The following is a 205,400-nucleotide window of genomic DNA, read 5'->3' on the forward strand; positions in this document are numbered from 1 at the left end:
TTCCATCATGTAAGTCATCAACTGGCGAATGATGCCTTCATATTCCTTGTCCAGCTTGGCATCTTCCTTGTGAAGCTCCAGCGCCGAGTCGGCGTCCATCCGTGCCAATGCATCCAGGGTCGAGTGCAACATACGGGTGGCATGGCGCCCCATGGACTCGATACTGACCAGCAGCGGCTGCTGATTATTGCTGCGCTTCTCCTGTGCCGCCTTGGCGATACGCACACAGGCATCACCGATGCGCTCAAGATCGGCAATCGTCTTGGAGATGGCTATCACCAGACGCAAGTCACTGGCCGCCGGCTGACGCTTGGCAATGATACGGGTACACTCTTCATCTATCATCACCTCCATGCCGTTGACCTTGTGATCGCCCTCGATCACCTTCTGCGCCAACTCAGTATCCAGGCTGCCCAGGGCATCCAGCGCCTGTTCCAACTGCCGCTCCACCATACCGCCCATGGCCAGCACCCGGTTGCGGATATCTTCCAGCTCGGCATTGAACTGGCCTGAGATATGTTTATTCAGGTTCTTGTTTTCCATTTGCTTCCCCTTGCTCGGACGCAGCGTTTATCAACCGTAGCGGCCGGTAATATAATCTTCGGTCTTACTCTGTTTTGGCGTGGTAAAGATAGTGTTGGTATCCGAGTACTCAATCAGCTCGCCCATATACATAAAGGCAGTCTGATCCGACACCCTGGCCGCCTGCTGCATGTTGTGGGTCACTATCACCACAGTGTACTTGGACTTGAGCTCTGTGATCAGCTCTTCGATAGTCAGGGTCGAGATAGGATCCAACGCCGAAGTCGGCTCATCGAGCAGCAAGACTTCAGGCTCAATGGCTATCGCCCGGGCAATCACCAGACGCTGCTGCTGACCACCGGACAACCCGAAGGCGTTGTCATGCAGCCTGTCTTTCACCTCGTCCCAGATGGCGGCGCCGCGCAGTGAACGCTCACAGGCTTCATCCAGCTCACGGCGGTTACTCACGCCCTGCAGGCGCAGGCCATAGACGACATTTTCATAAATGGACTTGGGGAAAGGATTAGGGCGCTGGAACACCATGCCCACATTGCGTCTCAGCGCCGCGACATCCACTTTCTTGTCGTAGATGTTTTGACCATGGAGCAAGATTTCCCCGTCGATATGGCAGTTATCCACCAGATCGTTCATCCGGTTGATACAGCGCAGCAAGGTTGACTTACCGCAACCACTGGGGCCGATGAAGGCGGTAACCTTCTTCTTGGGGATCTTCATGGAAACATCAAACAGCGCCTGCTTGTCACCATAGCGCAAATCCAGGTTACGGATCTCCAGCGCCGTCTCTTCGGCAGGCAGGTTCGCCAGATCCAGCGTCTCAGTATTCATTACCGATGAGTCTATCGAAATCATATTCTGTCCTATCACTTCAGGATAATCGTCAATTAGTGTTCAAGCGAGCGGTACTTTTCACGCAGATGGTTGCGCACGCTGATAGCCGTCAGGTTGAGTGCCACGATCACAGAGACCAGCAGGAACGAGGTGGCATAGACCAAAGGCCTGGCAGCTTCTACGTTGGGGCTCTGGAAACCGACATCATAAATATGGAACCCGAGGTGCATAAACTTACGTTCAAGATGCACAAAGGGGAAATTCATATCCACAGGCAAGGTAGGCGCCAACTTGACCACCCCCACCAGCATCAGTGGTGCCACTTCGCCGGCGGCGCGGGCAACAGCCAGAATAAGCCCTGTCATAATCGCCGGGCTGGCCATGGGGATAATAATCCGCCACAGGGTTTCGGCCTTGGTGGCCCCCAGTGCCAGGCTGCCCTGACGCACTGAGCTTGGAATACGCGACAAGCCTTCCTCGGTGGAAACTATCACCACAGGCAAGGTCAGAATCGCCAAAGTCAGTGCCGACCAGATAACCCCGGGAGAGCCAAAGGTGGGCGACGGCAACGCCTCAGGATAGAACAGCTGATCCAGCGAGCCCCCCAACATGTAGACAAAGAAGCCCAGACCAAACACCCCGTACACAATCGAAGGCACACCGGCGAGGTTGATCACCGCGATACGTATCATCTTGGTGATCGGCCCTTTCTTGGCGTATTCGTGCAGATAGATGGCGGCCACCACACCGAATGGTGTCACTATCACGGCCATCAGCAACACCATGAATACTGTACCGAAAATCGCCGGGAACACACCGCCCTCTGTGTTGGCTTCGCGGGGATCGTCACTGATAAAGCGTCCCAGACCAACAAACCAGTGGCCAATCTTGTCGATAAAGCCCATGCGGTTGACATAGCTGACATCGAGCACCGAATCCAGGCTGAGGGTCACTTCTTCGCCGCGCATGTCGCGTACTATCACAGAGTCACGCCCGGCTTGCTCACGCAGAGAGAACAGCTGCTTTTCCAACCCTTGATAATGCTGATCCAGTTGTTGACGCTTGGACTCAAGCTCGGCCTTACGCTCAGGCGTCAGGGCATCGTCAAGCTCATAGCCACGTTCTTTGAGGCGCAGACGTTCCAGCTCATAGTTAACCGCGCCTATGTCCTGCTTCTGCAGTGCCATCGCCTGATCGGCCAGGTCCACTGCGCGCTCGATATGCTCCTCGAGTGAGTGCTGCACATCGCCACCGAGTTCCAGCCGCTGGCCCTTTTCAATCACGGCCACAGGGTAGCCGTAGAAGTTACCGTTCTTGGTACGCTCTATCATGGCCAAGCCTTCCGGGGTGGAGCGCGACAAAATATCTGTCGCCAGAATCCAGCGGAAATCCAGGCCGACAAACTCACGGTTACCCGTCTTGACCAGATAGCGGGTCACAAACTCACCCGGCTCTGAGTTGAAGTGGTAACCGGCGGATTTCAACCGCTCGGTAGGCACTTCTTCTCTGTCGTACAGCTCTCCTATCAGGGTGTAGCGCTGGCCTTTGTCATCCTGCATCTCCCACTGATAGATATCCGCGGGCCAGAAATAGCTCAGGCCACGCCAGGCGATGAGTAACAATAGCCCCAACACCGCAATCAAACTCAGGCTAACGGCGCCCCCTGTCATCCAGATCCAGGGAGAGCCTGATTTAAACCACTTACCCATTGCACAAACCCCTTAAGGTGATTGGCGAAACATCTAGTGTTCTATTCATAATTTCTCTCCCGTTACAGTGAGCTGTAGCGGTCGCGCAGACGCTGACGCACCACTTCGGCCACAGTGTTGAACAGGAAGGTAAAGATAAAGAGCACAAAGGCTGCGAGGAACAATACCCGGTAATGGGAGCTGCCGATGGCCGACTCCGGCATTTCCACCGCGATATTGGCCGCCAGGGTCCGCATCCCTTCAAACACGCTCCACTCCATGATGGCGGTGTTCCCCGTGGCCATGAGTACAATCATGGTTTCACCCACGGCGCGGCCAAGGCCCATCATAACTGCCGAGAATATCCCCGGGCTTGCGGTCAGCAACACTACCCGGGTCAGGGTCTGCCAGGGGGTCGCTCCCAAGGCCAGGCTGCCGTTCGACAGGTGACGCGGCACAGAGAAGATGGCGTCTTCGGCAATGGAGAAGATGGTTGGAATGACGGCAAAGCCCATGGCAATTCCCACCACCAGCGCGTTACGCTGATCGAAGGTGATCCCCAGCTCATTGGTGATGAACTGGCGGGTGTCGCCGTGGAAGAAGGCCACTTCGATTGCCGGGCTGATGGTAAAAGAGAACCAACCGACAAAACAGATAACCGGGATCAGCATCAGTTCCTGATAGGTTTCCGGCAGTATCGCCTTGATGCGACCCGGCAGCTTGGACCAGGCATAGGCACTGGTCACTATGCTTATCGGCAACAGCAGCAGCAAGGCCAGAATGCCGGGCAGATGCTCTTCAATCAGCGGTGCCAGCCAGAGACCGGCCAGGAAACCGAGGATCACTGTGGGCAGGGCTTCCATGATTTCAATGGTAGGCTTGACTATGCTGCGCACCTTGGGCGACATGAAGTAGGCGGTATAGATGGCGCCGGCAATCGCCAGAGGAACGGCAAACAGCATGGCATAGAACGCCGCCTTGAGCGTACCGAATGCCAGCGGCATCAGGCTGAGCTTGGCTTCAAAATCATCCGAGCCGGAAGTGGACTGCCAGACAAACTGCGGCTCAGGGTAACCTTCGTACCAAACCTTGTTCCATAGGGCACTCCAGGAAACTTCCGGGTGGTCGTTGTCAACCGCGTACAGGTGCAGCTTGCTACCATCTTCAATGATTAAGGCATTGGAGCGGGGGCTGAAGCCCATAACACCCGGCGCCTTGAGATCGAACTTCTTGTCGAACAGCTCGCGCTCACTCGTGGTGTAAAGCAAAGACAGTTCACCCTCGGGGCTTACTGTGGCAAAGCTCTTACGGTAGAACTCAGAGGCTATGGTGTCCACCTTACCCAAACCGCTAAACTCGCGGATCTCCTGATAGACACGTCCGCGGTCGCTGGCCACCTGAAAATACTGGGCCACCACACCGCTGTCGTAGCCTACCAGCAGTGAACTGGCGCCCGCCAGCAGGCTCAAACTGGTGACCTTGGCCTTGGCTTTCTCGACATCTATCACCTGTTGCAGCGAGATTTCATCCACATATTGAATGTTGTAGACAAAAATTTTGCTGCCGGACTGCAGCAGCAGTTGGCGCTGATCCGGGGTCATGAGTTGATGTTCAGTACGGGAAGGCGCATCCGGCAGTGGCATGGTTTGTGTGTTCCACTCCACTTCCTCTGTCATCATGTTCTCTTCGCCGACCATCTTGGTCAGCTGCCAGCGATTCTGGCTGTCCTGGTAGGCAAAGCTCATGCTCTCCGAGCTATAGCCGAAGGCGAGATTCTTGAGTGGCGAGCCATCCTCGGCAACCGTCAGTGCCGACTCCCCCAGTGGATACTTAACCTTGGGAGTGATCAGGCGCTGGTTATTGGGATAGCTGACACCAAACTCGACCCCGGCCAATAAGAGTTGACCGTTATCCAGTCCGAGGGCAAACAACTGCTGGCTTGGGGCGCTGACGGCGCTGCTGACCACTTTGCTCGAATCTGGCACAGGCAGTTTCACCTGCAGGTGCTGCTGATCGCCTTTGACCCTGAAGAAATCCACCACGCCTTGGTCACCGACCCGATAGAGCAGTTCATTTTGCTCGTCACTGCCCACCATCAGCGTCTTGTCTGAACTGGCCGGCAGGCTAACTTCGGTGACGGGTTCAACACTGGCGCCGTCAAACACCGGCTTAATCACGTAAAGCAGATAGAAAAAGATCAACAAAAGGGCGACGAACACCATGGTTCCGCCCACTGTTACCCCTATCTGCGCGGCCTTATCCTTGAAGGCTCTGCGGCCGGAGCCTTTGCTCACCAACAGATCTTTCGACGCAGAAGCAGGCTGAATGACCTGACTTTCCATTAAGAACCTCTATTATTAATAGCTGTTAGGCTTTTTTACCGAATTAACCGTACGTTATTGCGTTTCGGCCAACCCAGGTAAGACCATCCCTTATCGAGTGGCTGGGATTATATGACGCAAAAATGACAATAGTGTTACATAGCTTTTTTTAACATTATTCAGGAGTCTGTCTACCATGCTTCGTTACCTTATCACACTGCAAGTCCCTGACAGAAAAGGATTGGTTGAGCAGATTGCCCATGCGGTCAGCCGCCACGGTGGCAACTGGCTCGACTCGGAATTACGTCATATAGACGGGATTTTTGCCGCTATTTTGCTACTTGAGGTTCCCAGCGAACACTGGGATGACCTGCTCGATGCCCTGGAGTGCATCGATGGTATGGCGCTCACCAGTGCCAGGGCCGGCCAGCAGCAGAAATATATCAAACGCCTGAGTTTCAACCTGGTGGCCTACGACAGGCCCGGGCTGGTGCTGGACATTTCCAACAGGATCAATGCCCTGGGCATCAATATCGAGCAATTCAGCAGCAAGTTTGAAACCGCGGGCCATACCGGCATCGCCCTGTTTCGGGCCACCATCAGCCTGGGATTGACCGACCCTATGCAGGAGGAGCGCCTGACCGAATCCCTCTACAGCATAGGTGATGATCTGGTACTGGATAAGCTGAATCTGACCTGAGCCCGATACAGCAGCTGCCCGACCTCTGACTCTTGAACGCCTGCAAAAGCAGCAACCGATGTGCAATCGATAATTCCTGTTAGGAAAACTGATACACTGGCGAAAATCACAAGAACAGAGTTTTGTCGTTATGCTTGGAACACTGAATAAGATGGCCGTCGCCCTGGACGAGAACCATCTGGCACAATACACCCTCAGAGTGGCTGATCAGCGCCTGGCGTTGAACCCTTTGATAGGCAAAAGTTTAACCCTGAGTCACACGGGTAACATCTTCTGCTGTAACTGCGGCAAGAAGACCAAGAAGAGTTACTCCCAGGGCCACTGTTATGTCTGTATGCAGAAACTCGCCAGCTGCGATCTCTGCGTGATGAAACCGGAAACCTGCCACTATGATCAGGGAACCTGCCGCGAACCCGAATGGGGCGACACGCATTGCATGGTGCCCCACTATGTTTACCTGTCCAATACCTCGGGAATAAAGGTCGGCATTACCCGCCACACCCAGTTGCCCACCCGCTGGCTGGATCAGGGAGCCACCCAGGGGCTGCCGATATTCAAGGTCAGCAGCAGGCAGCTTTCCGGCCTTATCGAAGTCGAACTGGCCAAACTGATCGCCGACAAGACCAACTGGCAGGCGATGCTCAAGGGCAACAACGACGAGATAGATCTCAAGGCCAAGGCCGAAACGCTATTGCCGAGTATCGAAACCCGCTTGCACGAGCTGGCAATGAGCCGCGGTGATTACAAGATAGAGAGATTGACCGAGACAGAGACGCAAATTCACTACCCGGTCAGTGAGTTTCCAAAGAAGATCAAGTCCCATAACTTTGACAAAGAAGCCGTTGTCAGCGGCACTCTGATGGGCATCAAGGGTCAGTACCTGCTTTTCGATACCGGAGTAATCAATATCCGCAAGTTCACCTCTTATGAAGTGGAAGTCAGCTACTGATTTTTTAATTTGAGCAAACAAACGGCGCCTCTTGGATGGGCGCCGTATTTCATCCTTGAGTACCTTTGGTGCTTGCCAGTATCCCAGAGGCTGCCTATGATGGCCGCCAATAACGCCCTTACACAGATACAGAGCAGAATATGGCCACAGACTCCATGATGGGATCCCAGACTATCGCCGCCCAGACCCAGGCTTGGGTCAAGGAGGTGATCATGAAGTACAACATCTGCCCCTTCGCCAGACGGGAAGTCGAGCGCGACTCGATTCGTTACACAGTTTGCGAAGAAAGCCGCATGGATACGGCCTTGCAGGCGTTGCTGGACGAGTGCCAATATCTGGATGAGCACCCACAAGCGGAAACCAGCCTGTTCATTCTGCCGAGGGGCTTTGAAGGCTTTCACCTCTATCTGGATCTGTTGGCCTTTGCCGAGCAGCTGTTGTTCGAAGAGGGTTATGAAGGGGTTTACCAGTTGGCCAGCTTTCACCCCGACTATTGTTTCGAAGGGGAGCCCCAGGATGATGCCGCCAACTATACCAACAGAGCGCCCTATCCGACCCTGCACATCATACGTGAAGCCAGTATGGAACAGGCCTTGGCCGAATATGATGATCCTGAGTCGATCCCCGAGCGCAACATCGCCTTTGCCCGCCGCAAGGGCAGCGAGTTCTTCGCCAAACTGCTGCAAAACTGCCTGAGCCGAAAACCATAAAAAAAGCAGATAAGCCTTGATGTGATTCAGGCTTATCTGCCCCTTCCCGGGCCTTACCCCAGACCTTGAAACCCTAGACTTTGAAACGCCCGAGGGTTACCTGGGTCTTATTGATTAGGTCGAAGAGTTCACTGCCATGGTGCGCCGCTTCCTCGGCGCTGCTGGCGGAGATTTCACTCAGATGATGCAACTGTTCCAGATCATGGGACAGACTCTCGGCCGAACGTGCCTGAGATTGGGTCGCCGAGGCTATCAGGCTGTTGACGCTGGAAATGGCGTCTACCTTGGCGGCAATCAGCTGCAGTGCTTCACGGCTCTGCTGTGCCTGCTCAACCCCCTCCCGAGCCTTGTTACAACTGGCATTCATCACATCTGCGGCATCTTTACTGCCGGCTTGCAAACGTTCTATCATCGCCTTTATCTCTTCGGTCGACTGCTGAGTCTTGCTGGCCAGAGAGCGTACTTCGTCGGCCACAACGGCAAAGCCCCGCCCCTGCTCACCGGCGCGGGCCGCCTCTATGGCCGCATTCAGTGCCAGCAGATTGGTCTGCTCGGCAATCGCCTGGATCACTTCGAGGATCCGCCCTATCTGCTGACTGTCATCATAAAGCCGCTGAATCACTCCCGAGGCCCGCTCCACCTCGGCGGCAAGTGAGTCTATCGACTCACGATTGCGCTCTATGATGGCCTGCACTTCCTGGGATACCGCCCTGGCATCCTTGGTGGAATCCTCTGCCTCGGCCGCGTTTTGTGCCACCTCGTGGATCACGCTGGACATGTCACGTATCGAGTGGGACATCTGTTCCAGGCTGCCGCGCTGCTCTTGTGTGGCGGCATTGGCACTCTGGGATGTATGGCGGCTTTGGGTGGCTATCTCGGTCAAGGAACTCGACTGAGCGGTAACATCGGCCAGGGCTTCCTGCACCTTGATAATGAAGTGATTGATGTTGTCACACAGGCCGCGCAACTCATCGTCGCTCGAATATTCGATACGCCGACGCAGATCCCCTTCTCCGCGAGCCAACTCCTGTGCCAGTTGGGTGATCCTGTCCACCGGGCGCATCACCAGGCGCTTCATCACCAGCAGCAGGCAGATGATGATCGCCACGGCGACAGGAATAGCAACGGCTATGCCTCCCAGCAACATAGCATTTGTCTGCCGCTGGATCTCCTGAAGACCCCAGCTCATGCCCAGTACCCCAATCAGCGCCTGATCACGACTGTTGATAATGGGATGAAGTATTTGAATATCCTTGTCGGTAACCAAGGTCTGGGGCTCGCCGGCTTTCAGTTGCGGCAGATGCTGCCCCAGCGAAGCCTGCATCTGGGCGCCGGTATTGCCTGGCTCGCCAAACTGAGCAAAAACGGCCTGCGAAGCATCAAACACCACGGCATACCCGAGGTTCCCCCGGGTCTGTTTGGCCAGATTGACAAACTCCTCCTCGACCTTGTCCGCCTTGCCGAATTTCACGGCATTGAGCAGTTGTTGCGACACAAATCCGGTGATCACCTGACTGCTGACCCGCTCCATATCGACCAGAGTGCTGGTGAGCCTATGCTGGCTTATAAAGTTGGTCAGCGTAAAACCGGCCAAAACCACCACAGAGGCGATCAAGGCCATCTTGCTGCTGATCCTGTTGAAGATTCCCATACAGACCTCCCTGACTGAGGGGAAATAACAAGCAAAAGACGCTTAAAGTAGCTCTACGTTGATCCCCAGTGTAATGGCGCCTATCACTGCACCGGACGAGGGGTCGACAACAGGCAGACTCAGCTGACTCTGATAACTCTGGGTAGACTCATCCTCTTCCACCTCGCTGATATGGATACTGTCCGGCCCCTTGGCGAAGGTTTGCTGCCATTTGGCTTCATCCCCCTGCCAATAATCTGAAGTCATGGCACTCTGTCCCACATTCAATCCCTTGTCATCCATGACGAATATTTCGGTATAAAGGCCATTGCTTTGCTGCAGTTTCTGCCGCAAAAAATCGGAAAGCGGATTGTTGAGAAGCTTATCCACCAATGGCTTGTCGGCGGCAGCAACCTGAGCACGCCATTGCTTGTCCAAGTCGAGAATTTGCTCCTTGGAAAGTTCGGCATTGGCACTGTTTTGTTGCTTGATGCTATCGACGATCAAAGGGTCGCCAAGCCAACTCTTGACCTGGGTATTGGCAAGTTCGCTGATGGCGGCTTCATAGTCGTTGGCATTGGCTGAAGCGGCAACAAACATAGAAGTCGCGCCGAGCAGCGTCACACTGAACAATGCAGCGCAAGATTTGCTGCGACAAAATTTGCTGATAGAGGTCATCTGGGTTGCTCCCTGCTGTGATAGAAATCATCCTGAGATAAGACTAGTCAACAAATCACAAGAGCGCTTGAAAGATAAAAGAATATTCTTAAGTAAGCCGCAAGGCCCAGGCTGACGCCGCCCACTCCAGCCTGGGCCAATGGAGCAACTATTCAGAAGGTGAATCTGTGCGACAGGCTAAGCACCAACCTGGCATCGGCATTGTCCGAGTCTAGGCTGGTATCTTCACCCGCCAGCTCAATATCTATGCCGTGATATTGGGTCTGGTAGGCGATGCGGTAGTGTTGATAGCCTCTGCTTTCCTGCCACTGCCACTTGTCTGTATCATCCGATGTGGAACGGTCAAAACTCAACCTCAGCCGGTGACCGGGCGCCAATTCAAAACTGTGGGCCAGCATCACTATGCTGTGGCCGGCACCGGTACCAAAGTAATCCCAGCTATACCAGAGATTCAGCTCCGACTGACCGAATGGCGACTGATAACCCCACTTGGCATAAGCTTCCGGATAGTTGTAGTCATCGGAAAAGGATTCGCCGTGATAGCTGTAATAGGCAAGCCCGGCATCCAGGCTCAGGTGTTCATTGAACTGGTAAAAATAACCTGCGTAACCGTCAAGTTCCAACCAGGTATCATCGCCACCACCGAAGTCGACATTGGAAGCGAAGCTGCCAAGATACCAGCCACTTTCACTACTGTAATCCAAGCTGGCCTGTAACGCCGGGCCTTTATCTGTCTGACTGACCCCGTTGAAACTGTAATCCGATGCCAGGGTCACGGTCGATGACCACTCGGCCTCGGCCGTGAAAGTCAGTGTCAGCAGTGCCGCCACACCGCCGCTCTTGAGATAATTTGCCATGGCGTTCAAGCGCATCTGTGTTCCTCTTTTGGTTTTATGGATTGAAGCCGGCATCAGTCAGCCAACTCTATTTTATTAAAATCTATGGTGTTTTCTTTGGGAGAACCTTGGATCCGGCCCAAGGTTTTCAGTTTGGTCAGCAGCATGTAACCGGCACAGGCGAAGATAAGCCCAATGGCCAGGGCCCCAACCCATTGAATCTCCAAGAAATCCAGTTGGAACAGCAAGGTCAGCAGCACCATCACGGCGATATTGCCAATCAGATAGTTGCGTTTGCCGAGCCTGGCAACCGTCAGCCCCAGGTTATCCGTGTAGAGACGGATCAATGAGTCCAGCGAATTGATCACAAAGGTAATGCCCACCATGACCATGGCCAGGTTATAAAAGCCGGATGTGGATATGGCCTGGGTATCGTAGAAATAGAGGACACTGAACCAAATCGCGATGGGAATGGAGGGAAACACCATCATGGCCAGCAGCAGCTGCCAGGTCTTGATCCCGCCGACAAACCGCGAGGTAAACTGGCCTATCATAATGCTCCAGGCAAACCACCAGAACAGGTAAAAGGCGTGATAGTCATTGAGCGGCAACACAAAATGCTTGATATCGACAAAGTACTCACCCAATAACGAAAAGGTGGTAATGAAGTCGCCGACAGTGCCATTCTCCCCTAAAAATGCGCCGCTCCACATCAGGGCTATCAGCGCCACAAACAGCCAGGTACTGGCCAGGCTGAGCACCTTGACGTATTTAATGCTGGTACTGGAATAAACCGCGATGGCGATGACGGCAAACACTATCAAATAGAAGGCGCCTATGACGGACTCTCCATCGCCCATCTCCGGCAGATACCAGGGCAAGTTGCTGAGTAGCAGATAAGCAGTGAAGGCACAGGTGCCGATAATCACCATGTTGTTGATGAACTTTACTGCCTTGAGTTCAAAGAACTTCACTCTGGGCTCAATGACGCAAAAATAGAAACAGGTGACAAAGTAGAAACCCCAGATGAGAAAGGCCCAAAATCCAAACTCTATCGCCAAGGGATTGGAAAAGGCGTATTCGGGGCTGCTGTTGGTATCTGTGTAAGTGCCGAATTCGGTGAGCGGGAACATGATCAAGCCTACATCCAGGCCTGAGGTGAACAAAATAGCGATAAAGGTGTTGATCCGCACCGGGGTGACACCTACGCAGGGGATGTTGCCCCACCGATACAGGATCACCCCTATCATGGCAAAGGTAAATAAGATCCCTGCTGAAAGCCAAAGCTCCATAATTTTTCCCTTTATTGTTGATTTAAATTATATTTTTCTGATTCCAGCCCCAGACTAATGGCGAATTTTGGCCAGCAAAAAGCCCTCGGCTTGGCTGCGCCGATTTCAGCATTGACAGGGGTTAAGGGGCCGACTGCAGACTGGCCCCTTGGATTTTAAGATCAGCTAGGCCGCTCGGGTGCATGGCAGCGCTGCTGCGCTCGCCATTTGTCAGCCAGAACAACTGTGGCATCAGAGGCCGGTAAGGCTTCACGGCCGCGGATAATATCGGCGGCCTTCTCTGCCAACATTATGGTCGGTGCATTGAGGTTGCCATTGGGAATGGTGGGGAATACGGAAGAGTCCACGACTCTCAGTCCTTCAATGCCATGCACCCGGTTTTGCGGGTCCACCACGGCCATGGGATCTGTGCCCATCTTGCAGGAACAGGATGGATGATAAGCACTCTCTACCGAGCGACGAACAAAGGCATCTATCTGCTCATCGGTTTCCACTTCGGCACCAGGCTGGATCTCTTCTCCGCGATAACCATCAAATGCCGGCTGATGAATAATCTCCCGGGTCAGGCGCACACAGGCGCGAAAGCCTTCGATATCATCCTGGTGTTGCAAATAGTTGAAACGTATCTGCGGATGCCGGTGCGGATCGCTGCTCTGTACCCTGACCCATCCCCGGCTCTTGGGCTTATTGTGGCCGATATGCACCTGAAAACCATCACCATCAAAGGCTTCCCGGCCGTCATAACGCATGGCGGCGGGCAGGAAGTGATACTGGAGATCCGGTGCGGCCAGGCCCGCCTTGGAGCGGATAAAACCGCAGGATTCAAAATGGTTGGTGGCCCCAAGTCCTGTCTTGGTAAAGAACCAGCGGCTGCCGATCAGGAACTTGTTCCACCAATCCAGTTTGCGGTTGAGGGAAACTGGCTGGGTGCAACGGAACTGAAAATAGAACTCCAGATGATCCTGAAGATTCTCCCCCACCCCGGGCAAGGCATGCTCCAGCTCAATACCGGCTTCTTTAAGGACTTCGGGCGCACCTATACCGGAAAGCTGCAACAGATGGGGCGAACCCACGGGACCTGCTGAAAGGATCACTTCGCCGCCCATGCCAACCATGGCCTGCTGCAACTTGCCGCCACATTCATAGCGCACCCCGGTTGCCACCTTGTCCTGCAGCAATACCTTGTGCACCAAGGCGCCGGTCACCACTTTTAAATTATCCCGTGTCATGGCCGGACGCAGATAGGCATTGGCCGTAGACCAGCGCACACCATTTTTCACCGTCATATGCATGGCGCCAAAGCCTTCCTGTTGGGCACCGTTGTAATCATCTGTGGCCAGGTACCCGGCTTGCACACCGGCATCAACAAAGGCCTTATACAGGGGGTTAGCCATGCGGTTGCCGTTATTGACCCCCAAGGGCCCACTATCGCCTCGATACTTGTCACCGCCAAAGGCCCAAGTCTCGGCCTTTTTGAAATAGGGCAAGCAATCGGCGTAGCTCCAGCCCTCGGCGCCACTGGCCTGCCACTCATCAAAGTCATGGGCGTGACCGCGGACGTAGACCATGCCGTTGATGGATGAAGAACCGCCGAGCACCTTGCCCCTGGGACAATGCATGCGCCGGTTGTCCAGACCCGGTTCAGGCTCGGTTTCAAACTGCCAGGCGTACTTTTGGGTATTCATGGGAATGGACAACGCCGTTGGCATCTGAATAAAGATGCTGCGATCGCTGCCGCCGGTTTCCAGCAACAAGACCCGTTTGTTTTTATCTTCGCTCAGGCGGTTGGCCAGCACGCACCCTGCGCTACCGGCACCGACAATGATGTAATCGAAATTCTGATTCATAACGGCTCCTTAAAATGGACTTTCCAGGGGCTGCATGCCGACATAAACCGATTTGGTCTGGGTATAGGCCTTGAGGGTTTCACTGCCGTTCTCCCGGCCGACTCCCGAAAGCTTGTAGCCACCGACGGGCATCTCCGAGGGTGAGGCGCCATAGGCATTGATCCAGCAAATCCCGGCCTGAAGCCGATGAATCACCCTGTGGGCGCGGCGAATATCGCGGCTAAATACCGCAGCAGCCAGACCAAGGGCCGTATCGTTGGCGCGGCGGATCACTTCCTCTTCATCGTCGAAAATCAACACAGACATCACAGGGCCGAAGATCTCTTCACGGCAAATACGCATCTTGTCATCACAGTCGACAAATACGGTCGGCTCAACAAAGAAACCCTCTGGGGCCGAGTCCGGCGTCAAAGGCTTGCCACCGCAAAGGAGCCTCGCCCCCTCGGCCTGCCCAAGGGCGATATACTCGAGCACCTTGTCTCTGTGCGCGCTGGATATCAGGGCGCCGAAATTGGTGTCCGGCGCCATGGGGTCGCCGGCCTTGATATTGGCCATCCTTTGCTGCAAACGTTCGATAAAGGCCGGGTAAAGATTGCGGGCGACATAGACACGGGTACCATTGGTACAAATTTCACCTTGGGTATAAAAGTTGCCCAGCATGGCGGCGCTGACGGCATCTTCCAGCTCGGCGTCTTCAAAGATGATCAGCGGAGACTTGCCCCCCAGTTCCATGGTGACATCCTTGAGACTGGAGGCCGCTGCCGCCATCACCTTCTTGCCTGTGCCCACTTCGCCGGTAAAGGACACCTTGGCGATATCCTCACTGTGAGTCAGCCATTGACCTACTTCGGCCGCGCCCTGCACCACATTGAACACCCCGGCGGGCACACCGGCTTCGATAAAGATTTCCGCCAGCTTCAGAGCGCCGAGCGGGGTCTCCTCTGACGGCTTGAAGATCATCGCATTACCGGCGGCCAACGCCGGCGCCGACTTCCAACAGGCAATCTGCAAAGGATAATTCCAGGCGCCGATACCGGCACAGATCCCCAGAGGTTCTCGGCGGGTATAGAAGAAATCATCGCCAACACTTTGCTGACAGCCTTCCAGGCCCACCACTATGCCGGCGAAGTATTCTATGGCATCGGCCCCTGTGACCACGTCCACCACAGATGCCTCCTGCCAGGGTTTACCCGTATCCAGCACTTCAATTTTGGCCAGCTCATCGTTGCGCTGCCGCAGCAGGGCCACGGCCCTTAACAGCACCCGGCTGCGGGCCATGGCGCTCATGGCTGACCAAGCGGCAAACCCGCGTTTGGCACTGGCAATGGCCGCCTGTTTGATGGCCTCATCGGCCACTTCAACGCGGTATTGCACCTGGCCCGTGCCTGGGTTAATCACCTCAAAGGATTCACCCGAGGCGTTGGCCATATAACGACCGTCAATAAAATTCTGATAAACAGGCTGTGTCATCAATGTACTCCGTGATAAGCCAGACTTTGGTCAATGAAATCGATACACCAGGATTCTGCGGCAGCAAACGCCTGCTCAGGTTCAGGACTGAGAGCACTGCGCAGCCAAAAACCGTCAATCATGGCGGCCACCTGCTCGGCACTCTTGAGCGCCTGCTCCCTGGGCAATAACTGTTTGAAAGAGAAGGCCAGGTTACTCTGCAGTCTGGCACTGTTGACCTGCTGCAACCTGGCAAGCCCGGGCTCATGCATGGACTGAGCCCAGAAATTAAGCCAGGTACGGGTAGCCGCCCCCGAGCGTTGAAACTCGGTGAAGTTGGCCGCCACTATGGCGTGCAGCCGTGCCTTGGGGGAAAGCTGCCGCTCTGCCGTTTGCGCCAGCAAAGCCAGCTTCAGTTGTTCCAGCAAATGCCGCAATGTCGCTTCAATCAGCTCCTGCTTGCCACCGAAATAATGGCTGATGATCCCCGACGACAACCCGGCCAAGTGGCTGATGCTGTTGATGGTGGTATTGTGCAAACCATTGGCAGCCACCGAGGCCATAGTGGCATCGATCAGTTGCTGGCGGCGCACGGGTTTCATTCCAATCTTGGGCATATTTTTATTAATTGACCGTTCAATTAAAAACAAGCCTAATGATTTGAACTGTAATTATCAACCTGACCGGAGCCGAGTTTTCAGATCACACAAGTCACAAAACAGTGATTTACCTCACAGCAACAAATGCTTACGTTGCTTGAAATTTATCTGAAAAAGTTTCTATTTACCGACAAAACTTCGCTATTTCTGAGGTGTTAACCGAAAAATTACCGCAGAACGACCCAAGCGTTCACCGTCTAAATAATTACAGCAGATATCATTTGAACTAAAACCTTGCAACTCACTCTGTAACCCGATAGCGCAGATAAATACGCCTGTCGCTCCGGACCTAACCTGCTGCTTGGAAGCCGGACACTGAGATTGAGACTGGGGCTGAGGATAAGGCGATGAGTAGGGGGAAGCTGAGAATAAGGTGACAATGAGAAAGAGTGATTAGAATGAGGAGTTATGACCAAAAAAGAGGAGTCATAATTAACAAGAGGAATACTGAACCTGGAAGCCGACTAACGCTGAACCATGTTGGGACGGGTAACAGATGAATAAAGTGAAAAGGCGGATAAAGCGCAAGACAAGAGCCCCTGCAAAGGGTTAGGGAAGGTGCGAACAAGTCCCATGCGTGCTCTGCGTTGGCTTACAGGCCTGTATGCAAGGCGTGGTTCGCAGCAAATGGCTAGTCCTTTACAAGAAGCACAACATAGCAGACAGGTTTGTAAGCCACGCCCTTTGGGGCTTTCACAGCAACCGGCTCTCTGCGTTATCCGACTTCGACAGGCCCCGGCATGCCTTCAGTCAGATGCCTTGAAAGCCAATTGCTGTGCAAGCCAGAGTGCCACGAGGACTTATTCGCACCTTCCTTAGTAAAAGAGCCCGGCCAAATACCGGGCTCTGGCATCAGATGAGGTCGGCTGGCAGAAAAATAACTACCGCAGCAAGACCTATGACCGACGACCGAAATCTATCAGGGTGTTGCGATACAGTTCGAGCAGCGCCTCGTTGCGCACCCCCACCCCAACACTTTGCGCCGGCATATCGCTCCAGTCATCATGGGGATGGCGCCGCTCGTAGGTTTTCTGCATTGTGTGGCCAATGGCCGGGCCGGAGCAAACCACCCGCACAGGCCCCTTTCTCAGGGTAAACAGGCTGGGATCTATCACATAGGCAATCGCCGAGGGGTCGTGCACGTGGCAGCCGGAAATTCCCAGGCTACGCTGGTAAAAGTCGAGATAGAAACGGCTTATCTGGTGAATAAAGCGTCCCGGCTCACCGGCTTCATCGCGCAGCTTATCCAGATACTCGGGCGTAAAGAAACTCTCATGGGTCACATCCAGACCGATAATCACCACGGGCCAGTCGGCAGTAAATACGATATCGGCCGCCTCGGGATCGTCATGGATATTGGCTTCGGCAAACGGGCTGACATTGCCCTGATGGCCGTTAACCCCGAAGGCCCCGCCCATGATCACCACTTCTTTAACCAGTTTGGTGATCCCGGGTTCATGCTGCAGCGCCAGAGCCAGATTGGTCAGAGGCCCAACAGCCACAAGAGTGATCTCCCCCGGCTGCGCCTTGAGCTGCTCGACGATATACTGCCATGCCGGACGGGGATCGGCGCTTAGGCTGACATCGGCGGCGGTGACTTGCAGATCGCCAAAACCGGTATCACCATGAACTATGGTGGTAGGGCCGACAGGAGGGCGCGACAGCGGCTTATCCGCCCCCATGGATACGTCTGCCTTCATGCCGTATTTCTGTTTCAAGTAAAGGGCATTGCGAGTGCTGTTTTCAATGGTGGCGTTGCCAAATACTGTGGTGATACCGATAAGATCCACAGCGGCATGCCCTTCGGCAAACAGAATTGCCATTGCATCATCAATACCGGGATCTGTATCCAGGATAATTTTCTTCGTCACAATCCAGCTTCCTTTGTGATGTTATTAATATTATCTGTGCCGCTGCAAGCCGGTGGCACTGGCCCATTCTAGCGCTAAATCTCACGCTGTGCGCCCCATAATACCGCGCCGAATTGAGGAAATGAGACACAGGGGTCAGTATCTGTTCACCTAAGGGCTATCACTGCAATATTCGGCTCTCATCCGGATAAGTTTGATAGCCCATAAAAGCGGCGAAACGCGCAATCAAGCGGCATGAACCACCGCGGTATTGCAGGCAATTATTGCTTTTCTGACAAATGCCTACAGCAAAGATGCTGTTCTTGATAGCCGCGAGCGAATAGGACTTTAGTCTGATATCAGCCACAACCACCTTCCATTAACATCGATACATCAAAACAACAACAAGAGGTGTCCCATGAATGCTGTGCTGTTGATGTTAATGGGCCTGGGCGCGATGGCGGCCGGCTATTTTGTCTATTCAAAATTCATCTGCGAAAAAATCTTCAAAGTCGATCCCAACTTCGTGACTCCTGCACACGAGATGCAGGATGGTATCGACTATGTGCCCACCAATAAATATGTGCTTTGGGGCCACCACTTTACCTCTGTGGCCGGAGCTGCACCGATTATCGGCCCGGCTATTGCGGTTATCTGGGGCTGGGTGCCGGCCTTCCTCTGGGTGGTGTTCGGCACCATCTTCTTTGCCGGGGTGCACGATGCCGGCGCCATCTGGGCCAGTAACCGCAACAAGGCCAAATCCATAGGTGCGGTCACGGGTGATGTTATCGGCGAGCGGGCCCGCAGCATCTTTATGGTGGTGATATTCTTGGTGTTGCTCATGGTTAACGCCGTGTTTGCCGTCGTCATTGCCAAGCAGTTGATCAACTTCCCCAGCGCCACCCTGCCGGTTTGGGGCGCCATAGTGGTGGCACTCATCATAGGCCAGCTTATCTACCGCCGTCTTATCAACCTCTTGGTGGTGTCCATTGTCGGCGTGGCAGCATTGTACGCGCTCATCTATATCGGCCCGTCTTTGCCGCTGGCATTGCCGGAAACCCTGGGGCCGCTGTCGGATAACCAAAGCTGGATCATCCTGCTGTTTGTTTATGCCGCCATCGCCTCGCTGCTGCCGGTATGGATGCTGCTGCAACCACGGGACTATATCAATGGTATTCAGCTGTTTATCGGCTTAGGCTTGCTTTACGGCGCCGTGCTTCTGGGTGCGCCTGATATAGTGGCACCGGCCTTTAATACCGATGTGCCCGAAGGCACTCCATCCATAGTGCCACTGCTGTTTGTCACCATTGCCTGCGGTGCGATTTCCGGCTTCCACGGCCTGGTTTCCAGCGGAACCACCTCAAAACAACTGGATAAAGAACCGGATGTGCGTTTTGTCGGTTACTTTGGCGCCATAGGCGAAGGCTCCCTGGCACTGGCGGCCATCATAGCCGCCACCGCGGGTTTTGCGACCCTGGCCGACTGGCAGGCTGTCTATCACGCCTTTGGGCAGGGGGGCGTCAGCGCCTTTATCAAGGGCGGCGCCAATATCCTCGAATCCGGGATAGGCATGGATGAAACCATGGCGCAAACCCTGCTGACAGTAATGGTAGTGCTGTTTGCCGGTACCACGATGGACACAGGCTTGCGGCTGCAGCGTTACATCTTCCAGGAATGGGGCAGCATCTATAACCTCAACTGGATGCAAAATGGCGCCGTCGCCACTCTGCTGGCCGTGGGCACCTGCTTGCTGCTGGCCTTCGGCGCCGGCGGTGACGGCTCGGGTGGCATGCTGATCTGGCCGCTGTTTGGCACCACCAACCAGTTACTGGCTGGCCTGACATTGTTGGTAATCACAGTGATGCTGGTGAAACTGGGTCGCCCCATGTGGTATACCCTGGCTCCGCTTATCTTCCTGCTGGTGATGACCACCATGGGCCTGCTTATTCAACTCAAAGGCTTCTACGACAAGCAGGATTGGTTCCTGTTTACTCTGGACTTGGTGGTACTGATCGCCGCCATAGTGATTTCACTGGAGTGCAGTGCCACGCTGAGCCGTTCGCTCAAGGCGCGTAAAACTGCGGCGGAGAACGACTGATGAAACTGGCGAAGATCAAGGCATTGGTCAAAGACCTGAGCCACCTGGCGGAAGAGGCGTATAACGCCCCCTTCCGCTCGGCAGTCGCCCGCGCCCGCAGGGAGCAGGACGATCTTTTTATGCTGCTGATCTTCTCCGAAATGATGGGGGTACCCAACCCGGCCAGTTACTACACTCTGGAGCTGCAGCCCTTGATGCTGGAAAAGTTCCATGACTGGCACCTGCGTATGGGTATGCCCCACTCACCGCTGGATCAGTTCAGATGCTGTTGAAACAAGATGTTAATTAAGGACGGGCTATGGCGCAGCTTACAGACAAACGTATTCTGTGGGTGGGTGGCAAAGGCGGTGTCGGCAAGACTACTGTCTCCTCCTCACTGGCCCTGTTGGCGGCCGGGCGCGGCAAGAAAGTCCTGCTGGTGTCCACAGATCCGGCCCACAGCCTGAGCGATGCCTTTGCCAAGCAGATAGGCGATCACTGCACCCGGCTGGCACCCAATCTGGATGCACTGGAAATCGACCCGGATGAGGAAGTGCGCCAACATCTCGACCGTGTCAGCCAACAGTTGAAGAGTTTTACCCGCCCGGAGATGTTCGTTGAAATCGAGCGGCAGATGCGCCTCACCCGTCAGTCTCCCGGTGCCCAGGAAGCCGCCTTGCTGGAGCGGATTGCCAAGACCCTGGAAAGCGGCCTCGGTGAATACGATCTGATTATTTTCGATACCGCGCCCACCGGCCATACCCTTAGGCTGCTGAGCCTGCCTGAGGCGATGGCCGCCTGGACCCAAGGTATGCTGAGCGCCAATCAGAAATCAGAGAAGCTCGGCGCCATGCTGTCGCACCTGACACCCGGCCGGGGCCGTGATGTCGATAACCCCTTCGACGATCCGGCCGAGCACGCCACCGCCGGAATGGCGCCGCGCAACAAGGCCATAGCCGAAACCCTGCTGGCCCGCCAACGGCTGCTGCAGCGCACCCGTGAGCTGATTAAAGATCCGCAGCAAACAGGGCTGCTGTTTGTTCTGACCGCAGAGAAGCTGCCTATTCTGGAAACCTGCCGCGCCGTGGCCAGCCTGCAGGCCGAGCAGTTACCGTTGGCAGGTTTGGTGGTCAATCGACTGCTGCCACCCGAGGCCGACGGCAGTTTTCTTGCCAAACGCCGCCAGCAGGAAGCCGTGCACCTCGAAGAGATAGACGTAAACTTTAGCAAGCTGCCCCGCTTTCGACTGCCCCTCAAGGAAACCGATATCCAGGGCCTGAGCGGTCTTGAACAGATGGCGACAGAACTGGCCAAAGCCGGGCTGTAAATTCAGCCAATTTCCCTTCAATCGTTTGGCCTATTTCACCAAACGCAGACAACACCTGCACCCAATCGCGAGCTCCGGCAAGGGGCTACTGATATCAGAAGGTATACCTTTGACACAGCTAAATCCGCAGCATAAGAGACGCCGTAGCCTATAAAACCAATCACCAGAAAACTTCACAAGACTTTGAGTTTAAACATATAAAAACCAATCAACTCAAATCAAGAAGGCGCAGTGGCGCAGCAGTCTCTACATCTCAACGTTGCCTGTTACCAAGATCACCAACCTCAAAGTTAACAAAATTTAAACAATCGCTTGATTAAAACCAGTGTTAGCCATATACATGAGGGTGCAGAAGTTTAGCAGTTGCGAAATAAACCAACATTAACCAGCAACTTCGTGGACTAACCTATGAAAAAGCTAATCGGACATGGAGATTGGCCCAGTGCCAAAAGTCTGTTCTCTGCCCTGATCCCCAGCCTGTTTGCGCTGGGAACCCTCCCCCTAGCTGCAGCTGAAACGCAAACCACCCAGGCGGTCGACAGCCTGGCGCAGCAATGTTTTATTATTCAATCGCCGACCAATGGCCAGTATCTGCATCGCTTCCATCAGGGAGGCACTGTGGATGATGGTCTGAGTTATCGTTTCGATAATATCAGCCAGGCCGAGGCCAGTGCGTTTTACTTCAAACCCAGTCGCCGCGGTCATTTTATGATGACAGACGCAGATGGCCGCTTCTTTGCCAGCCATCTGCCGGCCGAAGTCAGCGCCGGTCGTTACCCGGGGGAATTTGCCGAGTGGCGGGTTGACGCCGAAACAGCGCCATCCGGTGAATTCAGTTATCGCTTTCACGCCGTGGGCCTCAATCTGGGACTCAGGCACAACTACAGCGGCGGAGGCTTGTATTTCTTCGATCTGCTCAACCCTGGAAACAACACTTCAGAGGCAAGCTTCAAGCTGGTTGCCAGTGACGCCTGCAGCGCGTTTCCCGAGGTTGAAGTCAATGCCAGTGGTGATTTCTCCGCCCTGAAAGGCGATGCTTCACTGCCGGTGCGTGGTCTGGTAGATGCCCACACCCATATCACCTCGTATGAGTTTATGGGCGGCAAGATGATGCATGGCAAGCCGTTCCACCGCTGGGGGGTGACCCAGGCGTTGAACGACAGTGCGGTGATCCATGGGCCGAATGGCTCACTGGATCTCATCGGCAATCTCTACTCCTTCAACGACGCCAACTTCCGCTATGACACCCGAGGCTGGCCGGACTTCCCCTGGTGGCCCAATCACGAGCAGATGACCCACTCAGGTTACTACTACAAGTGGATTGAGCGCGCATGGCTAGGCGGTTTGCGCCTGATGGTCACCCATCTGGTGGAAAACGAGGTGTTGTGCAACGCCCAGAAAACCATCAATCCTGCCAGTTGGGTCAACCCCAACGACTGTAACACCATGAACAGCATTCAGTTGCAGATTAACCGTCTCAAGCAAATGCAGGAGTATATTGATGTGCAGTCCGGCGGCCCCGGCAAAGGCTTCTTCCGCCTGGTGTCCTCGCCTCAAGAGGCTCGCGAGGTCATTGCCGACGGCAAGCTGGCGGTGCTGATGGGCATAGAGGCCTCAGAGCTGTTCAACTGTGGTATCAAGGATGATTGCAACCGCCGCCAGATTGAAGAGCAACTGCAGCAAGTTTATGCCAAGGGGGTGAGAATCCTGTTCCCGACCCACAAGTTCGATAACCAACTGGGCGGCTCAGTGGTGGAAGACGGCTTTATCAATATCGGTGAAGTCTTGGCGACAGGCCATTTCTTTGAAACCCAGGCCTGCGACGCCGACACTCAGGGCAGACCATTCAAGTCCGGTTTCCCCATTTTGGGCGAAATCCCAGTGCTCAAGGATATTCTCAATGCCGTGGGTCTCAATCCCCAGTACGACGAGAACATGCTGCACTGCAACAAGCATGGCTTGTCCGAAAAAGGCGTCTACCTGGTTAACCGCATGATAGATATGGGAATGTTGATAGAATTGGATCATATGTCGGCACAAACCGCCACCAGTGTGATGGATATTGTCGAGCAGCGCCAATATGGCGGGGTGATCACCAGCCACAGCTGGATGACTGATGGCCCCCAAGGCAGACTGCACCCCAACACCCTGCGCCTGGCCAAGGTCGGCGGTTTTATGGCGCCCTACAACAGTAACGCCAACCATCTTGGAGGCAGTATTGATAGATACCTGCAGTTGATAGCCGATACTCCTTTTCTGCCGGGTGTCGGCCTGGGAACCGATATGAGTGGCCTCGGCGCTCAGGCCGGTCCCAGAGACGATGCGGCCACTAATCCACTGCACTACCCCTTCGTCAGTGAGTTCGGTATCCAGTTTGAGCGTCAGGTATCGGGGAATCGTGTATTTGACTTCAATCAGGATGGCATGGCCCATTACGGTATGCTGGCTGATCATCTGCAGGATGTGCGCGAGCAGCTTGGCGGCAGTACCTATGAAGCCTTGATGAACTCGGCCGAAGCCTATCTGCAGATGTGGGAGCGCGCAGAAGCCCACAGGGATGAAGCCTATATCAATCCACTGCCGACCTATGTGCGGATAGTCAACCGCGCTTCGGACAAGTGTATGGATATTCCGGGTAATGGCAGCGATATGGTCAATGGCACAGATGTGATCCTCTATGACTGTGAACGCGACGCCTGGGATCAACGCTGGAGTTTTGATGCCGACAAACGCATGTTCAGCAACAAGGCCAATCCATCCTTGTGTTTGGACAATCGCGGCCAGGCCTACAATGAAGGCGAAATCGTGGTATGGGAGTGTGTCGACAGCGACAATCTGCGTTGGGATTATGACGGCCGCTTTATTCGCAGTGCCCATGACGCCAATATAGTGGCCGACGCCTACGGCCGTGGCAACGATGCCCAAGTGGGTCAATGGCAGTTTCATGGCGGCGCCAACCAGCAATGGTTGCTCAGGCCTGAGATGACCATTCACCGCTGGGTCAGTTTGCGGGATAAACGTGCCGGGCTATGTATCAGCGCTCCCGAACAGGCCCAAAGCGGCAGCCTGGTGAACCTGGACAACTGCAGCAACCGTCAGGGGCAAAAATGGTACTTCGATCCGATAAAAGGCAGTATCAAACTGGCTGGTGACGCGGGACTGTGCCTGCACATTCCCGGTGGCAATACCCAGGATCATAGCCAGTTGGCACTGGCGCCCTGCGATGCTTCCAATCCGGCTCAGGCATTCGATAAAGACGGCAGCGTGTTCTCAAGCCGAATGGCACCCAATCAGGTGCTTGATGCCTCGGGAGAACAAGCCGGCGCGGCTCTTATCCTCTACCATCACCATGGCGACAGTAATCAGAAGTGGAAGTCCAGCCTCTGATCCAAGCCCTTAAAAAACAGCAAGGCCGGTTCAATGAACCGGCCTTGTTTATTGTGATTTTTTTTACTTGGTGTTAAACCAAGCTCGCCATAAAAGACTTAGGCTTCAATGCCTTTGCTGGCCAGGAACTCATCATAAGTGCCCTTGAAGTCGCTCACGCCATCAGCGCTTATCTCTATGATACGGTTGGCCAGTGATGAAACGAAGGCACGGTCATGGCTGACAAACAGCAAGGTGCCTTCATAGAGTTCGAGGGCGTTGTTCAACGACTCAATCGATTCCATATCCAGGTGGTTGGTCGGTTCGTCCATCACCAGAATATTGGGCTTTTGCAGCATCAGCTTGCCAAACAGCATACGACCCTGCTCACCACCGGACAGTACCTTGACAGATTTCTTGATGTCGTCGGCGCTGAACAGCATACGGCCCAGCACTGAACGCACCGCCTGATCGTCATCACCTTCCAGACGCCACTGACCCATCCAGTCGAACAGGTTCATATCATTTTCAAAGTCGCTGGCATGATCCTGGGCGTAGTAGCCGATACGATGGTTTTCAGACCACTGAATGGTACCGCTCTTTTGTGGCAACTCGTGGATCAGAGTACGCAACAAGGTGGTCTTACCCACGCCGTTTTCACCCAGAATCGCGATACGCTCGCCCACTTCAGCGATAAAGTTCACATCCTTGAACAGCAGCTCATCGTAACCATTGCTCATATTCTCAACAATCAAAGCGTTACGGAACAGTTTCTTCTCCTGCTCGAAACGAATGTAGGGGTTAACCCGGCTGGAAGCCTTGATCTCATCCAGCTTGATCTTGTCGATTTGACGGGCACGGGATGTGGCCTGCTTGGCCTTGGAAGCGTTGGCAGAGAAGCGCGCCACGAAGGTTTGCAGCTCGGCAATCTGTGCCTTCTTCTTGGCGTTTTCAGCCACCAGGCGCTCGCGGGCCTGAGAGGCGGCTGTCATATATTCATCATAGTTGCCCGGATAGACCCGCAGCTCACCATAGTCCAGATCCGCCATATGGGTACAGACAGAGTTGAGGAAGTATCTGTCGTGGGAAATGATGATCATGGTGCTGTTACGCTGGTTAAGCATCTCCTGCAGCCAGCGAATGGTATCGATATCCAGGTTGTTGGTCGGTTCGTCGAGCAGCAATACATCGGGATCAGAGAACAAGGCCTGTGCCAGCAGCACCCTGAGTTTCCAACCCGGTGCCACTTCACTCATGGGGCCAAAATGTTGTTCCAGCGGAATACCCACCCCGAGCAGCAGCTCACCGGCGCGGCTTTCTGCGGTATAACCGTCCATTTCGGCAAACTGCATCTCGAGATCGGCCACTTTAATGCCATCTTCTTCGCTCATTTCCGGTAAGGAGTAGATGCGATCGCGCTCCTGCTTCACCGCCCACAGCTCTTTGTGGCCCATGATAACTGTGTCGATAACGCTGTGCTCTTCATAGGCGAACTGATCCTGGTTCAACTTACCCAGACGCTCGTTGGGATCCAGCGACACATTACCCGAGGTTGGCTCCAACTCACCGGAAAGGATCTTCATAAAGGTAGACTTACCGCAGCCATTGGCGCCGATAAGGCCGTATCTGTTGCCTTCGCCGAATTTAACCGAGATGTTTTCAAACAGCGGCTTGGCGCCAAACTGCATGGTGATGTTAGCTGTCGTTATCACTGTATGATTCCAAAATATCCAGATGCGGGACCGGGCCATGTAAAGCGCCGTCCAAGAGCCCAAGGCCTATGATTGGCCGGGTAAATAAAGCCGGGCACTATAACATTCCTGCGTGAATTATCAACCAAACTCGCATGCAGCCAGCGAGATAAAGCAGTGCAACCAGCTGTTTATAAAAGACTTTAAAAATCTTCTGCAAGCAGATTAAAAATCCAGATCGCGGCCACACACCAAGGTAGTTTCCGCCTTGTTTGTTGCAAAAGTGCTGTAACAGCCAAGTTCAGCGCGCAAAATATCTGCCGGCAAGGCATATCCCGGCTCACCATTGATAGTGATGCTCTCGCTGTCCTCGGTGTAATCCGTGCTCAGCGTGGTGCCATCGGCCAACTGCCAGCGACTGAGAAATGAGTGCACATTGGCACAAACCGTGATTTCACACTCCAGGGTCTTTTGGCTGTCACCCTTGATCACTATGCACTCAGTGGTTTTCTCGCCGCAGCCCGCCTGAACAGGCACAGAGATGGCGCTGAGCAGTAAGGCGCCGCCTAGCAGACTCAGCTTAGCTGCCGCGGTTAATTTTCTGGATTGCATTTTCCTACTCCTTTCCCATTCCTTTTCTCATTCCACATTTTTTCTTATTCCCTGTAGCCCTTGCTGTGACTCGCTTGGCCAGCGATATCCAGCCCCAAGCTTATATTGACCAAAGGCTCTGACAGGCTAAGGGCTCAGGCCGTGACCGCAGGCTTTTTTCCGGCGGGCATTGGTGCTGAGCAAAGGCAAACCCCTTATTTAAACAGGAAAAACAAGGTGATAAAACAAGAAAACAATAAAAAGCCGGGGAAATTTCCCCGGCTCGAACGCTGAAAGAGCTTAATCCAAAGACTGACGCCGCAAGCGGTTGGCGTTGGTCACCACAGTCAATGAAGACAGCGCCATTGCCGCGCCGGCCACCACAGGGCTCAGCAAGATCCCTGTCAGCGGATACAGCACCCCGGCCGCAATCGGGATCCCCAGAGTGTTGTAGATAAAGGCGCCGAACAGGTTCTGCTTGATGTTGCCAAGTGTCGCCCGCGACAGGGCAAATGCCCCGGCCAAACTACCCAGCCTTGGGTTAAGCAAGGTCAGGTCGGCGCTCTCTATGGCAATCTCGGTGCCCGAGCCCATGGCAATGCCGACATCGGCGGCCATCAGCGCCGGGGCGTCATTGATCCCATCACCGACCATGGCCACCACTTCACCCTGCGCTTGAAACTTACTGACCCAGGATTGCTTTTCATCCGGCAACACCCCGGCGATGACTTCCTCAATCCCCACCTGACGCGCCACGGCTTCGGCTGTGGCCTGGTTATCACCACTGAGCAATACCAAGCGCTTGCCCTGGGCCTTGAGCGCGGTCATGGCTTCTTTGGCATCGGCTTTGATTGGGTCACCGATCCCCACCAACGCCAGCAGTTGATTATCTCGGGCCACCAGCACCTGGGTGTGTCCAAGCGCCGCCCCCTGCTCCAGTCTTGCCTGGTGCGTCTCGGTCAGCCTAATGCCCAGTGCGTCCATTAACTTGCTGTTGCCGACCGCCCACTGCCGGCCTTCAAACTGCCCCAGCAGACCTTGCCCCTGGCGATAGTCAAACCCCTGCGGCTCACTCAGCACAACCTCTTTGGCTTTGGCGGCATCCAGCAGCGCCGCAGCCAAGGGGTGGCCCGAGTGTTGTTCAAGGCTCGCCACGGCGCGCAGCAGCTCGCGCTCATCAAAGGCATCATCGAAAATATCCACCTGGGTGACGGCGGGCTTACCTTCTGTGATGGTGCCGGTCTTATCCAGCACCACACAGCTGACCTTGCTGGCGGTTTGCAGCGCCTCACCGTTTTTCACCAACACCCCCATGGAAGCGGCGCGGCCGACAGATACCATGATGGACATGGGCGTCGCCAGCCCCAAGGCGCAGGGACAGGCGATAATCAGTACACTGGTCAGCACCACCAACGCATGGGACAGCGCAGGCTCAGGGCCGGCAAAATACCAGATGATGGCCGCCAGCAGCGCAATCACCACCACCACAGGCACAAACACGGCGGCTATCTTGTCTGTCAGTCGCCCTATGGGCATCTTGGAGGTCTGGGCCTCCTGAACCAGGGCGATAATCTTCGCCAGGCGGGTATCGGCAGGCCCGGCAGTAACTTGGTAAATAAGGCTGCCGTTTCCATTGACTGTGCCGGCGCTCAGACTGTCGCCCACGGATTTAGCCACGGGAATGGGTTCGCCTGTGAGCATGGACTCATCGAGCAGCGAATTGCCTGAAAGCACTTCACCGTCGAGCGCCACTCTGTCACCCGGGCGCAGTCTCAGCTTATCGCCCACCACCAGCGCTGCTATGGCCACGGTTTCATCGCCGTTTTCGGTGATCTTGATGGCCGTATTGCTCTGCAGGCCAATAAGCTTCTGCACCGCTTCACTGGTCTTGCCGCGGGCTCTCAGCTCCAGCGCATGCCCAAGGTTAATCAAGCCGAGGATCATCACACTGGCCTCAAAGTACACATGACGGGTGCCGTCGGGGAAAAAGCCGGGAATAAGCACCACCAGCATGGAGTAAAGCCAGGCCGTGCCCGTACCCAGGGCGATCAGCGTATCCATGTTGGCACTCTTGGCCTTAAGTGAGCGCCACATACCACTGAAGAAGTGCCCCCCGGTGGTAACCAGCAGCAACAAGGTCAGCAGCCCCATGGCGCCCCAGATAAGTTGGCTTTGGCTATCGTGGATCATCATGTCACCACCGGCCAGGCCCCAGATCATCAAGGGGATCCCCAGCCCGAGACCGGCGATCGCCTGTCTGATCCGGGTGCGATATTCCCTGGCATCATGCTCGGCTTTGTCGGCCATGGCACTGGCGGCATCCGTTATCGGCTCGGCGCGATACCCGGCCGAGAGCAGCAGCGCAACGGCTTCAGCCACTGGCAAACCTGCGGCCACGCTCACCTGCTTGTCGGCCAAGTTGACTCTGGCCTCAACCTCTTTGGCGGCAAAGGCTTTTTCTATCTTGGCCACGCAGCTGGCGCAGCTCATATCCGGTACAAACAGCAGTGTGGGGTTGGCTGAGTGAGCCATGGCGGCCTTCTGCTTGATGGCTTTATCGGCATGCTTGCCAGTTTCAGCTTCAGTTGTAGTTGCGGCCACTGCCGGTTTCAAAGCGTCAACCTGAGCTTCTGTCTCAGTCTCGGTATCAGCCTCGGCATGCTCATCGCGCCAAGGCTCGGCGGTAAACCCGGCGGCCTTTAACAGCTCGGTCAACTCGGCGGCAGTTTTTTGGCTTTTCAGTGCAAGCCGTTTCTGTTTCAGATTGACCGTCACCTCGGCTTCATCGCTGAGCGCCTTACGAATACTGACCTCACAATGGCCACAGCTCATATCGCCAACATAAAAGTAGAAGTTTTCCGGCTCACTTGTATTGCCAGGTTCCAGCGTTTGCGGGGTAAAGCCTGCGCCAATTATCAATTCCGCTAGTTCGGCCGCGCTCTTGTGACTTTTCAGCCGCAGCTGTTTGCCATTAAGGTCGACTTCTACCTCAAGCTCATCAGCCAGCGCCTTGCGAAGCTTACTCTCACAGTGGCCGCAGTTCATATCGGCAACATGGAAACTAAAGCTGGCAGGGGCTTCAGGGCTGGGTTCAGGGCTGGGCTCTTGCGCGCGGTCACCGGCGCCGGGAGCCGCAATCTCGGCCTGCTCAGCGTCATAACCTGCGTCTTTCAGTTTCGCCAGCGCCGCGGCGGGGGTAAGCTCAGCGCCCGGGGCGAATGTCAGCGTCAACGACTTATCCGCCACCTCGGTAGCGGCTTCTACGCCGGTATCATCGGCGAACAGGGCCTTTATCTTACGGGCGCAGCCGCCGCACTTCATATTCACTATGGTGAATTGTATCTGATCCATTGGAAACTCCCATCTGTGCCCCTCGCAAGCGAGGCTGGCTCAACACTGATATAAAGGTTAAAGTCTCCAGTAGCAGGAGAGTCAAGCCCGAATAATTATCCATAACAGAAAAGGTGCCCTGACTCTCAACAATGCGCTTGCGGCGCGACAAAATAGCCCACAAGAGACCCAACACGGCAGGAGTTCAACGATGAAAATAGGCGAAGTGGCCAAGGCAACAGGTCTGAGTATCAAGAGTATCCGCTATTACCATGACATAGGCTTGGTTGAAGCCCACAGAGGCGACAATGGATATCGTGAGTACCAGGCCGCAGAAATTGAAGCACTCAAGTTTTTGCAGCACTGCCGCGAGCTGGGCTTTACCTTGGATGAGTGCCGGGATCTGTTGCAACTGAAACACAATCCCAAGCGCTGCGCCGAGGATGTCAAACGTCTGGCCAAGGGGCACCTGCAGGCGTTGGAAGACAAGATGGCCAGGCTGGCCTCGCTGCATGCCCAACTGAGCGAGCTGGTATCCCAGTGCCGCGGCGGCAATCAGTCTGAATGCGCCATCATAGATGGCCTGTCCAGCGAAGCCAAACAGGCCTGAAGTTGTCACTCAGACAATTGGGCTTGCTGCCCAGGCCGCACCAGAGCTTCGGCATTGTCCAGCTTCAGTGTCGGCAGCGTGCCCGCCGGGGTGAAGTCAAACACCATGCCGTAGAACACCAGCTCAGATTCCAGCGCCAGTATCTTGTTATGGGGCTGACGAAAGCCGTGCCCTTCCCCCTCAATGCCGATAAATGCCGTGGGTACGCCCTTGTCTTTCAGCGCCTTGTAGATATGCTGCGACTGACTCGGTGGCACCACCTTATCTTCGAGTCCTTGCAAAAGCAGCAAAGGTTCGTTGAAACCCTGCAGGTGGTACAGGGGCGAGCGTTCACGATACACTGCCTTCATTTCCGGGTAAGGGCCTATCAGTTGATCCAGGTATCTTGACTCAAACTTATGGGTTTCCTTGCCCAGCACCTCGATATCACTGATCCCGAAATAGCTCACCCCGGCCTTGAACTTATCATGGAAAGCCAAGGCTGAAAGCACGCTCAAGCCACCGGCACTGCCGCCGCGAATCGCCAGTTTGTCAGCACTGACCCAGCCTTGGTCAACTAAAAACCCTGCGGCCCAGACAGCATCCTCAACATCTGCCTTGCCCCAGTTGCCATAGAGGCTTTGGCGATATTGGCGACCAAAGCCGGTACTGCCGCGGTAATTGAGCTCAAACACGGCAAAGCCGCGACTGGTCCAGTACTGAATGGCGCTGCTGTAAGCCCGGTTGGCCTTGGCGGTCGGGCCACCATGCAACATCATCAACAACGGCGGTCGGGTGTCCGGCTGGGGTTGGTAGTCACCATTTACCGGCGGATAAAAATAGCCGTGAGCCTTGTCTCCCCCCTTGGTGGTGAACTCCACATTGATGGCGCGGGAGATATATTTGGGATCCAATCCGCTGATCTCCGGGGCGTACACAAGCTCTGTACCGCGGCCGGAAACCTTATAGATGCCGCGCTCGGGTGTTGGCCTATTGCCAACAAAATAAACCCCGTCGGCTCCTTGCACCACCTGCCTGATATCGGCAAAGTCGGCGGCCAAAGGTTCAATGACCCCAGTCTGCAGATCCAGTCGCAGCAATCCGGCATCGCCTTCCTTGTTGAAGCTGGCTATCAGGGTGTTTTCATTCTCAAAGGCGTAAGCATGCTGACCCAGCTTCCAGGCAGGGCCGCCGATTTCAGCCTTGAGTTGGGTAACCTGCTCGATACTGCCGTTGGCATCCAGCCGATACAGGTTCCACCAGTTGTCATAGTCGGCAATAAAGTAGAGCACACCGCCAGGGCTGAACAGGGGTTGCATCAGTGCGCCCTTTCGCTCAGGGGCGATTTGGCGAATATTGGTCAACTGCCCCTTGCGGTTGAGATCCCCAAGCCACAACTGGGTATTATCCCAAGGCATGTTGGGGTGTTCCCAGGTGATCCAGGCAAGCTGTGTATTGTCGGCATTAATTGCCGGAGAACTGATAAAGTCGTGACCATCGACGAAGATATCCCCTTCACCGGAGAAATTCAGGTTAATGGTCACCAAACTGGCCTTGGGCTCTCCCGGTTGGCGATGATCTTCCCGGACACAGATAATCCGTGAGCCCTTGGGATAAGAGATACAGTCGCCGTGACGGGTGCCATTGGGTGTCAGTGCCAGCGCCTCCTGATTGGGCGCTATCCGGTAAAACAGCTGATCCTGCCCCTTGGTGACAAACAGGCTCTGGCCTATGCCGAGAAAGTCGCCTCCGCCATATTCATGAACGCGGCTGCCAATACCAAAGGCCGGCGCCACCACACTGGTAATGCTGCCGTCTTTTTCGAGACGCTTGATCCCCACCTTGCCACCTTCGGCCGGGCTGGATTCCGAGAAATAAATCGCATCACCGACACTCTGCAGCTCACCTATTGCCGAGGCACTGCCGTAGACTTCGGCGGCTCCCAAAGGTGAGACCCAGCTGCCATAAGCGGCGCTAATCCTCTGTTCATTGTTGGCAGGGGCTTCTTGCTCCTGCGCAGGTTGACCGCAACCCTGCAACACTGAAGCCATCAGCGCTACGGCCAGAATTCGCTTTCCGGGATTGAAAATCATGGTTTCGTTTCCCCCAACACCTGCCCAGGGGCAGGCTGAAACTACTACAACTTAAGTCTTGTGTTTTCTTGGTTTTTCTTATTTTTTGTATCTGGCACAGAACCACTGCAAAACCCTGTACTGCTGCAAACTGGATAATCCAAAAAAGATGCAGATCCAAGGTGAAAGCAAATAGTACCAGGTGATGGGTTCTGTGGAGCGACCGCTGAGAAGCAGGTAGAAGAATCCGAAGTAGATTACCATGACCCCCACGACTCCCACCAGTAAAAGCAGGCGCTTGATTTGTTTCTCCAGCCAATGCATGGGTGAGTGTTTATACCTCTGGTGCTTTTACCTTTTAGTAGGGGAATTGTTCAATCCGGGACAAGAATTGTCAACGTCTGTGATACAAAGCAGACAAGTATCTGACACCCCGGATTGCAGAATGATAACGTTTGAGAGACTTGGGCGCGGCTCAACCGCCATTTTTGGGCAAATACCGCCCGGCATCCCTGGACCAACGAAAATCCACTTTGCTGCCATTGTCGACATTTTTCAGGCGCAGATCATAGTATCCCTGATGTTTACGCCCAAGAAACTGCAGCAGATTTTTGCCTTCATCAATAACCCGGGCGCGTACGCCGGTTTCATCCCGCTCACCGGCCAGATCTTTATAGAAATACATGGGTTCAGAGAAGATATTCACCAGCTTATCGCCATCGATTACATAGAGCTGCAGCGCTTCATAGAAGGCACCGCCACCGGAAAAGCCTTCACTGAAACCAACTCGGATCCCTATGGCGGTTAACTGGTCACTAACCTTGTAGGGTGCCAGATCCAGCTTTTTGACCGATTGAGGTACTGTATCAGAACCGCCATCCACTGTGCTCTCCAGATTGGAGTAGTTCCAGTTGACCGGGGTATTGAGTGGGCCATCGTGGGCAGCAAGCGCTTGGAAGTTCCCCTGGTTCAGCTTAAATACGCCAAAGTAAAAATCATGGGTCTGACGCTCGGCAAAGTTCTCACTGCATAGATCGCTGCCATCTGTATATTTAAGATCCGATCCTTCGGCAACCACACAGGCATAGCCCAGATACAGGCCCTGGTTACCCCAAGGTTTGGCGCCTATGCTTGCCAGCAAGTCCGGGGAACGTCCCGGCGCCAACCAATCGAGCAACATCTTGGGCGCAACGCCATCTGGCAAGTTCTGGCCGTCTTTGGCGAGCAGTTTTCCTTCCATCTGCTCGGCATAAATCTGCCGCCCTTCCTCGTGACGTATGGCAGCTTTGGCTTCACTGGGTTGAACTGTCTGAGTAGTGTGTAAGGTTTGGCTGGCATTGGTTTGGCTAGCATTGATTTGGCTGGCATTGGCTTGTGAGCCGACAAGAGCACAGGAGAGCGAAGCTGCCAGCACTAGCGTGGTTGACAACAATAGAGGGTTAAAGGAAACCTGCCTGGTGGAAGAAAACATCATCCCTGTCCTTGTTTGAAACGCAGTAAAGAACAGGGATGATATCTATTTTCGCCTTGATATCAAAGCATTGAATTACAGGCGGATACCGCCGTCAATTTCAAATACCCGGCCATTGACATAGTCGTTTTCAATGATGAATTTAACTGTCGAGGCGATTTCAGCGGCATCACCCAGACGGCCGACCGGTACCATTTTCTCCAGGCGCTCCAGTGCTTCCGGTTTCATGGCGGCGGTCATTTCGGTGGCAATAACTCCGGGGGCAACAGCGGCGGCCCTGATCTTGTAGCGCGCCAGCTCTTTGGCCCAGCCCACCGCCATGGCAGCAACACCGGCCTTGGAGGCGGCATAGTTGCTCTGCCCCACATTGCCGGCCCGAGCCAGGCTGGAGATATTGATGATCACCCCTTCCTGGCCAGAGCTTATCATGGCGGCTGCGGCTTCACGGCCACAGAGGAAGCTGCCGCTCAGGTTTACATTGATAACCGACTGGAACTGCTCCAGAGACATACGGTCTGTCACCTGGCCCTCTTTGGCTTTGATCAGCATGCCGTCACGCAAAATACCCGCGTTGTTTACCAGCACATTGAGCTGACCAAAATCTTCCAGAATGTACTGAAAGGTTGCCATCACATCTTCTTCATCCGTGATGTCCACCGCATAACCCTGAACTTCGGTCTCGCCCATCAGGGCACAGGCTTGCTCCAGACGGTCCTGATCCACATCGATCAGCGCCAGACGGGCACCGGCAGCGGCCAGCTCCTGCGCCATGGCCAGACCCAGTCCACCGGCTCCACCTGTGATGGCGACTACCTTACCTTTTACATCCATTGGGTTATCCTTATTTCTCTTGCTTGAATTGTTCAAAAATACTGGAAAAATCGCGACGACCATTGCCCTTACGGGCATGATTGACATAGAGGCTGCGCGCCAGTGCGCCCATAGGGGTGCTCGACTGGCTGGACAGCGCTGCTTCCTGGGACAGGCCGAGATCCTTGACCATAAGATCCACCATAAATCCGCCCTGATAGTCATTGGACGATGGCACGCTTGGCATCACCCCGGGACAGGGGTTGTATTTCTCCAAGGTCCAGTTGCCGCCGCTCGAAACTTTCATGATATCTGACAGCACCTTGGGATCCAAACCATTATCTATCCCCAGACTCAGTGCCTCGCTGGTACCTACCATCAAGACAGACAACAGCATGTTGTTGCAGATTTTGGCAACCTGACCGGCTCCGGCACCACCTGCATGGAAAATATTGGCGCCCATGCACTCGAGAACGGGTTTGGCCTTGGCAAAGCCTGCGTCGCTGCCGCCGCAGATAAAGGTCAGCGTACCAGCCGCGGCCCCGGCGGTGCCACCGGAAACCGGCGCATCAACAAACTCAAGCCCTTTGGCGGCCGCCGCAGCCGCCACAGTGCGGGCGCTGTCGGCATCTATGGTCGATGAATCGATAAGTAAGGTCCCCTCGGCCACAACATCCAGCAGCCCTTGCTGCTGCTCGCTGCCAAGGTACAGGCTACGAACATGCTTGCCGGCCGGCAACATGGTTACCACCACATCGGCACCCGCCGCTGCGCCACAGGCGCTCTGGGCCGTTATAGCTCCCTGCTCTGCCAGGCTCTGCATCGCCGCCGGCACCAGATCGAATACCCGAACAGTCATCCCGGCCTTGATCAGGTTGACCGCCATCGGCCCACCCATGTTGCCCAAACCAATAAAAGCCACTGTTGTCATCTGTTTGCTCTCCCTGTTGGAATCTTGTTTGCCTGCATCTGTTACAGATCGGCCAATGGGTGTTCATGTTCAAATGGCGACTCGAGCAAGGCAGATACCGCTTCTTGCGGTGCTATCTTGCCCTTGCCGTAACGCCAGTTGGGATTACGGTCCTTGTCGATAAGCAGCGCTCTGACACCCTCACAAAAATCACCTATGGCGCAGCAGTTGAGGCTGAGCCCCAGCTCGAAGCGGAAACAATCCGCCAGGCTCATGTCAGTCCCAAGCCTTGACTGCTCGTAGGCCAGCGCCCAGCTAAGCGGGCTGCCGCTCAGCATGGTGTCACGGGCGCGCTGCAACCAGCTCTCTTGGGTTTCCAGGGCCTGCATCTTGGCGAGAATTTCGGCCATATCTCCGGTCATCAGCTCATTTATCTGAGCCTGATGGCCCTTCAAGCGGCTGCTGCCGGGACGCTCTTCACTCTGGGTTTCCAGTTCATTGAGCAGATCATGCAGCTTCTGCTGGTTGAGACTGGTGTTATTGCCCCAATTAACCGTCGCCATGGCATCGAGCATGCGCTCTTTATCCGTTGAGGCCAGAAAATGATTGCCAATGCCGGTATAACGGGCATCGGCCGCATTCATATTGTAGGCGGTCAGGCCGAGAAACAGCCCAGTCTTGCCCGGCATGCGGCCGAGAAAATAGCTGCCGCCGACATCCGGGTAAAGGCCTATGGTGACCTCAGGCATGGCGATGCGCGAACGCTCGGTCAATACCCTGTGGCTGGCACCTATCATCAGCCCCAGACCACCACCCATCACTATGCCGTCGCCCCAAACCAATACCGGCTTGCCGAAGGTGTGCAGCTGAAAGTCGAGCCGATACTCCTCTTCGAAAAACACCCGGGCTTCCTGGGTGTAACTGCCGGGATTGGCCTGCTGCGCCTGATACAGCGCCCGCACATCACCACCGGCGCAGAAGGCTTTGTCGCCGCTGCCGTCGAGGATCACGCAGGCAATCTGCTCATCCTGTTTCCAGGCAGCCAACTGCTTGGCCAGCAAACGCACCATGTTAAGATTCAGTGCATTGAGTGCTTTTTCCACATTGAGTGTCGCCACGCCAATCAACTTGCCGCTGGCGGTTCCCAGGGTCTGAAATACCACTTCATGACTCATATCACCGCCTCCTTATGCGTTTTTCCAGTTGGCTGCGCGCTTCTCCAGGAAGGCATTGACCCCTTCTTTCTGATCTTGGGTGTCAAACAGAGCCACAAACAGCTCACGCTCCAGCGGCAGTGCCTGAGCTCTTGGCATATTACGTCCAGCCTGGATCAACTGCTTGCAAACGGTCACGCTTGATGGGCTCTGCTTGGCGGCCTTGGTCGCCAGCGCAATGGCGGCACTCAGGGCCTCGCCCTTACCAACTACCTCTTCTACCAGGCCAATCTCACGGGCCTTGGCGGCATCGATTCGCTCACCGCAAAGGATCATCCGTTTGGCCCAGCCCTCACCAACCAGAGCGGTCAGATTCTGGGTGCCGCCGGCGCAAGGCAACAGGCCGACTGTGGCCTCGGGTAATGCCAGCTGCGCCTGCTCTTCGACGATACGGATATCACAGGCCAGAGCCACTTCCAAACCGCCGCCCATGGCATAGCCGTTGATGGCGGCAATAGACACACCGCGAAAGGCGCTCAAGGTTTCAAATGCTTCGCCAAAATAGCGTGCCATGGTGGCGGCATTGCCTTTATCACCATCGGCAAACAGCTTGAGATCGGCGCCGGCAGAGAAGAATTTCTCCCCTTCCCCTGTCAGTACCAAGGCATAGATATCGGGATCATTGTTGAGCTCTTCCACCTTGAGGCGCAGTTCATTGAGGCTCTCGGCCGTCCAGGTGTTGGCCGGTGGATTGTTGATGGTCAGAACAGCCGTGTGGCCTTCGATATGCTCAATCAAAAAAGACATGAATGACTCCTTGCAATTCGGTTAAATGGGTTTGGCCTTAGAGGATCTCGCCGGCATGCTCATCCAGCAGGCGGCGGGCGATGATCAGGCGCATAATCTCATTGGTTCCTTCCAGGATCTGGTGTACCCGTACATCACGGAAATGTCGCTCCAGTGGGTATTCGCGGATGTAGCCGTAACCACCGTGAATTTGCAGCGCGCTGTCACACACGGCAAACCCTATGTCTGTGGCAAAACGCTTGGCCATGGCGCAATAAGCCGTGGCTTCGGGATCGCCGCTGTCCAGCTTAAATGCCGCCAGACGCACCATCTGCCGCGCGGCGACCAATTCGGTGGCCATGTCGGCCAGCTTGAACTGCAGCGCCTGGAAGGCGGCCAGTGGTTTGCCGAACTGCTTGCGCTCATGCATATATTCAGTGGCGCGCTCAAGTGCAGCCTGAGCGGTACCCACAGAGCAGGTGGCGATATTGATGCGGCCGCCATCCAGGCCCTTCATGGCGAAGGTAAAGCCCTGGCCTTCCTCACCCAACAGATGATTGACCGGCACCCGCACGTTTTCAAAAGTAATGAGTCTGGTTGGCTGGGCGTTCCAGCCCATCTTGTCCTCGGCCTTGCCGTAGATAACACCCTTGGCATCAGCCGGGATGGCAATGGCCGAAATTCCCTTGGGGCCGACCTCACCGGTGCGGCACATCACCACCAAAAGCTCGGTGGCGCCGGCGCCCGAGATAAACATCTTGGAGCCGTTAATCACATACTCATCGCCGTCGCGCTCGGCGCGGGTGGCAAGTGAAGCGGCGTCACTGCCTGAACCAGGCTCGGTCAGGCAGTAAGAAGCCAGCTTGCTGCCTGTGGTCAGCGCTTCAGACCACTCGGCCCGCAGACTTTGCTGGCCCCAGGTTGTCACCATCCAGGTGGCCATGTTGTGAATGGTCAGCATGGCTGTGGTGGCAGTGCAGCCCTTGGCCAGCTCTTCAAAAATAATCGAGGCATCCAGACGCGACAGGCCCATGCCGCCTTCAGACTCGGGAGAATAGAGTGAACAGAATCCCAGCTCCCCGGCTCTTTGGATCACGTCTTTGGGAAAGTGATGCTCCTCATCCCATTTGGCGGCAAATGGGGCCAGTTCATCGGCGGCAAACTGACGGGCCAGCTCGGCGAATTGGCGCTGATCTTCGTTGAGATTGAAATCCATGCTTGACTCCTGTGCGCAGATCTCTGCGTCTTGCGGTGATCCGGTGACGCCGGATCTCTTGTTATTTACTGTTGCGATTAAAAAGGGGCACCGGCCATTGCCGGTGCCCTTGGGCTCACACTGTTACTTGAGGGCGATAGTCATGTTGGGACCAGAGGCGATATCAGACTCGAACCAACGGCTGGTGATGGTCTTGGTCTCTGTGTAGAAACGCACCGCCTGCTTGCCGTAGGCGTGCTGATCGCCGTAGAAGCTGCCCTTCCAACCCGTGAAAGAGAAAAATGGCAGCGGCACAGGAATAGGCACGTTGATACCCACCTGACCCACTTCAATTTCATGCTGATACTTACGCGCCGCAGCGCCGCTGGCGGTAAAGATAGAGGTGCCGTTGCCGTAAGGGCTGGCGTTAACCAGCTCAATGGCATCTTCCAGCGACTCGGCTTCCATACAGCAGAGCACAGGGCCGAAGATCTCTTCCTTGTAGATGCTCATGTCCGTGGTTACCTTGTCGAACATGGTCGGGCCAACCCAGTTGCCAGACTCATAACCGGGTACAGTGCAGTCGGAACCATCGAGCAGACATTCGGCGCCTTCGGCCTTGCCCTCGGCGATAAGCTTGAGTACCCGCTCTTTGGCGGCCGGGCTGATGAGTGGGCCGTAACCGGCTTCCTTGTCATCCCAAAGACCGGGACGCACCTTGGACAGGGCTTCTTTCAGCTCAGGGATCCACTCTTTGGCGGCACCGACAAACACAGCGACCGACAGCGCCATACAGCGTTGACCGGCGGCACCAACCGAGGCGCCCACCAGGTTATTGATCACTTGCTGCTTGTTGGCATCAGGCATGATCACGCAGTGGTTCTTGGCACCGGCAAAGGCCTGCACCCGCTTGAGGTTGTCAGTGCCTGTCTTGTAGATGTACTGACCCACGCCCACAGAACCCACAAAGGAAATCGCCTTGATATCCGGATGAGACAGCAGTACATCAACCGCCGTTTTGTCACCATGAACCAGCTGCAGCACGCCCTTGGGAGCACCGGCCTGTTCGAACAGCTCCACCAGACGCTGAGGCGTCATTGGGTCCTGCTCGGACGGCTTGAGAACGAAGGTGTTGCCGCAGGCGATAGCCAGCGGAAACATCCACAGCGGGATCATCGCCGGGAAGTTGAATGGCGTAATCCCGGCGCAGACACCCAGCGGCTGAGTGTAGGAGTAGGTATCTATGCTGCGGGCCACGTTCTCAACCGTTTCACCCATCAGCAAGGAGGCGATGTTGCAGGCATGCTCGGCCACTTCAATGCCGCGCCAGACATCACCCTTGGCATCTTCAAAGGTTTTACCCGTTTCCTGGGCCAAAATGGTGGCCAGCTCGTCATGATGTTCTTTCAAAAGGTGTTGATAGCGCAGCATCACCCGAGCGCGCTCGGAAACGGCCACTTCCTTCCAGCTCTTGAAGGCTTCCTTGGCGCTGGCGATGGCGCGCTCAACTTCCGGCTGGGTCGCACAGTTGATAAAGGCGATGGTTTCATTGTTGGCCGGGTTGGTGACATTGATCTGCTTGCTGCCGGAACCGTTGACGAATTCGCCATCTATGTAGTGCTTGACTTGTGTGCTCATAAGAATTCCTTGTAGGTAGTGGAACGGCGCGGCAACAGCTCTTGTGGCTGCTTTTTGATGACGCCGTTTCCTGTCTTGTTGATTGCTTCAATTTGTTGCCGGCCGCTGCCGCGGCCGACTGGATATCAGATCTCAATCGCCATGGCAGTGGCTTCACCGCCACCTATGCACAGCGATGCCATGCCACGTTTGAGGCCTCGGGCCTTGAGCGCATGAATAAGAGTCACCAGCAGACGGGCGCCGGAGCAACCTATCGGATGACCGAGCGCACAGGCACCGCCATTGACGTTGACCTTGGCGGCATCCAGCCCCAACTCACTGATGGCCAACATGGTCACCATGGCGAAGGCTTCGTTGATTTCGAAAAGGTCGACCTCATCCTTGCTCCAGCCGGTCTGTGCCAAGAGTTTTTGCATGGCGCCCACGGGCGCCGTGGTAAACATGGCCGGCTCTTGGGAATGGGTAGCGTGGCCCTTGATGGTGGCCATCACTGCCAGTCCCAGGTTTTCGGCCTGCTCACGGCTCATCAGCATCAAACTGGCGGCACCGTCGGAAATCGAACTGGAGTTGGCGGCGGTAATGGTGCCGTCTTTGGCAAAAGCGGGCCGTAGCGCCGGGATCTTGTCAGGGCGGGCATTGCCGGGCTGCTCATCGGTATCAATCAGTGTATCGCCGCGGCGGCTGCTTACGGTTACCGGGACTATCTCCTCCTTGAAGGCACCTGAGGCGATGGCCGCATTGGCTTTTTCCAGTGAGCTCAGGGCAAAGGCGTCCATGGCTTCACGGGTCAGGCCAAAATCGTCGGCAGTTTTCTGGGCGAAGGTTCCCATGGCGCCACCTGTGTAGGCATCTTCCAGCCCATCGAGGAACATATGATCCAGCACCTTACCGTGGCCCATACGCATGCCGCCGCGAGCCTTATCCAGCAGATACGGCGCCTGACTCATGCTCTCCATACCACCGGCAATCACAATATTGGCACTGCCGGCCTTGATAAGATCGTGCGCCAGCATCACGGTTTTCATCCCTGAGCCGCACACCTTGTTGACTGTGGTTGCGCCAACAGACTGGGGCAAACCTGCCCCCAAAACCGCCTGTCTGGCAGGGGCCTGACCGAGGCCAGCCGGCAATACACATCCCATCAGCACTTCATCGACCTGTTCGCCCTTCACACCTGTGGTTTCCATCAAGGCCTTGATGCTGGAAGCCGCCAGCTGAGGAGAAGGCACAGTGGAAAGACAGCCCTGAAAACCGCCCATGGCGGTTCGTTTGGCGGCGACGATAACAATATCCTGAGGACGACTCATTGTTGACTCCCTTGTTGGGCACCCAAACACCGGCCCAACAGCAGGCCGGCGGTGTTAGGTGCAGCAAATTTGCACTCTGTTGCTGCCACTTTGACGTTTACGCGAACGTAAGGCAAGTACTAATTAGTCTAATACAGGCTCTGTTTATAGGTATTTTTGTCAGGGAGGATTTACAGCAGGATGACAGCTTGTGCCCTGAAATAAAGCCAAAACACTACGGCTTAGAAAAGGTTAGGGAAGGAAGTATCAGTTTGAGGAAGCATAGGCAGTAGAGGCTGACGCCATCTGGCTTGATATGAGCTAAGCCCTTTAGGACTTAGGCGACAGGAATCACAAGATTGCGACTCCCGCCAACAAAACGTTTGGCATTTGCAGCTCAGCCACTCTGTTCCCAGGGCGTAATAGCACTGAGATCCGATAAGTCATAAGGGGTCAACTGGTAGACATAATAGTTGAGCCAGTTGCTCACCAACAGACTACCGTGACTATACCAACGGGCAACCGCTTCAGCCTCTGGGTCATCGTTGCGGAAATAGTTTTGCGGGATCTTGGGCGCCAACCCGGCCGCCAGATCTCTTTGGTACTCATCTTTAAGGGTCGACTTGCGATACTCTGGATGCCCCATCACAAACAGGTTGCGATTGTCCTTACTGATCACCAGATAGGCACCGGCTTGGTCCGACTCGGCCAGCACTGTCAGTTCGGGATGCGCCTTAAGCTCATCCACATCCATTTGGGCATAACGGGAGTGCGGAGCATAAAACTCATCATCAAAGCCGCGCAGCAAGGGCACGTGGGCGCGAATACGCCTGTGCTGATAAACCCCGGAGCATTTTTCAGCGAGGATCTTGCGCTCGAGTTGATACAGGTGATAAAAACCGGCGTGGGCCGCCCAGCAGAGAAACAGTACCGAGGTAACATGCTCCTGTGACCAATCGATAATCTCGCGGATATGATCCCAGTAAGTGACCTCCTCGAAATCCAGCTGTCCCAGTGGGGCGCCAGTGATGATCAGGCCGTCATAGTTGCGATGGCGTACATCTTCAAAGTCACGGTAAAAGGTATTGAGATGATCGGTCGGCGTATGTTTGGACTCTTTGTCGTGGATCCTCAGCAGGTCGATATCCACCTGCAACGGAGTATTGCCCAACAGCCGCAGCAACTGGGTTTCTGTCTCAATCTTGTTGGGCATCAGATTGAGGATCAACACCTTCATCGGCCGTATATCCTGCATCGCCGCCCGGCTCTCGGACATAACAAAAATGTTTTCCGACTCAAGAACGCCGGCGGCTGGCAGGTTATCGGGTATTCTTACGGGCATAAAAGCGCCTCTCCTGAACTATCCAGGGCAAGGCGCTTGGCTTGGTATACCTGTTAGCGCCCTACCTTTTGCACCATGACTGATACCGGCTCAGCCTTGTCGATATCGACAAGATAAGCCTGGGTATTGATAAAGAGTAAGTCATCCTTGAGAGTGATCCTGGCACTGACACTGTAGCTGTGGCCACTCTGGAACTGATCCCGGGCAAGAATAAACTTAAAAGGCGTTGGGCTGGTCACGCTGTCGCGCTGAATAACCGCCAGCACTTCTGCCGGAGCATCCGCCTTGGAAACGTCCTGAACCTGAACCGTCAGCACGGCTTCCGGTGGCAGAGCAATACGTTCGCGGTACCAAACATCGCCATCAATTTCGACTGTGGCATTCGGGGTCGCACAACCTGTGAGTGCCATCATTCCTGCTACAGCCACCATCATTGGCAGTCGCAGCCAGTTGCCTGTCATTTTCATTGCTAGCTCCTAATCATACACAAAGACTTCTGGATGTCTATACATCCAAGTTTAATCATTGAGAACCTGGGAGGATAATCCTATCATAGGACTCCATTTTTGAGTTCAAATATCCTTATGACACAAGCAACTGCGATTATTGTGGGCGCCAGCTCACTCCTCAGCCGTGAAATAGCCCGCCGCCTGGCCGATGAAGGCACTAAACTGGCATTGCTGGCACAGGATCCCGACTCATTGAAAGAGTTTGCCGCCACCCTGGCAACCGAGGCTCAGGTGTTTGGCCTGGACATAGATAAACCGCAAACCTTGATAGCCGAGCTGGAACAGATTTGGCAACAGTTGGGTGGCGCACATCTGGTGTTGGTCAATACCGGACTCAACTCCTATCATCCGGATCTGCCTTGGCAGTTGGAAGATGAGATCATCAGTGTCAATGTCCGTGGCTTTGCCGCCGTTTGCAACACAGCTTTCAGGCTGTTTCGCGAGCAGGGTTATGGCCAGCTTGCGGCCATCAACTCCATTGCCGGTCTTCGCGGTGGCCCCAGCGTAGCCTTTCATGCCTCCAAAGCCTTTGGGATGAACTATCTCGAGGGGCTGTCCATGCATGCCCAAAGGCTCAAGCTACCGATCACCATCACGGATATTCAGTTGGGTTTGTTGGATAAGGCCGCGCTGCAGCAGAGCAGGCTATGGCTATCCCCCGTAGATGTGGTTGCCGGGCAAATCATCCGCGCCCTGCAAAAAGGCAAGCGCCGGGTCTATGTCACCAAACGCTGGGCGACGGTTGCCTGGCTCACCAAACTGCTGCCCGAGTTTATCTATAATACCCGCCACTGGAAGGTGAAGAAACGCAAGGGGCAAGCGGAATAATCTTTTAAAGCGACAGCCGCTGTTCCAATTGCCGGCGAATGGTTTCCTTAAGCCAGCGCAACTTGGAATTGTGGCTGTTGCGTTTGTGCCACATCAGGGTAAAGAGAATGGTGAGTTTTTCCCTATCTTCCGCAACCATTGGCAATGGCCGGGTCACCAGCTCAGGGCATGTCCTGGCCGCATAGGTCCGGCAATAGCCAGGAGCCGTGGTTAACAGCTGCGACCCGGGCTGTGATGCCAGCCATAAAGATTGCTCAAACAGGGAAACCGACAACGCGATATCCCGCTTCAGACCTTTTTCAGCCAGCAGGCTATCCAGAGCCCAGCCCTCACATTTTTCCCACTCGATATTGATTTGCCGATACTCAAGGAATGTCTCCAGGTTCCAGACTTGCTGCAGTGCGGGATGATCTTTCCGCAGATATACCAAGGGCTCGTCGCTGAACAAGACCTCATAATCCACGGCCGCAGGCAAGAGTGCCAGCGTCTCCCGCGAGCCGGGATGACTCTCACGCCCCGATAGCCCCAAATCAGCCTTGCCGGAAATAATGGCGTCCAGGGAGTCATAGTCCCAATTGCGGATCCGCACCACGGAATCAGGGAAATGGGCATCAATCAACCCTGGAAGTTCAGGCAACAATTCGAGGTAGAATGGTGACTCCAACATCAGCTGAAACTCTACCCCTTTGGGAACTTCAACATTACGTTTGGCCACTATACTGCTGGCCAACTGAAACAGCTCGGCCAACTCTTCGGCCTGTTGCCAACGCCAATGGCGTCGGCAACAGGCCTTGGGGAGAACGAACCAATAGAGGGTCATCGAACCAATGACGTAACTTGGTCAAAGATTTACTCACGGCAGAAGGTGTTACCGACAGGCGTTTGGCCGCTCTGGTAACACTACGCTCACTGAGGAGGATCTGCAGCGTGACCAAGAGGTTAAGATCGAGGCGATGTAAGGCTCTGTTCATCTTGTTTCCATTGGCTATTGGTCTTAATTGGAGCGCTCGAGGTAAAATACAGGAGTATGATGCTGCCCAAAGCGGCGATCAGCAAGCTCAGTATCAACATAGTGCTCGCCGTCAGTCCAAACCAGGCACTTATCGCAATGAAGGCTCCAGACCAACTTATCTGGCAGATCCCCAATATGGAACTTGCCAGAGCCGAGCGCTGAGCAAAGGGGGCCAGAGCCTGGCTCATAGTGACCCCGAACCCCACAGAGAAACCGGCGCAAACAAAGCCAATGCCCAGCAAATATAGCCAAAGCTCTGCGGCCAGAGACGCAGCCAACAGCAGTACAGTGGCCGCCAAGGCAAAAGCCAGTTGCGACAGTTGCAACATGCGTTGTTGGCCAATCGAATCTATTAGCCAGGGAGAAATAAAGGCCATAACCATGCTTACCAGTGCCAAACCACCCATGGCTGAGGCGTAGCCACCACTGTCGAGCCCTAACTGCTCCATCAACAGCATGGGCGAAGTATTGACGAAGGTGAGTATCGCTGTCACGGCCAGACAACTGATCAATAAGCGACTGACGAAAGTCACACAGAGCAAGGATTCACCGGCTATCAATTCTCCCGCCGTCTTGGCCGGAAGCGACTCCTGCAAACCCAAACACAAAAACAGCGCCGCTGCAGCCAACAAAGCCATCAATACAAACAGCGCCGGCCAGGGAAAATACAGCAAAATCAGATGCCCCAGCGCAGGCGCTAGAACCGGCACTATGCAGGTAATTCCATTTATCATCGACAAGACTTTGGCTCGTCTTTGGTCATCAAGTACATCCCGCAGAATGGCAAAGGTCACCAGATAGGCCGCCCCGGCACCTATACCCTGCCCGGCCCTGGCAAACAAAAACGCCGTGATTGATAGAGTAGTGGCGGCCCAAATCGACGACAACACAAAAATCAGCGCTCCGCAAAGGGCTACCGGCTTGCGCCCGAGCCTATCGGCAAGATGCCCACCGAGTAACATGGCCAGAGCCATGCCCGCCAGATAACAGGAAAAGGCGTTGTGCAATTGGGCCTCATCGGCGTTCAGGATGAGGGCTATCTCGGGCAAGCCAACCAAGTAGAGATCGATCCCCAATGGATAGAGTAAAACCAAGGCAAAGGCACAGATAAGGTAATAACGCATGATCAGTTGATAGAGCAGGAATTTGCTTGTCAGCATAAATGCCCGGACTGATGCCAGCGAGTTGCCATCAAGACAAGAGTATTTTCCTCAGAGGAAAAACATACAGCTGACGTCAATGACAAAAAAGGCGCCAGAGGCGCCTTTTCAATAGTTGGGAGCTTTGGGTTGGGAGCTGGGTTTGGGGGAGATCAGAAGGTGTAACCTATGCTGACCATATAGACCCAAGGATCGATATCAGTCTCGATTGTCACAGCGGCAACTTCGCTGTTGCTGGTGCCATAGTGGTAGTTGAACTTAACATCCGTGCTGATCTTGGCATACCACACAGAAGCATTCACCAACCAGTTATCGTTGATCTGATAATCCAGACCCACTTGTGCGGCCCAGCCCCAAGAGTTACTCAGGCTCAGATCAGAGAGTTTGCCACCGACGTCATTGGTGAATTCATTGTCGAAGAAATTGGTGTAGTTAACACCGACACCCACGTAAGGACGCAGCTTGGACTCGGCATTACCAAAGTAGTACTGGGCCACCAAGGTAGGCGGCAGATGCTTGGTTTCGGCAATCTTGCCCAGCTCTCCGAGAGATACGTCATGGCTGAACGGGGTCGCGGCCAACAATTCGATACCAAAGTTATCTGTCAGCATATAGCCGAAGTTCAGACCCAACTGGGTGTTATTGTCCACACTAAAGGTGCCAAGATTTCCCAGATCCGGGGTAACAACATTTTGGCTGGACTCGTCCGGGGCTACCACAACGGCACCGGCACGAACAATAAAGTCACCGGCCTTGTGGGCCAATGCAGGGGCAGCAACAGTAGAAAAAAGGGCGGCGGCAATCAATCCTGATACGATATTTTTTTTCATCATCTCACTCCGTAGCGACAACACAGCGCTTTGTTTTTTATTACATCCATAACAACTGGGGCCACACTGCCAGATTTAATTCTTCACATTTTTGATCTGCATCAAGCGTTTTAAGAGGTACCCAGATTTAGATACAACAAGCGCGAAACAGATCACATAAAATAAAGATTTATTGATATTGCACCTTTAAAATAAGTGAGCCAGTTCAAAACTCCACTAACCCCAAAGTGAAAGAAAAGTACATTTTTCGAGCAATGACGCTCGAGGCGCTCACAACCAAAAATTAACAATCAGTCACAGTAAGATATACTGACCAGCACTTGCAGAATGGTGTTTTTAACTGGAGAGGAAAGGAAACAGAGGATGCCAGATAACTGCAATCGGCAAGATAAATGTGTCAGAGAATGCTTGAGAAAGTACTCAGTAAAGCCTCTTGAGCAACGGATAGTTTGCCAACCAGTTCTTAGCCTTGAGCCGACTCTCGAATACGCCGGGAGTGCTCTTGGGATTAGGACTGAGTTCCAACGCCAGTAATGGGCCAAGCGGGAACAGATTGAGCAGTTGCAGCTCCCCTGCCCTCAACCTGACAGCCAGGGCCGTTTGCTGCTCTGGCCAGTAACTCATGGCATCAATCACTGAAGTATAGGGTTTATGGTGGTTTTTAAGGTGCATTCTGGCCTGGTTCTTTACCGACCATGGTAAGTCGAGTGCTGTGGCCAACTTGGCCTCATAGGCCCTGTCGGTGACTTCCGAGCTGTCGTTTGGCTCAAAGTAGAGCACATCTATGTCGCTGAGCCTGGATACACTGCCGTGCAACTTGTCCCACACCAGATTACGGACAAACCCCGCGGCTACCCAGGCATCAATAGGCCCAAGGTTTGCAACACACTCAAGTGCCTGCATTCGCATCCTGTCCTGCCTGAGCCAGTTTTCAATCAGCTCAGCCGCCTCACTTTCACTGACCTGCTGCGGCCCTCTCGGCTCTAACTCATCATTTGTCATCGCGGCCCCCTTAAAAACAAAAGCCCCCGCAGGCGGAGGCTTTCGATTCTAGCTCAAGCTATCACTTCTCTTCAGTGTCTCTATCCATGTTCTCTGTATTTTCCAACCAGAGAGCATTGATGATACCGAAGGAACAAGCCAATAAAATGCCGAGTATCCAAGTGAAATACCACATAATTCAGGCTCCTTAGTAAAGTGATGTGCTGTTGTTTTCAATGTGCTGACGGTTCAGACGGCCATACATCTTGTAGTAAGTCCAGCAGGTGTAACTCAGCACTGTTGGTACAAAGATGATCGCAACCCAAGTCATCACAGTCAGAGTCATCTGGCTGGCGGTAGCGTCCCACATGGTCAGACTGACGTTAGGCTCCTGTGATGAAGGCATCACGAATGGGAACATAGCCGCGCCACAGGTCAGGATGATACTGGCAATGGCCAGTGAGCTGAACAGGAAGGCGAAACCGCTACGCCCCATACGGCTGGTCAGCAGCACCAAGGCCGGCGCCAACAGGCCCAAAGCAGGGAACAGCATGGTCACTGGGTACTTGTCGTAGTTGGCCATCCAAGCACCGGAAACAACTTCAACTGTCTTCATGGTTGGGTCAGATACGGCGTTAGTATCCAGAGCCGAAGTCACCACATAGCCATCAATACCGGTAGCCAGCCACACACCGGCTGCACCGAACAGTACAATCAGCAGCAGTGCGGTCAACTGTGAAGCTGCAGCGGCGCGATTGCGCAGCTCACCTTCGGTCTTCATCTGCAACCAGCAAGCACCCTGCATCATGAACATACAGGCACTGACCAGACCGGCCAACAGGCCAAAGCCATTGAGCAGACCGAACAGGCCACCATCATAGTGGGCACGCAGGTACTCGTCGAAGCTGAAAGGCACGCCTTGCAGCAGGTTACCGAAGGCAACACCTATAATCAGCGGAGGAACAAAACCTGCGACAAACAATGCCCAGTCCCAGCTCTTGCGCCAGCGTGGATCTTCTATCTTGGAGCGATAGTCGAAACCTACAGGACGCAGGTACAGCGCCAGCAACACTATGATCATGGCCACGTAAAAGCCGGAAAAAGAAACGGCATATACAGTAGGCCAAGCGGCGAACAGGGCACCGGCACCGGTGATCAACCACACCTGGTTACCATCCCAGTGAGGAGCAACCGTGTTAATCATCACCCGGCGCTCGGTATCGTCCTTACCCAAGATTGGCAGTAAGGCACCTACCCCCATGTCAAAGCCATCAGTAATAGCGAAGCCTATGAGCAAGACGCCAACTAACAACCACCAGATAAATCTTAATATTTCATAATCAAACATAATGAAATCCCTCTGCTCAGGCTTCTAGTTTTTCAAAGTGATAACGGCCGGTCTTGAGACTGCTTGGACCCAGGCGCGCAAACTTGAACATCAGGAAGAGCTCGATAACCAACAGCACAGTGTAGAACAGAGTAATGCTGATGATACTGAACCAGAGATCGGCCGCCGTCAGGCTGGAAGCAGACACAAAGGTCGGGAGAATCTCGGAGATAGTCCATGGCTGACGACCATACTCGGCCACAAACCAACCACACTCGATGGCGATCCAAGGCAGAGGCAAGCTGTAGAGCGCAGCTTTGAGTACCCACTTCTTCTCTTCAATCTGATGACGGGTGCTCTGCCAGAAGGCAGCTGCAAACACTACCAGCATAACGAAACCAAGGCCCACCATGATACGGAAGCTCCAGAACAGTGGTGCTACGCTTGGAATAGAATCCCTGGCGGCCGCCTTAATCTGCTCTTCGGTGGCATCGACCACTTTATCTGTGTAGCGCTTCAGCAACAGACCGTAACCCAGGTCAACTTTCTGCTCTTCGAAAGCCGCGCGAACCGCGGGATCTTCCTCAATAGCAGGGTCAGCCTTGGCAGCACGCAACTGCTCAAGCAGGGCATAAGCCTTCATACCGTTGCGGATGCGAACTTCGTGCTCGGCGATCAGATCCTTGATTCCTGTCACTTCTTCATCGATAGAACGAGTAGCTATGATACCCATGGCATATGGGATCTTGATGGCATAGTCGGTATGCATGGTTTCCTGGTTAGGGAAACCTATCGCAGTAAAGGCTGCCGGAGCAGGCTCTGTGTGCCATTCAGCTTCAATCGCCGCCAGTTTCACCCGCTGAGCTTCACCAACTTTATAACCGGATTCGTCACCCAGTACGATAACAGACAGGATAGAGGCCATACCAAAACTCGCCGCAATGGCGAAAGAGCGGCGGGCAAATGGCAGGTCACGCTTCTTGAGGATGTAGTAAGAACTGATAGCCAGAACAAACATGGCACCGGCTACATAACCGGAAGCGACAGTGTGAACAAATTTAACCTGAGCGACTGGGTTAAATACCACTTCCGCGAAGCTGGTCATTTCCATGCGCATGGTTTCATAGTTGAACACGCTACCCACAGGGTTTTGCATCCAGCCGTTGGCGACCAGAATCCACAGCGCAGACAAATTACTTCCCAAAGCAACCAACCAGGTCACAGCCAAGTGTTGACGCTTGGAGAATCTGTCCCAACCAAAGAAGAACATACCCACGAAAGTGGATTCCAGGAAGAAGGCCATCAAGCCCTCAATCGCAAGAGGAGCACCGAAAATGTCACCCACATAGTGTGAGTAGTAGGACCAGTTGGTACCGAACTGGAACTCCATTGCCAGACCTGTGGTAACCCCCAGGGCAAAGTTAATACCGAAAAGTTTGCCCCAGAATTTAGTCATGTCCTTGTAGATCTGCTTATCTGTCATCACATAGAGTGATTCCATGATTGCCAGCAGGAAGGCCAAACCCAAAGTCAAAGGAACAAACAAGAAGTGATACATGGCTGTCAGCGCGAATTGTATGCGCGATAGCTCAACGACTTCTTCAACTATCATTTGTGACTCCTTACATGGTGCTCCGCCCGTTGTCTTCAGATCCCCATCAAAGACAACAGGTGGTGAGTTGGATAGCTTAGTTCATTAATTTCTTATCTACCCGGAAACCCGGATAAACCACCCAAATGATTCGCGTTGCTGCGCTTTAACTCACCAAAAGCTTAAAAATCGGTTTTTGGCGGCCTTAACGAGAGACGAATCACGCTTTTGCAGATTTATGCGATCAGCATCAGCATTTGCCAGTGTTCCAATATTTGCAAATTATTTAATATCAGGCACTTGCGTTATTAGTTCAGCTAAGATTTGCCCTGATTTTATACCACTTGAATTTGACGCAAATCAATCAAACTCCGGGCTTTAGCTGGGTTTTGCGGAGGGGCACACAGCCACCAAGGATGAGTATTGACTTTGTGGTAAAATCCTGTTAGAGCATTTGCACCAACTATAAATAATCCATTATTTTGGATGCTTTATGAAAAAACACATACAAACTAGCCAAAATAAACTTTTTAACAATTTTTAAAGTTAAATATGCTAACTCAAATCGTGTGATTTTGATCTCATTATTTTTTAACCTTTTGATTATGGTGAAATAAATAAAAGCCAATTAACCAAACATAAAAACCACCAAAAATTCAGATTAATTTTTCTAATCTCATATCATATTATTTCTCGTTTGATAAAGCCGCCAGGGTTGACTAATATGTAGCCTGTGTTAAGGAGACGCTCGGGTCGGCCGACATCAATATCTGCAGACCTTCCTCCGCGCACATTGACTGAACTTTGTGTGGAGATATCGTTATGAAAAAGTTTTTTGAACGTCTGGTTAACTGCTACAAGCCTGTTTTTGTTGAACTTTACAAGTCTCAACTGGTTTACTAATCACAGCTGAGCAACTGCTTGTCTTGAAGTTTTGTTAGCGCAAAACGGCCCCATAGGTATTCCTATGGGGCTTTTTCGTCTCTGCAGCCATTAAAGAGTGATTCCAGCCTTAGTCCGGCTTTAGCCTGTTAAGCGCTGTAAAGCCTGCATTTTGACACTTCAATACATAAGAATATATTGAACAAAGTGCAACCTATTGATGATTTAAAGTTTTTACTGTAGGGCAAAAGTTAAATAAAAAAGGCGGGTTATAAATACCCGCCTTTTTTTACCCTTTATGGGATGATTTTTAACCTTATCCCAACTTCACTCTGGCGTTACGGAACATTCTCATCCAAGGGCTGTCTTCACCCCAGTTTTCCGGATGCCAGGAGTTGGCGACTGTGCGGAACACCCGCTCAGGGTGAGGCATCATGATGGTGACTTTGCCATCCAGGCTACAGATCCCGGACAAGCCGTTGGGCGAGCCGTTGGGGTTCTGTGGATACAAGCTGGCCACCTCACCTTTACCATTGACATAACGCAGCGCCACAGTGCCGCTCTGCTCGGCTGCTGCCATGGCGGCAGCTGAAGCAAACTCGGCACGCCCTTCCCCGTGGGAAACGGCAATCGGCATTCTGGAGCCGGCCATACCGCTGAAGAACAGCGATGGGCTTTGCTGCACTTCCACCAGGCTAAAACGCGCTTCAAAGCGTTCAGAGCGGTTACGGACAAAGTGCGGCCAATGCTCGGTACCCGGAATGATCTCCTTGAGGTTGGAGAGCATCTGGCAACCGTTACAAACACCCAGAGCAAAGCTGTCGGCACGCTCGAAGAAGCGGCTGAAGTCCTCACGGGCACGGCTGTTGAACAGGATGGACTTGGCCCAACCTTCACCGGCGCCCAGTACATCACCGTAAGAGAAGCCACCACAGGCCACCAGTCCCTGGAACTCTTCCAGGCTGATACGGCCACTGAGGATATCCGACATATGCACATCACGGCTTTCAAAACCGGCACGCTCGAAGGCGGCTGCCATCTCAATATGCGAGTTGACCCCTTGCTCACGCAAAATCGCCATCTTGGGCGCAGCGCCCTTGAGGATATAAGGCGCGGCAACATCTTCTGCCGGATCAAAGCTTAAGTTAACCGTGAGGCCTGGATCGGTTTCATCCAGCTTGAGGTCAAACTCTTCACGGGCACACTCAGGGTTGTCCCTGAGCGCCTGCATTCTGTAGGTGGTTTCAGACCAGAGCTTACGCAGCTCGGTGCGTGAAGCACTATAAATTTCAGCACCTTGATCCTGGATACGGATGCGGCCATCGTCGCTCAGCTCTGCTATCGGATGACAATCCACACCGGCGTCTGTGTAAGCCTTGATAATCTCGGCGGCTTGGTCTTTGCTCACCTGCAGCACGGCGCCCAACTCTTCGTTGAACAGGCGCGCCAGGGCGCTGCCGGCCAGCGCAGAAATATCCACATTCAGGCCAGTGTGACCGGCGAAGGCCATCTCCACCAAGGTGGTGAACAGACCGCCGTCACTCTTGTCGTGGTAAGCCAGCAAACTCCGCTCGGCCACCAACTGCTGAGTCACCTCGAAGAAACCTTTCAATACGGCAGCCTGATCCAGATCCGGCGCGATATCGCCCAGCTCACCGAACACCTGCGCCAGGCAGGAACCGCCCAGACGAGTCTTGCCCTTGGCCAGATCGGCCAGCAACAATACAGTTTCGCCCTTGTCGGTACGAAGCTCAGGAGTCACGGTATTGCGAATGTCGCGCACCGCACCGAAGGCAGAGATGATCAGCGACATAGGTGCGGTAACCGCCTTCTGCTCGCCCTTGTCTTCCCAGGCGGTCTTCATCGACATTGAGTCTTTGCCCACGGGAATGGTCAGTTCAAGCTCGGGACACAGCTCTTCGCCCACTGCCTTGACCGCCTCATAGAGGCCGGCATCTTCACCCGGGTGACCGGCTGCAGACATCCAGTTGGCCGATAGCTTAATGCGCTTCAGTGAGCCGATATCGGCACCGGCCATGTTCAGCAAGGATTCGGCCACGGCCATCCGCGCCGAGGCGCCAAAATCCAGCAAGGCCAGCGGAGTGCGCTCGCCCATGGACATGGCTTCGCCCACATAGCTGTCGAACGAGGCGGCGGTAACGGCGCAATCCGCCACAGGTACCTGCCAGGGGCCGACCATCTGATCGCGGTTCACCAAGCCGGTTACCGTGCGATCGCCTATAGTGATCAAGAAGCTCTTGTCGGCAACGGTTGGCAGAGTCAACACCCGCTTAACGGCTTGTGCGAGATCGATGGAGGCTTCATCCAGCGCCGCAAACTGCGCCTTTTGAGTCACTACATCACGGCTCATCTTCGGTGGTTTGCCCAGCAAGACTTCCAGCGGCAAGTCGATAGGCTTGTTGTCAAAGTGCTCGTCGCTCAGGCTCAGGTGCTGCTCGGCAACCGCCTCACCCACCACAGCAAATGGCGCGCGCTCGCGCTCACAAATGGCGGCGAAGGTATCCAGGTTTTCGGCTGCCACAGACAGCACATAACGCTCCTGGGATTCGTTACACCAGATCTCCAGCGGGCTCATGCCCGGCTCATCGGAAGGTACGTTACGCAGCTCAAACTTACCGCCGCGACCAGCATCACTTACCAGCTCAGGGAAGGCGTTGGACAAACCACCGGCGCCCACATCGTGAATAAACTGGATTGGGTTGGCATCGCCCATCTGCCAGCAGCGGTCGATAACTTCCTGACAGCGGCGCTCCATTTCCGGGTTCTCCCGCTGCACCGAGGCAAAGTCAAGATCTTCACTGGACTGGCCGGACGCCATGGAGGAAGCCGCGCCGCCGCCAAGGCCAATGTTCATCGCCGGGCCACCCAGTACAATCAGCTTGGCGCCTAAGGAGATCTCCCCTTTCTGTACGTGCTCTTCACGAATGTTGCCAAGGCCGCCGGCCAGCATAATAGGCTTGTGATAACCGCGCACCTCGACACCGTTGTGGCTGCAAACCTGCTGCTCATAGGTGCGGAAGTAACCCAACAGGGCCGGACGACCGAATTCGTTGTTGAAAGCGGCGCCGCCCAGAGGGCCGTCGATCATGATGTCAAAGGCAGTCACAATCCGGTCCGGCTTGCCGTAGTCGCCTTCCCAAGGCTGCACAAAGCCCGGGATCTTGAGGTTGGATACGCTGAAGCCGGTCAAACCCGCCTTGGGCTTGGAGCCGCGGCCGGTAGCGCCTTCGTCACGGATTTCACCGCCAGAGCCGGTGGCAGCACCAGGATAAGGACTGATGGCGGTCGGGTGGTTGTGGGTCTCCACCTTCATCAGAATATGCATCGGCTCTGTGTGATAGCGATAAACGCCGTCACTGTCGGGGAAGAAACGCCCGGCTTCAAAACCTGTCATTACCGCGGCGTTGTCTTTATAGGCCGACAACACATAGTCCGGGGTCTTCTCATAGGTATTCTTGATCATCTTGAACAGCGACTTGGGCTGCACTTCGCCGTCAATGGTCCAATCGGCGTTGAAGATCTTGTGACGACAGTGCTCTGAGTTCGCCTGGGCGAACATCATAAGTTCAATGTCGTTGGGGTTGCGCTCAAGGCGCAGGAAATTGGTGACCAGGTAGTCGATTTCATCATCGGCCAGGGCCAGGCCCATTTCGCGGTTGGCGATTTCCAGCGCCCGGCGGCCTTCGCCGAGAATGTTGACGCTGACAAAAGGCTTGGGCTCAGTGCGGGCAAACAGCACATCGGCCGCTTCAAAGCTGTCCAGTACCACTTCCATCATGCGGTCGTGCAGCAGCGCCTTGAGGCTCTTGAGCTGTTCGCCGCTCAGAGCGTCGGATTCCACATAGTAAGCCAGACCGCGTTCCAAACGTTTTACCTGCTTGAGGCCGCAGTTCTGGGCGATATCGGTGGCTTTGGAAGACCAGGGAGAAATAGTACCGGGACGGGGAGTAACAAAAAGGAGAGTGCCTTGGGGCTCGTGGGATTCGATGGCCGGACCGTAGGTTAGAATCTTACTCAACTGCGCTTGGTCATCGGGGTTGAGCGCTTCGCTCAGATAAGCCAAATGAACATATTCGGCATAGATTTGCTTTACCGGAAGCTGGGCGGCTTCACAGGCCTGCATCAGCTTTTGCACTCTGAATGCCGAGAGTGCGGGGGCTCCGCGGATGATCTCCATCACGTCTTATCACCTTATTATTTATAATTACAGGGTCAGAGGTGGCGCTATTATAGGTAAATGCGCCCTACAAATCACCTCAGACTTTGCTTAAAACAGTGTTTCCTGTGATATAAAGTAATCCTATGGGGTAATATACCCTCCGGTGCCTGACCCCATGGTTCAATCACGGGGATACCAGGCCTGCAACCAAGACGCAATTCATTGAATTTATTTACAAATTAATCAAACAAAAGGAATAACCCCTATCTCAGCGGCAAACCACAGGCTAAGGGCTTTTACCGATAGATAATGAAACGATTCACCGCGACTCTCACCCTGATAATCTTGCTGGCAGGCTGCCGGCAACCTGTCGTGGATGAAGCTCAGGTAACCCCGGCGGTGAATGAGGCCAAGGAACTCAGGGTTGGCACCCTCTATGGCCCACAAATCTATGTTTCTTCCACCCAGGGCAGTGCCGGGTTTGATTATGAGATGGCGGCGCGTTTCGCCGACTTTCTCGGCAAGCCGCTGGAAATGAAGCCCTATGGCAATATCAATGAGCTCTACCAGGCGCTGAAACAAAACGAGATAGATTTGATTGCCGCCGGGCTGTCGGATACCCGGAGCCGCAGACAGCAGTTTCGTCTCGGGCCGCCGCTTTATCGGGTCAATCAGGTGATGGTCTACCGCGCCGGCACCCCTGTCCCCAAAGATCTCAACGCCCTGGATGCGCCTGTTACTGTGATAGCCGACTCGTCGTTTGTGGAAACCCTGAACCGACTCAAGGCAGATAATCCCAACCTTGAGTGGCAACAGGTCGCAGATAAAGATAATGAAGAGCTGCTGAGCATGATAGCCAGCGGCGAACTCAGCTACACCATTTCAGATTCCACCAGCATCAATATCAATCGCCGTTTTATGCCTGAGCTGAGATCCGGCCAGGTGCTGGAGCAGCAACAGGCTGTGGTTTGGCTGTTGCCCCCCAGAGGCAGCGATCAACTGATGAGCCAACTGCTGCGTTTCTGGCACCAGGAACAAAGAGATGGCACGCTGGAACACTTGGTGGAAAAGTACTTCGGCCATGTCAAACGTTTCGACTATGTTGACACCCGCGCTTTTATCCGCGCGGTCGACAGCAAGCTGCCCAAGTACCGCCATCTGTTTGAAACTTATGCCGGTGAACTCGACTGGCGCAAGCTGGCCGCCACCAGTTATCAGGAGTCGCACTGGAACCCCAGGGCCCGCTCACCGACCGGCGTGCGCGGCATGATGATGCTGACCCTGGCAACCGCCAAACAGTTGGGAGTGGAGAATCGCCTCGATCCCGAGCAGAGCATCCGTGGCGGTGCCCGCTATCTGAGCGACATTTTGGTGCGCCTGCCTGAGTCTATTCCGGAGGAGGAGCGGATGTGGTTTGCCCTCGCCTCTTACAACATAGGCTATGGCCATGTGGAGGATGCCCGTAAGTTGGCACAGGCCAGAGGCCTTAATCCCAGTGCCTGGAAAGATCTCAAGCAGGTATTGCCCTTGCTGCAAAAGCGCAAATACTACCAACATACCCGCTATGGCTATGCCAGAGGCAACGAGGCGGTGCATTATGTCGACAGCATTCGCCGTTACTATGACACTCTGGTGTGGATAGACAATCAGGCCAAACTGGAAGCCCTGGCCAAGGAGCAGGCTCAGGAAGAGGCGGCACAGAGAGAAGCGGAATCCCAGGCCGGGGAAGAAACCGAACTCAGCGGTGCCCAGCCCAACTGAAAACCCCGCACACGACTCATTTTCGCGCCAACCAGTCTGGCTTTGATGCGCAGCCCGCCATTTGGGGCTGGCGCAAGCTTAAATAAGCTGTTAGCTTGGAAGCATTACAAAAACTTCAGAATATACTAAGGTAAGCTTATGAAAAGAAAGACCATTAACAATGCAATGGCCCGTCGCCGCAGCCTGGTTAAAACCCGTCACAAACGCATTCTCAACCGTCACAAACTCTTCTTCAGTTTTCTGCAGCAGGCAGATTAAGTTTCCTTGCCTGCTTCAATGCCTTCTGCTCCTGTCTGCGTCGCCTGAAAAAGGCGCTCAACTGTTCGCTGCACTCCTGTTCCATCACCCCGGCGCTGACCGCCAACTTGTGATTGAACAGGGGATGACGCACCAGATCCAGCACTGAACCGGCCGCGCCTGTCTTGGGATCCGCAGCCCCGTACACCAGTCTCCCCACCCTGGCATGCACCATGGCCCCGGCGCACATGGCGCAAGGCTCCAGCGTCACATAGAGGGTAGTATCCAGCAGACGGTAGTTTTCCAGTTGACTGCCCGCCTGCCTGAGGCAGAGAATTTCCGCGTGGGCACAGGGGTCGTTGGCGGCAATAGGCTGGTTCCAGCCGCAGGCAATAAGCTTGTCATCTTTGACCAGCACTGCCCCTACCGGCACTTCCCCGAGGGCTTCAGCCTTTTGCGCCATCTCCATGGCCAACTGCATCCAATGTAAGTCACGATTCTCTGTCATTCTATCCATCCGTTCTCAATGCGGCGCCAGTATAACTGGCATGAATACCAGTACCAAATCCGATACCCGCGGATATCGACTCTTTCGGCGCCTGCATGCGGCATAGACTCAAGGCCGCTCCAGGATCCTCGGGCCCGCGCCTTCCTGTCCCAGCACGTCATCGGGATTTCTGAGTGGACATTCGGCCAGCGATAAACAACCACAGCCGATGCAGCTGTCCAGCTCGTCCCGCAGCCGGGTCAGCTTCTTGATCCTCTCATCCAGCGAGGCCCTTAACTCGGCGGAAATGGTCCGCCACTGCGCCGCAGTCAACTTGGCGTTGGTGCCGTATTTGGCCAGTGCCTGCTTTATCTCCTCCAGCGGCACTCCGGTGCGCTGCGCCACCTTGATGATGGCAATCAACCTAAGCACAGTCGAGGGAAAGCGCCGCTGGTTGCCACTGCTGCGCTGGCTGCTGATAAGCCCTTTGGACTCATAAAAGTGAATAGTGGACACCGGTACCCCACTGCGTTTGGCGACCTGGCCTATGGTCAGAGCACCGCGGGATGCCACTTCGTCATCATTTTCAGGTTCGACAGTAAATTTTGTGTTCATTGACTATTGACCTCAAGTTAACTTGAGGTTTTATAGTGCCGCCGAAGGAATAAATCAACCCCCGCCAAGGATGGCACCCTTACATAAACGACAAAAAACACAGGAAACTTGTCGCTATCATGATCAACAAATCCCTATCTCTGATGCTTGGCCTTTCGCTGCTTCTCGGCCTGGGTCTTACCTACGGCCTGAAAGCCGATGATGAGGCAGACAGTGGTGGCCATGGTTATGGCCCTGTGGCTGTGTCATTGGCCAGCGTGCAACAAATCAGCCTGCCACAGCAACTCGACGCCGTCGGCGAACTTGAAGCCGCGGCCCAAATCGCCGTCGCTGCCGAGGCATCCGGCCGGGTAACGGCGCTGCACTTCGACTCGGGGCAACAGGTTAAAGCCGGTGAACTCTTGGTGCAGCTCAATGATGCGGTGGAGCAAGCCGAACTGTTGCAGCAAGAGGCGCAGTTACTGGCAGCCGAGAGTGCCTATCGGCGTCTTGTTAGCCTGGCCGCCGATAATCTGGCCTCCAGGGAAGCACTGGACAATGCCCTGGCCGAGCGCGATATGGCGCGCGCCGCTGTCGCCCGAACCCAGGCTCTGATAGCCCAAAAGGCCATCAAGGCCCCCTTCCCCGGTACCTTGGGGATCCGCAAAATTCACTTGGGGCAATACCTTGGCGCCGGTGAAACCATCGCCCAATTGGTGGATGACAGCCAGCTCAAAATCAACTTTGCCATCAGCGAAGCCCAGGCCGATAAACTTGAGCTTGGGCAGACATTACAACTCTGGACAGACTTACGCCCCGATGAAAGCTGGCCCGCCAAACTGAGCGCCATAGAGCCGATTGTCGGCAGCTCACGAATGCTGCAACTGCAGGCGATATTGCTGCCAAAACCTATTGACGGCGAGTCCGATGATAAAGAGCGAGTCGACGACAAGCCTGCCGAAAAGGCGGCCAGCTATCCAAGCCAGGAGAATGGCGCTGCCAAGCTGAGAGCCGGCATGTTTGCCCGGGTAGCATTGGAAAAGTCCAGACGCCAGGCGCTGATGATCCCCGAAAGCGCCATCACTTATAACACCTGGGGCGAAACCGTGTTTCGGGTCGATGCCGGAGAGCAAAGCCTCACGGCCCACAAAGTGGCAGTTAAAACCGGCCAACGTCAGAATGGCTGGGTCGAGGTCATCTCCGGCCTGTCGCTTGATCAACTGGTGGTCACCTCCGGGCAACTCAGGCTGAGCGATGGCGTCCAGGTCAGCAGCACGGGCCAGGACAGCCTCACCGCAGCGCTGCTTTATCAGAGCAAGGGGCAATCACAATGAGATTTACCGACCGTTTTGTCGAGCGTCCGGTGCTGGCACTGGTGGTCAGCAGTCTTATCCTGTTGCTGGGGCTGTTCTCCGTCGGCAAGTTGCCGGTGCGCCAATATCCGCAGCTGGAAAACGCCACTATCAGTGTGACAACCCAATATCCCGGCGCCTCGGCCGAGCTGATGCAGGGCTTTGTGACCCAGGTGCTGACTCAGGCGCTGTCATCGGTGGAGGGCGTCGATTTTATCTCCTCATCCTCCACCCAGGGCCGCAGTCAAATTCAACTCAGGATGACACTCAACAGTGACTCCACCCAGGCTCTGACCGAAGTGATGGCCAAGGTCAGTGCCGTGCGCTACAAATTGCCCAAGGATGCCTTCGATCCTGTTATCGAGCGCTCCTCGGGTGAATCCACCGCCGTGGCTTATGTCGGTTTTGCCAGTGACAGCCTGAGCATTCCGGCACTGACCGACTATCTGTCGCGGGTGGTCGAGCCCAGATTTGCCAGCATTACCGGTGTGGCCAAGGTCCAGCAGTTTGGCGGTCAACAACTGGCGCTACGCCTGTGGCTCGACAGCGACAAGCTTGCCGGACGAGGCCTGACGGCCGCCGATGTGGCCGATGCGCTGCGACGTAACAACTTTCAGGCCGCTCCCGGTGTGGTCAAGGGCCAGTTTGTTGTCGCCAATATTAAGGTGAATACCGATATCACTGATGTCGCAGCCTTTCGCGATCTGGTATTGAAAAACGATGGGCGGGACTTGGTACGCCTCGGTGATGTCGGCACTGTGGAACTGGGCGCCGCTTCCAAAGAAAGCAGCGCCTCCATGGATGGTCAGGCAGCTGTGCATCTGGGGCTATTTGCCACCCCCAAGGGCAATCCTCTGATCATAGTGGATGGCATTCGCAAGCAGTTGCCTGAGATCCGCAAAACCTTGCCGCCGGGTGTTCGGGTGGAGCTTGCCTATGAAAACGCCCGCTTTATTCAGGCATCCATAGATGAAGTGCTGCGCACCTTGCTCGAAGCACTGCTGATAGTTGTGCTGGTGATCCTCTTGTGTCTCGGGTCGCTGCGCTCTGTGCTGATCCCCATAGCCACCATTCCCCTATCCATGCTCGGCGCCGCTGCACTGATGTTGGCCTTTGGTTTCAGCATTAACCTGCTCACTCTCTTGGCCATGGTGCTGGCCATAGGCCTGGTGGTGGATGACGCCATTGTGGTGGTAGAAAACGTCCACCGCCATATCGAAGAGGGGAAACACCCGGTGGCAGCTGCCCTGATAGGCGCCCGCGAAGTGGCCGGCCCTGTGATAGCCATGACCATTACTCTGGCGGCGGTTTATGCCCCCATAGGCTTGATGGGCGGCCTCACCGGCAGCCTGTTTCGTGAGTTTGCCCTGACCCTGGCCGGTGCTGTACTTGTGTCCGGTATTGTCGCCCTGACCTTATCGCCGGTAATGAGCTCAATGTTGCTGCAACCTAAGCAGAGCGAAGGCCGACTGGCACGCGCCGCCGAGCATTTTTTCGAGCGCTTGGGCGATAGCTATGGCCGTTTGCTGAAATGGTCACTCGCCCACAGAACCCTTAGCTTGGGCTTCGCCCTGCTGGTGATGCTTGCTCTTCCATGGCTCTATTTGCAGCCGCAGCGGGAATTGGCCCCCACGGAAGATCAGGCCGGCGTATTAACCGCCATCAAGGCGCCGCAACATGCCAATCTCGAGTATGCCGAGCACTTCAACCGACAGTTGGATCAAATATTTACCCGGATCCCGGAAACCCAGGGTACCTGGATAATCAATGGCACCGACGGCCCGGCGGCCAGTTTCGGCGGTATCAATCTCAGTGACTGGAGTGAACGCAGCCGCGACGCCAGTGCTATTCAGGCCGAGCTGCAGCAACTGGCGGGCACTATCCCGGGCAGCAGTATCTTTGCCTTCCAGTTGGCGCCCCTGCCAGGCTCCACCGGCGGGCTGCCGGTGCAGATGGTATTGCGCTCCCCCGGCGCTTACCCCGAGCTTTATCAAACCATGGAGCAAATCAAGCAGGCGGCGCGCCAGAGCGGTTTGTTTGTCGTGGTGGACAGCGATCTGGATTACAACAACCCAGTGGTGCAACTAAGTGTCGACAGGGCCAAGGCCAACAGCTTAGGGGTGAGGATGCAGGATATCGCCGAGTCATTGGCGCTGCTGGTGGGCGAGAACTATGTCAATCGCTTCGCCATGGATGGCCGCGCCTATGATGTGATCCCTCAAAGCCTGAGGGAACAACGCCTCTCGGCCGAAGAGCTTGGCAAACAGTATGTACGCAGCACTGATGGCACTCTGGTGCCCCTCTCCGGCCTGGTCACACTCGAGCGCGGAGTCGAGCCAAACCGTCTGAGTCAGTTCGGCCAGCAAAATGCCGCCACCTTGCAGGCGATTCTGGCGCCGGGAGTCAGCATGGGGCAAGCTGTGGCCTTCCTTGAGCAACAGCTCGCAGCACTGCCCGCCGACTACAGCCATGACTGGCAGTCTGACTCGCGCCAGTATGTGCACGAAGGCAACAGTTTGGCCTTTGCCTTTATCGCTGCACTGCTGATCATCTATCTGGTTCTGGCGGCGCAGTATGAAAGCCTGATTGACCCGCTTATCATTCTGATCACTGTGCCTTTGTCCATCTGCGGCGCCCTGCTGCCACTGGCGCTGGGGTTGACCACTCTCAATATCTACACCCAGATAGGGTTGGTCACTCTGATAGGCCTTATCAGTAAACACGGTATTTTAATGGTGGAGTTTGCCAACGAGCTGCAACAGCAAAAACAGTTGAGCCGTCAGCAGGCGATACTGGAAGCCGCCAGGATCCGCCTGCGGCCGGTGCTGATGACCACGGCCGCCATGGTATTTGGGCTTATCCCCATGCTGTTTGCCAGCGGCGCCGGTGCCGCCAGTCGTTTCGGTCTGGGCCTGGTGATCGTTTCCGGCATGTTGATAGGCACGCTGTTTACCCTGTTTATATTGCCGACCATCTACACCCTGCTGGCACGGGACCATACCCGCATAGATGAAAGGCAGCAGCAGTTGGCGCCTGTGTTGCAGAGCCAGTAACTCGGGCTCGCTATAGAAAGACCAAACTGCCCGCGATTGCGGGCAGTTTATTATTTGTAGCGCTCCTTAACTTCACCGCATTCGATTTTGCGGCATGACGATTCCTTAGTCTTGTACTTCCTTAGTCTTGTGCTTCCTGAGGCTGGTCCGCTTTATCTTTGGCTTCCCTGCGCCGTTTCAATTCGGCGCGCATCCAGGCAGCCGATTCGGCCATATCCCGCCTGAGCTCGGCTATCTCCTCATCCGTGAGCCGCCGAACCAGCGGCTCATCTCGCTGAGATATTGAGTTTGGTTTTGCCGTTTCCTGCTGTTTGCTCATTGCCATTATTCCTTTTTCTGAAGCAGGCCAACAAATTAGCATCATGTCTCCAAGAGTTTATCTTGCAAGCCAATAAAACCAAAGGGCCCCATTCACTCGGTAAAAGTGAATGGGGCCCTAAATCAGTTCTCTTTATTCCGCTCTCTTTAACAAGCTAAGTTTGCGGCATGGCACACAAGAGGCTGTTAGCGGAGGATCATCTGCGCCCGCTCAGGGCCGACAGAGATCATTTTTACCGGTACGCCCATCAGCTCTTCAACCCGCTGCACGTACTTTTGCGCCGCCAGAGGCAGGCTCTCAAAGGTGCGGCAAGCCGTGATGTCTTCGCTCCAGCCTTCCATCTGCTCATAAACCGGCGCCAAGGCTGAGGTTTGTGGCCAAATCGGGTTTTCGCTGTGGTCGCCCTGATAATCGATGCAGATTTTCAGATCCAGCATCCCACTCAAACAATCCAGCTTGGTCAGCGCCACTTCGGTAGCTGCCTGCAGCTCGACACCATTACGGGTGGCCACGGCATCGAAATAGCCCATATCACGGGGACGCCCGGTTACCGCGCCATACTCATTGGCGGCTTCGCGGAAGCTGTCCTGCTCTTCCATGGCGGTGATCAAGGTGCCGGTTCCCACTGATGAGCTGAAGGACTTGGCTACGGCAATCACCCGCTCGGGGCGCAGTGCCGGTAAACCACTGCCGAGACCGGCATAAGCGGCGGTCACGTTGGAAGACGTGGTCCAAGGGTATTCACCGTAAACCAGGTCACGACCCGCGCCCAACTGGGCTTCAAACAGCAGGTTTTCATCTTTTGCCTGCAGCGCTTTCAGTGGCTCGCTCACGTTGCAGATGGCATCACGCCAAGGGGCAGACACTTCCAGCAACCAAGCAGTCATCTCTTCTGCGGTTTGCGAAAATTCAAAGGAGGGGTACAGCGCCTTGAGCTGCGGCAGTTTCCAGTCCAGCATAAACTGGATACGTTCACGCAGTACTTCAGGCTGCTTCAACCAACCCACCAGAATGCCTTTTTTCATTACCCGGTCACCGTAAGCCGGGGCAATGCCCTGGCGGGTAGAACCGTAAGCGCCGTCACCGAGACGCTCCTCTTCCAGAGTATCTTCAATGGCGTGGATTGGCAGGCACAGAGTCGCCCGGTCGGAAATGCACAGATTGACATTGACGCCGGCGGATTTTACCTCGGCAATCTCTTCGGAAAGTGGCGCCGGGCTTATCACCATGCCAGGGCCCAATACCGCCAAACAACCAGGATTGAATACGCCGCTAGGCAGTTGATGCAGTTTGAATGTACCAAAGTCATTCACAACTGTGTGGCCGGCATTGTTGCCGCCCTGAAAACGTATACTCGCCGCTGCGCTATCTGCCAGATAGTCCACGATACGGCCTTTACCTTCATCACCCCAGTTTGCACCAACTACAACGATAGACGACATTTCCAGTTCTCCTAAACAAAAACCTGTCTATCCTATGACCACGGCACAAATAAGAAAAATTAATAATCATTATTGGCTTGATAAGAAATCCATATCGGGATACTTTGCATCGGAATCGAAGATAGCGGGCAATTGCCATGACTAAGGCCATGACCAAGCCGCCAACCATAAAGCGCCTGCCCTAAAGCTGCAAAAGTACCGCTAAAAAACTCTTAAAGAGGCTGTTATGCTCGAACTCCACTGGCTTAAAACCTTTGTCACCCTGGCCCGCCTCGAACACTTCGGCAAGGCAGCCAATGAGCTGCATATGACTCAACCCAATGTCAGCTTGCATATCAAGCAGTTGGAGCAAACCACCCGAGTAAAGCTGATTGAGCGTAATCCATTTCGGCTGACCCAAGCCGGTGAGCGTTTGCTAAGGAGTGCGCACAACACCCTGATGGAGCTGCAAAGTTGCCAGGCCGATCTCAACGCCATCAATGATCTGTGCCAGGGCACCATGACCATAGCCGCCAGCGATATTATTTCCAGATGGCTGCTGATAGGCCCGTTTCAGTCGTTCAAAACCGAATTCCCCGGCATCGACCTGACTCTGCTGAACACCACCTCCTCTCAGGCGGCAGACCTGGTAAAAAGTGCCAAGGCCGATCTCGGCTTTGTGATGGCGCAAAAAGAGAGTCAGCCGCTGCATTTTACCGAGCTGAAACAAGTGAAATGGTACGCCTTGGGCAATGATCTCAAGGCCTGGCAGAGAGGAAAAGTCCCCAGCCCGCAGGAAGCACCGACCTTGATACTACTGGGGCACGACACCCGCACCCGGGATCTGATTGACCCGGCACTGCCTGAGCTCAAACTGCCGGAATACCGCATCATGGAAGTGGGCAGCGTGGATGCCCAAATCGACTGGGCCGAAGCCGGCTTCGGCATCGCCATAGTGCCGGACTTCGCCCTGCACCCGAAACTCAATTTGCAGTCCAGCATTACCCCACTGCCCAGCTTCCCTTCCGCCAGCCTGGGTTACATAGTGCGTCAGAACCAGGTGCTATCCAAAGCCATCAAGAAACTGCTCCATTGGGTGGATGAAGAGATATTGCAATCGCCGAGTGTGGGTTAACTGTGTGAAGGTAACAGGCATTCAACGACTTCCGGCTACAGGAAAATTTAACAAGCCGGCGTCAGATGGAAAAATAACCATTGACGCCATAGCCATTTGTTATGCTTGCCTTTTCGCCATTGGATGCTCAGGATTCAACTGAAGTAAATCCCAAAGGTTGCCATACAAATCTTTAAATACCGCTACCGTACCGTAATCCTGCTCCTGGGGGTCACGTACAAACTCGATACCTACTGACTTCATACGCTCGTAGTCTCGCCAAAAGTCATCGGTATTCAAGAAAAGGAATACACGACCTCCCGCCTGATTACCAATGAAGTCTAATTGCTCAGGTTTTGAAGCCCTTGCCAACAACAAAGCCACTCCGTGGGAATTGGACGGCGCAACCACAACCCAGCGCTTATCCTGCTCTGGTTGGTAAGTGTCTTCAATAAGCTCAAATTGAAGCTTATTGGTATAAAAATCGATTGCTTCATCGTAGTCTTTTACTACCAGTGCAATATGGACAATGTTCTGCTTCATCTTCTTACCTTATACGCTGAACTGACTTGGACATGATGTAACCCTAGATTTTATCCCTTCAGTATTCCTGCAGCAGGGGAACCAATGAACCCTGTCAGCTATACCTCATAAGCTGGGTAATCGATATAACCTTGTTCACCACCACCATATAAAGTTAGCCTTGCATCTGCATCGAACTCAGCCAATGGCCAGTCATGGGTAAAACGGGCAACCAAGTCCGGATTGGTCACAAAAGGCGTACCAAAGGCAACAAAGTCGGCATACTTTTTGTCGAGTAAGCTTTGCGCTGTTTGCCTGGTCAGCTTGCCCGCCACCATAATAGGATTGCTATATACACTGCGAACCTGGCGACGAAATGCCTCGGGTACTACCGAGTAACGGGAGATATTCTCCGAAAAGTGCACATATGCAAGATTCATCGGCTGCAACTTTTCCAGCAAGGCCAACGTCAAAGGTACGATTTCCGGGTCCTCGCCGGCAAAGCCTTCGTTAACATAAGGGGACAAACGTACAGAGACCTTGCCTGCGCCAATCGCCTCACAAAGTGCCTGTAGCGTTTCCAGCAAGAAACGCATCCGATTCTCTTGATTGCCACCATATTGATCTTGTCGTTGATTACTTTCCAGCCTTAAGAAAGTGTCGAACAGATAACCATGTGCGGCGTGCACTTCAACGCCATCAAACCCCGCGTCTATTGCATTTTGGGCTGCTTGCACAAAATCTGCGGTAGTGGCTTTAATCTCTGCTTCTGTCATCGCTTTTGGCTGTTGTGTTGCCACCATACCGAAGCCGCCTTCAGCCAACGGGCCAAACACCTGATCTGGAATGCTAATCGCCGATGGTGCCAAAGGTTGCGAGCCGGCGATATTGGCATGGCTGCGACGCCCCACATGCCAAAGTTGAACAAAGATTTTTCCCCCTTGCTGATGGACAGCTTGAGTGATCTTTTTCCAGCCTTGGAGCTGCTCAGGGGTATAAATCCCGGGGGTCATCGAATAGCCTCTCGCGATGGCTGAAACCGGTGCTCCCTCTGTAATAATGAGCCCGGCACTGGCGCGTTGCCGATAATACTCAGCCATCATCTCATTGGGAATGTCTCCCGGTTGAGAAGTACGTGAACGTGTCATGGGAGCCATGACGATGCGATTGTTGGTCTTCAATGCTTGACCATGGAATGCTGTTAACATGCTACCCCCTTATGCCTGATAACTTGGATAATCAATGAGCCCTGCTTCACCGCCCCCAAATAGGGTGTTGGGATCATGTTCAGCCAAGGGATAGCCCAGTCGCAAACGCTCCGGCAGATCTGGATTGGCAACAAAAGGCCGACCAAAACCTATCATATCGGCCAGGCCAGCGTTAATGGCTTGCTCTGCCTTCTCCAAGTTATAGCGTCCGGCATAAATCAACACTCCTTGATAGGCTTCACGGAGCGCTTGCTTGAACGAAAGCGGTGTATCGGGTGCATCGTCCCAGTCCACTTCGGCAATATGCAAATAAACAATACGATGTCGATTGAGTAGTGCTGCAGCAGCGGTATAGGTTTCAATGGGGTTTGCATCCACGGTGCCGTTGAGTGTGGTCAGCGGTGCCAGACGCACCCCGACGCGATCAGCCCCAATGGCGTCAACCAATGCCGTAACCACTTCATCAAGAAAACGAAGACGGTTTTCAAGGCTGCCACCGTACTCATCACCACGATTGTTTGCTTCGGAATCAATAAACTGGTTAATCAAGTAGCCATTGGCGGCATGTAATTCAATGCCATCAAAACCGGCTTCAATAGCATTGAGCGCTGCTTGACGATAATCAGCGATAACTTGCTCTATATCGGCCTTTGTCATTGCCCTGGGCTGAACCACATCGACAAAACCGGGTTTGTCGCTGCCATTATCGACGAACACTTTCACGTTCTCAGCCTTAATGTTTGATGACGAGATAGGCTGCAAACCACCAATATTGTCCGGATGAGTCACTCTCCCCACATGCCACAACTGCGCAAAAATCGCACAGCCTTTGGCATGTACAGCCTCAGTCACTCTGCGCCAACCGGCGATCTGCTCGGGAGTGTAGATCCCCGGCGTCCACGCATAACCTTTGGCCATGGCGGAAATCTGTGTACCCTCTGAGACAATCAAGCCAGCACCGGCACGCTGCGCATAATAGGTTGCCATCATCTCGTTGGCCACATCGCTTGGTTGGCTGGCTCTTGAGCGCGTCATAGGTGGCATAACAACTCGGTTGTTGAGCAGTAGCTCACCCAGTTTGATCGATTGAAAAAGTGATTGCGTCATAGAAAAGCCCTCTCATGTGATGGCCGGCATAGTAACAAACCCAAAGAGAGGCATTGAGAGCAATAAAGACAAATCATTTTTGCCATATACGCAAAAATCACCAAGTAACATGAAAGCCCAATGCCAGATAAGGAAAAGCATTCGACTCCCTTGAGCCATGGAAGGTAAAAATAACGTTAGGGAAGACTGGATTACCGCCGACTCAAACCGCAAAGAGAGCTTGCCGAAGGTTGAGTCATAGCGTCAATTTAGGCTGAATAAAGTCAATAAAAGCAGAGATACGCTTGGCAACATTGGAGGATTTATAATAAACGGCATTAATCTGCTCTCGTCCTATATTGGTGATTTTTTCTCTCTCCAATAAAGGGATTAAACGCCCCTCACTGATATCTTTCTTCACCATAAATCCCGATAAGCAAGCGATACCATTGCCCTGTAATGCCAGCTGTCTCACCGTTTCACCGTTACTCGATGTTATTGTTGGGGTGATACGACCAATCCCTTTGAGCGGCCAATCGTTAAGGGTTTTAGGGCTGGAAAAACCCAGTAAATTGTGATGAATAAGCTCACTGCTTTTATTGATAAATCCGCGTCTTGCCAGGTACTCAGGCGAAGCGACAACATAGAGCAAACTCTTTCCGAGCGGCCGTGCGTGCAGCGTCGAATCGCTTAAAGAACCTATCCGAATCGCTAGATCTGTTTTCTTTTCCAACAGATCAACAAATCCCTCGTTGGATGTCAGTTCCAGTTCAATATCCGGAAAGGCTTGCATAAAGGGTTGGATAAGCGGCACCAGTTGGTGAAACACAAACGGACTTGCGGCATCGACGCATAGACGCCCCTTGGGTAATGTCCCTCTGGTGATAATCTCTTCTTCTGCTTGCTGAATTTGCGACAAACCAAGACGAACTGTATCAATAAACAGCCGTCCCTCTTCGGTTAATTCTATGCGGCGCGTAGTACGATTGAGTATTGAAACCCCAAGCTGACTCTCAACCTTACTCACCGCCCTTGAAACCCGCGAGACCTGGATATCCAAAAGCTCAGCTGCCGGAGAAAAGCCACCATTGTCTACAACCGCCAGCAGTATTTCCAAGTCATCGGACCGTGTTTTCATCACTCTTACCTAAATACATCACCAGCATTTTTTGCATTTATAGCAAATATCACCGGCTGAAACACTTATTTTTGACAAACTTATTTCTACGGATAATGCTCGAAAACGCCGGAGTCCTCCTTGGGTATCGTGCCCCAAAACAGTAAAAAGGCGCCGAAGCGCCTTTTTAAATCACTGTCCAGAGAGGGCTTGTTCTCACTCAATTATTAATAGCAAAAAACAATCAATGCATTTCAATGCTTTGTGCACTGTAAATACAAAAATACCATGAACTATACCACACCTAGAAAAACTCGCTTTTTTAAACGAAAGGCAATTACCTGATATTCAAAATCTAGGCTAACAATCAAGGAGAGGTATGAATAGGTCCCGAAGAGCCATGTCGTCAAACTTATCACTTTCATTTCTTTTCGAAGACGAAAAGCTAACCGGGAAAGCATCACTGCTCTGCTCCTCGATTTCCCCTATCCGGTCCTCGATGGCTGAAACAGCGTCATTCAAAGTTTTCTCCGACACACCGAACCGCGGTGCGAACTTTTTCAGGTCATTAATCCGATCCTCTAAGGAGGATTCGCTATGATCCTCATAAATACGGCTGCTGTTCTCCTCAAACTCTTCGAGCACAGCTTTGTGTATCGCACTCATAATGCTGTCAGGTAGCCCTGTCGTGGCATCCACTGCATCAACAAGCTTGGAAAGCATATCACTTGAGCTCCAGCGTATCGTGTTCGAGAGCTCTTTTTCGAGCACCTCCAACAATTCGGTTTTGTAAACAAAGGGCTGGTCATCACCATTCTCTCTAACCTTAGAAATAAGTTCTATCAGAGCTTCTCCATCCGACCATGAAGAGAACCCCTGCTTTGGATTACGGGCAATCACCATAATGCTATCAGCAAAGCTCCGTTCATTAGTGATCTGCCACCAGTCCATCAGTATTCGAAGCCGCTTTGAGTTCGAAGCATCGTTATATTCAAGCGCCCCAGGTTCTCCTGCTTTCGGGCTCCAATGCGGGCGTGTTTCAATCATTTCCAGCAAGTTAGCGCAAGCCTTGGCTATTTTCGCTTGATCGTCTTCGCTAAACACGCTTTGGCAGACGAAGTCCCATAGACTCGCCAGCCAGTCAATTGAGGCGGCAGTATGAACAAGACGAATAAGAAGATTCGTGTCCAGCAAGTAAGTTGAGAGATAGTCCTTTAGTGAAGGGTTGATAAAAGAGACTATCGGCCATCGAGTATTAACTATTTTCACAAAGCTACCTTCCAAAATACGGAGTGCTTCTTCGAAGTCTTTAGGACCGTGAGGTAGTCCGTAAGCTTTGCTCATTCCAGCATGAAGGGGCTCGAAAGATGAGCGTAGCTTTGCAAGAGACACACCGTATTCTGAAAGGAAAAACATCGCCATTAGGAGATGCTGGCACCGGTGATCAATGTGAGTGCGGAAAGCAGTGTCCCAAATCTGACTAGGGTTATTCAGAGCTTCAATAAAGGCAGAAGGATAATTATCAGGATCAATATCACTGATATTCAGTGCGTCGGTCATGGCCTCGATAACGCGTGGGTTGTAGTTCTTGTGATCGACAATCTTCGCGAGCTTGGAGCTCTTCACTAGCGCCCGGATATACAGCTGCGGTGTCTCCGACACTAGCAGGTGATTATAGAGAATTCTCGCCTTGATTCGGCGGGTATAAACACCAACATCGAGTACATACTTCGTCACATCAAGGCGCTGATCACCAAGATACTCTGAGACTCTCCGAGCCTCCTCAAAAATGTACCCCCTCGTCGTTAGGATAAAGCGGGCATTTGGTGAGCGGCGCACACGGCTCATGAACTTCGCTAAGTCTGAATCCTTATGCGCTAAAGCTTGTCGATCCAGAGCGACCTTGCCAAGAAAGTCATCAAAGAGAAAAACCTGCTTTTTGCTGTCGTTGATCGCAGCAAAGCCGTCTTCCAGACTACGGATAGGAACAAGCTCCCACTCCTCACTCAAGAGGGTGTAGCAAAGAATCTCGGCCAGTGTCGTTTTACCTACGCCCGGTGGGCCGGAGATTATGAGAAGCTGATACCTATCTAGCTTAGTTAGCGATGCATCAAAGCTAGGATTTGATGCATATACACGAACCTTCCGCTCTATGTCTTCACGCGTGATCGCTGCAAAGGTATGAGCAGCTGCACGAACAACCAGATCCAGAACGCCAGTCCCAGAAAGCCAAAGCTTAATATGCGATTTGAGGACATCTGGGTACTCTCGGAGAAGAGCGTTAATGTCCTCAGGACCGAAAATATCAGCCTCTGATTTCAGACTTGGGCCTATAATTTGAGCCAGTTTGCCCTTACTAGCAGGAGTGAATCCACAGGTAGTAGCAAGAATGTAGCGGGCTGGTTTTAGCCTATCAATAGATAGACGCTCACGCTTCATAGTAGCAGTTAACTTACTAAACGGTGACTTCTCGTAGTGTTTGGCCTGTAAAATAACATTCCCACAGCCAAGTGAGTGTCGACCATCAATACCACTATCCGGCCCAGCAGAGAATGCTTCAAAGCGAAGCCCCTCTTCTTTTCCTATTAAATCACGAACAAGATCCTCAAAGTCGGCAGATGAAAGATTTCTAAAGTCATAGCTCATGCTGTTGTTCCAGTAGGTATGTCGGCCGCAGCAGCGGTACTATCGTGGATATACTGCTTTGGATGGGAGTTGAAATATTTCATCTTTCACAGCGGAAATCACTATGTGCGCGCGGGGTTTATTGAGTGAAAATGTAATTTATTTTCAACACTTAAACAAGAATAACAACTTCACCAACAGGGCTACCTCTCTTTCCTTTACCGCTGTATGTCCTTTTCGGGGGGGACTACCGGTAATTGACCGTCCGATGCCTGAGGACGGCCTTTTGTGTGGAGTTCAGGCATCAATATGAACAAATATCGTGCCATTTGAGATATCTCATTTAGCAACCTCGCAATATTATGTTCAAACGTCTAATACACATTTTTAAGCAATCCACTCATCGATCATATCAGCCCAATCCTGCAACATTGCTGCGCGTTGATCCCGATACTCAGCTTTGTTGTACACGGCTCTCACTCCCTTCTGCTCATGAGCCAGGCACTTTTCTATCCAGTCAGTGTTATATCCAGCTTCATGCAGCAGTGTGCTCGCTGTTCGACGCAGATCATGCGGCCCAAACTTACTTAGTGACTGACCGTCCTTCTGCGCGGCCTTGTATGTTAAATCCATGCTTCGACCTATTATTCTTGTTTAATACCATGCTGAAAAACCTCTAAAAAATAGAGATTAATCATTAAAAAACAGATAGATATAAAAATTTAATACCATACCCCATCAAAAACACTCAGCATGGTATCGGGCGTAATCCATGGCATTACCGATGAATCATCCCCATCAAAATACCACGGTCAAACCATGCTTGGCGTTGCCAGACATTGTCAAAAGTGACTAAGCCAAAAACAAAAAAGTCCGCAATTACGCGGACTTAAGTATGCTTTAGTTCCTGTTAGTGCCAGACGTTTCCGGCCTAACAATTATTCCCACTCAATCGTTGCCGGTGGCTTGCCTGAGATGTCGTACACCACGCGGGAGATGCCGTCGATTTCATTGATGATACGGTTGGACACCCGGCCGAGGAAGTCGTACGGCAGATGGGCCCAATGGGCAGTCATAAAGTCGATGGTTTCCACTGCGCGCAGAGACACAACCCAGTCGTACTTACGACCATCGCCCATTACGCCTACGCTGCGAACCGGCAGGAACACAGTAAAGGCCTGGCTGACACGGTCGTACAGTTCGGCTTTACGCAGCTCTTCTATGAAGATGGCATCGGCGCGGCGCAGCAGATCGCAGTACTCTTTCTTGACTTCGCCGAGTACCCGTACGCCCAGGCCTGGGCCAGGGAATGGGTGGCGATAGAGCATGTCGTAAGGCAGGCCCAGCTCCAGGCCAATCTTGCGTACTTCGTCTTTGAACAGTTCACGCAGCGGCTCAACCAGCCCCAGCTCCATATCTTCCGGCAGGCCGCCGACGTTATGGTGTGACTTGATTACATGGGCCTTGCCTGTGGCGCTGCCGGCAGATTCGATGACATCTGGGTAGATGGTGCCCTGAGCCAGCCACTTGGCGTTAACGCACTTACCGGCTTCTTCGTCGAAGATTTCCACGAATACCCGGCCGATGATCTTGCGCTTGGCTTCAGGATCGTTTTCGCCTTTGAGGGCATTGAGGAATCTGTCTTCGGCTTCAACCTTGATGATGTTAAGACCGAAGTGGTCGCCGAACATCTCCATCACTTGCTCGCCTTCGTTCAGACGCAGCAGGCCGTTGTCGACAAACACACAGGTGAGTCTGTCGCCGATGGCGCGGTGCAGCAGCATGGCGGTAACAGAAGAGTCGACCCCACCGGAAAGCGCCAGGATTACTTCGTCGTCACCTATCTGCTTTTTCAGGCGCTCAACGGCGTCTTCGATAATGGAAGCGGGTTTCCACTTGGCTTCACAGCCACAGATTTCCAGCGCGAAATGCTCCAGCATGCGCTTGCCCTGACGGGTATGGGTCACTTCAGGGTGGAACTGCACGCCATAGAAACCTTTGGCTTCATTGGCCATGGCGGCGAATGGGCAGGTTTCGGTCTTGGCAACCGCGACAAAACCTTCAGGGATGGCCGAGACCTTGTCACCGTGGCTCATCCATACATCCAGCAATGGACGACCGGCTTCATTAACGGCATCTTCGATGTTTTTGAACAGTGCAGATTCGGCCAGCAGTTCGATTTGCGCGTAACCGAACTCACCCTCGCCTATGCCCTGGATAACTTTGCCGCCCAGCTGTTCGCTCATGGTCTGCATGCCGTAGCAGATACCCAGTACAGGCACGCCTGCGTTAAACACATACTCAGGGGCACGGGGAGAATTGTCGGCGGTGACACTCTCGGGACCACCAGCCAGAATAATGCCCTGAGGGGCAAACTCGCGGATCTGCTCTTCACTGACATCCCAGGCCCAGAGTTCACAGTAGACGCCAATTTCGCGGATACGACGGGCAATCAGCTGGGTATACTGGGATCCGAAATCAAGGATCAGTATCTTGTGCTCATGAATATTGCTCATTGATAACCTTTATCTCTTTAGTTTGATTGCAGTGCCTGCCGTAACAGGCACAGTTTTTATCTGCTTATAAACCAAGGGCGACACTCATGCCGCCCCGAATTTGTTAAACGCCTGAACGGTAGTTCGGCGCTTCTTTGGAGATAGTCACATCGTGAACGTGGGATTCGCCCATACCGGCAGAAGTCACCTTGACGAATTGGGCCTTTTCACCCAATTCCTGAATGGTGGCGCAGCCTGTCAGGCCCATACAGGAGCGCAGACCGCCCATGTACTGATGGATAATCTCTTTGATTTTGCCTTTGTAGGGAACACGGCCTTCGATACCTTCAGGTACCAGTTTGTCGGCAGCGTTGTCGCTCTGGAAGTAGCGATCGGAAGAGCCCTGAGACATGGCACCCAGTGAGCCCATACCGCGGTAAGACTTATAGGCACGGCCCTTGTAGAGTTCAGTTTCACCTGGAGACTCGTCGGTACCGGCAAACATGGAACCGGCCATGATACAGGATGCACCGGCGGCCAGCGCCTTGGCCAGATCGCCCGAGAAGCGGATACCGCCATCGGCAATCACAGGGATACCCAGATGCTTAACGGCAGCAGCGGCATCGGAAACCGCAGTGATTTGCGGTACACCCACACCGGTAACGATACGGGTAGTACAGATGGAACCAGGGCCAATACCGACTTTAACGGCGTTCACACCGGCTTCTACCAGCGCCAGGGCACCTTCGGCGGTCGCCACATTGCCGCCAACGATTTGCAGATCAGGATACTTGGCACGGGTATCGCGAATACGCTGCAGTACCCCTTCAGAATGGCCGTGGGAAGAGTCAATCAAGAGTACATCGACACCGGCTTTTACCAGCGCATCAACACGCTCTTCGTTACCGGCACCGGCACCAACAGCGGCACCGACACGCAGACGACCCAGCTCATCTTTACAGGCATTGGGCTTACGCTCAGCTTTCTCAAAGTCTTTAACTGTGATCAGGCCCTTGAGCTGGAATTCATCATTCACAACCAGCACTTTTTCAATGCGGTTGGAGTGCATCAGCTTTTGTACTTCATCCAGCTTGGTGCCTTCAGGTACTGTCACCAAACGCTCTTTCGGGGTCATGATTTCAGAAACCAGGCGGTTGGTATCGGTCACGAAGCGCACGTCACGGCCGGTGATAATACCTACCAGTTCGTTGGCGTCATTGATTACCGGATAGCCGGCAAATCCGTTCTTTGCAGTTAATACCTTAAGCTCGGCCAGTGTCGTGGAAGGCTTCACTGTCACAGGCTGTTGAACCACACCTGCTTCATAGATCTTCACTTTACGAACTTCTTCGGCCTGCTGTTCAATACTCATATTCTTATGAATAAAGCCCATGCCGCCTTCCTGCGCCATGGCAATTGCCAGACGGGCTTCGGTCACTGTGTCCATTGCAGCGGACACCAGGGGGATATTCAGTTCGATTTTGTCGGTCAGACGGGTCTTGAGATTGGCGGTATTAGGGAGAACGGTCGAGTGGGCCGGAACCAGCAGCACATCGTCAAAGGTAAGCGCTTCTTTAATTAATCGTAGCATTGCAACATCTCCCCGGGGGTCAGATTTGAAGGTGAAATATTGCGGCGGCATTATACCTTGCAACCCCAGGGTGGTAAATGGGAAAATAGAGAAAAATTCCAATTTGAACGCAAATTCCATGCCAGAGCCCAAAAAACAGGTATATACCGTCTCCCGCCTCAATGCCGAAGTTCGCGCCTTGTTGGAGGGAAACCTCGGCAGAATTTGGCTCAATGGTGAAATTTCCAACTTTGCCAGCCCAAGCTCGGGCCATTGGTATCTGACGCTCAAGGACAACCACTCACAAATTCGCTGTGCCATGTTCCGTGGCCGCAACCAGAATGTGACCTTTCGCCCGACCAACGGCCAGCAAGTGCTGGTGCGGGCAGCCCTGAGTGTGTATGAGCCAAGGGGCGATTACCAACTGCTTATCGAAACCATGCTGCCTGCCGGTGATGGCCTGCTGGCGCAGCAGTATGAAGCGCTGAAGCTGAAGCTCGCGGCCGAAGGCCTGTTTGCCGCCGACACCAAGCGGCCACTGCCGGCCAATATCCAGCGCATTGGGGTGATCACCTCTCCCACGGGCGCCGCCATTCGCGATGTACTGCATGTACTGAAACGCCGCGATCCCTCCATCGAAGTGGTGATCTACCCCTCACAGGTTCAGGGTGGTACCGCCGCCAACCAGCTTATTGAGGCGCTCACTCTGGCCAACCAGAGGCTGGAAGTGGATCTGTTACTGCTGACCCGCGGCGGTGGCAGCCTGGAAGATATGTGGTGTTTCAACGATGAAAATCTGGCTCACGCCATCTACAACAGTGCCCTGCCGGTGATTTCGGCTGTAGGCCATGAAGTGGACACCTGTATCAGTGACTATGTCGCCGATCTGCGAGCCCCTACCCCATCGGCCGCCGCCGAGCTGGTATCCCAGGATGTCGACAACAAGCGGCAAAAGCTGACCACGGCCATGGCCAGACTGCGCCAGGGCTGGCAACACTGGCACTTGGCCAAGCGCCAACAGCTGTCGCTGCTGGATCACAAGTTGCAGCGCCAGGACCCCAAGCGGCGGCTGGAGCAGCTGGTACAGCTGTTTGATGAGCAGCAACTGAGAATGACGGCCGCCATCAACAGTCGCCTGCACCGGCTGGAGCACAGGCAGCTGCAGCTCAAGAGCCGCCTCGAAGCTCAGAGCCCGGCCCACAAGCTGAGCCTGGAAGCCAGTAGGTTGAATTATCTCGGTCAACAGTTGCAGGACGCCATGGCCGATAAACTGAAAGAGGCTAAGGCACGCCTGGGTGCCAGCGCCCATTCGCTGGAAAGTGTCAGCCCGCTGTCGACCCTGTCCAGAGGCTACAGCATCAGCAAGAACGAAGCCGGTAAAGTCCTGGAAAACAGCCAGAACGCCGTGGTCGGCGAGCAGATGCGCACCCAATTGAAACAGGGCTCACTGCTCTCAAGAATTGAAGCCATTATTGAGGAATAGCATCAATCAGATAAATGCTCCTCGCTGGAGAAGGGAACCGAATTGAAAATACCTATGAGTCGTTGACAGATGTTATTCCAGTTCACAGGCCCTTCATTAAACACAACTCACTGAATTAATGTGTAATATTGGTCATCAGAAACAACAAAGCCGGGTTAAACCCGGCTTTGTTTTGCGAAAACCCTATCAGGCTTTCTTGTTCTTGATGTGCGCCATCATCCGCTTGCGGCGTCTTTCCTGGCTCAGGGTCAGTTTCTCTCCCTTGCCTTCAAAGGGGTTGGCCCCTTCCTGGAAGCGCAGTTGGATGGGCGTACCCACAACCTTCAGCGAGCGGCGGTAGTAGTTCATCATATAGCGCTTGTAGGAATCCGGCAGCTTGGATACCTGGTTGCCGTGTACCACCACGATAGGCGGGTTGTAACCACCGGCGTGGGCATACTTGAGCTTGACCCGGCGACCATTGACCAGAGGCGGCTGATGGTCGTCCTGCGCCATCTGCATGATCTTGGTCAGCAGCGAAGTGGATACCCGTCTGGTAGCACTGTCGTAAGCTTCTTCGATGGACTCATACAGATGACCCACGCCTGTGCCATGCAGCGCCGAGATAAAGTGAATGCGAGCAAAGTCGATAAAGCCCAGACGACGATCCAGCTCACTCTTGACCCTTTCCTTGACGTCATTGTCTATGCCGTCCCACTTGTTGACCGCAATCACCAGCGCGCGGCCGGCGTTGAGGGCAAAGCCCAGCAAGCCAAGGTCCTGCTCGGCGATACCTTCACGGGCATCGATAACCAAGAGCACCACGTTGGCGTCTTCAACCGCTTTCAGGGTTTTAATCACCGAGAACTTTTCAACGACTTCATGTACCTTGGCGCGGCGACGCACCCCGGCTGTGTCTATGATGACGTACTCGCGGCCTTCACGCTGCATCGGAATATAGATGGAGTCACGGGTGGTGCCCGGCTCATCATAAACCACCACCCGCTCCTCACCGAGGATACGGTTGGTCAGGGTCGATTTGCCCACGTTGGGCTTGCCGATAATCGCCAGTTTGATAGGCAGGTCCTGCAGTCTGGCCTGTTCTGCTTCGGCTTCCTCTTCTGTGTATTGACGCTCGTCGACCTTCTCTTCCTCGGGCGCATCCGGGTTAATCCCCATCGCCTCGGCAAAAGGAGCCAGCGCATACTCAATCATATTGGTAACGCCGCGACCGTGAGCCGCCGCCATCTGATACACCTCACCCAGCCCCAGGGCCCAGAATTCGGCGCAGGCGGAGTCGGCATCGATACCGTCAATCTTGTTGGCCACCACGAAAGTGGTCTTTTGCCGGCTGCGAAGATGTTGGGCTATGGCCTGATCGGCCGCGGTCAAACCGGCGCGGGCATCTGTCAGAAACAGCACCACATCGGCTTCTTCGATAGCCGCCAGCGATTGCTCGGCCATCTTGGTTTCTATGCCTTCTTCGGTGCCGTCAATACCGCCGGTATCCACCAGGATGAATTCGTAACCTGACAGATAGGCACGACCGTATTTACGATCCCGCGTCAAGCCTGGGTAATCCGCCACCAGTGCATCACGGGTGCGGGTCAGACGATTGAACAGGGTCGACTTACCGACATTGGGTCGCCCTACCAGGGCCACTACAGGAATCATCTTTTTGCCTCTTTAAAACTTCTCAATAAAAAGCCCCCGGAACGCACTCCCAGGGGCTTGGCAGTATCAAAGCCTGGGATCAGGGCAGAGTTACTGTGGCAATTTTGCCATCCCGGGTCTGCAGATAGATTTTGTCGTCAACCACCAGAGGTTGACTGAACAGGCCCGAACTGTCGACCTGCACCCGACCCACAATTTGGCCGTTGCTGCGATCGATAAAGTGCAGATAACCTTCAAAGTCACCTACCACTACATAGTCCTGGAACACAGCCGGAGCAGTCAGATCCCTATTGGTCAAATCCGAGTTGCTCCACAGCTCCAGACCGTTACGTCTGTCCACTGAGTATACACGGCTGTGATCGTCCACCAGGAACAGGCTCAGGCCCGCAGTGTCCAGCTCATGGAAACTGGAATACTTACGCGACCAGACAATACGGCCGCTGCGCATTTCCATGCTGACCAGGTTACCGTTGTAGCTCACCGCGTACAGGTTGTCACCCAGCAACAGCGGCGTCATATCGACATCGGCCATACGGCTGAACTCGTTGCCACCTTTAGGGGTGTAAATCGGTTGTTCCCAAGCGGGTTGACCATTGTTCTTGATAACAACAGTGACCTTACCATCGGCCGTACCGACAAAGAAACCGCCCTGGGCATAAGCCGGAGAGCTGGTACCGCGCAGAGTCAGGTTCGGCAGGGACGCTTCATAACTCCAAAGCTTTTCACCTGTGTCGACATTGAAGGCATCCAGCGAGCCTGAGCTGCTGTTAACCACCACCATGTCTTCGGCCACTGTGGGCAAGGACAACAGCTCGCCGTCGGCTACCGCATGCCAGAGCACTTCACCGGTTTCGGCATCAAGTGCTGCCAGCAGGCCACTTTCACCACCGACAAACACCTTGTTACGGGCCGCTGTCACGCCGGATGCCAAGCGGGCACCCTTGTTCTTTTTCAGGGCGCCATCACGAAACGCCTCGCTGAAGTCTGTGCTCCAGACCTTCTCGCCGCTGGTCTCGTCAAAGGCGGTTACTTCACCGTAACGGTCGGCAACAAAGATTTTGCCGTAACGCACTGCGGGACGCAGACGGGAGTAATAATCGCCAACACCACTGCCAACCGAAGCGCTCCAGCTAACCTGTGGGAATACGCTGGCATTGATCTCCAGCAGCGGGCTCACAGGTTCTTCTTCCACATCGCTGGAAGCACAACCTGTCAGTGCGCCTATGGCCATGCCACAAGCCAAAAGGGTTTTACACCACGACTTCATTGGCCTTCCTTATGCCTGATTCAGGTTATCGAGTTTCATCTGCAGCGCCGGACTGGTTGTCACGCCACCATTTTTAACGGCTTCCTGATAGGCCAGTCTGGCCTTGTCGGTTTCGCCCTGACGCAGCAGCAGATCGCCTTTAAATTCATCTCTTTGGGTAGAAAATGCGCTGTTTTTAACCTGATCCAGCGTGGTCAAAGCGGTAGCAACCTGGCCCTGCTCAGCCTGAATACGTGCCAAACGCAAGGTGGCAACCGCAGTCAGGGCATCACCTGGCTTGGCGGCAATCACGGTTTTGAGTGCGGCTTCGGCCTTGGGCAGATCGCCTGACTCAACTGCGCTTTTGGCAACAATCAGCTGCATCAGCGCCGAGTAACCGGCTTGGGCGTGCTGCTTGTCAAATTCGGCAGCGGCGGCCATCACCGCGGCTTCATCACCGCTTTGCATCAAGGCCTGATTAAAAGCCTGAGAGGCGGCTTCGGCACGTTCCACTTTGACATCGGAGTAGTAGTTCCAGCCATAGAGGCCACCCAGACCTATTACGACACCTGCGACTATCGAAGTGCCATAGTCTTTCCAGAACTGCTTGATCGCTTCGACTTGTTGTTCTTCTGTGCTGTAGATTTCCACCCGCACTTCCCCTCTAAATTATTTAATCAGTTCTGCCAAATAGTCGGCCAGGGCCTGGCGTTCAACATCCTGCTGAGCCCCATCACCCCGCAGCGGTTTCACCGCCACCTTGTTATTGGCCAGTTCGGTCTCACCGATAATCAGCGCAAAACCCGCGCCGCTCTTATCGGCTCTTTTCATCTGTTTCTTGAAGTTGCCACCACCGCAGTGACTCATCACCTTGAGCTTGGGCAGCTTCTCGCGCAGTTCCTGGGCAATTTTCATCGCCTCGATTACGCAGTCATCACCCATGGCGGTCACGTAGACATCCACTTCGGCAGCAACATCGGCGTTCAGCTTCAGGGTTTCCAGCAGCAGAACAATCCGCTCCAGTCCCATGGCAAAGCCCACTGCCGGCGTTTCTTTACCGCCAAGCTGGCTCACCAGGCCATCGTAACGACCACCGGCCAGTACTGTGCCCTGAGCGCCCAGGCTGTCGGTGACCCACTCAAATACGGTGCGGTTGTAGTAATCCAATCCGCGTACCAGGCGTGGGTTAACCCTGTATTGGATGCCAACGGCCTCCAGGAGTTCACACAAGCGGGCAAAATGTGCCTTTGAGTCTTCACCCAGGTAGTCCATCAGCGCCGGAGCATCGGCCAGCAAGGCCTGAACCTGCTGGTCTTTCGAGTCCAGCACCCGCAGTGGGTTGCTGTACATGCGCCGCTGGCTATCTTCGTCCAGCTTGTCTTTATGCTGCTCGAGGAAGGCCACCAGCGCCTCACGATAGGCTGCGCGCTCGTCGCTGTCACCCAGAGTGTTCAGCTCGAGGGAAACGTGTTCGGTCAATCCAAGCTTCTGCCACAAAGAGGCGGACAACATCAACACTTCGGCGTCAATATCGGCGCTCTTGATACCATAAACTTCAACCCCAAACTGATGGAACTGACGATAGCGCCCTTTCTGTGGCCGCTCGTGGCGGAACATGGGGCCCATATACCACAGACGCTGTTCCTGGTTGTACAGCAGGCCATGTTCGTTACCGGCACGAACTGTCGAGGCGGTGCCTTCCGGGCGCAGGGTGAGGCTGTCACCGTTGCGATCGGCGAAGGTGTACATCTCCTTCTCGACAATATCTGTCACTTCCCCTATCGAACGCTTGAACAGGTCTGTGTTCTCAACGATAGGTGTGCGGATTTCACTGTAACCGAAAGAGGCAACAGAGGCGCGCAATACCGCCTCAACTTTTTGCCATACGGGGCTTTGGGTTGGCAGAATGTCATTCATTCCGCGAATCGCTTGGATCTGTTTTGCCACTATCTCGACTCGTTTTGCTCTGGGGCTAAAAATTCAAAAATGCCAGCCATTATAGGCGCTTCACCGGCAAACGTAAAACTGGCCAGCGCTGGCCAGTTCACATTCACATCATCGGGGATTATTCGGCTTCTTTGACTGAAATACGGTTTTCCATCATTTGCGCCTTGGCGCGAATTTTGGCTTCGAGGGCATCGACCAGATTGTCGTTGTCGAAGCGCTCTTTCTGACGCTCACCTTCATCGTAATAACCGCTCTTGCGGTTACCGCCGGTGAGGCCAATATGGGACACCAGGGCTTCGCCGGGGCCGTTGACCACACAGCCTATGATGGAGACATCCATGGCTGTGGTCACATCTTCCAGGCGCTGCTCCAGGGCGTTAACCGTGCCTATCACATCAAACTCCTGCCTTGAGCAGGATGGACAGGCGATAAAGTTAATCCCGCGGGAGCGAATGCGCAGCGACTTGAGGATATCGAAACCAACTTTGATCTCCTCTACAGGATCGGCTGCCAGCGATATTCTCAAGGTATCGCCTATGCCTTCTGCAAGCAGCATACCCAAGCCCACTGCCGATTTAACGGCGCCGGCACGGGCACCACCGGCTTCGGTGATCCCAAGGTGCAACGGCTGCTTAATCTGTTTCGCCAGCAAACGGTAGGACTCCACCGCCAGGAACACGTCCGATGCTTTCACCGAAACCTTGAACTGATCGAAGTTGAGCCTATCGAGAATGTCCACGTGGCGCATTGCCGATTCCAGCAAGGCTTCCGGGGTGGGCTCTTTGTATTTGTCCATCAAGTCTTTTTCGAGACTGCCGCCGTTTACCCCGATACGGATGGGGATATTTTTGTCACGGGCAGACTCAACCACGGCGCGAATGCGTTCTTCATTGCCTATGTTGCCTGGATTAATACGCAGACAGTCGGCGCCGTATTCCGCCACTTTAAGGGCGATGCGGTAGTCGAAATGGATATCGGCCACCAGCGGTACCTTGACCTGCTGTTTGATTAGCTTGAACGCTTCGGCGGCATCCATGGTAGGCACAGACACCCGCACGATATCGGCGCCTACGGTTTCCAGCGCCCGAATTTGCGCCACTGTGGCTTCTATATCTGTAGTGCGGGTATTGGTCATCGACTGCACTGCGATGGGAGCGCCATCACCAATGGGCACATTGCCGACATAGATGCGGGTGGAAGGACGGCGTTTTATGGGATTTTCACTGTACATCGTATTCTGCTCTGTTGACTCGGCGCCCTGTGGGCGCCACTTCAATTATCCTGCTTGATGCTATTATGCCTGTGGCAGGGTCAGTCTGGCTACCCGACCGTTGGGGAAATCGGCAAGGCTCACGGCCTGGCCGTTAAATGTCAGGCTAACTGTCTGCGGCGCGCCCAAGACCAGTTTAAAAGGCGCTTTACCCTGTACATTGATGCTTTGTCCTGGCGATCTCAGACCATCTATTAGAGTCTTGCCGTTGGCATCTGTGAGTTTGATCCAGCAGTCACCGTTAAGCTCAATTCCGACCGAAGCCTGCGCCGGGTCAGTTACCGGCTCCAGCTCTGCCGCCTCGACGCCGGCGATAGCACCATTGGTGTTGTTCCCGGCACTGTCTGTGTCTGTTTCAGCGCTCTCAGTATCACTCTCGTTTTCCAAGGCGGGGTTTGCTGCCGCAGCGGCGCCCGGCTCATTATCCGGCAGTACATCAACGGGCTGCTGCGATGCATCCTGTTGTTCCATTTGTGCCTGACGTGATTCAAACTCTCTGGCCTGCTGCACCTCTTCTGCCGTCGGTTTGGAAAAGTCGACATCGGAAACCACAGAGGGCTTTTGCAGCCACCACACCACCAGCAGAGCCAGCAGTAGAAAACCGATAAGGTAAGTCACCAGCATCAAACGGCTGTCGGTAGCCTGACGGCTGGTCTTGCGCGAAAAGCTCTGCATCGCAGGTTCAGTCACCTTGGGGACCTGCCGCGCCAAACAAGCGTTAATGGCTTCTTTGTCTACATCCAATATGCGGGCATAGTTCTTCACGTAGCCGCGGACATAGGTGGAGGAATCGATATTGCTGAAACAATCGGCTTCAATATCGGCCACAATACAGGGACGCAAATGCAGCCTGGTAGCCGCATCTTCTATAGTGATACCTTTTTGTTCCCGTGCGCTTTTCAGTAATGACCCGAGCGTATCCTCTTGCCCGGGAACCTTTTGGCTCTCGTCTTCATCCTTGTTGACTTGGTTATTCAACTCTGTCATCAGTGCATACTTGCCCGGTATTGTTTGGCCTGGGGAGACGCTGGAAATTTGGCCTGCAGCAGTATTCCGTAACGCTTGGCGGCCGCGTCATCATTTAACCCTTGCTCAATGCTAATGCCCAACGCCAAACTCTCCGCTGTTTCGGGAATCACCCTGTGAAGGCGTTCCAACTGCACTCTGGCCGCGGCGTAGTTGTGGGCGTCAAGCTCCAATTCTGTCAGTTCCAGTAATGAGACCTGTCTTCTGGGCTCATACTTTAGCGCCATCTCAAAATAGTGTCGCGCTTTTTCTATTTCCCCGGCATCCCGGCTGCAAATACCCAGGTTTTCATAGCTGGAGGCAGTGCGGGTATATCTGGGGTTGTCGATTGCCTTCAGGAACATCTTCTCTGCCTTGGCATATTTCTTCTGCTGGCAGAGAAATACCCCAAAGTTGTTCATCGAGTCGCCGCTGGCATTGCGGGTATCTATGGCGGCTTCATAGGCTTGCTCAGCCTTCACCGCTTCACCCACGGTTTGATAGTAATAGGCCATGGCAATATGCACTTCCTCAAGATGAGGGGCGTATTCCATGGCCTTGTCGAGATTAAATTTGGCTTGTTGGGAGTTACCCTTTTGCAGATAGGTCAGGCCTAACTGCGTCCGTTCCTTGGCGGCGGCAATTTTATCAAACTGGCGTTCCGAGACCGGAATGTCCGTGCCGGCATAAGTTCGCTCGGTCACACATCCGGGCAACGTGGCCCCGAGCAGTATCGCGAGCGCTAAACCTGGCAATCCGTGCTTCATTGGCAAACCTATAAATCTGGACAAACAAAGAGTTAATCCATTGTGACCGAAATTTGATTGGCTTGCATGCGTTTTTTCGCCAGACGCTTGGTTCTGTCACGTATATCCCCGGCCAACTGGCCACAGGCGGCATCGATATCATCACCGCGGGTCTTACGCACTATCACGGTAAGGCCGTATTCCATAAGCACTTTGGCAAACCTGTCGATACGGGAATTGGAAGAACGCCCGTAAGGAGAGCCAGGATAAGGATTGAACGGGATAAGGTTGACCTTGCAGGGGGTATCCTTCATCAACTTGGCCAACTCATGGGCTTGCTCTGTGCTGTCGTTGATATGATCCAGCATCACATATTCCAGCGTGACCCGGCCGCGGTTGGCGTTGGACTTGGCGATATAACGGCGAATAGCGGCCAGGAATTCGTTGAGCGGATACTTCTTGTTGATAGGCACCAGCTCGTTTCGCAGCTCGTCATTGGGGGCATGGATACTGACCGCCAGCGCCACATCGAGGGCGTCGCCCAGTTTATCCAGCGCCGGCACTACGCCGGATGTGGAAACCGTTACCCGCCGTTTGGACAGGGCAAAACCAAAGTCATCCAGCATGATATCCATCGCCGGGATCACGTTGGCCAGGTTCAGCAAGGGTTCACCCATGCCCATCATAACCACATTGGTGACCGGGCGCTCACCGGTTTCCTTCTGGAAGCCGAGGAAATGGGATACCCGCCAGATCTGGCCGATAATTTCAGATACTGTCAGGTTACGGTTAAAGCCCTGCTGCGCCGTGGAGCAGAAAGTGCATTCCAGCGCACACCCCACCTGAGATGAGATACACAGAGTCGCCCTATCATCTTCCGGAATATAGACGGTTTCCACTTCCTGACCTTCGCCGACATTGATGGCAAACTTGATGGTGCCATCGGCCGATTTCTGATAGCTGGATATCTCCGGCGCCACCACTTCACAGCGCTCTTTCAGCTTGGCGCGCAGGTGCTTGTTGATGTTGGTCATCTGGTCAAAGTCACTTATCCCGAAGTGATACAACCACTTCATCAGCTGTTCGGCACGAAACGGCTTATCGCCCAACTCGACGAAAAGCTCACGCATTGCCTTACGATCAAGATCCAAAAGATTGATCTTTTTTTCACTCATTTGACTTACCTCAACACCAAAACCTGCAGCAGGGCGGCGAATTATACAGATAGGCCGCTACTATAGCCAGTAATTCAGCGGATCCCCTTATACCCGACTTTCTCTCTACCGAGCAGAAAATTAAGCTTCAGCTCACAAGCTCTATGATAGAATAGCGCTGGGCTAATGTTGGCCTTTGCATCGGAGTGATAATTCCCCCCTTATGCTAACGCTTATCGTTATTGTATTGGTCGCCATCGGCGTCTCTTTTCTCTGTAGTGTGTTTGAAGCCGTGCTGCTTTCGGTGACTCCCAGCTATATTGCGTCGCTGCGCCAGTCCAACCCGGATGCTGCCGAACGTCTTCAAAAACAGAAAGACAATGTCGAATCTCCCCTGGTCGCTATTTTGACACTCAACACCATAGCCCATACCGTAGGTGCGGCCGTGGCCGGTGCCCAGGCTGCCAAAGTGTTTGGCGATGAGATGTTGGGGGTATTCTCCGGGGTACTGACCTTCCTCATTCTGTTCTTTTCCGAAATCATCCCCAAAACCATAGGTGCCAACTACTGGCGAGCCATGGCCCCCAGTGTGTCTGTGGCTCTGGTGTGGATGGAACGCATCACCCTGCCGCTTATCTGGATGTCCAATAAGGTTACCCGTTTGCTCGGCAAAGGTGACTCTGGCCAGTATATCCGTCAGGAAATGAGCGCCATGGCCAAAATAGGCCATGAATCCGGTGAACTGGATGAGCAGGAAAGCAAAATTCTGACTCAGATGCTGAGCGTCAAGGAGATGCCTGTTACCGCCATCATGACTCCAAGAACCGTGATGTTCACTCTGCCGGCCGCCCTGACTCAACATGAATTTGTCAGCCAGCATATCAATAAGCCTTTCACCCGGGTGCCTATTTTCGACAAGGATCACGACGACATCATAGGCTATGTGAACCGTACCGATGTGCTGCTGAGTGAGCGGGATAATCCCGATGCGCCCCTTGGGAACCTCAAGCGCAATTTGGTGATAGTGCCGGAAACCGCCCGCATCCTGCCGCTGTTTGAGCTGATGATCAAACGCAACGCTCAGATAGCCATGGTGGTGGACGAGTACGGCAGCGGTCAGGGGCTGGTGACACTGGAAGACATAATCGAATCCTTGCTGGGGCTGGAGATTGTCGATATCAATGACCCGGCCACCGACATGCAGCAACTGGCAAGGCGACTTTGGAAACGCCGCATGAAAGATAAGGGGATCCGACTCTCGGATGACAGAGAGCCGGTCACTGACTCCCAAGGGCTCTGATTTCAGAATATTCATTCAGTGCTTTAATACAGGTGTCATCCAAGTGGGAGATAGTTTGACAGGCTAACGACCGACCCACCCATCAATACAGTCATCATTTTGGGGGAGCTTGAGCTCCCCCTTTTTCATCCGCCTCTGGAGGTGTACAATCCCCGCTCGCAGAATGAGGATGATATGCACACAGATTATGTTTTAAGACTTGCCCATCTCAACGATACCCACTCACACTTGGATCCCAGCCGGGTTCAGTTCAAGATTGACTCTCAGGGACGCGAGTTTGATCTTCACAGCCACAGTGGTGGCTACGCGCGGATCTCGGCTCAGGTCAAGGCCGCAAGAGACGCTGCCCAAGCACAAAACCAGCCTTTTATCCTGCTCCACGGCGGCGATTGTTTCCAGGGCACCTTGTATTACAGCCAGTTCAAAGGCCGGGCCAACGCCAAACTGCTGAAGATGTTGGCACCCGATGCCATGGTCATAGGCAACCATGATATTGACGATGGCAACGCTCTGTTGGCCGGCTTTATCAAAGAGGTCGGCTTCCCTGTGCTGGCGGCCAATATGGATCTCAGCGGCGAAGCTGAAGATAAGCCCGGGCGTCTTCGAGGGCTGGACAACCTCTATGATCTGGATACCGCCTCGGGTATCGGCCGCAGCCTGATAAAGCCTTTCCACGACAAGCAGCTGGCCATAGTCGGTATTACTCTGGATCAAATGAAAGCCATCGCCAGGCCGGATCCCGATACCGAATTTGCCGATGCCTTTGCCACTACCAGGAAGACTGTTGAAGCCCTCAGAGCCAAAGGCATAGTGCATATCATAGTGCTGAGTCACTTAGGGTTGGATCAAGACAGATTACTGGCCGAAGCCATCCCCGGGATCAGCCTGATAGTCGGCGGCCACACCCATACCCTGATGGGTGATTTCCGCGGTTTTGGCCTGCCATGCCTGCCCTATGGTGAAAGCGTCAACGGCGTGCCTATCCTCCATGCCGGTAAACATGCCGAAACCCTGGGGCTCGCCGACATTCAGTTCGATGATGCAGGCCGGGTGATCCGGCTCGAAGGCAGTAACATCTTTATGCTGGACAGTCAGTTTCTGCTGAGCGGCCCACAGGCGGCCACCGAAGCCGACTATCAAGCCGCCAAGGCGATATTGGAACAACACCCAGGGATCCACTGGGATGATAACGATGAAGCCATGGAGCAAGTGATTGCCAACGAGTTCCGTCCAGCGATCAGCAGCATGGAAAATCAGGTGCTGGCTCTGGTACCCAAGGCCCTGGTGCATACCCGCCTGCCAAGCCGCACCCTGCCCCACGGCAGTGAAATTGCCCCCTGGGTCAGCCGCAGCATGTTTCTGGAGTCCAGAGCCAAAGACCAAAGAGTGGACTTTGCGCTGCATAACGCCGGTGGCGTGCGTCAATCTGTGCCTCAGGGACAACTGACCAAAGCCGACGTGCTCGGGCGTCTGTTGCCGTTTGAATTGCCGCTGGTTAAATATGAAATTGCCGGTGAACACCTCTACCAGGCACTGGAGTCGGCCATTAACGCCGCCACCAACAACGGCGTGCGTGGCACCGGCGCCGGTAGTTTCCCCTATACCTATGGGCTGAGATATTTCTATGATGGCCGCAAAGATCAGGGAGAAAGGCTATTGCGGCTGGAGCTGTTGCGGGCCAATGGTCTGTGGCAAGCACTGGCGCCGGAGCAGCACTATATCGGGGTTTCCACCTGTTACACCACGGCCGGGAAAGAAGGCTATGAACCCCTACTGCAAGCCCGCTGGCAGGAGTCGATGCCGTCGCTGACATTGCCGGGCGCCTTTATCAACTTCCTGAAAAAGGCCCCCAAACTGGATGAGTTACTATTGCCCCATGTGCACTATACCAGCCATAGGGCCGAGGCCGCCGGCGAATAGACCGGCCGCCATTCAGAGCGGTTATGCCTCGCCCCTTTTACTGACAAAGCACCATTCAAGATCATCAGCCTGCATGCTAACCCCAGGTTATATAAGCCATTTTATAAACCACGTTATAAACTGCTCTATAAACCAAAGTCACTGCCTTGCAGACGCTCGGCAAACCAGCCAAGCGCCTTTCCCATCTCCCCTTTTCGCCAGGCCATATAGATGGGCAGTGAAGGCCTGGGCAAGGCCACTTCGCGCTGCACCAACTCACCTTTGGCCAAGGCCTCCCGGATCAAATGCAGCGGCAAAAAGCCCACCCCTATTCCCATCTTCTGTGCGGTGATCTTGGCTTCCATCGACGACACCCGGATAAGCTGGCGACTGTCAAACACCCCACTGGAGCGCTGACTCAAGGAACGCGAGGTATCGGCCACTATGATGGATGGAAATTGCAACAAGGCTTCAGAGGCTATCTCAGTGTCAAATTGTGCCAAGGGATGCTCAGGCGCCACAACAAACACAAACTCCAGCTCACCAAGCTTTTGCAATTCATACTGACCTCTTGGCAATTCACCCGTGACGCCTATGGCGATATCGGCGCGGTTGGAATAAAGCGCATCCCAGCCGCCGCCAAGGGCCTCATGGGTCACGCTGACGGTGAGCTGTTTACCCAGCTCGGTGAATTCCTTAATTAATGAAAGCAGCGGCGCCTGTGGCAAGACGGTATCCAGCGCCAGTGTCAGTTGCGCCTCCCAGCCGGTTTCCAATTGCCTCACGGCATCCTCAAGCCGGACGGTGGCCGCCAGGATCTCCCGTCCCTGGGTCAACACCAAACGTCCCACTTCGGTAAGTTGAGCCCGAGTGCCCTTACGTTCAAATAATCTGCTTCCCAGCTCGCTCTCCAGCTTTTGAACCTGATAGGTCAAGGCAGATGGTACCTTGAAAAGCGCCTCGGCCGCTGCCGAAAAACTACCTTTTTTATCTATAGCATCCAATACTTTAAGTGCATCCAGGCTAATGACAGAGTGCATGATAAAACCTATGTTCAATTTTTTTGAAATTCAATATCAAAATGTTCCGATTTTCAGCCACAAAGGTCAAGGATAAACTGCACAGCAACTGGACAGGAAAGCCTATCCACCCTATTCAAATTCATTGAGGACACCATTATGAAAGACCTGATTATTAAACTGCTCCGCACCGATGCCGGTTTCGCTCCTCTGGCGCTGCGCCTGCCTATAGGTATCACTTTTATGGCTCACGGCGCCCAGAAGCTCTTTGGCTGGTTCGGCGGTTACGGCCTGGAGGGCACTGGACAATGGATGGCCTCTATCGGCCTGACTCCCGGATATTTGATGGCGCTGATGGCCGGCTCCAGTGAATTTTTCGGTGGTCTGCTGCTTATCATAGGTCTGTTGATTCGCCCCACTTCCGCGGTGTTGGCATTCACCATGTTGATGGCGATAGTCACAGTGCACCTGGACAACGGCTTGTTTATGTCCAACAACGGTTACGAGTTTGGTCTGGCATTGCTGGCTGCCACTGTATCCCTGGCGATTTCCGGCGCCGGTAAACTGTCCATCGACAGCATGATAGCCCGCAAGACACATTAATTCTTGCAAAGCACACATCTTGCTTTAAGCCATTCACTGCTTACAGGCCTTGCATCCTGGCCTGTAAGTCCGTGAAAAGCACACAAAAGACTTGTCTGCACCTTCCCAGCAGGAGAACTGAATTATGATTTATGTACGTCATGCCGACGAACGCGGCCGGGCCGACTTCGGCTGGCTCAAGAGCCAACACAGTTTTTCATTCGGCAACTATTATGATCCAAGATTTATGGGGGTCTCGGCCCTGAGAGTCATCAATGATGACAGAGTCGCGCCAAGCGCCGGCTTTGATACCCACGGCCACAAGGACATGGAGATCATCAGCTATGTGATTTCCGGCACCATAGCCCATAAAGACAGCTTTGGTCACGTGAAAACCTTGCCGGCCGGTGAGTTCCAACTTATGTCTGCCGGCGCGGGGATCTATCACAGTGAGTACAATGCCTCGGCAACTGAACCACTGCATTTCCTGCAGATCTGGATCCAACCGAGCAGCCAGGGTGGCAGCCCGGGTTATCAGCAAAAAGCCTTTGCCCAGAGTTCGGCCCTGACCCCGGTCGTCACTCCCGATGGCCGCGATGGCACCCTGTCCATCAAACAGGACGCCAGCGTCTACCGCCTGGAGCTGACCGCTGCCGAGCAGACGAGCTTCAAGCTGGCAAAGGGACGCAACTTTTATGCTCAAGTGGTGGAAGGAGAGCTGCAATTGGCAGGTGAAACCCTGCAAAGTGGCGATGGCATTCACATCAACGAACTTGAGGAGTTTGCCATCAAGGCCGGCAACAAGAGTGCCGTCGCCCTGGTGTTTGATTTGCCATAACAAGCAGCATTTCTTGGCGTTTGTCCATAGGCCGCCCTTGGAACTTCATTTGGGTGATGTTCCAGGGCGGCTTGGGTTATAACTGCAGCTGCATACTGAAATTGGTCAGCACTTCCCCGTAGCGTTGATGCTGATTGCGCTTCAAGGTTGTAAAGCCCTGCTTGCCGAAAAACGCTTTGGCATAGAAAGAAGCCTCTACCCTCAAACACTGCACCCCGGAATCGACGGCGTATCTCAATAGCTGCCGGTAGAGCTCGGCGGCAATCCCCCGGCGCTGGGCATTGGGGTGAGTAAAAAGGCAGTCTATCTCGGCTTCACCCGGCGCATTCAAAGGCTTTAGGTTAATAAATCCGAGCAAATTGCGACCATCTTCGGCAACCCAGAGCGCCGTCCCCTGCAAACGATTCCGCCACTCATCTTCGCTGCGCTGTGCAGGCGACCAGGCCTGGCATTGCGCCTGGCTGTAATGCTCTGTGCTGGCGTTTACCACCAGATGAAACAGCTCGGCGATGGCCGCGCTGTCCTCGGGGCGACCTTGGCGAACAATAAAGCCGAGCTCGGCTTGAATGGGCGTTGGTGAAATCATAGGCGGCTTAGCTCTTGTGCTCCAAAGGCGCCAGTATCAGCTTCATAAAGTAGCTGCCGAACATTTGGCCGGATTTTTCCTGGTAGCTTTTGTGATGCAGACGAAACCCGGCGCGTTCAAACACAGGTTTGGACAGTGCCGAAGCATCTGTTGTCAGGTGATGATAGCCTTGGGTGAGTGCCCACTTCTTGGCGGCTTCAAGCAAGGATGAGGCAACACCCTGACGCTGGCTATCGGGCGCCACATAAAGGCAGGCGATGTAACCTCGCTCACGGAAGGTGGTCTCCAGCAACACAAAGCCAACACATTGAGGACTTTGCTCGCTGCCCTTGAGCATCACCCAGGCCTGAGCTCGTTTGAGCCTTAGCTGCCAGTATCGCCCAGAGCGCGGCGCAGCCGACCAAGCCAGACGCTGAGCCGCACTGTAGCGAGCATCATCTATGGCAGTAACGGCACTGTGGTAGAGATTGGCTATCTGCTCCCCCAAGTGCCTGTGACGAGAATGAGAGTAAACCTCTACCCGCAACATGAGAATTGGTACCAACACAGTTGAATTGCAGGCATTTTGCCCGACATTTGTGCTCAGGCAAAGCCCTTAAGCGCAAATAAAAAAGCCGCGAACAGAGTCGCGACTTTAAACAGAGAGTGGATGAAATCACTTCTTATCGATTTCACCAACAAACATCAGCTTGTCAAAAGTCCGGTTGAGGGTCTTGCTGGTGAAGTTGGTCATCCACATCTGCTCGGTAACCTGCACCTTATCACCCTTGACCACCGCTACCTGAGGGCCTGCCGCCCAGAATGTCTTATCGGCTTCTTTAATCTGCACATAGGTATAACCACCGCTGTTCATGGTGTCGACCACTGTGCCTTCATGTACCGCACCTTGCGCCCAGGCTGAAGAGATACCCAGAGCCAAAGCCGCGGTCGCCAAGATCTTTGCCAATTTTGCCATTGTCTGTTGCTTCCTGTTGTCGTTGGAAATACTGCGCCATTAAAACATGTGTTATTTCATAAATCGCTAATAGGGTTCACACTTTTGACAGCTTCACTGACGTAGCAAGGGCCGCAGCATAGACTCAAGACCATTGAGCTTCACCTCATAGATGAGCGCCAATTGCTGCCCAAGTTTGCCCTCGGGGAACCCCTTGGAGTGAAACCACACCAGATAAGGCTCGGGAAGCTCCAATAACTTGCGTCCGGCGTACTTGCCAAAGGGCATGGTCTGATTGATGGCTTCCAACAACTGCTGTTCCGGCTGCATCTTCTCTCCGTTTCAGGCTAAAGTTGCCAGTATACTCCGGAAAAGTAAACTTGAGTGGAAAGCAGGCCAATCTGCGCGGTTCATAAAAGCAGGATTAATCAATTTTGGACGAACAAAGATGAAAATTGGTGAACTGGCACAGAAAACCGGCCTGGCTCCCCGCGGATCCGCTTCTATGAACGTATTGGGCTACTGAATGACAAGGTTAAGCGCAGCCTCATTTACACCCCGGATGCCTACGGCCAAACCTGGCATCTTCCCTGCGACGATAACCGTTTGACCTACCGGGAGTTCATCTTTCTGGCGGCAAAGGTTTTCGGCACTCCGGCCAAGTATAAAGTGCTCAAAAGCTGGCAGCTGTGGCTGGGCGCCAAGTTCAACCAAAAGCTCAAAGATACCACCGAACTCTTGCCGCGTTATAAGGTGGATAATCTCTTTGTGTCCGATAAATTCAAGGCGCGCTTCCCGGACTTTCAAATCACCGGCTACGAACAGGGATTGCGTGAGATTTTCCAGGAGCGAATTTTCCAGGAGCGAAGCCACCGGGCGGCCAATCCTTAGCGGTCACTCAAGCAGCAACCGAATGCCTTGCCTCAGGGCCAGACACAAGCAATTGATTACAAGATCTTTTCGGAGCAGAACCATGACAGACACAGGTTCAAACAAGCAGGGAAACTGGATGATTTACGGTGCCTATGGTTACACGGGTGAACTTATCGCCCGGGAAGCCGCACATCGAGGATTGCGCCCAGTACTCGCCGGGCGCAACCGTGAAAAGACCCGGGCACTGGCCAAGGAGTTGCGGCTCGAGTCAGCTGTGTTCGACTTGGATGATATCCCACGCCATATAGGTGACATGAGCTTGATACTCAACTGCGCCGGGCCTTTTTCGGCAACGGCTGGGCCCATGATGCAAGCCTGCTTGGCTGCCAAGGTGCACTACTTGGATATTACAGGGGAAATTGCGGTGTTCGAGCTGGTGCAATCACTCAAGCAGCAAGCCCAAGACACCGGGATTGTTATCTGTCCGGGTGTCGGTTTCGACGTGATCCCCACAGACTGTCTCGCCGCAGCCCTGAAAAATGCCTTGCCCGATGCCAACCACTTATCACTCGGTTTTGACTCTCGCTCGGGCTTATCTCCCGGCACAGCCAAAACCTCGGTTGAGGGCCTGGCCCAGGGCGGCAAGGTACGTAAACAGGGTAAAATCATCTCTGTGCCGCTTGCCTATAAGGTAAGAAACATAGATTTCGGCGATGGTGAGAAACCGGCCATGACTATTCCCTGGGGCGATGTGGCAACCGCTTTCTACACCACAGGGATCCCCAACATAGAGGTCTTTATCCCGGGCTCGGCCAAGATGATAGCCAACACCAAACGGGCCAACTACATCAGACCCTTGTTGAAATTCCGCTGGCTGCAGAAACTGCTCAAGGCACATATAGGCAAGGCGGTGACAGGGCCCGATGGAGCAGCAAGGGCAAAGTTGCCGACCTTTGTCTGGGGTGAAGTCAGTAATGCGCAAGGGGAGCGGCGCACAGCGCGGATAAAAACCGCCAATGGTTATAGTCTGACGGTTTTTGGTTCGCTGGCGGTTGTGGATTATCTGCTGCAGCATAATCATGATGGCGGCAGTTATACGCCATCACAACTCATGGGCGCCGACTTGATAACTCGATTACCGCACTCGGGTGAGCTGCAGCTGATTTAGGCTTTCAATTCAACCTACGCTTCTCAGCCAAAGATTTCCCGGCACACTGTGGCCGCCTGGCTTAAACCCCAGGCGCTGCGCCAGGACTTCGTCTCCCGGAAGCACCTCCAGCATCAGTTGCCGCTTAGGCGCTCCCAAAAGCGATAATCGCTCAATAACCGTCTCCAACAAAAAGCTGCCGAGTCCAAGATGGCGAAATTCGGGCAACACCAGAAAGTCCTGCAACCGATAGTGCTCCTGTTCCTGACTGGGTTCAGCTGCTGAGCCGCTGCGCACCAAAGCCAAGGCCACCAGTTGTCCCTCCTGCAGGTTTTCCCCGCCGGACCTTTCCCTGATACATAATGACAGCAGCGGCTTGGCAGGCAAACAACTGTCATCCAGTCCATGCACCGGCAGTCCTGCCCTGTCCCGGAGCAACAAGAGTTCGTGGGTTGCCAGACAATACTCCATCACTTCAAAGCGACTGGTCTGGTTGAGTACATGGCCCATAAATGCCTCCTTGCATAAATACTGATGGTCGAAACGCCTGGGTATCCCCTGCCAATACACCAACATGGCAGAGTACTGTGGCAAGCAGATGACAGTTGCAACAACCTGGGTGACAAGATAGAGCAGAAAAAAGCCGGCACCCCAAACGACTTAAAGGCACACCAAGAGTCTGATTAATGGACCAATCGACAAAGATCACATTTATTTATACTTTTTAGGTCTAATAAAAATATTTTTTATTCCTACAAACGGTATCTACTGCGTCATAAAAGAAGCTCTGCTGAAACCTACCCTGTGGCAATGCAGATTTAACAAACAAATGACGCGGAAACATTTTTTAACAGCATAATTTTATTGATAATTTCCTACGTCACCTCCCCTCACCGGCAACACTGCCATTATTACGGCAACCCAAGGGACAACGCCAAAAACATGACGCGGCAAAAACAATAAAAACCAATAAAAATCATCAAGTTGACCAAGAACAATTTAGCTTTTACATTTGTTTTACCGTTCACTGTTCACCTCCGTCAGCAACAACTTTTCGGAGTGCAGAAAAGCAGCGACACGGCAAACATCAGGTTGGGAACACTCCCGAACCAAGGAAAGTTGTAAGCCATTAGGGAAAGAGCAAATAACTTAATAACAGGCTTTCAGAGGGCAAGACAATGATCATACTCGTTGGCGGTGAAAAGGGGGGCAGCGGCAAGAGCTGCCTGGCACAAAACATTGCCGTTTTTCTCACGGTGGAATGTGGCGCATCGGTGATCATGGTGGATTGCGACCCTCAGCGAACCACCTCTGATTGGATCCAGGCCCGCAACAACGACGGCAAGCTAGCCGGGATCAACTGTGTTCAACTCTATGGCAAAATCCGCAACGATCTGTTGAGCCTGGAGCAACACTACGATTATGTGATAGTCGATTGCGGCGGCCAGGACAACCTGGCGCTGCGTGCCACCATGTCAGTGGCCTCCCATGTACTCATGCCCCTCAGGCCCAAGCGCCGCGATCTTAAAACCGTCAGCCATATGGACGACATAGTCGCTACCTGCATGATGATAAACCCCAAGATGCGAGCCTCTTTTGTCATCACCCAGTGCCCTAACCTGCCCAATCAGGCCAGCCGTATTCTCGAGGCCAAGGAAGTCTGCAAAACCTATGATATCAATGTGCTGGACGCCATTACTTACAGCCGCAACATCTATGATGACAGCGAAGAGTCCGGCCGCTCGGTAATTGAATTCGAGCCCAAAGGCAAGGCCGCCGCCGAGATCCGTGCCATCGCCTGCGAAATGCTGCAGGCACAGAATGCCACTGAGATCCGCAGCCGCCTGATGACCAACCAACTCAACAGCATGAGGACTCAGTATGGGACTGGCCGATCTGAAGAAAAACATTACGCCATCTGAGGCCGATGCCCGTAAGCGTATGTTGGCCATGCAATCCCTGGATGAGTTTATCGACGGTGCCATCTATTACGCCATGGGGCAAACGCAGCAAACGGCGGCAACTATGCCGGTTGAGCAGCGGTATTCCAATACAGCTTCCACCAATCAGGAAGCCACTCAGCAAAAGCTGATACCTAAACGCCGCCACGAACCTTTTCGCAAGGCAACTTTCACCCTGAGTGAAGCGGCCATCAGCCACCTGGCCGAAATGGCCAGCGACTGTGATATTGCCAAGTCACGCCTGATACGTTTGCTTATCAAGCATCATCACAGCCTGACACCGCAAGAGCGCCGCGAGTTGGAGCAGAAGTTTATGCCGGACTGATTCCTTTCCCTTGAAATGTGTGGACTGTTTGACACTCCCACCCTTTGCTGACAGCCGATAACAGGTTTCAACCTCTTTGCTGTCAGCTTTTTTTTGCTTGTTTTTCATGCGCCGAGCTTGAGTTATTCCCACTGAGCCCCCACAGATCTGATTAGACTCTTTAGCCATGGAGCCGGATCATGCTGGCCATTCTGATCACCCTTGCCGCCGGCGCCAGCGCCATAGGTTGGATCCTCAGCCAATCCTGGCGGGATCGCAGACGCAGAGACAAGATACGCGCCAAGCCCTTCCCCAAGGAATGGCGCACTATCCTGAAAAAACGTATGCCCTATTTCCGTTCCCTGCCCAGTGACCTGCAACTGCAGCTCAAGAAACACATCCAGGTGTTTCTGGCGGAAAAGCAGTTTGTCGGTTGCGACGGGTTGGAGATAGATGATGAAATCCGCCTGACCATAGCCGCGCAGGCCTGTCTCTTGTTACTCAATCGCCAAACCAACTATTACCCTAACCTGAGACAAATTCTGGTGTACCCATCGGCCTTTATTGTTCGCCAGCAGCAGCGGGATGCCAATGGCTTGGAATGGCACAGCCAAAGGTTATTGGCGGGAGAATCCTGGGGTCAGGGAAAGGTCGTCCTTTCCTGGCAAAATACCCTGGATGACGCCGCCGATCCGGCAGACGGCCGGAATGTCGTGATCCATGAATTCGCCCATCAACTGGATCAGGAAGTAGGCGATGCCAATGGCGCTCCCAGACTCGGCGAGTTCAACGCCTACCCTGTGTGGTCGCAGGTGCTTGGCCGAGAGTTTGCCAAACTGCAGGCTCAGGCTGCCAGTGGTGAGCCCAGCCTATTCAGTTACTACGGCGCCACCAATCCGGCCGAGTTCTTTGCCGTAATAAGCGAGGTGTTTTTCGAACAGCCGCAGCAGATGAGAGCCGATTATCCGGCACTCTACCAGGAACTGAGCCGCTTTTATCGTCTCGATCCCCTGAGTTGGCACTAGGCCAGCTTTCAACTGGATAACGGCATGCCTGCAAACAGAAAACCCATTTGGCTCACATCTTGTGCCCAATTGGGTTAAGCTGGGGCCAACAATAAAAATTTATAAGAGGAAACATTATGTTGCACCTTAAGCCTCTGTTGCTGAGTACAGTGCTGCTGCTACCGATTTACGGCCATTCAGTCTTGGCAAGTAGCCTGGAAGCCGGTAATCAAAACGGCCAGGAGCAAAGCGGCCAGCTCGATGATAGCCAAGCTCATGCCGCTTCGGTATTGGATAAGCTGCACCAAAGTGCTGCCAATGCCGACTGGGACAGCTACTTTAGCCTCTTCAGCCCCGATGCGGGGTTTATCGGTACAGATGCCAGTGAATACTGGAATATGGTTGAATTTGAGCAGTATGCCCGTGCCACCAAAGGCTGGACTTACCAAAGTTCCTCACGCCGCCTGGTACAACACGGCGATGTGATAGTGTTCGATGAACTGCTGGACAGCCAGTCCTATGGGCTTGGACGGGGCACAGGCACGCTTGTCAAAACCGAACAAGGCTGGCAAATACTGCAGTACAGCCTGAGTTTCCCCATTCCCAACGCCCTGGCGCCAAGAATTACCGATCAGATAAAGCTGTATCGCAAAAAGCAGAAATCAGTGCCTGAAGGCAACTGAAAAACAGATATTGGCCAGCTGCACGAAGTGGCCAAAGCTGTCAAAATCTTCAGGATGAATGTCCCGTCCCGAACTGGCCTTGTCGGCGTAATAGACACCTATTACCTTATTGTCCACTTTCAGCGGTGCCAGCATAAAACCACTGGCGGGGACTTTTCTCGCCAGCTGTTCACCTAGTAAGGCTTTGTCGGCCCCCTCGCCCTGCCAGGCCAGTTTCTGATTTTCAATACAATCCCTCAGCAAGGTGCCACGCCCTTCCAGCTCGAGAATAAAGTCGTTTTTCATCTCCTCGGCGTCGTCCCCCAGCGCGATTCTCGGTTGCAACATGCGCCTGCTCGGTGACAGCAAGAGCACGGCGCAACGGTCGAGACCAATACCCTCGAGTATTCCCTCCAATGCCGTGGTCACTACCTTATTGAAATCAGTCTTCTCGACGGCAAATCCGGTCAGCTCTCTGAGTTTTTTCAGCTGGAACGCAAGATTTGCCTCGCGCACTACAACCTCAGCCACGCTCTCCTGGGGCAGCAGCTGATCTGTGTCCGGCAGATACTCGATAAGCACCTTGGCGCCATAGGCTTCGGCTAACTTGACAGTAGCGTTGGAGCAGCGAAGGACCCGGCCACGAAACTCATCTGTATCCAACTGCAGCATATCGGCGGCTTGTTTAAGGCGCCGCTCCAGCTCCTCGGGTTTGAGTGCGGCGCCAGCCAGCGCTTCGCTGAGTTTATTGGCCAGAAAAATACTGCGAATTTCCGGCGTGCGTTCATCGGGATTGCTGAGCGACTTGCACAAGAGTTCACCCAGGCCCCAACTGCGGGCCAGCCCCTGGCTGAGCTGATTGAATGAAGCCCCGAGCGCCTCACGCACCAGATTGAGCCTGTTTACGGCATCACTTTCGGCGCTGAGGGCAGAATCCAGCTCCTCGGCCAGTTCGGCTCCCGTGCTCCAAAAGGCACTCTCACCCAAGTGATAGAGCAGCGCGGCAATAAACGCCTCTTCCTGCAACTCCTCATCGTAGCCATCGAGCATCATCTTGGCCAACATGGCGGCCTGAAACGCCTGAGCCATCAGCTTAAGCAACCTTTGATAAACCGAGGGCGCCAGATTTTTGCTTTCCAGCAAACTGGAGAGGAGTTTGGCGGTAATGCAGATATTGCGGATGGTGTCGAACCCCAGTACCACGGCAGCGCGGCTGACCGTTGTAACAGGGCTTATCCCCTTGTTATAGATGGCGCTGTTGGCCACCCGCAAAATACGGGAAGTGAGCGCATTGTCGTGCATTATGCTGCGCCCCAGAATCGCCATGGAGGACACATCGTCCTTGGCGAGTTTTTCCAATGTCCTTATTGTTGAGCAAAGTGCGGGCATTTCCTGATCACTGATCCTGCGGGTCCAGTAATCCACCCCCTTGTTGGCTGATTTCAAATACGACTCAACTCTTTCAGGTATTGGCCCAGCGGTGGGCTTGAGAATGGAACTCTTGTTATGAATAAAGCACAAACTTCAAAGAAATAACACAATTACAACAAAAAAAGGCGACTCAATGAGTCGCCAAAACACAAGCAACAAGGCTCAAATGACTGGGAAGTCACAAATTACCCCCGAAAATGGCGTAGGTTCATTTCCGAGGAAGTGGCGCCCGAGAGGACGCCAACACTTGGGATTAAAACTGCTCTTCTTCGGTCGAACCACTCAGAGCCGTGACAGAGGACTGGCCGCCCTGGATAACATTGGTCACCTGATCAAAGTAACCTGTACCCACTTCCTGCTGATGCGCCACAAAGGTGTATCCCTTCTGCGCGGCAGCGAATTCGGCTTCCTGAACCTTCTCAACATAGTGCTTCATGCCTTCGCCACGGGCATAGTCGTAGGCGAGATCGAACATGTTGTACCACATGTTGTGAATACCGGCCAAAGTGATGAACTGGTACTTGTAGCCCATGTTGGCAAGCTCCTGTTGGAACTTGGCAATAGTGGCGTCATCCAGGTTCTTCTTCCAGTTGAACGAAGGTGAACAGTTATAGGCCAACAGTTGATCCGGATACTGGGCATGGATGGCTTCGGCAAAGCGGCGCGCCTCTTCCAGATCCGGCTTGGCGGTTTCACACCAGATAAGGTCGGCATAAGGTGCGTAGGCAAGCCCGCGGGAAATGGCCTGATCCAAACCAGCCTTCACCCGGTAGAAACCTTCCTGGGTACGCTCTCCGGTGATGAAGTCGCGATCATAGGGGTCGCAGTCTGAGGTCAGCAGATCAGCAGCGTTGGCATCGGTACGGGCAATCACCAGAGTATCCACTCCGGATACGTCGGCTGCCAGACGGGCCGCTACCAGCTTCTGTACCGCTTCCTGAGTCGGCACCAAAACCTTACCGCCCATGTGACCACATTTTTTCACCGAGGCCAGCTGATCTTCGAAGTGCACCCCGGCGGCGCCGGCATCTATCATGGACTTCATCAGCTCATAGGCGTTCAGCACGCCACCGAATCCAGCTTCGGCATCGGCCACAATCGGCAGGAAGTAATCGACATAACCCTCATCTTCCGGGTTTTTACCCTGGTTCCACTGGATCTGATCGGCGCGGCGGAAGGAGTTATTGATCCGCCCCACCACGGCAGGCACAGAGTTGGCCGGATAGAGTGACTGATCCGGATACATGGTGCCCGCCAGGTTGGCATCGGCCGCCACCTGCCAGCCTGAAAGGTAGATGGCCTCGATACCGGCCTTGGCCTGCTGCACGGCCTGACCGCCGGTCAAAGCACCGAGAGAGTTAACATAGCCCTTCTTCGCGCCGCCGTTAACCAGCTCCCACAACTTGGCTGCGCCGCGCTTGGCGATAGTGTTTTCAGGAACCACTGAACCGCGCAATGCCACAACTTCTTCGGCGGTATATGGACGACGAACGCCCTGCCAACGTGGATTTTCAGCCCAATCCTTTTTCAAAGCTTCTATCTGCGCCTGACGTGAATTCTGTGTTGCCTTGGTCATTTTGACTCTCCTTCGTAGGGTAATTTGGCAGCCACCCAGCCCCCGCGGGCAGCCGCTGTTAATGGTTATGGGGTTATCGGGTAAGCAGCTCGTAGCCCGGCAAGGTCAGGAAGGTCACCAGCTCATCGGCTGTGGTGATCTCTTCCAATAAGCTTGCCGCCTGCTTGAATTGGCCGTTATCGAAACGCTCGCTGCCGAGCTCTTCACGCACATTGGCCAACTCTTCTTTCAACATGGCGCTGAACAGTGCCTTGGTCACCGGCTTGCCGTTGGAAAGCTTTTGCCCATGCTGGATCCATTGCCAGATAGAGGCGCGGCTGATTTCCGCTGTGGCTGCGTCTTCCATCAAGCCATAGATGGGCACACAACCATTACCGCCAATCCAGGCTTCTATGTACTGCAGTGCAATACGGATATTGAGTCGCATCCCCTCTTCGGTGCGTTCACCATCACAGGGTTTGAGCAGCTCGGCCGCCAGGATGGGTGCATCCACGTCGCGGGTGATATGAAGCTGGTTGGCGTGCTCTTCACCTATATATTCGTTGAAAATCCCCATGGCGGTATCGGCCAGGCCAGGGTGCGCCACCCAGGTACCGTCATGGCCGTTTCGGGCCTCAAGCTCTTTGTCCTTGCGAACCCGCTCCAGCACCTGGGCATTGGTTTGCGGATCCTTGGCGGGAATAAAGGCCGCCATGCCGCCCATCGCCAGAGCGCCGCGCTTGTGGCAGGTCTTGATCAACAGGCGTGAATAGGCGCTGAGAAACGGCTTATCCATGGTCACTTGCTGGCGGTCCGGCAAAATACGATCGGGATGCTTCTTCAAGGTTTTGATATAGCTGAAAATGTAATCCCAGCGGCCACAATTGAGCGCCACTATGTTGGAGCGCAGCTCATAGAGGATCTCCTCCATCTCAAACACGGCCGGCAGAGTTTCAATCAGACAGGTGCACTTAATGGTGCCGCTCTGCAGGCAGAAACGCTCTTCGGCAAAAGCAAACACCTTGGCCCACCAGCGCGCCTCAAGATGGCTCTCCAACTTGGGAATATAGAAGTAAGGTCCACTGCCCTTGGCAAGCAGTTGGCGATAGTTATGATAAAAGTACAAAGCAAAGTCGAATAAGCAGCCGGGAATAGGCTTACCGTTGAATTCGACATGCGCCTCCGGCAGGTGCACCCCCCGCACTCTGGCAATCAATACCGCAGGGTTGGCCTGCAATTGATAGTGTTTGCCGGTTTCCGGCGCGGTGAAATCAATTTCACCGCGGACGGCGTCACGCAGGTTAATTTGGCCCTCGACCACCTTCTGCCAGCTGGGTGCCAGCGAATCTTCGAAGTCGGCCATAAAGACTTTAACATTGGCGTTGAGCGCATTGATGATCATCTTGCGATCCACAGGCCCGGTGATCTCGACCCGTCTATCTTTAAGATCCGCCGGTATACCGCGAATTTGCCAATCACCATCTCGAATGGCCCGGGTTTGCGGTAAAAAGTCCGGCAACTCGCCGCCGTCTATCCGCTGCTGACGTTGCTCACGCTTTTCCAGCAAGCTGGTCACTTCCGGAGCAAACTCCCGACACAGAGCCTCGAGGAAGTTGAGCGCACCTTCAGTAAAAAGGCTCTGCTGCTGTGGTATTTCGGCCCCCTTAATACTGAGCCCTTGCTGTGCGACTGTCTCTGCTATCATGCTGCTGTCTCCCTGGATGGCAGATAAGGCTGCCAAACCCTGCAAATGTTCGTTTCGTACTAAAACCTATCGATAAACATTTGTATTTGCAACAGTCGATATGTCTAAAAAAACGTCAAAACATAGGCTTTAACTTGACTCAAAATTGGTATGACCAAGCCAAAAGCAAAAGCGCAATTGATTGTTTTTAGAATAAAAAATATTAAACCATAAAGACTCATGCTGCAGGTTACAGAAAAATGTCAGACAACTTGACCACACAAACAACAAAGTAATTTATTACGTAATTAAATAACAAGAAGGAAAAATTAATTTCCACAAAATATCATTAAAACTTAGGTCTAATCCGCGAATATCCGTTTCGAACTCTCGTCAGGGTCAACTTCAAATAACCAACAAAAATAAATAGTTAACAATAATGCAACCGTGATGGATATTAAACGAGCGTTTAATTCTAACCTTTACGTAAAGGTTAGAATTAAATGTGATCGAGATCCGTTTTTCACGACTTGCGTATAGTGATCAACACAGGCCGACTCTTTGGTCAGCAGCAATAAAAAAACGATTTTTTTTAAATTTTTTTCAAAAACTTGCCTATTTTGCTCCCGAAACAGGATCCAAGTGACTTAGTCAAAAAATATCCATTCGGTTGACACAGTTTGAAACTTTTGTTGCAAGACAAATAAAAACCATTATCATTCGCACCCTACTTTAGAGGGGGATGATCTCAAATGCAGCAATCCGCAATATCTCTGGCGGTGACGGCTTGCCTGTCGCTGACCATGGCACAGGCCGCACAGGCAAACGAAGCTACTCAGTCACAACAGGTATCACAGGATGTGGAACGCATTACCGTTTATGGCAAACAAAACAAGGTGGTAATGAATTCAGGGCTGGCGACAAAATCAGATATGTCGCTGATGGAAACCCCGGCGGCTTTGGTGGTGATAGATAAAGAGCTGTTTGCCGCCCAGGGGGCCGACTCTCTGCAGGATCTGGTGCGTAACATCAGTGGTGTTACCCAAGCCGGCAACAACTACGGCATAGGTGATAACCTGGTGATCCGTGGCCTGGACGCCAACTACACTTATGACGGCATGTACGGCGGCGCAGGACTCGGCAACACTTTTAATCCCACTCGCTCCATGACCAATGTGGAAGCGGTTGAGGTGCTCAAAGGCCCGGCGACCGGGCTCTATGGTATGGGCAGCGCCGGCGGGATCATCAACCTTATTGAAAAGAAACCTCAATTTCAGGACAGCACAGAAGTCAGCGCCGAAGTGGGCTCCTGGAACAGTTACAGCCTGGGGCTCGACTCAACCGGAGGCTTGAGCGACACCCTGGCCTATCGCCTGGTGGCCAAACATGCCCGTAGCGATGGCTATCGTGATATCGGCAGCGACAGAGATGAAGTCTATGCCTCGTTGAAAATTCTGCCTTCAAACTCTCAAGATCTGGTGCTGTCGGCCGCTTGGATTAAAGACTCTGTGCAAGTAGACTCTGTAGGCCACCCGATACGTATCTACAACGCTGCCTCTACCGGTGGCCTGAGCGGCGCACAAGTCAGCTGGCAAGATTTGGTTAACGACCCCAATGGCGCCGGCATTAAACTGACTGAGGCGCAGCGGCAACAACTGGCCGACTCCCTGGTGGCGAGCGATGGAATCGAACCCTTCGACATAGGCGATACCAGCCTGGCCTCTCCCATCAGCAGGCCCAATGAAGGCGAAGAGTGGCGCTTCAAGCTGAACCACAACATCGCCCTCAGTGACAATCTGCAGCTCAATCAGCAGTTACAGTATAGAGACTACCAGTCCGGGTTCATCCGCCAGACTGGCGCATATAACTATGTTTACTGGAAACGCAAGGTCAAATCCGTAGACGTGATCAATGCCGATCCCCGTGCGCCACTGGTGATTGATGATGTCCTGTATCCTTATGCCGCCAGAAGACAGGAATACCGCAAGGTAGATGCCCACGAGAAATCCTGGCAGTACTTTGCCGATATGCGCTACAACTTCAGCCTGGCAGGCATAGACAGTGAGCTGTTGCTGAATGCCAATCTGGAAGACAGAGATATCGCCTACAAGAGCTGGGCACTGTACGACAAAGATGGCGGCGGTGAACTGCCTTATATTCTGGATATCCGCAATCCCAACTGGGGTGACAAAGCCTTTGAGGACTACAACCCAGATCTCAAGGACAACTACAACAAACAAGTCCGCGCCTGGGGTCTGGGCATGCAGTATGTGGGTTACCTGAGTGAAACCTTTACTGCCAGGGTGGGTGTAGCGTTCAATGAGATTGAGCAGAAGTACAGTCATCTGGGCACCCCTAAAAAAGATCCGACCCCGGAGCAAGACACCAAAGATCACGGCATTACCTACAACCTGGGGTTAACTTATATGCCGACGGATAATCTGTCCTTCTTCGTCAATCATGCCAAAGGACGCACGGCCTACAGCGTGCTCGGTGCCGTAACGGGTGCTGAGAGCGGCGGCGCGGCGGACAGGAAGGATTCTGAATCCCTGAGCTATGATCTCGGTATGCGCTTCAAGGGCTTTGACGATCAGCTGCTCGGCTCCTTGGTCCTGTTCCAGAGCGAGCGCACTAACCTGCGCTACGGTAACCCGGAATACAATGACAAAGAAGGTGCACCTGACTACAACATCTCAGTGCCCGAGTTCTTTTACGATGGCAAGGACAAGACCACTGGTGCCGAGCTGGATCTCAACGCTCACCTCAATGAAGAATGGTTGATAAACCTCAATGGTCTGTATCAGGATGCACGCAACAAGAATGACCCCAACTCCAGCAGCTACAACAGCCGCCAGAAAGGGGTTCCTCAGGTCAGTGCCAGTGCCTGGGTCACTTACAGCCATCAGTGGCAGGCGCTGCCGCAACCCTTGTCCGTCAGCTTTGGAGTTCGTTATGTCGACGAGCGCAGCACCAACTCGGATTCCTTCGGGATCCCGGATGGCAAAGTGCCCGCCTACACAGTTTGGGACTCGGCCATTGCCTACAAGACCGATGACTGGAGTGTGCAGCTGAACCTCAATAACCTGTTCAACACCCGCTACTACGACAAGGCGATGTTCCTTGGCGGCATGCCGGGGGCCGAACGCAACGCCAAGTTGAGTGTCAGCTACCGCTTCTAAACCACAAAAGCGCGCCAATCGGCGCGCTTTTTGTCTCAGGGCAGACCCCTTATAGGCCCTTGTCTTTATCCGCCCGCATCAATGACTCCAGCTCCGCCCTGCCCTTGTTGGACAAACGAATAAGCGCCTTGAGATCGTCCTTATGTTTGGCCCCGGCCTCAACCTGCGCCTTGTCATGCTCGGCAAATATCTTCACTCGCTCATTGGCCTGTACCTGACTCAGACCCAGCGTATGCAGCACACTCTCACTGGCACTGAGCGCCGAGCCAAAGGTTTCCCGAAATACCGAAGTCACCCCCAGGCTCATCAAACGATAGGCATGGTTACGGTCACGGGCCCTGGCAACTACGGCCACATGGGGGAAGTGAGTCTTCACCTGAGTCACTATCTGCAGTGAGTCTTCCACATTATTAACCGCCACCAGGATCACCCGCGCCTTGGGCAAACCGGCCGAAAACAGCATATCGAGCCGCTTGGCATCACCAAAGTACACCTCACCACCAAACTGGCGCACCACATCCACGTGGCGGGCGTCTTTATCCAGCGCCACAAACGGGATCCCGGAGGATGCCAAAATACGACCGGTTATCTGCCCCATGCGACCAAAACCGGCAATCACCACTTCACTGTCAGCCGCTTCTATCACATCCGGCAGACGGCTGGTTTCGGCCGGTTTGCCGAGCTGCTTGAACAACTTAAGCAGATAAGGGGTTATCGCCATCGACAAGCCTATAGCCAACACTAACATCTGGCTGATTTTTTCAGACAAGATCCCCGACAGCTGCGCCTGGGAAAGCAGGACAAAAGCAAATTCACCGCCTTCTGCCAGGATCAAACCCAGCACCATGGCACTGCGCCAGGTATGGTGCCTAAGCTTTCCAAGCAACATCAGCACCAAAGTCTTGACCGCCAACATGCCAAAGAGGATCCCCAGCAACGCCAAAGGCTCCTTCAGCAGCAGGCCAAGATCCATGGTCATGCCCACGGCCATAAAGAACAGCCCCAGCAGCAAGCCCTTGAAGGGTTCTATATCGGTTTCAAGCTGATGACGGTACCCAGAGTTGGCCAACATGATACCGGCCAAAAATGCCCCCATACCGGCCGACAGCCCGAGCCAGGCCATCAGCGCCGCACTGCCCATCACGAGTAACAGCGAAAATGCCGTCAGCACTTCACGGACGCCACTGGCCGCCACCAGCTGCAATACCTTGGGAAGCAGGTACTTACCTACCAGCAAAAAGCCCAAGAGAGCCACACAGGTCCAATACCAGGGCACGGCATGATGAGCCGGATCGGCGCCGCTCGGCGACAGGTAGGCAATCAGCAGCATCATGGGGATCACCGCCAAGTCCTGCATCAACAATACCCCAAAGGCATCACGCCCCACTGGAGTGGTAAGCAGCCGCTGTTCATTCATCAGCTGCACCGCAAATGCGGTAGAAGACAATGACAGCGCCGCGCCGATAATCACCGCCGCTTCGATGGAAAGTCCGACACCGAATGCCAAGGCGCTGACCGCAGCCCAGGACAGCAGCAACTGACCACTACCGAGGCCAAATATGGCACTGCGAAGCTCCCAGAGTTTGCCCGGGGTTAACTCCAGCCCCATCACAAACAGCATGAGGATCACCCCAAGTTCGGCAAAATGAAGCACGGCGGCAGGCTCAGACACCACGGCAATACCACCCGGCCCAAGCAAGACGCCGGCGGCGAGGTAAGAAAGAATGGGGCCAATACCAAAGCGTTTGCCCAGTGGGACCAAAACCACGGCAGCGAGCAGAAACATGAGCACTGAGGTAAAGATGCCGGCCTGTTCCATCAAGACTCCTTAACAAATGGCGATAGAGGGCTGTTGTTTGTCACTCTTATATTCCGGGATGCACTTTGCCACTAAGACCAAGTTCAGCCCTAAAAATGCATGGATAATCGAAACGGCCCAAACCAGATTTTGCTCAGGCCTATCACGGGAGTTTCAGTATAGCCAGCTTTATAGACCTTGATAACCGAAATTTTGAGCAAATATAAAAATAAGTCTTTTAAATACAAATGGTTTTCAATGCTGCAGCAGGCTTATTGCAAGCCGGTAAAGCGATTTCAAATTTCTTGTCAGTCTGTCAATGGTGCGTTTGGCTAAACCAGAAAGAATCAGCCGCCGCCCCCGTTAACTTATTCTATTTGCCGGGTGTTAATTTGAGCCAAGACAACAATTTGGCAACAGAGAGACGAACCAAGTCACTTTTATGTTGTCGAAGCCTCAAGCGCCGAGTCAATAGCCCTTGTCAGCACGGGCTGGGCTTGGGTATTATGGCCGACAGTTTTTCATGAAGTAGCACATTCAATGTCAATTAAAAAGCAAAGTCTTACCCTGCTGAGCGTCAGTGCGCTCACCCTCTCACTCAGTGCCTGCAGTGTCTTTGACTGGCTGGTGTACAAGCCTGATATTCCACAGGGCAACTATATGGAGCCTCAGCAGGTGGAAAAGCTACGCATCGACATGACCAAGGAACAGGTGGAATTTGTGCTTGGGCGTCCTGTGCTGCGTGACAGCTTCAAGGATGATACCTGGTACTATGTTTACCATTACAAGAGTGGTCGTGATGCCAGTATTACCCATAAGGAACTGATCCTGCATTTTACCGGTGATCAATTGGCCAAAGTTACAGGGGATTATGAACTGAGTAATGAATTCAATACTCCGCTGGAGCAAAGCAGCCTGCCAATGGCCAACAGCCCAGAGCTGACGCCACAGATCCCGCAGCAACGCGGTGATGAAAAGCCTCTGGTTGAAGAGCAAGATCCCGCCAAGATGAATAAGCACGAGCAGGACGGTAAGTAATTCCGAATTCCAAGCTTGCACAGACAAAGACATTAAAAAAGCGCCAACAGGCGCTTTTTTAATGTCTTGCTGTTACTCAAGTCACTCAGCTGATTTTGGCGCCGGTCACTTTATTGATCCGCCCTTCCTCGGCCGCTTTTTCGGCGCGCTTGCGGCGCACCTCTTTGGGGTCGGCAATCAATGGGCGATAGATTTCGATTCTCTGCCCGGGCTCAACTTCTTCATCGTGTTTGACCTGACGGCTGAAGGTGCCGAGTTTCACCGTTTCCAAATCAATCTCTGGGAAAAAGGCCTGGATGTTACTCTGACGCACAGCCTCAATAAAACTGGTACCCGGCGTCACGGAAACACTGATCACCTTCTGTTGTGTCGGTAATGCATAAATGACATCGACACTGAATTTTTCCTGTTCACTTGCCACTGTATACTTCCTTCGCCCGTTGAGTAAAAGCCGTCACCATAGAGGTAACCAACTCTTTGAACACCTTGCCGAATGCCATACCAACCAAGGAGCTGGAGAACTCAAAATTCAACTCAAACTCCACCTTACAGGCGTCCTCGGCCAATTCGGTAAAATACCAATGGCCGGTCAAATGCTTGAAAGGACCATTCTCCAGTTGCAGCTCGATACTCTTGCCTTCCACCACCTGATTACGGGTGGTAAAGGTTTTGCTGATCCCGGCCTTACTGATATCCACCGATGCCAGCATGGTTTTGCCATCAAACTCCAGCACCTTACCGCCAACGCAACCGGGAAGAAACTCTTTATAAGACTCGACATCATTGACTAGCTGGTACATCTGCATCGCACTGTAACGCACCAGAACACTGCGGGAAATCTGTGGCATCCGTTGGTTGATACTCTTGGCTGACTCAAAAACAGACCCGGATTTTAGCACGCCGGCCGAAAAACGCATCCTTTGTTCCACCGCAATGGGAGCGGCCACCATAAGCGCTCAAAAAGCCAGCAACAAAACCCTAAGCTACTGCCCACAACTCAAAATATTCTTCCAGGCCAATTCCAAATTGGTGGCTGCTGCGTATAATAGCCAGCCTATGGCTAAGAAGAATGCAAAAAAATCCGCAAACGCTCCGGCAACCATTGCCCGGAACAAGCGTGCGACCTTTGAATATCGCTTCGATGAAAAATTCGAGGCCGGTCTGTCCCTGATGGGATGGGAGGTCAAATCCATTCGCGCCGGCAAGGTGAATCTGTCGGAAAGCTTTGTCATGCTGAAAAATGGCGAAGCCTTCCTGCACAACTGTAATATCACCCCACTCAGCGCGGCATCGACTCATGTGGTCTGCGACCCGACCCGCATGCGTAAACTGCTACTCAATCGCCGTGAGCTGGACCGTCTGGCCGGCTTGGTTGAAAGACAGGGTTACGCCATAGTGCCCATCTCCATGTACTGGCGCAAAGGTGCCTGGGTCAAGGTTGAGATAGGCTTGGGTAAAGGTAAGAAAGCCCACGATAAACGCGATGATATTAAACAACGTGACTGGGCTATCGAGAAAGCCCGGGTCATGAAAAGCAAGTAACTGATATTTTGCCGTTATTTCGCACGCAAATTGTGCGGATAACCAGCAAGTGATTGTCCTTTGTCAATTAAAGCCTTGGTAAGCCGGCGGTAAAGGGGTTACAATCAAAACATCACGGGGGCGATTCTGGATTCGACGGGATTCGCGAAACTCCGGGAGCATGCCGAGGGGCGGTTGGCCTCGTAAAAAGCCGCACAGTTATAGTTGCAAACGACGATAACTACGCTCTAGCAGCCTAAGGCCGCTAGCCATCTACCACAGGTCTCGCACATGGGCAGTGGATTTGATGGTCACCTTACATAGTGCTAGCGAGGGAACCTTGTCTGGGGGTGAACCGCGAAACAGTACCAGGCTCACCGTTTGGAATCCTGTCTTTCGGAGTTCAACCGGTTAAACAAAAGAGAGACTAAGCATGTAGCGCCTTGAGCGTAGGTTTTTCGGACGCGGGTTCAAGTCCCGCCGCCTCCACCAAATAAAACAAAGGGTTAGCAGAAATGCTAACCCTTTTTCTTTGCCGATTTAGTAAAAATGGTAGCAAAGTGGCAGCAGAGAAATCACCATTGTCATTTTCCCAATCTTCTCTAATAAATTAATTCGGGGCATTATTATCTGCGGGATGACCATTCCTATGCAGGTTAACTACTGCCCAGTTGAGAGCCTCACACCAACAAATGGCCCTAGTGGCAGGATAGATAATGGTGGGAATAAGTTACTCCTGTTCAAACCGGGGATAGGTTTAACTTACTGTCCGGAATTAGTTGACAGCTACAACCGCTTCCAGCTCACGGTTTGGCAGTACTCCCGAAGGTCTGTGACCTTGGCAGTTCAATTTCCAAGTAACAAAAAAGGGCCATCCTTACGGATAGCCCTCAGGGGTTAATTGGCAGATAAGCTTACTTATAAAAAGCTTCGACTGTGCCTTTGATGGTCATCAGCAGAGGCTGGCCGCGGCGGTCGAGCGCTTTGTGAGAGGCGACTTTAATCCAGCCTTCGCTGATGCAGTATTCTTCCACGTCATTGCGCTCTTTGCCATTGATGCGAATACCCACATCGAACTCAAACACTTCGGCCACATGGTGTGGGCTGCGTGGGTTGATAGAAAGGCGATCCGGCAGAGCGGGTGGTACTTTGGTATCGGTCATAATCTTCATCTTGGGTAAATAAAACTCGCGATATTGTAGGCAATCCCCCAATCTGGCTCAATAGCGGCGAATGGCTTTATCCACACGGTTTATGCCCTTTTTATAAATCCAATCAGCCAATTTGGTTGTTTAACCATGGGCTAAACTTTATCTGACTCGATTGCACGCCCGTTGATATGTGAATCAATAGAGTCTCATTCCAAAAGATTAACTGCGTATGCGATGAGCCAGCAGCTAAAGTTGTTCTAATGGCCGAACAGCTCATCCCCAAATCCAATAGAAATAGTACTCGGGAAAGCCCCAAGAAAAATCGGCGCAAAGCCAAAGCCTGCACCGATTTCATGAGATGGATTATCTCTCTTACTTGTTTACATCAGCCGTCAACGATTACTGCAAATCGAACCTATCCAGCTCCATCACCTTGGTCCAGGCTTTGGCAAAGTCCTCAACGAAGCGGGTCTTGCCATCGTCTGCGGCATACACTTCAGCAACGGCCCTGAGCTCTGAATGGGAACCAAACACCAAGTCGACCGGCGTAGCCGTCCATTTGAGTTTGCCGGACTGACGATCAAGGCCCTGATAGAGACCTGGCTCCTTGCCCTTTTCCCAACGAGTGGACATATCCAGCAGGTTTACAAAGAAGTCGTTGCTGAGCTTGCCTGGACTTTGCGTGAACACCCCATGCTTGCTGCCGCCGCTGTTGGCATTCAGCACTCTGAGACCGCCGACCAATACCGTCATTTCAGGAACCGTCAGGTTAAGGAAGTTCGCCTTTTCAATCAGAGCTTCGGCCGGTGATGCCGGGCTTTGATCACTGAAATAGTTTCTGAAGCCATCGGCCTTGGGCTCAAGCACGGCAAAGGAGTTCACATCGGTTTGGGCCTGAGTCGCGTCCATCCGCCCGGGATGGAAGGCAACATTGACTTTAACCCCGGCATCGGCCGCGGCTTTTTCTATGGCTGCACTGCCGCCCAAGACAATGAGATCGGCCAGCGACACCTTTTTACCGCCCTCGGCTTTCTTGTTGAAATTATTTTGGATTTTCTCAAGTTTACCAATGACTTTCGCCAATGCCTTGGGGTCATTTGCCGCCCAATCGCTCTGGGGCTTCAGGGCGATTCTGGCACCATTGGCGCCGCCACGCATATCTGTGCCACGGAAAGATGACGCAGCGGCCCAGGCGGTTTTTACCAGTTCAGGCACGCTGAGGCCTGAATCCAAAATGGCCGCTTTCAGCTGTTTGGTATCGGCCGCGTCGATCAAAACATGATCGACCGCCGGGATCGGGTCTTGCCAGATCAGATCTTCAGCAGGCGCGTCTTTGCCCAGGTAGCGGGTCTTCGGCCCCATATCTCTGTGGGTCAACTTGAACCAGGCCTTGGCGAAGGCCAGCTCAAACTCGGCCGGATTATTGAGAAAACGGGTCGTGATTTCGCGGTAAATAGGGTCTTCCTTCAGCGCGATATCACTGGTGAACATGATAGGAGCATGACGCTTGTCGGGGATATGGGCGTCAGGCACCAAATTGGCAGCCTTGCCATCGGCAGGAATCCATTGAATGTGGCCGGCTGGACTCTTGGTTTGTACCCAATCGAAGGTGTAGAGCCAGGTTAAGTATTCCATGGTCCACTTGGTGGGGTTGGAAGACCAAGCACCTTCCAGGCCGCTGGAAACCGTATCTTCCGAGTGACCTTTACCACAGCGGTTTTTCCAGCCAAGGCCCTGCTCCTCTATTCCGGCGGCAGCGGGTTCTGCGCCGACACATTTGGCAGGATCATGGGCGCCGTGAGCCTTACCAAAGGTGTGACCACCGGCGATCAGCGCCACGGTTTCTTCATCATTCATGGCCATACGGCCAAAGGTATCGCGTATTTCCTGGGCGGATGCCAAGGGATCGGGCACGCCGTTGGGACCCTCAGGGTTCACATAAATGAGCCCCATCTGGGTGGCTCCCAAGGGTTTTGCCAACTCACCCTTTTCATTGCGGCGTTTATTGTCGAGCCACTGTTTCTCGGCGCCCCAGTTAACCTTCTCGGCCTCCCAGTCATCAGTGCGGCCACCGGCAAACCCGAAGGTTTTAAAACCCATGGACTCCAGGGATACGTTACCGGCCAGTACCATGAGGTCAGCCCAGGAGATCTGGCTGCCATACTTTTGTTTAATTGGCCAAAGTAGGCGGCGAGCCTTGTCGAGACTGACGTTATCGGGCCAACTGTTGAGAGGTTCAAAACGTTGCTGGCCACCACTGGCACCACCGCGACCGTCAAAGATGCGATAAACACCGGCACTGTGCCAGGCCATACGGATAAAGAAAGGGCCATAGTGACCATAGTCGGCGGGCCACCAGTCCTGGGAAGTGGTCAACGTGGTTTTGATATCGGCTTTGACGGAGTCCAAATCCAAAGAGGCAAAAGCCTTGGCATAATCATAATCGGCGCCGTAGGGATTGGATTCAGCGCCGTGCTGGCGCAGTGGCGATAGATCCAGTTGCTGTGGCCACCAATAGGCGTTGGTTGTTGCGGCCTGAGGCTGAGCAGCAGCCGATTGCGTCTGCGCCGCTTGGGTAGCGGCTGCGCCAAAAACCATGGCAACAGACAGCGCCACCGCGGTCAGGGATGGGATACTTGATTTCATGTTGGAAGTCCTCTTCCTTGGTGAAGGGCGTGGGATAAGCCACTTTCCCGATTCAAGTGCCGCGAATGCCGGCGCCTTTGGTTAGCGCGCCTTAACAAACGGGCACAGTTAAACAGCGGCGAATACGGCCTGCCGCTGTTCACTCCAAGGTAGTGAGGAAACTTATTCGCGACTAACGATTAAATCAGATTGTCGTAATCTAAAAAGAAGCATCAACTAATTTAGAGAATGATGTTCTGTAGTTGTCCAACTATCTCCGGTGCATTCCTAACCCGGTGAGATTGACACCATTTCAGCCATCTCAAAAACACACACCTGCTGTTAAGCCATTCTGTTTAACCATTCTCTAAGCCATTCTCTAAGCCAAAGATTGGAAGTCAGTAATTGCTATCAAATATTCGTGTTTAAACCCACTTTTGAGCGCAAAAGGCCTTGGCCTGTCTGTCTTTGGCAGAGAGTAATGGCTCACCCAGTGCGGTATTCAGCGGCCAGTCTATCGCTAAATCGGCATCATTCCAGACAATGGCACCTTCATCGCCGGGCTGATAATAATCGCTGCACTTGTATATCACCTCGGCTGGCCCCTTGGTCACATAAAAACCATGGGCAAACCCCGGTGGGATCCACAGCTGGCAGCGGTTCTGTGCCGATAAATACAAACCGTTCCACTTTCCAAAAGTGGGAGATTGGGGACGAATATCGACAGCGACATCGTAGATCTCACCGCTGATAACCCGAATCAACTTGCCCTGGGGGTATTGGCGCTGAAAATGAAGCCCCCTAAGCACTCCAGCACCAGAGCAACTGTGATTTTCCTGCACTAAAGTAACAGCTGCCTGACCGGAATCCATCAAGGCTTTGTCAAAACCGGAGGCTCGAAAGCACTCCATGAAATAGCCCCGGGTATCGCTGAAGATCTCGGGCGTAAACACTATCAGACCGGATAAAGGGAGAGATTGAGCTTTCATTAAGAGACACAAAAAACGGTAATTGAAGGGATTGTAACAGGAGTCGCACTCATAGCACGATAGCCTTTCCATTGCATTGCGTAAACAAGCCGGTTACGTGACTGAATATGCTCTGAACCGTAACCCAGATGGTGTGACAAAAGCCTTACTCCCGCCAAAACAGCTGTGCTAGCCTGAAGGCCAACTTAGGTAACTTAAGGGAATAAACCATGAACAAGTCCACTATTTTTGCGTTATTGATGACGAGTGGTATGGCACTTGGCTTGGCGGCTTGCCAAGACCAGGAGACACAATCTCCAGCCACTAACGGCCAAACAGAAACGGCTACAGCCCCCGCTGAGCAAACAGCGCAAGTACCAATGGGTGATACCAGCCAAAATGCGCTGGATTGGGAAGGAAGTTATAAAGGGCTGCTGCCCTGTGCTGATTGCTCAGGAATAGAAACCACGCTGACGCTCAAGGGAGACAACAGCTATCGCCTGCAGCAAGTGTATCAAGGTAAGGACGAGAGCATATTCAGCGAAAGCGGCAAGTTCACCTGGGATGCCAGCGGCGGCAAAATCACCCTTGAGGATGGCAGTAAATATCTGGTAGGGGAAAATCAGCTGTTTATGCTGGATAGAGAAGGCAACCGCATCACCGGCAGCCTGGCGGATAACTACAGGTTGAGTAAAGAACAGTAATTGGTGCAGTGTAAAGCTGCATAGTTAAGCTAATACAGCCAAGTCAAGCCATAGTGCGCTTCAGATCTGAAGCGCACTATGGCTCTTTTATCAATAAAAGGCTTTATACCAATCGGCAAAAGCCTTCACCCCTTCACTGATCCCAATTTGTGGTTTGTAAGCCACAGCTTTAAATAAATCTTCGGTATCTGCCCAAGTGGCCTGGACATCACCATCTTGCATGGGCAGCATAACTTTTTCAGCCTTTTGCCCGAGCGCTGCTTCAAGCTCGCTGATAAAGTCCAATAAACGAACCGGGCTGCCATTGCCTATGTTGTACACGCGATATGGAGCACTGCTTGTTGCCGGAGTGCCCTGCTCTACCTTCCAATCACTTTGTATCTTTGGCACTTTATTGGCCACTCTGATAATGCCTTCGACAATATCATCAATAAAGGTAAAATCGCGGCTCATATCCCCCTGATTAAACACCTTGATGGGCCTGCCAGAGGTAATGGCATCGGCAAACAGCATAGGCGCCATATCCGGGCGCCCCCATGGGCCATAGACGGTGAAAAACCTCAGTCCCGTTGTTGGCAAGTCATATAGGTGCGCATAGCTATGAGCCATCATCTCATTGGCTTTTTTGGTCGCCGCATAGAAAGAAACCGGATGATCAACCGAATCCGTTGTCGCAAACGGCATCTTCTTGTTGAGACCATAAACAGAGCTGGAAGATGCGTACACCAAATGCTCTATGCCGTGATGGCGACAACCTTCCAACACAGTAAGAGTGCCAACAAGATTACTGTCTGCATAAGCATAGGGATTTTCAATCGAATAGCGGACGCCGGCTTGGGCACCCAAGTGGATAACCCGCTTGAAACCGCCTTCGGCAAAGAGTTCAGCCATGGCTTCCCTGTCGGCAAGATCAAGCTTTTGGAATTGGAAATGGTTAAAGTCAGCCAGCTTTTGCAATCTGGCCTGTTTTAAACCGACATCGTAGTAATCATTGAGGTTGTCGATACCAACAACTGCAAACCCCGCTTCACACAAACGTTCGCAAACTCGGGCGCCGATAAAGCCGGCTGCGCCGGTAACCAGATATTTCATTTTGTTGGTCTCATTCAACTTGCAGCCCTTCTGCGGCGTATTCAATCATTTCCAAACAGATCCCGGGTATAGACTTTATCGGCAACATCCCTTAGCTCATCGACCATGCGATTGGAAATAATTACATCAGAGATCTGCTTAAACTCAGCCAGGTCGCTTATCACTCGCGAGCGGAAAAACTCATTCTCCTCCAGTACCGGCTCGTAAACCACCACTTCTATCCCTTTGGCCTTGATCCGCTTCATCACGCCTTGCACTGCAGAAGCACGGAAGTTATCTGAGCCTGACTTCATTATCAGCCGATATACCCCAACCACTTTAGGCTTTCTGGCAATAATAGAGTCCGCAATAAAGTCCTTACGAGTTCTATTGGCGTCCACTATGGCCGCAATCAAATTGTTGGGAACCTGGTTGTAGTTGGCAAGCAGTTGCTTGGTATCTTTCGGTAAACAGTAGCCACCATAACCGAATGATGGGTTGTTATAGTGACTCCCAATCCTGGGGTCCAAACACACACCGTCGATTATCTGGCGGGTATCCAGCCCATGGGTTTCAGCGTAGGTGTCAAGTTCATTAAAATAAGCCACACGCATGGCCAAGTATGTGTTGGCAAAAAGCTTAATGGCTTCGGCTTCTGTGCTGCCGGTAAAAAGTACCGGAATATCTGGTTTTAGCGCGGCTTCCGCTAGCAGATGAGCAAAGGGCTCTGCCCGCTCAGAACGTTCGCCGACAATGATCCTCGAAGGATAGAGGTTATCGTATAAGGCTTTGCCTTCTCTCAAAAACTCAGGTGAGAATATGATATTGGCCGAGTTGTACTTCTCACGTAATGCTCTGGTGAAACCAACTGGCACAGTTGACTTAATTACAATGCAAGCAGAGGGATTAACGGCGACAATGTCCCGCGTCACCTCATCGACGGTACTGGTATCGAAGTAGTTAGTCTTGGGGTCGTAATCCGTTGGTGTTGCAATGATGACATAATCTGCACCGCGATAGACTTCTTTGTCCGTTGTGGCAGTTAACTGCAACTTATTGCTCACCAAGTGCTGTTCAATAAGCTCATCGGCGATGGGCGAGCGCCCGGCATTGACCATTGCCACCCTCTCCGAGGAGACATCCAAAGCCCACACCTGGTTATGTTGCGCCAACAACACCGCATTTGACAAGCCCACATAACCCGTACCAACAACCACTATCTTCATTTTATTCCCCAATGGCTTATGCTGTACGCTAACTTAGCACAGGAGAAAAACGACCGATACAAGACAGAATTCATAAATCGAGTAAAGAGCAAAGATAGGCTGCATATTCATTGCTTCCCATAGATATCGCGTGTTGCCTGAGTTGTTCTTTGGATATCCAATGCTGTCGCAAAGCTATTTCCTCAAGACAAGCAATCTTTACTTGCTGCAATGTTTGAATACTCTGAACAAAACATGCAGCCTGGTGGAGCGACTCTACGGTACCGGTATCAAGCCAAGCAAACCCTCGACCCAAGCACTCAACATCCAGGACGTTTTCCATCAAGTAATGATTGATAAGGTCTACTATTTCGAGCTCGCCTCGCGCAGAAGGTTGCAAGCTCTTGGCAATGTCTGATGCTCTTCCATCTAAAAAATACAAACCTGTCTGTGCCCAATTAGATTTAGGCTTCAAAGGTTTTTCTTCAATCGATATAGGCTTTCCAGAATCATCAAATGTTATAACCCCAAAGCGCTGAGGATTTTTCACTTGGCAAGCAAAAACAGTTGCGCCTATATCTCGGGCACGTTTAGTCATTACATTATTTAACTGACCGGTGAACCCTTGGCCGTAAAAGATATTGTCGCCAAGGATTAGGCAACAAGGTTGCTGCTTCAAAAAATCATCGGCCAAAATCAGCGCTTGAGCAATCCCTTGGGGCTCATGCTGAACCAAGTACTCAAGTCTAATCCCATAAGCACTTCCATCACCAAGTAAACGCTCAAATGCGGTCCGATCCTGAGGAGTGGTTATGATGAGAACTTCACGAATACCCGCCAACATAAGAACCGATAAAGGATAATAAATCATCGGCTTATCAAATACGGGCAGTAGCTGCTTGGATATCCCACGAGTAGTAGGAAACAAACGGCTACCTGTACCGCCAGCTAATACAATGCCTTTCATGGCTACCTTTTATCTGCTGAAACCGTTCCAGCACACTCGTTACGGTCACAATATTACTGTCCAGCACTTTTACGACGATTGACATACCAAGCAACTGTTTTACGTAGACCTGATTCAAAAGACTCATAAGGTTGCCAACCTAATTCAGTTTGAATCTTGTTGGCGTCTATAGCGTAGCGCATATCATGACCAGGCCTATCCGCAACATAACTAATCAACTGCTCATACTGTGTCAAATCTTTGGGCTTGTTAGGGGCAAACTCTTCCAAAAGAGTACAGATAGCCCTCACAACATCAATATTTCGCCTCTCACTCTGCCCCCCTATATTATAGGTTTCACCTATACGCCCTTGAGTTAGAACGCTATACAATGCTCGTACATGATCTTCAACATAAAGCCAATCTCTTACTTGCTCCCCTCTTCCATATATTGGCAAAGGATTACCTTCCAGCGCACAGGATATCATCCGTGGAATTAACTTTTCTGAGTGTTGATAAGGGCCATAGTTATTTGAACAATTACTGATAACTACAGGTAAGCCGTAGGTTTTATACCACGCACGCACCAAATGATCACTGGAAGCTTTGGATGCAGAATATGGGCTGCTGGGCCCATATCGATTGTTTTCAGTAAATGGTGAATCTAACAAATCTAGCTCACCATAGACTTCATCTGTGGAAACATGAAGAAAACGAAAGTTAGCCTTTTGAACACCACAAAGACCTTGCCAATAGCTACGAGCGGCTTCTAATAAAGTGTAAGTGCCCACTATATTGGTCTGAATGAAAGCAGCAGGCCCATCGATTGAACGGTCGACATGACTTTCCGCTGCTAGGTGGACAACTACATCTGGTTTATGTTTCTCAAATACTCTATCTAATTCCGCTCGGTCACAAACGTCAATCAGCTCAAAAGCGTATCTTTTATCTTTCTCTACGCTAACAAGAGACTCGAGATTGCCTGCATAAGTTAACTTATCAACATTAATCACACTATCTTGAGTATTGTTGAGAAGATGACGAATAACAGCCGAGCCAATAAATCCGGCTCCACCTGTAACTAAAACATTCATTTTTCACTACCAATATTGATGAGTTCAGCCATGCTATATGACTATTTCTGAGTGGTATATTCTAATAATATTTCATTACACTTCGCTGAATCTCACCTGCTGAAAACGAAAATGCCCACTGTAGTAAAAAGTGGGCATTCACTTGAAGTAAAAGTAAAGTCTATTGTGCTAGCAAATTCAATAGTTGCTGACGAAACTCTTTACCCAGCTTTTCATTACGCAGACCATATTCGACAAAAGCTGTCATATAACCAAGCTTATCACCACAATCATGAGACTTACCTGTCATATTGAAGGCTTCGACGGTGTCTGATTCAATCAACATGTCTATTGCGTCTGTTAATTGGATCTCATCACCTGCACCAGCCGGGGTTTTAGCCAGTAAATCCCAGATTTTTTCTGACAAAACATAACGACCAACAACAGCTAAGTTTGATGGTGCTTCACCAACGGCAGGCTTCTCAACCATCGCCTTAATAATTGATGACTCTCCAGGCGCAATGTCTACCCCAACACAATCAGCAATACCGTACTTGTTCACTTCATCTTGAGGTACTGGAGCAACCATAATTTGGCTAGCTTGAGCCACTTTATAGCGTTTGATCATCGCCGCCAGATTTTCGGAGCTTTGATCGGCACTATACTCATCCAAAATCACATCAGGTAACACAACCGCAAAAGGACTGTTGCCTATACAAGGTTTTGCGCAAAGCACTGCATGACCAAGCCCCTTAGCCTCGCCCTGACGTACATGCATAATAGTCACGTCTTTAGGGCAAATTGATTGCACCTCATCAAGTAGCTGACGCTTTACCCGCTTCTCAAGAGTCGACTCAAGCTCATATGAGGTGTCAAAATGGTTTTCGATCGCATTTTTACTGGCATGAGTCACCAGCACAATCTCTTTCACTCCGGCTGCAACACATTCATTCACTATGTATTGAATAAGCGGCTTATCAACCAGCGGTAACATCTCTTTCGGGATAGCCTTAGTCGCAGGAAGCATACGGGTACCAAGTCCCGCTACGGGAATAACAACTTTCATAAAAATTCCGATAATAAAAATACATAAAATCCTCTACAAAGGATTTTCGCGACATGCAATAAACTAAGCTTTGCGAAGCCAAGTCAATATTTGCCAAACATGAGCCAAAGCCCAGTTATAAGCCATAAAAATAGCTAAAAAAGCAACGAACATAATCCATTCTGAAACATTAAACCATTCGCCCGCTATACCAATAACAGCCAAGCCTACTGACACTATGGTTATACGAACCAAGGTTTGCTTACGACTATAACCTGCTCTTTCAAAAATGTGATGAAGATGATCTCGATCGGGTTTAAAGGGTGAAAGCCCCTTTTTAACACGACGATACATAATTGCCGCCATATCCATTAGCGGAATACCAATCAAATACAAGGCAGTAACTGGTGCAAATACTCGCACATCATCTTCAACACCTAATACTAATAACCATACTACAGTCAATCCGATCAACATACTCCCTGCATCACCCATAAATATTTTCTGAACGGACTCAAAAGGCCACCTCAAATTGAATATCAAATAACCAACAATGGCGCCTATAAAAAGTAGTGTCAAAACAAACCAATGACTTCCGGCAATGTAAAATAAAAATGCAAGAGAAGTAAACGTGACGAGGCTCAACATACCAGCTAAGCCATCAATACCGTCAACCATATTGAAAGCATTTATAGCACCAATAACAGCTAATACCGTAACAAAAACACCTAGGTAACCAAGTTTCAACTCAAAGAAATAGACAATATCCCCCAAAGAGGTAATATAAAATCCCGCACCAAAAATAAGAATCGAGGATGTGATAATTTGTGCAACAATCCTGACTCGAACAGACAAATCATATTTATCATCCAACACGCCCAAAAATAGTATAAGTGCAGCAGAAATCAAGTAAAGATTGAACACCTGGTTTTGTTCAAACACAATACTGGAAACAAGCAAAACACTACAATATATTGAAACGCCACCGATTAACGGTATGGCGCCAACATGTGTTTTCCTTTCATTTGGTAAATCGACTAAGCCCACTTTTTCTGCGATTGGGTGAAACAATTTAATCGCAACGCACGTTAAACAAAACACCGTAACAAACGGTATAAAGTATTCCATAAACTCTCTTCCCTAAGCTCATACAGAATGACGAGGAACCGTACTGTTCCCTGCCGCCAACAACAACCAGCCATATAGTATAACCGCTATATGACAAGGTAAAAACGGTTCAACCTAACTTTGCACCTGAAGCCAAATCTATTTTACGTTGGTTTTGTAAACTTGAACCAACGATGCATAAATGCGGTAATGCGCCAGACATAACTAATCGCGAGATAGTACAAAGCAAACACAAGCAAAAATGCGACAAACATCACGGTTTCACTAATCTGAAGATACTCGGACCAAACCCCCACTGCCGCCATCAAGGTAGCTATCAAACAGATGACCAGTAATGACATTCTCGGTGACATCCCAACGCGTTGACAAATATGGTGCAAATGTTCTCTATCTGGCTTAAACGGTGATTGACCCTTTTTGATGCGGCGCAACATGATGCACACCATATCCATTAACGGCAACCCGATAAACCACAAAGCTGTCACCGGACGAATAACCGCCTCTTGCTGATCCTGACTCGCCACAATCAATAACCAGATGACGGTAAAACCAATAAACATACTACCGGCATCACCCATAAACACTTTAAAACGACGGCCAAACGGAATGCCTAAATTCAGCGTGATATAAGGCAACATCGCCACCATGAACAGTAAACAAAATCGGGCTAACTCGATATGTCCTGCGCCATAAAACATGTAACCTAGCGCAGCAAAGGTCACCGAGGCTAAACCGCCTAACAAACCATCAATGCCATCAACCATGTTAAAGGCGTTAATTGCCCCGATAACGGCTAAAATGGTCACCACGTAACTTATAATGGTAGGTAAAATTAACGGCTCATTACCGGCGATAAAACCTAAATAATGAAGGCTCTTATAACCGACCAAAATCATCGCGAGCGAGATCACAGTCTGCACCAGCAATCGGGTTTTAAAGCTGAGATCAAAACGATCATCCAGCGCGCCTAATACGATTAGCACTGTAGAGCAAATCATATAGAGCATCGCACTACTATCGACATCAACCACCAAACAGATGTTGAACATGGTCGCGAGATAGATTGCAATACCACCAATTAACGGCACTTGGCCAACATGTAATTTGCGTTCATTAGGCTTGTCGACCAAGCCTACTTTTTTGGCTAACTTTCGGCATACAAATAACAAAATAAACGAACTAAAAAAAACACTGACTAATGAAAAGCTGGTCGACATACTAGACTCGATGGTTTACGAAACCAAAATGATAATTAAAAGCAGGATTCAACTGACTCCGTGACGGAGCATCATCTGATCCAGTACAACAGCGTACTGACACAACGTCCATGTATTTAATTTCAATCAGTTAGTCGATACTGAGACATATTGACCACGCCACTAAAAAGGCGTTAAAGCAACCCTATCCCAATAGTTAACAAGGGGCATTATAACGTAAAAAATCAGCCAAAATAATCAATTAACGGCAATAATGGCTAAAAATGAGACAGTCGAGAGCCTGTGTCTAAAAACCGTCTCATTAACTCACCTAGGTCATTGATTTATCGTTATACAACAAACGACACCCAATAGGTTTGACTATTTGACATACATTTCGTTAGTCAGAACCAAACAGATCGCGAGTATATACTTTATCAGCAACATCACTAATTTCATCTACCATTCGATTAGATACAATCACATCAGAGAGTGCTTTAAATTCATTAAGATCTTTAATCACTTTTGAGTGAAAAAACTCAGGCTCATTAAGCACTGGCTCATATACCACGACTTCAATGCCTTTCGCCTTAATACGCTTCATTATTCCCTGGATTGAAGATGCACGGAAGTTATCTGAGCCAGCTTTCATGATTAAGCGATAGATACCCACCACTTTGGGGTTACGCTTAATTATGGAGCCAGCAATAAAATCTTTTCTGGTGGTGTTGGCATCTACAATGGCTCCAATAATATTGTTCGGCACATCCGCGTAGTTGGCACGCAATTGCTTAGTGTCTTTAGGTAAGCAATAGCCACCATAACCAAATGAAGGATTGTTGTAGTGGTTGCCAATACGAGGATCTAAGCCCACCCCTTCGATAATTTGGCGTGAGTCCAAACCGTGTGCTTCAGCGTAAGAGTCTAACTCGTTGAAGTAAGCCACACGCAGTGCAAGATACGTGTTAGAAAACAGCTTAACTGCTTCGGCTTCGGTAGAGTCGGTAAACAGTACTTCAACGTCTTGCTTCACCGCGCCTTCAAGAAGTAAGTTCGCGAACACTTTAGCGCGATCAGATCTTTCACCCACAATAATACGAGACGGATGCAAGTTGTCGTACAGTGCCCGACCTTCACGTAAAAACTCCGGTGAAAATATTAGGTTTTCACAGTTCAACTCTTCTTTGATGCGAGCAGTATAACCAACTGGAACGGTAGATTTGATTACCATCACCGCTTGTGGATTAATTGCCATCACCTCTTTAATCACCGCTTCAACAGAAGAGGTATTAAAATAATTGGTTTCAACATCATAGTCCGTTGGAGTAGCAATCACCACAAAATCAGCTTCTTTGTAAGCCAATTCTTTATCCAGCGTTGCGGTAAAGGTTAAAGACTTATTAGCCAAAAAGTCTTCAATCTCAACATCCACTATTGGTGACTGCTTATTGTTTAATAACTTAACTTTTTCTTCGATGATATCAACAGCGATAACATCATGATGCTGAGCTAGCAGCATCGCGTTTGACAGGCCAACATAGCCTGTTCCAGCAATAGCGATTTTCATGGTTAAACCTTAATACAAATAACTACGAAATAAAGAACACAATTTTTTGATTAATCGATAAGGTATCAAAAATGACCTCAACATCATGTTAGCTACCAACCTTGTATCTTTATAAATATAAAAAGCAAACCAAGATGCAAATGCGTAAGAGATAATAGTCGCATAAGATGCTCCTATAGCCCCATATGAGGGAATCAATATAGCGTTAAATGTAATATTAACTATTGCCCCAATTCCTTGCGACCATAAAGAGTACTTCAGCAAGCCCTCAACAATCAACCACTTACTCGCCACAGCCCTCATAAATACAAATATTGAAGCCCATATATGAATAATTAGAATGCCAGTAACCTTTTCGTAAGCAACGCCAAAAATATGTGTTATTATCCATGGAGAAAACAACTGAATAAAAATAGCTAAAGACAAAGAGAGTAAGAAAAGTATGTCACAAGTCTGCTGTAACCTCATATTATAATCAACAATAGATTTACTTTTAACTTTAATTAAGATTGGATAACATGAAGCCATAATAGCGTTAGGTATAAAATACCATACCTCAGAGAATTTTGCAGCTAATGCATAATAGCCAACCTCTTCCATGCTAGTAAGTTTACCTAACATTACTTGATCGACTTTAAGATATAAAACTGCGCACAATGAAGAAAAAATAAGCCAGTAACTTTTTGACAAAAGTGATTTAGCCAAAGACCAATCAAATCGCCACTTAGTAATATCATTCGCATGATAACTATAAGCTAAAAGTAAAAACACTCCTTGAAAAACAAAGTCGCAAGAGAAGATGAATATTATTGTTTTGAATTCTGCCTGATAGTAAATTGCAGCAAGCTTTATAACAAAAGAAATAACTATCGCAAAAGTTCTTGCTATAGAAACGTACTTAGCTAGAACTAATGACTCAAAATAGAATGAAACACCTGTAAGGGACAAAAATAAACTACCAATTGACAAAGAAATGACATACATTAATTCATCATTAGAAACAAAAAAAAATTTTGAAAAAAATATTAAGGATATCGCACCTAAAAATGCCCCAAACATTCTTAGAAAAATTGCGGTCCCCATTATCTTTGCTTGCGGATAAACTCCGTCAATCAATTCCTTACTTATTAATGAATTTAAACCTAATGCAGCTAGCGGGCTAACCAGACCGACTAAAGCTAGGCAGTAAGAAAGAGTTCCCCAATCCTCGATATTTAGATACCGAGTCATAAGGACCGTTATAAGTAATGTACTAGCCATTGAAAACAATTTTTCTATTATCAAAATACCAGAATTACTTATGATTCGTCGAACCATGAAAAAACCTATCATTTACCAATAGCGAGAAGAGTCCGGCAAAAAGAGTAATAGCTATATCTTTTTTAAAATCACTAAAAAAAAGTATCTAACTAAACTAATTTGCCTTTTAAACCTTGTAGGCTGTGAACAGAGTCTATATAACCACTCTAGCCCAAACTTACGGAAAAATGCTGGAGCCCTTTTTACTCGGCCAGTGTAGACATCATAACTACCACCTACCCCCATATAAATAGCATTAATCCCAGCCTTCTTGCATTTGAAAATAAACTCTTCTTGGCGTGGAGATCCCATTGCAACTGTTACGACTGAAGGACACGAGCTTTTAATCTTCTGAATCAGACTCTCTTCACTTTTAAAATAACCATTAGATGAACCACATAAGTTAATCGTATAGTTTGCCTTAAGCTTATTAACAGTCTCATTTAAAACCTCATCGCTGCCTCCAACTAAGAATACCCTAAGATTATTATCTCCAGAATATTTCATTAGACGTTCCCACAACTCACATCCAGGCAATCTAACTACAGGACGACCAAGTCGCCAACTCATAACTTTAGAAACACCAACTCCATCTGGATATTTAATATCACTATCAAGCAAAATATTCTTGATAACCAAGCTATCCCTAGCCGCAACTATTTTTTCCGGATTTACAGCTATTACAGTAGCAAACCCTGTTGCTCTATACTTAGAAACCATTCCCTCAATAATATCATCAAATGAATTAAAAGAACTTATGCAAATACCACCAATAGTAACAGTTTCAACATCATTCATTATTGCAACCCATAAAACTAATAACTCTCGAACTTATAACTTCAGCATCAAAACTCTCAACAACATGTTTTTTTGCAAACAAACTCATTCTAGCCCTATTTTTCACGCAAATTTCAATAGCTTTTTTTATTGAATATATATCATCATCATTAATTAAAACACCAGCTAAACTATCAGGTACTACATCGGGTATAGCTTGATATGCCAATGCAACAACAGGTAAACCACAAGCCATTGCCTCCAAATAACCCATACCAAAAGAGTCATATTTAGAAGTCAAACAGAACAAATCATGATTAAGATATAGTTCAGATTTTTTTTCATAGTTAATCCAACCTGTAAAAGATACTCTATCATCTAAGCCCAATTTGTATACTTTGTTTTTCAAAGAAGACATTAAAGGCCCATCACCGGCAATAGTTAAAGAAAAATTATCAGGCATAATCGTCATTGCATCTATAACTGAACTAAAGCCCTTTCCTTCAACTAATCTAGCCATTGACAATATTTTTATATTTTTCCTTTCAGAATTATTAGTTCTTTCATGGGCAATCGCCATGAAGTTATGATCTAGAGGGTTGGGTGCAATTTCTATTTTTCCGCTAAGATAAGGATATTTATTTAAAAGTAAGTCCTTCCACCATGGAGTTAAAACCATTATGCCATCTGAAGATTTAAAAAAAATATTCAGAAGCCAATTATATTTACCATTTAATATATAATCTGCCATTTTAGGTGAGTGTATGTGGTAAAAGACTCGCCCTCTTTTAAATCTCACGACAACTGATAATATAAACTTTCTTAACATTGAAAACCATGGTCCACAATGAAACCATACAGCATCATTTTTCTCACAAGATCTCAGTATAAAGAAAAAACTTGAGAAAAATGATTTAATTAGCTTACCCTCTTCGTGTGAAGCAACCAGCACTAAGGGAACAGATTTCATAGCACTTGAATTGCTGTAACCAATCAACGCTGTGCTTATACCCCCTTTACCTACTCCTACTCTAGTTGCTACTGAAATTATTTTTGGCATTTACGCATTCCTAAACTTTATATGTTTTGCTGGGTTTCCTCCAACAACTTCATAGTCATGAACATTTTTAGTTATAACACTACCCGCGGCAATAATAGCACCTGTACCAATAGTAACACCAGGCAATATAATTGCCCGCTGACCGATCCAAACATCATCCCCTATTTTGACTGGTCTGCGCTCCGTATTACCTTGCAATCGCATAGGTATATCAGTACGAGATGTGTTGTGGCCAACACTAAAAATGACAACTTCGGGAGCCATCATTACGTTATTACCAATCTCTACATCATTTGAAATTTGACATCGCTCTCCAATACTAGAAAAGTGTCCTATTATAATTGCTCCACCCCGTCCAAACTTAGCACATCTATTTACATTGACTTCACGCCCAGTCTTAAGGAAAATTCTTTTGACTGCAAACCGTCTAATATTACAAAAAAAATTCCCCATAATAGGGAATTCATTTTTAGGCAATAAAGATGCGAAGCCATAATAAAAAACCAAGGCAATATTTTTATAGAACATTTCTAAGTCCTTTATATACTTTCACAAAATCTTTAAACATCACATATGAAACATGAACAAACAGAGATGCAACACTATCACTATATTCATGATATTGCTTTGCTTTTTCACAAAATTTAACAAAATCAGTTTTTTTACAAAAAAAATCTAACTGCGCAATATGTAATTGATGATACATTGGATTAGCATAATTTGCATGATTCCTGAAAGTTGGAGAATCTAGCGAATATGCACTCCAACCACCAGGTAAATCATACTCATCAATAATTAATGATAAAGTAGTCAAATGTTTGTTTAACAAAACTTTATACTGAGAGTCAAAATTTGAAAGCTCATATAAACCAATTAGGCTATACAAGTATCCATTTAAAACATGAATATTGTCATCAGGGAAAGGATACTCCTCAATCACATCGCCATACACCGATTCTGATGATACAGTCCCCCCATCTCTAACATTGGTGAGCATAGGTTCTACAGCTTGCTTAGCCGCTCTAAGATACTTTTTGTCATCAAATATAATAAATCCTCTTATCAGAGCAGAAACCCCCAACCCCTGAGCTAGACCTGAATACCAGGGTGCTTTATTGATTCTTTTTGAAATATGGTTATCGAACTCTATAGGCCATCGACCTTTTTCATCCATATTGTCAACCAACCAATCAAGGTTGGAACGAAGAAAATCATAATACTGATAGTTTTCATTAACATATTTCCCTTCATGAACTATCATTAGTGCAATATTTACGGGGTTGTACTGAACACCTCTAATGCTGGTTAAGTTTAAAATTTTGTCGTAATTAGTAACATAAACGCCATTATCATCGACCATAGATAGCCTATTTTCACGGTGACTTGCTTCATAATACCAAGAAATAGGGTAAGTCAAATTTGAACTTAAGTCTGATGAAACTGTATAGCGTTGAATCGAATGAAGTTCATTAGCCCTATATAAGACAGAGAATAAATATAAAGAAAAAACAGCAAAGAACAAAAATAAGAATCTAAACCTAAGCTTTTTCACAATATTTCCTATTAACAAACATTAAATTCAACGACACTGCCCATGTAATAGCTAGAAGCCCAGAAGTCCAAACGTGGCCAGCTATAAAAGCAAAAAATAAAAGCAATAAATTTGACACTATCTGATATGGAGCATACTCACTAGACTTAACATGATACAAAGGAATAAAGACACTAAGAAGAGAAAGAACAATTAAAAATATTGAAAAAGGGAAACCGAAGTACATTGCAGCATCAATTGGGTCGATTTCAATATATGTTCTACCTGTTTGTTCGAATAGTAAACTATGCCCAGAACCAAACAAAAAATAAAAAACACTATCTGACTGATATAGACTATTTAAGAATGAAATCAAAAACTCTTCTCTACCTGAAAAAATAACCCCCAACAATCCATCACGGTAAAAGAAGTATTTTGCCCTTTCTAAAACCCCAACATCATAGAATAGGTCATTAAATTTATAACCAAACATGAAGATCAATAAAATACCTAAAAAAACATAAATAAATCTTAATCTTGTGATGTATATCACGCTTTGCCTTTCCGATAAAATTGGAATCAAAAAAACAATCAACAATGATGACAATAAAGCTGCCTTAGTTGCGATTGATATACCTACAATAATCACTATAAGAGAATGGAAAAGATAAACTATAAGCTTAATTTTACCATCGTTTTTCCAAATCTTAAAAAGGAAAAAACTAGAGACCACTATAAATAGAGCACTAAGTTCGTTCCCAGCGAGAAAAAAACCTTTATAACCTAGACCAGTACTAGGATAAGTATTATATCCAACACCTATAAATCCTATTAACACACTTAAAATTACAACAAAATAGTTAAAAGATAGAAATTTAATCGAAAGAAATTCAAATTTATTAGGATTACGACAATAACACTGATGAAAAAATACACAAAGAGACATTAACATATAATATTTTATCATCAAAGGTATATCATGAACCAACACTAAATGGGAGCTAGTAAAAACCAAACTCAACGGTGATAATAGAATTAACAACAATATCGAAAACAAAAACACACCTATCAATATTGAAGATTTTAGTATACTTAAAGTAACAAGCCCCAAAATAAAAACCTTGTACAATACCGACAATGGTATATTTACATTGAGACTTTGCACCAATATTCCATTTAAAGAGTCAACAAGCAGATATGGAAATATTAACAACCATATTGTATTTTCAAGACTTACTTTTTGAGAAAGATTTAGTAACATTTTTCCTTACCATCTTAGTAAGCACCTTTACTCTATTTAACAATGGCTTTGGAATTAATAGCACAGCCCAAACTTTTAACCAAACTGTTTTCCTACAATTTATAAAAGAATAAAAGTTTAATAATTTAATTAATGCATGAAATCTTTTACCTGAATATATTTCATATTGGGCGACACGTCCTATAAGAAAAGTATAATAAGCTTTATGTGACAAATGGTCCCCAATTTTATTCAACCAAAATTTCGCAGGAATATAATCATATGAGTTACTGATTCGTCCTATTTGATCATCATCAAACATATATACTAAAGGTCTTGCTATAAAAAATGATGTGTTGCAGTTCAATTCAAGTTTCAAAACGAAGTCGTAATCTTGAAATCTTTTTAGTTCTGGATCAAATACTACATAATCTAAGAGTTCACGTTTTATAAAAATTGTAGATGTCTGAATTGAACCATTTCTCACAAGCAAATAATCTGTATATGATTCATTTTTTAATATGGAAAAAGATGGAACAATTCCACTTTGGTTACCAATTTTTTCAACTTGGCTATATACAAAATCTACATTTTTTTCTTCAATATAATTTAAGCATATTTCCAATTTTTTAGGGTGCCAAGAATCATCTGAATCAAGAAATGCAACGTATTCCCCTTTAGCTAATCTTATACCAGTATTCCGTGAGGCACCACCATGTAGGTTTTGACTATGTCTTGTATAAATAATATTAATATCTGAAAAACTTTTTATTATTTCTCTTAATTTATCTGAATCATTAGAACAGTCATCCACAACAATGACTTCTATATTTTTGTAAGACTGCTCTCTAATGCTAATTAATGTTCTCTTTATAATGTGAGAACGATTATAAACAGGAACTATTACACTTATTAGTTTGTCCACTCTAAACACACCATTAAAACATGTCTTGACACATAAAACTTATCATCATTTAATTAATGTTTGCATGTCATTAAAAACCTGATCCCACATTTTATTAACTTCCAATTTTAGATTGTCTGAGCAGTCTTTAATTCTAACTGTAACAGCATCATAATATTCATCATCAGAAACTAATTTGATAAAATAATCTAAAGCCTTGTCATGATCTTTTATTACATCAAATAAAGCCTCATCTACATTGTAATCCTGCAATAAACATCTATATTTATGACTCCACCCTGTCGCAATTACTGGTATGCCTTGACTCAAAGCACTAACCAAACCATGAAACCTTGAACTTATAACAACATGTGAGTTTCCAACAACCCATTTGATTTTTAATGGATCTATCGGTTCGAGAATTGGTATTTCAATTCCTGTTCTTCTGACCATCTCTACAGCTAAAAGTCTATCCTTTTCACCTTCATGAATGACAATAAATGGCTTTTTATCTTTAACGTAAGATTCCTTCAACAATTTAACCATCATTTCAATATAGTGTTCACCATCACCTGTCTTTTCCAACATTTTTGAATTTGGAATAAAACAAGTTTGATGTTTTAAAAAGTCGAATTCTGAATATTCATGACCTTTTATTAGATTTGTAAAGTCTGAACACAAACCAATGTTAACATCTTTTGCAATATCACTAGCATATTTTAAAGAAATTGGATCTCTAGCAAATACTTTATCTGCATAATTAAAAATCTTAGCAGATACATTGCGAGTCAAATCATCTTTAAATGGCCCCAATGCTTGCGGCAACAAGTATACTTTTTTCCCTTTGTTTTTTAACTTTTTAATAGTTGAACCAAGTCTATATTCTATTAAATCTGGACCCCATTGATCTCCATAAGAAAAGCCCGATGCGTCAATAATGACATCGACATCCATTGTAGAAATTATTCCAAACACATGTAACAATTTTTTAGGTAACAATCCAACAATTTTACCAACGTCAATACCAAATTTCTTTACTCTTGCTATCTGATATAAACCAAACTTAGATCTTAGAGCATAATCACCATAGGGTTCCACTGCAAATATTGCCTCAATCCCTCGTCTGTTGAATTGTTCTATAATAGCAGCCAACATTAATTCAGCGCCCTTGTTAGGAAAACCAATACCTTTTACTTCCACTACTAATTTTTTCACTTTGTATAACTCTTAATTGATGTTCTTAAAACAGAAATTGATTTCTTAGATGAATAAGGTATATAAGATTCTTCATCTGCAAAACCTACACTAATCATCATGACGACACGCTTATATTCAGGTAATGAAACTTCCTTTCGCAAAGCTATTTCATTTGATTCTATTTCCGGCCAGTTAATAGGGCAAGAACTTAAACCGAGGGTTTCAAGAGCTAGCATAAATTGCATACTGGCCAACGCACTATCAATATAAATAACGTGCCTATCAGCTTCGGTCGCATAACAAGACAAATCACCTATCATCAGCACAACACAAGGTACTTGCTCTGAAAAACCAGTAGTTCCATTAGCTAAAGAGGTGATTTTCGGAGCTATTTCCTTGTCATTGATAACCAAGAACTCAAAAGGTTGTCTATTACAAGCGCTTGGAGCCGTTTTAGCTAGTTCAATAGCCATATTAATTTTTTGATCTGGTACAATCTCGTTCTTGTACCACCTTACAGATCGTCTTTGTTGGGCTAACTGCATTAACTCCTCATAGGAAACATCTGATTTGATACATTCAGCTCTCTTATAGGGAATGTACTTTTTATCGCTATTAATGCCGATTTTTATTGAATTAAATTCATTGCGTGCTTGAGAAATTCGCTTAGTATTACCTACAACTGAAAAATACAAGGTCAATACATCTAATGCCCATTTGTATTCTTCATCACAGATGCATCCATTCTTAGTAGCATCTTTAAAAAGTCCAACACATTCGATTATATATGCTTCTGCAAATATCTTTTTTCTCGGTTGAATAGACAATCCTTTTTCTAATCTATGAATATTCCTACGAAGTTGTGGACTAGTTTCATTTGGATTACTACTAATAGCTAAAAACTCTCTTCTTGCCTTTAAAACAGCAGTTTGTTCAAAACGGTATGAGTTGTTAACAAAAAAATAATATATAGATGAAAAACATTTACTTGATGAAAAAAAAGTAAGCTTAAATGTATTAATATTTAGCAGTACACATTTTAATTTCAACTTTAACGAAAGAGGGATTTTATTTTTAATTCTATTTAGCATGTCGCTACCTTTAACACTTTGTTGAGATAAATCACGCCCAAATTCCTTTAGTATCTATAACATATTCATTTTTTGCTGGCTTACAGCTTTTAAATTCTTTGTGGTCAACAAGCATTACGTGAATATCCGCAGTATCAAATGCCTTTTCAGAGGAAACAAGTTCAATACCGGGAAGCTGTGCTGGTAATAATTCGATATTAGGCTCTACCGCGACCACCAAACCTGTATGCATTTCACTGATAAGCTGTGTAATACCAAGAGCAGGACTTTCACGTAAGTCATCTATATCAGGTTTAAACGCTAAGCCGTAGCAAGCTATAGTCACATCCTTAGCTGTTTTAGATGGATTAGCTTGTAGAAAGTCTGCGATGGCTAACTTGACTTTATTAATTACCCACTCAGGCTTTGCATCATTGACTTTACGAGCAGTATGAATCAATTGTGCTTCATTTGGTGTCTTAGACACTATGAACCAAGGATCTACCGCAATACAGTGACCTCCAACACCAGGGCCTGGCTGTAAAATGTTAATGCGAGGATGTCTATTGGCTAAAGAAATCAACTCCCAAACATCAATATCTAATTTGTCGCAAATAACCGATAACTCATTAGCAAATGCGATCTGCACATCACGACAACTATTTTCCGTTAACTTAGCCATTTCTGCCGTACGAGCATTCGTTACAACACACTCTCCTTGAACGAAAGTTTTGTAAAGCTCAACGGAACGCTCGGAACAACGAGAAGACATACCACCTATAACGCGGTCATTTTCAACAAGTTCACGGACCACATGACCAGGTAAAACACGTTCAGGGCAATGAGCTACGTTTACATCAGCTTCACTACCTGCCTTTTGTGGGAAAGTTAAATCAGGACGAGCAGTAGCTAACCATTCTGCAACTTGTTCTGTCGCGCCTACAGGGGAAGTCGATTCTAAAATGACTAAGTCACCTTTCTTTAAAACAGGCGCGATGCCATTACAAGCAGATTCAATATAACTTAGATCAGGCTCGGGAACTTGTCCTTCTTCACATGGTAAAAATGGAGTAGGGACAGCAATTAGGAATGCATCAGCAGGTTCAGCAGCCGTTACGGCCTTCAAATAACCTTCAGTTACAGCTGAATGCACAATCATATCTAGATCAGGTTCTACGATATGAATTTTACCTTGATTGATGGTATCAACTGCATGTTGGTTTACATCAACACCAATAACCTTCTTTTTGCGAGATGCAAACATTGCAGCAGTAGGTAAACCGATATAGCCCAGTCCAATGACTGAAATCGTTTCAAATGACATTTCTTTTCCTAAATTCTTACTTAACTAATTCTTCTAAAATTCTCTGACACGCTTTGCCACCCCCGTAGGGATTATGCGCATAGCTCATCTTTTGGTATGCATCTGCATCAGTCAGCAGCTCATCTAGATTAGACACTATTTGGTTAACGTCAGTACCAACCAACTTAACTGTCCCCGCCTCAACAGCTTCAGGGCGCTCTGTAGTATCCCGCATAACTAGGACAGGCTTTCCTAACGAAGGGGCCTCTTCTTGAATTCCGCCAGAATCCGTAAGAATGAGATGTGCCCTATCCATGAGATAAATAAAAGGAAGGTATTGCTGAGGTTCGATCAACAAAATATTGTCTACATCACCCAAAATACGATTTACTGGCTCTCTAACATTTGGATTCAAATGCATCGGATATAAAATTTGCGTCTCTGGATGCGCTTTTGCAGTTATGGCTAAAGCTTCGCAAATACGCTCAAATCCACCACCAAAACTTTCCCTGCGATGACCAGTGACCAAGATAAGCTTTTTGCTTTCGTCTAAGAAAGGGAACTGTTCAGCAATGGTATTTTTAAGATCTGTATCTGAGTCAATTTTGTCTTTCACCATCAATAAGGCATCAATAACAGTATTACCTGTTACTATGATGTTGCTTGGGTCAAAGTTCTCTTTGAGAAGATTCTGCTTCGAAGTTTCTGTTGGTGCGAAATGATACTTAGTCAGCACGCCCGTCAAGCGGCGGTTTGCTTCTTCTGGCCAAGGAGAGTAAATATTTCCAGTACGAAGGCCTGCCTCTACGTGCCCTACTGCAATTTGTTCATAGTAAGCTGCAAGACTCGCTGCAAAAGTAGTTGCTGTATCACCATGCACAAGCACGACATCTGGCTTAAACTCTTGAAGGACAGGTTTTAACTTCTGAATAATACCGGAAGTGATATCACTCAATGTCTGACCAGCTTTCATTAAATCAAGATCGTAATCCGGTGTTATTTCAAATAATTCGAGTACTTGATCGAGCATTTCCCTGTGTTGTGCTGTAACGCAACACTTTGCTTCAAAACGGTCATCGGAGGCTAAAGCATGAACTAGAGGGGCCATTTTGATTGCTTCTGGCCGGGTACCAAAAACAGTAAGCACTTTCTTTTTTGTCATTACATCGGACCTTTTTATTACCTTCTACCTAGAATTAAGTTACTAGATTACAATTTTACAACCTCAGCCTTTAAACCTAGCTGAGATATTTTTTATCCATTTTATGACCATCGAATCTTCGTCATCTCTTGAGGATACTAGATTTCACCGTTTTTCTGTTCTTTATTTAACAGAAGTTGTCCCAATAGACTCTGCACATTTTTTAGCTAGATTTCAGAATTTTTTCTTACAAAATACCTGATAAGAACCATCATCACGGCCAACATCCCCCCCAACATGGTACCAAGCACACAAATTAATGCTCGCTTTGGCTTAGCCTTTTCTTCGGGGACAAAGGCTGGGTCGATTGTTTTAAACACATATTCATCCCGTACTTCGGCGAACATGATCGTTTTGGCCTGTTCTTCTACCAGTTTGTATAGAATGGTTCGAATGTCGGCGACATTAGTGAGTTCAATCTGCTTGTTTAAAAATTCACTACTTCGATTAGCCTCTGCGACATCCCGCTCTTTCATGGTTAGGTTGATATCTGCAACTAGCCAGTCTACCCATTGTTTAGCAACGTAAGGGGATTGATGTTCTATCGATATTCTCACCATACCATTTTCTTTATCTTTATCGACAACAAGTATTTCAGAAAATGCTTTATATGCTTCTTGTAAGGAAGGTTGTGGATGAAATGGGGGCTTAACCTCACGCACCCAAGTCTTGCTTTGTTGGTTATACATTTCAGGATCAAATGACAAACTGTTGTCGGCCATGTGCCACTTATCGACCGCCATTAGCTCAGGCAGTATTTGGTGTTTTTCAATAAAATCACCAATAAATTGCCTTGACTTGAGTACTTCAATAGCCAGTTGCGTCTTATCGGTGCCGCCTTTACCACCTAAGTTGATTCCAGCCATACTGGCAAGACCACCAAACTGAGAAGCAAGCCCGGCTAACCCACCAGCCCCCCGTTCTTCAGATGCTGGCGCCAATAGAGCTTCCGATTTATAGATATTCGGCAGCATAAGTGCAATAACCACAGAAGCAACGGCAAATACCAGAGTGACACCGGCAATTAACCATTTCCCTTGCCAGATTACTGAAAAGAGCTCACGGAGATCTATTTCGTCATCTCTCATCGTATTCACAGCGAACTGTGCATCCGGATGCTGTTGAGGAGTAATTTGTGAAGTCATATTATGTCTATTTTTTATACTGCATTGATTTTGTTCTAGAGCCTGAAATCACGGCTCTAGAACAAGTTTGTTATTAAGAATTACAACCCTGAAATTGTCGCTACTGCCACAGCCGTGTTGTAAATGATCTGGGTGACTTGACTCCAGAGCGTTAGGTTATCCTTATACTCTGTATCCAAGGGAACTATGATGGTATCTCCTGGCTGCAGATTATCTTCACTGCTGAACCACATAGAACGTTTTGGCATCATTACGGAACCATCTGCTTTGATCACATAAGTTCTGTCTTCATCGGCACGCTTACGGGCTCCACCAGACATATCAAGATACTGGTCCAGGGTGATACCTTCCTTATATCTGTGGGTCGATGCATGTTGAACTTCTCCCATAACAGCTATGGTCTGTTTGGTGGAAGGCACATAGAGAATATCTTGATCTTCGAGCTGAAGGTCGGCTTGAGTGATACCCACGGAGATAGCAGGTAAGTCAACAACCAGTCGGCCAACAGCTTTAATGCCTTCTAGATCTTTAAGCATCAACTGAGCATCTGCATAGTTGACCACATTGCCATCTTTGGAAACGCCTCGAGTGGCAATATCACGCCGAAGTTGATCGGCCAGTTTTTTGATTTCCATCTGCTCTTGTTTGCGAACAGACTCACGCACAAACACAGCTGATGGAAGATAAGCGTATTCAGTAAAGCCGCCAGCTCGTTGAATAACATCCTGTAGTGTTTCGCCGCGGCGGATGTTATATACGCCAGGGAACTTCACTTCCCCGCGTATTTCAACGGTCTGATGTTCCTGCCAATCAGGCGTAGTCATTACTGTGAGGATATCGCGCCCTTCGAGAGGCAGATCAGCAACTTTGTTACCTTGTAGAGCCGAAGTCAGATCTACAGTCTTATGCACTATTGATGAGCCAGCGGCATTTGTAACGGTGCGGGTTAACTCGGCTCTGGCAGTGTAGGCACCTTCCTTTAGGCCGCCAGCGGCTTCAATCAAAGAACTGACAGAAGCGTTAACCGTAAGCGGGTACATACCTTCGTGGCGAACCTGGCCACTGACAGCGACTATATTAACACTGCTGCCGGCGCGAGCCTGGGCATTAAGTTTGCTGATAACCGGATACAGAAGCTCACTGCGATTCATCATGTAACTATATTTAATTAAGTCAGTGTCATCAAAAAGATTCAACAACATCTTACTGACTTCGGAAGTCACAACCGCCTGTTCTTCATTTACTGTATCATTGCCTTCAATCACTATCCCACCAACAGTTCCACGCTTATGCAATCTTTTACTTTGCAGCACATTGAAACCAGCCTTGAACAGATCTGAGCCCAGTAACGAATCACCGGTAAGCGAAGTGACTTTAGCAACTCTTGCTTTAACCAGCTTGTTCAGCTCATATCTGTTGATGCTGTCATCGCTAAAGTTAAAGATGATCAACTTATCTCTTGGTTGCAGCGCCAAGTTCTCATCGGCGTCCTGATGCACTATTGCTTTGCCAGGTGCGAATTGATAAACCTCAATATTGCCATAATCATCTACTTCACGAAGCAGGATGGCGTAATCTAGATCTGCTGAAATTTGTAAATCGGACCAAATAGATTTGAGGATGTCATTGACTTTTAGGCCTTCATGCCATTGATATTTCCCTGGCCGAACCACAGCACCAACCAAGGTGATTGCATTATCATATTGGCCCGAGGTGCCTTTAACCCGAATAACATCACCGGCCTTGGCAAGCGTTTTTTGCCCTTTAGCAGACGTCAAATCAACCGTGAGCAGCGACTTAAGCCCCTGGTCATTATAACGCTCAACCACACTGCCTTTAGGATAGGAACCCGGTTTAGCCCCAGCTGCCATATTAACGACATCGCCAAGGGTTTCTCCCCCCTTGAGCTCATAAATTGCTGGACGGCGAACTTCACCGGCCACGCTGACCAGGCCACCTACTGGAGGAATGAACACCACATCCCCGGATTGCAGACGCATATCGCCTGAGGCATCACCGCGCATCAATAAGTCATAAAGATCCAGAGTACCGACCAATTTACCGCCACGCTTCAGCTGTACCTTACGCAGTGAACCTATTTCATTCACGCCGCCGGAGACAAACAGCGCTTGAGTCATGGTTGACAGACTGGATACAGTGTAAGAACCGGGTTTGTAGGCATCACCGGCCACAAAGATACGAATAGAGCGCAGTTCACCCATAGTGATATTCGACTCTATGCCTATCATCTGGTGTTTTATGCGTTTTTGCAGGGTATCTTTGGCTTCGGCAAAACTTAAACCGGCAATACTGATAGGACCAAGTTCAGGGAACTGTACAGTGCCATCGCGATTAACGGTAAGTGAGAACTCTCTATTGGTTTTACCGAAAAGTTGCACCATCAGGGTATCCCCTGGCCCCATCAGGTACTCACTGGGAACCGGCACATCGGAAACCGGAGCAAAAGTGCTGGGTTCACCGGCAAACAAGGAGTAACCAAAACGCTTGAGAGCACTCTTGTCTGTTGCTTCAACCGTAAAGTCTAAAGTTGGCTTTTCGCCCCCATTAGCGCTGTTATCCTTTTTTTCTCTTGGATAAACAACTTGCGGATTGACCGGCTTCTGACTGATGTTACTGCCTCCACTCAATATGGAAGGATCTATTCCATACTGCTTGGCTAACCTTTCCTGCTCAGCGCGAGGCAAATTTTTGAATTGTTCAATCATCTGAGGAGATGGCGTAATTGCCTGAGCTTGCGAGCCAAGCAAAGCCAGTGCTCCTATACTCGCTATGATGAGTTTTTTGGTTTTCTGTAACACCGTTGTCTCCGTAATGGTGAGTAACACTAAAAATCAAATGAACCTTACTACAACAATAAAAACCGGTTCGGGTGTAGTAACTCCCCCAACCAGGCCTTCATCTCAGGTCAATGTTCCCCAAAAGTGGATTCTGTATATCAAGCATTGGTAATTAGATAGGACCTGTTGCCAGCTGGAGAGTATGGAAATTGTCCATACTGATAGCTTTCAGGCACACAACCGTTCCGCGTGGCGCCCAGACGGCTTCGGCGTTCACTAAGAATATGAAATTGTTCATATTCTTGTCTTTCAGACACACTACCGTTCCGCGTGGCGCCCAGACGGCTTCGGCGTTCACTAAGAATATGAAATTGTTCATATTCTTGTCTTTCAGACACGCTACCGTTCCGCGTGGCGCCCAGACGGCTTCGGCGTTCACTAAGAATATGAAATTGTTCATATTCTTGTCTTTCAGACACGCTACCGATCCGCGTGGTGCCCAGAGGGCTTCGGCGTTCACTAAGAATATGAAACTATTCATATTCTTGTCTTTCAGACACGCTACCGCCCATGGATTTCGGCCTCCAAACTGCCCTTTGCAATGCAAAAATTTATATTTTTTAGTAAGTTAGGAATGCCATTCAAATAAAATAACATTCCTACCCTGTACCGGTTCTTACTTTAACCGGGGATTATACCCCACACCAAGATGTGACACAGTTCGAAAAATGCCCAACTCTCAGAGCGCTGAGTAATTATTCAATTTGTATTCTAAAACAGGGATGGCTTGCTCAACCAGAATCCATAACAAATTGATTTCCATATAAAACGAAATCCGGTTTCAAGATCAACAAACGTTGGATTTGTGTAACAATGGCAAATATCTCACATACCAGATAGCTGATTACGCACATACGGCTCTGATTGCACTTTGTTCAACTGTGATGCTCTTATGCTGGCCAAGGAAGGTGAACAATACCTTGCAGCGGGTATCACCACACTTCTCTGCGAAAATTCCGTCAAAGTCTGCGAATGGCCCTTCGGTGAACTGTATTTTATCACCAGACTGCAGGGGCTTTTCTGTGATCAAAGGCGTAGCCAATTCACGTTGTTTGAGCTGAATGATCAGTTGTTCATCTATTGGCAGTAGTTTCTCGCGGCAGTTGACTAAATCAGCAACACCACGAGTAGATCTGAGCTGACGAACACTGGTCTGCTCAGGATCAAACTTGATGAATATATAGTTGGGGAACAGAGGTTGCTTACGAACGACAGTCTTGTTTTTCTCTTTTTTTTCGCTCCGCACCATCGGCAAATAAGTCTCCAGCTCTTGGAGCGTTAGATTCTGTTGTGCCCTCACTTCGCTGCGAGGTTTACAGTACAAAAGGTACCAGGCCTTCATGGTGTTCTCACTACTTGGTTTCTGTCGGGTGACGTCCTATCACAGCGGGCAATCATATCAGACATGAGTTTGCGATTGAAAGCGAATTTCAGACCGCGCCTTCACCCCACTTTAGTCTAATTGAAATTGCGAACTATTCCAGCACCGCTCCGACCACTACCAGCCTAACAATTGTTCACAAAGCAGCCGCCTCGGGGGGCTAAAATTGACTTTGTTGCTGAATCCAGAGTATATAGGGTGGGCTTTGTTGCTTTTGATGAACAAATTACAATACAGAAAACCAAAGCCTCAATCACAGCGCATTAAAAGATATGCCCATAACACTTTACAAAACAGTGTGATGTTAACGGCAATACAGCTGGGATAAAAACAATCGCTTTCTGTGTCGACTTTTGTCACACGGCCAATTAACAATTTAAGGTGGAAGACTTCATGAGCTTAGCAAAACCCAAGGGGACGATGCTCGGGCATCCCAAGGGATTGTTCCTGCTGTTTACAACAGAGCTTTGGGAACGATTCAGTTATTATGCGATGCGAGCCATTCTGGTTCTGTATCTGGTTGATCAGGCCAACTCTCAAGGCGGTGGACTGGGTTGGACTCAGGCCGATGCACTCTCACTCTATGGTACCTTTACCGCGTTGGTTTACCTTACGCCTCTCATCGGCGGCTGGCTCGCGGACAACTACCTCGGGCAACGTAAAGCGATTTATATTGGTGGTGCGCTGATGGCTATAGGCCAGTTTACCCTGGCAACGCCTCACAGCATGACTCCCGGCCTTGAAACCATGGTGTTTTACATAGGTCTTGGCACTCTCATCATAGGTAACGGTCTGTTTAAGCCTAACATTTCAACTATGGTGGGCGATCTGTATGAAGAAGGTGATCATCGTCGCGATGGCGCCTTTACTATCTTCTACATGGGTATCAACTTAGGTGCGGCGCTTTCTGGTTTTGTCGTTGCCTGGGCCTATACAAACTTTGGCCATAAAGAAGTCATCGATGGTGTTGAAACTACCATCAACAACTGGCAAGCAGGTTTCATGTGTGCCGGTATCGGTATGGTATTGTCGCTGATTATTCAATTCCTGTTTGCCCAAAAGTTATTGGGCGACATAGGTACAGTACCTTCTGCCAAGCTTGAACGTGAAAAAGACTTGGCCCGCGGCCAGGTACGTAAAGAACCACTGACCAAGGTAGAACGTGACCGCATTAAAGTGATCATGGTGATGGGTCTGTTTACCATCATCTTCTGGGCGGGTTTTGAACAGGCCGGTGGCTTGATGAACCTATTCACCAATGAGTTTACCGACCGCTTTATCGGTGCCTGGGAAGTGCCGACAACTTACTTCCAGTCGCTAAACGCCATTTTCATCGTGGTTTTTGCCCCGGTTGTTGCTTCTATCTGGATCCGCCTGGGTGATAAGGAACCTAACTCACCGGTGAAATTTGCCCTTGGTCTGGTTCTGTTGGCTATCGGCTTCCTGTTTATGATTGGTGCCGTACTGGAAATGGGTGGCGACGCCTCAGCCAAGTCAAGCATGTGGTGGCTGGTTGGTGCCTACTTCTTCCACACCATGGGTGAGCTTTGCCTATCCCCTATAGGCCTGTCTATGGTCACCAAACTCGCTCCCTTGCGTATCGTATCTCTGATGATGGGAGCATGGTTCCTGTTTATCGCCATGGCCAATAAGATAGCCGGTGTAGTCGGTTCCTTTATCGGCCACGGCGGCGAGAAAGAAGAACAGCTGGCCAACGCCATGTCTATCTTCTCCGGCATTGCCATCACCGCTGCTATTTCCGGCGTTATCCTTTATTTCATGGCTGACAAGCTGGTTGACTGGATGCACGGTGCTGAAAGCAAAATCCATGATCATTCTGAAGAAGAAGCTCTGGAGCAGGAAATGGCTGTAACCGGCGAGCACGAAGCCATTAAACGCTAATTCTGATATATACAAAGAAGGCTGCAAAATCTGCAGCCTTTTTTATTAGAATTTTTCACAGTTTTAAGTTCAAGTCAATTAAGCCTCAGTTTGAACCAGAAGGTGCTTTCTCTCACTATGAAAAATGGCACTCTTACAATGTCGAGACAAAACTAAAGTAGTGAGACAAGCATCGGCTCTCCATTCAAAAACGACTTTAAACGGAGGCCATAGAAATACCTAGTCGGCATTAAGGCCATTAAAAGGCCAGTTGCAGGAATCCACCTTGAGGTATTTTAGGATTAAAAGTCAGCCCCAGGAATTTATCTTGCTGAAGCAGTTGTCTGTGCTCTGCCTCACTAGTAACAATGCAGAGCCTTTCACCTGGCATTAAACTCCGGAACTGAGTCGCCGGCTTGCCCCACTCCAATAACCCCAACTGCAGTGAATCTGCCAACGCCAGAGGTGTAAGACCATCCTGGTTACGAATGTAGCATCTCAGCCCCCTGCCCGCCTGGGCAATAGCCGCCCGATAACTATCAAGCTCAATCGCGATGTAAATCATATCGCAATAGAGATCCAGCCCCGACTTGACCAAACGGTCATTCAAATAGCTGAGCATATTGAAAGGTTCTATCACCACAGAACTGACACCATTGCGATTCAGTTTCAGCTTTTGATTGACGAAACTACGCATCAACACGCTGGCAAAGGCGGCCCTGTTGTCTTCCGGGTGAAAGTGGGCCAGGTACATGATGAGGTGGTTATTCCCAACCATAGCCGAGTCGATGAAGTAAGGGCTTACCTGCTCATGTTTGAACAAGCTATAGTCCAACCTGGCCTTGGGATATTCAATACGGCTTGCGGGGAATAGCTGTTGCTGTACACACCTGGCCGCTTCAGCGTTTTGCTCCAGCAGTGCCAAGTTTTCGTTCAACTCCATAAAGGAGAGCTCTTCCACATCTCGATTAAGAGTATTTTGTTCCTGCTCAGGAGCCGTAAGACACTGATTAATGGCGTGCTCTATGCTGTAGAGATCCGATACGGGTTTAACCAGATAGTCACTGGCACCAATCCGCAGCGCCTCGACAACATCGGCCATAACCTGGTTTCCGGAAATCACAATGGAAGGAATAGCAGGGTTGATACGCGACATGGCTTTAAGCATTTCCAATCCCCCCATTCTGGGCATGGAGAGATCGGCTACAACCACATCATACTTTTGGCTTTTAAAGCTTTGCAGTCCTTGTTCACCATCCTCGGCTTCAACAACATTAGCGCCCCTCCCGGTAAGAAAGGCGGCAACGATATTGCGAAAGACGGGATCATCCTCAACCAGCAGTACATTGAGACTGTTCAGCGCCATGGTCAATTCCCCGCAGGTTTCAATCGCCGGTAACGAGTGACCGTATCAACCACCTGCGGGTAAGCAAACAGATGGTGGGTTACTCCAGTTCCTGCATATATTCATCAAGCAACTCGTCTTCGTCCTCATTCGAAGGCACATTGCCATCGTACACCTTATAGTCCATGTGCTGTATATAAGCGTCTTTAACAAAAGTGTATGGATCGAGCGCGTTGTCTACTAATCTTTCTTGATCTATGGCAACAGAACGGGCGTGGAGATTCTTCAGTCCCCACTTGATAACTGACTGCCACATTGTTAATTCTGACAATGGAAAGTATAGACCATCCACCCAATCTGAAGCGAGTTCACGGGTGACGTAGGGGCCGAAGAATGGTGCCATAAAGTAAGGACCATTGGGCACTCCGTAGTAACCGAGTACTTCGTTGAAGTCATCCTGTTTACGGGGCATCCCCATCATATCGGCGACGTCAATCAAACCAAGCAAACCCACGGTCGAGTTAACGGTAAAACGGCCACCGGCATTCAACGCCCAACCCCACTTGCCCTGCAATGTGTTGTTGACCAAGCTGTGGGGCTCTTCCAGGTTGAGAACAAAATTGTTGAGACCTGACTTGACCGGCATAGGCACATAGTCGTTGTAACCATGAGCAACCGGACGATAGAGAAATCTATCCAGATACAGATAGTTGAAGTCCCACATGACACGGTTGAACCCTTCTATCGGATCCCGCGGGTCGTTATAACTGATGCGCACATCCTGTGTATTGTTGCTTTCGCCACTCCCTGCAGCCACTGCCGAATGCGCACTCAGGGCAGCCACAACCATCAGAATCCATTTAAACTTCATATTGCTCTCTTTGTAAAAGTACCGCTGTAATCCAACCGAAAAACAGTTAAAGCTTTGATTACCATAGGCCGATAACCTGAGTATACCTATGGCGACAGTCAAATTTCTGTCTAATGTCGAGTTGGACGGATAAGGATACTTCGCTGTGGAAATAGATCAAATTTAAATTTACGATTGCCTACAGATAAAGCAACTTGAGGAGTGGGGTTTGCAACAATGGATCCAGTGAATGGTACAATCCCCCCCTCAGGGTCAAGCCCAACTCCTCAAGCAAATGCATCCATCCCTCTGCTTCCGGTAACCACAGTCGATGTGGGTAGCGAGCTCAGACTACAACTGCAAAATGCACAGTATCAATTGCAGCTTGCTAATCAAGAGTCCAACGCTCAAGCCAAAGCCCTGTTGCATCAGGCCAATACTACACTGCTGGAGCTGACTCGCCCCTTACCGGAAATCGTTCAGGGCAAAACAGCCCAATTGCTGTTGCTGGCCGGTGAAGTCCAGATAAAACTGCCGGACGCTTTGATGCAGCTGGCAGCCAAAAATGGCATCAGTCAAACAGCACTGCAGCAGTTGGCAGCCAGGCCGCAAGGTTATCCCTTACCCATGTTGACTGTCTCCCAGGGTGAAATGCGTTTTGCCAATGGTACAAGCATAGCCTTCCCGCCGCAGTTACAGCTACCTGCCGGTGAATACGTTGCTAAAGTTGTCAGCAACAGTCAGGGGCTACAGCTGCAATTAAGCCCCATCAATGCCAGATTGGAAGCAAAACTGACGCCAGTAGCAAATCTGCAACCCGCTGCCCCAACACAGGAAAGTGAGCAACTGATAACCAAGCCGGAAGTCGCCCAAACCTACGCCAGGTTGATAAAACTCCTTGAGCAGCAACCCCAATCCCAAGCGCAGCAAACCCAAAGTAAGGGGGAATCAGCACCATTGAGGGAAACGGCGATTGATCTCAAAGCAGGCTTGTCTCAAACAGTTGCCAGCGGCAGCAAGTTGCCCGCTTCTGTCTTATCTCAGTCAACACAAACAGTTGATAATGCCCAGTTGCAGCAACCGAAAAATGCCCCGCTGCCGGGGACAGAGAAATTCAGTAACCAAGCACTTCAGCAGGCGACCCAAGCCAATGCAGATAAGCCTGTTGGCACAAGTGCATCCAATAAAGTTGCCGGCGAAACAGCCAAAGCGCCCGAGCTGAACTTTCTCCAGCGCGCCTTCAATAAGGCCGGTGCCATGCCAAGGGCCGAGGCTATGACACTGGAGGTCAAACATAACCTGGCCGCTGAACTGCTCAAGCAATTGCCGGCACTGTCGCCTGTGCCCCTGAGCGAGCTGACAGAGCCGTCCCAACTTCGAAGTGAACTGCTTGGGCTCACAGGGCTGCAACTGACCAGTCAGCAAACGCAATCCCAGCCTTCAACTCAAGCCAGTGCCATTACCACCCTGTTTCAGCTGTTGCTTGGCGTTAGAGCCGGTAACCAAAACCTGAGTGTTCCGCAACGCTTGAAGCAATACCTGGAAGGACTTCAGAGCCGGTCTGGCCTGCAAACTCATCAGTTAGCTTCACTGGAGAAGAGCGGCACTCTGGATGCGCTGCAGCAGATGTCCCAGGCTGTCGCCCTATACCAGCAAGCCAATACAGACAATAGTGGTCAATGCTGGTATTTCATGCTGCCTTACTATCTCAACCAAAGAAACGAACAGTTGGAAGGCAAATTCGAACACAACAATCAGGATAAGGACGCAGACAAAGACAAGACCTGGCAGTTGCAACTCAAGTTTAATCTGGGCATGGGCTCCTTGCTCGTCAAGGCGCAGGTGAAGGATTCCAAGGTCGACCTGCAGTTTATCGGCAGCACCCAGGCGCTGATCAGCAGGGTCAGCAACTTCCTGCCCCCCTTGTCGCAAAAGCTGGTTCAGTTAGGACTCACTCCCAATGAATTGAACGCCCACGTTGCCCCTGTGCCGGCCACACTGCTGCCCGGCGATCACTATCTGGTGCAACTGAAAGCCTGAGGAAAGACTATGTCCATGGATTCAAACGACAAGCAAGCCAAACCTCGTCAGGCAGTGGCCCTGAGTTATGATGGCAAAACTGCGCCCAAGATAACGGCCAAGGGCCAGGATCTGCTTGCAGAAGAGATCATTGCGTTAGCACAAGAGGCCGGGGTTCATATACATCAAGACCCTTACCTGAGTGACTTTCTGCAGATGTTGGAACTGGGGGAAGAGATCCCCAAGGAGCTCTATCAGCTAATCGCCGAACTGATAGCCTTTGTCTATATGTTGGACGGGAAATTTCCCGAGCAGTGGAATAACCTGCATCAGAGAATTGTCGACAAGGCTTAGGGAAGGTGCGAACAAGTCCCATGCGTGCTCTGCGTCGGCTTACAGGCTTGGATGAAAGGCGTGGTTCGCAGCAAATGGCCCTAGTCCTTTGCAAGAAGCACAACACAGCAGGCAGGCCTATAAGCCACGCCCTTCGGGGCTTTCACAGCAACAGGCTCTCTAAACAAGAGAACGCCACGAGGACTTATTTGCACCTTCCTTAAGTAACGGATAACACAGACAAGCCGTTACCCTGAGAGCCAAAACGGCTTGAGGTTTCTCGCATTCCTTTCAAATAGAAACAGAAAGAGCGCATCTCAATGCGCTCTTTCTTTACTCAGACAAAATATCAAGCCCGGGCCGTTTTACCGTGCAGACGGATCAAGAGTTCAGCTTCCGCCTTGGGCAACTCGCACTCGCGGATCAGTTCATCGACACCGGCTCCCAACTGCACCATCTTCATGGCCCTGCTGTAAAGCTTGGCCTGAGGGTCCTGCTGCATCGATTCATCGAGACGGGCATTTTGCTGCGCGAGGCGTTTCTCAAGCTCCAACACCCGCCGGCCAACGCCTATGGTGCCACTACGCAGTTCTTGCAACTCCCGCTTGAACGCATCTCTTTGCCTGTCGCTTTCCTTGACCAGAACAGTTAACGCCTCAACCTTGCTTCTAAGCTTGTTGCTTTGTTTTTGCAGGTACAGCACCAGTCCGAGACAGGCAATGACATATACCAGCGCAGCGATAAAAAAAACATCGCCCATCATCGGTTAAAACTCCTTTTCCCGCAAAAGCCTATCAGATTTGCGCCAACTCGGCCCATTCATCATCTGACAGCAGCTTATCCAAGTCCACCAGGATCAGCAGTTCGTCGCCACGGTTGCTGACACCCTGAATAAACTTGGCACTCTCTTCGGTTCCCACATTCGGGGCGTTATCGATTTCAGAGCGGCGTAGATAAACCACTTCGGCCACACTGTCGACCAGAATACCTATCACCTGCTTTTCCGCTTCAATAATCACGATTCGGGTAGAATCGTCCACTTCGGAGGAGGGCAAACCAAAACGTGAGCGAGTATCAATAACGGTAACCACATTACCGCGCAGATTGATGATCCCCAACACATAATGAGGAGCTCCCGGAACCGGGGCTATTTCGGTATAACGTAATACTTCCTGAACCTGCATCACATTGATGCCATAGGTCTCGTTATCCAGCCTGAAGGTTACCCACTGGAGAACGGCATCGTCCTTGCCTCCGGATACCGCTGCTACATTTCTTGAATCAGTCATATTTACCTCAGTCTATCGGATCCTGACAACCTAACCCGGCATTGAGCATTTCAATCAATGCCTGCACGTGCAAAATGCCACACATTTGTTCTTTCACTACTCCGGCCAACCAGGGGCGCTTACCTTCACTGCCACGCCAGTTGACCTGTGACTTGTCAATCTTGACCGCATTGACCAAAGATTCACAAGCCAAACCCCAATTACTGTTCTCTAATACTACAAGATATTGATAATTTACGGATTGCGCCAGTTTATCATCATATTTTTCCGGCATAACCCAGGCGCAGGTATCAACGATATTCAGCTGAGAGTCCCGATAACCCTGAACCCCCATAAACCATCCTGGCCGCCCAAAGATATGATTGATGCGCTCTATTCTGACTATGCCGCCCAGGCTTATCAGGGGCACGGCCAGCGTGAGTCCCGCCACCTTGAAGAACAATACTTGAAATTCATCTTCCAGTTGTTCCTTGAGCGGTTCTATAGGTGCCGCCGGCGCGCCAACTTGTGTCTCGAGCTTAACCTGTTCCAGAACCTCAGGCTCAGTCACATCTTGGACTTGAATCTGCTCGTGAGCAGCATCGGCCTGAGTATCCTGCTGCCCGGTTATGGGCTCGCTTTGCAGCGAAGCAGCTGTGATGGTTTCCGACAGAGTTTCTGTCGGCATCTCTGTATGCGTTACCTCGGCAACCTGCTCTTTAAACACCGGCGCCAGTAGCTGTTCCAGCGCATTACGGTCGAGTCTCGGCTTATCTGGCTCTGCCGGGTATTGCTTGGCAGTACCGTCCGGTCGAGAAAGCGGCGCTTTCTTGGGTGCCGTATCAACTGGCACAGCGATATCGTCCCGTAACCTAGACGTTGCCGGCGGAGTCTGCTCAGTTCTTGCCTCAACTACAGCTTGCGCTTTTTGTTCAGGCTTAATCGCAGATTGCGCCCCGGATTTAACCTCGGGTGCCGGCTCAGTCAGCAGAATGCTGAAATAATCAAAAACAGTTTCATCAACCGATTTTGACATGGTCAAACTCCCCCGCCAGCAGATAATCCAGCAAACGCTCGTAGGCCTTCACTCCGCGCGAGCTTGGGGCATAGTGGGACGCCGGTAGATGAGCCAAACTGGCGTCGCGAAACTTGGTATCCACAGGGATCACATCCGGCCAAAGCGTGTCGCCGTAAACCTCACCAAGATGTTGCAGCGCCGCAGGTGAAGCCTTGGTACGTCTGTCATACATGGTTGGCACTATGGAATAACTGTAGCGGGTCTTTTTCGAGCGCCCCATCAGTTCCATGGTTTTAATCATTCTATCCAGGCCTTTAATCGCCAAAAATTCGGTCTGAACCGGGATCACTATGTGTTGGCTGGCCGCCAGTGCATTGACCATCAATACACCCAGCACCGGAGGACAGTCGACCAAGGCAACATCGTAGTCATCCTCAACCGACTTGAGAATATTACGCAGCACCAGCCCCATCCCCTCTTGATGACCAAGGGCACGATCCAAAGTGGCCAACGCCATGGTTGCCGCCAAAAGATCGACTCCCTCAACAGATGTGGGAACCGCGTGTTGCTTTACCAAAGAGGTATCAAGATTCTTATGAGCCAGAAAGAGATCATACAGTGAGCCGGGCACCTCTTCCGAATCTATGCCCAGGTAATAACCCAGCGAAGCATGGGGATCTGTGTCTATCATCAGAACCCGCTGACCACGCTTGGCCAGTGTGCCCGCCAAACTGGCAACTGTTGTGGTTTTGCCCACTCCGCCTTTTTGGTTTGCAATGGTCCAGACTTTCACTTTCCGCCCCTTATTCTCGCCTTATCGGCCAACTAGTGTAACGAGCCACTATTATTGTCGTTCTTGTCTTGTACGGCTACTCATTACCCTCTTCACGGGTAGTGACACGGATCCCACCGTGAGGTAAACGTATTACTTTTACGCCATTTTCCAGCTCTGTCACCCTGGTATCTTCAGTCTGAGCAGGCAGTGGCACTGCGGCCCCAGCCTCGCCCGGGGTTCTCTCTGGCGAAATATCACCCGGCGGGACTGACAAGTTGGCTGAAGTCGGAGCCTCTGGCCCCGTCCCGGATGTCACCTTAGGTCGAATCACATCCAATAAGGATGCAGTCTGTTGTGGGTGACGACTCATCCAATCGGCAATAATCGCGGCCTGTTCATCCGGCACCATCAAGAGAACCTGGGACGATTCAAGCTGGGCGACTTTCTCACTCAGTTGCCGATTTTTTTGTCGCAAGTCCCAGTAAAGCGCCGCCACTACCACCAAGGCGACCAAAAACAAAAACAGCGCCAACCGGTATCCCAGCAGGCGCGTCTCTTTGTCAGCCACGACCCGATTCTCTCAATATCGCCTCTGCCATATTATCCAGTGAGATGGACTGGCTGGAGATACCGGCCGCCGTCACTGCCTGTGGCATGCCATAGACGACGCAAGAGGCTTCATCCTGGGCCCAGATGGTGGCACCAACACCTTTGAGCATGCGCGCGCCTTCTCGGCCATCGGCACCCATCCCCGTCAGAATAACCGCCAGTACATCTCCGCCAAAGGCTTTGGAGGCTGAAGCAAAAGTGATATCGACACAGGGCTTGTAGTTCATCTCTTCATTGCCGGCGAGAATTTTAATCCTGCCTCCGGCGCCGGAGCGCTCGAGCATCATCTGCATGCCACCGGGCGCGAGATAGGCACAGCCTGGTCTGAGCATATCGCCATTGACCGCTTCTTTGACTTCTATCTTGCACAAGCCATTGAGCCTGCTGGCAAAGGCCGGAGTAAAGGCTGCAGGCATGTGCTGTACCAATAAGATAGGATGCGGATAATCTGCCGGAAACTGGGTCAAAATTCGCTGCAATGCCACAGGGCCACCAGTGGATGTGCCTATAGCCAACAGCTTGTATTGTTTACCACTGGCTCTGGCAGGGGCCGCTCCGCCGCTGCGCCTCACCGGCTGGCGACTGGCGGCAGCACTTTCAGCTGTGGCAGCTTGACGCTGCAGACTGCTTGGTGCCGTGGGTCGGCTTGGGGTGGTTGCCGGCGTAGGCGCCACACTCGGACGGACTATAGTGCGGAATATACGCCTGCGTCCCAACGCCTTGACTCTTTGCTGAAGCAGTCGAATCGCCTCGTCCTTGTTGGTAGCAATGTCCTCAAAGCGTTTGGGCAGAAAATCGAGAGCCCCGGCGTCCAGCGCATCCAAGGTCGCCTTGGCTCCATCATGGGTCAAGGAGGAAAACATCAGGATAGGTGTCGGATGAGAGGCCATTATCTGCCGCACGGCGGTAATCCCGTCCATGACAGGCATTTCAATATCCATGGTAATCACCTGAGGCTTGAGCTCGGCGGCCAGTTTAACGGCTTCGGCACCGTTATTGGCCATACCTATCACCTCAAGCTCAGGATCCTGATTGACTATCTCGCTGACACGTCGTCGAAAGAAGCTCGAATCATCGACAACCAAAACTTTAATGGTCATTTAAATCCTTATACGGCACTTCAACGCTTGGATTTGGCGTAGTGCTTCAATAATCCTGGTACATCGAGGATCAGCGCGATTCCGCCGTCCGACGTAATTGTGGCCCCGGCCATACCCGGTGTGCCATGCAACATGGAGCCCAGAGGTTTAATTACCACCTCTTCCTGACCTATCAGGGCATCTACCACAAAGCCTATCTGCATGGTGCCAAGCTGAACTATGACCACATGGCCATGTTTCTTGTCACCATGCTGGAAACTCATCGGCTTACGGCTGAGCCAACGCTCAAGATAGAAGAGTGGCACCGCTTTGTCCCGAACAATCACTGTCAATTGCCCATCTACAATATTGGTCTTGGTCAGATCCAGATGGAAAATCTCATTCACGCTGGAGAGCGGCAAGGCAAACACCTGCTTGGCAACTTCCACCATCAGAGTGGGCATAATCGCCAAGGTTAAAGGTACCTTGATCTCCAGACGGGTGCCTTTACCCTTGACCGAGTCGATATGCACAGAGCCGTTAAGCTGAGTAATACGGGTCTTGACTACATCCATCCCAACACCTCGGCCGGAGATATCAGAAATCTCCACCTTGGTTGAGAAGCCGGGAGCGAAGATCAGGTTATAGGCTTCCTGATCGGACATTCGGGCGGCGCTGTCTTCATCCAGCACACCACGACTTATGGCAATCTCTTTGAGTTTGGCAGCGTCCATACCGGCGCCGTCATCCTCAATTTTAAGCAGGATATGGTCACCTTCCTGACTGGCCGCCAAGGTAATAACCCCGGTTCTGGGCTTACCATTGGCCTCGCGCACATCAGGCATTTCAATACCGTGATCCACTGAGTTACGCACCAGGTGCACCAGTGGATCGGCAAGGGCTTCGACCAGGTTCTTATCCAGATCCGTGTCTTCACCTATCATCCGCAGATCTATCTCTTTATTGAGACTGCGGGCCAAGTCGCGAACCACCCGAGGGAAACGACCGAATACTTTCTTAATCGGCTGCATCCGGGTCTTCATCACGGCACCCTGCAGATCAGAGGTCACCAGATCCAGGTTGGCCAGCGCCTTGGACATCTCTTCATCTTCGCGGGATATCCCGAGGCTGACCAAGCGGTTACGTACCAATACCAGCTCACCGACCATATTCATGATCTCATCCAGACGAGCCGTATCTACCCGAACAGTGGTTTCCCCCTGAGGCACACTGGTCGCAGCCTTGGCTGGAGCTGTGTCTTTGGCAACAGCAGGAGCCTTGGCCTGAGGTTTGGCAGCCGCTTTAGGTGCCTCGACTTTGGCAGCTGCTGGAGCCGCCTTCGGCGTAGCAGCGGCATTCGCTGCCGGTGCTTTGGGTGCGGATGCTTGAGATGCAGCAGGCGCTTTGGCACTTGCATTACCCGCAGCAGGCTCTGAACCACTGGTGTTAGCGCCAGGACCGGCGCCTTTACCGTGCAACTCATCGAGCAGCTTTTCAAACTCATCATCGGAAATTTCATCGGCATCGACACTGGCAGCAGGCGCTTCCTCTACGGCACTGTTGGCCGCGGGTGCGGCAGCAAACTGGCCTTTGCCGTGCAGCTCATCGAGCAGCTTTTCAAACTCATCGTCTGTAATGTCATCGGAAGAGGTGTTGGCAGGTGCACTATCGCTGGGCTTGGGAGCATCACCACTCGGGGCCGGTGTACTATTGGCAGAAGGCCCTTTGCCTGAACCATGCAGGGCATCCAGCAGGGCTTCAAACTCGGCTTCATCGATTTCATCTATGCTGCCTTCAGCCCCTTGGGCCGAGGCCTTGGGTGCTTCAGGAGTTGGCGCGGCCGGCTCATCAAACAGTTCCACACCGGCGCTGTCGAGCATGCCGTCAAACAGCTCATCAACACTCTCATCGCTGGTTTCTGCTACAACAGGAGTTTCCTCCTGAGCCTGCTCGGAGGGCAAAGGCGCCCCTGAACTGAGCAACTTGAGTTTGTCCAGCAAGACTTCATCCGCGGGCTCTTGCTCCTGACCGGACTGAGTTTGGCCGAACATGGTATTTATACTGTCGAGCGCCTGCAGAATGATGTCCATCAATTCAGAGCTGACGCTGCGCTTACCGGTACGCAACAAGTCGAAGGTGTTTTCTGCCTCGTGGCATACATCCACCATGGGGGCCAATCCCAGGAATCCGGCACCGCCTTTGACCGTGTGAAATCCCCTGAAGATGGCGTTGAGCAGATCCGTATCTTCCGGATTGTTTTCCAGAGACACCAACTGTTCCTGCAACAGCTCTAGGATCTCGCCTGCTTCAATTAAAAAATCCTGGAGTATCTCTTCATCAACATCAAAGGCCATTAAATTGACTCCTATTAGAAACCCAGACTCGAAAGCAGATCATCTACTTCATCCTGACCGTTCACCACGTCTTCGCGTTGCTCTGCGTTCAGGATAGGCCCTTCTGCCTCTATGCTCTTCTCTTCCTTGCCGCGAATTTCATCCAGCGGCTGCTCACCGAATACTGTCAGCATAGAAACCAAGCTGTTTTCGACTTCCCGAACCAGTTCTATGACCCGGCGAATCATCTGTCCGGTCAAGTCCTGAAAATCCTGGGCCATCAGAATCTGATTCAGCAATTCCCGCAAGCGACAGGCATCGGCTTCGCTCTGCTGCATAAAGTGCTGTACGTCATGACACAAGCTCTTGAATTCATGCAAGGCCAGATCGCGGCGCATCAACTTGTCCCAGGCGGGCTTAACATTTTGCAGGTTGGTACTCAGAGCATCCGACAGCGGCAGACATTCCTCAACCGCGTCCATGGTCTTGTTGGCGGCTTGCTCTGTCATATCTATGACATAAGTCAGTCGTTCTTTGGCATCGGGAATATCAGTATTGGCAAGCTCAATAAGCCGGCTATCCACTTGAAAATCCACCAAGGCGCTATGCAACTGGCGGGTCAACTTGCCAACTTCATCAAACAGATCCCGTTGCAGGGGAGCCGCCAGTTCCCGAAGTAATTCATCGGCCTTTTCCTGCTCGCCCTGACTGAGCAAGGCCACTAATTCCTGCGCCTGCTCCAGTGTCACCAGCCCGGATGTCTCTGCTTTCATCGCATCACCCCACTCAACCGAGCCGTTCGAAGATCTTATCCAACTTCTCTTTCAGCGTAGCGGCAGTAAAAGGTTTAACGACATAACCATTCACACCGGCCTGAGCAGCCGCGATGATCTGTTCGCGTTTTGCTTCGGCTGTCACCATCAATACAGGGATATGCTTGAGGTGCTCATCGGCGCGAATCGCCTTGAGCAGGTCAATCCCCTGCATACCTGGCATGTTCCAGTCGGTTACGACGAAATCAAAATCGCCCTTTTGCAACATAGGCAGGGCTGTTGAACCGTCGTCTGCTTCCTGGGTGTTGTTGAACCCCAGGTCTCGCAACAAGTTCTTAATGATCCGTCTCATCGTTGAAAAGTCATCAACGATAAGAATCTTCATATTCTTGTCCAAGGTTTCCTCCGGTGAGCTGACATACTTAAAAGTTGCTCAATCATTAATTACGCTTGTGTCCAGTGCTTGAGTTTGGCTTTCAGCCTCAGCATGGCCTGACTATGGATCTGGCTCACCCGGGACTCACTTACCTCAAGAATGGCACCAATCTCTTTTAAATTCAGTGCTTCATCATAATATAGCGACAAAACCAAGGCATCGCGCTCTGGCAAGCGCTTAATTGCATCGGTCAAGGCTGATTGGAATTGGCTTTGGGCCAGATCCTCAAAAGTGTCGTCGGCCGGCATATCTTCCGACACCAGTACATCGGGCGCTACCCCCAGGTCTTCTATCCCTATGATTTTGCCGGTAGAAACATCATTGAGAATATGATGGTATTCATCCAGCGACATATCCAGTCGCTCGGCAATTTCACTATCACGGGCATCCCGGCCCAGCTCCTGTTCGAGCTCATCCATCACCTGAGCTACACGTCGGTTGTTGCGATGAACCGAGCGTGGCACCCAGTCGCCACGGCGTATTTCATCTATCATGGCGCCACGTATGCGGATCCCGGCAAAGGTTTCAAACTTGGCACCTTTGCTGCCATCAAATTTGGATGAAGCTTCCAGCAGTCCCATCATGCCGGCCTGCAGCAGGTCATCGAGCTGAACCGATGCAGGCAGACGCGCGAGCAGGTGATGGGCTATTCGTTTTACCAACGGTGCATATTGCTCAACGATCTGTGTCTTATCGTTTAAACCTGAGTATGCAGCCGCTTTATTCACTCGCACCTTCCTCCTGGTATTCAGTTCTTTGTACCAAACGTTCGACAAAGAACTCGAGGTGGCCTCCCGGTTGCTGAGGTATAGGCCAGCTCATAATCTTGTTGGCCAGCCCATGGTAGGCGATGCTGGCCGGAGATTTGGGATAAGCTTCCACTATCAGTTTCTGCTTTCGCACCGACTTGCGCAGGTTCTCATCGAACGGAATAGTTGCTACAAGTTCCAGTGCCACATCCAAAAATCTGTCGGTTACTTTACTGAGCTTAGCAAATAACTCCATACCTTCCCGCAAACTACGTACCATATTTGCGACAATTTTGAAGCGGAACACACCATGCTCACGACTGAGTATCTTAATCAGTGCATAAGCATCGGTAATTGAGGTGGGTTCATCACAGACAACCACGAGTACATCCTGTGATGCACGAGAGAAGCTGAGTACCATATCTGAGATCCCGGCAGCCGTATCGACTACCAAAATATCAAACTGGGTTTTCATTTCGCTGAAGGCGCGGATAAGACCGGCGTGTTGGGCCGCAGTCAACTCGACCATGGCCTGGGTGCCAGAGGTGGCGGGAATAATGCCAATTCCTTTTGGGCCACGAACAATAATATCATCGAGTTCAGACTCACCCGAGAGCACATGGGATAAGTTACGTTCGGCGCGCAGCCCAAGCATCACATCCACGTTGGCCAACCCAAGGTCAGCATCCAATACCAGGACGCGTTTGCCTTTCTCTGCCAGAGCAACCGCAGTATTGATGGAGACGCTGGTTTTACCCACCCCACCCTTGCCTCCGGTCACGGCAATCACTTTTACTTTTTCGTTATTTGGTTGATTCATCATTCGTAAACCGCTCGCTTGGTCCCGGGTCATAGCTTTACTCAAATGCATAGGTCATCTCTTCTGACCTGGCTTTATTATTAAAATGGCTTGCTTCTGTCTTGTTCAATACGGCCAATGCCTGCTTGGCCAAGGTCAGGGTATCGGCTACCTGCATATCCTCAGGAACCCTTTGACCGTCAGTAATATAACTTAATGATAACCCACTTTGGATCAACACGCTCAGTGCGGCGCCCAAAGAGACGGACTCATCAAGTTTAGTTAAAACCGCCCCTGCGAGATCAATTCGCTGGAAATGACTTACCGCCTCTTCAAGCACCCGGCGTTGACCGGTTGCCGAGAGCACCAGATAGCTACGAATAGGCAAACGGGTATTGGCGGCAAGGTTATCCAGTTGTTGGTACAGGCGCATATCCCTTTGTCCCATACCTGCGGTATCTATCAAAACCAGTTTCCGGCTACGGAACTGATACAGTATCTGCTCCAACTCATTGAGATCATGAGCTTGCTTCACCGGACATCCCATTATTTTGCCATAAGTTGCCAATTGCTCAAAGGCTCCGATGCGATAATGGTCCATGGTGACCAACAATACAGAATCCGGGCCATGATGGGCAATGAAACGGGCCGCAAGTTTGGCCAATGTGGTGGTTTTACCAACACCGGTAGGACCGACCAACGCGACAATGCCGCCCTGGCGCATTAAATCATCACCTTGATTATCAAGCAGGTTTGCCAGACTTTGGGGCAAGGCACGGCCAAGTTCAGCGCTTTGATAGTGCTGGCTTAAAGATGCCAGGCGCTCGGCAACATCAGGGGAGAACTCGGCTTCCAGTAATTTACGCTTCAACATGGCACCAACAGGATCTGTACGGCTGCGCTGATCCGACATCAAACTGGAAAGCTGATGGGTCAACAAACCACGCAGGGAAGCCAGCTCTTCACGCATGGCTTCCATCTCTTGCTGTTGCTTGACGCTGTTGTCCTTGCTTGCCCGCTCAGGCGTTTTTTCACGCAGCTGTGGCGCTGGCTTGTGCTCTTCGCCAAGCCCTTTGGCCCAAGCAGGCATATCCAAATCTTTGGCGCTGTTTTGCTGCCCCAGCTGTTCATTCAAACGGCTCTGTTGCCGCTCAAGCAAAGCTTGCAGAGAATCGGCAACAGGCTCCGGGTTGGTCTTACTATTGCTGCGCACATGACCACTGCCGAGGGAGACTTTGTCCTCACCCAACTCCATAAAAGGCGATGCGGTTGGCGCCGCAGCAGGCTTGGGAGAGTCGTAATCAACCGCCGCCACTATCTCTATGCCGCCGGTAACCTTCTTGTTGGACATGATTACGGCATCTGCCCCCAGAGTCTCTTTCACCTGAGCCAGCGCAGCACGCATATCTTTGGCAAAAAAACGTTTAATCTTCACTTTCGGTTACCCCTGTTGGCCAACGGCTGACACTATGCGTATCTGTTTCTCATCGGGAACCTCCTGATAGGAGATCACCCGCAGATTGGGAATAGTGTGCTTAACAAAACGTGACAGAGTAGAACGCAGCATGCCGGATGTCAGCAATATGGCGGGCTGACCTACCATTTCCTGCTTCTGGGCCGCTCCGGCCAGTGACTGCTGCATACGCTCTGCCAGTCCCGGCTCGATATTCGGACCTTCGCCCCCTGTCGCCTGCATTGACTGATGCAACATCTGTTCCAACTCTGGCGCCAAAGTTATGACGGGGATTTCCGGCTCAGGACCGGCTATCTCCTGCACTATCATGCGTTTAAGGGCAATACGTACCGCGGCGGTCAACACCTCAGTATCATTGCTCTTGGGACCGTACTCCAGCAGGGTTTGGACTATGGTGCGCAGATCCCGAATCGATACCCCCTCGTTGAGCAGGTTCTGCATCACCTTAACCACATTACCCAGGGTCATCACATCGGGAATAAAGCCATCGACCAACTTGGGCGAATGCTTGGCCAGCATATCCAGCAACTGTTGCACTTCTTCGTAGCCCAGCAGTTTGGAGGCGTTATTGGTCAGAAGTTGACTGAGATGAGTGGCCACCACAGTGGCGGCATCCACAACCGTGTAGCCCAGAGTCTGGGCGTGCTCTCTAAGCTCGGGGGCAATCCATACCGCATCCAGACCAAAGGCGGGATCTTTGGTTTCTATGCCATCCAGCTTACCGAATACCTGTCCCGGGTTAATCGCCAGTTCGCAATCGTGACGTACTTCGGCTTCACCACTTGCCACCCCCATCAAAGAGATGCGATAGGCATTGGGAGAAAGGTCGAGGTTGTCGCGGATATGTACTGCCGGCACCAGGAAACCCAGTTCCTGAGACAGCTTCTTGCGCACCCCTTTGATACGGCCGAGAAGCTCGCCGCCCTGACCTTTATCCACCAAAGGAATAAGGCGATAACCCACCTCCAAGCCAATGGTGTCCACATGACGTACATCGTCCCAACTGAGTTCTTTGGGTTCGTTCAGGCTCTTCTCGGTGGGCCCTTTCTTGGCGAGCTCCAGCGCTTGCTGTTTGTTCTTTTCATTACGTTTGTAGATAAAGAAGGCGCCCACTGAGGCCAGCAAGGCAAAGGTTAAAAACGCCAGATGAGGCATGCCGGGCACTATACCCATCACAAAGAGTACCGCAGAAGCGATGAGCAATGATTTGGGGTTGTCGAACATCTGCTGCACGACCTGCTGTCCCATATCGCCGGACTCATTCTGACGGGTCACCATCAGCGCGGCAGCGATGGACAACAACAGCCCGGGTATCTGCGCTACCAGACCGTCACCTATGGTCAGCAGGGTGTAAATCTCTACCGCTTGGGAAAAGCTCAGTCCGTGCTGAACTATTCCTATGATGAAACCACCCAAGATGTTGATCACCAAGATCAAAATACCGGCAATCGCATCCCCTTTCACAAACTTGGAGGCACCGTCCATAGAGCCGTAGAAGTCGGCCTCACGGGTGACTTCTTCGCGGCGTACCCTGGCCTGCTCCTGATTGAGGATACCGGCATTGAGGTCGGCATCAATCGCCATCTGTTTGCCCGGCATGGCGTCCAAGGTAAAGCGGGCACTCACTTCCGAAATACGCCCGGCACCTTTGGTTACCACGGCAAAGTTGATGATAATCAGAATGAGGAACACCACCAGACCTACGGCATAGTTACCGCCGATCACCACAGAGCCGAAGGCCTCAATCACTTTACCGGCAGCATCACCGCCGTTATGACCTTCGAGCAATACCACCCGGGTAGAAGCGACGTTAAGTGCCAGTCTGAGCAGAGTGGCTACCAGCAAAACGGTCGGGAAAGCAGCAAAATCCAGTGGCCTTTGGGTGTAAACAGCCACCAGCAGCACCACCAGCGCCAAGGCAATATTGAAGGAAAACAGGATATCCAGCAGAAAGGCCGGCATAGGCAAAACTATCATGGCCAGCGTCGCCAGGACCAGAAGCGGCGTGCCTACGCCCTTGAAGTTTGCCGGTTTTACTTGCCTCAGTTGCCCGAGCGTCGCTTTAACATCCATTCACTATCAGCCTGAAGTTTGACACTTAGACCAAGTTCAGCAAGTTTCGCGCCAAGTTAGCTTCAATACTGCTTGTATTCATCCGGGATGGGTTGATTGAGGGGGATAGGTTTGGGCCGAGTGCCCTTGCCTTTTTGGTATTGCCTGAGCTGGAACACATAGGCGAGCACTTGGGCTACAGCGGTGAACAGGCCTTCGGGGATCTGCTGATTGAGCTTGGTAGTATGGTAAATCGCCCGCGCCAGAGGCGGCGCCGACACTATGGCAACCTGGTGCTCTCTGGCAATTTCACGAATTTTAAAGGCCACATCGTCGACGCCCTTGGCCAGCACAAAGGGCGCTGGTGACTTGTCGACATCGTACTTTATCGCTACTGCGAAGTGCTCGGGGTTAACCACTATCACATCGGCCTTGGGCACTTCACTCATCATCCGCCGCTGGGCCATCTCCCTTTGCAACTGGCGAATACGGCCTTTGACCTCGGGCTTTCCTTCGGTGTCTTTGTACTCGTCTTTGACTTCCTGCTTGGTCATCCGCAATTGCTTGGCGTGGTTCCAAATTTGAAACGGCACGTCAATGACCACTATCACCAGGGTGGACGCACTCAGTAGAATAAACATCCATACCAAGAGATCCAATGCATGGCGTATATTGCCCGGCAGGTGATCCTGCGACAACCTGAGAATATCTTCAAAGTAGAAGCTCAGCAGCAGATAGGCTGACAGTGCCACCACGGAAAACTTGGCGATCCCCTTGGCCAGCTCCACCAGCGCCTGTACCCCGAACATCCTTTTAAAGCCGGTCATAGGGTTCATCTTACTGCCCTTGGGCATGAATGCCTGGGTCGAAAAACTGATACCGCCTAGAACAATATTACCGACAAAGGCCACGAAACCGAGAAACAGAATAAAACCGGCCATAGGCCAACCCAGCTCGGCGGCAACTATACCCCAGACATTGAACATGCTGTTGGTATCGAATATCTGATCCCGTTCCATGGAGAAGATACGGCTCATGACAGAGGCCAGACTGGCGGCCAGACTTGGCCCCAGCATGGCAAAACCCACGGCTGCGGCCAACAATACCGCCGAGGTGCCCAACTCTTTTGACCTTGCAACCTGCCCCTTCTCTCTGGCCTGTTGCAAGCGCCTGGAGGTTGCCTCCTCGCTTTTTTCCTGCCCGTCTTCGTTCTCTGCCATCAGGGGACTCCATCCAGATTACAGGTCAGCTCCAGCATGTCACACAGCAACAGCTGCGCCGCATGCCAAACCTCATCGAAGTGAGCCATCACAGGCCCCAGTGTCAACCAAAGAATAATCAGGCCACCTATCATGGTAACGGGAAAACCTATGGCAAAAATGTTCAGCTGGGGCGCCGCCCGGGTCATCACCCCGAAAGAGAGGTTAACGGTAAGCAGTGCGATAATGGCCGAGATAGACATGGTCAACGCGGCGCCGAACATATAACTGCCCCACTCAGCCAGGGTGCGATAGTTGGCAATTTTGATCCCTTCGCTGGATACCGGCAAGGTTTCAAAGCTTGCCACCAGCATACGTATCATTACCAGGTGGCCATCGACCGCCAGGAAGATCATGGTGGTCAGCAGCAAAAAGAAGTTACCTATCACAGGCGTCTGCTGCCCTGAGCTGGGATCCACCATGGAAGCAAAGCCCAAACTGGTTTGCATGCCGATTATCTGCCCGGTCAGCACAAAGGTTTGCATGATGAGCAAGGTAACAAACCCCATGGCGGTACCGATAAGAATCTGTTGAGTAGTAATAAATACTGCTGCGAGAGAGAAAAGATCCACTCCGGGCATGGGCGGCAAGACAGGCGCTATTGCCACAGTCAGGGCCAGCGCCAGCAACAAACGGACTCTGGCAGGCGTGGTATTGGCGCCGAAAACCGCCATCACCATCAACATGCTGGCCACCCGAAACAATGGCCAGAGGTAGGCGGCCAGAGTTTGTTGGATGCTGTTGAACAGTATCTCCATGGCTCAGCCCACCACTTGCGGGATCCTGTGAACCATCTCGATAAAGAAATCCATCATGGTGCGCACCAGCCAATGACCGATAAACATCAGTGCAAACAGGGTCATCAAGAGCCTGGGCAGAAAACTCAGAGTCTGTTCGTTAATGGAGGTAGCCGCCTGAAACACTGCCACAATCAAGCCTATGATCAACCCGGGCACCACTATGGCCGAAACCATCATCACGATCACCGCCAGGGCTTCGCGGAAAATGTCGATCAGTGACTCGGGGGTCATCTGCGCCTCCTATAAACCGAAGCTGCCGGCGAGAGTGCCCATCACCAGGGTCCAGCCATCAACCAGCACAAACAACATGATCTTGAACGGCAAGGAAACAATCATGGGGGATAACATCATCATACCCATGGCCATCAGAATACTGGCCACCACCAAATCCAGCACCAGAAAAGGCACAAACAGCATAAAACCTATCTGGAATGCGGTCTTGAGCTCACTGGTGATAAAGGCCGGGATCACCACTGTCATGGGAGCATCTTCAGGGTTGTTGATGTTCTGGTAGCCGGAGATCTCAATAAAGGAGTTGAGATCCGTGGTGCGGGTTTGTGACAACATAAACTTTTTCAGCGGCGATTGTCCGGCATCGAATGCCTGCTGCAAGGTCATGCTGTCATTCATGTATGGCTGCACCGCGTCATCATAGATGCGGTCAAACACAGGCGCCATGATAAAGAAGGTCATAAACAGGCTCATACCGATAAGAACCTGATTGGAAGGGGTTTGTTGCAGGCCTATAGCCTGCCGCAGGATAGACAAGACCACTATGATACGGGTGAAAGAGGTCAGCATGATCACCATGGCCGGCAGGAAACTCATGGCGGTCATCAGCAGCAGGATCTGCATGGTCACCGAATACTGAGTCGAGCCATCCGGCCCGGTAGTCACGGTTACCGCCGGAAACAGCGCATCCTGAGCCTGGGCAAAGCCAGGCAGCAGCATCAGAGGTAATAGCAGCAGTGGCCAATATTTCATGATGGTTTCACCCTGGCCTGCCTGAGCTTGGCGGCGAAGCTCTCATTGTCTATGGTCACCGGCCGCTCCAGCTTATCGACCAAGGAGACTTGCGCCGCGGTGACTCCCAGCAGGTATTGCTGCCCATCCAGTTCTACCAATACCAGCTTCTCTTTCTGCCCAAGCGGGGTAACTGCCAGCGTCTTGATAGCCGATTGGCTGCCCGGCACCAAATTGAGGCGTTTCACCAGATAGGCCAGCACAAAAATCAACGCCAGCACCAGAATAAGCCCGCCCATCATGCTGGCCATGGTCGCCAGGCTGCTGCCACCGTCGTGAGTCAAGGCGGTTGCCGCCTGGGTCGTCGTTTGAGTCATGGCCACCGGCTTATTTGAGTTTCTTGATACGTTCGGTCTGGCTTATCACATCCGTCAGACGAATACCGAACTTGTCGTTGACCACTACCACTTCGCCATGGGCAATCAAGGTGCCATTGACCATCACATCCAGAGGTTCACCGGCGACTCTATCCAGCTCCACTACCGAGCCCTGGTTGAGCTGCAACAGATTGCGGATACTGATAAAACTGCGCCCCACCTCCATGGAGATAGTCACGGGGATATCCAAAATGGTATCCAGTTTGGCGGCTTCCTCTTCAGACAAGGGTTTGGCATCGCTCTTGAGCTCATCCAAATCAACCGCCTTGGCCTCCTCTTCAGCCTGCTCGGCCATGGCGGCAGCCCAATCGTCCATCTCTTCAGTACTCATTCTTTATCACCTTATATATCCGAGATATCCTTGGATTTACCCTTGCGGGTTACCAGCTGCAGTTCGGTCTTGACCGTTTCCGGACGCGGGATCTTGTCGCAGATCTTCAGCGCCAGGTTTTCCTTGACTCTCCCCAACTTACATCTGTAAGTAGGCAAGTCCTCAATCTTCATCACTATATGCTCAGGCAACTCAACCGGGATCACATCACCGGCCTTGAACTCCATTACTTCCCTGAGAGTCATCTCTTTTTCAAGCAGACGTGCATCCAGCCCCACTTCGACATCCATGATCTCGTCTTTCAGCGCCTGAGACCAGCGCATATCGGTATCTTGCTTGTCGCTTTGAACCCCGGCATCCAGCAGTTCCCGGATGGGTTCGATCATAGAATAGGGCATGGTAATGTGAAAATCGCCACCGCCGCCGTCCACTTCAATATGGAAAGAGTTGACCACAACCACTTCGGTCGGGCTGACAATGTTGGCCATCGCCGGGTTAACTTCTGAGTCCAGATAGTCGAATTCGACATCCATCACAGGCGCCCAGGCATCTTTGTAATCTTCAAAGATAATCTTCAGCAACAGCTGTACTATGCGCCGCTCTGTCGGGGTAAATTCCCGCCCTTCGATCTTGGCATGAAAGCGGCCATCGCCACCAAAGAAGTTATCCACCAGAATAAACACCAATCTGGCTTCCATGGTAATCAGTGCCGTCCCCTTGAGTGGACTGAAGCGCACCATATTCAAACTGGTGGGCACAAACAGAGTGTGCACATACTCACCAAACTTGAGCATTTGCACGCCGTTAATGGAGACTTCGGCTGCCCGGCGCATCATGTTGAACATGCTGATCCGCAGGTGACGGGCAAAGCGCTCGTTGACAATTTCCAGGGTCGGCATCCGGCCACGGACGATACGATCCTGTGAAGAAAAGTCATAGGATTGGGCGTCGTGTCCCGACTCCTGGGCATCCTCTTCTTCGACGTCGTCCACGCCATGAAGCAGCGCATCAATTTCGTCTTGGCTTAATAAATCACTCACGATATTGCCTTCGCCTCTTGTCCCTGTTACTGCATCACAAAGCCGGTGAACAGCACTTTCTCAACGACTTTACGGCCGGTAACCGGTTGCAGTGTGTTTTGTACATTGAGCAGCGCCAACTGTCTGAGCTCATCCTTGCCCGCCTGGCTGCTGAGCTTTTCAACATCGGCACCGCTGAAAGTGGTCAGCAGTGCATCTTCAATCAAGGGAATATGCTTCTTGAGAGTGACATCGTCATCACTGCCACGCACCATGAGCTGTACCTTTATCTCCACCAGCCTGGAACGGTTGGCCCCCGGCAGATTGAACAGAAATGGTCTGGGCATGGCCACATAGAAGGCTTCCCTGCTGTTATTGGCCTGAGCTTCTTCGGTTACCTGCTCACCTTCGGCCGCATCGACCGCAGTATCATCTGAACCGCCCAGGAAAAACCACAAGCCAGCACCGACCAGCAGCAACACCACCAAACCAATGCCGCCGAAGATAAAGAGTTTCTTTTTGCTTTTGGGCGCCGGTGCCTCTTGCAGCTCAAGCTCTTCTTGCTCTGCCATTCTCTACCCTTTCCCTTAATCAACCGCAATGCCCGCGGAAAAATACCATCCCTATAGGTTACCTGCTCAGGCGTAATAATCTATACCCGAGCCATAACTTGTTGTGTGATTTGTGCTTTGTGCCGTTTCTTCGGCGGAAATTTCACCATTGGTGCCCTCTTGGGCAAAGCCACCGCCATTGCCACCTTGCTGCTCGCCTTGCTCCCGACCACCTTGAGAGATGTGGCTATCGGCCAGGTTCATTCCCTGCTCCTGCAGCATTTCTCTCAATCTGGGCATGGCCTGTTCCAGCATATCCCGGGTTTGTGGTTGGGTGACATGGAACTGCACCTGAGTCTGATCACCATGCACCTGAACCCTGACCATCATGGCTCCAAGCTCTGGTGGGTCGAGACGAATTTCAGCCTGCTGCACACCATTACTGACCATGGTAATCAACTGCTGCCGCATCACGGGGGCAAAACGCTGCACCATATCGGCGGTTTGCAGTGATTGCTCCATTCCCTGCCTCAATGACAGTTGATATTGGGCCATCTCTCCCCTTTGGGGAGGCTGCAATCCTTGTTGATGCAGCTGTTGCTGGAATGGGCTGATATCTGTCTGGGTTGATGCCGCATCGCCCTTGAGCGCCTGATGTATGGCGTCACTCACAGGGCTTCGTACCTCGGCAGCAGTCTGAGTACCTTTCACCTCAGCCTTGAGTAAGCTGGCGAGAACATCCTTGGCTGCAGCTTTGTCACTCTTGCCGTCAGCGCCAACAGACATTGCCGCCGCGGCCACCGCAGCACCCAAGTTGCCGGCAGTATCTGTCTTGGCCTTATCGGCAATTGCGCTTTGCGCCAAGATCTTGTCACTCTTTTCCTCAGCGGCATTGAGCACAGCTTCACGAACCACTGCAGCCATACCATCCTGAGTCGCCGCCTTACGCGCTGACTTATCAGCATCCGGCCAACCCATTTGTTGCTCTCCTTCCTGAGACTTGGCCTTTTCCGCTGTTGCAGCCGCCTTGTCGAGAGCCAGCAAAGGAGCATCTATAGTTTCATCCTCTGCTTTGCTATCGCCTTTGCTTGCCGCTTTCTCATCAGTATCGGCCAGTTTGGCACTGTCTTCTTCACTCTCGTCGCCTTCGTCAGCGGCAATCACCTCTGCGCCTTCCAGACTATCTGTCACTACCATGCCAAGCTCGGCACTCCCCTGCTTGAGGTTTTCCAAGAGCTTCATCTGCTCTTCGGGAGACATGGCCTTGATCTCATCTTCTTTGAGCCCGGTGAGAGCGGCAATCTGTTTCAGCAGGCTCACCTCATCCACTTCGGTGACTATGGTGCCGTCTTCAGACGGCAATTTCTTGCCCATGGCTATTTGCCCCAGAATAAGCGAGACATCGACGGCCTGCTCAGCTTGGGCACCTTCCCTGATAAGACTGCCAGCGGTAAATCCCGGCTTGGCGCCTTGCGAGTCGAACGAAAACTTAGCCTGCGCCTGTTGATAAGCGGCGAAAAAAGCTTCGTTATCAGTAGATTGTAGTGCATCTGTGGCGGCGACTCCCTTGCCGCCCGCATTGCCGATCAGGATATTGGATAACTGCTGCATGCCTTCCTCCAGCACCTAGGCCCTCAATAGATAAAGATAGGCCGAGTCAAAATTAATGTCTCTGTCTCAAACAAAGCAAAATTCACGCCAATAAAAAATATAGAATGAATATTAAGGAATTGTCCGGGAATGGATGTCGGAATGGGCTCAATGGTTGAGCTTGCGACGGAAAAACTGCTGGGAAGCAAACTCATCGATGAGTTTCTGCTCCTGTTTGGCGGCTTTGGCTTCGGCCTGCAGGGCTTTTTTCTCCAACAACATCTCCACCGCCTTACGTTTTTGCTGCTTCTCCAGCCAATGTTGCTGTCTATAGCCCCGCTGCTTATCGGCCTCGGCGACCACGGCAAGTTGTTGCCCTATGGCATCATCTACCTGACGCACAAATCGATGAAACTGCTGGTAATAGGAGGCGCCAATGCTCTGCCCCTGCTGGGCATCGAGTTGCTTCATATAGTCGAGACGGTATTCCTGCAGCGCCTGCAGCTGAGACTTACGCCTCTGGCATTCCATTTGCGCGGCTTTAAGCTGCAGTGCTGCCTGCTCTTCGGCTTCGACCGCCAGTTTCAACACTGTGTGCAAAGGATCGGATTTAGCCATCTGTAGTATTATTCCTTAAAATTGCCTGCCTTGCGGGCCTTAACCCGGCGCTCTATTGAGATCAGGCTACCCCCCTATTGTCACTGAATTTTTTATCGAGCACGCAAACTCCTGCACTGAATTGCATTACACCTTACATTGGGCAGCAAGCTGCCCCAACATCTGCTGGCAATCGCTGAAACTAATGGCATCGCGCATCCCCTGCCGCAAAAAGGCGTTCATGGCGGGTTGCAGGCGTATGGCGTTGTCGATACGCGGATCCGAGCCTTGGGAATAGGCACCAATGGAGATCAGATCCCGGTTTTGCTGATAGAGCGAATAAACCTGCTTGACGCGCCGCATCGCTTCCAGGTGCGCCTCGCTGATCACCATAGGTGCCACCCGACTGATGGAAGCTTCAATGTCTATCGCCGGATAATGCCCTGAGTCGGCCAAGGCCCGTGACAACACTATGTGACCGTCCAAAATGGCCCGCGAGGCATCGGCAATGGGATCTTGCTGATCGTCCCCTTCGGTAAGCACAGTATAGAAGGCTGTGATCGAGCCCTGACCTTCACCACCATTACCGGCGCGCTCCACCAAACGGGGCAACTTGGCAAATACTGAAGGCGGATACCCTTTGGTTGCCGGCGGCTCACCGACCGCCAGGGCGATTTCCCGCTGTGCCTGGGCATAACGGGTCAGGCTATCCATCAACAGCAGGACGTCATAGCCGAGATCGCGAAAATACTCGGCTATCCGAGTCGAGGTTTCGCAGGCACGAAGGCGCATCAAAGGGGAGGTATCGGCCGGGGCGGCTATGACCACAGAGCGGGCCCGCCCCTCTGCGCCCAGGATCTCTTCGATAAACTCTTTCACCTCCCGGCCACGCTCCCCCACCAGGCCAACCACAATAATGTCGGCCGTGGTGCCGCGGGTCATCATGCCAAGGAGCACACTCTTACCCACGCCGGAGCCGGCAAAGAGCCCCATACGCTGGCCCTTGCCCACGGTAAGCATGGCGTTGATGGCTCTGACGCCTACATCGAGCGGTTCGGTAATCGCCCGTCTGGCCAAGGGATTGATTGCCGGGCTATGGCGCGAGGCTTGTTCGTCTGTGTGCAGGGCGCCCATACCATCGAGTGGCTGGCCATTACCGTCCAGCACCCGACCAAGAAGACTCAAACCGACGCTGAGCCCGGTTTGCTCACCGAGCGGCATCACTTTGGCTCCGGGCAGCACGCCCCTGAGTTCTTCCACCGGCATCAGATACAATAGCTCATCGTCGAAACCTATCACCTCGGCAATAAGCTTACCCGCCATGGTATCTATGGCACAGAGACTGCCGACCGGCGCCCGGCAACCACTGGCTTCCAGCGTCAGGCCAACCACCCGCACCAACTGGCCACTGGCAACCGCTTGAAACGGCGCCTGCTTTTCGGCCAAGTGTTTGAGTTCACTCAGCAGTTGGCTTCGGCGCTGCTGCATCATGAGTGTCTCCTTCGCTGGGCTGTTCGCCCTCTTGGCTTGCGGTCTCGGCCTTGTCGGTCACAGCGGCTGTTTGTTCATCTGCAAGCGTTTGCTCCTGCTCGCTGTCCTGTGGCGGCGGGCTTGGCCTATCGTCTATTGCGGCCTGCTGCTGGGCGGCCTTTTTCGCCAACATGGATTGTTCGGCTTCAAGATTGGCAAACACCCCTTCCAAACGGGGTTCCAGACGCATATCCACTTGCGAGCGTTGGCTGTCCACCACACAATCGCCACGATTGAGGCCGGGATCGGCTTCCAGTGTCCAGCGGTTACGTGTCAGTTGCTCTTCACCGTAGAGCTCGCTGACCAAAGCCATATCTTCCGGGTGCAAACGCAGATTCACTTTCTGCTCTTTGAGTGGCAGGGCATCTATCCCTTGCCTGAGCGCAGCCAGTATATGTTCCGGGTGGGTCTTCAGCTCATGGGCTATGAGGTTGCGCGCCAAAGTGCCGACCAAGGTCAGTAGCGATTCTTCTATCTGGGTATCCAGCAGCGCCAGCGGCGCCTCGAACTGAGCTAGCAAGGCGTCGAAACGTTCTATCATGGCGGCGGCCTGTTGCAAGCCTTCTTCCCGGCCTTGCTCAAGCCCCTGGGCAAAACCTTCACTGTGGCCCTGTTCCAAGCCCTGAAGACGGCCTTCCTCCAGGCCTTTGGCCAGCCCTTGCTCCTTGCCTTCGGCAAAACCTTCCTGCTCGGCTTGCTCGCGGATAGATTCGATTTCAGCCAAAGTCGGTGGTGATACAGCCTCTTCGGCGGCCTTGGGCTCTATGCGTCCTGGCTTATAACCAAACAGATTACTCGGCTTAAGCGGCATGGCGTCACCCACATCGGGCAACTGCCAATTAACAAACTCGTCCGCTTCATCCGGCGGCAAAATGTTGTGGGACACCTTTTTGTCTGTCATTCAAACTCGCCTGTCAGAGGAATTCTTCACTGCCGCCGCCACCGAGCATAATCTCTCCTGCATCGGACAAGCGACGGGCGATGGACAATATCTCTTTCTGGGCCACTTCCACTTCACTGATACGAATTGGCCCCATGGCCTCGAGATCGTCACGCAGCAATTCGGCGGCACGTTTGGACATATTGCCGAGGATCTTTTCCTTCAATGGCTCGTCGGCGCCCTTGAGCGCCTTCATCAGTACATCCTGCTGCACTTCCCGCAGCAGCGTCTGAATGCCACGGTCGTCGACATCGATCAGGTTTTCGAACACGAACATCAAGTCCTGGATCTGCTGCGCCATCTCTTCGTCGGACTCGCGCAGGGTTTCCATCAGTTGGCTCTCCACCCCGGTATCCAGGTAGTTCATAATATTGGCAGCGGCCTTCAAGCCACCCATCTTGGCCGCCTGGGCGCCACCCTGACCGGCAAACTGTTTCTCCATGATGTCGTTAAGCTCCTGCAGTGCTGCAGGTTGCACCTCTTCAAGGTTGGCGATACGCATCATCAAATCGAGACGGGTGTTTTCCGGGAACTGGGCAAAGATTTCCGCCGCCTGATCCGGTTCAAGATAGGACAGTACAATGGTTTGGATCTGCGGGTGTTCGTTCTGGATAATAGTCGCCACCTGTCTGGCGTCCATCCACTTGAGCGAGTCGAGGCCTTTGGCGCCACTGCCCATGACAATCTGCTCGATAAGGTTACCGGCCTTGTCTTCACCCAATGCAGTAGTCAGTGCCTTACGCACAAACTCTTCGCTGTTAAAGCCTATGGAGGAGTATTTCTGGATATCATCCAGAAACAGCTTGTGAACCGCAACCACCTTCTCCTGGCCGAACTCCTGCATGGCCGCCATGGCCATACCCACCTTTTGAACCTGTTTGGGTTCCAAGTGTTTGAGAATAGAGGCCGCATCGGCTTCACTGAGACTCAGCAACAAAATGGCGGTCTTCTCAATCCCGTTGAGATTCTTGACGTCGAAGCCGCTCTCGGCTGGTTTATCCGCTTTTTTTTCAGGCATCTTCTTGCAACCAGTTCTTCACCACTTGGGTGGACAGTTCAGGTTCATTGGCCACCAGAGCACGTATGGCCTTAATCATATCATCATCTTTGTGCAGATCCGGTATCAGAATCGAACCGTCATCGGCATAGCTGTATTCACTTTCAGGGCGGTTGAGCATGCCCAGGGTGTCGGCAGCGTACTGATCTTCAATATCTGCCAGCTCATGCCCCAGCGCAGGTTCATCCGGCATATTCTGGCCATCGGGGTAGATGAGGCGCTTGAGCATGGGACGCACCACGAACAGGATAAGCACCAAAATCACCAAGGCACCTATGCCGAGTTTCATCGCCCGCCAGAACCAGGGCTGCTCCCACAGAGGTGGCTCAGGCAGGTCTTCAACCAGTTGATCCATAAAGGGCACAGTCACCACTTCTATCATGTCACCCCTTTGGCTGTTGAAGCCAACGGCGCCTTCCAGCAAGCGACGGATATTGGCCATCTCTTCACCTGTGCGAGGCACTCTGGCGACCTGACCATTTTCACCGGCAGCACCTGCCTTGTAGTCGACCGCCACTGAGACACTGACCCGGCGTACTACACCTATCTGCTGACGGGTATGGCTGATGGTGGTATCCAGCTCAAAGTTACGGGTCGCTTCCCTATGGCTGTTGCCTGAAGTAACACTGCTGCTTTCTGTAGCATCGGCAGCGTTTTCAGGAATATTGGACTCCATCGGCGGCTGATTGGAAAGGGCTCCGGGGATGCCGCCACTGCTGCCACCAACGCTGTTGTTTTCCACTGTCATTTCACTGCGGAGTGATGGCAGATCCGGATTGAAACGCTTGGCAGTTTGCTCGACCGCGGTGAAGTCCATGCTGACATCCACCTGGGATGTGAAGTTTTCCGGACCGAGGATCGGCATCAGAATCGAGTCAATCTTGGTGCGGTATTCGTTTTCTTTTTGCTGCACCAGCTCAAGCTCGCGTCTGGCGCGGGCAGATACCCCATCCTGACTGCCTGAGTTCAGCAAGCGGCCGTTGGAGTCTGTCACTGTAACCCGGCTGGGTTCCATGCCATGAACCGCTGAGGCAACGATATCGACTATCGCATCAACCTCTTCCTGCCCCAAACCGCCCCTACGGGTATTGACCACCACAGTGGCACTGGGTTTGGCGCGATTGCGGGCGAACACATTTTCCTTCGGCAGCGCCAGGATCACCTTGGCACGGCTGACACTATTGAGCTCTTCAATCGCCCGCGCCAGGTTCATCTCCTGACTCTGCTTCAGCCTGGCCTGTTCCATCCGCTGACTGACACCAAAGCCGGAATCCTGGCTCAGATAATCCTTGGCCTCGGCGCTGGAATCTATGCCGGCGCGGCTCAGCATCATCTTCACGTCCTGATACTTGTCTTCAGGTACAGTGATCACATCGACTTCAATCTTGTACGGTACCCGGTTCTTATCCAGTACATCGAGTACCTGCACCATCTCCTGGGTATCCATTTTGCCCAGTGGCCGATATTCTGGCTCCTGGGCCCAGATCATCACAAATACCGCCAGAGCCAGACAGATAGCCAATGCCAGGATCATGGTGATCTGCCGCAGCATATCCACTCCCCCGAGGGAGCCCAATACACCCGACTTGTTTTCCTGTTGGACCCCTTCCAGCGTTGTTCCACCGGCGGAAACATTGGATCCTGCTACTAATTCTGTGCTCACGGTGCGTTCCTGTTATCCGGGATCTGTGATGCAAGCAGGCCTTAAACAGGCATGCTCATAATCTCTTTGTAGGCTTCGACCAGCTTGTTGCGCACCTGCACTGTGGCCTCGAATGCGACGCTGGCTTTCTCGCGGGCAATGACAGTGTCAGACAGAGACACTGTGGTGTCGCCCATCTCCAGCCGGGTGGCCAGATTGGATGATGTGCTTTGCAACTCACTGACATTGCCTACGGCCTGGGCCAGTAATTGGCCGAAGTCAGTTCCTGTGGTATTGCCCACCTGGCGTACAGGCGAAGACTGAAATCCCGTTGGGGCAATTTCACCTTTAAGTGATTGCATTTCTTGCAATAAAGAATTGGCACCTATTTGCATCTTCTCACTCCTGTCGTCAGCGAATTGACGAAAAATCTGGGTTACCAGACTCTATGCAATTAGTTTGCCAAAAATGGAATAGTCAAAGTTAAGCTAGGTAAACGCCCTGAATTCACCCAGGGCCTGAGGCAAAACACTGGAATTGGAAAGCGGCCTGACGGCCGCTTTGGAGATGACTCAGGCGGGCACCTCTATGCCCATCTCGCGCATGCGCGCCATCTTGTATCTGAGAGTGCGGGCACTGATCCCCAATTTCTCGGCCACCAGTTTGCGACTGCCCTGACACTGGGCCAGAGTCTCGAGAATAATCACATGCTCCTGAGCCTTGAGCTCATCACCAAGCGCCTCCGGTGTTTCCGGGGCTGTGGTATCTCCCAAAGCAACATCCTGCAAATCGATAATAATATCGCCCGCTTCTATCTGCCCTTGACTCAAGATCAACGCCCGCTGGATCACGTTATCCAGCTCACGGACATTCCCCGGCCAGCGGTGGGCCAACAAACGCCGCACTGCAGCATCGCTGAGAACTGGAACCGGGTTAATCGCCGCGTTTTCAGCGTGACGCGCCAACAGATGTTTGGCCAACGGGATGATATCCGCCGGTCTTTGGTTCAGTGCCGGCCAGGCAAGCGGAAACACATTGATCCTGTAATAAAGGTCTTCGCGAAACTCGCCCTTGGCCACCATCTCTTTCAGATCCCGGTTGGAGGTTGCCAGCACCCGGACATCGAGCTTGATGGTCTTGCGCCCCCCCAAACGTTCAACCTCGCGCTCCTGCAGTACCCGCAGCAGCTTGGCCTGCAATGCCAGCTCCATCTCGGAAATTTCATCGAGCAACAGGGTGCCGCCATGAGCCTGTTCAAACTTTCCGGGACAGGCCTGATAAGCTCCGGTAAAGGCGCCTTTCTCGTAGCCAAACAAGGTGGCTTCCAGCATATTTTCCGGGATGGCGGCGCAATTAATCGCCACAAAAGGCCCGTCAGGCCTTTGGCTGTGCTGATGAATGTAGCGAGCCAGCACTTCTTTACCCGAACCGCTGGGGCCACTTATCATCACAGAGGCTTCAGAGGCGGCCACCCGCTGCGCCAGTGCCAGCAAGGCCAGGCTCTTTTCATCGGCCACCACTGGGCCGCCGCTAACCACCTTGGGGCGTAAATAGCGACTCACCTGATTGAGCAATACCTGAGGGGCAAACGGCTTGGCGAGATAATCCACGGCCCCCAGCTTGATTGCGCTGACGGCATTGTCGATGGTGGCATAGGCTGTCATCAACAGGATCGGCAGCTGCGGATGTTGCTGACGCAGATAATCCAGCAGCCCCATACCGCCGATACCTTCCATCTGCACATCGCTTATCACCATATCAAAACGATTACCTTTCAAAGCGGTTATCGCTTCTTCGGCGCTGGCGACATCGACGCACTCATAACTGGCGAGCAGCAAGGTATCGAGCAGTGCTTCCCGAAGCGCGGCATCGTCTTCCACCAACAAAATTTTTGCTTCGCTCATGCCACGCCTCCTTGAGAGTCTGTCGTTAACGGGAATGTCAGCGTGACGGTACAACCTGCACCCAGCTTACAGCTGAGGTCCAATTTGCCGCCGTGGCTGCGCACCACTGACTGCACCACCGCCAGCCCAAGCCCTGTGCCCTGACGCTTGGTGGTGAAAAAAGGCTCCAGCACCTGCTTTTGCATCTTGCTGTCCAGGCCCTTGCCGTTATCTATCACATCGAGGCGCAGTGCCTGATCGCAGCTCAGGCGCAAAATGACTCTTGTGGCGCCGGCTTCCAGGCTATTGATCACCAGATTATTGATGGCAGAACTCAAGCCATGAAGATTGACCTGCATCTCGCTATCGCCTTCAATTTGCAGGCTCAATTCAACATTTTGCCTGGCAGCGATGGGCTCACAGTTGGCCATGACTTTTTCCAGCACCGTCGAGAACGGCACTCTATCGCAGGCTTCCTCTTGCTTACCTTTGGCAATCAACAACATATCATTGACCTGCTGCTCCAGCTCGGAAAGCCGGTCGAGTAATTTGCCCTGAAAACGCTCTCTGGAGCCGGCATCCAGCCTTGGACTGCCCAAGTTGGCGGCATAGAGTAAAGCGGCAGACAGAGGAGTGCGTATTTGATGCGCCAGAGTGGCGACCATTTTCCCGAGCGCAGACAAGCGTTCAAGGTGGGAAAGGTTTTGCTGCAACAGTCGGGTTTCGGTGAGATCGGTCAGCATAATCAGCTGCCCCTGCTCCGGGGTCAGAGGCGTAATCGCCAGCTTCACCCGGCGGCCATTACGCAGGGAGACTTCATGACCATCGTCTTTTTGCGGCGCAAAGGCGCGATTGATGATAGTCAGCCAGCGCTGGCCAACCAGAGGAACACCCAACAAAGATTCGGCAACCGGGTTGGCTTCACTGACCAAGCCGTCACCATTGAGGATAACGACGCCCGAAGGCATGGCCTGCAGAATATGCTCCATACGATTGGACATATTGGCGGCTTCCCTTACCGGGATCCATTCGCGGCCATGATGAGAGATGGTTTCGAGCTGAGCCAGTGGGCTTGCTGACATATTAACCCCGTCAAAAATACGATGCTGACAGGGTTAATGCAGAGTTTATGCCAATTTAAAAATCTAAATTATCAGTAGCTTAGTCTTTACTCATGCCGTATTTGCGCATTTTCTCCACCAAGGTGGTGCGGCGAATACCCAGCATTTCAGCGGCGCGGGCAACGACGTTGTCCTGCTGATCCAGCGCCTGACGTATCATGTCGATTTCCAATTCGGCCAAGAGATCCTTGAGATTGACCCCTTCCGGAGGCAGCTCACTGGGAAAACGGGTCTCTGGCAGATCGACCGGCTCTTCGTCATTGAAGATCGATGCCAAGGCATCACGCTCCAGTTGCTCTTCACTGACCTCGACCGAATACTCGGGCACATCGATATGACGATACTTGACCGGAAGGTCGTTAACATCGACCAGGCCGCCCGGATAGAGGATAGTCAACCTTTCTACCAGATTGGACAGCTCGCGGACATTGCCCGACCAGGCGTGTTCCTTGAGAGAGTCAATGGCGCGTTGGGTAAAACGCACCCGTCCCTTGCCTTCGTTGAATACCCGACTGACCAACTCCTGCAGCAACAGCGGAATATCATCCCGACGCTCACACAGAGGTGGCATTTCGATGGGGAACACATTGAGGCGATAGAAGAGATCTTCGCGGAATTCACCGCCTTCAATCATGGTTTCCAGATCTCTGTGGGTCGCAGCTACCACTCGCACATCGGCGGTAATCGCCTTATTGCCACCCACACGTTCAAATACTCTTTCCTGCAGCACCCGCAGCAGCTTGACCTGCATCTGCAGCGGCATATCACCTATCTCATCGAGGAACAGGGTGCCGCCTTCGGCCAGCTCAAAACGTCCCTTACGGGCACTGATAGCACCGGTAAAGGAGCCTTTCTCATGGCCAAACAGTTCACTTTCCAACAGCTCTGGTGGAATGGCACCGCAGTTGACCGGAATAAAAGGGCCATCGCGACGCTCTGAAAGATAATGAATATTACGGGCGACCACTTCCTTGCCGGTACCAGAGGGTCCGAGCACCAGCACAGTGGCATCAGATCCCGAAACCTGGTTAATCAGATGGCGCACATTGGCAATGCCGTCGCTGCGCCCTACCAGGCTACGGAACAGCTTGGTCTGGTTGGCACTGGTTGGTACCTGTGGCCGCTTGACCTGACCAAAGACCTGGCAAAAATGCAACAGTTCGGTCAGTTGGGAATAGCTGAGGGGTTCTTCAATCTTGCCGAGTAGATTGGAAGGATTGGCATTGCTGTGCCCCAACAGCAACATAGGCTGCCATGGCAGTTTAAGCATCAGCGACTGCAGCGCCTCGTCCTCTATGCCGTCACTGACCAATATCATGGCCCGACATCGAGTTTCCGGAGATTGCGCGTCGATAGCCTCGGGAGCCACAACTTCCACTTGCTCACCAATAAACTCTAAAACACAAGATAAGCGACTGGTGCGCTCAGAGGGGTTTCCGACAAGTAAAATTCGTTGATCTGTATGCATCATTCAGTGGGCCGCTAAGCTTTGGCAATTATGGATTCGCATTAATTATTAGTGTTAGTTGCTCTGGAAAGTCTGGCAATGCTTTCTTCACATACTCAGCTAAATTTGTAGCAATGCTGAATATTGTATTATCGGCACGATATAAGCAAGCCTAGGATGGCTTTTCTGCCTAACCCTTCCTGATTTTAGTCCAAATTCAGCACTTAAGAGCCAATATCGTCAATTAAATGGCGTAAGTCAAAAAGGCGCCAAAGGCGCCTTTATCTCGAATGGTTAATAACTCAACGGTTTTCTTCGTGAGCCGTAAGGTGATGTTTATCAGCGGGAATGGCATCCCAGGCTTCTTTGATGTCCCGCAGCACGGCCGCAACATCATCCAGCGCCTGAACATCATTATTCAGATTGGCCTCAGAGATACGCCGCAGCATAAAGTCGTAAAGGTTGCTGAGATTCTTGGCTATCTCACCACCGGCTTCCATATTCAGGCTGTTGCTGAGACCTGTGATAATACCAATCGCCTTGTTGATGAAAATTCCCTTGGACGACTGGTCGCCTTGCTCTATGGCGTAACGACTCTGGGCAATACGCTCCAATGCGCCGTTGAACATCAACTGAATGATCCTGTGCGGTGATGCAACTGAGATTTCACTCTCCAATGACACCTTACGATAAGACTGTAGCGACCCTCTCATAAATACCTACCTATTTGCATCTATAGACTTGTAAACATTGACCTGACGTTTGTTCTGACTCCTGAGCGCCAATAGCTCCTGCCTTTGTTGGCGTATCGCTTTGGCATGCTGCTCAAAAGTGGCAGTCAGCTCCAATTGCTCCTCTAGCAACTCAGGACTCTGCACTTCCTCTATCAGGGTCTGGAGCAAAGTTTGACGCCTGCTTACCAGCTCTTGCAAATTAGAGACCAACTCGTCAGTTTTTTCATCCTCGGCGGGAATTGTCAGTAAACAATCCAGAGCCCGGCGCAACAATTCGTTGATCTGATTCAGTTCTTCAGTTACCCGCATCTTTGGTATCCCAATCAGCTACTCTTCTTGACGACACCCGGCAAGGAGTTCAGGGCACCGATAACGTTCTGCCCCTGTGCTGACAACTGGCCAACCACCAGATCCATGGCGTTGAACTGTTTGGTCAATCTGGCTTCCAGCAACTCCATTTTAAGGGCAAAGGCCTCACGCTGATCCGCAAGACGTTGCTTATCGCCGGTATAGGCCTGATTGCGGGTGTCTATTACACCGCCGGCCTTGACGTAGGTCGTGGCCAATTCATCCATGGCGTTGGCTAGGCCGGTATCCTTGGTGGAAAACAGCGCTTCAACCCCGTCCATATTGGTCTTGATAGCCTCATCAAGCTTGGCATCATCAATCGAGAGTTTGCCATATCTGTCGGTTTTAATGCCAATATCATAGAGTGCAATAGTACCGTCGGCCGTCGCCACCCTGTCACTGATCCCGGAGCGTAACTGAGATTCCAGTGAGCGGATCATGGAGTCACCCTGCAGTGCTGCAGCCTCTTTTTTGTCTACATCATAGGCCGAGAGCTTTTCTATCGAGGTGATCAGGCTGTTGTAGGCATCAACAAAACCTTTGACGTTTTCTTTAACCGCATCGGTATCCTGAGCTATGGTCAGCTTGGTGGTCTTGTTGACATCAGCATCAGTGAGGTTAAGCGTCACGCCGGGGATGGCGTCTTTCACTTCATTGGATTGGGAAGTCAGCTTCTGGCCGTCAATATAGAGTACGGCGTTGCTGGCAGCCTGGATCTCTTCAAGATTACCGGCACCAAACATATCTGAAAGCCCGGTACCTGAAGTATCAGTTGCGGTTACGCTTATCTGGTTATCCGTGCCTTCTTTGTCGGAGCTGAATACCAAACGGCTGCCGGCATCACTGGTGATGACAGTGGCGGTAACACCCGAATTATCGGCATTGGCATTCACTTTTTTGGCAATATCTTCAAGCGAATCTGTGGCTTCCACATCGACGCTGAAATTCTCGCCATTGACTGCAAATTGTAGGCTTCCTTCACCGACCGCGGCACTGGCATCGGCGGTGGCAGCACCGGCAACCTTGTGTTGCTGTGCCAAGGCCTCAATCTTGATGTTGTAGGAGCCGGGCAAAGAGTTTTTACCTGCAGTGGCAGTAAAGAAATCTTCGTTGCCCAGGGTGACAGTACGTTGATTCAAGGCGCCGCCATCCTGGAGCTTTTTCAGCGCATCCTGGAACTTGGACAGCTGGCTCTTGAGGGTTCCTATGGCAGAAACCTTGGCATCTATCGTATCTTCGGTCTTATTGAAAATCGCCTCTTTAGGCACTTTCTCGGCGTCAACCAAGACCTTGACTATCTCGGTAATATTGAGCCCCGACCCCAAACCTGTTGCTGTTAATGCCATATCAACCTCTATCTCACGTTAAGCCTTTTAGGCTTCCGTCTTCATCAGCAGTCCTGCTACTTCTGAAAGTTTAGCAGCCAGCTCCAAAGCTTCCTCGCTGGGGATCTGTCTTATCACATCCCCTGAGTCTACATCCATCACGCTGACAACGTGAGTGCCGGATGTTTCGTCCACTTTGAATGCCAGTCCCTTGCGCATCATAGACATGGTATTGGAGAGTTCTTCCGCCACCTGCTGCAGCTGCTCGGGATCTTGCTGCGCCTCCTTGTTCTGCTCCGCCTCATCGACCGGCTTGAGCAAGGCTGTCGCCTCGGTTTCCGCGTTCTTGGGGACAGCTTCTTTCAACTGTCCCGGCTTCACTTCTGTCCTCACTGGGACAGCATTGGATAAGGTAGTAACTTCCATCGCCTATTCTCCACTCAGTTGACCTAACTGCCTTCAATATCTTCCTTCCATGAATGCAGCAAAGGGAGATCCGTTGCCGAACCTCCCTTTTACTGACGCGATAGCTAACCTGAAAGATTACAGCAGTGACAGTGCGATCTGTGGCAGCTGGTTAGCTTGGGCCAGCATGGCCGAACCTGTCTGTTGCAGCACCTGGCTCTTGGTCATGGCAGAGGTTTCTTTGGCGAAATCCACGTCCACGATACGGCTCTTGGCGTCGGCAACGTTGGCCTGAGTGTTGGCGCTGTTGCTGATGTTGTGTGCCAGACGGTTCTGGATGGCACCCAACTCGGCGCGTTGTGAGTCGATGTTCTTGATAGCGGCATCGATCTTACCGATAGCTGAGTCACGACCAGCAGAAGTCAGTACAGTCAGCGCATTAACAGAAAGTGTAGTCGCATTAGTGGTCTTCACTTTAACTGTTACATCTTCGCCATCCTGGTGACCTACCTGGAACAACTTACCGCCAGAGAAGTCACCTGTCATCAGCTTGGTGTTACCAAAAGCAGTAGTGTTACCGATAGCTGTGATTTCAGTTGCCAACGCATCCATTTCGTCTTTCAGCGCCTGCAAGTCAGCAGTACTGTTGGCACCGTTTTCAGACTGGATGGCCAGGTCACGCATACGTTGCAGCATGTTGGTCTGCTCCTGCATCGCACCTTCAGAGATCTGGGCGATGGAGATAGCGTCGTTGGCGTTACGCATGCCGACTTCAAGACCTTGCACCTGGCTATTCAGGCGGTTAGAAATCGCCAGACCTGCAGCATCATCTTTAGCACTGTTGATACGCAGACCACTTGACAGACGCTCCATTGAAGTAGCCAGGCTACCGTTGGAGATGTTCAGGTTTTTCTGAGCTTTCAGTGATGTTACGTTGGTGTTTACTGTAATAGCCATAATGATTTCCTCTTTACCTGGCTTGGAAAACTAGCCTGTCTTCGTTTGAGCCAGGCGGGTCTTACTGGTTACAGTATCTTTAACGGCACCCCTGTTTTGATCTTTAGTCATTTTTTTCAAAAAATCATCAATTCTTCTTAACTCAATGATTGTTTGAGAAAAATAATATCGCCAGTGGTGATGAAACCACTGACGATATTGCCCTTACCACTCGATTAGCCAAGCAGAGAAAGCGCGACCTGTGGCAATTGGTTGGCCTGTGCCAACATGGCGGAACCCGTTTGCTGCAGTACCTGGTTCTTGGTCATGGCCGAAGTTTCCTTGGCAAAGTCCACATCCACGATACGGCTCTTGGCATCGGCAACGTTGGCCTGAGTGTTGGCACTGTTGCTGATATTGTGGGCCAAACGGTTTTGCACCGCGCCCAATTCAGCGCGCTGGGTATCTATATTCTTGATGGCGGCGTCAATCTTGCCAATGGCAGAGTCACGACCGGCAGAAGTCAGCACCGTCAGCGCATTTACCGACATTGATGCGGCATTATTGGTTTTGACCGTCACTGTCACGTCTTCACCGTCTTGGTGACCGACCTGGAACAGCTTGCCACCGGAGAACTCACCAGTCATCAGCTTGGTGTTACCAAAGGCTGTGCTGTTACCAATAGCGGTGATCTCATCACGCAGCTGATCCATTTCATCTTTCAGCGCCTGCAGATCGGCGGTGCTATTGGCACCGTTTTCAGACTGGATGGCCAGGTCACGCATACGTTGCAGCATATTGGTCTGCTCTTGCATCGCGCCTTCGGCAATCTGGGCGATGGAAATCGCGTCGTTGGCGTTACGCATGCCCACTTCCAAGCCGCGAACCTGAGAGTTCAAACGGTTGGAGATAGCCAGACCCGCGGCATCATCCTTGGCGCTGTTGATCCTAAGACCACTGGACAGGCGTTCCATAGAGGTCGCCAGGTTACCACTGGATATGTTCAGGTTCTTCTGTGCCTTCATCGAGGTCACGTTAGTATTAACGGTAATAGCCATGTTGAGTTCCTCTTCCTAGTTTTAGCGCCAAGACTCGGAGCTTGGCTAAATTTGTTAACAATTTATCTGACAGACGGGTAGGTCTTTGCTTTCTGTTAAATAAAGTCAAACAGGGAAACAGAACCCACTCTGCTGAACACATTTGAAACGGCGTTCAACGCCAGCTGCTGTTTTTGAAACTCGGTTATCGCCGAGGCGTAATCGAGATCTTCCAGCAGTGACAATGCCGACTTATTCACCAGCTCTTCCTCTGTATGATTGGAGCTGTAGCTTTCGAGGCTTTTGAGATTATTCCCGGCCCCCCCTCTGGCCACACTGAGCTGATTCAAGCCGCTATCAACGTTATTCAATAATTGTGCCAACTCAGCTTTCCCCTCCGGGGTATTGACCCGGTTGGGATCCTCCAGCAGATCGATTGCCTGCTGAATGGTATCGAAAATAGGTACCTCGGCATCGGGCTCCATGGTGAAGGAATCCCCGCCAGCCGGCGTACCGTCCAGCTTCACCTCAATGCCATTGAAACTCACGGGATTACTGGCATCGAAGTTGGTCACATTAGCCACCGCAGTGCCGCCCGAGTCCAACACTTCCAAATCAACCCCACCGGCACCATTGTCGGTAAAGTTAAAGGTGTAGGTATCGGCCACATGGGCCGCGGGGTTATCTATCTTGGCGCTGAGCACCCTGAAGTCCCCGGTTTGAGAGGCCAAATAATTGACGCCATAGTCACCCAAACCATTGGGCACCCTCATAAAGGCCGAGTCCCCCGGGATGTTGGTGCCCATGGCAACCCCTTGAGCCACCAAGGCGTCACGAACGCCGCTGTCACCGCTGTAAACCATGTTGCCGCTGGCATCAAAGGCAAAGGGTTGATTGTCTGTGCTGAATCCGGAGAACAGATAGTTACCAGACTCATCCTGGGTATTGGCAATACTCAAGAGTTCATCCAGACTGCCGCGCAGCTCGTCGGCAATCATTTGCCGCTCTGACGGTGCCAGGGTGCCATTTACTGCACGCAACATCTGCTCTCGAATGCTGGTAACCAGAGTTTCGGCACTGCCGAGCTTGCTTTCCGCCATCGACAAATGATTCTTGCTGTAGTCCACATTCTTGAGATACTGCTGCACCAGCGCGTTTTGCTGATAGAGATTGTCTATGCCGATAGCCGCCACAGGATCGTCACCGGCAGTGTTGACCTTTTTACCGCTGGAGAGCTGCTCGAGGATCCTGTTGGTATCCGTTTGCTTCTGCAGAATGCTGTTTAAGTTCTGCTGGTACATCTGTGAAGTTGAAATACGCATCTCTCAAGCTCCTATCGAACCGAACTGAACAAAGTGTCGAACAGGGTATTGGCTGTGGTCATGATCCGTGCCGATGCCTGGTAGGCCTGCTGGAACTGCATCAAGTTGGCCGCCTCTTCGTCCAGGTTAACCCCGGATTCCGACTGCACCCTGGCATAGGCCTGGTTGTAAATGGCCTCCGCCGAACCGGCCCTCACCTGGGCGGATTTGGTTTGACTGCCAATATCCAGCTTGGTCTTTTCAAACACATCTCCCAGGGTCGACTTACCATTGTTCATTATCTTGCTGTCACTGAGCTTGGCCATGGCCACGGCATTGGTGTTATCCCCCGGCGCAAAGCTGAGATCAAAAGTGAAACTCTCACTGCCGCCACTGCTGCCATCAACTTCGAAGGTAAAGCCAAAGGCGCTGATCTGCGGCGGAGTGCCCGCAGCCGTCCCGGTTGCCAAAGAAGCGCCGTTGACATCAAAGACTTCATAGGTAGGCGGATTGACACTGGTATCCAGGGTGAATGTCAGCTCACTGTCAGTCACGGGGAAGTTAGCCGCGCTTCTGTCATCTATGCTGACCAACTTCACTGAAGTGCTGCCTGAATTACCTGTCCCGGCGGTGATTTTCGGCGCCGCAGCGGCAATCCCCTTGGGATCTGACATCACTACACCTATGTTGGCTGCCGCATTCGCTGTTGGCCGTATTTCAAACCTGTCACCGGCGGCCATGGCACCGGCGTCGATATTGATACTGAAACCGTTGGCGCCTTCCAAAGTGTTGCCGTTGAGCGTCAAGTTGGTCACGGCTCCTGTCTTCATATCCTTGAGTTCATAAGTACCGGCGCTGGTATAGTTCAGCTCATAACTGCTGCCGGACAGGGCGCCGACATCATCGATATTAACGCTCAAGGAAGCTGTGCCCGGATTACCCGAATAGGCGCCGACACGGCCGGCGGCAATCACAGGGTCATTGATATCGGTAAAAATAGGTTGTCCCAGCTCGCCATTGAGATCGAAACCCTGGGACTGCATCTCGTTAAAGGCATCGGCAATCCCCAGCGCCAACTGCCCCAGCTCATGGCTGGCGGGCATCAGGGTGTTGTCACGAAAATCAAATAAGGCGCCCAGTTGACCACCGAGCTTGGCGGGGTCTGCCTTTAATTCACTGCCACCAAGGCTATAGGTCAGCTCCGGCTCGTTGGGGAAGGGGTCACCTGTGGTCACGCCCATGGTCATGGCCACTTCACCGGATACCAGCATAAAGGAGCTGCCCAACATGATGGAGCGGGCACCGTTTTCCAGCGGGATCACATTGACTTCGGCATATTGGCTCAATTCCTGGATCAGGGCATCTTGCTTATCCAGCAGCTGCGCATCGTTACCCGGCGTCTTCATCAGTTCAAGATTGATCTGCGCCATCTCTTTACTGATCTCATTGATCCTGGTGGTAATGCTTTCAATCTGATCATTGGTTTGCTGCACCTGACCACTCAGATGGCTCTGCATCTGATTGAGATTCTGCGCCAGTTGCGAGGCCGAGTTGAGCACAGAGCCGCGGATCCCCAGATCAGAGGGCAGGTCAGCCAGGCTGTTGAGGCCGGAGAAAAAGTCATTCAATGAGGCTGGTACCGCCTTGCCTATCTGGGAAAACAGCTGATCCAGCTCGCTGAGCTTGGTGTAACTGGCCTCGGCGGCACTGAGCCCTGTTTGGCCGATACGCAGCTCTCTGGCGGCATAATCGTTGTAAATACGCTTAACTTCCTGCACATAGGTACCTGTGCCATAGAAGTTATTGCCAAGACGCATTGAGGTGGAGGTGCCTTGAATTGCCACCTGACGGTGATAGCCTTCGGTATTGACGTTGGCAATATTGTTACTGGTCACCCCCAATTGTGATTGGGCGGCCAGGATCCCGCTGCGGGCTATACTGAACAGATCCATAGACATGGGTTATCGCTCCTGCACCTTTACTGGCCCGGCTTTGAGCCGAACTCCTGCAACAATTGGCCAAAATCAGCCTTGATGGTATCCAGCACTTTCATCACCTTGTTGGCATATTGAGGATCCGTGGCGTATCCCGCCTCGGCCAGTGCCTTGATAAATTCGCCGGGATTGGCGGCCATCTTGCGCGCCTGGCTATAACGATCGTTGTCGGAGATAAAGCTGACAAAGTCGTTAAAGCTCTGCTCAAAACTGTCATACACCCGGAAGTCCGCCTTTTGCCGCACAGCTGTGCCCTGCTCATATTCCAGGGTCGACACTGCCGCTTTCTCGCCCTGCCAACGCCTGTCGGCCTTGATGTTGAACAGGTTGTTGCTGGACTCGCCTTTATGGCCACGGACCATTTTCTGGCCCCAGCCGGTTTCCAGAGCCGATTGCGCCAGCAGCACTTCGGGTTGAGTCCCCAAAGCATCGGCAGCGGCCTTGGCATGGGGATAAAGCTGTCTGACAAACTCTTCCTGGCTGCCAATTGCCGGCCGCGCCTGCCGCCATGACGGCAATACTTTGCCGCTCAAGACCTGCTGCAGGCTGTCATTGCTTGGCAGCGCGGATGCTTTGGCCGCTGCAGCTTCAACACCGGATATCTTCTCCGTCTGGCCGCCGTTTAAGGCCGCGACGCTGCGGTTATCGACATCACCGCGGAGCACTGAGGACGGGGTAATGTCCGAGTTTTCAGGTGACAACTGCTGCACCATGAGATCCGCCAGCCCCAACATGCCTTTGGAGGACAGCTCCACCGACATCTGCTGATCGTGCATCTGCTCGTAGAACTTGGTGTACTGGCTGTTCATCGGGCTGTCGGATTCAAATATCGCATTGGCATCACGCATGCTTTTCATCAACATCTGCACAAAGATGCCTTCAAACTGCTGCGCGACTTCCTTGAGCGCCGCCTTTTGATCCTGCTGCGCCTGGGCTCTGAGCTTGTCCAGCCCACCGAGATCCAGAAATTGCGAAGCATCAGCCATTTTGTTCATAGTCGATAAACCAATGTGCCATTAATCAGATGATGATGAGTTCACCATGCAAAGCCCCTGCCATTTTTAAGGCTTCGAGGATGGCCAACACATCCGATGGCGCTGCGCCGACCATATTCACCGCCCGCACCAACTCATCGAGGGAAGTGCCCGGGTTGAACATAAACATACGTCTATTGTCCTGAGCCACATCTATGGTGCTGTTGCTGGTCACTGCGGTTTGGCCACCAGCCAGGGCGTTGGGCTGAGAAACCTGAGTCGCTTCGGCAATGGTGACGGTAAGGCCGCCATGGGTCACAGCCGCCGGCAGGAGTTTTACGTCCTTGCCGACCACTATGGTGCCGGTGCGGGAGTTGACTATCACCTTGGCCGATTCATCGGCAGGCTCAACCTGAATATTTTCCAGGGTGGCCAGAAACGATACCCGCTGCGACACATCTCTGGGGGCACTGACCTGAATGGATGAAGCATCAAGCGCCCGTGCCATACCCGGGCCGAGTAAGCCATTAATGGCATCGGCGGTGCGCTTGGCGGTGGAGAAATCGGCTCTGTGCAGGTTAAAAGTCAGGTGATCGCCATTACCGAAAGGGCTGGCCACTTCACGCTCGACTATGCCGCCGTTGGGAATGCGGCCCACGGTTGGCGTGTTCTGGATCACCTTGGAGCCATCAAGCCCCTCGGCGCTGAAACCGCTGACCACCAGACTGCCCTGGGCGATGGCGTAAACATTGCCGTCCACCCCTTTAAGGAAAGTCTGCAGCAAAGTACCGCCGCGCAGGCTCTTGGCTTCACCCAGGCTCGATACCGTCACATCCAGGGTTTGTCCCGGCTTGATAAAGGGTGGCATATCGGCATGCACTGCCACCACGGCAATATTCTTGATCTTGGGCCTGAAGTTATCCGGCAAATTGATGCCGAAATTCTTCAACATGGTCTTGAAGGTCTGCTCCGTGTAACGGGTCTTCTCCCCGGTGCCCGGCAAACCGACCACCAGACCGTAGCCTATCAACTGGTTATCCCTGACCCCTTGGATATCGGCGATATCCTTGATGCGCTCGGCCTGTCCAGGCAGGGAAACCAGCAAACAGGCAAGTGCCATGATTAATTTGATTTTCATGAGCTTATCCTCAGAAAGGCCACCAGTCAGAGAGGAAGAACTGGCTCAGCCAGCCCACCTTTTGCGAATCGGCAAAGGTGCCGGTACCGCTGTATTGAATACGGGCATTGGCGACTTTGGGCGAATCTATGGTGTTCTCGGGAGTAATATCCTGCGGTCGAATAATGCCGGTTACCCGGATAAACTCGTCGCCATTATTGATGGTGATCCACTTTTCACCGCGAATAACCAGGTTGCCATTGCCCAGCACCTGCATCACATTGGCCGAGATCTGCCCGGAGAGACTGTTGCTCTGATCGGCATCGGCCTCACGATTGGTATCCATGCTGTCGCCGTAACGGAAATCCAGCGGATTGCCCTTGATGGTGACATTGCTGCCGCCCATATAGAGCGGGTTCACCGACATGTCCGAGCCTTTCTTGATCTTGTTACCGACGCTTTTCTTCGCCTGGGTCGACTCCACCAGCACCACAGTGATGATGTCCCCTACCCTGTGCGCCCGCAGATCCGAGTAAAGCGAAGACGCCTGGCTATCCTGATAAATAGAGCCGGTCGGCGCTATCCGGGTCGGCGGTGCTTCGGGATACACAGGCGCATAATAGGGATCATCGGCTATGGGTTTATTCTGGGTAGCAGTGCAAGCCCCCAGAAACAAAGCCGGAATGATAAGGAACAAGGGTTTCATCACATCACCTCATCACAGATTCTGGTTCACGTAGGCCAGCATCTGGTCTACGGCCGAAATGACTTTGGAGTTCATTTCGTAGATCCGCTGACTCTCAATCAGGTTAACCAGCTCTTCGGTCACGTTAACGTTGGAGGTTTCCAGCGAGCCCTGACGAATGGAGCCCAAACCGTCAAGCGAAGCCGTGCCCTGAATTGGGGTACCGCTGGCGCCCGTCTCCAGATAGAGGTTTTGCCCTATGGGATCCAGGCCGGACGGATTGATGAAATCAGAGATGGTCAGCTGGCCCACCACCTGGTTTTCGGCGGCGCCCGGGGTTTTAACCGACACTTCACCTTCGGCGGAAACGGTAATACTGGTGGCATCGTCCGGAATGGTAATGGCAGGCTGCAGCACATAGCCGGCGCCGGATGTCACTATCTGGCCGGTATCATCCAGAGTGAACTGGCCGTTGCGAGTGTAGGCAGTGGTGCCGTCCGGCAGTTGGATTTCAAAGAATCCCGGGCCTTCAATCATCATGTCCAGCGCGTTATCTGTGGTTTGCAGATTCCCCTGGGAGAAAATCTTCTGGGTGGCCACTACCTTGGTACCTGCGCCCAGGTTAAGGCCATTGGGCAGCTTGGTGTTGGAAGCACTGATACCACCGGCCTGATTGACCGTCTGATACAGTAAGTCTTCAAATATCGCCCGGCCCTTTTTGTAGCCTATGGTGCTGGCATTAGCGACGTTATTTGAAATCACCGAGATGTCTGTTTGCTGGGCATCTAGCCCAGTCTTACTTATCCATAACGCGGGATGCATATCAATTACTCCTAGCTAATGCGCATCAATGAAGCGGACGACTTGTCGTTCTCTTCTGCGGTTTTCATCATTTTTACCTGCAGCTCAAACTGACGTTGCAGCTCAATCAGGTTGACCATTTCATCCACGGCATTGACATTGCTGCCTTCCACAGCGCCACTTTCCACATTCACAAAGGGATCGGCGGCGGCCGGATTGCCGTCCAGAGTGCGGAACAAGCCATCTTCACCGCGCATCAGGTTCTGATTGCCCGGGTTGACCAGCTTGATGCGGCCCACCTCTTCAATCACCTCGGCGGTTGCGCCCTGGGGACGAATGGAGATGGTGCCGTCGGTGGCAATCTGGATTTTGTCTATCGGCAACGGCAGCACTATCGGGCCGTTATCGCCCATTACCGGGTTGCCCCTGTCGTTACGCAGTAAACCTGTGGTGTCAAAACTCAGACTGCCGGAGCGGGTGTAGGCCTCGCTGCCATCGGCTGCCTGCACCGCAATCCAGCCTTGATCTTTGATGGCTATGTCCAGATCCCGCCCGGTCGATTTGATAGGGCCGGACTGAAAGTTAGCCGAGGGCGACTCTGTCATGGCAAACACCCGGGTCGGCAATCCTTCACCGAAGGCTTGCATCGCACGGGCCTGAGCCATGTCTGACTTGAAACCATCTGTGTTGGCATTGGCCAGGTTGTTACCCCGAACCGCCAGCGCATTCATGTTTTGTTTGGCGCCAGTCATGGCGACATAGAGAAGTTTGTCCACCTGCTGCTCCGTCAATCTTTTTACCTATTCAGGTAAAAGCAAACATCGTGCCAATAAAATGAGCAATCGAGCGCAGTGACAACAGAAGAACTTCAGTGACTTGGGAGTGTGTACAGGGAGAAGCGGCAAGACATTGCCGTAGCGGCAATGTCTTGCGCTGGAAGCATTAGCGGATCTGCAGTACTGTCTGCTGCAGTGTATTGTTCACTTCCAGAGTACGGGAGTTGGCCTGGAAGTTACGCTGAGCCGAAATCAGGTCCACTAGCTCAGTGGTCAGGTCGACGTTGGCCTGTTCCAGCGTTGAGGAACGGATACTGCCGAACACGCCACTGTTGGCCTCACCGGCCAGCGCTGCACCTGAGTCCAGGCTCGCTTTCCAGGAGGTGTTACCTACCTGGCTCAGACCCTGTTCATTGGAGAAACGCGCCAGTGCCACCCGCGCCAAAGGCACGGTCGAGCCATTGCTGTACTTGGCTGAGATCAACCCGTCTGTACCCACTTCCACATTGGTCAGACGACCCACAGTCACCCCATCCTGCGTCAATTCAGTGGCGTTGAACTTTTCCGAGAACTGGGTCGGGTTGTTGAAGTCTATGGTTATTGTCTGGGTTCCGTCCGCCGCAGGGCCGAGAACATTGGCACCGCCAACACCCAACTGCTCTGTGGTGATCACCGCCGGATCTGAACCTATATAACCGCCGACATCGTTGAACTTGAGCACGGCGCCAGTCCAGCCACCAGCAGTTTGCGCTGTGCCTGTGCCATCCGGGTTACCGTCACCATCAGTATCTGTCTGATAGCTGCCAACGGCGCCGCCGCCCAGATTAACCGGCTTGTCGTCGATGGCATAGTAAGCCACCCAGTTACTCTCGCCCGTGTAGGCGCCATTGTCCGGACGCACAAAATAGGTGGTCAAGGTGTGGGAGTTACCCAGGGAGTCATAAATGGTCACTGCGGTTGAGTTGTTGAAAGTGTCTGACTTGGATGGGTCAAACAGCGCCGGATCTTTGGTGGCCTGGGTGGAATCCAGGTTCATGCTGATGCCGACATTATTGGTCTTCTGCGGGCTACCGGCAGTATCCGGGATCTGCACCGGCTTGGTAGTGGTCAAACTCACAGAGGTGGAGTTGCCGTCTTTATCGACAGGGAAGCTCTGCAGGAAGTTACCTGCGGCATCGACCAGGAAACCGTTTTCATCACGCTTGAAGGCACCGGCGCGGGTGAAAGAGTAATCCTGACTGCCCACATTGGGAGAGGTCACGAAGAAACCGCCACCGTTGATCGCCAAATCCAACGCATTGTTGGTGGAGTTCAGGTTACCCTGGTGGAACTGCTGCGCCACCTGAGTGGTGGTCACACCGCCGCCCACTGTGGTTCTGCCGTTGGAGAAAATCGAGCTGGCGTAAACATCGGCAAACTCGGCCCGGGATTCTTTAAAGCCGACGGTATTGACGTTGGCAATATTGTTGGCTGTGGTATTGAGATCTTTCTGCGCCGCAGCAATCCCACTCAGAGCAATGTTAAAAGACATAATTCACCTCATGATTTTCAGATACTGTCCGGCGCAGCCGGGGCAGAAACAGAATTAAACTTCGGAAACAGCCAGCACGTCGGCCAGTCTGATCCCGCCAATACCTCTTAGGTTCAACACGGCGCCACTGGCCGAGTTGAGCGATACACTGGTCACGTGGGCATAGGCACTGACAATAAGATCCTGGGACTTGCCATCGACAACCCCGCTGGCCTTCATGGTGTAGATACCGGCCTCAACGGGTTTACCGTCCTTATCCAAGCCGTCCCATTCCACGTCTATGTTGCCGCCGGCACTGCCATCCACATCAAAGGTCTTGATTACCTGGCCGGCTTCATCCTCAACAGTCACCTTGATGGAAGGCATTTTCTCTGGCGATGTGATCACCCCTTTGAGGGTCGGGTCTTCCTCGGAAACATAGCCGGTGCCCGCCGGGATCAACACTTTCTGCCCCACCAGGCCTGATGCCTGTAATGCCTGACTCGAGGTCATTACCGTGTTGAGGTTCACTATCTCCTCGTTGAGCTTGGAGATACCATCCACGGTAGAAAACGACGCCATCTGGGCAATCATCTGGTCGTTGTCCACAGGCTTGAAAGGATCCTGCATCGACAACTGCCTACTCAGCAGCGAGAAGAAATCTTCCTGGGTCAGCTGCTGATTGTTACTCTTCTTGGTCTCCGAATCCCGTTTGACACTTATGCTGTCGAGGAAGGGGTTAACTGAACTTACACTCATGGGCTATGTCTCCCTTTATTTGCCCATTCTCAGGGTCTGCTGCAGCATGGACTTGGCTGCATCGGCCACCTGGACGTTCATCTGATAGGAGCGGGAGGCGGAAATCATATCGGCCATCTCTTCCACTACATTGACATTGGGTTTGTAGATAAAACCATCGGCATCGGCCATGGGATGATCCGGCGAATACTCTTTCAACAAGGGTTTATCGCTTTCCACTATGCCCTTAACCTTTACCGCAGCGCCTTGCTGCTGTTGACCATTGGCCTTGGCCAGCTCGGCCTCAAAAATGGGATGCCGCGCCTTGTAGGTCTTATCGATACTGGAAGAGACGGAATCTGCGTTGGCTATGTTACTGGCGGTGGTGTTCAAGCGCACAGACTGCGCCGACATTCCCGACCCCGCAACATTGAAGATATTGTATAAGCTCATGATTAATCTCCTTTCAATGCCTTCTTCATCCCGGCGAACTTACCGTCGAGGAACCCAAGCGACATCTGATATTCAAGCGCATTTTGCACAAAGGCCTGCTGCTCTTTTTGCATATCGACAGTATTGCCGTCACCCGTGTCCGGTTGATCCGGCACCCGATACTGCACATGCTGGGCCGTCAGCGCCTTGAGGTCGAAATGCTTTTCAGAAGTTGCCGCCATGCTCATCCCCTGTTGCCGCCCTTTTGCCGCCTGCAACGCCGAGGAAAAATCAACATCCCGAGCCTTATAATGTGGGGTATCGGCATTGGCTATATTGCTGGCAAGCACTTCGGCACGCTGGGCGCGAATGCCCAGAGTGTATTGATGTATTCCAAGGGCCTTATCGAAACTGATCGCCATAAAACCGCCTCCTCCAATGACTCGACAAAAACAAAGCAAGCTTTGTGCCAGATATAGAGTGGAGGATAACAGATAAGAAGATGATGGCCGTTAGGGTGAAAGGTAAAACAGAAAAGGCCCGTCCAAGTTGACGAGCCTTTCAAACTATCTAATTAAAAATCAAATGATTAGGTGGTTAATTTTTCTTTTGATAATAGATGCCTGGGTTACAGCGCACCATGTCGAATTCATCGGTCAACCCGGCAATCGATTCACTGGCGCCCAAAAACAGTATCCCCTTGGGATTAAGGGCGGCAGCAAATTGCCGCAGTATTTTTGCCTTTGCCTCCGGCGCAAAATAGATAAGCACGTTGCGGCAAAAGATGATGTCGAACTTGCCAAGTAAGGTGTAGCTTTCAAGCAGGTTGTGGGCCCGAAAACTCACCAAACGGCGCACATTGTCTTTAACCCGCATATTGCCGTTGGGCAGGGCTTCAAAAAACTGACGCTTGCGCTCTTCAGACAGGCCGCGGGCCAACGCCAGCTTATCGTACTCGGCGTTTTTACAACGCTCCAGCATGGACGGCGACAAATCTGTGGCCTGAATCATGGCGCCACCCGGCAAAGCCCCCGGCTTACGCTGCTGATATTCAAGCACTGTCATCGCCAGTGAATAGGGTTCCTGGCCGGATGAACAGGCTGCCGACCAAATCTTCAACGGCCGCCCCAGCTTGGCATAACCGGGCAACAATGTATTGCCGAGCAGGTCAAAAGGATACTTGTCCCGAAACCAGAGGGTTTCGTTGGTGGTCATGGCATCGACGACTTCAGCGCGTAACTGACGCTCGGTGGGCCGCATCGACTGCTTAACTACGTCCGACAGGGATGGCAAGCCATATTTCCCCATCAAAGGCGCCAAACGGCTGCGAACCAAATACTGTTTGTTCTCACCCAATACAATGCCACTGTGCTGTTCAAGAAACAGCCTGAATTGATTGTACTCAGTTTCTGCGAGAGATTTATCTGGCACCTTAGTGTCCTAACTATCCGTGAAAACGTCGCTGCAACTCAATGCAGCGCCATTTAAAAACTGGGTCAGCGTTATACCCCAGCCCCATTTGCAACACAAGACATCAAACTCACTATAGTCATAAAAATCCACAGCAGACAGCGACTATAAACTCAGATGCTTGTTAACTGCCGATGCCAATTCATCGGGGTTGAACTTGGCAATAAAATCGTTGGCGCCCACTTTTTGCACCATGGCCTGGTTGAACACCCCACTCAACGAGGTATGCAACACCACCTTGATATGTTTCAGCTTGGGATCATCACGGATCTCGGCGGTCAGGGTGTAGCCATCCATTTCCGGCATTTCAATATCTGAAATAATCAGCGGGATCTCATCGGCGACATTGTCCATCTCCGACGCGATACTTTTCAACTTATCCAGCGCTTCCCGGCCATCTTTGGCAGTATCTATCTGCAGGTTCAACGAAGACAGCGCCCGAATGATCTGCTTACGGGCCACTGAAGAGTCGTCAATCACCATAATATGATAGTGCTGCTCTCTGTCGATTGTGAGAGATTCATCGATTTCCTGACTGATGTCTGTCTTAACCGGCGAAATTTCATCGAGAATTTTCTCAACATCGAGAATTTCAACCAACTCACCTTCGATTTCGGTCACCGCGGTCAGGTAGGAGTATCGCCCTGCTCCTTCCGGAGGCGGCATGATGGACTCCCAGTTCATATTGATGATCCGCTCGACAGACTTCACCAGGAAGCCCTGCACGCTACGGTTGTACTCGGAAATAATGATGAAGCAATCCTTGACATCATCTATGGGTTTACCGCCGGTCGCCGCACTGAGGTCGATAACCGACACTGTGGTGCCGCGAATATGGGCCACGCCCTTAACGAAGGAGTTCAACTTGGGCAGTGCCGTCAGCGGTGGGCACTGTAGAACCTCTTTAACCTTGAACACGTTGATCCCGAACCTTTGCCTGCCGTTGAGTTTAAACAACAGAAGTTCGAGACGGTTTTGTCCGACCAGTTGAGTGCGCTTGTTGACTGATTCAAGAATGCTCGACATAAGGCTGCCTTGTTGTCTTTGTATTGATAAATACCTGCTGTCACGCAGACAGGCATACTATTTGCTTTGTCCAAGACACTGGGTCTCAGTCAAATTTCTGACTAAACCTGTGGTGAAGCCAGCACTGGGATCCGCGAATCATTGAAAGTATAGGTGTAATCTGGCGAGACAAGCTAGCCCGTTCATTATGAAAGTAAATTTTGCGTACATTTTGGCTACAATTTTAATGCCCATCCCAGCGGTGACGGCAGAGAATAGCTTTGTTCCCAGTATATCGGCCGTAGAAAGCCTGGCTAAAGAGGCAGTTGCCAAAAAAGTGCTGGCGGCCGAGAATGCTCAAATTACCATCACGCCGCAGCGGCTGGATTCCAGGCTCACGCCCCCCAGATGCAATTCGCCTTTGACGGCCGAACTTGCCAGCGACAGAGAGATAAGCCGCAACAATACGGTACGCATAGGTTGTAACAGTCCGGAGCTCAGCTACCCGTGGCAAATCTATGTCTCGGTGCGGGTGGATATCAGTTACCCTGTGGTAGTGGCTACCCAGACACTGGCCCCGGGCACTGTGCTTGGGCCGGAAAATCTGGCGCTGCGTTACATAGATGAAACCAGTTTGCGCGGCGCGCAATTTGACGATATAGCCACAGTCACAGGTACCCGCCTCAAGCGGCGCATAGCCAAAGACTATCCGGTATTTGCCGCCAATCTCTGCTTTGTCTGCAAAGGTGACAGAGTCTCCATCTATGCCCGTAACGAGAAGTTTCAAATAAAAACTGTTGGTGAAGCCCTGCATGATGGTAACCTTGGGGAACAGATTCGGGTAAAAAACACTCGCTCAGACAAAGTGTTGGAGGCTACTGTCACCAATGTGGGCGAAGTGGAAGTTCGAATGTAAAAAATGCTAAAGTTCCCCTTGGCGGTGCCGATAAGACAGCAAGGTAATCAGAGAAAAGGCTGGAGCCGAGATGGCTATGGATATTAAACAACTGCAAAATCAACCCAGGGTGAACACAGGTTCAGTCCCCAAGAACACAGCTCAGAGCAGCCAAACAGCTCAGCAAGGTGCTGCTCCGCAGAAAGCTGACTCTGTTGTGGTGTCACAACAGGCGCAGCAACTGCAAGGAGTACAGAGTAAAATGGCCTCCCTGCCGGAAATAGATCAAAAGAAGATCACCGAAATTAAATTGGCGATCGCCGAAGGCAGATATAAGGTTGACCCGGAAAAACTGGCAGCCAACATATCTCAATTCGAATCAGAACTGAACGAACTCAATAAAGGGTCCTGATGCCTGATACCCCGGATATCACCAGCCTGATAGCACAGCAGACGACTCAACTCGAGCGTCTGCTGAACTTGATTGAGCAGGAAAAAAACGCCCTGCTGGATCGCAATGCCGATAATCTGCTGCAACTGGCCAAAGACAAGGGCGACCTGCTCAATGAGGTCAAGGCGGTGGATGAAGCGCTCTCCTCTCATCCTGAACAAGCCAAACTCAGTCAGCCACCATTGGCCGAACAGGTCAGTGAAGCTCGTGAACTATTGGCTGCTTGCCAACTGCGCAATCAGGAAAATGCCGGCCTGATAGAACTGAGCATGGCCAGTATCAATCGCCTGGCGCAAGCGCTGCAGGTCAGCCGTAACGCCTCCAGCCTGACCTATGATGGAAAGGGCAAAACCTCAACCATCGCCACCCTGGGCAACGATCTCAAGGCTTGATTAAGACCCGACTGCTGTTGCTTATAGCTTATTGTGTAAGCTCAACTCTTTAGTCAGAATCACCGCCTGTGGCCCCCTGCCCTAGTCTGAACTCAAGGTGGTTACTCAGGGGACTCGACCCGGAACGCAAAGCTCAGCCCAGAACGCAAAGCTCAGCCCTCAATTCAGCAACGCATCTTAAGCCATAAAAGGCCACAAAAAAGCAGCCAAACAAGGCTGCTTTTTGCTTATGCCAATTGAAGGTGCGAGCCACTCTCTACAAAATTTACAAAAGTGAACGCCGCGGGGACTTATTCTCACCTTCCTAAAAATAAGTGATCTCTTTGACTCGCTGGGGGCGATTTTGCTGCTGATACAGATCCCACACCCGGGCGAAATCCAGCTCCAGTTCGGTCACATAATGATCTCCGGCCGGATAACTGCGCACTACCTTAGCACCGCGGATCACCCCGGAAACCGAGGCCTGGATATTATCGCCTTTCAGCATCCAGTCACTGACTTTGCTGTCGGCCGACAATCGCTGACCATAGACTTGTTCGGCCAATTCACGATAAGCGGCAATCTTGGATGCCTGCATCGCCATCAGCACCTTTTGCGACTGTTCCTTGGCCGGTTGGCTGGCCAGCGGGGCATAGCCTATTGCCGTCAACTTGGGAAAACTGCTCGGCGCCTCAGTCTCCCACTGCACATATCTGTCCTTATCGGCGCAGCCACCCAGAATTAACGCCAGCGCCAGCGTGGCCAATGACAGTGTTTTGTTCCAATGCTTCATTACTTGTCTCCCACTATCCGGCCCTTATCCTCACCACGGCTTTCGTAGCGATAAAGCAGCCCTTCTTTTGACACCACCTTATTGGAAGGCGCCAAGTAGCCGGGCAGCTCTTGCTCCTGTACCCGCACACCGGCTGCCGAAAGCACCCGGTTGTTGTTGACGTTGACAATTCGGCTGTTGAGCAGCATTTCACCTTTCGCCTGACTCATGCTGGTGACCAGTACATGCTCCACCGCAATATCGGTCGGCAGTTGCTGCCAATCACGGGTAAGGATGAAATCCCCCTGTGGCGTTACCCGCACCGCATCGGCCAGGTTCAAATCCACCAGGTTAAAACCGCGCTGATGAAAGGCCGTCATCAGCCCCTGCTGCAGTTGTGAAGCGAGCGCATTGCTGCTCTGCATGTCTTCCACCATCACTGGTGTCATCACCAATAGCGGCTGGGTCGGCTTGAGAGCGTCATTATGAGTTACCAACTCGTCAACCAACTGCTGCGCCAATAGATTGACTGGCGCCGCTTGAGACTTGACCTCGGCCTGCTGTTGCGGCGAAGTCATGCCGCAAGCAGGCAGCAAGAGTAAAGGCAATATACACAGGGCTTTATACATAATATCCATCCCACTGGTACCCTGGCGGGCACTTGCTTTATTGAGGAACCTGGCGACTCTTGGACCTGGCGTGAACCTTGACCTACCTGACTTATGCCGCGCTTTCTCCGAGGTTGTCATTAAGCACCACGGCTAACTCGATTAGCGCCAAGTTCCTTTCACTGGGGTAAAGCTATGCAAATAAAATACCAACCTAAGTTAGGCCTGCAGACCAAGTACAAACAGATGACACCGGCGAACAAACCCGGTTGCCTGGCAGCTTATTACAGGCTTTTACGAAGATGTTTAAGGGGCTTATCTACGCCTTTTCATTTCCCACACCTTCATTTGCCCCTTCAATTTATCCACTGGCGGGCAATGGGAACTTATATTCTCTGTTCCCTTATCGGCAAACTCTTGCCGCGCTTTAGTCATGGTCGCAAACTGCGCTGCATCAGCTGTGAATGGATGGCGCTGGCATAAAATTTGAATAGCAAGCGATACCAGTTTAAGTGGCGGCAAAATTCCGTCACCCTGACTCTTATTTTGAGGAACCGTCTTATGAGATTGCGCCCTTTGCTCTTGCTGCCGCTGCTAGGCATCAGCCTGAACGCCATGGCAGAGTGGACCGAGGCCCGAGGTGAAGCCAAAATAATCAATGGCAATCTGACCCAGGCACGGGAAGCGGCAATGGACAACGCCATCAACATGGCCTTGCTCTCCCGTGGCGGCAGTTTCCAATCAACCCAGAGTGTCAGCCAGGGGCGCTTGACCCAAAACGATTTCAGCCTCTCCAGCCAGGCGCAGATAAGCAGTGTCGAACTGGTCAGCGAAATGCGCCAGGGAGACAAGCTCAAGGTGGTTATGCGGCTCGATATTCTCGACGGCCCGGATAACAAGTGCCAAAGCTCAGCCATCAAGGCCGCTATCCTGGTGCCACAGGCCAGCATTAAGGACAGAAGCCAACTGCGTTATGGTCAGTTGGAAAATTTCCAGCGAAGCCTGTCCGAGCGGATAGCGGCAACGCTGGATAAGCAATCTTCCACCAGTTTTGCCCACCTGCATGCCAAAGAGCGGCTGGATATCAAAGAAGAGCTTATCAATATCCGGGGTTACCGTTTGCCGACCTGGATAAGTGAAATTACCGACAGCCAGTATCTGTTGCTGCCGCAAATCATAGATATCTCCACCGAACCGGCCGAGTCCGGCTTTATGGGCCTGTGGGACAGCGAGCCTCAGCGACTGTTTCAGCTGCAGCTCAGCCTCTATCATGGGATCAGCGGCGAGCAGATCTGGTATCAGAACTACAGCATTTCCGCGCCCTGGGAGTTTGCCAAAAATGAATCCGTCGCCCCCAACAGCGACAGATTCTGGCGTGCCAGTTATGGGCAGGCCATAGATAAGGTGCTGGCCAATGCCAGTAAAGATATCGATATGGCACTGGCCTGCAGACCGCTGCTGGCACAGATAGTCGTGCGTCAACAAGATAGAGTGATACTCAACCTTGGGCGACGCAACGGCATCCGCGTGGGCGATCAGTTCCAAATCGTGCTGCAACAAAACCTGCCCGACCGCATGAACCAGATGCGCGCCGTGGCCGGAGAAACCCGGGCAAAAATCACCATAGATCAAGTCACAGAGGAAAGTGCCATCGCAGTGCTCAGCGGTGAAAATGCCGCCCTCAACATTCAGGTGAATGACATCGCGATTAAGATTTAAGCAATTAAATCCAAAGCCTTTTCATCCGGGTGAAAACCAGTATAATCACTGGCGTCTCCCTATAGCTCAACAGGATAGAGCAGTCGCCTCCTAAGCGACCGATCGGGGTTCGAGTCCCTGTGGGGAGACCACTACTTTCTTCTTGTGCTTGCTAGCACAAATCTCAAGCTTTTTTGGAACCCATCCACTGCCGATTCAGGCACTTCAAATTAATGATTTTGTTCTCTGATAGTTTCCTCTTTGGGAAAACGTTGAGTTGGTGATGTGTTCATCGTGGCTTTAAAGCCCAAAACTGTAGTGGCATAGTGAATTTGGCCATCTAAATAGACAGAACATCCAAACCACTTTCTGAGCTGCAAGGAAGCTCGTTGCAGGGGTCAGTCTCTGATAAATAACGACGGATTTTTGGAAATGAGACTCTCTGAGATGAGTAATCTGCGTGCTTCATACAAAAACTGCGGTTGCTAGGCATGCCTAAGGCAGGCTTAAGCCTGTTTCTGCAACATCACCAACGGATTAAGGTTAATGGGGATGTATTGCTTGGCTTTGTTGCTTACCCCGGCACCACTTACCGCCATATTTGGCCTTCATGGCACACATGGCATCCCATCGGCCACTCATGCCACTGTACTGACGGCGAAACTCCTTGGCGGAAGTTATCCAGGCATCGTCACTGATACCAAGCTCAAGCAGTAG

General features: G+C 51.6%; 180 protein-coding genes, 1 tRNA gene, 1 other RNA gene and 5 pseudogenes (1 of these 187 only partly in view). 37 read left to right on the forward strand and 150 right to left on the reverse strand.

Features of this window, described 5'->3' with window-relative positions; genetic code table 11:
- The 4 genes from phoU to ACMHXI_RS16360 form a co-directional block, all read right to left on the reverse strand.
- Positions 1 to 543, reverse strand: partial view of a phosphate signaling complex protein PhoU gene (phoU, locus tag ACMHXI_RS16345; RefSeq protein ID WP_025886617.1) — the 5' portion only. It extends 162 nt beyond the left edge of the window; only the first 543 of its 705 coding nucleotides appear in the window; its start codon is at positions 541 to 543; its stop codon lies beyond the left edge, outside the window.
- Between the two features lie 30 nt (positions 544 to 573).
- Positions 574 to 1,392, reverse strand: a complete 819-nt coding sequence (gene pstB, locus ACMHXI_RS16350; protein WP_025009812.1) for a phosphate ABC transporter ATP-binding protein PstB — start codon at positions 1,390 to 1,392, stop codon at positions 574 to 576.
- A 32-nt stretch (positions 1,393 to 1,424) separates the two neighbouring features.
- Positions 1,425 to 3,080, reverse strand: coding sequence for a phosphate ABC transporter permease PstA (gene pstA / locus ACMHXI_RS16355; protein ID WP_413735503.1), 1,656 nt, complete (start codon positions 3,078 to 3,080; stop codon positions 1,425 to 1,427).
- Between the two features lie 62 nt (positions 3,081 to 3,142).
- Complete coding sequence (locus tag ACMHXI_RS16360; protein ID WP_413735505.1) at positions 3,143 to 5,401, reverse strand: ABC transporter permease subunit; 2,259 nt, start codon at positions 5,399 to 5,401, stop codon at positions 3,143 to 3,145.
- 175 nt (positions 5,402 to 5,576) lie between these two features.
- Between ACMHXI_RS16360 and ACMHXI_RS16365 the strand changes: the two genes are divergently transcribed.
- The 3 genes from ACMHXI_RS16365 (at position 5,577) to ACMHXI_RS16375 (ending at position 7,739) form a co-directional block, all read left to right on the forward strand.
- Positions 5,577 to 6,080: a glycine cleavage system protein R gene (locus tag ACMHXI_RS16365; protein ID WP_025009810.1), complete on the forward strand. Its 504-nt coding sequence runs from the start codon at positions 5,577 to 5,579 to the stop codon at positions 6,078 to 6,080.
- Between the two features lie 130 nt (positions 6,081 to 6,210).
- Complete coding sequence (locus ACMHXI_RS16370; RefSeq protein WP_028780329.1) at positions 6,211 to 7,029, forward strand: DUF2797 domain-containing protein; 819 nt, start codon at positions 6,211 to 6,213, stop codon at positions 7,027 to 7,029.
- Between the two features lie 140 nt (positions 7,030 to 7,169).
- Positions 7,170 to 7,739: a DUF1415 domain-containing protein gene (locus ACMHXI_RS16375; protein ID WP_096141337.1), complete on the forward strand. Its 570-nt coding sequence runs from the start codon at positions 7,170 to 7,172 to the stop codon at positions 7,737 to 7,739.
- Positions 7,740 to 7,812: 73 nt separating this feature from the next.
- On the opposite strand, the gene ACMHXI_RS16380 is transcribed toward ACMHXI_RS16375, so the two are convergent.
- The 8 genes from ACMHXI_RS16380 to ACMHXI_RS16415 all read right to left on the reverse strand — a co-directional run bounded on the left by ACMHXI_RS16380 (position 7,813) and on the right by ACMHXI_RS16415 (position 18,001).
- Positions 7,813 to 9,390 (reverse strand): methyl-accepting chemotaxis protein, encoded by a 1,578-nt coding sequence (locus ACMHXI_RS16380; RefSeq protein WP_144166236.1) that lies wholly within the window; start codon positions 9,388 to 9,390, stop codon positions 7,813 to 7,815.
- 42 nt (positions 9,391 to 9,432) lie between these two features.
- The gene (locus tag ACMHXI_RS16385; protein ID WP_208124472.1) at positions 9,433 to 10,047 is read right to left on the reverse strand and encodes a PDC sensor domain-containing protein; all 615 of its coding nucleotides are present in this window, start codon (positions 10,045 to 10,047) and stop codon (positions 9,433 to 9,435) included.
- 152 nt (positions 10,048 to 10,199) lie between these two features.
- Entirely contained in the window at positions 10,200 to 10,919 is a 720-nt protein-coding gene (locus ACMHXI_RS16390) for a TorF family putative porin (protein ID WP_391564060.1), read from the reverse strand.
- A 38-nt stretch (positions 10,920 to 10,957) separates the two neighbouring features.
- Positions 10,958 to 12,175 carry a BCCT family transporter gene (locus ACMHXI_RS16395; RefSeq protein ID WP_208184593.1) on the reverse strand — a complete coding sequence of 406 codons (1,218 nt, stop codon included), beginning with the start codon at positions 12,173 to 12,175 and terminating at the stop codon, positions 10,958 to 10,960.
- Between the two features lie 161 nt (positions 12,176 to 12,336).
- Entirely contained in the window at positions 12,337 to 14,022 is a 1,686-nt protein-coding gene (gene betA, locus ACMHXI_RS16400) for a choline dehydrogenase (RefSeq protein ID WP_146507844.1), read from the reverse strand.
- A gap of 9 nt (positions 14,023 to 14,031) precedes the next feature.
- Entirely contained in the window at positions 14,032 to 15,492 is a 1,461-nt protein-coding gene (gene betB, locus ACMHXI_RS16405) for a betaine-aldehyde dehydrogenase (RefSeq protein WP_146507846.1), read from the reverse strand.
- Positions 15,492 to 16,088 carry a transcriptional regulator BetI gene (betI, locus tag ACMHXI_RS16410; RefSeq protein WP_028780337.1) on the reverse strand — a complete coding sequence of 199 codons (597 nt, stop codon included), beginning with the start codon at positions 16,086 to 16,088 and terminating at the stop codon, positions 15,492 to 15,494. Before betI ends, betB begins: the two co-directional genes overlap by 1 nt.
- Before the next feature lie 938 nt (positions 16,089 to 17,026).
- Positions 17,027 to 18,001 (reverse strand): nucleoside hydrolase, encoded by a 975-nt coding sequence (locus ACMHXI_RS16415; RefSeq protein WP_144219965.1) that lies wholly within the window; start codon positions 17,999 to 18,001, stop codon positions 17,027 to 17,029.
- Positions 18,002 to 18,398: 397 nt separating this feature from the next.
- On the opposite strand from ACMHXI_RS16415, the gene ACMHXI_RS16420 reads away from it, so the two are divergent.
- The 4 genes from ACMHXI_RS16420 (at position 18,399) to ACMHXI_RS16435 (ending at position 24,771) form a co-directional block, all read left to right on the forward strand.
- Entirely contained in the window at positions 18,399 to 20,078 is a 1,680-nt protein-coding gene (locus ACMHXI_RS16420) for a carbon starvation protein A (protein WP_025009800.1), read from the forward strand.
- Positions 20,078 to 20,350 carry a cory-CC-star protein gene (locus tag ACMHXI_RS16425; RefSeq protein WP_025009799.1) on the forward strand — a complete coding sequence of 91 codons (273 nt, stop codon included), beginning with the start codon at positions 20,078 to 20,080 and terminating at the stop codon, positions 20,348 to 20,350. The genes ACMHXI_RS16420 and ACMHXI_RS16425 overlap by 1 nt, the downstream gene beginning before the upstream one ends.
- A 26-nt stretch (positions 20,351 to 20,376) precedes the next feature.
- A complete protein-coding gene (locus tag ACMHXI_RS16430) occupies positions 20,377 to 21,384 on the forward strand; it encodes an ArsA family ATPase (protein WP_025009798.1) in 1,008 nt (335 codons plus the stop codon).
- Between the two features lie 408 nt (positions 21,385 to 21,792).
- Entirely contained in the window at positions 21,793 to 24,771 is a 2,979-nt protein-coding gene (locus ACMHXI_RS16435; protein WP_413735511.1) for a ricin-type beta-trefoil lectin domain protein, read from the forward strand.
- 98 nt (positions 24,772 to 24,869) lie between these two features.
- Here the strand turns inward: ACMHXI_RS16435 and ACMHXI_RS16440 are convergent, their stop codons facing one another.
- The 4 genes and pseudogenes from ACMHXI_RS16440 to ACMHXI_RS16455 all read right to left on the reverse strand — a co-directional run.
- Positions 24,870 to 26,462, reverse strand: a complete 1,593-nt coding sequence (locus ACMHXI_RS16440; protein ID WP_025009796.1) for an ABC-F family ATPase — start codon at positions 26,460 to 26,462, stop codon at positions 24,870 to 24,872.
- A gap of 204 nt (positions 26,463 to 26,666) precedes the next feature.
- The gene (locus ACMHXI_RS16445) at positions 26,667 to 27,053 is read right to left on the reverse strand and encodes a hypothetical protein (protein WP_301561353.1); all 387 of its coding nucleotides are present in this window, start codon (positions 27,051 to 27,053) and stop codon (positions 26,667 to 26,669) included.
- Positions 27,054 to 27,332: 279 nt separating this feature from the next.
- Positions 27,333 to 29,564: a heavy metal translocating P-type ATPase gene (locus ACMHXI_RS16450; protein ID WP_413735600.1), complete on the reverse strand. Its 2,232-nt coding sequence runs from the start codon at positions 29,562 to 29,564 to the stop codon at positions 27,333 to 27,335.
- A gap of 378 nt (positions 29,565 to 29,942) precedes the next feature.
- Positions 29,943 to 30,383: pseudogene (locus ACMHXI_RS16455) on the reverse strand (cation transporter); the annotation flags it as partial.
- Positions 30,384 to 30,573: 190 nt separating this feature from the next.
- Between ACMHXI_RS16455 and ACMHXI_RS16460 the strand changes: the two are divergent.
- Positions 30,574 to 30,972, forward strand: coding sequence for a MerR family DNA-binding protein (locus ACMHXI_RS16460; RefSeq protein WP_115390588.1), 399 nt, complete (start codon positions 30,574 to 30,576; stop codon positions 30,970 to 30,972).
- Positions 30,973 to 30,977: 5 nt separating this feature from the next.
- On the opposite strand, the gene ACMHXI_RS16465 is transcribed toward ACMHXI_RS16460, so the two are convergent.
- The 12 genes from ACMHXI_RS16465 to ACMHXI_RS16520 form a co-directional block, all read right to left on the reverse strand.
- Positions 30,978 to 33,044 carry a S9 family peptidase gene (locus ACMHXI_RS16465; RefSeq protein ID WP_413735513.1) on the reverse strand — a complete coding sequence of 689 codons (2,067 nt, stop codon included), beginning with the start codon at positions 33,042 to 33,044 and terminating at the stop codon, positions 30,978 to 30,980.
- 78 nt (positions 33,045 to 33,122) lie between these two features.
- On the reverse strand, positions 33,123 to 33,347 hold the full coding sequence (locus tag ACMHXI_RS16470; RefSeq protein WP_025009792.1) for a hypothetical protein: 225 nt from the start codon (positions 33,345 to 33,347) through the stop codon (positions 33,123 to 33,125).
- Positions 33,348 to 33,498: 151 nt separating this feature from the next.
- Entirely contained in the window at positions 33,499 to 34,497 is a 999-nt protein-coding gene (locus ACMHXI_RS16475; RefSeq protein ID WP_146507854.1) for a hypothetical protein, read from the reverse strand.
- A 72-nt stretch (positions 34,498 to 34,569) separates the two neighbouring features.
- Positions 34,570 to 35,325: an SDR family oxidoreductase gene (locus tag ACMHXI_RS16480; protein WP_025009790.1), complete on the reverse strand. Its 756-nt coding sequence runs from the start codon at positions 35,323 to 35,325 to the stop codon at positions 34,570 to 34,572.
- 10 nt (positions 35,326 to 35,335) lie between these two features.
- Entirely contained in the window at positions 35,336 to 36,235 is a 900-nt protein-coding gene (mmsB, locus tag ACMHXI_RS16485; protein WP_146507856.1) for a 3-hydroxyisobutyrate dehydrogenase, read from the reverse strand.
- A gap of 41 nt (positions 36,236 to 36,276) precedes the next feature.
- Entirely contained in the window at positions 36,277 to 37,389 is a 1,113-nt protein-coding gene (locus tag ACMHXI_RS16490; RefSeq protein WP_146507858.1) for an enoyl-CoA hydratase/isomerase family protein, read from the reverse strand.
- A 12-nt stretch (positions 37,390 to 37,401) separates the two neighbouring features.
- Complete coding sequence (locus ACMHXI_RS16495; RefSeq protein WP_146507860.1) at positions 37,402 to 38,175, reverse strand: enoyl-CoA hydratase; 774 nt, start codon at positions 38,173 to 38,175, stop codon at positions 37,402 to 37,404.
- 37 nt (positions 38,176 to 38,212) lie between these two features.
- A complete protein-coding gene (locus ACMHXI_RS16500) occupies positions 38,213 to 39,370 on the reverse strand; it encodes an acyl-CoA dehydrogenase family protein (RefSeq protein WP_123116073.1) in 1,158 nt (385 codons plus the stop codon).
- A 123-nt stretch (positions 39,371 to 39,493) separates the two neighbouring features.
- Entirely contained in the window at positions 39,494 to 40,987 is a 1,494-nt protein-coding gene (locus ACMHXI_RS16505; RefSeq protein WP_025009786.1) for a CoA-acylating methylmalonate-semialdehyde dehydrogenase, read from the reverse strand.
- 125 nt (positions 40,988 to 41,112) lie between these two features.
- Complete coding sequence (locus ACMHXI_RS16510; RefSeq protein WP_273642159.1) at positions 41,113 to 42,294, reverse strand: thiolase family protein; 1,182 nt, start codon at positions 42,292 to 42,294, stop codon at positions 41,113 to 41,115.
- Positions 42,295 to 42,670: 376 nt separating this feature from the next.
- Complete coding sequence (gene metA, locus ACMHXI_RS16515) at positions 42,671 to 43,615, reverse strand: homoserine O-acetyltransferase MetA (protein ID WP_144158534.1); 945 nt, start codon at positions 43,613 to 43,615, stop codon at positions 42,671 to 42,673.
- Positions 43,616 to 43,668: 53 nt separating this feature from the next.
- Entirely contained in the window at positions 43,669 to 44,082 is a 414-nt protein-coding gene (locus ACMHXI_RS16520) for a YbaY family lipoprotein (protein ID WP_096141354.1), read from the reverse strand.
- Between the two features lie 117 nt (positions 44,083 to 44,199).
- On the opposite strand from ACMHXI_RS16520, the gene ACMHXI_RS16525 reads away from it, so the two are divergent.
- Positions 44,200 to 44,952, forward strand: a complete 753-nt coding sequence (locus ACMHXI_RS16525) for an SDR family NAD(P)-dependent oxidoreductase (protein WP_044734178.1) — start codon at positions 44,200 to 44,202, stop codon at positions 44,950 to 44,952.
- A 4-nt stretch (positions 44,953 to 44,956) separates the two neighbouring features.
- Here the strand turns inward: ACMHXI_RS16525 and yidZ are convergent, their stop codons facing one another.
- The 9 genes from yidZ to purL form a co-directional block, all read right to left on the reverse strand.
- Positions 44,957 to 45,772 carry an HTH-type transcriptional regulator YidZ gene (gene yidZ, locus ACMHXI_RS16530; RefSeq protein WP_413735519.1) on the reverse strand — a complete coding sequence of 272 codons (816 nt, stop codon included), beginning with the start codon at positions 45,770 to 45,772 and terminating at the stop codon, positions 44,957 to 44,959.
- On the reverse strand, positions 45,654 to 45,923 hold the full coding sequence (locus tag ACMHXI_RS16535; protein WP_304715228.1) for a LysR family transcriptional regulator: 270 nt from the start codon (positions 45,921 to 45,923) through the stop codon (positions 45,654 to 45,656). The genes yidZ and ACMHXI_RS16535 overlap by 119 nt, the downstream gene beginning before the upstream one ends.
- The gene (locus tag ACMHXI_RS16540; RefSeq protein ID WP_413735521.1) at positions 45,892 to 47,124 is read right to left on the reverse strand and encodes an MdtL family multidrug efflux MFS transporter; all 1,233 of its coding nucleotides are present in this window, start codon (positions 47,122 to 47,124) and stop codon (positions 45,892 to 45,894) included. Before ACMHXI_RS16540 ends, ACMHXI_RS16535 begins: the two co-directional genes overlap by 32 nt.
- A gap of 152 nt (positions 47,125 to 47,276) precedes the next feature.
- Positions 47,277 to 47,957 (reverse strand): outer membrane protein OmpW, encoded by a 681-nt coding sequence (gene ompW, locus ACMHXI_RS16545; RefSeq protein ID WP_045282445.1) that lies wholly within the window; start codon positions 47,955 to 47,957, stop codon positions 47,277 to 47,279.
- Positions 47,958 to 48,374: 417 nt separating this feature from the next.
- Positions 48,375 to 48,956, reverse strand: a complete 582-nt coding sequence (locus ACMHXI_RS16550) for a nucleotidyltransferase family protein (protein ID WP_208128270.1) — start codon at positions 48,954 to 48,956, stop codon at positions 48,375 to 48,377.
- Between the two features lie 61 nt (positions 48,957 to 49,017).
- Entirely contained in the window at positions 49,018 to 49,131 is a 114-nt protein-coding gene (gene cydX / locus ACMHXI_RS16555; protein WP_025009779.1) for a cytochrome bd-I oxidase subunit CydX, read from the reverse strand.
- A 12-nt stretch (positions 49,132 to 49,143) separates the two neighbouring features.
- Entirely contained in the window at positions 49,144 to 50,283 is a 1,140-nt protein-coding gene (cydB, locus tag ACMHXI_RS16560; protein ID WP_345877949.1) for a cytochrome d ubiquinol oxidase subunit II, read from the reverse strand.
- Positions 50,284 to 50,299: 16 nt separating this feature from the next.
- The gene (locus tag ACMHXI_RS16565) at positions 50,300 to 51,874 is read right to left on the reverse strand and encodes a cytochrome ubiquinol oxidase subunit I (protein ID WP_025886552.1); all 1,575 of its coding nucleotides are present in this window, start codon (positions 51,872 to 51,874) and stop codon (positions 50,300 to 50,302) included.
- A gap of 1,177 nt (positions 51,875 to 53,051) precedes the next feature.
- On the reverse strand, positions 53,052 to 56,933 hold the full coding sequence (gene purL / locus ACMHXI_RS16570; RefSeq protein ID WP_413735602.1) for a phosphoribosylformylglycinamidine synthase: 3,882 nt from the start codon (positions 56,931 to 56,933) through the stop codon (positions 53,052 to 53,054).
- Between the two features lie 291 nt (positions 56,934 to 57,224).
- On the opposite strand from purL, the gene mltF reads away from it, so the two are divergent.
- Positions 57,225 to 58,676: a membrane-bound lytic murein transglycosylase MltF gene (gene mltF, locus ACMHXI_RS16575; RefSeq protein ID WP_208162131.1), complete on the forward strand. Its 1,452-nt coding sequence runs from the start codon at positions 57,225 to 57,227 to the stop codon at positions 58,674 to 58,676.
- A gap of 232 nt (positions 58,677 to 58,908) precedes the next feature.
- Here the strand turns inward: mltF and tadA are convergent, their stop codons facing one another.
- Both tadA and soxR read right to left on the reverse strand, forming a co-directional pair.
- Positions 58,909 to 59,421 carry a tRNA adenosine(34) deaminase TadA gene (gene tadA, locus ACMHXI_RS16580; protein WP_101058681.1) on the reverse strand — a complete coding sequence of 171 codons (513 nt, stop codon included), beginning with the start codon at positions 59,419 to 59,421 and terminating at the stop codon, positions 58,909 to 58,911.
- A gap of 108 nt (positions 59,422 to 59,529) precedes the next feature.
- Positions 59,530 to 60,015, reverse strand: a complete 486-nt coding sequence (gene soxR / locus ACMHXI_RS16585; protein WP_107353326.1) for a redox-sensitive transcriptional activator SoxR — start codon at positions 60,013 to 60,015, stop codon at positions 59,530 to 59,532.
- Positions 60,016 to 60,134: 119 nt separating this feature from the next.
- On the opposite strand from soxR, the gene ACMHXI_RS16590 reads away from it, so the two are divergent.
- The gene (locus ACMHXI_RS16590; protein WP_413735526.1) at positions 60,135 to 61,328 is read left to right on the forward strand and encodes an efflux RND transporter periplasmic adaptor subunit; all 1,194 of its coding nucleotides are present in this window, start codon (positions 60,135 to 60,137) and stop codon (positions 61,326 to 61,328) included.
- Positions 61,325 to 64,399 carry a MexW/MexI family multidrug efflux RND transporter permease subunit gene (locus ACMHXI_RS16595; RefSeq protein ID WP_413735528.1) on the forward strand — a complete coding sequence of 1,025 codons (3,075 nt, stop codon included), beginning with the start codon at positions 61,325 to 61,327 and terminating at the stop codon, positions 64,397 to 64,399. Before ACMHXI_RS16590 ends, ACMHXI_RS16595 begins: the two co-directional genes overlap by 4 nt.
- A gap of 121 nt (positions 64,400 to 64,520) precedes the next feature.
- Here the strand turns inward: ACMHXI_RS16595 and ACMHXI_RS16600 are convergent, their stop codons facing one another.
- Positions 64,521 to 64,718, reverse strand: a complete 198-nt coding sequence (locus ACMHXI_RS16600) for a hypothetical protein (RefSeq protein ID WP_146507870.1) — start codon at positions 64,716 to 64,718, stop codon at positions 64,521 to 64,523.
- A 185-nt stretch (positions 64,719 to 64,903) separates the two neighbouring features.
- Positions 64,904 to 66,160, reverse strand: coding sequence for an adenylosuccinate synthetase (locus ACMHXI_RS16605; RefSeq protein ID WP_146507872.1), 1,257 nt, complete (start codon positions 66,158 to 66,160; stop codon positions 64,904 to 64,906).
- Between the two features lie 226 nt (positions 66,161 to 66,386).
- Between ACMHXI_RS16605 and ACMHXI_RS16610 the strand changes: the two genes are divergently transcribed.
- Entirely contained in the window at positions 66,387 to 67,274 is an 888-nt protein-coding gene (locus tag ACMHXI_RS16610) for a LysR family transcriptional regulator (RefSeq protein WP_025009774.1), read from the forward strand.
- Between the two features lie 99 nt (positions 67,275 to 67,373).
- Here ACMHXI_RS16610 and ACMHXI_RS16615 read toward each other — a convergent pair whose 3' ends face one another.
- The 8 genes and pseudogenes from ACMHXI_RS16615 to guaB all read right to left on the reverse strand — a co-directional run bounded on the left by ACMHXI_RS16615 (position 67,374) and on the right by guaB (position 77,897).
- On the reverse strand, positions 67,374 to 67,796 hold the full coding sequence (locus ACMHXI_RS16615) for a VOC family protein (protein WP_146507874.1): 423 nt from the start codon (positions 67,794 to 67,796) through the stop codon (positions 67,374 to 67,376).
- Positions 67,797 to 67,894: 98 nt separating this feature from the next.
- The gene (locus ACMHXI_RS16620) at positions 67,895 to 68,983 is read right to left on the reverse strand and encodes an alkene reductase (RefSeq protein ID WP_146507876.1); all 1,089 of its coding nucleotides are present in this window, start codon (positions 68,981 to 68,983) and stop codon (positions 67,895 to 67,897) included.
- Between the two features lie 9 nt (positions 68,984 to 68,992).
- Positions 68,993 to 70,090, reverse strand: a complete 1,098-nt coding sequence (locus ACMHXI_RS16625; RefSeq protein WP_146507878.1) for an alkene reductase — start codon at positions 70,088 to 70,090, stop codon at positions 68,993 to 68,995.
- Positions 70,091 to 70,325: 235 nt separating this feature from the next.
- Positions 70,326 to 71,207, reverse strand: coding sequence for a LysR substrate-binding domain-containing protein (locus ACMHXI_RS16630; RefSeq protein WP_413735604.1), 882 nt, complete (start codon positions 71,205 to 71,207; stop codon positions 70,326 to 70,328).
- A gap of 339 nt (positions 71,208 to 71,546) precedes the next feature.
- The gene (locus ACMHXI_RS16635) at positions 71,547 to 73,832 is read right to left on the reverse strand and encodes a restriction endonuclease (protein WP_413735531.1); all 2,286 of its coding nucleotides are present in this window, start codon (positions 73,830 to 73,832) and stop codon (positions 71,547 to 71,549) included.
- 366 nt (positions 73,833 to 74,198) lie between these two features.
- Positions 74,199 to 74,441 (reverse strand): annotated as a pseudogene (locus ACMHXI_RS16640) (tyrosine-type recombinase/integrase); the annotation flags it as partial.
- 308 nt (positions 74,442 to 74,749) lie between these two features.
- The gene (gene guaA / locus ACMHXI_RS16645; RefSeq protein WP_028779200.1) at positions 74,750 to 76,327 is read right to left on the reverse strand and encodes a glutamine-hydrolyzing GMP synthase; all 1,578 of its coding nucleotides are present in this window, start codon (positions 76,325 to 76,327) and stop codon (positions 74,750 to 74,752) included.
- A 103-nt stretch (positions 76,328 to 76,430) separates the two neighbouring features.
- Complete coding sequence (gene guaB, locus ACMHXI_RS16650; RefSeq protein WP_044735742.1) at positions 76,431 to 77,897, reverse strand: IMP dehydrogenase; 1,467 nt, start codon at positions 77,895 to 77,897, stop codon at positions 76,431 to 76,433.
- A gap of 118 nt (positions 77,898 to 78,015) precedes the next feature.
- On the opposite strand from guaB, the gene xseA reads away from it, so the two are divergent.
- Entirely contained in the window at positions 78,016 to 79,359 is a 1,344-nt protein-coding gene (gene xseA / locus ACMHXI_RS16655) for an exodeoxyribonuclease VII large subunit (protein WP_208184578.1), read from the forward strand.
- A gap of 186 nt (positions 79,360 to 79,545) precedes the next feature.
- On the opposite strand, the gene der is transcribed toward xseA, so the two are convergent.
- The 8 genes from der to ACMHXI_RS16695 form a co-directional block, all read right to left on the reverse strand.
- Positions 79,546 to 81,012, reverse strand: coding sequence for a ribosome biogenesis GTPase Der (gene der / locus ACMHXI_RS16660; RefSeq protein ID WP_025887505.1), 1,467 nt, complete (start codon positions 81,010 to 81,012; stop codon positions 79,546 to 79,548).
- Between the two features lie 79 nt (positions 81,013 to 81,091).
- Positions 81,092 to 82,279, reverse strand: coding sequence for an outer membrane protein assembly factor BamB (gene bamB, locus ACMHXI_RS16665; protein ID WP_028779197.1), 1,188 nt, complete (start codon positions 82,277 to 82,279; stop codon positions 81,092 to 81,094).
- 9 nt (positions 82,280 to 82,288) lie between these two features.
- On the reverse strand, positions 82,289 to 82,909 hold the full coding sequence (locus tag ACMHXI_RS16670) for a YfgM family protein (protein WP_025009766.1): 621 nt from the start codon (positions 82,907 to 82,909) through the stop codon (positions 82,289 to 82,291).
- An 18-nt stretch (positions 82,910 to 82,927) separates the two neighbouring features.
- Positions 82,928 to 84,205 (reverse strand): histidine--tRNA ligase, encoded by a 1,278-nt coding sequence (gene hisS / locus ACMHXI_RS16675; RefSeq protein WP_208135588.1) that lies wholly within the window; start codon positions 84,203 to 84,205, stop codon positions 82,928 to 82,930.
- Between the two features lie 118 nt (positions 84,206 to 84,323).
- Positions 84,324 to 85,436, reverse strand: a complete 1,113-nt coding sequence (ispG, locus tag ACMHXI_RS16680; protein ID WP_025009764.1) for a flavodoxin-dependent (E)-4-hydroxy-3-methylbut-2-enyl-diphosphate synthase — start codon at positions 85,434 to 85,436, stop codon at positions 84,324 to 84,326.
- 63 nt (positions 85,437 to 85,499) lie between these two features.
- A complete protein-coding gene (locus ACMHXI_RS16685) occupies positions 85,500 to 86,462 on the reverse strand; it encodes a RodZ domain-containing protein (protein ID WP_107352621.1) in 963 nt (320 codons plus the stop codon).
- Entirely contained in the window at positions 86,462 to 87,247 is a 786-nt protein-coding gene (gene pilW, locus ACMHXI_RS16690) for a type IV pilus biogenesis/stability protein PilW (RefSeq protein WP_345843847.1), read from the reverse strand. Before pilW ends, ACMHXI_RS16685 begins: the two co-directional genes overlap by 1 nt.
- A 32-nt stretch (positions 87,248 to 87,279) precedes the next feature.
- A complete protein-coding gene (locus tag ACMHXI_RS16695; protein WP_025009762.1) occupies positions 87,280 to 88,401 on the reverse strand; it encodes a bifunctional tRNA (adenosine(37)-C2)-methyltransferase TrmG/ribosomal RNA large subunit methyltransferase RlmN in 1,122 nt (373 codons plus the stop codon).
- A 202-nt stretch (positions 88,402 to 88,603) separates the two neighbouring features.
- On the opposite strand from ACMHXI_RS16695, the gene ACMHXI_RS16700 reads away from it, so the two are divergent.
- Both ACMHXI_RS16700 and ACMHXI_RS16705 read left to right on the forward strand, forming a co-directional pair.
- Positions 88,604 to 89,680, forward strand: coding sequence for a CNNM domain-containing protein (locus ACMHXI_RS16700; protein ID WP_025887502.1), 1,077 nt, complete (start codon positions 88,604 to 88,606; stop codon positions 89,678 to 89,680).
- A 174-nt stretch (positions 89,681 to 89,854) separates the two neighbouring features.
- The gene (locus ACMHXI_RS16705; protein WP_345843845.1) at positions 89,855 to 91,600 is read left to right on the forward strand and encodes a bifunctional metallophosphatase/5'-nucleotidase; all 1,746 of its coding nucleotides are present in this window, start codon (positions 89,855 to 89,857) and stop codon (positions 91,598 to 91,600) included.
- Between the two features lie 125 nt (positions 91,601 to 91,725).
- On the opposite strand, the gene ACMHXI_RS16710 is transcribed toward ACMHXI_RS16705, so the two are convergent.
- Complete coding sequence (locus ACMHXI_RS16710; protein WP_345843844.1) at positions 91,726 to 92,619, reverse strand: LysR family transcriptional regulator; 894 nt, start codon at positions 92,617 to 92,619, stop codon at positions 91,726 to 91,728.
- 138 nt (positions 92,620 to 92,757) lie between these two features.
- Between ACMHXI_RS16710 and ACMHXI_RS16715 the strand changes: the two genes are divergently transcribed.
- Entirely contained in the window at positions 92,758 to 93,201 is a 444-nt protein-coding gene (locus tag ACMHXI_RS16715; protein WP_025009758.1) for a DoxX family protein, read from the forward strand.
- 124 nt (positions 93,202 to 93,325) lie between these two features.
- Positions 93,326 to 94,018 carry a pirin family protein gene (locus tag ACMHXI_RS16720; RefSeq protein ID WP_208184575.1) on the forward strand — a complete coding sequence of 231 codons (693 nt, stop codon included), beginning with the start codon at positions 93,326 to 93,328 and terminating at the stop codon, positions 94,016 to 94,018.
- Positions 94,019 to 94,094: 76 nt separating this feature from the next.
- On the opposite strand, the gene ACMHXI_RS16725 is transcribed toward ACMHXI_RS16720, so the two are convergent.
- From ACMHXI_RS16725 to ACMHXI_RS16740, 4 genes are all read right to left on the reverse strand, one after another.
- On the reverse strand, positions 94,095 to 94,604 hold the full coding sequence (locus tag ACMHXI_RS16725) for a GNAT family N-acetyltransferase (RefSeq protein WP_208184574.1): 510 nt from the start codon (positions 94,602 to 94,604) through the stop codon (positions 94,095 to 94,097).
- Between the two features lie 7 nt (positions 94,605 to 94,611).
- Positions 94,612 to 95,151 carry a GNAT family N-acetyltransferase gene (locus tag ACMHXI_RS16730; RefSeq protein WP_338402377.1) on the reverse strand — a complete coding sequence of 180 codons (540 nt, stop codon included), beginning with the start codon at positions 95,149 to 95,151 and terminating at the stop codon, positions 94,612 to 94,614.
- Positions 95,152 to 95,259: 108 nt separating this feature from the next.
- Positions 95,260 to 95,559: an NrfJ gene (locus ACMHXI_RS16735; protein WP_208184573.1), complete on the reverse strand. Its 300-nt coding sequence runs from the start codon at positions 95,557 to 95,559 to the stop codon at positions 95,260 to 95,262.
- A 93-nt stretch (positions 95,560 to 95,652) separates the two neighbouring features.
- Positions 95,653 to 95,868, reverse strand: coding sequence for a DUF3820 family protein (locus ACMHXI_RS16740; RefSeq protein ID WP_025009755.1), 216 nt, complete (start codon positions 95,866 to 95,868; stop codon positions 95,653 to 95,655).
- 276 nt (positions 95,869 to 96,144) lie between these two features.
- On the opposite strand from ACMHXI_RS16740, the gene ACMHXI_RS16745 reads away from it, so the two are divergent.
- Together ACMHXI_RS16745 and ACMHXI_RS16750 are read left to right on the forward strand one after the other, a co-directional pair.
- A complete protein-coding gene (locus tag ACMHXI_RS16745; RefSeq protein ID WP_413735539.1) occupies positions 96,145 to 96,429 on the forward strand; it encodes a hypothetical protein in 285 nt (94 codons plus the stop codon).
- Positions 96,430 to 96,511: 82 nt separating this feature from the next.
- Positions 96,512 to 97,579 carry a saccharopine dehydrogenase family protein gene (locus tag ACMHXI_RS16750; protein WP_413735541.1) on the forward strand — a complete coding sequence of 356 codons (1,068 nt, stop codon included), beginning with the start codon at positions 96,512 to 96,514 and terminating at the stop codon, positions 97,577 to 97,579.
- Between the two features lie 9 nt (positions 97,580 to 97,588).
- Here ACMHXI_RS16750 and ACMHXI_RS16755 read toward each other — a convergent pair whose 3' ends face one another.
- Positions 97,589 to 98,068, reverse strand: coding sequence for a GNAT family N-acetyltransferase (locus ACMHXI_RS16755; protein ID WP_181382299.1), 480 nt, complete (start codon positions 98,066 to 98,068; stop codon positions 97,589 to 97,591).
- A 668-nt stretch (positions 98,069 to 98,736) separates the two neighbouring features.
- Between ACMHXI_RS16755 and ACMHXI_RS16760 the strand changes: the two genes are divergently transcribed.
- The 4 genes from ACMHXI_RS16760 (at position 98,737) to ACMHXI_RS16775 (ending at position 101,510) form a co-directional block, all read left to right on the forward strand.
- The gene (locus ACMHXI_RS16760; RefSeq protein WP_413735544.1) at positions 98,737 to 99,480 is read left to right on the forward strand and encodes an AAA family ATPase; all 744 of its coding nucleotides are present in this window, start codon (positions 98,737 to 98,739) and stop codon (positions 99,478 to 99,480) included.
- Complete coding sequence (locus ACMHXI_RS16765; RefSeq protein WP_342177105.1) at positions 99,440 to 99,844, forward strand: CopG family transcriptional regulator; 405 nt, start codon at positions 99,440 to 99,442, stop codon at positions 99,842 to 99,844. Before ACMHXI_RS16760 ends, ACMHXI_RS16765 begins: the two co-directional genes overlap by 41 nt.
- A 179-nt stretch (positions 99,845 to 100,023) precedes the next feature.
- Positions 100,024 to 100,848 (forward strand): zinc-dependent peptidase, encoded by an 825-nt coding sequence (locus ACMHXI_RS16770; RefSeq protein WP_159352273.1) that lies wholly within the window; start codon positions 100,024 to 100,026, stop codon positions 100,846 to 100,848.
- Positions 100,849 to 100,964: 116 nt separating this feature from the next.
- Entirely contained in the window at positions 100,965 to 101,510 is a 546-nt protein-coding gene (locus ACMHXI_RS16775) for a nuclear transport factor 2 family protein (RefSeq protein ID WP_159352274.1), read from the forward strand.
- On the opposite strand, the gene ACMHXI_RS16780 is transcribed toward ACMHXI_RS16775, so the two are convergent.
- The 3 genes from ACMHXI_RS16780 to aceB form a co-directional block, all read right to left on the reverse strand.
- Positions 101,490 to 102,878 (reverse strand): HDOD domain-containing protein, encoded by a 1,389-nt coding sequence (locus ACMHXI_RS16780; protein WP_413735606.1) that lies wholly within the window; start codon positions 102,876 to 102,878, stop codon positions 101,490 to 101,492. The genes ACMHXI_RS16775 and ACMHXI_RS16780 overlap by 21 nt on opposite strands.
- 295 nt (positions 102,879 to 103,173) lie before the next feature.
- Positions 103,174 to 104,496, reverse strand: a complete 1,323-nt coding sequence (gene aceA / locus ACMHXI_RS16785) for an isocitrate lyase (RefSeq protein ID WP_044734155.1) — start codon at positions 104,494 to 104,496, stop codon at positions 103,174 to 103,176.
- A 73-nt stretch (positions 104,497 to 104,569) separates the two neighbouring features.
- Entirely contained in the window at positions 104,570 to 106,180 is a 1,611-nt protein-coding gene (gene aceB, locus ACMHXI_RS16790) for a malate synthase A (RefSeq protein ID WP_208144754.1), read from the reverse strand.
- Positions 106,181 to 106,911: 731 nt separating this feature from the next.
- Here aceB and ACMHXI_RS16795 point away from each other — a divergent pair.
- Entirely contained in the window at positions 106,912 to 109,338 is a 2,427-nt protein-coding gene (locus tag ACMHXI_RS16795) for a TonB-dependent receptor (protein ID WP_345854019.1), read from the forward strand.
- 49 nt (positions 109,339 to 109,387) lie between these two features.
- Here the strand turns inward: ACMHXI_RS16795 and ACMHXI_RS16800 are convergent, their stop codons facing one another.
- Positions 109,388 to 111,157, reverse strand: a complete 1,770-nt coding sequence (locus tag ACMHXI_RS16800) for a monovalent cation:proton antiporter-2 (CPA2) family protein (protein ID WP_044734152.1) — start codon at positions 111,155 to 111,157, stop codon at positions 109,388 to 109,390.
- A 519-nt stretch (positions 111,158 to 111,676) separates the two neighbouring features.
- Between ACMHXI_RS16800 and ACMHXI_RS16805 the strand changes: the two genes are divergently transcribed.
- The gene (locus ACMHXI_RS16805; RefSeq protein WP_054744896.1) at positions 111,677 to 112,174 is read left to right on the forward strand and encodes an outer membrane protein assembly factor BamE; all 498 of its coding nucleotides are present in this window, start codon (positions 111,677 to 111,679) and stop codon (positions 112,172 to 112,174) included.
- An 85-nt stretch (positions 112,175 to 112,259) separates the two neighbouring features.
- Here ACMHXI_RS16805 and ACMHXI_RS16810 read toward each other — a convergent pair whose 3' ends face one another.
- Together ACMHXI_RS16810 and ACMHXI_RS16815 are read right to left on the reverse strand one after the other, a co-directional pair.
- Positions 112,260 to 112,595: an RnfH family protein gene (locus ACMHXI_RS16810; RefSeq protein WP_025009745.1), complete on the reverse strand. Its 336-nt coding sequence runs from the start codon at positions 112,593 to 112,595 to the stop codon at positions 112,260 to 112,262.
- Positions 112,585 to 113,022: an SRPBCC family protein gene (locus ACMHXI_RS16815; RefSeq protein ID WP_025009744.1), complete on the reverse strand. Its 438-nt coding sequence runs from the start codon at positions 113,020 to 113,022 to the stop codon at positions 112,585 to 112,587. The genes ACMHXI_RS16810 and ACMHXI_RS16815 overlap by 11 nt, the downstream gene beginning before the upstream one ends.
- A gap of 208 nt (positions 113,023 to 113,230) precedes the next feature.
- Between ACMHXI_RS16815 and smpB the strand changes: the two genes are divergently transcribed.
- Entirely contained in the window at positions 113,231 to 113,716 is a 486-nt protein-coding gene (gene smpB / locus ACMHXI_RS16820; protein ID WP_025009743.1) for an SsrA-binding protein SmpB, read from the forward strand.
- A gap of 116 nt (positions 113,717 to 113,832) precedes the next feature.
- Positions 113,833 to 114,187: a transfer-messenger RNA gene (gene ssrA / locus ACMHXI_RS16825) on the forward strand.
- A gap of 422 nt (positions 114,188 to 114,609) precedes the next feature.
- Here ssrA and ACMHXI_RS16830 read toward each other — a convergent pair.
- From ACMHXI_RS16830 to rfbC, 3 genes are all read right to left on the reverse strand, one after another.
- Positions 114,610 to 114,858 carry a DUF3297 family protein gene (locus tag ACMHXI_RS16830; protein ID WP_025011888.1) on the reverse strand — a complete coding sequence of 83 codons (249 nt, stop codon included), beginning with the start codon at positions 114,856 to 114,858 and terminating at the stop codon, positions 114,610 to 114,612.
- Positions 114,859 to 115,245: 387 nt separating this feature from the next.
- Positions 115,246 to 117,492 carry a catalase/peroxidase HPI gene (gene katG, locus ACMHXI_RS16835; protein WP_144166427.1) on the reverse strand — a complete coding sequence of 749 codons (2,247 nt, stop codon included), beginning with the start codon at positions 117,490 to 117,492 and terminating at the stop codon, positions 115,246 to 115,248.
- Positions 117,493 to 117,896: 404 nt separating this feature from the next.
- On the reverse strand, positions 117,897 to 118,460 hold the full coding sequence (gene rfbC / locus ACMHXI_RS16840) for a dTDP-4-dehydrorhamnose 3,5-epimerase (protein WP_144166428.1): 564 nt from the start codon (positions 118,458 to 118,460) through the stop codon (positions 117,897 to 117,899).
- A 209-nt stretch (positions 118,461 to 118,669) separates the two neighbouring features.
- Here rfbC and ACMHXI_RS16845 point away from each other — a divergent pair, with 209 nt between their 5' ends.
- Positions 118,670 to 119,143 carry a copper resistance protein NlpE gene (locus ACMHXI_RS16845; protein WP_243756960.1) on the forward strand — a complete coding sequence of 158 codons (474 nt, stop codon included), beginning with the start codon at positions 118,670 to 118,672 and terminating at the stop codon, positions 119,141 to 119,143.
- A 90-nt stretch (positions 119,144 to 119,233) separates the two neighbouring features.
- On the opposite strand, the gene ACMHXI_RS16850 is transcribed toward ACMHXI_RS16845, so the two are convergent.
- The 23 genes and pseudogenes from ACMHXI_RS16850 to rfaH form a co-directional block, all read right to left on the reverse strand.
- Positions 119,234 to 120,235 (reverse strand): NAD-dependent epimerase, encoded by a 1,002-nt coding sequence (locus tag ACMHXI_RS16850; protein ID WP_144220028.1) that lies wholly within the window; start codon positions 120,233 to 120,235, stop codon positions 119,234 to 119,236.
- Between the two features lie 41 nt (positions 120,236 to 120,276).
- The gene (locus ACMHXI_RS16855; protein ID WP_413735550.1) at positions 120,277 to 121,440 is read right to left on the reverse strand and encodes a nucleotide sugar dehydrogenase; all 1,164 of its coding nucleotides are present in this window, start codon (positions 121,438 to 121,440) and stop codon (positions 120,277 to 120,279) included.
- 70 nt (positions 121,441 to 121,510) lie between these two features.
- Entirely contained in the window at positions 121,511 to 122,386 is an 876-nt protein-coding gene (rfbA, locus tag ACMHXI_RS16860; RefSeq protein ID WP_345876344.1) for a glucose-1-phosphate thymidylyltransferase RfbA, read from the reverse strand.
- Between the two features lie 53 nt (positions 122,387 to 122,439).
- Complete coding sequence (gene rfbB, locus ACMHXI_RS16865; RefSeq protein ID WP_413735553.1) at positions 122,440 to 123,459, reverse strand: dTDP-glucose 4,6-dehydratase; 1,020 nt, start codon at positions 123,457 to 123,459, stop codon at positions 122,440 to 122,442.
- Between the two features lie 160 nt (positions 123,460 to 123,619).
- Positions 123,620 to 124,504, reverse strand: a complete 885-nt coding sequence (galU, locus tag ACMHXI_RS16870; protein ID WP_101060338.1) for a UTP--glucose-1-phosphate uridylyltransferase GalU — start codon at positions 124,502 to 124,504, stop codon at positions 123,620 to 123,622.
- A 63-nt stretch (positions 124,505 to 124,567) separates the two neighbouring features.
- Positions 124,568 to 125,611, reverse strand: coding sequence for a UDP-N-acetylglucosamine--undecaprenyl-phosphate N-acetylglucosaminephosphotransferase (gene wecA, locus ACMHXI_RS16875; RefSeq protein WP_101060340.1), 1,044 nt, complete (start codon positions 125,609 to 125,611; stop codon positions 124,568 to 124,570).
- 143 nt (positions 125,612 to 125,754) lie between these two features.
- Positions 125,755 to 126,828 carry a UDP-N-acetylglucosamine--undecaprenyl-phosphate N-acetylglucosaminephosphotransferase gene (gene wecA / locus ACMHXI_RS16880; RefSeq protein WP_101060342.1) on the reverse strand — a complete coding sequence of 358 codons (1,074 nt, stop codon included), beginning with the start codon at positions 126,826 to 126,828 and terminating at the stop codon, positions 125,755 to 125,757.
- Between the two features lie 379 nt (positions 126,829 to 127,207).
- Entirely contained in the window at positions 127,208 to 128,374 is a 1,167-nt protein-coding gene (locus ACMHXI_RS16885; RefSeq protein ID WP_101060344.1) for a nucleotide sugar dehydrogenase, read from the reverse strand.
- Positions 128,375 to 128,383: 9 nt separating this feature from the next.
- A complete protein-coding gene (locus ACMHXI_RS16890) occupies positions 128,384 to 129,691 on the reverse strand; it encodes a flippase (RefSeq protein WP_198556987.1) in 1,308 nt (435 codons plus the stop codon).
- Positions 129,692 to 129,745: 54 nt separating this feature from the next.
- Positions 129,746 to 130,471: a WecB/TagA/CpsF family glycosyltransferase gene (locus tag ACMHXI_RS16895; RefSeq protein ID WP_101060348.1), complete on the reverse strand. Its 726-nt coding sequence runs from the start codon at positions 130,469 to 130,471 to the stop codon at positions 129,746 to 129,748.
- Positions 130,464 to 131,510, reverse strand: coding sequence for a glycosyltransferase family 4 protein (locus ACMHXI_RS16900; protein WP_101060350.1), 1,047 nt, complete (start codon positions 131,508 to 131,510; stop codon positions 130,464 to 130,466). The genes ACMHXI_RS16895 and ACMHXI_RS16900 overlap by 8 nt, the downstream gene beginning before the upstream one ends.
- Positions 131,511 to 131,675 (reverse strand): annotated as a pseudogene (locus ACMHXI_RS16905) (DapH/DapD/GlmU-related protein); the annotation flags it as partial.
- A gap of 352 nt (positions 131,676 to 132,027) precedes the next feature.
- Positions 132,028 to 133,062 carry a D-glucuronyl C5-epimerase family protein gene (locus ACMHXI_RS16910; RefSeq protein WP_157824693.1) on the reverse strand — a complete coding sequence of 345 codons (1,035 nt, stop codon included), beginning with the start codon at positions 133,060 to 133,062 and terminating at the stop codon, positions 132,028 to 132,030.
- Positions 133,049 to 134,302: an O-antigen ligase family protein gene (locus ACMHXI_RS16915; protein WP_157824694.1), complete on the reverse strand. Its 1,254-nt coding sequence runs from the start codon at positions 134,300 to 134,302 to the stop codon at positions 133,049 to 133,051. Before ACMHXI_RS16915 ends, ACMHXI_RS16910 begins: the two co-directional genes overlap by 14 nt.
- Positions 134,268 to 135,206, reverse strand: coding sequence for a glycosyltransferase family 2 protein (locus tag ACMHXI_RS16920; protein WP_157824695.1), 939 nt, complete (start codon positions 135,204 to 135,206; stop codon positions 134,268 to 134,270). The genes ACMHXI_RS16915 and ACMHXI_RS16920 overlap by 35 nt, the downstream gene beginning before the upstream one ends.
- Positions 135,207 to 135,251: 45 nt before the next feature.
- Entirely contained in the window at positions 135,252 to 136,400 is a 1,149-nt protein-coding gene (locus ACMHXI_RS16925) for a polysaccharide pyruvyl transferase family protein (protein WP_101060360.1), read from the reverse strand.
- A complete protein-coding gene (locus ACMHXI_RS16930; protein WP_101060362.1) occupies positions 136,397 to 137,473 on the reverse strand; it encodes a nitroreductase family protein in 1,077 nt (358 codons plus the stop codon). The genes ACMHXI_RS16925 and ACMHXI_RS16930 overlap by 4 nt, the downstream gene beginning before the upstream one ends.
- Before the next feature lie 31 nt (positions 137,474 to 137,504).
- On the reverse strand, positions 137,505 to 138,776 hold the full coding sequence (gene wecC / locus ACMHXI_RS16935) for a UDP-N-acetyl-D-mannosamine dehydrogenase (RefSeq protein WP_101060364.1): 1,272 nt from the start codon (positions 138,774 to 138,776) through the stop codon (positions 137,505 to 137,507).
- A 16-nt stretch (positions 138,777 to 138,792) separates the two neighbouring features.
- Positions 138,793 to 139,917 carry a non-hydrolyzing UDP-N-acetylglucosamine 2-epimerase gene (gene wecB, locus ACMHXI_RS16940; RefSeq protein ID WP_101060366.1) on the reverse strand — a complete coding sequence of 375 codons (1,125 nt, stop codon included), beginning with the start codon at positions 139,915 to 139,917 and terminating at the stop codon, positions 138,793 to 138,795.
- A gap of 206 nt (positions 139,918 to 140,123) precedes the next feature.
- A complete protein-coding gene (locus tag ACMHXI_RS16945) occupies positions 140,124 to 141,101 on the reverse strand; it encodes a Wzz/FepE/Etk N-terminal domain-containing protein (RefSeq protein WP_101060368.1) in 978 nt (325 codons plus the stop codon).
- Positions 141,102 to 141,181: 80 nt separating this feature from the next.
- On the reverse strand, positions 141,182 to 143,920 hold the full coding sequence (locus tag ACMHXI_RS16950) for an SLBB domain-containing protein (RefSeq protein WP_101060370.1): 2,739 nt from the start codon (positions 143,918 to 143,920) through the stop codon (positions 141,182 to 141,184).
- A gap of 151 nt (positions 143,921 to 144,071) precedes the next feature.
- Positions 144,072 to 144,440, reverse strand: a complete 369-nt coding sequence (locus ACMHXI_RS16955; protein WP_413735560.1) for a hypothetical protein — start codon at positions 144,438 to 144,440, stop codon at positions 144,072 to 144,074.
- A 363-nt stretch (positions 144,441 to 144,803) separates the two neighbouring features.
- Positions 144,804 to 145,301, reverse strand: coding sequence for a transcription/translation regulatory transformer protein RfaH (rfaH, locus tag ACMHXI_RS16960; protein ID WP_025011089.1), 498 nt, complete (start codon positions 145,299 to 145,301; stop codon positions 144,804 to 144,806).
- Positions 145,302 to 145,733: 432 nt separating this feature from the next.
- On the opposite strand from rfaH, the gene ACMHXI_RS16965 reads away from it, so the two are divergent.
- Positions 145,734 to 147,242: a peptide MFS transporter gene (locus ACMHXI_RS16965; protein ID WP_025011088.1), complete on the forward strand. Its 1,509-nt coding sequence runs from the start codon at positions 145,734 to 145,736 to the stop codon at positions 147,240 to 147,242.
- Positions 147,243 to 147,480: 238 nt separating this feature from the next.
- Here ACMHXI_RS16965 and ACMHXI_RS16970 read toward each other — a convergent pair whose 3' ends face one another.
- Together ACMHXI_RS16970 and ACMHXI_RS16975 are read right to left on the reverse strand one after the other, a co-directional pair.
- Positions 147,481 to 148,587 (reverse strand): response regulator, encoded by a 1,107-nt coding sequence (locus tag ACMHXI_RS16970; RefSeq protein ID WP_045282481.1) that lies wholly within the window; start codon positions 148,585 to 148,587, stop codon positions 147,481 to 147,483.
- Positions 148,588 to 148,666: 79 nt separating this feature from the next.
- Positions 148,667 to 149,344 (reverse strand): annotated as a pseudogene (locus ACMHXI_RS16975) (VacJ family lipoprotein); the annotation flags it as partial.
- Between the two features lie 309 nt (positions 149,345 to 149,653).
- On the opposite strand from ACMHXI_RS16975, the gene ACMHXI_RS16980 reads away from it, so the two are divergent.
- Together ACMHXI_RS16980 and ACMHXI_RS16985 are read left to right on the forward strand one after the other, a co-directional pair.
- Entirely contained in the window at positions 149,654 to 151,456 is a 1,803-nt protein-coding gene (locus ACMHXI_RS16980; protein WP_413735564.1) for a hypothetical protein, read from the forward strand.
- Between the two features lie 15 nt (positions 151,457 to 151,471).
- Positions 151,472 to 151,789: an EscU/YscU/HrcU family type III secretion system export apparatus switch protein gene (locus tag ACMHXI_RS16985; RefSeq protein WP_096141626.1), complete on the forward strand. Its 318-nt coding sequence runs from the start codon at positions 151,472 to 151,474 to the stop codon at positions 151,787 to 151,789.
- Between the two features lie 328 nt (positions 151,790 to 152,117).
- Here the strand turns inward: ACMHXI_RS16985 and ACMHXI_RS16990 are convergent, their stop codons facing one another.
- The 50 genes from ACMHXI_RS16990 to ACMHXI_RS17235 form a co-directional block, all read right to left on the reverse strand.
- Complete coding sequence (locus ACMHXI_RS16990) at positions 152,118 to 152,528, reverse strand: DUF2802 domain-containing protein (protein ID WP_025011082.1); 411 nt, start codon at positions 152,526 to 152,528, stop codon at positions 152,118 to 152,120.
- Between the two features lie 34 nt (positions 152,529 to 152,562).
- Positions 152,563 to 153,057: a chemotaxis protein CheW gene (locus ACMHXI_RS16995; protein ID WP_025011081.1), complete on the reverse strand. Its 495-nt coding sequence runs from the start codon at positions 153,055 to 153,057 to the stop codon at positions 152,563 to 152,565.
- Between the two features lie 7 nt (positions 153,058 to 153,064).
- Positions 153,065 to 154,072, reverse strand: a complete 1,008-nt coding sequence (locus ACMHXI_RS17000; protein ID WP_413735565.1) for a chemotaxis protein CheW — start codon at positions 154,070 to 154,072, stop codon at positions 153,065 to 153,067.
- Positions 154,056 to 154,847 (reverse strand): ParA family protein, encoded by a 792-nt coding sequence (locus ACMHXI_RS17005; RefSeq protein ID WP_044734086.1) that lies wholly within the window; start codon positions 154,845 to 154,847, stop codon positions 154,056 to 154,058. The genes ACMHXI_RS17000 and ACMHXI_RS17005 overlap by 17 nt, the downstream gene beginning before the upstream one ends.
- Positions 154,848 to 154,923: 76 nt before the next feature.
- Positions 154,924 to 155,397, reverse strand: a complete 474-nt coding sequence (locus ACMHXI_RS17010; protein WP_223828928.1) for a membrane anchored protein in chemotaxis locus — start codon at positions 155,395 to 155,397, stop codon at positions 154,924 to 154,926.
- Positions 155,390 to 156,538 (reverse strand): protein-glutamate methylesterase/protein-glutamine glutaminase, encoded by a 1,149-nt coding sequence (locus tag ACMHXI_RS17015; protein WP_413735567.1) that lies wholly within the window; start codon positions 156,536 to 156,538, stop codon positions 155,390 to 155,392. Before ACMHXI_RS17015 ends, ACMHXI_RS17010 begins: the two co-directional genes overlap by 8 nt.
- Before the next feature lie 20 nt (positions 156,539 to 156,558).
- A complete protein-coding gene (locus ACMHXI_RS17020) occupies positions 156,559 to 158,871 on the reverse strand; it encodes a chemotaxis protein CheA (protein ID WP_413735569.1) in 2,313 nt (770 codons plus the stop codon).
- Between the two features lie 14 nt (positions 158,872 to 158,885).
- Entirely contained in the window at positions 158,886 to 159,623 is a 738-nt protein-coding gene (locus ACMHXI_RS17025) for a protein phosphatase CheZ (RefSeq protein WP_025011075.1), read from the reverse strand.
- Positions 159,624 to 159,636: 13 nt separating this feature from the next.
- Positions 159,637 to 160,020: a chemotaxis response regulator CheY gene (gene cheY, locus ACMHXI_RS17030; protein WP_025011074.1), complete on the reverse strand. Its 384-nt coding sequence runs from the start codon at positions 160,018 to 160,020 to the stop codon at positions 159,637 to 159,639.
- A 47-nt stretch (positions 160,021 to 160,067) separates the two neighbouring features.
- The gene (locus ACMHXI_RS17035) at positions 160,068 to 160,787 is read right to left on the reverse strand and encodes an RNA polymerase sigma factor FliA (RefSeq protein ID WP_025011073.1); all 720 of its coding nucleotides are present in this window, start codon (positions 160,785 to 160,787) and stop codon (positions 160,068 to 160,070) included.
- Positions 160,780 to 161,661 (reverse strand): MinD/ParA family protein, encoded by an 882-nt coding sequence (locus tag ACMHXI_RS17040; RefSeq protein WP_025011072.1) that lies wholly within the window; start codon positions 161,659 to 161,661, stop codon positions 160,780 to 160,782. Before ACMHXI_RS17040 ends, ACMHXI_RS17035 begins: the two co-directional genes overlap by 8 nt.
- A 4-nt stretch (positions 161,662 to 161,665) precedes the next feature.
- Entirely contained in the window at positions 161,666 to 163,042 is a 1,377-nt protein-coding gene (gene flhF / locus ACMHXI_RS17045) for a flagellar biosynthesis protein FlhF (protein WP_413735572.1), read from the reverse strand.
- A gap of 6 nt (positions 163,043 to 163,048) precedes the next feature.
- Entirely contained in the window at positions 163,049 to 165,154 is a 2,106-nt protein-coding gene (flhA, locus tag ACMHXI_RS17050) for a flagellar biosynthesis protein FlhA (RefSeq protein ID WP_028779136.1), read from the reverse strand.
- A 62-nt stretch (positions 165,155 to 165,216) separates the two neighbouring features.
- A complete protein-coding gene (gene flhB, locus ACMHXI_RS17055) occupies positions 165,217 to 166,353 on the reverse strand; it encodes a flagellar biosynthesis protein FlhB (protein WP_044734083.1) in 1,137 nt (378 codons plus the stop codon).
- Entirely contained in the window at positions 166,353 to 167,150 is a 798-nt protein-coding gene (gene fliR, locus ACMHXI_RS17060) for a flagellar biosynthetic protein FliR (protein ID WP_117200499.1), read from the reverse strand. Before fliR ends, flhB begins: the two co-directional genes overlap by 1 nt.
- Before the next feature lie 3 nt (positions 167,151 to 167,153).
- Positions 167,154 to 167,423: a flagellar biosynthesis protein FliQ gene (gene fliQ, locus ACMHXI_RS17065; protein ID WP_025887440.1), complete on the reverse strand. Its 270-nt coding sequence runs from the start codon at positions 167,421 to 167,423 to the stop codon at positions 167,154 to 167,156.
- Between the two features lie 9 nt (positions 167,424 to 167,432).
- The gene (gene fliP, locus ACMHXI_RS17070; RefSeq protein ID WP_234506375.1) at positions 167,433 to 168,143 is read right to left on the reverse strand and encodes a flagellar type III secretion system pore protein FliP; all 711 of its coding nucleotides are present in this window, start codon (positions 168,141 to 168,143) and stop codon (positions 167,433 to 167,435) included.
- A 29-nt stretch (positions 168,144 to 168,172) separates the two neighbouring features.
- Positions 168,173 to 168,532: a flagellar biosynthetic protein FliO gene (gene fliO, locus ACMHXI_RS17075; protein ID WP_025011068.1), complete on the reverse strand. Its 360-nt coding sequence runs from the start codon at positions 168,530 to 168,532 to the stop codon at positions 168,173 to 168,175.
- A gap of 10 nt (positions 168,533 to 168,542) precedes the next feature.
- Positions 168,543 to 168,923 (reverse strand): flagellar motor switch protein FliN, encoded by a 381-nt coding sequence (gene fliN, locus ACMHXI_RS17080; protein ID WP_025011067.1) that lies wholly within the window; start codon positions 168,921 to 168,923, stop codon positions 168,543 to 168,545.
- Positions 168,924 to 168,934: 11 nt separating this feature from the next.
- Positions 168,935 to 169,963, reverse strand: a complete 1,029-nt coding sequence (gene fliM, locus ACMHXI_RS17085; RefSeq protein WP_117200498.1) for a flagellar motor switch protein FliM — start codon at positions 169,961 to 169,963, stop codon at positions 168,935 to 168,937.
- Positions 169,964 to 169,989: 26 nt separating this feature from the next.
- Entirely contained in the window at positions 169,990 to 170,514 is a 525-nt protein-coding gene (gene fliL / locus ACMHXI_RS17090) for a flagellar basal body-associated protein FliL (protein ID WP_025011065.1), read from the reverse strand.
- 66 nt (positions 170,515 to 170,580) lie between these two features.
- Positions 170,581 to 172,104: a flagellar hook-length control protein FliK gene (locus ACMHXI_RS17095; RefSeq protein WP_335920228.1), complete on the reverse strand. Its 1,524-nt coding sequence runs from the start codon at positions 172,102 to 172,104 to the stop codon at positions 170,581 to 170,583.
- 147 nt (positions 172,105 to 172,251) lie between these two features.
- A complete protein-coding gene (gene fliJ, locus ACMHXI_RS17100) occupies positions 172,252 to 172,701 on the reverse strand; it encodes a flagellar export protein FliJ (RefSeq protein WP_107111786.1) in 450 nt (149 codons plus the stop codon).
- A 126-nt stretch (positions 172,702 to 172,827) separates the two neighbouring features.
- Positions 172,828 to 174,168 carry a flagellar protein export ATPase FliI gene (gene fliI, locus ACMHXI_RS17105; RefSeq protein WP_028779131.1) on the reverse strand — a complete coding sequence of 447 codons (1,341 nt, stop codon included), beginning with the start codon at positions 174,166 to 174,168 and terminating at the stop codon, positions 172,828 to 172,830.
- Positions 174,137 to 175,111: a flagellar assembly protein FliH gene (gene fliH, locus ACMHXI_RS17110; RefSeq protein ID WP_107111785.1), complete on the reverse strand. Its 975-nt coding sequence runs from the start codon at positions 175,109 to 175,111 to the stop codon at positions 174,137 to 174,139. The genes fliI and fliH overlap by 32 nt, the downstream gene beginning before the upstream one ends.
- 13 nt (positions 175,112 to 175,124) lie before the next feature.
- On the reverse strand, positions 175,125 to 176,168 hold the full coding sequence (gene fliG, locus ACMHXI_RS17115) for a flagellar motor switch protein FliG (protein WP_025011061.1): 1,044 nt from the start codon (positions 176,166 to 176,168) through the stop codon (positions 175,125 to 175,127).
- Entirely contained in the window at positions 176,161 to 177,870 is a 1,710-nt protein-coding gene (gene fliF, locus ACMHXI_RS17120) for a flagellar basal-body MS-ring/collar protein FliF (protein WP_071237829.1), read from the reverse strand. Before fliF ends, fliG begins: the two co-directional genes overlap by 8 nt.
- A 41-nt stretch (positions 177,871 to 177,911) precedes the next feature.
- Entirely contained in the window at positions 177,912 to 178,244 is a 333-nt protein-coding gene (fliE, locus tag ACMHXI_RS17125; protein WP_025011060.1) for a flagellar hook-basal body complex protein FliE, read from the reverse strand.
- Between the two features lie 177 nt (positions 178,245 to 178,421).
- Positions 178,422 to 179,753 carry a sigma-54-dependent transcriptional regulator gene (locus tag ACMHXI_RS17130; protein WP_045282487.1) on the reverse strand — a complete coding sequence of 444 codons (1,332 nt, stop codon included), beginning with the start codon at positions 179,751 to 179,753 and terminating at the stop codon, positions 178,422 to 178,424.
- Positions 179,750 to 180,814 (reverse strand): sensor histidine kinase, encoded by a 1,065-nt coding sequence (locus ACMHXI_RS17135; RefSeq protein ID WP_144191345.1) that lies wholly within the window; start codon positions 180,812 to 180,814, stop codon positions 179,750 to 179,752. The genes ACMHXI_RS17130 and ACMHXI_RS17135 overlap by 4 nt, the downstream gene beginning before the upstream one ends.
- A gap of 79 nt (positions 180,815 to 180,893) precedes the next feature.
- Entirely contained in the window at positions 180,894 to 182,324 is a 1,431-nt protein-coding gene (locus tag ACMHXI_RS17140) for a sigma-54 dependent transcriptional regulator (protein ID WP_028779126.1), read from the reverse strand.
- A 278-nt stretch (positions 182,325 to 182,602) separates the two neighbouring features.
- Positions 182,603 to 183,013, reverse strand: a complete 411-nt coding sequence (gene fliS, locus ACMHXI_RS17145) for a flagellar export chaperone FliS (RefSeq protein WP_025011058.1) — start codon at positions 183,011 to 183,013, stop codon at positions 182,603 to 182,605.
- A gap of 6 nt (positions 183,014 to 183,019) precedes the next feature.
- The gene (locus tag ACMHXI_RS17150; protein ID WP_208184546.1) at positions 183,020 to 183,343 is read right to left on the reverse strand and encodes a hypothetical protein; all 324 of its coding nucleotides are present in this window, start codon (positions 183,341 to 183,343) and stop codon (positions 183,020 to 183,022) included.
- A gap of 14 nt (positions 183,344 to 183,357) precedes the next feature.
- Positions 183,358 to 184,728 (reverse strand): flagellar filament capping protein FliD, encoded by a 1,371-nt coding sequence (fliD, locus tag ACMHXI_RS17155; protein ID WP_044734078.1) that lies wholly within the window; start codon positions 184,726 to 184,728, stop codon positions 183,358 to 183,360.
- Between the two features lie 27 nt (positions 184,729 to 184,755).
- The gene (locus tag ACMHXI_RS17160; RefSeq protein WP_398405448.1) at positions 184,756 to 185,073 is read right to left on the reverse strand and encodes a flagellar protein FlaG; all 318 of its coding nucleotides are present in this window, start codon (positions 185,071 to 185,073) and stop codon (positions 184,756 to 184,758) included.
- Positions 185,074 to 185,250: 177 nt separating this feature from the next.
- Positions 185,251 to 186,069, reverse strand: coding sequence for a flagellin (locus ACMHXI_RS17165; protein WP_159352290.1), 819 nt, complete (start codon positions 186,067 to 186,069; stop codon positions 185,251 to 185,253).
- Positions 186,070 to 186,284: 215 nt separating this feature from the next.
- Entirely contained in the window at positions 186,285 to 187,106 is an 822-nt protein-coding gene (locus ACMHXI_RS17170) for a flagellin (protein WP_025011054.1), read from the reverse strand.
- Between the two features lie 95 nt (positions 187,107 to 187,201).
- The gene (flgL, locus tag ACMHXI_RS17175) at positions 187,202 to 188,407 is read right to left on the reverse strand and encodes a flagellar hook-associated protein FlgL (RefSeq protein ID WP_413735581.1); all 1,206 of its coding nucleotides are present in this window, start codon (positions 188,405 to 188,407) and stop codon (positions 187,202 to 187,204) included.
- A gap of 11 nt (positions 188,408 to 188,418) precedes the next feature.
- Positions 188,419 to 190,344 carry a flagellar hook-associated protein FlgK gene (gene flgK, locus ACMHXI_RS17180; protein WP_044734076.1) on the reverse strand — a complete coding sequence of 642 codons (1,926 nt, stop codon included), beginning with the start codon at positions 190,342 to 190,344 and terminating at the stop codon, positions 188,419 to 188,421.
- A gap of 20 nt (positions 190,345 to 190,364) precedes the next feature.
- Complete coding sequence (gene flgJ, locus ACMHXI_RS17185; RefSeq protein ID WP_208170879.1) at positions 190,365 to 191,375, reverse strand: flagellar assembly peptidoglycan hydrolase FlgJ; 1,011 nt, start codon at positions 191,373 to 191,375, stop codon at positions 190,365 to 190,367.
- Positions 191,376 to 191,400: 25 nt separating this feature from the next.
- Positions 191,401 to 192,492: a flagellar basal body P-ring protein FlgI gene (locus ACMHXI_RS17190; RefSeq protein WP_025011052.1), complete on the reverse strand. Its 1,092-nt coding sequence runs from the start codon at positions 192,490 to 192,492 to the stop codon at positions 191,401 to 191,403.
- 10 nt (positions 192,493 to 192,502) lie between these two features.
- On the reverse strand, positions 192,503 to 193,177 hold the full coding sequence (flgH, locus tag ACMHXI_RS17195) for a flagellar basal body L-ring protein FlgH (RefSeq protein ID WP_025011051.1): 675 nt from the start codon (positions 193,175 to 193,177) through the stop codon (positions 192,503 to 192,505).
- Between the two features lie 12 nt (positions 193,178 to 193,189).
- The gene (gene flgG / locus ACMHXI_RS17200; RefSeq protein ID WP_025011050.1) at positions 193,190 to 193,978 is read right to left on the reverse strand and encodes a flagellar basal-body rod protein FlgG; all 789 of its coding nucleotides are present in this window, start codon (positions 193,976 to 193,978) and stop codon (positions 193,190 to 193,192) included.
- An 11-nt stretch (positions 193,979 to 193,989) separates the two neighbouring features.
- Positions 193,990 to 194,733 (reverse strand): flagellar basal-body rod protein FlgF, encoded by a 744-nt coding sequence (gene flgF, locus ACMHXI_RS17205; protein ID WP_028779120.1) that lies wholly within the window; start codon positions 194,731 to 194,733, stop codon positions 193,990 to 193,992.
- A gap of 166 nt (positions 194,734 to 194,899) precedes the next feature.
- Positions 194,900 to 196,264 (reverse strand): flagellar hook protein FlgE, encoded by a 1,365-nt coding sequence (gene flgE, locus ACMHXI_RS17210; RefSeq protein WP_071237834.1) that lies wholly within the window; start codon positions 196,262 to 196,264, stop codon positions 194,900 to 194,902.
- A gap of 54 nt (positions 196,265 to 196,318) precedes the next feature.
- Complete coding sequence (gene flgD / locus ACMHXI_RS17215; protein ID WP_413735585.1) at positions 196,319 to 197,002, reverse strand: flagellar hook assembly protein FlgD; 684 nt, start codon at positions 197,000 to 197,002, stop codon at positions 196,319 to 196,321.
- A 15-nt stretch (positions 197,003 to 197,017) separates the two neighbouring features.
- Complete coding sequence (flgC, locus tag ACMHXI_RS17220) at positions 197,018 to 197,434, reverse strand: flagellar basal body rod protein FlgC (RefSeq protein ID WP_025011047.1); 417 nt, start codon at positions 197,432 to 197,434, stop codon at positions 197,018 to 197,020.
- A 2-nt stretch (positions 197,435 to 197,436) separates the two neighbouring features.
- Entirely contained in the window at positions 197,437 to 197,835 is a 399-nt protein-coding gene (gene flgB / locus ACMHXI_RS17225; protein WP_413735587.1) for a flagellar basal body rod protein FlgB, read from the reverse strand.
- A gap of 175 nt (positions 197,836 to 198,010) precedes the next feature.
- Complete coding sequence (locus tag ACMHXI_RS17230) at positions 198,011 to 198,844, reverse strand: CheR family methyltransferase (protein WP_025889999.1); 834 nt, start codon at positions 198,842 to 198,844, stop codon at positions 198,011 to 198,013.
- Positions 198,845 to 198,988: 144 nt separating this feature from the next.
- Positions 198,989 to 199,909 (reverse strand): chemotaxis protein CheV, encoded by a 921-nt coding sequence (locus ACMHXI_RS17235; RefSeq protein ID WP_025011045.1) that lies wholly within the window; start codon positions 199,907 to 199,909, stop codon positions 198,989 to 198,991.
- A 187-nt stretch (positions 199,910 to 200,096) separates the two neighbouring features.
- Between ACMHXI_RS17235 and flgA the strand changes: the two genes are divergently transcribed.
- The 3 genes from flgA to ACMHXI_RS17250 all read left to right on the forward strand — a co-directional run bounded on the left by flgA (position 200,097) and on the right by ACMHXI_RS17250 (position 201,626).
- A complete protein-coding gene (gene flgA / locus ACMHXI_RS17240) occupies positions 200,097 to 200,804 on the forward strand; it encodes a flagellar basal body P-ring formation chaperone FlgA (RefSeq protein WP_413735589.1) in 708 nt (235 codons plus the stop codon).
- Positions 200,805 to 200,874: 70 nt separating this feature from the next.
- Positions 200,875 to 201,195, forward strand: coding sequence for a flagellar biosynthesis anti-sigma factor FlgM (flgM, locus tag ACMHXI_RS17245; RefSeq protein ID WP_025011043.1), 321 nt, complete (start codon positions 200,875 to 200,877; stop codon positions 201,193 to 201,195).
- Positions 201,195 to 201,626, forward strand: a complete 432-nt coding sequence (locus tag ACMHXI_RS17250) for a flagella synthesis protein FlgN (RefSeq protein ID WP_037473786.1) — start codon at positions 201,195 to 201,197, stop codon at positions 201,624 to 201,626. The genes flgM and ACMHXI_RS17250 overlap by 1 nt, the downstream gene beginning before the upstream one ends.
- A gap of 304 nt (positions 201,627 to 201,930) precedes the next feature.
- Here ACMHXI_RS17250 and ACMHXI_RS17255 read toward each other — a convergent pair whose 3' ends face one another.
- Together ACMHXI_RS17255 and ACMHXI_RS17260 are read right to left on the reverse strand one after the other, a co-directional pair.
- Positions 201,931 to 202,398 carry an LPP20 family lipoprotein gene (locus ACMHXI_RS17255; RefSeq protein WP_051472584.1) on the reverse strand — a complete coding sequence of 156 codons (468 nt, stop codon included), beginning with the start codon at positions 202,396 to 202,398 and terminating at the stop codon, positions 201,931 to 201,933.
- Complete coding sequence (locus tag ACMHXI_RS17260; RefSeq protein ID WP_413735592.1) at positions 202,398 to 203,015, reverse strand: FlgO family outer membrane protein; 618 nt, start codon at positions 203,013 to 203,015, stop codon at positions 202,398 to 202,400. Before ACMHXI_RS17260 ends, ACMHXI_RS17255 begins: the two co-directional genes overlap by 1 nt.
- A 531-nt stretch (positions 203,016 to 203,546) precedes the next feature.
- On the opposite strand from ACMHXI_RS17260, the gene ACMHXI_RS17265 reads away from it, so the two are divergent.
- Positions 203,547 to 204,704 carry a flagellar assembly protein FlgT gene (locus ACMHXI_RS17265; RefSeq protein ID WP_028779114.1) on the forward strand — a complete coding sequence of 386 codons (1,158 nt, stop codon included), beginning with the start codon at positions 203,547 to 203,549 and terminating at the stop codon, positions 204,702 to 204,704.
- 55 nt (positions 204,705 to 204,759) lie between these two features.
- A tRNA-Arg gene (locus ACMHXI_RS17270) sits at positions 204,760 to 204,835 on the forward strand.
- Positions 204,836 to 205,226: 391 nt separating this feature from the next.
- On the opposite strand, the pseudogene ACMHXI_RS17275 reads toward ACMHXI_RS17270, so the two are convergent.
- Positions 205,227 to 205,400, reverse strand: a pseudogene (locus ACMHXI_RS17275) (alpha-amylase family glycosyl hydrolase); the annotation flags it as partial.

It is taken from the genome of Shewanella sp. BJSY2023SW005 (assembly GCF_047314585.1).
In the GTDB taxonomy this organism is placed as follows: Bacteria; Pseudomonadota; Gammaproteobacteria; order Enterobacterales; family Shewanellaceae; genus Shewanella; species Shewanella algae.

What these genes read in the sequence shown, in the direction of transcription:
- pstB (WP_025009812.1), bottom strand. Translation starts at nt 1,392, where the DNA reads ATGATTTCGATAGACTCATCGGTAATGAATACTGAGACGCTGGATCTG.
- pstA (WP_413735503.1), bottom strand. Translation starts at nt 3,080, where the DNA reads ATGGGTAAGTGGTTTAAATCAGGCTCTCCCTGGATCTGGATGACAGGG.
- ACMHXI_RS16360 (WP_413735505.1), bottom strand. Translation starts at nt 5,401, where the DNA reads ATGGAAAGTCAGGTCATTCAGCCTGCTTCTGCGTCGAAAGATCTGTTG.
- ACMHXI_RS16365 (WP_025009810.1), top strand. Translation starts at nt 5,577, where the DNA reads ATGCTTCGTTACCTTATCACACTGCAAGTCCCTGACAGAAAAGGATTG.
- ACMHXI_RS16370 (WP_028780329.1), top strand. Translation starts at nt 6,211, where the DNA reads ATGCTTGGAACACTGAATAAGATGGCCGTCGCCCTGGACGAGAACCAT.
- ACMHXI_RS16375 (WP_096141337.1), top strand. Translation starts at nt 7,170, where the DNA reads ATGGCCACAGACTCCATGATGGGATCCCAGACTATCGCCGCCCAGACC.
- ACMHXI_RS16380 (WP_144166236.1), bottom strand. Translation starts at nt 9,390, where the DNA reads ATGGGAATCTTCAACAGGATCAGCAGCAAGATGGCCTTGATCGCCTCT.
- ACMHXI_RS16385 (WP_208124472.1), bottom strand. Translation starts at nt 10,047, where the DNA reads ATGACCTCTATCAGCAAATTTTGTCGCAGCAAATCTTGCGCTGCATTG.
- ACMHXI_RS16390 (WP_391564060.1), bottom strand. Translation starts at nt 10,919, where the DNA reads ATGCGCTTGAACGCCATGGCAAATTATCTCAAGAGCGGCGGTGTGGCG.
- ACMHXI_RS16395 (WP_208184593.1), bottom strand. Translation starts at nt 12,175, where the DNA reads ATGGAGCTTTGGCTTTCAGCAGGGATCTTATTTACCTTTGCCATGATA.
- betA (WP_146507844.1), bottom strand. Translation starts at nt 14,022, where the DNA reads ATGAATCAGAATTTCGATTACATCATTGTCGGTGCCGGTAGCGCAGGG.
- betB (WP_146507846.1), bottom strand. Translation starts at nt 15,492, where the DNA reads ATGACACAGCCTGTTTATCAGAATTTTATTGACGGTCGTTATATGGCC.
- betI (WP_028780337.1), bottom strand. Translation starts at nt 16,088, where the DNA reads ATGCCCAAGATTGGAATGAAACCCGTGCGCCGCCAGCAACTGATCGAT.
- ACMHXI_RS16420 (WP_025009800.1), top strand. Translation starts at nt 18,399, where the DNA reads ATGAATGCTGTGCTGTTGATGTTAATGGGCCTGGGCGCGATGGCGGCC.
- ACMHXI_RS16425 (WP_025009799.1), top strand. Translation starts at nt 20,078, where the DNA reads ATGAAACTGGCGAAGATCAAGGCATTGGTCAAAGACCTGAGCCACCTG.
- ACMHXI_RS16430 (WP_025009798.1), top strand. Translation starts at nt 20,377, where the DNA reads ATGGCGCAGCTTACAGACAAACGTATTCTGTGGGTGGGTGGCAAAGGC.
- ACMHXI_RS16435 (WP_413735511.1), top strand. Translation starts at nt 21,793, where the DNA reads ATGAAAAAGCTAATCGGACATGGAGATTGGCCCAGTGCCAAAAGTCTG.
- ACMHXI_RS16445 (WP_301561353.1), bottom strand. Translation starts at nt 27,053, where the DNA reads ATGCAATCCAGAAAATTAACCGCGGCAGCTAAGCTGAGTCTGCTAGGC.
- ACMHXI_RS16450 (WP_413735600.1), bottom strand. Translation starts at nt 29,564, where the DNA reads ATGGCTCACTCAGCCAACCCCACACTGCTGTTTGTACCGGATATGAGC.
- ACMHXI_RS16460 (WP_115390588.1), top strand. Translation starts at nt 30,574, where the DNA reads ATGAAAATAGGCGAAGTGGCCAAGGCAACAGGTCTGAGTATCAAGAGT.
- ACMHXI_RS16465 (WP_413735513.1), bottom strand. Translation starts at nt 33,044, where the DNA reads ATGATTTTCAATCCCGGAAAGCGAATTCTGGCCGTAGCGCTGATGGCT.
- ACMHXI_RS16470 (WP_025009792.1), bottom strand. Translation starts at nt 33,347, where the DNA reads ATGCATTGGCTGGAGAAACAAATCAAGCGCCTGCTTTTACTGGTGGGA.
- ACMHXI_RS16475 (WP_146507854.1), bottom strand. Translation starts at nt 34,497, where the DNA reads ATGATGTTTTCTTCCACCAGGCAGGTTTCCTTTAACCCTCTATTGTTG.
- ACMHXI_RS16480 (WP_025009790.1), bottom strand. Translation starts at nt 35,325, where the DNA reads ATGGATGTAAAAGGTAAGGTAGTCGCCATCACAGGTGGAGCCGGTGGA.
- mmsB (WP_146507856.1), bottom strand. Translation starts at nt 36,235, where the DNA reads ATGACAACAGTGGCTTTTATTGGTTTGGGCAACATGGGTGGGCCGATG.
- ACMHXI_RS16490 (WP_146507858.1), bottom strand. Translation starts at nt 37,389, where the DNA reads ATGAGTCATGAAGTGGTATTTCAGACCCTGGGAACCGCCAGCGGCAAG.
- ACMHXI_RS16495 (WP_146507860.1), bottom strand. Translation starts at nt 38,175, where the DNA reads ATGTCTTTTTTGATTGAGCATATCGAAGGCCACACGGCTGTTCTGACC.
- ACMHXI_RS16500 (WP_123116073.1), bottom strand. Translation starts at nt 39,370, where the DNA reads ATGGATTTCAATCTCAACGAAGATCAGCGCCAATTCGCCGAGCTGGCC.
- ACMHXI_RS16505 (WP_025009786.1), bottom strand. Translation starts at nt 40,987, where the DNA reads ATGAGCACACAAGTCAAGCACTACATAGATGGCGAATTCGTCAACGGT.
- ACMHXI_RS16510 (WP_273642159.1), bottom strand. Translation starts at nt 42,294, where the DNA reads ATGAGTCGTCCTCAGGATATTGTTATCGTCGCCGCCAAACGAACCGCC.
- metA (WP_144158534.1), bottom strand. Translation starts at nt 43,615, where the DNA reads ATGCCCGTAAGAATACCCGATAACCTGCCAGCCGCCGGCGTTCTTGAG.
- ACMHXI_RS16520 (WP_096141354.1), bottom strand. Translation starts at nt 44,082, where the DNA reads ATGAAAATGACAGGCAACTGGCTGCGACTGCCAATGATGGTGGCTGTA.
- ACMHXI_RS16525 (WP_044734178.1), top strand. Translation starts at nt 44,200, where the DNA reads ATGACACAAGCAACTGCGATTATTGTGGGCGCCAGCTCACTCCTCAGC.
- yidZ (WP_413735519.1), bottom strand. Translation starts at nt 45,772, where the DNA reads ATGACCCTCTATTGGTTCGTTCTCCCCAAGGCCTGTTGCCGACGCCAT.
- ACMHXI_RS16535 (WP_304715228.1), bottom strand. Translation starts at nt 45,923, where the DNA reads ATGAACAGAGCCTTACATCGCCTCGATCTTAACCTCTTGGTCACGCTG.
- ACMHXI_RS16540 (WP_413735521.1), bottom strand. Translation starts at nt 47,124, where the DNA reads ATGCTGACAAGCAAATTCCTGCTCTATCAACTGATCATGCGTTATTAC.
- ompW (WP_045282445.1), bottom strand. Translation starts at nt 47,957, where the DNA reads ATGATGAAAAAAAATATCGTATCAGGATTGATTGCCGCCGCCCTTTTT.
- ACMHXI_RS16550 (WP_208128270.1), bottom strand. Translation starts at nt 48,956, where the DNA reads ATGACAAATGATGAGTTAGAGCCGAGAGGGCCGCAGCAGGTCAGTGAA.
- cydX (WP_025009779.1), bottom strand. Translation starts at nt 49,131, where the DNA reads ATGTGGTATTTCACTTGGATACTCGGCATTTTATTGGCTTGTTCCTTC.
- cydB (WP_345877949.1), bottom strand. Translation starts at nt 50,283, where the DNA reads ATGTTTGATTATGAAATATTAAGATTTATCTGGTGGTTGTTAGTTGGC.
- ACMHXI_RS16565 (WP_025886552.1), bottom strand. Translation starts at nt 51,874, where the DNA reads ATGATAGTTGAAGAAGTCGTTGAGCTATCGCGCATACAATTCGCGCTG.
- purL (WP_413735602.1), bottom strand. Translation starts at nt 56,933, where the DNA reads ATGGAGATCATCCGCGGAGCCCCCGCACTCTCGGCATTCAGAGTGCAA.
- mltF (WP_208162131.1), top strand. Translation starts at nt 57,225, where the DNA reads ATGAAACGATTCACCGCGACTCTCACCCTGATAATCTTGCTGGCAGGC.
- tadA (WP_101058681.1), bottom strand. Translation starts at nt 59,421, where the DNA reads ATGACAGAGAATCGTGACTTACATTGGATGCAGTTGGCCATGGAGATG.
- soxR (WP_107353326.1), bottom strand. Translation starts at nt 60,015, where the DNA reads ATGAACACAAAATTTACTGTCGAACCTGAAAATGATGACGAAGTGGCA.
- ACMHXI_RS16590 (WP_413735526.1), top strand. Translation starts at nt 60,135, where the DNA reads ATGATCAACAAATCCCTATCTCTGATGCTTGGCCTTTCGCTGCTTCTC.
- ACMHXI_RS16595 (WP_413735528.1), top strand. Translation starts at nt 61,325, where the DNA reads ATGAGATTTACCGACCGTTTTGTCGAGCGTCCGGTGCTGGCACTGGTG.
- ACMHXI_RS16600 (WP_146507870.1), bottom strand. Translation starts at nt 64,718, where the DNA reads ATGAGCAAACAGCAGGAAACGGCAAAACCAAACTCAATATCTCAGCGA.
- ACMHXI_RS16605 (WP_146507872.1), bottom strand. Translation starts at nt 66,160, where the DNA reads ATGTCGTCTATCGTTGTAGTTGGTGCAAACTGGGGTGATGAAGGTAAA.
- ACMHXI_RS16610 (WP_025009774.1), top strand. Translation starts at nt 66,387, where the DNA reads ATGCTCGAACTCCACTGGCTTAAAACCTTTGTCACCCTGGCCCGCCTC.
- ACMHXI_RS16615 (WP_146507874.1), bottom strand. Translation starts at nt 67,796, where the DNA reads ATGAAGCAGAACATTGTCCATATTGCACTGGTAGTAAAAGACTACGAT.
- ACMHXI_RS16620 (WP_146507876.1), bottom strand. Translation starts at nt 68,983, where the DNA reads ATGTTAACAGCATTCCATGGTCAAGCATTGAAGACCAACAATCGCATC.
- ACMHXI_RS16625 (WP_146507878.1), bottom strand. Translation starts at nt 70,090, where the DNA reads ATGACGCAATCACTTTTTCAATCGATCAAACTGGGTGAGCTACTGCTC.
- ACMHXI_RS16630 (WP_413735604.1), bottom strand. Translation starts at nt 71,207, where the DNA reads ATGAAAACACGGTCCGATGACTTGGAAATACTGCTGGCGGTTGTAGAC.
- ACMHXI_RS16635 (WP_413735531.1), bottom strand. Translation starts at nt 73,832, where the DNA reads ATGAGCTATGACTTTAGAAATCTTTCATCTGCCGACTTTGAGGATCTT.
- guaA (WP_028779200.1), bottom strand. Translation starts at nt 76,327, where the DNA reads ATGAGCAATATTCATGAGCACAAGATACTGATCCTTGATTTCGGATCC.
- guaB (WP_044735742.1), bottom strand. Translation starts at nt 77,897, where the DNA reads ATGCTACGATTAATTAAAGAAGCGCTTACCTTTGACGATGTGCTGCTG.
- xseA (WP_208184578.1), top strand. Translation starts at nt 78,016, where the DNA reads ATGCCAGAGCCCAAAAAACAGGTATATACCGTCTCCCGCCTCAATGCC.
- der (WP_025887505.1), bottom strand. Translation starts at nt 81,012, where the DNA reads ATGATTCCTGTAGTGGCCCTGGTAGGGCGACCCAATGTCGGTAAGTCG.
- bamB (WP_028779197.1), bottom strand. Translation starts at nt 82,279, where the DNA reads ATGAAGTCGTGGTGTAAAACCCTTTTGGCTTGTGGCATGGCCATAGGC.
- ispG (WP_025009764.1), bottom strand. Translation starts at nt 85,436, where the DNA reads ATGTACAGTGAAAATCCCATAAAACGCCGTCCTTCCACCCGCATCTAT.
- ACMHXI_RS16685 (WP_107352621.1), bottom strand. Translation starts at nt 86,462, where the DNA reads ATGACAGAGTTGAATAACCAAGTCAACAAGGATGAAGACGAGAGCCAA.
- pilW (WP_345843847.1), bottom strand. Translation starts at nt 87,247, where the DNA reads ATGAAGCACGGATTGCCAGGTTTAGCGCTCGCGATACTGCTCGGGGCC.
- ACMHXI_RS16695 (WP_025009762.1), bottom strand. Translation starts at nt 88,401, where the DNA reads ATGAGTGAAAAAAAGATCAATCTTTTGGATCTTGATCGTAAGGCAATG.
- ACMHXI_RS16700 (WP_025887502.1), top strand. Translation starts at nt 88,604, where the DNA reads ATGCTAACGCTTATCGTTATTGTATTGGTCGCCATCGGCGTCTCTTTT.
- ACMHXI_RS16705 (WP_345843845.1), top strand. Translation starts at nt 89,855, where the DNA reads ATGCACACAGATTATGTTTTAAGACTTGCCCATCTCAACGATACCCAC.
- ACMHXI_RS16710 (WP_345843844.1), bottom strand. Translation starts at nt 92,619, where the DNA reads ATGCACTCTGTCATTAGCCTGGATGCACTTAAAGTATTGGATGCTATA.
- ACMHXI_RS16715 (WP_025009758.1), top strand. Translation starts at nt 92,758, where the DNA reads ATGAAAGACCTGATTATTAAACTGCTCCGCACCGATGCCGGTTTCGCT.
- ACMHXI_RS16720 (WP_208184575.1), top strand. Translation starts at nt 93,326, where the DNA reads ATGATTTATGTACGTCATGCCGACGAACGCGGCCGGGCCGACTTCGGC.
- ACMHXI_RS16725 (WP_208184574.1), bottom strand. Translation starts at nt 94,604, where the DNA reads ATGATTTCACCAACGCCCATTCAAGCCGAGCTCGGCTTTATTGTTCGC.
- ACMHXI_RS16735 (WP_208184573.1), bottom strand. Translation starts at nt 95,559, where the DNA reads ATGGCAAAATTGGCAAAGATCTTGGCGACCGCGGCTTTGGCTCTGGGT.
- ACMHXI_RS16740 (WP_025009755.1), bottom strand. Translation starts at nt 95,868, where the DNA reads ATGCAGCCGGAACAGCAGTTGTTGGAAGCCATCAATCAGACCATGCCC.
- ACMHXI_RS16750 (WP_413735541.1), top strand. Translation starts at nt 96,512, where the DNA reads ATGACAGACACAGGTTCAAACAAGCAGGGAAACTGGATGATTTACGGT.
- ACMHXI_RS16755 (WP_181382299.1), bottom strand. Translation starts at nt 98,068, where the DNA reads ATGGGCCATGTACTCAACCAGACCAGTCGCTTTGAAGTGATGGAGTAT.
- ACMHXI_RS16760 (WP_413735544.1), top strand. Translation starts at nt 98,737, where the DNA reads ATGATCATACTCGTTGGCGGTGAAAAGGGGGGCAGCGGCAAGAGCTGC.
- ACMHXI_RS16765 (WP_342177105.1), top strand. Translation starts at nt 99,440, where the DNA reads ATGGGACTGGCCGATCTGAAGAAAAACATTACGCCATCTGAGGCCGAT.
- ACMHXI_RS16770 (WP_159352273.1), top strand. Translation starts at nt 100,024, where the DNA reads ATGCTGGCCATTCTGATCACCCTTGCCGCCGGCGCCAGCGCCATAGGT.
- ACMHXI_RS16775 (WP_159352274.1), top strand. Translation starts at nt 100,965, where the DNA reads ATGTTGCACCTTAAGCCTCTGTTGCTGAGTACAGTGCTGCTGCTACCG.
- ACMHXI_RS16780 (WP_413735606.1), bottom strand. Translation starts at nt 102,878, where the DNA reads ATGCCCGCACTTTGCTCAACAATAAGGACATTGGAAAAACTCGCCAAG.
- aceA (WP_044734155.1), bottom strand. Translation starts at nt 104,496, where the DNA reads ATGACCAAGGCAACACAGAATTCACGTCAGGCGCAGATAGAAGCTTTG.
- aceB (WP_208144754.1), bottom strand. Translation starts at nt 106,180, where the DNA reads ATGATAGCAGAGACAGTCGCACAGCAAGGGCTCAGTATTAAGGGGGCC.
- ACMHXI_RS16795 (WP_345854019.1), top strand. Translation starts at nt 106,912, where the DNA reads ATGCAGCAATCCGCAATATCTCTGGCGGTGACGGCTTGCCTGTCGCTG.
- ACMHXI_RS16800 (WP_044734152.1), bottom strand. Translation starts at nt 111,157, where the DNA reads ATGGAACAGGCCGGCATCTTTACCTCAGTGCTCATGTTTCTGCTCGCT.
- ACMHXI_RS16805 (WP_054744896.1), top strand. Translation starts at nt 111,677, where the DNA reads ATGTCAATTAAAAAGCAAAGTCTTACCCTGCTGAGCGTCAGTGCGCTC.
- ACMHXI_RS16815 (WP_025009744.1), bottom strand. Translation starts at nt 113,022, where the DNA reads ATGCCACAGATTTCCCGCAGTGTTCTGGTGCGTTACAGTGCGATGCAG.
- smpB (WP_025009743.1), top strand. Translation starts at nt 113,231, where the DNA reads ATGGCTAAGAAGAATGCAAAAAAATCCGCAAACGCTCCGGCAACCATT.
- ACMHXI_RS16830 (WP_025011888.1), bottom strand. Translation starts at nt 114,858, where the DNA reads ATGACCGATACCAAAGTACCACCCGCTCTGCCGGATCGCCTTTCTATC.
- katG (WP_144166427.1), bottom strand. Translation starts at nt 117,492, where the DNA reads ATGAAATCAAGTATCCCATCCCTGACCGCGGTGGCGCTGTCTGTTGCC.
- rfbC (WP_144166428.1), bottom strand. Translation starts at nt 118,460, where the DNA reads ATGAAAGCTCAATCTCTCCCTTTATCCGGTCTGATAGTGTTTACGCCC.
- ACMHXI_RS16845 (WP_243756960.1), top strand. Translation starts at nt 118,670, where the DNA reads ATGAACAAGTCCACTATTTTTGCGTTATTGATGACGAGTGGTATGGCA.
- ACMHXI_RS16850 (WP_144220028.1), bottom strand. Translation starts at nt 120,235, where the DNA reads ATGAAATATCTGGTTACCGGCGCAGCCGGCTTTATCGGCGCCCGAGTT.
- ACMHXI_RS16855 (WP_413735550.1), bottom strand. Translation starts at nt 121,440, where the DNA reads ATGAAGATAGTGGTTGTTGGTACGGGTTATGTGGGCTTGTCAAATGCG.
- rfbA (WP_345876344.1), bottom strand. Translation starts at nt 122,386, where the DNA reads ATGAAAGGCATTGTATTAGCTGGCGGTACAGGTAGCCGTTTGTTTCCT.
- rfbB (WP_413735553.1), bottom strand. Translation starts at nt 123,459, where the DNA reads ATGAATGTTTTAGTTACAGGTGGAGCCGGATTTATTGGCTCGGCTGTT.
- galU (WP_101060338.1), bottom strand. Translation starts at nt 124,504, where the DNA reads ATGAAAGTTGTTATTCCCGTAGCGGGACTTGGTACCCGTATGCTTCCT.
- wecA (WP_101060340.1), bottom strand. Translation starts at nt 125,611, where the DNA reads ATGGAATACTTTATACCGTTTGTTACGGTGTTTTGTTTAACGTGCGTT.
- wecA (WP_101060342.1), bottom strand. Translation starts at nt 126,828, where the DNA reads ATGTCGACCAGCTTTTCATTAGTCAGTGTTTTTTTTAGTTCGTTTATT.
- ACMHXI_RS16885 (WP_101060344.1), bottom strand. Translation starts at nt 128,374, where the DNA reads ATGAAAATCGCTATTGCTGGAACAGGCTATGTTGGCCTGTCAAACGCG.
- ACMHXI_RS16890 (WP_198556987.1), bottom strand. Translation starts at nt 129,691, where the DNA reads ATGGTTCGACGAATCATAAGTAATTCTGGTATTTTGATAATAGAAAAA.
- ACMHXI_RS16895 (WP_101060348.1), bottom strand. Translation starts at nt 130,471, where the DNA reads ATGAATGATGTTGAAACTGTTACTATTGGTGGTATTTGCATAAGTTCT.
- ACMHXI_RS16900 (WP_101060350.1), bottom strand. Translation starts at nt 131,510, where the DNA reads ATGCCAAAAATAATTTCAGTAGCAACTAGAGTAGGAGTAGGTAAAGGG.
- ACMHXI_RS16915 (WP_157824694.1), bottom strand. Translation starts at nt 134,302, where the DNA reads ATGTTACTAAATCTTTCTCAAAAAGTAAGTCTTGAAAATACAATATGG.
- ACMHXI_RS16930 (WP_101060362.1), bottom strand. Translation starts at nt 137,473, where the DNA reads ATGCTAAATAGAATTAAAAATAAAATCCCTCTTTCGTTAAAGTTGAAA.
- wecC (WP_101060364.1), bottom strand. Translation starts at nt 138,776, where the DNA reads ATGTCATTTGAAACGATTTCAGTCATTGGACTGGGCTATATCGGTTTA.
- wecB (WP_101060366.1), bottom strand. Translation starts at nt 139,917, where the DNA reads ATGACAAAAAAGAAAGTGCTTACTGTTTTTGGTACCCGGCCAGAAGCA.
- ACMHXI_RS16945 (WP_101060368.1), bottom strand. Translation starts at nt 141,101, where the DNA reads ATGACTTCACAAATTACTCCTCAACAGCATCCGGATGCACAGTTCGCT.
- ACMHXI_RS16955 (WP_413735560.1), bottom strand. Translation starts at nt 144,440, where the DNA reads ATGAATAGTTTCATATTCTTAGTGAACGCCGAAGCCCTCTGGGCACCA.
- rfaH (WP_025011089.1), bottom strand. Translation starts at nt 145,301, where the DNA reads ATGAAGGCCTGGTACCTTTTGTACTGTAAACCTCGCAGCGAAGTGAGG.
- ACMHXI_RS16965 (WP_025011088.1), top strand. Translation starts at nt 145,734, where the DNA reads ATGAGCTTAGCAAAACCCAAGGGGACGATGCTCGGGCATCCCAAGGGA.
- ACMHXI_RS16970 (WP_045282481.1), bottom strand. Translation starts at nt 148,587, where the DNA reads ATGGCGCTGAACAGTCTCAATGTACTGCTGGTTGAGGATGATCCCGTC.
- ACMHXI_RS16980 (WP_413735564.1), top strand. Translation starts at nt 149,654, where the DNA reads ATGGATCCAGTGAATGGTACAATCCCCCCCTCAGGGTCAAGCCCAACT.
- ACMHXI_RS16985 (WP_096141626.1), top strand. Translation starts at nt 151,472, where the DNA reads ATGGATTCAAACGACAAGCAAGCCAAACCTCGTCAGGCAGTGGCCCTG.
- ACMHXI_RS16990 (WP_025011082.1), bottom strand. Translation starts at nt 152,528, where the DNA reads ATGGGCGATGTTTTTTTTATCGCTGCGCTGGTATATGTCATTGCCTGT.
- ACMHXI_RS16995 (WP_025011081.1), bottom strand. Translation starts at nt 153,057, where the DNA reads ATGACTGATTCAAGAAATGTAGCAGCGGTATCCGGAGGCAAGGACGAT.
- ACMHXI_RS17000 (WP_413735565.1), bottom strand. Translation starts at nt 154,072, where the DNA reads ATGTCAAAATCGGTTGATGAAACTGTTTTTGATTATTTCAGCATTCTG.
- ACMHXI_RS17015 (WP_413735567.1), bottom strand. Translation starts at nt 156,538, where the DNA reads ATGACCATTAAAGTTTTGGTTGTCGATGATTCGAGCTTCTTTCGACGA.
- ACMHXI_RS17020 (WP_413735569.1), bottom strand. Translation starts at nt 158,871, where the DNA reads ATGGCCTTTGATGTTGATGAAGAGATACTCCAGGATTTTTTAATTGAA.
- ACMHXI_RS17025 (WP_025011075.1), bottom strand. Translation starts at nt 159,623, where the DNA reads ATGAAAGCAGAGACATCCGGGCTGGTGACACTGGAGCAGGCGCAGGAA.
- ACMHXI_RS17040 (WP_025011072.1), bottom strand. Translation starts at nt 161,661, where the DNA reads ATGACCCGGGACCAAGCGAGCGGTTTACGAATGATGAATCAACCAAAT.
- flhA (WP_028779136.1), bottom strand. Translation starts at nt 165,154, where the DNA reads ATGGATGTTAAAGCGACGCTCGGGCAACTGAGGCAAGTAAAACCGGCA.
- flhB (WP_044734083.1), bottom strand. Translation starts at nt 166,353, where the DNA reads ATGGCAGAGAACGAAGACGGGCAGGAAAAAAGCGAGGAGGCAACCTCC.
- fliR (WP_117200499.1), bottom strand. Translation starts at nt 167,150, where the DNA reads ATGGAGATACTGTTCAACAGCATCCAACAAACTCTGGCCGCCTACCTC.
- fliQ (WP_025887440.1), bottom strand. Translation starts at nt 167,423, where the DNA reads ATGACCCCCGAGTCACTGATCGACATTTTCCGCGAAGCCCTGGCGGTG.
- fliP (WP_234506375.1), bottom strand. Translation starts at nt 168,143, where the DNA reads ATGCTGCTGCCTGGCTTTGCCCAGGCTCAGGATGCGCTGTTTCCGGCG.
- fliO (WP_025011068.1), bottom strand. Translation starts at nt 168,532, where the DNA reads ATGACTCAAACGACGACCCAGGCGGCAACCGCCTTGACTCACGACGGT.
- fliN (WP_025011067.1), bottom strand. Translation starts at nt 168,923, where the DNA reads ATGAGTACTGAAGAGATGGACGATTGGGCTGCCGCCATGGCCGAGCAG.
- fliL (WP_025011065.1), bottom strand. Translation starts at nt 170,514, where the DNA reads ATGGCAGAGCAAGAAGAGCTTGAGCTGCAAGAGGCACCGGCGCCCAAA.
- ACMHXI_RS17095 (WP_335920228.1), bottom strand. Translation starts at nt 172,104, where the DNA reads ATGCAGCAGTTATCCAATATCCTGATCGGCAATGCGGGCGGCAAGGGA.
- fliJ (WP_107111786.1), bottom strand. Translation starts at nt 172,701, where the DNA reads ATGGCTAAATCCGATCCTTTGCACACAGTGTTGAAACTGGCGGTCGAA.
- fliI (WP_028779131.1), bottom strand. Translation starts at nt 174,168, where the DNA reads ATGCAGCAGCGCCGAAGCCAACTGCTGAGTGAACTCAAACACTTGGCC.
- fliH (WP_107111785.1), bottom strand. Translation starts at nt 175,111, where the DNA reads ATGACAGACAAAAAGGTGTCCCACAACATTTTGCCGCCGGATGAAGCG.
- fliG (WP_025011061.1), bottom strand. Translation starts at nt 176,168, where the DNA reads ATGCCTGAAAAAAAAGCGGATAAACCAGCCGAGAGCGGCTTCGACGTC.
- fliE (WP_025011060.1), bottom strand. Translation starts at nt 178,244, where the DNA reads ATGCAAATAGGTGCCAATTCTTTATTGCAAGAAATGCAATCACTTAAA.
- ACMHXI_RS17130 (WP_045282487.1), bottom strand. Translation starts at nt 179,753, where the DNA reads ATGAGCGAAGCAAAAATTTTGTTGGTGGAAGACGATGCCGCGCTTCGG.
- ACMHXI_RS17135 (WP_144191345.1), bottom strand. Translation starts at nt 180,814, where the DNA reads ATGTCAGCAAGCCCACTGGCTCAGCTCGAAACCATCTCTCATCATGGC.
- ACMHXI_RS17140 (WP_028779126.1), bottom strand. Translation starts at nt 182,324, where the DNA reads ATGATGCATACAGATCAACGAATTTTACTTGTCGGAAACCCCTCTGAG.
- fliS (WP_025011058.1), bottom strand. Translation starts at nt 183,013, where the DNA reads ATGAGAGGGTCGCTACAGTCTTATCGTAAGGTGTCATTGGAGAGTGAA.
- ACMHXI_RS17150 (WP_208184546.1), bottom strand. Translation starts at nt 183,343, where the DNA reads ATGCGGGTAACTGAAGAACTGAATCAGATCAACGAATTGTTGCGCCGG.
- fliD (WP_044734078.1), bottom strand. Translation starts at nt 184,728, where the DNA reads ATGGCATTAACAGCAACAGGTTTGGGGTCGGGGCTCAATATTACCGAG.
- ACMHXI_RS17165 (WP_159352290.1), bottom strand. Translation starts at nt 186,069, where the DNA reads ATGGCTATTACAGTAAACACCAACGTAACATCACTGAAAGCTCAGAAA.
- ACMHXI_RS17170 (WP_025011054.1), bottom strand. Translation starts at nt 187,106, where the DNA reads ATGGCTATTACCGTTAATACTAACGTGACCTCGATGAAGGCACAGAAG.
- flgL (WP_413735581.1), bottom strand. Translation starts at nt 188,407, where the DNA reads ATGCGTATTTCAACTTCACAGATGTACCAGCAGAACTTAAACAGCATT.
- flgK (WP_044734076.1), bottom strand. Translation starts at nt 190,344, where the DNA reads ATGTCTATGGATCTGTTCAGTATAGCCCGCAGCGGGATCCTGGCCGCC.
- flgJ (WP_208170879.1), bottom strand. Translation starts at nt 191,375, where the DNA reads ATGAACAAAATGGCTGATGCTTCGCAATTTCTGGATCTCGGTGGGCTG.
- ACMHXI_RS17190 (WP_025011052.1), bottom strand. Translation starts at nt 192,492, where the DNA reads ATGAAAATCAAATTAATCATGGCACTTGCCTGTTTGCTGGTTTCCCTG.
- flgH (WP_025011051.1), bottom strand. Translation starts at nt 193,177, where the DNA reads ATGAAACCCTTGTTCCTTATCATTCCGGCTTTGTTTCTGGGGGCTTGC.
- flgG (WP_025011050.1), bottom strand. Translation starts at nt 193,978, where the DNA reads ATGCATCCCGCGTTATGGATAAGTAAGACTGGGCTAGATGCCCAGCAA.
- flgE (WP_071237834.1), bottom strand. Translation starts at nt 196,264, where the DNA reads ATGTCTTTTAACATTGCTCTGAGTGGGATTGCTGCGGCGCAGAAAGAT.
- flgD (WP_413735585.1), bottom strand. Translation starts at nt 197,002, where the DNA reads ATGAGTGTAAGTTCAGTTAACCCCTTCCTCGACAGCATAAGTGTCAAA.
- flgC (WP_025011047.1), bottom strand. Translation starts at nt 197,434, where the DNA reads ATGAGCTTATACAATATCTTCAATGTTGCGGGGTCGGGAATGTCGGCG.
- flgB (WP_413735587.1), bottom strand. Translation starts at nt 197,835, where the DNA reads ATGGCGATCAGTTTCGATAAGGCCCTTGGAATACATCAATACACTCTG.
- ACMHXI_RS17235 (WP_025011045.1), bottom strand. Translation starts at nt 199,909, where the DNA reads ATGTCGAGCATTCTTGAATCAGTCAACAAGCGCACTCAACTGGTCGGA.
- flgA (WP_413735589.1), top strand. Translation starts at nt 200,097, where the DNA reads ATGAAAGTAAATTTTGCGTACATTTTGGCTACAATTTTAATGCCCATC.
- flgM (WP_025011043.1), top strand. Translation starts at nt 200,875, where the DNA reads ATGGCTATGGATATTAAACAACTGCAAAATCAACCCAGGGTGAACACA.
- ACMHXI_RS17250 (WP_037473786.1), top strand. Translation starts at nt 201,195, where the DNA reads ATGCCTGATACCCCGGATATCACCAGCCTGATAGCACAGCAGACGACT.
- ACMHXI_RS17255 (WP_051472584.1), bottom strand. Translation starts at nt 202,398, where the DNA reads ATGAAGCATTGGAACAAAACACTGTCATTGGCCACGCTGGCGCTGGCG.
- ACMHXI_RS17260 (WP_413735592.1), bottom strand. Translation starts at nt 203,015, where the DNA reads ATGGATATTATGTATAAAGCCCTGTGTATATTGCCTTTACTCTTGCTG.
- ACMHXI_RS17265 (WP_028779114.1), top strand. Translation starts at nt 203,547, where the DNA reads ATGAGATTGCGCCCTTTGCTCTTGCTGCCGCTGCTAGGCATCAGCCTG.